The following is a 230686-nucleotide window of genomic DNA, read 5'->3' on the forward strand; positions in this document are numbered from 1 at the left end:
AGACGATGCCGGTGATCGCAAACACGGGCCAGGCAACGGCCCAGTGCCGCTCGAACAGGTGGTTGAGCAGATCCAGTTCGGTAAACGACCCCCACCACTGGAAATGGAGCGACACGAAGCCGAGCGTCAGCACGCTAGTTAACAGCAGCGGTTTGACCAGCAGGGCCAGCGCGGGTTTCACTGTCGCACTTCCATGCGGTCGATCAGCGGCAGTTTGCTGCGGCGGATGAGCCAGGTAACGCCCCACATGTCGACGATGCCCACCCACAGCCGGTTCCACGCCGTGTATTTCGACACGCCGGCTGTACGGTGGCGATGGCGCACCGGCACGATGGCGATCATGCCGCCCAGCCGCTTGACCAGCGCCGGCACGAACCGATGCATATGGTCGAAATAGGGCAGGCACAGCCAGGTGGCGCGCGGCACGAGCTTCAGGCCGCAGCCGGTATCGGGCACCCCGTCGTCGAGGATGCGGCGGCGCACGGCGTTGGCAATGCGCGACTGGATTTTTTTCCAGCGCGTGTCGCGCCGGTCGGCGCGAAAGCCGGCAATGCAAAAATGCCGGTGCGTTTCGCTTAAGGTGAGTCCCTGCGCCACCAGCGCCGGAATGTCGGCCGGGTCGTTCTGGCAGTCGCCATCGATCGTCACGAGAAAACGTCCGGTGGCGTGCCGTGCGGCGGTCCACAGGGCCGTGCTTTGACCGGCACTGTGTGCGTGGCGGATCAGCCGCGCCGGCATGCCCCATTGCTGGCAATGCTGCAGGAAAACGGCGCCGGTGTCGTCGCTGCTGCCATCGTCCACCAGCACGACCTCGTGCGTCAGATGTCCGGCGAGGGCGTGGTGGATTTCGTCCACCAGATGGCCGATATTGTCGGCTTCATCCTTTGCGGGAATCAGTACTGACACCAGCCACGCATGCTCGTTGTTCGCTTCGTCAGCCATATCGCGCAAGCTCTCCAAAAAGAGCGCAGCACACACACTGCGCATCATGTTCTGCAAGAATTCTGGATAACGACGTCTGACGCTCGCTCGCTAAAGATGAGCTGTCAATACAGGCTAGTGTACGAGTTCGTGATCACTTTGGAAAGTCATAGTTGATGGCAAGCGCCTAGGGCGGAAAGGTTGTTGCGAGCGCGTCAGAAGCGGTACGACACGCTGGCGCGCAGCACGGGGAAAAACTTGTGGTCGGCCAGTTCGTTCGTCAAACGGGCTTCTTCGACGGCGACGTCACGGGCCAGCACGGTGCAGACGGCCTGCGACGTGCGGCAGCCGCGGCTGATCAGGTCGACCTGGCCCTTGCCCTGGTAGAAGGCGCCGAGATCGGCGCTGACGTTCCAGCGCTGGTTCGGCGTGAGGGCGTTGCCCCAGCCGATGCCGAAGTAGGGCGCGGCCTTGCGGAAGTCGACGTCGCCATCGAGCGTGCCGACGTCTGCCGCGCTGTAGCTCTGACCATTGATGAGGTAGCGGCCGTTGCTGTTCGGCCGCGCCGTGGCCGTCACTTCGTTGCCGTTGTAGACCACGCCGGCGGTGAGGCGCAGCGCGGTGTCGGCGAATGCATACCAGTCGAACAGGGCGTCGAACGTTTGCAGCTTGGCGTCGCCGTCGTAGTCGATGCCGCCCGAACGCTTGTCGAAGTCGTGCTTGTAGTAGTTGATGCCGAAACGGCCATTGAGCGTGCGTTCCATCGGCACCACCAGATGGACGCCGGCGCCGGTGGTGCCCAGCGTGGCCGTGACACCGACGCCGATTTCGGCGTGGGCGGATGCGGCGGCGACAGTGGCGGCAATGGTTGCGGCAATGGCAATGGCGTTACGTGGGATGGACATCTCGACGACCTCTCTATCAACAAACGGAAAGGCGCGATTGTACGGCCACGGCCCATGTGCATACTCAGCAAATTTGTAATGCGGCGCGTTGGCAACACTGGTCTGCGCCCGACGGGAAATGCCGCCAAGGCCGGTTTCGTCGGCCCAGCCGCGGCTTCGTCGCATAATGCTGTCTTGCGAACCATGGCGTGCCTATGCTGGCGCCATTCTTCAACGCTTGAAAGCCCATCATGATGTCGAGTTTTTTCCACCACGGTCGCCTGGTCGTTGCCTGGAGCGCGGTGTACCTGGCGCTGTGTATCTTCATCAGCGACACCGTGCTGCAGGATATTGATTTGAACCTCGGCGGCTATGCGGCGCTGCTCGGTTTTGCGCTGATCGGCTGGGTCCTCCTGATCGCGTTCTCGCACACCCGCCGCGTGCGACTGCTGGCCGGCACCGTGAACGCGGCCACGCTGGCAAACCGCCAGCGGCGTCAGATCGAGATCCCGTTCGAGGCCGGCGAAGCGTTCGACATGATCGACGCCGCGATCCGCGAGCTGCCCGGCGTGACCGCCGTCGACAGCGCCCGCGACAGTCTGCAGGTGCGCGCCAAGGTCGAGCGCACCGACCTGTATGGCGGCAATGCGTCGGCCGGCGCGGCGCTGGCCCGCCTGTCCACCTGGCGCAACCAGATTCGCGCAACGATCACGCCAAATGGCGACGCGGCCGGCAGCGTGATCTTGATTTGCGAACCCGAAGACCCGGCCTGGATCGACTGGTTCCTGGTCGACCAGGGCAGCAACCTGGAAAACGCCGACGCCATCGTGCGCGCCATCACGCGCCGCATTGCCGAGCGGCGCCGCCTCGAGACACAGGCCGTGCGCGAAAGCGCGACCGAGAAGGAATTGACGGTGGCGCGCCTGAACCTGCTGCACGCCCAGGTGGAACCACATTTTTTATACAACACGCTGGCCAGCGCACAGGTGCTCACCCGCACCGATCCGGCGCGCGCCGACGCCATGCTGGGTAACCTGATCCAGTACCTGCGCCACTCGCTGCCACGCACCGAGGATGCGCCGTCGACGCTGGGCGAAGAACTGGAACGGGCCCGTGCCTACCTCGATATCCTGGCCATCCGCATGGGGCCGCGCCTGGCGCTGCAGGTCGACGTGCCGGACGACCTGCGCCGGCTGGTGTTTCCACCGATGATGCTGCAGACGCTGGTCGAGAATGCCATCAAGCACGGGCTCGAACCCAAGCCGGGTGGCGGCACCGTCTGGATCCTGGCGCGCGCCATCGACAATGCTGCGGCCGTCACGGTGGCCGACGACGGCCGCGGCTTCTCGCTCGAGACGGCCGGCACCGGCATCGGGCTGCGCAACGTGCGCGAGCGCCTGCGCCTCGGTTACGGCAGCATGGCGAGCTTTGCCATCGTCGCCAATTTCCCGAGCGGCGTGGCCGCCACCATCACGGTGCCGCTGGCGCTGCAGGGTGCGGGGGTGCGCACATGACCCGCTGCGTGATTGCCGAAGACGAACTCCTGCTGCAGGAAGAGCTGGTCAAGCTGCTGGGCGAGGTGTGGCCGGACCTCGAGATCGTGGCCGCGTGCGACGATGGCGGCAGTGCGCTCGACGCCATTGCCAGCTACCGGCCCGAGGTCGCGTTTCTCGATATCCGCATGCCGGGGCTGTCGGGCCTCGAGGTGGCCTCAAGCATGCTGGCGGCGGGACTGCGCACCGAGATCGTGTTCGTGACCGCGTATGACCAGTACGCGCTCGACGCCTTTGACCGGGGCGCCGTCGATTACCTGCTCAAGCCGATCGGGCGCGAACGCCTGGCCGCGACCGTGGCCCGGCTGCGCGATCGGTTGGCGCGCGGTGTGGCGGATACGACACAGCTGGCGGCGCTGCTGGCGCGCTTGCAGACTGTTGTGCCGCCGGCGCCGCGCGCCCAGCCGCTGGTCTGGCTGACGGCCAGCCGCGGCGTCGAAACGCGTTTGATCCTGGTCGACGACGTGGCGTATTTCCAGTCCGATTCGAAGTACACGGTGGTGATGACGGCCGAGGGCGAGTCACTGCTGCGCAAGCCCATCCGCGACCTGCTCGAGGTGCTCGACCCGGCCATGTTCCGGCAGGTGCACCGCTCGACGATCGTCAACCTGCGGGCCGTGGCGGGCGTCACGCGCGACGACAGCGGCAAGGGTGTCATCCGTCTGCGCAACCGGCCCGAGACGCTGACAGTCAGTCAACCGTTCATGGCGCTCTTTCGTCACATGTAAGCGCAGCCCAGCGTTCGCGACGTTGCCGTAGTAAAATCTCAGATGGCCATCAGGCCGGCGTTGTTGCCGGTTGGGGCATCAAGAAGGAGGCAAGCTTGCGTAGCGATATCGTGATCGTGGGTGGCGGCGCTGGCGGTCTGGAGCTGGCATGCAAACTGGGCCGTAAACTCGGCCCGACAAAGGTGACGCTGGTCGACAGCCGCCTGTACCACATCTGGAAACCGTCGCTGCATGAAGTCGCGGCGGGCACCCTGGACATCCACCAGGAAGGTCTGTCGTACGCGATGCTCGCGCACGACAATGGATTCAATTTCGTGCTCGGTCCGATGACCGGGCTGGACGAGGCCGGCCAGGCGATCGAGATCGGGGCCGTGTATTCGGCCACCGAACACGACGAAGTGCTGCCGGCGCGTCGCCTGGCGTACACGTCGCTCGTGATCGCGATCGGCAGCACCTCGAACTACTTCGGCGTGCCGGGCGCGCAGGAACATTCCATTTCGCTCAATGCGACCGAAGACGCCGAACGCTTCCGCCTGCGCATGTTGCGCCTGATGCTGGCGGTCGAGCAGCAGCGCGAAGAGGGCCGTGAAACGGGCCTGGACGTCGTCATCATCGGTGGCGGCGCGACCGGCGTCGAGCTGGCGGCCGAACTGCGCGAAGCGTCGGGCGCGTATGCGCGCTACGGTTTTGCACGGATGGACGTCAAGCGCGACGTGCGCATCACGATCCTCGAAGGCGCGCCGCGCATCCTGGCGCCGCTCCCCGAGCGCGTGTCGAATGCGGCGCTGGGCCTGCTGAACAAGCGCGGCATCCGCGTCGTCAGCGATTGCCGCGTCACGGCGATCGACAACGACAAGGTGCTCGACGCCAATGGCAACGTGTATCCGGCCGACCTGTGCGTCTGGGCGGCAGGTATCCGCGCCCCCGAGATGCTTGGCAAGCTCGGCCTGCAGACTGCGCGCGGCGGCGGCCTGGATGTCGATTCGCATCTGCGCGTCAAGGGCGCCAAAGCCATCTGGTCGCTGGGCGACTGCGCGGTCTGCATCGATGGCAACGGCTTGCCGGTGCCGCCACGCGCGCAGGCAGCGCACCAGCAGGCCGATTACCTGGTCACGACCTTCCTGCGCATGGACAAGGGCCAGCCGGCCTTGACCGAGCCCTACGAGTACCGCGATTACGGGTCGCTCGTGTCGGTCGGTCAGAACACCAGTGTCGGTAGCCTGATGGGTTCGCTTCGCGGCGCGAGCTGGTTCGTGCAGGGCGGCATCGCGCGCCTGATGTACGCCAGCCTGCACCTGATGCACCACCGGGCCGTGATGGGCATTACCCGCACGGGCCTGCTGGCCGTGGCGCGCTTCCTGATCCGGCGCAGCACGCCGCTGGTCAAGCTGCACTGACCAAGCTGCACTGACGGGATTGTCGTCAGGCGACAAACAACAACGGCGGCCAGTGGCCGCCGTTGTTGTTTTTAAAGACCCTACCGCTGTCTAGGCCGGCAATTCGCGCGGCAGCGTCATCTGCAGCATGGCGCCACCTTGCTCGGTGCGCACCAGGATCAGATTGCCACCGAGCGTGCGGGCGCGTTCGCGCAGCAGCCGCAGGCCATGGCGTTCATCCGCAGCCAGCGGATCGGCGCCGGGGCCGACGCCGTCGTCGCGCACGGTCAGCATGGCCATGTCGCCATCGTCGTCCAGGATCACGTCCACGCGTGTGGCCTGCGCATGCGCTGCGGCGTTGCGCAAACCTTCCTCGGCGCAGCGCAGCAACAGCACGGCGTGCTCGCGCGACCAGGCGCCATCTTCCTCGGGCAGACTGGCTTGCGCCTGGATGCCGTGCTCGGCGCCGAATTCAGGCACCAGCTCGGCGAGTGCGGTGCGCAACCCGAGAAACTCGAGCTTGTCGTTCCACAGCGCGAGCTGCATCTGGCGGTTGGTCTCGATGACGCCCCCGAGCAGGACTTTCATTTGCGCGGCGCGGTCGCGCAGCGCTTTGTCTTCGGCCGGAAGGCGCTGGGTGAGCAGGGCAAGGTGCATCGTCAGGGCCGTCATCGACGAACCCAGACTATCGTGCAACTGACGCGCGAGCTGGCGACGCTCCTGGTCCCAGCTGTTGGCCAGCCAGGACACCATGTCGGAGAGTTCAGCAGTGCGCGCCGCGACCAGGCGTTCCAGCTCCGGGTCGGGATGCGGTGGGACCGGTTCAGTCATCAGGGTCTCAATTAAATGTTTCCCAAATCATACAACAATTGTCATTTATCCGTCGCGCATTGGGTGCAGCAAGAGCGGTTCGTTCTGTTCTCCCGAGTGTGAGGTCGCGAACAGTGCCGATCGCACGGCAGGCGCACTCTGGCGATGTGGCCAACGAGTCATCATTCAACCAACAATACGGGGGTAACACCATGACCAAAGCAACGACCAAAAAGACGAGCGGCCCGCAGGATGCGCTGGAACTGCTGAAAAGCCAGCATGACGAAGTGAAAGACATGTTCGACAAGTACGAAGAACTCGGTGAGCGCGCCAATGTCAGCAAGAAAAAGCTGGCTAACGAGATCTGCGAAGCCCTGATCATGCACACGTCGATCGAGGAAGAAATCTTCTACCCGGCGCTGCGTGAAACGTCCAAGGAAATGGAAGACATGCTCGACGAAGCCTTCGTCGAACACGCTTCGGCCAAGGACCTGATCGCACAAGTGCAAGAGGGGGAGCCGGAGGACGATTACTACGATGCCAAAGTGAAGGTGCTGGGCGAATACGTGTCGCACCACGTCGAAGAGGAAGAGGAAGAAATGTTCCCGAAAGTGCGCAAGCTCGACCTCGACCTGGAAGCCATGGGCGCTGAAATGGCAGCTCGCCGCGACGAAATTCTCGCCACGGTCTAAAGCATCGTTGGCATGCTGGCCGGCCTCCCCGGGGCCGGCTTTTTTACGTCCGTTCCATTTAGCCAAGAATTCGACGGTGCGGGCAGTCAAGACGTTCGCTGCCGCACATACGTGCTATTGCTGGTATGCGATAGTGAAAGCTAGCCGGTTCCATCGCGGACGGGAGCGTTATACAAGAGAGGACACACCATGAATATCGATAACATCGTAAATGAGCAGTTCCGTGGCAAGAGTTTCCGTGAACTGGCCGACGCGCCATTGTCGGCACTGCGCGGCATCGGCGAGCAGCAAGCCAATGCGCTGGCTGACACGCTTGGCGTGAAGACCATTGGCGATCTGGCCAGCCTGCAGGCAGTCAGCTTCGCCGTCGCGATCAAGGCACTGGCCGGCAGCGAGACGCAGTCGAGCAAAGAGCAGGCCGAAGAGACCTTGCTCGATGATGCCGTCGAAATGACGTTCCCGGCCAGCGATCCGATTTCGGTCGACGCCGGTATCACCCGCATCGAAGTGCCGCCCGAGATGGTCGACGCAGGCCGCGATCACCAGAACGCGCGTTCGATCGAAGAAACGAGCACCATCCGCGATTGTCCGCCAGCCGAAAAGCGTTAAGCACACGGCAGGGCAGGATGGGGCAGGTCACGGAACGCAGGTTCCGTGGCCTGTTTTTTTATGGCGCAGTCAACGTTAAATAGAGACTAGCTTTGAACTGACGAGTAGTCCAGTGGTCCAACCCCTGTCCCCAGCGTCAGGAGTCGATCATGAAAGCGCCACGTTTCAAGGGCTGGTTCGCAAAACTGCCTTCCCTGAACCAGCCGCAGCGCCGGCAAGTGCTGGATGCCCTGCATCCTGCAGCCGGGCTTGATCAGGTTGTTGCGCTCATCACTGAGGTCAGAACGCCAGGCCGCTGCTGCCCCAGTTGCAGCAACGAGCACTGCTACCGGCATGGTTTCGCCAACGACTTGCAGCGCTACCGCTGCTGCGCCTGCGGCCGCACCTTTAACGACCTCACCGGCACGCCACTGGCGCGGCTCAGGCACAAAGCCAAATGGCTCGCGTATTCGCAGGTGCTGCTCGATTCACTCCCCGTGCGCAAGGGCGCAGATCGGGTCGGCGTACACCGCAACACCGCCTTTCGCTGGCGACACCGCTTCCTGCATTGGATCAAGCTCGACCGGCCCGCGCTCCTGAATGGCATCGTCGAGGCTGACGAAACATTTCTGCTCGAATCACAAAAAGGTTCGCGTACGCTTGATCGGCCACCGCGCCGCCGCGGCGGCCATGCTGCCAAACGGGGCATTTCCAGCGAACTCGATTGCATTCTGGTCGGCCGCGACCGCGAGGGTCGCACGGTCGATGCCGTCACTGGCAGGGGTGCTCTCACGGCTGCGCAAATCGAGCGTGACTTGTTGCCCAGACTTGACAGGCAAGCCTTGCTTGTCAGTGACGGCCACCCCGCTTACCGCACGTTTGCACACAAGCACAGGATCGCGCACGAAGCGGTCAATGCGCGCGCTGGTGTGCGTGTAAGACGTTTGGGCAGCCTTGCCATCCACGTGCAGAACGTGAACGCCTACCACCAGCGCTTCAAGGCGTGGCTACAGGGCTTTCGTGGCGTGGCGTCGCGCTACCTGCCCAATTACCTCGGCTGGCGCTGGGCGTTGGATGGAGAGCGGGTTATTTCGCCGGAACAGTTGCTTCGCATTGCCATCAGCGTCATCAACAGATAACGCTAACTGAGCCTTTTTTATGGCGCAGTCAACGTTAAATAGAGACTAGCTTTGAACTGACGAGTAGTCCAGTGGTCCAACCCCTGTCCCCAGCGTCAGGAGTCGATCATGAAAGCGCCACGTTTCAAGGGCTGGTTCGCAAAACTGCCTTCCCTGAACCAGCCGCAGCGCCGGCAAGTGCTGGATGCCCTGCATCCTGCAGCCGGGCTTGATCAGGTTGTTGCGCTCATCACTGAGGTCAGAACGCCAGGCCGCTGCTGCCCCAGTTGCAGCAACGAGCACTGCTACCGGCATGGTTTCGCCAACGACTTGCAGCGCTACCGCTGCTGCGCCTGCGGCCGCACCTTTAACGACCTCACCGGCACGCCACTGGCGCGGCTCAGGCACAAAGCCAAATGGCTCGCGTATTCGCAGGTGCTGCTCGATTCACTCTCCGTACGCAAGGGAGCAGATCGAATCGGCGTACACCGCAACACCGCCTTTCGCTGGCGACACCGCTTCCTGCATTGGATCAAGCTCGACCGGCCCGCGCTCCTGAATGGCATCGTCGAGGCTGACGAAACATTTCTGCTCGAATCACAAAAAGGTTCGCGTACGCTTGATCGGCCACCGCGCCACCGCGGCGGCCATGCTGCCAAACGGGGCATTTCCAGCGAACTCGATTGCATTCTGGTCGGCCGCGACCGCGAGGGTCGCACGGTCGATGCCGTCACTGGCCGGGGTGCTCTCACGGCTGCGCAACTCGAGCGTGACTTGTTGCCCAGACTTGACAGGCAAGCCTTGCTTGTCAGTGACGGCCATCCCGCTTACCGCACGTTTGCACACAAGCACAGGATCGCGCACGAAGCGGTCAATGTGCGCGCCGGTGTGCGTGTAAGACGTCTGGGCAGCCTTGCCATCCACGTGCAGAACGTGAACGCCTACCACCAGCGCTTCAAGGTGTGGCTGCAGGGCTTTCGTGGCGTGGCGTCGCGCTACCTGCCCAATTACCTTGGCTGGCGCTGGGCGTTGGATGGAGAGCGGGTTATTTCGCCGGAACAGTTGCTTCGCATTGCCATCAGCGTCATCAACAGATAACGCTAACTGAGCCTTTTTTATGGCGCAGCCAAGGCAAAAGCAAACCGGGGCGCTCGCTTGCGCGAGGCCCCGGCTTTTAGTCAGCTGAAAGAGGATGGTGTGTCAGCGATGCGGCGTTGCCAGCTCGGGCGTCGGCGCCAGCACTGGCGCGCCGGTGGTCTTGGACGCTGCCTGGCGATTGGCCGCCGGCGAGCAGAAACGGTTCTTGCCGGCGCGCTTGGCTTCGTACAGCGCGTAATCGGCGATATTGATCAGGGCGTCGACCGATTCGGCGTCGTCCGGATAGATACTGATGCCGATCGAGGTCGACAGGCGCAGCGTCAGGTCGTTGATGAAGAATGGCTCGGACAGGGATTCAACCAGCTTGGCAGCCGGGCCCTGCGCGTCGACCAGACCGTGGATATCGCCCAGCACGACCATGAATTCATCGCCACCCAGACGGGCAACGGTGTCTTCCTTGCGCGAGCTGGCCAGCAGCCGTTGCGACACGGCTTTCAGGATCTCGTCGCCGTAGGCATGGCCATAGGTGTCATTGATTGCCTTGAAGCCATCCAGGTCGAGATACATGATCGCGGCCTTGGCGTGGGTACGGTTGGCGTGCTGCAGCGCCGTCTCGATGCGGTCTTCAAGCAGGCGCCGGTTCGGCAGGCCGGTGAGGGCGTCGTGCAGTGCGAGCTCCTGCTGGGCCTTCGAGTACTGGGCCAGCTCCTTGTACAACAGGCGCACTTCGAGCATATTGTGGATGCGCTTGTGCACCTCGAGCAGGTCGAACGGCTTGCTGATGAAGTCGCGGGCACCGGCTTCGAGCGCGGCAATCTTGAAACTTGGCTGGGCGGTCAGGGCAAGCACGGGCAGGTAGCCACCCTGTTCAATTTCCTTGAGGCCCTTCATGACCTGGAAGCCATTCAAACCCGGCATTTGCAGGTCGAGCAGAATGAGGTCGTAATTGTGTTCACGATGGAGCGGGCACACCTGCTCCGGCAGCATGGTCGAGCTGACGCAGGTGTAGCCTTCTTCGCGCAATATCTCTTCCATCAGCTCGATATTGTCGGGCGAATCGTCTACCACCAGAATTTTGGCGTTCAAAATGTCTTGTCTGCTCGGCATGCTTATCTCTTTATCGAAACTGGGCGGCGCCCCATTTCGGGGTGGAATCTAACGATACCTTACCTCTAATTAGTGTAGCAAGGACCATAAAATTTCTTGTAGGACAGCGCCGCGTCCGCAGGTAGGAACATCAACGACTATGGCCGCGCCCGCTTTCGGCGAGCATTGGCACAGCCGGAGGCGTGCTGACCATGCCGATGGCTGCCATCAATTCGCTCTGTTCGACCGGCTTGGACACATGGGCCGAGAAACCGGCCTCGAGCGCCTTCAAGCGGTCTTCGGAACGTGCAAACGCCGTCAACGCGATGGCCGGAATCAGGCCACCGGCGTCGCGCGGCAGGGCGCGAACCCAGGCGAGAAACTCTAGGCCATTGACGTCGGGCATGCCGAGATCGCTGATCAGGAGGTCGGGCGGGCTCGCGCGCAGCTGCGCCATGGCGTCCTGCGCGCTGCCGGCCAGCCGCACATTGGCATGGCAATCGGACAGGATGCGCGCAATCAGCTCGCGCGCATCGCGGTCATCGTCCACGACCAGCACCGACATGCCGCGCATGTCGCGCACCATGGGTTCGGGTGCTGGCTCTTGCGCGGCAGCCAGGGTGGCTGACGCCATCTCGGGCAGCGCGCCAGCGCCAAGGTCCGCCTGACGGGACGCGCGTGGCATGCTCGACAGCGCCGCCGGCAGTTCAATCGTGAAGCTCGCGCCCTGGCCAGGCCCGGCGCTCTCGGCGCGTACCGTGCCGCCGTGCTGCTCGATCAGGTGTTTCACGATCGACAAGCCCAGACCCAGACCGCCATGGCTGCGCGTCATCGAGGCATCGCCCTGGCGGAAGCGCTCGAACACGTGCGTGATGAATTCTGGCGCGATGCCCGAGCCCGTGTCGCGGATCGTGATGGCCACCTGGCCGTCGTGATAGCCCAGTTCGATCGTGACCAGCCCGTCGCGCGGCGTGAACTTGATCGCGTTCGACAGCAGGTTCCAGACCACTTGCTGGAGCCGCCCCGGGTCGCCCGCGACGGACGGGATGGCAACGCCTTCGGGGTAGCGCCGCTCGATGCGGATGCCCTTGGCGTCGGCCGCCGGGCGCACCGTCTCGATGGCGGCGTCGATGAAGCCGCCCGGGGCCAGCGTCTGCATGTCGAGCAGCACTTTGCCGGACGTGATGCGGCTCATGTCGAGCAGGTCTTCGATCAGCTGCGCCTGGGCGCGCGCATTGCGCTCGATCGTCGACAGGCCGCGCTGCAGGTCGGCGCCATCGCGGCTGCCGCGGCGCAGCACCTGCGACCAGCCAAGAATGGCCGACAGCGGCGTGCGCAGCTCGTGCGACAGTGTGGCCAGGAACTCGTCCTTCATCTGGCTGGTGCGTTCGGCTTCGGCGCGCGCTTCGCGCTCGTTCTCGAGCAGTACCTTGCGCTCTTCAGCCGCGCGGCTGGCCACTTCGTACAGGCGGATATTGTCGACCGCGATGGCGGCCTGCGCCGCGATGCCGCTGACGATGCGTTCACTGCGTTCGGTAAAGACGTTCGCTTCCGGGTGCCCGAAGAACATCGTGCCAAGCAGTTCACCCGAGCGCGCCATGACGGGCACGGTCAGGTAGCTGCGCACTGGCGGGTGGCCAGCCGGCAGGCCGAATCGCAGCGCGCTGCTGGCCTGGACCGGATCGGCCGCCAGGTCGGCCACGCGCTGCAGGCGGGTGGTGCGCAGGCCCGGGCCGAACAGGGCACTGGCACCCGGTTCGGCGAAGTCCTGGAACTGGGCCGACGTGGCGCCCGACAGCGTGTACAGCGAATACAGCGTGCCTGCGCCACCCTGGCCGTAATGGACGAAGGCAGCAAAGCGCGCGCCGCAGACGCCGCTGGCGACATCGGTGGCGGCCTGCATCACGGCGCGCAGATCGCGCGTCGAGGCCAGCATGCTGCCCGTGCTGTTGAGCAGTTCAAGTACGTGCGATTCGTCGCGCAGCGCCTGTTCGGCGCGCTTGACCTGGTCGACGTCGGTATTGGTGCCAAACCAGCGCACCACGTTGCCATCGCGGTCGTGCACCGCTTCGACCCGCGTCAGGAACCAGCGGAAATTGCCGTCGGCGCCGCGAATGGGAAATTCCATCTCGAACGCCGTGCCGGTGCGCACCGATTCGTCCCAATGTTCGAGCACGGCAGGCAACACCGCCGGGTCATACACTTTTTGCCAGCCCCAGCCCGTCGATTCTTCGGGCGTGATGCCCGTGTATTCATACCAGCGCTCGTTGAACCAGACGATCGAGCCGTCCGGATCGGCCATCCAGGCCAGTTGGGGGATGGTGTTGGCCAGCGCGCGCAATTCTTCTTCGCTCTGGCGCAGGTGGTCGTCGGCCGCGCGCCGGGCACTGATGTCCTGCGCCATGCCCGTCATGCCCAGCACGCCGCCGCCGTCGACGGCGCTGGCGTAGTCGGGGCGGCCGACCAGGGCCACGCAGTGCGCCGCGCCGCCGGGCAGGTTGCCGCGCGCGAGCAGGCGGCATTCGAGATCGAGGTCGGTGCCCTGCGAAAACGCGGCCAGCACGGCGCGCCGGACGACCTTGCGGTCTTCGGGTTGCAGCCGCTCGCGCAGGCTTGGCCACGCCAGCGCCACGTCGGCGGGCAAGCCGAGGATCTCGGCCGCGCGCGCACCGAACGTGACGCGGTCGGTGGCCGCATCCCAGCGCCAGTCGCCCAGGCGCCCGGCAGCGATCGCCAGTTGCAGGCGGTTGTTGTTGTCGATTAAAGCCTGCTGGTCGAGCTTGCGCGCCGTGATGTCCTGGAAATACAGGGTCAGGCCTTCGGGGGACGGGTAGACCCGCATGTCGAGCCAGGCATTCAGGCGGCGGTAATAGAATTCGCGATTGACGGTAACGCGCTGCTCCATCGCGCGCACGCAATCGAGGGCGACCGTCGTGCCGTGCAGATCTTCGAACTCATCCCACAGCCTGGCCCCGACCAGGTCGCCACGTCGCTTGTTGAGTGGCTCGACCATTTGCAGGGCGCGGCCATTGATATAGGTGATGTTCCAGTCGCGGTCCACCGCGCAAAAGCCATCGGTGAGGCTTTCGAGCATGTTTTCCATGCGCTCGGTGGCGCGCTGGAGCGCCTCTTGCGCAGCGACCAGATCTTGGCCGGACACGTCGCGGGCAGTGCTCATGCCGGCCTCCGGAGGTGGCGCGCGATGCGGCGGACGTGTTGTGATGAAGAGTTCATGCCGGGGTTGCCATGCGCCCGAAGCCGGGCAGGATGCGTTTCATTGTAGACCAGCCGGGCGGGTCCGACTCACACTTTGTGAATGCGGACCGTTTCGCCTCTCGGTCAGCGTCGGCCCGGCTGACGCACTACCTTGGCCAGCGCATCCTGCAGCTGGTCGATTTCATACGGTTTTTGCAGCGACTGGTACGGGAACTCGAGGTGCCGCAGCAGCGTGTCGCCGTAGCCCGACGCGAAGATGATCGACAACGCCGGGTCGTCGTTGATGGCGCGCTGCACCAGTTCGACGCCGGACATGCCGGGCAGGCTGACGTCGGAGAACAGCACGTCGTAGCGCCGGCTCGCCAGCAGCGTCAGGGCATCGTCGGGATGTGCGACGCCGTCGGCTTCGTGGCCGAAGGCCTTGAGCATCTCGCATACCAGGTATTGCGAGTCGACATTGTCTTCGACGACCAGGATGCGCAGGCCTGCATCGTCGACCGCTTCCTGGGCCGGCTGCGCAGTGGCCGGCGCCAGGGCGATCTGCACGCCACGCACAGTGCCGGTTTCGTCGCGCACCGGGGACAGGCGCAGGTCGAAACGATTGTCTGCATTGCCGTCGAGGCGGCGGAAGGGCAGGGCGGTGTCGGCCAGCACACCTGCCTCACCGCGCCAGGCTGCAGCCAGCGCCGCACCGGCCGCAGCCAGCGGTGGCGGCATGACCGGCGGGACCGAGCCGCCCGGCACGCGGCCATAGCCGGGACCGGCCAGGGAGGCGTAGGCCTCATTGAATACCAGGACCGTTTCCGGTCCCCATACCAGCAGGGTCGGGAGCGGCGAATTGAGCAACAGATCGCTGCACAACCGCAGCGGCAACGGCCAGCGGGCAGCGTCGCCCAGGGCAGTCGTGCTCCAGTCGTAGGAAGCGGTGCTCCGGGCGGAAAGGTCGAGGTCGGGCATGGATTGTTGTAAAAACGAAAATATGGGCGGCATCCTACACCAAACGGCATGCAACTGCTTGGGCAACCGTGCGCGCAAAAAAAAAGCCCGCTTCGTGAGAGGCGGGCTGAATCTATTTCCTGGGAGGAGAATAGAGGAGACAGTGCAATCATGCTGCAATGCGGCAAATCAGTCCAATTTATATTTCCAATAACCGTCATTGGTTTAATCAATATCCCGGGGATGTTGTCAAGAACCGCGTTGTGGCGTGTGCGCACTTGGTGCGATCGAGAAAATGTTCTACGATGGCAACTATGCCACCTTTTTCGTTGTACGTTTGTGCCTTTGCCGCACTGTTGTCGACCGCCTATTCCCTTGATGCAAGCGCGCAGGATGGCTCGGGCCCGCTGCCGTGGGCCGATTATTCGCTCGAACAATTATCCGATATCGCCGTGACGTCCGTCTCGCGCCAGAGCGAGCCGCTGGCGCGCGCGGCGGCGTCGGTGTTCGTCATCAGCGCGGCGGACATCGCCCGTTCGGGCGCGACCACGCTGCCCGAAGTTCTGCGGCTGGCGCCGAATCTCCAGGTCGCCCGCATCAATACCCATGAATACGCGATCAGTGCCCGCGGATTCTTGTCGCCCCAGGCCAACAAGCTGCTCGTGATGATCGATGGCCGCAGCGTGTATTCGCCGTTGTTCTCGGGTGTGGTCTGGGAAATGCAGGATGTGGGGCTGGAAGACGTCGCGCGCATCGAGGTGGTCAGCGGGCCGGGCGGCACGGTGTGGGGCACGAACGCCGTCAATGGCGTCATCAATATCATCACACGCAGCGCGGCCGAGACCCACGGCGGCGTCGTCACGGCGCACGCTGGACCGGACGAGCATGGCGCCAGCGTCCGCTACGGCGGGCAGTTCGAGAACGGCCCGCACTGGCGCGTGTATGCCAGGCAAACGCGGATCGAGGCCGATCGCAGCGCGCCGGCTGACACCCCTGACAATCGCATGGCGCGCGAGCAGGCGGGCTTCCGTCTCGACTGGGAAGGCAGCGAACAGGATGTCACGCTCAGCGGCGATGTGTACCAGGGACGCCTGCGCAACACGTCCCTGTTATCGAGCGGGACAATGTCCGGCGCCAATCTGCGGGCAGAGGTCCAGCGCGACCTCGCTGATGCCGGCCAGGTGCGCCTGCATGCGTGGCTCGATCAGACGCGCCGCAGCAAGCCGGGCGTGGGAATGCAGCAGATCGACACGGTCGATGTCGAAGCCCAGCACCTGGTGCGCTTCGGTGCACATGGCATCACGTGGGGCGGCGGCTATCGCAACAGCCGCGACCAGATCGACGGCGGGCCGGTGCTGCGTTTCACGCCGGCGCGCCGCAACCTGCGCTGGTCGCACCTGTTCGTGCAGGATGAATTGACCCTGACGCCGACGCTGCGCGCCGTGGCCGGCATGCGCGTCGAACACAATGTGTATACGGGCAGTGAGTTGCTGCCGAATCTGCGCCTGGCATGGGACGCGAGCGATCAGGCAACGCTCTGGGCAGCCCTGTCGCGCACGGTGCGTGCGCCGTCGCGCATCGACCGTGATCTGTTTCTCGTCAATCCGGCCTCGCCGCGCCAGTTCCTGATTGCCGGCGGCGCCGACACGGTGGCGGAAACGGCGCGCGTGGCCGAACTGGGATACCGCGCCCAACCCATGCCGACCCTGTCGTATTCGGCCACGCTGTTCTATACCGACTTCGAGCGGCTGCGTTCCCTGGAGCCGGCAACGCCCGGTGTTCGGTTGCCGTATGTCATCAGCAGCCTGGGCAAGGGCAACTTGCGCGGCATCGAATTCTGGGCCAGTTGGCAGGCCGCGCGCGGCTGGCGCCTGCACGCCGGCGGCGTGCTGCAGGACGTCGACATGGGGCGCGAGCCGGCCAGTCGCGACACCACCGGGTTGTCCGGCCTGGGCGGGAATGATCCCAACCTGACCTGGACCTTGCGCAGTGCGCACGATCTGAGCGAGCGCATCTGGGCAGATTTTTCACTCCGTTACGTCGCACGACTGCCGCAGCTGGCCGTGCCAAGTTATCATGAGCTCGACGCGCGGATCGCGTGGCAAGTGCGTCCCGATCTCGAGCTCGCCCTTGCCGGGCGCAATCTGTTGCATGCCCGCCACGCCGAATTTGTCGCGGCAGGCAGCCGCCAGTTGCTTGAGCGCACGGTGTTTGCCAGCGCCACGCTGCGTTTTTGACGTGCGAATGGATTTCATGACTATCAATCAACCAGCTTGTCTGCCGCGCCGCAGGGCGTGCCTGGCCTTGATGCTGCCGCTGCTGGCCAGCCTCGGCCTCGGCGCGCCCGCGCACGCGATCGTGGTCGACGCTGCGCCCGTACTCGAACGACGCGTCAAGGCCGCTTTTTTGTACAAGTTTCTGGGGTATGCCGATTTTCCGGCCGGCTCGTTTGCCGATGCGACGACGCCGGTCAGCATTGGCGTGGTAGGCGCCGACGACATGGCGGCCGAGCTGGCCCGGATTGCCGCCGGGCGTCTGGTGGCGGGGCGCATGATCACGGTGCGCGCGCTGCGCGAGCAGGATCTGGCGCAGCCGCTGCATGTGTTGTTCGTGGCCGGCCAGGATGACGCGCGCGCCGCGCGCCTGCTGCGCGCCGCCAATGCGCAGTTGACCGTGACCGAATGCGAAGGGGGGCTGCGCAGTGGCAGCGTCATCAATTTTACGATCGTCGATGATCGGGTGCGTTTCGACGTCTCGCTCGATGCGGCGGAAAAGAAGAATTTGAAGCTCAGTTCGCGCCTGCTGACGGTAGCGAACCGTGTGCAAAAAGGAGCCACGTGATGTCTATGCACGATACCGGCTCCGTGCGCAGCAAATTGATCCTCATGGCGGTGTCCACCACCGCAGTGGCGTTGCTGTGCGCGGGTATCGCCATGCTGTTGCTCGACCTGCGCACCTTCCAGCGCTACTGGATCGACGATCTGACCACCCAGGCCGACATCGTCGCCAGTGTGACCGCACCGGCCGTCTCGTTCAACGACCCGGCCGACGTGGCGCAGAGCCTGACCCTGCTGCGCGTGCGCCCGCAGATCGTGGCCGCGGCCGTGTTTACCGCCAATGGCACGCGCTTTGCCACCTACGTGCGCAGCGGCGTCAAAGCCAGATTGCCCGAGCGGCCAGAGCCGGCCGGCTACCGGATCGAGCGCGGCGAAGTCGTCATGTACCACGACATCGTCGAAAATGGCGACCGGGTCGGGACCGTGTACCTGCGTTCGCGCTACGGCGTACTGGACCGGGCTCTGAGCTACGGTGCGATCCTTGGCGGCGTGCTGCTGGGCGCCCTGGTGATCGCCGCGATCGTCGCCTCGCGCCTGCAGGCCTCGATCACGCGGCCGCTCGAAGCGGTCACCGATATCGCGCGCCAGGTCATGCTGCGGCGCGACTTCAGCCTGCGCGTGCCGGGCCACCAGAAAGGCGAAATCGGCGTGCTGGTCGAGGCCTTCAACGACATGCTGGCCGAGATCGGTCGCCGTTCGGACGCGTTGCAGACGGCCAACCGCACGCTCGAACACGAGATGAACGTACGCCAGAAGGCCGAGGGCGCGCTGCTCCTGGCCGACCGCCGCAAGGATGAGTTCCTGGCGACGCTGGCGCACGAACTGCGCAATCCGCTGGCGCCGATCCGCACGGGGCTGGATATCCTGCGCATCCGCAGCGGCGACGCCCAGGCGACCCAGCGCGCGACCGACATCATGGAACGCCAGCTGCGCCAGATGGTGCGGCTGGTGGACGACCTGCTGGACGTCTCGCGCATCAATACCGGCAAGTTCACGATCAAGATGGGCCGGGTCGAACTCAAGGCCGTCGTCAATGACGCGCTCGAAGTGGTGCGCTCCTACATCGAACTGCACGGGCATGAGCTGGTGCTCGAATTGCCCGATCGCCCCGTGTTCCTGCACGGCGACGCGACGCGCCTGGCCCAGGTGCTGTCGAACCTGCTCAACAATGCGGCCAAGTACACCAACCGGGGCGGACGCGTCGTGCTCAAGGGCGAAGTCGACGAGAACACCCTGATCCTCGAAGTGGCCGATACCGGCATCGGCCTGGCGTCCGAGATGCTCGACTCGGTGTTCGACATGTTCGTGCAGGTCGATTCGACGCTCGAACGCAGCAATGCCGGCCTGGGCGTGGGCCTGTCGCTGGCGCGCAAACTGGTCGAGCTGCATGGCGGCACGATCACGGCGCACAGTGAAGGCCTCGGCCATGGCAGCCGCTTCGTCGTGCGTCTGCCGATCGTCGTCGAACCGGAACCGCCGACCAAGCCGACCCCGGCCGCCTTCATCAGCGCCGAAAGCTACCGCATCCTGCTGGCCGACGACAACGTCGACTTCGTCAACAGCATCGGCGCGCTGCTCACGGCCATGGGGCACAGCGTGGTCATCACGCACAACGGGCCCGATGCGCTGGCCGCCGCCGCGCGCTTCTGTCCGGACTACGCCTTCCTGGATATCGGCCTGCCGCACATGTCCGGTTACGACCTGGCGCGCGGGATCCGCAAGCTGCCCACCGGCGCGCTGACCGTGCTGATCGCCGTCACGGGCTGGGGTCAGGAAAAAGACCGCCAGCTGGCATTCGAGTCGGGCTTTGACCATCACATGGTCAAGCCGGTGCGCTTCGAGCAGATCGAGGAAATCCTGGGCAGCCGCAGCATCATCAAGAAGCTGCGCACCTGAGTGTGATGCGTCGTCTAGCAGGGCAGGGCAAGCCTGTCCTCTGGATGACGTGGTGATGTCGAGGACGATGTAAAAAACCAGGGCGCAAAGAAAAATGGCTCAGAATTTCTTCTGAGCCATTCTCTTGAAACTTTGGTGCGGCTGGCAGGAATCGAACCCACGACCCCTTGGTTCGTAGCCAAGTACTCTATCCAGCTGAGCTACAGCCGCCCGAAGCACGCATTATAGCAGCATGTGCCGGATTGGCAAAGTCTGCCGTGTTTCAATATGCTCGCGTGCCGGGAGACGTCTCGACCGACCGGGAAGCAGCAGAAACTGACGCGCAAAGAAAAATGGCTCAGAATTTCTTCTGAGCCATTCTCTTGAAACTTTGGTGCGGCTGGCAGGAATCGAACCCACGACCCCTTGGTTCGTAGCCAAGTACTCTATCCAGCTGAGCTACAGCCGCCCGAGGCACGCATTATAGCGGGGTGTAGTGATCTTGGCAAACTTCTATCGGGACTTTGTTTCTGCCGGCGTCGGCGAGGCCTCAGATTCGTCGCAGGGCGGCGATGATGACCGCATCGTTCGGATTGCCCAGCACCGTCTCCAGCAGCGCCATCGGCACCAGGTGCACGGCCTGGCTTTCCCAGCCCATCAGCGCCGGATTGCCGCCCAGGCGCCGCGCCAGGTAGTAGCGCGTGAGCGTTTGCGTGCGCCGGCAGTCGATCAGGTGCCGGACGATCTGCACGCGCAGGCCGGATTCCTCGAACGCTTCGCGGATCGCCGTCGCTTGCAGGCTGATGTCCGGGTCGACACGGCCCTTGGGGAAGGTGGCGTCATAGCCGCCAAAAGCGTTCGACGGCGCCACGGCCCACACACGGCCATCGTCTTCCACGATCACGACGCCTGCAGCAGGCGCGAATCCCGCGGGCACGGCGAAGGGCGGCTCGTCGATGACGGCCTGGCCAGGGACCATCTGCCAGTCGGCGTTTGTGGTCGGGATGTCGAGCCAGGGCGCAAACGGCACGTCGTTCAGTGACGCAGGCAGGGCGCCGAGCGGGATCACAGTGGCAATGCTGGCCGGGTCATCCCAGGTGGCGGTGGCTGTTGGCGTCGACGGGTGTGCGATACGTACCCGCGCACCGTGCTCATCGGGTTGGGGATGGAAAGTGGCCATTGTTGGGGAGTGTATTGGGAATAGCGTGTGACACGGGCCCAAATGCAATAAGGGCACTTCTTGCGAAGTGCCCTTATCTTGAAAAGGTTTGGTGCGGCTGGCAGGAATCGAACCCACGACCCCTTGGTTCGTAGCCAAGTACTCTATCCAGCTGAGCTACAGCCGCCCAATGCGAGCATTATAGCGGGCGCGGAGCATCTTGCAAAGACTGATTATTCATTCGTCATCGCCGATGCAACCGGCGCCCGGAAAAAGGCGCAGTCATGTTCAATAGAGGAGGGCTTTGAACTGCTGAGCAGCCATCGGGCTCATCAACAGATAACGTTGACAGCGCCAAGAAAAAGGGCCAGATCTCGCGATCTGGCCCTTCGTATTTTCTGGTGCGGCTGGCAGGAATCGAACCCACGACCCCTTGGTTCGTAGCCAAGTACTCTATCCAGCTGAGCTACAGCCGCCCGAGGCACGCATTATAGCAGCGACATTTTATTTCTGGAAGACTCAAATTATTTCACGGCAACAAAGTCCTCTGGTAGATTGGTTGCAGCGCAAATCGATCGGATGACCATGCCAGGTTCTACCTGGGCTGCCTGTAGCAGCCTGTTTCGTTTCACCTTCTTCCTGCTGCTGGCGCTTGCCTTGCCGGCCGACGCCAGCCAGCGCAATCTGCGCTTCGAGCGCCTGTCGGTCGAAGAAGGCCTGTCGCAGCACTCGGTGATGAGCATCCTGCAGGACCGCCAGGGCTTCATCTGGTTCGGCACCCAGGCCGGCCTGCACCGCTACGACGGCTATCGGCTCGTCATCTTCCGCAACGACGCCAATGATCCTGCCAGCATCCCGGACAACTTCATCTCTGCCTCGTACGAAGATCCGGCCGGGGGCCTGTGGTTCGGCACGAAAGGTGGGCTGGCGCGGCACGATCCGGCGACCGGCCGGTTCGAGCGGTTTGCGCTCACCCAGCCGGGCCGCACCGTCAAGCGTTCGGTGGTGGCGATCGTGCCGGGGCCCGATGGCGCGCTGTGGCTCGCAACCAATGACGGCGTGGTGCGCTTCGACCCGAACACGGGCCAGCAGCGCAACCATGTATCCGATCCCGACAACCCGGCGAGCCTGCGCGACAACCGTGTCAACGCACTCGCCTTCGACGGCCGCGGGGCGCTGTGGGTAGGCACCGCCGCCGGCCTGGACCGGCTCGACCCGGCGAGCGGTCAGGTCATGCGTTTCACGATGGCGCCGCCCGATGACGCCGACCGTAACGCCGTGCTGGCGCTGTCGATGGGCCCGCGCCAGACGCTGTGGATCGGTACCGCGGCGGGCCTCGAGGCCTGGCGCATCGACGGCGATGTGCCGCAGCGCCGCCGGATCGGCGCGGCGGACGGGATGCGCGACGCGCGCATCAGAACGCTGTACCACGACAACGGTGCGCAGCTGTGGGTCGGCACGTCGGCCGATGGCCTGAAGTGGCTCGATCCGTCCAGCGGCCGGTTTACCGGCTACCGTCATTTGCCGCAGGACCGGCACAGCCTGTCCGACAATATGGTGTCGGCGTTGCTGGTCGACCGCACCGGGACGCTGTGGGTCGGCACGTATTTCGGCGGGATCAACCGCACCGACCTGGCCAGCGGGGGCTTCGCGCGCTTTGGTGAAACGGAAGGGATGGGTCGCGCCAGGGTGCGCGCCATCGTCGACGATCCTGCCGGACGTTTGTGGCTGGGCACCAGCGGTGATGGCCTGATGCTGCTCGATCCGGCCGCGCGCACGACCCGGCGCTTCGGCACCGATGCGTTTACGGGCAAGTTCGTCACAGCGCTGACGCAGGCCGGGGGGCGGCTCTGGATCGGTACACCGACCGGGCTGGCGTGGCGCGATGCGCGCGGGCGCATGGGGCGGGTCGAATTGGGCCAGAGCCCGGGCGCCAACCATGTACAGGCACTGCGTGAGGGCCGCGACGGCACGCTGTGGGTGATGACGCGCGATGGCCTGTCGGCCGTCGCGCCTGGCGCCACGATCGCGCGCAACTGGCGCAACGTGCCGGGCGACGCGACGAGCCTGGGCGACAATTACGGGTTTACCCTGGTCGAGGACCGGCGCGGCGTGCTGTGGATCGGCACCGAATCGGGCCTGGAGCGCTTCGATCCCGTCAGCGGCACGTTCAGCCGCTTTCGCCATGATCCGAACGACAGTACGAGCCTGCGTCACAGCCGCGTCTACCATCTGCTCGAATCCAGGGCAGGCGACCTGTGGGTCGGCACGGCAGGGGGCTTGCACCGGATGGTGCAGGCTGGCGGACGCACGTCGTTTCGTTACTACCCGTTCAGCAGCCTGGACGCGCAGTCGATCGGCGCCATCCTCGAAGACAACGACGGCATCATCTGGGTCAGCACCACGGCCGGCATCACGCGCGTCGATCCGGTCACCGGCCAGACCAAGAGTTATAACGCCAAGGATGGCCTGATCGATGGCGCCTATTTCGTGGGCGCGGGCCGACGCGGCGCCGATGGGCAGCTGCACTTCGGCGGTGTCAGCGGCGTCACGTCGTTCAATCCGGCCGATGTACGCGACAATCCGTTCCCGCCGACGGTGGCGATTACCGACCTGCAGGTGCTGAACCGCTCGCGCGGCATCCACAACCTGGCGGCGCAACGGGCGATCACGCTGTCGCACCGCGATACCGTGATCTCGCTCGAATTCGCGGCGCTGCACTACGCCGACCCGATGGGCAATCTGTACGCCTACCAGCTCGAAGGCTTCGACGCCAACTGGGTCAATACCGGCGCGGGACGGCGCTTTGCCACCTACACCAATCTCGATCCCGGCCATTATGTGTTCCGGGTCCGGGCCAGCAACAAGGATGGGCTCTGGAGCAAGGAGGCAGCCACGCTCGCCATCACGATCACGCCGCCGTACTGGAAGACATGGTGGTTCCGTACGCTGGCCGTGGTGCTGGTGGTGACGCTGTCGTACCTCGCCTATCGGCTGCGCATTGGCGCGCTCGTGACGCGCCAGGGCTTGCTCGCGCGCGAAGTCGACGCCCGCACCGGCGAGCTGCTGCTGCAGAAGGAAGCGGCCGAACGGGGCAAGCGCGAGGTCGAACGCCAGAAGGAATCGGTCGAGCGCGCGCACCGCAATATCGCGCTGCTGTCCGAGATGGGACGCATGCTGACCACGAACCTCGACCATGAGGCGATCATGCTGACGCTGTATCAGCACGTCAAGGCGCTGATGGATGCACCGCTGTTTGCCGTCGCGCTGCGCCAGGGCGAGCGCGGCGTGCTCGAGCTGCCGTTCGCGATGGCGTTCGGCCGGCGCGAGACGCCGCGCGAGTTGGCCTTCAATCCGGCCGGACACCTGCTGGCGCGTTGCGTGGCCGAGAACCGGGCATTCCTGCTGGCGGACGTCGACACCGAATTGCCGGCATGTCTGCCCGGCGCCCCCGACCTGGCTGCCGGGGTGGCGCTGACCGCGCCGGCGACTGCGCTGCCGATGCCGCGCTCGCTGCTGTGCGTGCCGGTGACGGCGGGCGAGCGTGTGCTGGGCGCGCTGACGGTGCAAAGCCTGGAGGCAAGCGCCTACGGCCAGGTCCACCTCGACATGCTCGGCACGCTGGCCGCCTACGTCGGCGTGGCCATGGACAATGCCGAAGCCTATGCGCGCCTGAAGGAAACCCAGGTGCAGCTGGCAGCGCAGGAACGCCTGGCATCACTGGGCTCGCTCGTGGCCGGTGTGGCGCACGAACTCAATACGCCGATCGGCAACAGCCTTCTGATGGCCAGCACGCTGCAGGAACGTACGCATGCGGTGGCGGCGCAGTTCGAGGCGACCACGCTCAAGCGGTCCGACCTGGCCGACTACATGGGCGCGGCGCGCGACGCGTCACAGCTGATCGTGCGCAGCCTGCACAATGCGGCCGAACTGGTAAGCAGCTTCCGCCAGGTCTCGGTCGACCAGGCCAGTGCCCAGCGGCGCCGGTTCGATCTGGCCCAGGCCTGCCATGAAATCGGCGCGACCCTGATGAATACGGTGCGCCTCGCCGGGCACCGGCTCGACATCGAGGTGCCGGCCGGGATTGTCATGGACAGTTTTCCTGGCCCGCTGGGCCAGGTGATCATCAACTTCGTCAACAACGCGATGCTGCATGCGTTCGACAGCCCCGGCGGCGTCATGACGCTGACGGCGCTGGAAACCGATGGCCGCGTCGCGCTCACGTTCCGCGACGACGGCCGCGGCATCGACCCGGCCCACCTGGGCCGCATCTTCGATCCGTTCTTCACGACCCGCATGGGCCAGGGCGGCACCGGCCTGGGACTGAACATCGTCTACAACATCGTCACCACGCTGATGGGCGGGACGATCCGCGTCGTGAGCCTGCCGGACGCCGGCACCGCCTTTTTGCTCGAACTGCCGCAGAAAGCGCCCGAGGCCCTGGCGTCCCCGGTCAGCGCCGCGCCCTAGACGACGTTGATCGGCGTGCCGGCATGCCACGCCTCGATATTATCGACCAGCATGTCGGCCAGCGTCTGCATCGCACCGAAACTGGCCCACGCGATGTGTGGCGTGAGCAGGAAGTGCGGCAGGCGCAGGCGCAGCAGCGGATTGTTCGAACCGGGCGGCTCTTCGCTCAGGACGTCGAAGCCGGCGGCGATGCGGCCTTCCATCAGCACATTCGCCAGCGCCGCCTCGTCGACCAGGCCACCGCGCGCCGTGTTGATCAACAGCGCGCCGGGCTGCATCAGAGCGAGCTCGCGCGCGCCGATCATGTGGCGCGTGGCGTCGGTCAGTGGCAGGTGCAGGCTCACGACCTGTGAGGTGGCCAGCAATTCGTCCAGCGGCAGTTCCGTAATGTCCGTGTCCGTGATCGGCGAGCGCGAGGTGGCGACGACCTCCATGCCGAAAGCGCGTGCGATGCTGGCCACTTGCCGGCCCAGCGCGCCGTAGCCGACAATGCCCAAACGCGTGCCGGCCAGGTCGCCGATCGGATGGTCGAGCAGGCAAAAGCGGCTCGAGGTTTCCCACTTGCCTGCCTCGACGTCGGCGGCGTAAGCGCGCAGGTTGCGGCGCAGCGCCAGGATCAGCGTGAAGCAATGCTCGGGCACCGACACCAGCGAATAATTCCGGATGTTGGCTACCACGATGCCGGCCGCGCGGCAGGCCGCCAGGTCGACATTGTCGGTGCCGGTCGCGGCGACGGCGACCATCTTCAGGTCGGGCAGGCGGGCGATGGCGTCGGCCCGCAATGGCACCTTGTTGGTGATGGCCACGGTGGCGCCGGCCAGGCGCGCCACGACATCCTCGACGGCGGTGGCGGCATGGTCCTCCCACGCATGCTCGAAGGCAGGTATGCGGACATTGGCGCGCAGGCTGTCACGGTCGAGAAAAACGATTCGCTGCATGGTGTCCTTTCGCGGTTGGCGGCTTGCCGTGATCATAACAGCCCCTGTCAGCGTGAGTTGCCGTACAGTCCGCGGCGCGCCACGGGGCTACGCTGGCAATCATCGAATTTCCCAGAGGTTGCCATGACGGACGCGCTCAAAGCCTACAAAGCCAAACGCAATTTCGATATCACGACCGAGCCAGCCGACGGCGGGAAGGCGGGGCAGGACGTGCTCACCTTCGTGATCCAGAAGCACTGGGCCAGCCGCCTGCACTACGATTTCCGGCTCGAGCTCGACGGCACGATGAAAAGCTGGGCCGTGCCGAAAGGCCCCAGCTACGATACCCATGACAAGCGCATGGCCGTGGAGGTCGAGGACCATCCGATCTCGTACTCGGATTTCGAAGGCACGATTCCCGCCAAGCAGTACGGCGCCGGCAAGGTGATCATCTGGGACAAGGGTACCTGGGAGCCGCTGGAAGACCCGCGCGCGGGCTTTGCCAAGGGCAGCATCAAGTTCGCGCTGCACGGTCACAAGATGCACGGCCGCTGGACGCTGGTGCGGATGAAAGGTCGTGGCGAAAAACAGCCGCCGTGGCTGCTGATCAAGGAGAAGGACGATTACGCACGCCCGGCCGCCGAATTTTCGCTGGTCGACGAACTGCCCGACAGCGTGAAGGCGTTGCCGATGCCGAAGCGCGCCGCGCAGAAGGTCGAGGCGCTGCGCGAAGAAGCGAAGGCGGCGCCTGCAAAGAAGGCGCCCGCCAAAAAAGCCCCCGCCAAAAAAGCGGCAGCAAAGAAGGCACCGGCAAAGCGCGCCACGACGGAAGACGCCAAGTCGCCCCTACCCGCGAAATTCTCGCCCGAACTGGCCACCCTTGTCGACGCACCGCCGCCGGATCCCGAGAACTGGCTGTTTGAAGTGAAATTTGACGGCTACCGGATGCTCGCACGCATCGAGGAGGGCGCCGTGCGTCTCATCACGCGCAACGCCAACGACTGGACCGAAAAACTGACGCCGCTGAAGGAAGAGCTGGAACGCATGGCGCTGCCCGACGGCTGGTACGACGGCGAAATCGTCGTCCATGACGCCGCCGGCAAGCCCGACTTCGGCTTGCTGCAGGCAGCGTTCGACGGCAACGGCGCCGTCGACATCGATTACTTCCTGTTCGATATTCCGTACTTCGACGGCCACGATCTGCGCGAGATGCCGCTGGTCGACCGCCGCACGGTGCTCGAACAGGTGCTCGAGAACGCCAAGTCCGACAAGGTGCGGTTCTCTGCCGAATTCGGGGCCAAGCCGGATGAACTGATTGTTGCTGCCTGCAAGATTGGCCTCGAAGGCGTGATCGGCAAGCGGCGCGACGCGCGCTATGTGTCGCGCCGTTCGCCCGACTGGATCAAGCTCAAATGCGGCCGGCGCCAGGAATTCGTTATCGGCGGCTTCACCGACCCGAAAGGCGCCCGCACCGGCATCGGCGCGCTGCTGCTCGGCGTCCATGACGAAAATGGTGTGCTGCGCTACGCCGGCAATGTCGGCTCGGGCTTCAACCATGCGACCCTGACCAGTATCGCGGAACAACTCGAGGCGCTGCGCACCGACACGAGCCCGTTCCCGCCGCGCGCAGTGCCGGGGCGCGCCCATCACTGGGTCAAGCCCGTGCTGGTGGCGGAAGTGAGTTTCTCGGACTGGACGAGCGGCGGCGCCGTGCGCCATCCGGTGTTCCAGGGACTGCGCAAGGACAAGCCGGCCAGGAACATCACGCGTGAGCAGGCGCTCCCGGTGGAAGCTGTCGTCGACGAGGCAGCGGTTGACGAACCGGTGGCCGCGCAGGGCAAGCTGCCGGCATCGCTGAAGATCACCAATGGCGAGCGCGTGATCGACAAGGCGTCGGGCGCCACCAAGCTGGCGCTGGTGCGTTATTACGCGCTGGTGGGTGACCTGATGATGGAACATCTGAAAGGGCGCCCGGTCTCGCTCGTGCGTGCGCCCGAGGGCGTGGGCGGCGAGCTGTTTTTCCAGAAGCACGTCGACGTGCGCAAGATGACTGGCCTGCGCGACCTGGACCAGGCGCTCGACCCGGAGCATCCGCCGATGCTCGAAGTGGCCACGCCGCTGGGCATCCTGTCGTCGGCGCAGTGGAACGTGGTGGAGATACATACCCAGAATGCGTTCAAGGGCAGTTACCAGAAACCGAACCGGATGGTGTTCGACCTCGATCCGGGCGACGGCATCAAGTGGCCCGAGATGCAGGAAGCAGCGCAGCTGATGCACGCCTTCCTGGATGAACTGGGTTTGCCGGCGTTCCTGAAAACCAGCGGCGGCAAGGGCTTGCACGTCGTGGTACCAATCAAGGGCAACCATGACTGGGACACGGTCAAGCGCTTCTCGCAGGCGATCGTGCACCACATGGCGCAAACGCTGCCCGAGCGCTTTGCCTTCAAGAGCGGCCCGAAAAACCGGGTCGGCAAAATCTTCATCGATTACCTGCGCAACGGGCAGGGCGCGACGACGGTGGCCGCATGGTCGGCGCGTTCGCGTCCGGGGCTGGGGATCTCGGTGCCGCTGGGCTGGGACGAGCTGGACACGCTGACGTCGAGCGACCAGTGGACGATCGCCAATGTGCACGAGCGGCTCGATGTGGGGAATACGCCGTGGCAGGACTACGCCACGGCGGCCAGGACACTGACCAAGGCGATGAAGCAGCTCGGGTTCGTGCCGTAGGGGTAGGGCGAGCGCGGTGCGCTAGGCTTCGTTCCGGAAGATGCCGCGCACGTTCATGGCCAGCAGCGCGACCTGCAGCGCGATGAGCGCCCACGCTTCGTCGTGCAGGCCCCAGACGATCCACAGCACATTGCTGAAGATGAAGGTCCAGAAGCCCAGGATACGGCGCTCGGCGCGCTTGGCGCCGACCAGGTAGGCGGCAATCAGGCTGACGGCCATCGCAGGCCATTGGAGAAAGTCGATGAATCCGTCCATCCTCACGCCGCCTTCTTGCGCGCAGGCGCCTTGCTAACTGACTTGGCCGCCGTCTTCTTCGCTGCTGGCTTGGCTGCCGGTTTAGCCGCTGCCTTGGTGGCAGTGGCACGGGCCCCTGATGTCGCCGCCGCCTTGCGCGCACGTGGCGGCGGCTGGTCATCGTCGCTATCCTCGTCGTCGGCCGGCTTGCGCGACTTGCGAGGTGGCGGATCGTCGTCATCATCATCGTCGTCAAGGGCGGCCAGCGCCGCCTTGGCCGGCTTCTTGCCAAGGCTGGCCTGGAGCAGGGCGACCAGGTCGATGACCTTGCCGGTGGTGCGCTTTTCCTTCTCAGGCTCGGGCTGCGTGATGGTCTTGGTCTGCTTGGCCTTGATCTTCTTCTTGACCAGGGCCAGCACGTCTTCGCGGTAACTGTCGTGGTACTGTGCTGGCGCCCAGTCTTCGCTCATGCCCTCGACCAGGGCCATCGCCATCTTGAGTTCCTTGACGGTGACGGCAGCCGTTTTGGAATTGGGCGACGGGATCTTGAGTTCACCCGCGTCGCGCATCTCGTCCGGATAGCGCAGCGTATTGAGCACGATCGTGTCGCCCACGCAGATCAGCGCCGCCAGATGCTGCTTGACGCGGATGACCACGTGCGCGATCCCGATCTTGCCCGCTTCGCGCAGCGTCTCGCGCAAGAGCGCATAGACTTTCGCGCCGCCTTTGCCGGGCGCCAGGTAATAGGGCTGGTCGTAGTAGATCAGCGGCACGTCGCCGGCATCGACGAAGGCCTGGATGTCGATCGTCTGCGTCGCTTCCGGGTTGGCGCGGCGCAGGTCTTCGTCCGACAGCACGACGTACTCGCCGTCCTCGTACTCATAGCCCTTGACGATGTCGTCCCACACGACTTCCTTGCCATTGCCCTTGTTGTAGCGTTTGAACCCGACCGGCGAAAAATCACGCCGGTCGAGCATCGTCAGGTCGAGCCCCTTGGTCTCGACCGCGGGGTACATATCGACCGGAATGTGGACCAGTCCGAAACTGATCGCGCCCTTCCACATGCTGCGTGCCATTGCCTGCTCCTCGCTGTGGGTCCGTTATTCGCCAACGACGCCGGTCACTGGCAACACGATGCCCGTGATGTAGCCCGAGCACACGGGCGAGGCCAGGAACACGTAGGCGGGCGAGAGTTCTTCAGGCTGGGCCGGGCGCCGGTAGTCGGTGCTGGCGCCGAATTCGGTGATGTCGTCAGGGCCCTTGTCGGCCGGGTTCAGCGGCGTCCAGACAGGGCCTGGCGCCACCGCGTTCACGCGGATGCCCTGGTCGAGCAGGCTGCCGGCCAGCGACATCGTGAATGCGTGGATCGCGCCCTTGGTCGACGAATAGTCGATCAGCTTGGCCGAGCCTTTCAGGCCGGTGACCGAGCCCGTATTGATGATCGACGCCCCGCGCTTGAGGTGCGGCACGACGGCCTTGGCCATGTGGAAGTAGCCGAAGATATTGGTGCGGAAGGTTTCTTCGAAACGCTCTTCGGTGATATCGAGGATCGAATCGGCGTGTTCCTGGAATGCGGCGTTGTTGACCAGGACGTCCAGTCGGCCAAACTCCTTGACCACCTGCTGCACGGCGTCGTTGCAGAATGCCGGATCCTTGACGTCACCCGCGATCGTGATGCAGCGGCGGCCTTCGGCCTCGATGCAGCGCTTGGTTTCTGCCGCATCGACATCTTCGTTCAGATACATGACCGCGACATCGGCGCCTTCCCGTGCGAACAGCACCGCGACTGCGCGTCCAATGCCCGAGTCGGCGCCGGTGACGATGGCGGCCATGCCGTCAAGCTTGCCGCTGCCCTTGTAGCCCTCGGCCATGAATTTTGGCTTGCTTTCCATATCGGCTTCGAGCCCCGGCTTGGCCAGGTGCTGCGCCGGCATTGGCGGCGCTGGCTGGTCAACCCCGGTCTGGACGGCTTCTTTGCTCTCGGAGTCGTTCTTCTTGGCGTCGCGCGCGTCCTGTTCTTCCTGGATGGCGCGCTGCTTTGCTGCCACGTCGTCTTGATGTGCCATGGTGGTTCTCCCGTGAGTGTGGTTTCGTTTGCAAGAGTATTCGGCGCGCACCCTGGTGCGACGGTGCGCTCCCACACACAGGACGACAATTGCTATGCTTGGCACGCCCGCTTATGGCAAACTTGCCGTGCAGCCATGCCGACAGGGCGCGGCTGGACCTACCTCTGGAGAATCACCATGCATCAAGAAGACGGCGCGCGCGAGGACTTTACCTGCGTCTTCGTCAATCCCGTCGGCCAGCGCCGCGCCGATTTCCAGCACGGCTGCGATGGCATGTTCGCCAATCTGCGCGTGGCGGCAGGGGCCGAGCAGGCGCGCGCGCTGCTGGCGCGCGAACCGGCCGACCTGCTCGTGCTGGACCTGGAACGCTGCGACCTCGCCATCGACCTGGCGGCGCTGGGCGCCCTGGTCGCCGAGCGCGCCGGCGCGCCGGTGCTGGTGCTGTGTCCTTTCACGAACGCGCGCTGGCTGCCGGCGCTGATGGCCTTCGGTCCGCTCGACTATGCCATCGGCCCGCTGCGCGCGCAGCAGACCCGCGCGCTGCTGGCCGCGCGCATGCGCGCTGGTTTCAGTGTCGCGGCCCCAGGCTTGCCCACACCATCGGAAACCGAACTGCGCACACTGCTGGCAGTGCGCAGCGCCTGTCAGCAGGCACTGGCCGATGCCGACGACAGCGCGCGCTTTGCCGAGCACCTGTGCGCCGCGCTGGCCGGCTGGCCGGGCGTCGTGCATGCGGCGCTGTTCCAGCACCGCGATGGCGACCTGCATCTCGAGGCCGAGCAGGGTGTGGAAGGGCTGCACCTGATGGCTCTGCTCGCGCACGATGGCCGCTTGCTGCACTCGCCGCTGCGCCATGCCTTCCCCGGCCTGCTGGCGGCAGCGACAGGCGAATTCACGCTGCTCGATACGCTCGACAAGGCGGGAGAGCCGGCGCTGGCGGCGCGCCTGGACACCTTTGGCGCGCGCATGGTCGTCGGCGTGCCGATCCCGGCACCCGGGCCGGGCAAGCCGATGGGTTCCCTGTGCCTGCTGTTTGGCGACGCGCGGCCTTTTTCGCCCGCGCAGTTGCAGGCACTGGACGATCTGGCCGGGCTGGCCGCGCATGGCCTGCGCATGGCCGAGGTCACGCGCGAGAACGAGGCGCTGCTGGCGCGCATCACGCATCTCGCCACGACCGACGCCCTGACCGACCTGGCCAACCGCCGCCACGGCGAAGGTTTACTTGAACAGGAAATCAAGCGTGCACGCCGCTACCGGTTGCCGCTGGCACTGATCGTCTTCGACATCGACCGCTTCAGCCAGATCAACGACACGTTCGGTCACCCGGTGGGCGACCTGGTGCTGCGTACGGTGGCTGATACGGCGCGCGCGCTGCTGCGCGCGAGCGATGTGCTGGTGCGCTCTGGTGGTGAGGAATTCCAGGTCATCGCATCGCACACAAGCGCGATTGACGCGCTGAAGATGGCCGAGAAGCTGCGCGCGGCCATCGAGCAGGTCGAAATACCCGGGTGTGACCACGTGACGATCAGCCTCGGCGTGGCCCAGTTGGGCGAGGGCGAGAGCGGCGACTCGATGGCAGTACGTACCCACGCTGCATTGGCGCGCGCCAAACGGGCCGGCCGCAACTGCATCGAGCTGGCGATGTCCTGACGCGTTCGGGTGCAGCGCGCACCTTCGCGGTGCGCATCGCTGGCAAAACAGGCGTCCCACGCCACGTAAGGACGCTGGCACGCATCGTGCTGTTTCATCAAGCATGCGCGATTGCACCTCCACCGATGCACCCACCGTCTTCCCCGCCTGGCAAGCCAGCCTGGCGCTGGGCTTCGTGCGCGATGGCGCCACGACGCGCCTCGTGCGCCGCACGCACCGCGGGCCGCTGCGGGTCCAGAAGGCGCTGTATCCCGAAGGCCCGGGCGCCTGCCACGTCATCGTCGTACACCCGCCGGGTGGCGTGGTCGGGGGCGACCGGCTCGAGATCGATGTCGACGCCGGCCCCGCATGCAGCGTGCTCGCCACCAGTCCCGGCGCGGCCAAGTGGTACCGCGCCAACGGCCGCGTGTCGCAGCAGGCGGTGCGCCTGCGCGTTGGTGCGGGCGCCGCCATCGAATGGCTGCCGCAGGAAACCATCTTCTATGACGCGGCCAGCGTCGATCTCGACCACGAGGTCGATCTGGCTGCTGGCAGCACCTATATCGGCAGCGAAGTGCTGTGCTTCGGCCGCGTGGCCGCCGGCGAAGCGTTCACACGTGGACGGATAAGCCAGCGCACGCGCATTCGCCAGGAGGGCCGCCTGCTGTGGTGGGAGCAGGGCATCCTGACTCCCGACGGCATTGCCAGCCCCCTCGGCATGCGCGGCCATGCGGTGTGCGCGACCTTGCTTGCTGTCGGCCGGCCCGTGCCCGCCGCGCTGCAGGCGCACGTACGCGCGCTCGACCCGCAGCTGGCCTCGAGCCAGGTGAAGTCGGTGTTCGTCGCGCGTTATCTCGGCCACGACGGCGAAGCGGCGCGCGCCGTCATGGCGCAGGTGTGGGCGTTGCTGCGGCCTTATCTGCTCGAGCGCCCGGCGTGCCCGCCGCGCATCTGGCTCACCTAGACTGGCTCACTTGATACGGACCCGCCCATGGACCTGACGCCCCGCGAAAAAGACAAGCTGCTGATCTTTACCGCTGCGCTGCTGGCCGAACGCCGGCGTGCGCGCGGCCTCAAGCTCAATTACCCCGAAGCCGTGGCCCTGATCACGGCCGCCATCATGGAAGGCGCGCGCGATGGCCGCAGCGTGGCCGAGCTGATGAGCGAAGGCACGACGATCCTCGCGCGTGGCGACGTGATGGAAGGCGTGCCCGAAATGATCCCCGATATCCAGGTCGAGGCCACGTTCCCGGACGGGACCAAGCTCGTGACCGTCCACCATCCGATTCCCTAGCCGGAGCCCAGCGTGATCCCAGGCGAATACTTTCTAGACGACGGCGATATCGAACTCAACGTCGGTCGGCGCACGCTGACCGTGGTCGTGGCCAATGCGGGCGACCGGCCAGTGCAGGTCGGCTCGCACTACCACTTTTATGAAGTCAATCCGGCGCTGCAGTTCGAGCGGGACAGCACGCTCGGCATGCGGCTGAACATCGCGGCCGGCACGGCGGTGCGCTTCGAGCCGGGCCAGCGCCGCACGGTGGAACTGGTCGACCTGGCGGGCGAGCGGATCGTGCATGGTTTCCAGGGCCGCGTGTCAGGGCCACTGCCCGCGGCCGTGCCTTTCATCCCAGGGGAGGGATGATGGTCACGCTCAGCCGCCAGGCCTACGCCGACATGTATGGCCCGACCACGGGCGACCGCATTCGCCTCGCGGACACCGAGCTCGTGATCGAGATCGAGCGCGACTTCGCAACCTATGGCGAAGAGGTCAAGTTCGGCGGCGGTAAAGTGATCCGCGACGGCATGGGCCAGTCGCAGCGCCTGCGCGAGGGCGTGATGGACACAGTCATCACCAACGCCGTCATCGTCGACCACTGGGGCATCGTCAAGGCGGATATCGGGATCAAGGATGGCCTGATTGCCGCCATCGGCAAGGCCGGCAACCCGGATATCCAGCCGAATGTCACGATGGCCATCGGCGGGGCGACCGAGATCATCGCCGGCGAAGGCATGATCGTCACGGCCGGCGGCGTCGATACGCACATCCATTTCATCTGCCCGCAGCAGATCGATGAAGCGCTGTACTCGGGCATCACGACGATGCTGGGCGGTGGCACCGGACCCGCGGTCGGCACGGCCGCCACGACCTGCACGCCGGGCGCCTGGCACATTCATTCGATGCTGCAGGCGGCCGACGCGTTCCCGATGAACCTGGGCTTCTTCGGCAAGGGCAATGTCAGCCAGCCCGGCCCGCTCGAAGAGCAGGTCCATGCCGGCGCCGTGGGCCTGAAGCTGCACGAGGACTGGGGCAGCACGCCCGCGGCGATCGACAACTGCCTGTCGGTGGCCGAACGGCTGGACGTGCAGGTGGCGCTGCACTCCGACACGCTCAACGAGGCGGGCTTTCTGGAGTCGACCGTGGCGGCGTTCAAGGGCCGCACGATCCACACCTTCCATACCGAGGGCGCGGGCGGTGGCCACGCCCCGGATATCATCGCGGCCGTGGGTTACGACAACGTGCTGCCCTCGTCGACCAATCCCACGCGCCCGTTCACGGTCAATACGCTCGACGAGCATCTGGACATGCTGATGGTCTGCCACCACCTCGACCCGGCGATTGCCGAAGACGTGGCGTTTGCCGAGTCGCGCATCCGGCGCGAGACAATCGCCGCCGAGGACATCCTGCACGACCTGGGCGCGATCTCGATGATGTCGTCGGACTCGCAGGCGATGGGCCGCGTGGGCGAGACGATCATGCGCACCTGGCAGACGGCGCACAAGATGAAGGCCCAGCGCGGCGCGTTGGCAGGCGACTCGTCACGCAACGACAACGTGCGCGTCAAGCGCTACATCGCCAAGTACACGATCAATCCCGCCATCACGCACGGCATCGCGCACGTCGTCGGCTCGCTCGAGGTGGGCAAGATCGCCGACATCGTGCTGTGGCGGCCGGCCTTCTTTGGCGTCAAGCCGTCGATGGTGGTCAAGGGCGGCATGATCGCCGCCAGCCTGATGGGCGACCCGAATGCATCGATCCCGACGCCGCAGCCGGTGCATTACCGGCCCATGTTCGGCGCCTTTGGCGGCGGCCTGCGCAAGTCGTTCACCTTTGTTTCGCAGAGTGCGTTCGACGCTGGCATCGCAGGCACGCTGGGACTGAACAAAACGACCATTGCCGTGCGTGGCACGCGTGGCCTGCGCAAGCGCGACATGATCCACAACGGCGCCACGCCGCACATGGAAGTCGATCCCGAAACCTATGAAGTGCGCGCCGACGGCCGCCTGCTGGTGTGCGAAGCGGCGAGCGTGCTGCCGCTGGCGCAGCGTTACTTCCTGTTCTAGAGGCCATCCATGATTTCACTGCATACCCGCATCGCTGTCGCCGACGTCGTGCATGACACGCTGGTGCTACCGTTCGAACAACGGGAGCGCTGCCGCCAGCGCGCGCGCCTGGCCTCGGGTGAAGAGGTCGCGCTGTTCCTCGTGCGCGGCACGGTGCTGCGCGATGGCGATCTGCTGCTGGGCGAAGGTGGGCGTGTCGTGCGCGTCGAGGCCGCGCTGGAGCCGACGTATGTCGTGCGCTGCAGCGACGCGACGCTGCTGGCCCGCTGCGCATTCCACCTGGGGAACCGGCATACGCAGACGCAGGTGGGGCCCGGCTGGCTGCGCATCCGTGTCGATCCGGTGCTGCGCGAGATGGTCGCAGGGCTGGGCGCCGACGTTGGTGAAGAACTGGCGAAATTCGAGCCGGAGGCGGGGGCATATGGTGGCGGTCATGGTCACCATCACGAACAGGGGCCGGGCGGCTTGCTGGCGCCGGTGCCGCTGCGCCAGAAGATTCACCGCCCGTCGGACGTTGCGCCAATAGCACCGGATCCGACATGAACGCCGCCAGCCTGCTGCACCTGCTGCAGTTTGCCAGCCCGGCCTTGCCGATCGGTGGCTACAGCTATTCGCAGGGCCTTGAAGCGGCGCTCGAAGAAGGCCTGGTCACAGATGCCGACAGCGCCCGCGCGTGGATCGTGCGCTACCTCGATGACGTGGTGGCGCGCTGGGATGCCCCTGTGCTGTGGCGTCTTTTGACAGCGTTCGCGGCGCGCGACGCCGAAGCGATCGCGCAGTGGGGCGGGTGCTTCCTGGCGTCGCGCGACACGGCCGAACTGCGCGCCGAATCGGTCCAGATGGGCTATTCGCTGAGTCGCCTGATCGCGGAGCTGGGCGTGGCCGACACGCGCGCGCTGGGCGAGGACGTCACGCTGCCGCTGGCGTTTGCCTGCGCGGTCGACGGACTCGATATTCCGCATGAAGAAGCGCTGCTGGCGATGGTGTTCGCGTGGGTCGAGAACCAGGTGCTGGTGTGCGTCAAGTCGGTGCCGCTGGGGCAGGTGGCCGGCCAGCGCCTGCTGCTGTCGCTGCGGCCCGAGATCGAGCGCGCCGTTGAACTGGCGCGGGGTTTGCCGGACGACGAAATGTCGAACTGGGCGCCCGGCCTGTCGATGCTGTCGATGCGCCACGAAGTGCAGCATGGCCGCCTGTACCGGTCGTGATCATTGTTGATGAAGGAGGAAGCATGACAACATCCAATCCGCTGCGGGTCGGCATTGGCGGGCCGGTTGGCTCGGGCAAGACCGCGCTGTGCGAGCTGCTGTGCCGCCACATGCGCGACGACTACGACATGGCCGTGATCACCAACGATATCTACACGCGCGAAGACATGGACATCCTGCTGCGCGCCGGCGCGCTCGCGCCCGAGCGCCTGATGGGCGTCGAGACGGGCGGCTGCCCGCACACGGCGATCCGCGAAGACGCATCGATCAACCTGGAAGCCATTGCGCGCCTGCAGGCCGATTTTCCGGACCTGCAACTGGTGCTGGTCGAATCGGGTGGCGACAACCTGGCTGCGACCTTCAGCCCGGAGCTGTCCGACCTGACGCTGTACGTGATCGACGTCGCGGGCGGCGAGAAGATCCCGCGCAAGGGCGGGCCGGGCATCACGCGCTCGGACCTCCTGATCATCAACAAGACCGATCTGGCGCCGCATGTCGGGGCGGACCTGTCGGTGATGGCGAGCGATGCACGGCGCCAGCGTGGCGAACGGCCCTTCGTGTTTACCAATCTGCGCACGGGCGAGGGCGTGCAGGACGTGGTCGCGTTCATCCGCGAGCAGGGCTTGCTCGACGCAGTCCACCAATAACACCAGGGAGACGACCATGACGATACATCCGACTTCGCTGCACCACGCCTTCCGCCATCAGCTGGCACGCGCGGGCGTGGCCGTGACCGCCCTGACACTGGCGCTGCCGGCGGCCGCGCATCCCGGGCACGCGCCCGACAGCGGCTTCGTGGCCGGTCTGCTGCACCCGGTAACGGGCGTCGACCATTTGCTGGCGCTGCTCGCGGTCGGTCTCTGGAGCCGCCAGCAGCACGGCTACCTGCTCGCGCCGACGTTTCTCGTGATGATGGCGCTGGGCGCGGCCAGCAGCGGTGGCGTCGCGTTGCCGGCACTCGAACTGTCAATCGCGGCGACCGTGCTGCTGCTGGGCGGGTTGGCGGCATATGCGCCGCGTCTGGATGCGCGGATGCCGCCGCAGATGGCGGTACTCACCGTCGGCGCCTGCGCCTTTGTGCATGGACTCGCGCACGGCAATGAACTGACCGGCGTGGCCAGTGGCGCCGGCTTCATCCTGGCCAGCGCCGTGCTGATGCTGCTGGGCGCGATCCCGGGCGAGCGCCTGCGCCGGCCACTGGCTGCGGCCATCGGCGCGGCGGGTATCTGGCTCGTGGCGCTGGCCGGCTGATGCCCGGCCGGTACGGGTAATTATGCTACGCTAGCGCTCTTTTTACCGTCGGCCGTCCCGGCCAGGACTTTCCATGCTTGAGTGGTTGCGCCCGTACCGGCGCGCCGCGCTGCCGGGCGATATCAGCGCCGGCATCGTGGTGGCGATGATGATGATCCCGCAGGGCATGGCCTATGCACTGGTGGCGGGCCTGCCGCCGGCCGTCGGTATCTACGCCAGCATCATCCCGCCCTTGCTGTATGCGCTGTTTGGCACCAGCACCACGCAATCGGTCGGGCCGATGGCGATCATTTCCCTGATGACGGCGTCCACGCTGGCGCCGCTGGCCACGCCCGGCACCGCGCTGTATGGCGTGCTCGCCGCGCAACTGGCTTTGCTATCCGGCCTGGTCCTGCTGCTGTGCGGGCTGCTGCGCATCGGCTTTCTTGCCAACTTCTTTTCACGGCCCGTGATGAGCGGCTTCACCATCGGCTCGGCGATCGTCATCGCATGGGGCCAGCTGCGCACGCTGGTGGGCGGCTCCATCGAAATCGGCATGACGCCGCACTGGCCGAGCATCCTGCTGGGCGTGGGCTCGCTCGTGCTGCTGCTGGCCGCGCGCAGCCACCTCGCACCGCTGCTGCGCCGGTTGCGCGTGCCGGCAGCGGCGGCGGACGTCGGGGCCAAGCTGGCACCGATTGCCGTCGTGCTGGGCGCGATGGCCCTCGTGCAGCAGCTGGGTCTCGTGCAGATGGGGGTGGCGACGACGGGCGCCGTGCCGACCGGTTTGCCGGGCCTGAACCTGGCGACGTCGTCACAGCACTGGCAGGCCTTGCTGCAACCGGCGCTCCTGATCGGCTTCATGGTGTTCTTGATCAGCATGTCCGGCGCGCAGGCGCTGGCGCTCAAGCGGGGCGGCGAGAAACTGGTGAGCAACCGCGAACTGGTCGGCCTGGGCGCGGCGAATATCGGCAGCGCGCTGACGGGCGGCTTTCCTGTCACCGGGAGCATGTCGCGTTCGGCCGTCAATTTCGCGGCCGGCGCCAACACGCAACTGGCCAGCATGATCACGGCGGGCCTGCTGGCGCTGGCGCTCGTGCTGCCCACCGGTTGGCTTGCGCTGCTGCCGCTGCCGACGCTGGCCGCAACGATCATCGTGGCCGTGCTCGGGATGCTCGACCTGTCGACGCTGCGCACCGCCTGGCATTACGACCGCGCCGATGCGCTGGCGCTGCTGGCCACGGCCGGCGGGGTGCTGCTGCTGGGCGTCGAAGCGGGCGTGCTGGTGGGGGTGGCGCTGTCGATGGTCGTGCTGATCTGGCGCGCCAGCCGGCCGCATATCGCGGTGCTGGGGCGCATCCATGGCACCGAACACTTCCGCAATGTCGAGCGCTATTCGGCCGAGACGACGCCGGGTCTGCTGATGCTGCGGGTCGATGCCGGTCTGTTCTTCGGCAATGTGGATGCAGTCAACGAGCGGATCGACGAAGAACTCGTCGCCCATGCGGGCACGCGCCATCTGGTGCTGGTGCTGTCGGCCGTGAATGCGATCGACACGTCGGCGCTGTTCGGGCTGGAGGAGTTGAACAGCTCGCTGAACCGGCGCGGTGTGCTGATGCACCTGGCCGAAGTGAAGGGGCCGGTCATGGACCGGCTCAAGGAAAGCGATCTGCTGGGTAAGCTCAACGGCCAGGTGTTCCTGAGCGCCGCCATTGCGTGGGACCAGCTGGCCGGATCGCGTGCTGCCGGCACGCCGGCCGCGGCCGCGCAGCCGGCGGGTAAGCTGTAGGCGTTCGCATGCGCTGCGGCGTCAATGCCACGGATAATTACAAGGCGGCTGACTGCTGCGCGATGAACTCCCTGAACCATTGTTGAGCGGGGTTGCTGTCGCTACGGCGATGCCATATCAGGTGAAACGTGATTTCCGGCAGGCCCAAGGGTGGCGCGAACATGACAAGCCGATGGCTGGCCTGCGAATCATCCGCTACACGCTTGAGGATGGTGGCAGCCATGTTAGTGCGCGCAATGACCGCGGGCACGGCAAACAGTTGTGGCAAGGTCAAGGCAAGCTTGCGTTGCTTGCCGTGCTGCGCGAGGGTTTGATCGACAAGACCGTGCAACTGCCCTTCGGGTGATACGAGCACGTGCTGCAGGTCGAGATAGGTGCGCAAGTCCATCGGGCCACTGGCCGCCGGATGGTCGGTCGACACGATCGTGACAAACGCATCGCGCATGAGCGGTCGGGTCATGACGCGGGCATCCATCACGGTCGGCGCCACGCCAATGGCGACATCGATCGATCCGGCATCGAGCAGATCGACCGCAGTATCCCGGTCGTTATACGCGAACACATTCAACGATATGCCGGGCGTGGCGCGTTCGAGCGCTTCCACAAGCGCTGGTAGCAGGACCAGCGTGGGATAGTCCTGCAGGCCCAGTCTGAACGTCACTGACGCCGTCGCGGGTTCAAACGCGGGCTGCGTCAGCATCGCCAATTCGATCTGACGCAGGGCCGCAGCCACGGGCGAGGCCAGATCGCGTGCGCGTGCGGTGGGAACCAGGCCGGCACTGCTGCGCTGGAACAGGGGATCGCCCAACAAGGTACGCAGCCGGGACAGGGCAGCGCTCATCGCCGGCTGGCTGACGCCCACCTGGGTTGCAGCACGCGTGACATTGCGTTCGTTCATCAACGCGTCGAATGCGACCAGCAAATTCAAATCCAGGCCATGAAAATCCATGGAGCGAATAATACGGTATATCGCTTATTTGTTGGACTGATTGCTCCGCGCAGAACACACTGGCGCCTCATTCAACTTCGAGCAGATCCTTCCGATGACGATATCAACGACCGCCTTGTCGCTCCAGCTACGTACCGAACTCAACGTCGTGGAAACGCTGTACCGCGCGTTCAGCGAACAGAATCCGGATCTTGTCGATGCCGTGCTCGCCCCGGCATGGGAGGATATTCCGCTGGCCCCGGGTCAGGGCCCGGGTCCTGCTGGCATCAAGCCGATCATTGGTATGCTGGCGGCCGCATTTCCGGACGTGCACATCACCATCCATGACACGATTCAGGCGCCCGGGAAGGTTGCCGTACGCGCAGAGATCAGCGGGACGCATCTGGGCGAGCTGTTCGGCATCGCGCCCACCGGCAAGAAAGTCAGCTTCCGGTTGCACGAGTTTCACACGCTCGAAGGCGGCCTGATCACCACCACCTGGCACATGGAGGACTGGTTTGGTCTCTTCCTGCAGCTTGGCCAGTTCCCGCCACAAGGCTGAACCTTTTTACCGCCACTGAATACCGCTACTGAGCGGCGTCAGGCCCGCTTGCGCTGCGCAGGTTGCTCGTCGCGTGACGGGGCCAGCACGATCGGCGCGGCATTCTCCGGGTACAGCGCCTGGCTGCCCACGTAGACGGCGCGGATGGCGTCCATGTCGCGCTCGACGTCGCCGGTCGGCGTCATCGTGTCGACGAGGCTCAGCTCTTTCTTGCCATAGTCAAAACGCACCAGCACCATCGGCACGTTGGCCGTAACGGCCAGGTGGTAGAAGCCGCTTTTCCAGTTGGGACGGTAGGCGCGCGTGCCTTCGGGCGTGATGCCGATCCAGAACGATGGCGCAGCGAGCATGGTGTCGGCCAACTGGCGCGTTGCGCCCATCGGCGCGCGGCGGTCGACCGGGACGCCACCCCAGTGGCGCATCAGGCGGCCCATCGGCCCCCGGAACAGCGTGTCCTTGGCCAGCCACTTGAACTGCGTGCCCATGGCCCACGTCGCCAGCAGGCCGATCGGGAAATCCCAGTTCGACGTGTGCGGATAGATGACGCAGACGCCGTGCGGCCCTGGCAACGGTTTGAAGAACACCTTCCAGCCGAAACACTGCAGTACGCGCAGCGCCGCGCGCTGGCGCAGGGTGGGCAGGGCTGCAGGGCGCAGCAGGTAGTCGGTCATCGGGTCTCCGGAGGGTGGCGTCAGTCATCTGCAAGGGCTGCAGTTCTCACGCTCGATAAAATCAAGCGTGCGATTCTAGCCCGCGCCGGAAGGGGTCACAAGCAAAATAGTGGTGGCGGGTATGCGCTGTGGTTATCATGTCGTTGTCCGATTCACCACATTATGATGAGAAAAACACCGTTGCTATGACCATGGCCATCACGATTTACCACAATGCCCGCTGCGGCACATCGCGCAACACGCTGGCCGCCATCCGCGACGCCGGTCACGAACCGCAGATCGTCGACTACCTGGCCAACCCGCCAACACGAGACACGCTGACCCGCTTGATTGCCGATGCGGGCATCACGGTGCGGGAGGCCGTGCGCAGCAAGGAAGCGGTTTTCACCGAATTGGGGCTGGACCAGCCGGGCACCAGCGACGCTGCGCTGCTGGACGCGATGGCCGCGCATCCGATCCTGATCGAGCGGCCGTTTGTCGTGACACCCAACGGCGTGCGGCTATGCCGGCCGTTTACGCGCGTCAGCGAGATCCTGTAAGCGGTCCGCCCACGATCACGGGCATGTACGTGTCCAGGAACTCAGCAGGCATGCGGCGCGGCCGGCCGCTCGAGAGTTCGATGCAGACCAGGTCCCAGCGGCCGCGCAGCACCGTCGCGCCATCGCTGTCGCGCACGAGCTGGAAGCGCCGTTCCATCGACAGCTTGCCATCGCCGCCCACCAGCCAGGTGGCCAGGCGCAGGGCTTCGCCACCGACCGTGGGCAGCAGGTAATCGTATTCGCCGCGCCGGATCGCCATTGCCCGGTCCAGGCGCCGGTAGTCGTCGAGTGACAGGCCGAGGCTGTCGGAGTGCGCCCAGCCGGCCTGCTCGCACCAGCGCACGTACACGGCATTGTTGGTGTGGTTCAGGCCATCGATGTCGCCGGCCTGTGGCGTCACCGCCAGGATGAACGGTTGCGGATAATCCCAGTCCAATGTGTTGTCTCCGTGAGCGGCATGGGGCCGCAAGTCCGGCCATTTTACGGCAGGGTCGCGTGACGGTGGATGGCGACCGCGCGACGCGTGCCGGCAGTTCAGTCGGGCTTGAACTCCACCCGGGTCGGGCATCGGACCGTGCCAGCAAAGCCACCACCACCGGCCTTGTCGAACAGCGCCGCGCCGCCAGCCTGGGCGCCGAACGGGCTCGGCCTGATGCCGCCGCCAGTGCGGCACCAAGTACGCCCGCCCTGGCGGAAGCGGTACACGACGACGCCATCCGGCGCTGTATAACTTTCCGATGTCAGCGTGCGCGAGGTGTCTACGCGGGCGTCGCCGACGGCCTGTGCAAAGCGCTGCCACTTGTTGTCGCCTGGGTCGAGCGGCGCCAGTTTGCCCTTGCGCAGCTCGTGATCGACCGCGCCTGCCGTGCGTTTGCCGCGGCTGGCCAGGCTGTCGTCGCCTGTGGCGGTGGTGTCTTGTGCTGAGCCGGGTGGGGTGGGGAACGCTTCTGCGGCGGGTTCGCTCGTGGCTGCAGGCGGTGCGGTGTCTGCAGGCGCTGGTGTGATCGGTTGTAGCGCTACTGGCGGCGCCGGTGGGGCAGCGCGCGCAGGAACTGCTTGCGCTGCGCGCGGTCGTGGTGACGCTGCGGCAGCGGGTGCAGCGGAAGAACGAGAAGGCGCAGGCGTCAGCACTGCCACCACGATGAATTCACGGGGCGCCGGCAGATCTGCCGGCAGCACCCGCAGGCCCGTCGCCTGCAACCACCACCAGCCCAGCAGCAGGTGCAGGCCGAGGGTGAGTGCGAGCGGCCAGCCGGGCGTGCGGCGCGGCGTCAGGACCCCGGCAGCCAGCATGTGGCGATCAGCCTTTCGGTGCGCTCAGCTTCGCCTTGATCGCCACGCAGCGCTGATCGTCCTGCAGCGTATCGAGCAGCGTGCGGCGCGTGAACGCCGACAGGTCCGTCATCGTGGCTGCTGCGCGGCTCAGGCGCGCCACGCTTTGCGGCGTGCAGGTCGCCGGGATCATCGTGCCCGCATACGCGCGCATGAAGACCGGACCACCCGTCTTGTCCACCTGCGGCAGGCGCGCCAGACGTGCATCGGCATCACGCTCATTGAGCGCGCCCTGTTCAGCCGGGAAGATGCTGCCCATCGCGGTGCGGATGCGCGAGAACGGCAACGCCGTCTTCTGGTCTTCGATCTGCTTGACCCAGTCCGCCTTGACGGCGGCATCGGGACGGCCGACCGTGGCTGCCACGGCCGCGATCTGGCCGGCGTCCGACTTGTCGCGCGCGGACTCCTGCGCGATCAGGTCGAACGCGCCCGGGTAGTTGTAACGGTTCAGGTGCGCGATGATCGACCAGCGCTGCGGCTGGCCGACCGGCACGCCGGCAGCATCGACCTGGCCGCCCAGGATGCCGGCCAGGCGCGTCAGCGCGTCCGGGCTGCTGGCAACACTGACGTACTGGTTGAACCAGCGGCGCTGGAAGTCGGCATTGCCCTTGTTGGCGAGCACGCCGTCCCATGCCATCTTTTCCAGTGCCAGCGTGGTCTGGCGCGTGTAGGCGTTATCCAGGTTCATCGCATCGAGGTAGGCCTTCGACTCGCTGACCTTGCCCAGCACATCGCCCAGCAGCGTGTAATCCTTCTCGAGCGGCGCATTGTTCAGCGCCACGGCGATGAAGTCGTTCAGTGGCATCTCGGCGTCGCGCACGCCATCCCACAGGCTCTGCCACAGCATCGCGCGCAGCAGTGGATCGTCGACCTTGGCCAGGCTGGTGCGCGCGGTGGCGAATGAGCGCTTGTCCAGCTTGACCTTGGCGTAGCCCCAGTCCTGGTAGTTTGGGTAGACCAGATCCGGGCACGCTGTGCCGTTCATGTCCGGCACCGCGGTCCTGGCGCCGGTGTAGGTGACAGGGACGTTCTTCACCAGTGTCAGCTTGCCGCCGTCGAGCTTGAAAGCGCCGATCTGCACGCGCTGTTCGCGCAGCGTCGGCAGGTCTTTCGATGGCGCGGTCTGCGCCAGCGTGAAGTTGCGGATCTTGCCACCGCTGCAGCTGTAGTTCGCGGCGATGGTGTTTACGCCGGCGTTGTACAGCCACTGTTTGGTCCAGCCGGACAGGTCGCGGCCCGCCGCTTCACCGAGGCTGCCGATGAAATCGTCGAGCGTCGCGTTCTTCCACGAGTACTTGACCAGGTAGTTGTGCACGCCCTTGCGAAACACGTCCTCGCCCAGCAGGTGGCGCAGCTGCTTGAGCGTCGAGCCGCCTTTGGAATAGGTGATCGCATCGATGTTGTCGAAGGCATTGCTCGACGACGGCACCGGCACTTCGATCGGGTGCGTGCTCGCGGTCTGGTCCTGGATGTAGGCGCGCTGCTTGCCGCTCTGGTAGAACTTCTGCCACGAATCCTTGAACTCGGTCGATTCGACCGTCGCCAGTACGCCCATGAAGGACGCGAAGCTTTCGTTGAGCCACAGGCCGTTCCACCACTTCATGGTCACCAGGTTACCGAACCACTGATGCGCCATCTCGTGCATGATCACTTCGGTCAGCGACTGCTTCTGCTCGGCCGTCATATTGGCCACGCCGTAGCGCGCTTCAGCAAACGTGATCGCGCCGGCGTTTTCCATCGCGCCGTACAGGAAGTCCGGCACGATCAGCTGGTCGTACTTTTCGAACGGATACGGGACGCCGAAGTATTCTTCGAAGAAGCCGAGGCCGGCCTTGGTCTGGCGGAACCAGTCGTCTGGCACCACCAGCTTGGCCAGTGACTGGCGCGCGAACAGGCGCATCGGGTACTTGCCGCTGTTGTCTTCCCAGACCTGGTACGGGCCGGCGTGCAGCGAGAAGTTGTACGGGCTGAGGCGCTTGGTGGTCTTGAAGGTCCAGTGGCGGTTCGCGCCACGCTCGTCGACCTTGGTTTCGCGCGTGGTCGTGACCACGTGCCAGTCGCGCGGCGCGGTAACCGACACCGTGTAGCTGGCCTTCAGGTCGGGTTGGTCGAACACCGCGAACATCTGCTGGGCCGCGACCGGCTCGAAGTGCGAATAGGTGTAGACGCGGCCATCGGCCGGATCGACCATGCGGTGCAGGCCTTCGCCATTGGTGCTGTGCAGGCGCTCGTAATCGATGACGACCGTGTTGCGGCCCTTGGCCAGGCTGGCGGCGTCGAGCGTGACGAACCATTTGTTGTAGCGCGTGGCGACCGGCTTGCCGTTGACGCTGACCGATTTGACAGTGGCGTCCTTCAGGTCGAGCGTGACGGGCGCGTCGACGTCCTTGAGGTCGAACGTCACGGTCGTGGTGCCGGCAAAGGTTTCCTTGCCGGTCAGCGTGAAGTCCAGCACATAGTCCACGTTCGATACGCGCGCAGAGCGGGCAAAGGCGTCGACCTGCGACAGGAACGGCGTCTCGGCGCGCGCGCCCTGAGCCGCCGGCGCAGCATTGACGGCGCCGCCCAAGGCGATGGCGGAAGCGATGGCAAGCGCCATGGCGCGGTGTGCTGGAACGTTCACTGAAAATCCTCTCTCGGTAGGCGCATCGAGACGTGCGCGCAGTAACAATCTAACAATCGCGCAAGAATATCACTAACGTTCGTGGCTGGACACCCGTCACAGCTAACCTTTTTTGGCCATGCATATGGCATGCATATGCTTCAATCCGGCGTCAATACAAAAAAACGGCTCAGTCAACCTTATCTGTTGATGACGCCGACTGCGATGCAGAACAACTGTTCTGCGGAACTGAGCCGCCCACCGTCCAAGGCCCAGCGCCATCCAGGTAATTGGGCAAGTAGCGCGATGCCACCCCGCGAAAGCCCAGTAGCCAAGCCTTGAAGCGTCCGTGGTACGCGTTTACGTTCTGTACGTGGATGGCGCGGCTTCCCGAATGCCTGACGTGCACGCCGGCGCGCAGATTGACGGTCTCGTGAGCAATACTGTGCTTGCGTGCAAAGGCCCGGTACGCGGCGTGGCTGTCGGTGACCAGGAGCGCCTGCGGATCAAGCCTGGGTAGCAAATCGCGTTCGAGTTGGGTGGTGGTCAGTGCGCCACGGCCAGTAACGGCATCGACGGTGCGGCCATTCCGGTCGCGCGCCACCAGGATGCAATCGAGATGGCGGGAAATACCAGGCTTGGGCGCGCGGCCGCCCCGTCGGCGTGGCGGGCGGTCGAGCGTGCGTGATCCTTTTTGCGATTCGAGAAGGAATGTTTCATCGGCCTCCACGATGCCGTTGAGCGATGCAGGCCGGTCGAGCTTGACCCATTCGAGAAAGCGGTGGCGCCACCGGAATGCCGTGTTGCGGTGCACCCCAACCTGGTCTGCGCCCTTGCGCACGGACAATGAATGGAGCAACACCTGCGAATACGCGAGCCATTTGGCCTTGTGCCTGAGCCGCGCCAGCGGCGTGCCGCTCAGGTCGTTGAACGTGCGGCCACAGGCGCAGCAGCGAAAGCGCTGCAGGTCGTTGGCGAATCCGTGCCGATTGCAGCGTTCGTTGCCACAACTGGGGCAGCAGCGCGCTGGCGCTCTGGCTTGCGCGATCAGTGCAACTACCTGGTCGAGGCCAGCTGCGGGATGCAGGGCGTCGAGCACTTGCCGGCGCTGTGGCTGATTCAGCGCTGGCAACCTGGCAAACCAGTTCTTGAAGCGGCGCGCTTTCATGATCGACTCCTGACGCGGGGACAGGCGTTGGACCATGGGACCGCTGATCAGTTCATAGCTCGGCTCTATTTAACGTTGACTGCGCCAAAAAAAACAGGACCCGCAGGTCCTGTTCGAAGAAGCGCCGCCCCTCGCCGGCGACAGCGGGCGAGGGCGCGGAGAAAGGGATGCTTACACCGTGGCCGGCAGTGCCGGATAGTCGGTGTAGCCGGTCGCGCCCGGATGGTAGAACGTGTCCGGGTTCGGCTTGTTGAGCGGTGCGTTCAGTTGCAGGCGTTCCACCAGGTCCGGGTTGGCGATGTACAGCTGGCCCCACGAGACGGCATCGGCCGTGCCGCTGGCGATCAGTTCCTCGGCCTTTTCCTTGCTCAGCTGCTGGTTCGCGATCCACACGCCGCCGAATTCTTTCTTGATCATCGGGCCCAGTTCGTCCGGGCTTTGGCCTTCGCGGGTGAAGATGAACGCGATCTTGCGGCGGCCCAGTTCACGCGCGACGTAGCCAAAGGTTTCGGCCGGCGTCGAGTCGCCCATGTCGTGCGAGTCGCGTGCCGGCGCCAGGTGCATGCCGACACGGTCGGCGCCCCAGACATCGATGCAGGCATCGGTGACTTCCAGCAGCAGGCGTGCGCGGTTCTCGATCGAGCCGCCGTATGCGTCGGTGCGCTGGTTGGTCGAGTCCTGCAGGAACTGGTCGAGCAGGTAGCCATTGGCGCCATGGATTTCCACGCCGTCGAAACCGGCCAGCTTGGCATTTTCGGCGCCCTTGCGGTAGGCCGACACGATGCCCGGGATTTCTTCGATGTCCAGCGCGCGCGGGGTGACGTATTCACGCTTCGGGCGCAGCAAGCTCACGTGCCCGTCGGGCTTGATCGCCGATGGGGCCACCGGCAGCTGGCCGTCCAGGAACGACGGGTCGGAGATGCGGCCGACGTGCCACAGCTGCAAAAAGATGCGGCCGCCAGCGGCGTGCACGGCGTCGGTCACGAGCTTCCAGCCTTCGACCTGTTCGTCGGACCAGATGCCCGGCGTGTCGGCGTAGCCCACGCCCATCGGGGTGACCGAGGTGGCTTCGGACAGGATCAGGCCTGCCGACGCGCGCTGCACATAGTATTCGGCCATCAGGGCATTGGGAACACGGCCGGCATCGGCGCGCGAGCGGGTCAGCGGCGCCATGACAATGCGGTTTGGCCATTCGAGGGCGCCGACCTTGATCGGATCAAACATGGTAGTCATCTTGTTTTCCTAGATTGCGTCGTTCAATTGGGCGAGGAAGGCCGCGATGGCTTCCTCGTTGCGATGATAAAAAACCCACTGGCCAACGCGGCGCGTGCCCACCAGGCCCGCGCGCTGCAGCGTGGCCAGGTGCGCCGACACGGTCGACTGCGACAGGCCGGTGCGCTGATCGATCAGCTTGCAGCACACGCCCATCTCGAGCGGATGTTCCTGCTCGCTGAAGTGCAGCTGCGGATCGTTCAGCCAGTGCAGGATCTGGCGCCGCACCGGGTTGGCCAGGGCCTTGTGGATCGCATCGATGTCCATCGGTTGGTTCCTTATATCGGGATCTTTCGATCCGAATATCGTCATCTTACGATATTCAAAAAAAGTCTGCTGGTGGCGGCCCGATTTTCTCTTTAGGCCTGTGGAGACCTGGCGCTGCGCCAGCTGCCGCTGGGCACTGCCTATGCCATCTGGACCGGCATCGGCACCGTCGGCACGGCGATCTTCGGCATGCTGACGCTGGGTGAACCGACCGGCGCGCTGCGCCTCCTGGCGATTGCGCTGATCATCAGCGGCATCGTGATGCTCAAGCTGCTGTCGCCGGCGTGAAGATCAGTTCTGTTCGCGTCCGAACACCGGATTCGGGCGGGTCAGGTAATACCACTCGGTGTTGGCGGCAGCGCTGGCGGCCGGGAACAGGATGCGGCCGCCGAATTCGGCGGTCACCGGCGTGCCGTCGGCGCGGGTGCCGATCAGTTCACCTTCTTCAACCGGATCGAAGCTTTTCCACGGACGCGAGAACGCATCATCTGCATGCAGCTTGTCATGCACGACCACCATCGACAGCGCTTCCATGGCGTCAAAGTCAACGGGCACCGGGTCGGGCGCGGCGATCAAGCCCAGGTGCGCCAGCGTATTCATGATGGCGCGGTAAGCGACGTCGGGCGCGGCCGGATCGTCGTGCTGGCCGGCTTCGAGCGTCAGCGCGTAGCCGCCCGTGCTGCGCATGTATTCGGTCGTGCCCACGCCGTAGCGCAACACCGTTTCCAGTTCGTCAGCACTGCGGCTGCGGCGCTGCACGCCATCGCCATAGGTCGCCAGCCAGCCATCGACAAAGCGGCGCACGCCCAGGCGGCGCGCCCAGGCACGCTCTTTTTCGGCGTGGCGGAACGGCTGCAGCGTGCCGTCATTGTCGAGCGGACCGACCATCACGAACGGTTCGCCCGTGGCGGCGAACGAGTGGATATCGAGCAGCACATCGTGCTGGCCGAGCAGGGGGCACAGCCAGTTGGCGATCTGATCTTCAAAATCCTGTGGATTGGCTTTCGGGAACAGGTCGCGGTTCAGGTTGCGGTCGCCATTGCGCGTGACCTGCTGGTACGCCAGCGGATTGACGATCGGGACGAATGTCAGGCTGCCGGCGGCGATATGCAGAGCGCCGCTGTCGATCTCGTCCATCACGCGCCGGATGGCTTTGGTGCCGCACACCTCGTTGCCGTGGGTCGCGCCCATGATGATGACGCGCGGGCCTGGCTGCAGGCCGGTGTAGTTGATCGATTTGAACTGGAACTGGCGGGGCGAAGTCATGAAGTCGGGCCGGGAAAGGAAATGTGGCGATATTCTAGCGGGAAACCCTGGCCTGACAACAGGTTTGTGCAAGCGCAAGCGACGGGGGAATTCGGGGCACGCCCGCATGGCGCGCGAGTCTGACAGGCAGACTACCCGAGCGATGCCCGGGGTCGCACCGGGAGCCACCATGTTCCGCATCCCCTTCATGCTTGCCGTTCTTTCTGCGTTGGCCGGTTGCGCCGCGACGGCTGGCACGTTCTTCAATCGCCCCGTGGTCGAAGACGACATCGGCGAAGTCGTTCGAACGGTGTCGCTATCAGCCGACAGGCGCACGGTTATCGTTGCTGCACCAGCGTATCCGCAACCGCGTTTCTGCGCCGAACCGCCCCCGGACACGGCAACGAGCATCAAGGCGAGCATCGACGCCTCCGTCACGCTACCAGGCAAAAGTGCGACGCTCAAAGATGACTTCGGCACCGCCGTCACGGTCCTTGCATCGCGCAATGCGCCGCTCGATGCATTTCGTACGGGCGTGTTCGCGCTGTGTCAGTTTTACCTGAAAGGGGCGATCAAGCCCGAGAACGTCGAACCACTGTTCAGGGTCCTGCTCAAGACCTTTGAAAACACGCAGAACTTCGTCAATGCTGCGGTCTCGACCACCAAGCCGCAGGCGGGCAAGGCGGCCGATGCTGCAGGGGCAGGGGGGAGTACTGCGGCACGTGCAGGTGCAGCGGCGGGCATGAGCGCCATGGCTGTGCAACCCGACACGCCGCCGGTCGCCACAGCCAGCCCGCCACCGGCAGCGACGCAGCCTTCGAAAGGTTAGCGCCGCCGGTTGCGTATTATCTGTGTGCGTCGATCACGCCAAATCCGGCTGGCGCATCGCCCAGATACGCCAGCACCGCATGCGCCTGGATATTCGCATCGAACTGCGCGTTGGCCGCGATCGTCGCGCGCAGGCCCGGCACGATGTCCGGCGTGTGCGGCTGACGGTACGCCTTGATCAGCAGCGCCACCAGATCGGCCGGCGCATCGGCGCGGCGCAGGCGCGCTTCGATGATGGCCAGCAGCGCACGCTGCATGCGCGGCGTGGGGTTGCGGATCTCGCCGAACACATAGGGCGTGTTGGTGATGGCCGCGCAGACGATGGTTTCCATCCGCTCGGCCTTAAGGTCGGAAGGGATGTCGAAGTAGGCTTTGTTCCAGCGGGTGTACGGGGAAGCGTGACCGCGCGGGAAGCGGTCGGCATTTTCCAGCCCCAGCGCGTAGCTGGCGCGGGCGAGCAGGTCGCCCAGAGTGTCTAGCAGTGCCATGGCAGGCTGTGTTGCGCTTGTGTCATCCCGAGAGTGTAGCGCATGCCTGCCAGGTCCGTAGGCTGGCCGCTGACGAAGCGCTTACGCGAAACGCCCGGCGCGAAAATCCTCGACCGCCTGATGCAGCTCGGCCTGGGTATTCATCACGAACGGTCCGTACTGCGCGATCGGTTCGTTCAAAGGGCGCCCGGCCAGTACCAGCAGGCGCGTCGGTGCAATCGCCTTGATCCGCACGCCGTCGGCGCCGGCAGCATTGTCGAGGATCGCCATGCGCGTTTGCGGCACGCCTTTGCCGTCGATGACGGCTTCCCCGCGAAACACGTAGACGAACGCATTGTGCCCGGCCGGAATCGGCTGCTCGAACGTCACACCGGCCGGGATCTCGAGGTCGAGATACAGCGGCTCGGTATGCGCCCGCTGCACCGCGCCGTCGACGCCATGCGTGCGGCCGGCGATCACCTGCACGGTCACGCCGTCGTCGGTCCTCAAGCGCGGCACTTCCTCGAGCGGAATATCGCGGTACCACGGCGCCGTCATCTTGTCGCTTGCGGGCAGGTTGAGCCACAGCTGGAACCCTTCCATCAGGCCGGCATTCTGCTCCGGCATTTCGGAATGGATCACGCCGCGCCCGGCCGTCATCCACTGTACGCCGCCATCGGTGACCAGGCCTTCGTTGCCGGCGCTGTCGCGGTGGCGCATGCGCCCGGCCAGCATATAGGTGATGGTCTCGAAGCCCCGGTGCGGGTGCTCCGGAAAGCCGGCGATGTAGTCGCCCGGCTTGTCGCTGCCGAAGGCGTCAAGCATCAGGAACGGGTCCAGGCGGCGCTGCAGGGGACCAGTCAGGATACGGTTGATGCGTACGCCCGCGCCATCCATCACGAACTGCCCGTTGATGATGCGCTCGACGCCGCGGCTTTTGACGAGGGGCGCCGTGGTGGTCGGCTGCGTGACAGTGGTGGTCAATCTGTTCTCCTGTTAGTTGCGCCGCCTGACGGCGACCGGGGTTTTACCAGTATTACGCCAGCGCCGCTTCGATGGCGGCGTTGGCCGCTGCCTGGCCCGCAGCCACGGCATCAGGGCCCATTGCCATGCCCGACGAGTAGATATAGGTCTGGTCAACCAGGCCCAGGAAGCCCAGCAGCGCGCGCATCTGCGGCACTTGCGGATCCTGCGCCTCTTCGTACACACCGCCGCGCGCTGCCGCCACGTAGACTTTCTTGTTCTTGAGAAGGCCTTCCGGACCGGTCTCGGTATAACGGAACGTCACGCCAGCGCGGGCAATGGCGTCGAACCAGCTTTTCAGCTGCACTGGCATCGAGAAGTTGTACATCGGGGCACCCAGCACGATCACGTCGGCCGCCTGCGCTTCGAGGATCAGCGCATCGTCCTGCTCCACGCGCGCCAGTTGCGCGGCGGTGCGCTGCTCGCCCGGCGTGAACAGCGCGCCCAGGGCAGCGCCGTCGAGCAGCGGCACCGGGGCCGTGCCCAGGTCGCGGCGCACAATGGTCGCGCCCGGGTTGGCGGCGACCAGCTTGTCGACGATCTGTTGCGTGACGCGGGTCGATTCGGAGGCGTCGCCGCGGATGCTCGAGGTGATGTGCAGGATGTTCATGGTGGTGGTCCCTTCGTGGTTGGAGTAGCGATGGGTCTACTTTAGTCTTTCCAAAAACAATGCGAAAGCCCGTAAAATGGATAACATTATTCTGCTGATGGGACAATCATGGACGTCGAACCGAATGACCTGCTGCTGTTCGCCCGCATCGTCGAGGCGGGGAGCTTCACGCGCGCAGCCGACCGCGTCAATTTGCCGAAGTCGACCGTGTCGCGCCGGCTGGCGCTGCTCGAGACGACCCTCGGTGAGCGGCTGCTGCAGCGTACGACACGCAAGCTGGTGGTGACGGAATTCGGCGCCAGCCTGTATGAACACGCGCGGCGCCTGGCCGACGAAGTGGAGGCGGCCGGGGCACTGGCCCAGCACCGCCAGGGCGAGCCAAGCGGCAAGCTGCGCATCTCGGCGCCGGGCGACTTCGCCAACAGCACGCTGAATCACGTGATCGCGCGTTTTCTCGAGCGCTACCCGGCCGTCACGCTCGAGATGGACCTGACGCCGCGCCGGGTCGACCTGGTGGCCGAGAATTTCGACATCGCCATCCGCATGGGCGACTTGCCGGACGACGCCACGCTCAGCGCGCGCCCGTTCATCCTCGAGCAACCTGGCTTGTTCGCATCACCGGCCTACCTGGCGCGGCACGGGATTCCCGAGCATCCGGACGACCTGGCCACGCACGACGTGCTGTGCATCCTGAGCCGCAGCGGCGGCCCGATGCCATGGACGCTGATTCGCGGGAAGGTGCGCTGGCAGCGCGCGCTGCCAAGCCGGCTGACGGCTAATTCACCGGACCTGCTGGCGCGCATTGCCGCACGTGGCGCCGGGATTGCGCTCAGCTCGACGCTGTTTGCCGAACCGTATATGCAGACGGGTGAACTGGTGCGGGTGCTGCCGGAGTGGGAAATGCCGACCGCGAATGGCTGGGCCGTGTTCCCGAGCCGCAAGCTGATGCCGGCCAAGACGCGCGCGTTTCTGGCAATGATGGAAGAGACCTGTACCGCCCATGGTCATGGGCCGGAACAGATCGCTGCGGCCTTCAGGGCGAAGGCTGCATTGGAGGAGGGGGCGTCGGACGCTGCCTGAGACCGGTCAGCGCAGCGGCCGATTGCCCATCACGTCGCCCAGGCGCACTTTGCCCTCGGGCGCCCAGGCCGGATTGAAGCGGATGGCGCCTTTCTGGAACAGCATCACGACGGTGGAGCCGAGCAAGAAGCGGCCCATCTCGGCGCCTTTTTTCAGCGTCACCTGACCCGGTTCATATTGCCAATCGCAGATGCGCGCCATGCGCGGCGGATTGACGACGCCATGCCAGACGGTGGCCATGCTGCCGACAATGGTTGCACCGACGAGCGTCATCACGAATGGCCCGAATTCGTCGCTGTCGAATACGCACACGACGCGCTCGTTGCGCGCGAACAGCCCCGGCACGCCGCGCGCGGTCGTCGGGTTCACCGAGAACAGCTTGCCCGGCACGTAGATCATGCGCGTCAGGCGGCCGTCGCACGGCATGTGGATGCGGTGGTAATCCTTCGGGCTCAGGTAGACGTTGGCGAAGTGCCCGTGCTGGAAGTGCGCCGCCAGCGTCTGGTCGCCGCCGACCAGTTCGGCCGTGGTGAACTTGTGGCCCTTGGCCTGGAAGATCTGGTGATCATCGATATCGCCGAACTGGCTGATCGCGCCATCGACCGGACACACATAATCGGCCTGCGCCAGTGGGCGCACGCCATCGCGCAGGGCGCGGGTGAAGAACTCGTTGAAGCTCGGGTAGCTGGCGATGTCCGGATTGGCCGCTTCGCTCATGTCGACCCCATATTTGCCCACGAACCAACGGATCAGGCCAGTCGTCATCGACCCGCCACGATGGCCGGCAACGCGGCCGGCGAGGTTGGTCATTGCCTGCTTCGGCATCACATATTGGGGCAGGACTTTGAGTCTGGACACGGTCGATCGCCTTTCGCGGAAAAGTGCGCATTATAGCTGGGCATGTCAGACGGAAATTCTGTTGCCGCTTTTAACACTGTTGAGGCGAGTGTACCGCAGGTAGCCGGGGGATGGCGGACAGCGCAAGTGTGCTCTGTCTTGCTATTGATAAGTTCCATGAGATAGCAATATGGGATGCGCTACAGCAGAATAAATAATTTCTATATTTACGTTTACATTTTGCTACTAAGTGGCATATTCTGGCCCGGCCTGTTCAATAACCTGGAGAAGCCGCCGTGACGAATCTGCCAACGCACTACACCGTGTCTCTGTTGATCGCTGCAAGCCTGCCGATATCGGCAACTGCCCAGACTGAACCTGGCATCTCGCAGGTGGACATCCGGGGCAGCGCTGCCGGCTACGATCCGCGTCGCGACGACACGGCCACCCGCATCATCATCAAACGCGACGAACTCACGCGCTACGGCGACCGGTCGATCCTGGATGCGCTGCGGCGCGTGCCTGGTGTAACGATCGACGGCAGCAGTGGTCAGGGCGGAACGATCCAGCTGCGTGGCCTGGGCGCTGGCTATACGCAGGTACTGATCAACGGTGAACGGGCGCCCGGCAACTTCAGCTTCGACACACTGTCGCCCGAGGTGGTCGAGCGCATCGAGGTGCTGCGCGCCGCGACGGCAGACCTGTCGACGCAGGCGGTGGCCGGCACGGTCAACATCGTCCTGCGCCACGTGGCCAAGACGCGGGAGCGCGAACTCAAGCTGGGCATGCTCGGTTCGGATGTGTTCAAGGGGCCGAATGCGTCCCTGCAGCTGAGTGACCGGCGCGAGGGCTTCGCCTGGTCGCTGGCCGGCGACGGCGTGAGCGAACGGTTCGATCGCGTCAATGGCATGGTGCTCGAAAACACGGGAACCGACGGCGCCGTTGACCTGCTGCGCACGACAGCCACTGACGAACGTGGCCGCATGCGACGCCTGAACCTGACGCCGCGCCTGGAGTGGACACTGGCTGGCGGCGACAAGATCACGTCCGAAACGTTTGTGAACGTGACCCGGTTTCGCCACCGTGGCCATGCCCTTGTCACCACGCTGATCGGCGGCTCGGCACCTGCGCCCGACCTGGTCACGCACTACCGCGCCGATGACGAAACGGCGCGCACCGACCTGCGCTGGAGCAGGGGCTTCCCGTCCGGCGCCAGCATCGAAGCCAAGCTTGGCCTGACAGGTGAGCGCAGCGAGAATGTGAGTTTGCGCGATGGGCGCGACGCGGGCGGCAATCCCGAGACGGATGGCCGCATCGACGGCGCGCGGCGCGACCGGGGCGTCAATTCGACCGGCAAGGCGATGCGCAAGCTCGGCAGCGGTCATGCACTGGCCGCCGGGTGGGATGGCGGCGTCACCTGGCGCGATGAAACGCGCGTCGAGCAGGATCGTGTGCGCACTTTCCCATCCGGGCTGGCGCTGGACGAAACGTTCGAGGCGCGCGTGACCCGGTTGGCCATGTATGCGCAGGACGAGTGGGACATCACGCCGCACTGGTCGATGTACCTGGGGCTGCGCTGGGAGGGCATCCGCACGCGCGCATCCGGCAACTCGTTTGCCTCGACCCGCTCGGGCTCCGGCGTCTGGAGCCCGGTCATGCAGACCTTGTGGAAGATCCCGGGCCGCAAGGGTGACCAGATGCGCTTTGCACTCACGCGCACCTACAAGGAGCCGGACTTGTGGAACCTGCTGCCGCGGCGCCAGGCGTTCGAAAACAACAGCGCCACCGAGGCCGACTTCCAGGGCAATCCGAACCTCAAGCCCGAACTGGCGTGGGGCGTCGACGCTGGGTACGAGCATTACTGGGCCGAGAACGCGATGGTGTCGCTCGCCACCTCGCTGCGCCGCATTGACGACTACACGAGCAACCGCATTTACTTTGACGGCTACCGCTGGATCTTCACGCCGGTGAACGACGGCCGCGCCCAGACCCGCTCAGTGGAGCTGGAAACGAAGTTTCCGCTCAAGTCCCTGTTTGCGGACGCGCCGGAAATCGACGTGCGGGCGGGCGTGGCGCGTCACTGGTCGCGCGTCGAATCGGTACCCGGCCCCGATAATCGTCTCGAACGGCAAACGCCGCTGTCGGCCAACCTGGGGATCGATTACCGCCGGGGCGCGCTGACGCTGGGCAGCAGCGTGGCGCACAAACGCAATGGTCTCGTGAGGGTGACGGCCAATCGCGGCTATTACACGGCACCGCGCACCGACCTGGATGCGTACGCTGCCTGGCGCATCGATGCCAAGCGTCTGCTGCGACTGTCACTGGCCAATCTGCTGCGCGAGAATGAAGGCTTCGAGCCGTCGTACGCCGACCCGGTGACAGGCCTGGAAAGACGCCGCTTCTATTTCGCCGGCCCGCTGCGCGCCACGCTTACGTATCAGCTGGCATTTTGATTGCTTTAAACATCGGGGTCAGGTCTGACATTCGGACACGACCTCATCACTACGTTCACAAACAAAGGCAATTACTTCCGGACTGGTATCTAAACCCACGTTGGAATTGCGCAATCATCATCCAGGCAAGTGCCTAATGCTGAGGTCGTGTCCAAATGTCAGACCTGACCCCGGCTTTGGGCTGGGTGCTGGTTTTCGTTCATTCTGTGGCTGCGGAAGTGGCGCCAGGCCACGATCAGTGCCAGCAGTTGCATGAATGCGCACAAGTAGAAGCTGCTGCCGACGCGCCAGTCGGATTGCGGCAAGTGGCTCACGGCGCTGAGGATGCCTGTGCCGAGCAGCGGGGTGATGATCACGGCGAGGCTGCCGATCGCCTGCAGGGAGCCCATCAGCTCGCCCTGCTGCTCGGGCGGCGAGGATTTCGAGACGAGCCCCTGCAGCGCCGGGCCGGCGGCGTAGGCGAGCACATTGCACATGATGAAGACGTACATCATCCAGCCTTCGGTCGCCAGGCCGTAAGCGGCATACGCCATGGCGCCCGAGCCCAGGCCCAGGAGGGCCAGGCGTGGCTCGCCGAAGCGGCGGATCAGGATGCCCAGCAGCCCGGCCTGCACGATGACCGACGTCAGGCCCACGCAGAAGAGGGCAATGCCGTTGTCGCGCGGCGTCCAGTCGAAGCGAAAGGTGGTGTACAGCACCCAGGTCGATTGCAGCATCATCTGGGCGAAGGTCGCCAGGAACACCGCGACGACGAGGCCGCGGATGTCCTGGCGCCGCACGAGGCGCATCAGCGCCGTGAACGGGTTCAGGCGCGCCCATGCGAAGGGCGGGCGCGCGCCGGGCGCCAGCGACTCGGGTACGAAGAAGTAGCCGTATATCAGGTTCGCGCCAGAGAGCGCGGCGGCGACGTAGAACGGCAGGTGCAGGTTGGTTTCGCCAAGCACGCCGCCCAGCATCGGGCCGCAGATGAAGCCCAGGCCGAAGGCGGCGCCGATCTTGCCGAAGCTTTTGGCGCGGTTCTCGCGGGTCGAGATGTCGGATGCGTAGGCTGACGCCACCGACATGCTGGCCGACGACATGCCGCCGATGACGCGTCCGAGAAATAGCCAGGCCAGGCTGGGCGCCCAGGCGGTGACGAGAAAGTTCAGGCACATGCCGCCCATCGAATACAGCAGCACGGGGCGGCGGCCGACACGGTCGCTCAGCGCGCCCAGCGCCGGCATGAACAGAAATTGCAGCAGGCCGAATACGGTGGCCAGCACGCCATACCAGAGTGCGCGCATGTCGGGTCCTTCGACAAACTGCCCGACCAGCAGCGGCAGCACGGGCACGATCAGGCCAATGCCGAGCATGTCGATGAACACGCAGACCAGCACGAAATTGAGGTTGCCGCTGGACGCTTGCGGCACGGTGGTCGTACTGGTCATGGACACCTCGGCGGTTGGCGGTCGCCTATCTTAGCATTGCGGCAACGCCTGCATGCCGTTAGCAAACGTTAGCAACCGCTAGGCGCCGCTCCACTCGGCGGCGAACTGCGCGCGGAACGTCATCAGCTGTTCGAGGCGTTCGCGGCCCACGGCGCGCGCGGCCTCCGTCTGCATCATGTCCGGCAGCTTGTCGAGCTTGACGACGATGTGGTCGAGCGCATAGCGGCGATCGTCGTGCGCGCGGTCGTCGCCCAGCGGATCGGTCGGATGCGCCAGGCCGCTTTCCATGCGCCCCGCGATGTAGAACATGCGCGCGAGTCCCACCAGGCCCAGACCGTCGAGACGGTCGGCATCCTGCACGATTTTTGCCTCGATTGTGGTGGCGGGAATCGCCGCCGAAAAGCTGTGCGCCTCGATGGCATGCGCGACCGCGTCGAGCTTCTCGGGCGGGAAGCCCAGCGGCGCGAGCAACTGGCGCGCCAGCTCGGCCGAGCGGCGCGACGCCTGGTTGCGCGCGGGGTCGTTCTTTGGCAGGTTCACCAGGTCGTGCAGATAGCTGGCCGCCAGCACCACCAGGCGGTCGGCTTCCGGGTGGTGCGCGAGCAGGGCCTGGGCGTTGCGCCAGACGCGGTCGAGGTGGGCGCCATCGTGGGCACCGTCGGTGCCGGCATCCTGCGCCGCCAGCGCAATGAGTTGTGTGCGCCAGGCGGCGAAATCGGTCGAAGGACGTTCTAGCATGTTGATGTTTCCGGTAAAAGAGGCGGCACGGCGCGCTGCGAGAGCGCATCGGCCTGTGCATTTTTGTGACGCGGGATCCAGCGCAGCTGCGCCTGTGGCAGGCGGGCGAGCAGGGCGCAGGCCCGGTCGCGGTACTCACGCAGGCTGGGCGCACTTGCGCTGGCGGGGCCGTTCACGTCGTCGATCACGACCTGGCTGTCGCCAACCACCAGCACATCGTGCGCGCCATGCGCCACGGCAGCGTCCAGCACGGCGATCAGGGCCAGGTATTCCGCTTCGCTGCTGGTGCCATAGCCGGCGTCGTGCGAGATCGCGACGCGTAGGCCGCCCGGGCCTTCGAGCACGGCGCCGATGCCGCAGCGCCCGGGATTCGGACGCGCCGAGCCGTCGAACCAGGCGCGCCACGCTGTCTTGCCGGCCCCCGCGCCCCGCGTGCGCGCTACGCTGGCCAGCGCCGCGCGCCGGTCTGACTGCTGCGCCGCATGCTTGCGCAACGCCGCGCGTTCGGCCAGCAGGTGCGCGAGGCCAGCCAGGCCAGCGCTGTACGTGAGCGTGCGGGTGAGGGCCTCAAGTTCGCTCAGGCCGGCGCGTGCCATCAGGCGCTGGCTGGCCGCCAGTTCGGTCTTGAATGCGGCGGCGCGCAAAAGGCTCAGGTCGTTCATGGCGAGAGCATAACCGATCTTGATTCGTTGACAGAAGTTAAGACTTTTGAAACACTGGATCGATGCTGTCCAACCTGAGGAGAAGCGATGCGTCCGTCCCGTCATGCAGTCCGATTGTCCCTGTTCGCCGTGCTGGTCGGCGCCGTATCGATGCCGTTGCATGCCACGGCGCAGGTTGAAAAACCCGGCGCGCAGCCGCTGGCGAAAGCACCGCTCAAGCCGGGCAAGCAGGTCAAGCGCTACACCATCGAGCAGTTTATGGCGACGACCTCCGTGACCGGCGCCTCGTTCAGCAAGGACGAGCGGCAGATCCTGTTCAGCAGTAACGCATCCGGCATCTTCAATGCATACACGCTGCCTGTCGGCGGCGGCACGCCGCGCGCGCTGACCACGTCCACCGGCGATTCGACCTACGCGGTGGGCTACTTCTACAACGACGACCGCATCCTGTTCACGCGCGACACCGGGGGCGACGAGCAGAATCACCTGTACGTGCTCGAACCGGGCGGCAAGGAGCGCGACCTGACACCCGGCAAACTGAAGGCATCGTTCGCCGGCTGGAAACCCGACGGCAGCGGCTTCTACGTCGCCACCAACGAGCGCGATCCGAAGTTCTTCGACATCTACCTGTACGACGCGGGCAGCTACGACCGCACGATGGTGTACCAGAACGACAGCGGCATGAACGTCTCGGACATCAGCCGCGATGGCAACTGGCTCGCGTTCGACAAGTCCAGCACCACGTCCGACAGCGACGTCTACGTGTATCACCTGCCGACGCGCACGATGAAGCACATCACGCCGCACACGGCGCCGGCCAGCCATTCGGCCGCTACGTTCGATCCGCAATCGAAGCGCCTGCTGTTCACCACCAATGCCGGCGGCGAGTTCACGCGTATCGCCGCATACGATCTGGCCAGTGGCGCGACGAGCGATGTCGAGAAAGCCGACTGGGACCTGCTCGACACCAGCTATTCGCGCAATGGCGCGAACCGGGTCAGCATCGTCAACCGCGACGGCAGCATCGACGTGCGCGTGTTCGACGCCGCCGGCAAACCGGTCACGCTACCGAAACTGCCGGGCGGTGAGATGCGCCAGGTGACGTTTTCGGCCAGTGGCCGCCTGATGGCGTTCTACCTGAATGGCGACCGCTCGCCCAACAATCTGTACGTGCACGACTTTGTCAGCAAGAAGACCACCCAGCTCACGCGCAGCCTCAACCCGGCCATCGATCCGAATGACCTGGTCGAAGCCGAAGTCGTGCGCTTCAAATCGTTCGACGGCACGGTGATCCCGTCGATCTACTACAAGCCGAAGGGCGCGGCGCCGAACGCGAAGGTGCCGGCGGTGGTGTACGTGCACGGCGGGCCGGGTGGACAGACGATGCGCGGCTACAGCGCGCAGATCCAGTACCTGGTCAATCACGGGTACGCGGTCCTGGGCATCAACAACCGGGGCAGCTCGGGGTACGGCAAGACGTTCTTCCGCGCGGACGATCGCAAGCACGGCATGGAGCCGCTGTGGGATTGCATCGAAGCGAAGACATGGCTGGCGAGCCAGTCGTACATCGATGCCGAGCGTATCGGCATCATGGGCGGCAGCTACGGCGGCTACATGACGCTGGCAGCGCTGGCGTTCCGGCCCGAGGCGTTCAAGGTCGGCATCGACATCTTTGGTGTGAGCAACTGGGTGCGCACGCTCGAGAGCATTCCGCCGTATTGGGAAGCGCAGCGCAAGGCGCTGTATGACGAAATCGGCGACCCGGTCAAGGACAAGGCATTTCTGGTCGAGACGTCGCCGCTGTTCCACGCGCACCGCATCATCAAGCCGCTGATGGTGATCCAGGGTGCGAACGATCCGCGCGTGATCCGGCCCGAGAGCGACGAGATCGTGGAAGCGGTCCGCAAGAACAAGGTCGACGTCGAGTACGTCGTGTTCGACGACGAAGGCCATGGTTTCTCGAAGAAGAAAAACCAGACTGAAGCGAGCGCGAAGATCCTGGCGTTTCTGGACAAGCACCTGAAACGCCAGGCCGTGAATTAACCGCGTGAATTAACGGCGATAGGGATTGTCCGGCCGGCTGTCGTGGCGGTTGCGCACGCCGTCGCCGTCGCGGTCGCGGTCATGGCGGTTGCGGATGCCGTCGTTGTCGCGATCGCGGTCACGGTAGTTCGGGACGCCGTCGCGGTCGAAGTCGGGGCCACGCCCGTGGCCATTACCGTGGTGGCGATCACGGTCGCGGTGGTGGTCCCGGTAGCCGCGGTCGCGGTCATAGCCGTCATGGCCGCGCACATACACTGGCTGCGGGCCGTAGTGGTGGCCCGGGCCGCGGTTCCAGCGCGACGGTTCCATCACCCAGCGGTTGCCGCGATGGTGCCAGCTCGGCGGCGCGTACACGTAACCGGGGCGCGCCACGACGTAGTGGCCGGGCACCCAGTCATGGCGATGGCCGCGCCATTCCCAGTAGCCGGGCGCCCAGACGTGGCCTCGACGCGGGCCGGGAATGCGCTCGTAGATGGGGGCGGGCGGGGCGTTGCTGATCACGACCGAGACATGCGGCTGGGCCTGTGCAGACAGCGGGATGGTGGCAGCCGCGCCAATGGCGATCAGGGCTGCAAGAATAAGGGGGGATTTCATGGTCGTCTCCAGATCCGTAAGCGGATAAGCGGAATATAGCAATCCGGGATCGGTGACGCGAAGCCTGAAGCAAGTTATTACATCTGACACAGATTGGTGGCGTGATTGGTGGCATGATCGGTCCACCTGGCCGCCGCGCGCCGCCCGTGGGCAGCGCCGCGACGACCGACCGTGCTCACAGCCGGCTCGCTGCGGTGACGGTGTCCAGTGCCAGCAGTTGCGACTTCTCGGCGTTGCTCAGGCGCTTGGCGCTCACGGTCACGGTGGCGACCTTGGCGCCGCTGGCGATGGCCGCGCTGCTTGCAGTGAAGGCGTTGGCATTGGCGTCCGATACCTTGGCCAGATAGCCGACAGGAACGGCGATCAGGGCGGCGGCGATGAAGACGGCTTCCATGTGTTTGAGGACGTTCATTTTGCTTCTCCTTGGTGGGTGAGTGGTGTGTCGATGTGTGTACTGTAGGCGTGTCCCCGCACGGCTTCCAGCGGCGTGCGACGAGTGGCAGAAAACGGGGGGTGAGCTGCATCAGGACGGCCCCGGACCTGTGCGCGCAGCCTTGAAGCGCTCAGCGGTTTCACCAGCCCTCCGCTAGTCCTGCGCAAGGGCGCTTGGGCGCCACGCTACCGACTGGACTCGTGCATGACCGGCCCCTTCGCCACCCTGACCCGCAACATCGCCGCGTCGCGCACGGCGCGGCGGCGCGCCCGCAATCTGCGCCGGGGCTGGACCATCTCCCTTGGCCCAGCCTGGGCCTGGGCCGCGCTGGCGCTCGTGATGGGCGGCGCGGTCGCGCTGGCGCTGCACGCGCGCGCGTTGCCGAACGATGCGCAGGACGTCCCCGGCGCCCAGGCGCTGGCTGTGCTGCAGCCGCTGGCGCCGGGCCTGGAGCTCGTCGTGCCGGCGGACAGCGGCGTGTCGCTGACGCAGCGCGGCGCGCTGGCGCTGGTCATTGCGAGCGGCATGCAGGCGGGGCCGGCGGTCAGGGTTGACCTGTGCACACAGATGCTCGATCCGGCGAACGGACGACTGCTGCCGCTGCGCGTCGGTTATCCGTTTGGCGAAGCTGCCGTACTCGCGCGGAGTAGCAATGGGCCAGCACGCAGCGTGCTGCTGGCGCGCGATGGCTCCAGCATGCCGCGCATTGACATCACGGGGAACGCGGGCGCGGGCCTGGCCATCGCCTGGAACGCAGGGTTTGAAACCGCGAGCTGGATCAGCGACGCAACAGGCGGGGTCGCGACGCATGCGCGCCAGGGCCAGGCCGCGCTGGGCAGTGCCGGCTGGCTGCTATGGCGCGGCGAAGCGCTGCGGTTCACGCACCAGCCGAGCGGCGCCTGCCCGCAGGCCGGTGAACTGGTGCTGCAGCATTTTCAGCATGGTGAACAGAAGGCAGCGGAAGCGCTGGTGCAGGCCTTCCCCGCATCCGGTGCGCCGGTGTCGCTGCGCTTGCGTCCCGGCGTCTGGACCGTGCCGCTGGTCGCGGGCGCTGGCCTGGAAGACCAGGCGCTGTTCGAGGCGCTGCGGGCGCGCGGCTTGCTGCGCCTTGGCCGCGACGGCTTGATCGAACTGGCGCCGCGCGATTTGCTGGCCTGGCTCCAGGCCGACGAATCCGTACGTGCGCCGCTGCCGGGCTGGCAGCATTTTCAACTCGACGCCGGCGACCGGCGCCTGCTCGAACGCCTGCATCACCGGGCCGACGGCGCCTTCGTGCGGGAACAGGTGCGCGTGTTCAACAGTGAACGGCGGCTGGTCGCGTGGCGCGTGCGGCCCGGCGCAACGGCACTCTGGCAGGCAGCGGTGGCAGGCAGCCCGGCCGTGCGCGAGGCCGGCTTGCCGCTGGCGGCGATGCGCCTGTTCGCGCAGTTGCCGCAAGACTGGGCGCCGTGGAACCGTGTGGGCGGCTGGGAGGGCGGGCGGCGTGACAGCCTCGTAATCCTCAATACACGAGCAGAAGGCAAGCCGCTGGAGCTGCTGGTTGCCGGCCGCGTGCGCAGCGTGCTGGGCGCCACGGTGGTGGCCCGCGGCGTCTGCGACGGGCGCGCCTGTCCGGATGCGGACGCCGTGGCGCAGCTGCTGCTGTCGCCGCTGCCGGGCGCGACATCGGTCAAGGTCGAGATCGAGCCGCTCGACCTGGCGAGATTGTCCGGCGGCGCCGACGCGGCTTATCGCCATCTGAAGGTCGAGCGGGGATCGCTCGCGTGGCAGGCGCTGCCGGCTGGCAGCCGCAGCGTGCGGCCCGCCGGCGCTGCGGTACGCCTGACCGATCGCAACGGCGAAGCCCTGTGGCAGGATGGCGCGCCGTCGGTCCACGCGACGCTGGCCGGCCTGGCGCCGCTGCTGGGCGTGCACCGCCAGCACGATGGCAGCGTGGCCGGCATGCTGGCGCGCCTGGGCGGGAGCGACCATGCGGCGAGCCTGACGCTCGATCTGATGCTGCAAGCGCGCGCCCAGGTGCTGCTCGACTGCATAGGCCAGCAGGGCGGCCAGTGGGACGGGCGCGTTTGCCGTGGCGCCCAGCCCGCGCCCGCCGAGCGGCGCGCCGGCCTGGTGCTGCTCGACGCCGGCACCGGCGACATCCTGGCCGCCGCATCAAGTGGTGGAAATACTGCTGCGCCGGACAACTGGCCAGAGGTGCGCGACTTCGACCGCGCCGATCCGGCGCGCAGCCCGCTGCGGATCGCCGCATTCCAGCACGACGGCGGCGCCCACCGCGCGCCCGGCTCGACGTTCAAGGTGATCACCGCGCTCGGTCTCGAGCAGGCCGCGCGCGGCGACAAACAGCTCGACGCGCTGCTGGGCGGCTTGCCGTTGCCGCAGGTCGACCGCATCGCGGGCGCTGGCGGCTACGACTTTCGCACCGATGCGCCCAGCTACCCGGCTGACGGAACGCGTGCCCGCATCACCAATTTCCGCGACCAGATCACCGGTGCGCGCGCCGCAGACGGACGCCTGGGCCTGGCCGGCGCGATGGCGCACAGCGTCAATACGTGGTTCGCCTGGACGGGTGAGCTGAGCGACCGCACGCTGCTCGGCCAGCCAGACGGCGGCATGCCGGGCGCCACCGCGCTGGAGCCGGGGGCGCTCGACGCCGCGCGACCGGTCGCGGCGATGGCGGCGCGCCTGGGCTTTGGCCAGCCGTTGCGGCTCGATGGCGGCTTGCTGCCGCCGGACTATCGCTGGAATGACTGGGATGCGCTGTCGGCGTCCGCATCGCAGCTCGATCCGATCCACAGCCGGCATGAGCTGCGCCAGATGGCAATTGGCCTGCGCATGCAGACCACGCCCCTGCAGATGGCGCTGGTGGCCGCGAGCGTCGGCGAAGGGCGCAGCGTGACGCCGCGCCTGCTGCTGGCCCTCGACGGCCGCGACGCGGCTTCTAGCCAGGGCGCGCCCCTTGGCGTGCGGCTGGACCGCGTACGCGCCGGGATGAAGGGCGTGATCGACTACGGCACGGCGGCCGGCGCATTCCGCAGCCCGGCATTCGCTGCGCTGCGCCCCGGCCTGTATGGCAAGACGGGCACCGCGCCGGCCGGCACGGACGATCTGGCCACGGTCTGGTTCATGGGTTACCTGGAGCCGGGCAGCTTGCCGGGACAGACCCGCCGGCTGGCCTTTGCCGCCTTTGTGAGCCACTCGGCGCTGACGGGCGGCGGCCATGCGGCGCCGGTCGTGGCGGCCCTGCTGGCGTCCATGGCCGGGCAGTCGTTGGAAAAGGGGCACAAATAGGGGTCTCCATCGCGCCTGAATGCTGTAGTTGTATGGCATCATCTATTTCACTGTGCAACACGTGCGCAGCGAAATCGAGGACGAGGAAGGTATGCGTTTACCGGGGACCCGGTATCAGGAGCACGGCTGGGAGCAGGTCCGCAAGTTGCTGGGTCAGTGTTCCCTGCAGGCGCTCGCCCGCATCGACCCCGCCAGTCTGCAGGGCGCCGATACGGACGCGTCGCTCGCTGCGTATGTCGAGGCAGTCGCGCCGATGCTGCACGCGGGCGGCAGCCGGGCGCATGCCCCCGGCAACAGCTACGGCGAGACGACCGCCGAGCTGGCCCTGAGCCTCGTCTACGAATTGCAGGCGCGGCCCGCCGACTGGGCCGCACTGTGCACGGCCGTGGCCACCGAATACGCGCGCATCGGTCCGTTCTGGACGCAACCTGGCGGCGAAGCGCTGCTGCGCAAGAAATTCAATGACCTGTATGCGGTGTTGCGCGACAAGGTCGACAGCGACCACTATCAGGTGGCGTGTGGCCGGCCCTGCAGCCCGAACCGCATGTACGCCTACAGGATGCTCGACACGGCCTACCACGACATCGCGCGCCTGTTCGAGAGCTGGCGCGAACACGCGCCGCAAGTCGGCGCGATCCTGGACCGCAGCGTCGAGGCGATGCCGATCGAAGTGCGGCAGCTGCGCTCGATCGGCGACTGCAAGCCCGAATGGATCATGCGCTGGAGCGAAAGCCTGGAAGCGCACACGGGCGCGCCCGGGCCGCTGCACACGCGCTCGAAACGCTTCGCCAGCCTGAAGTCCAGTCCCGAGAAGATCGGCGCGATGCTGCGCGAAATCGGCGAGTACGATTCTTTATCGGCCAACCGCGACAGCGACTGGTTGCAGGACGCCAGCACGGCCGACGCCTGGCTCGACGATTACTGGCGCGTGCTGAACGAGTCCGAACAGGGCAGCACGCCTGGCCCGGACCAGATCCTGGAAGCACGCCAGGAAGCGCTGGACGTCGACCTGGATGCAGAGCCGGACATCGAAGCGCCAATGACTGCACCACGGACCTGCATCGCGCCCTGCGTTTCACTGCCCCCCAACTACCTGGTAGTGGCAGCGACGGTCGAGGACCGCGCCAGCTGGGCGGCGCGCCGGATGGCGCAGGACAGTTTGCCGGTACGCCTTGCGGTGTACCTCAAGCTGCTCGGGCCATTCGACGACTGTTATCCTTCCGAATGGTGCGACCCCGCCACGGGCGAATTGCCGACGATGGGCCAGCTGGCCCTGCTCGACGGCGTCTCGCTGCCAACCCTGCGCAAGCGGCGCGATGCCGCGATACTGCGTCTGAACGAGGTGGCTGGACTACAGGAGGAACAACGATGGGCATGACGAACCTGGATCGCAAACTGCAGGCCGGCGCGCTGCTGGCGCACCGCGTGGAAGGCGATGGCCTGATGCTGGCCGACGCCATCCTGCTGCAGGCGCTGGATGGCAGCCGGCCGCTGACGCACGGCGAACGCGCGGCGTTGCAGGCGTCGCCCCTGACGCTGCGCCGCATGCGCCATCTGGCCGATGTGCGCCGCACGCAGCACATGACCTGGACCGGCAGCGCGGGCCTGCTCCGCGCGGCCGACAGCGGCGCACCGCTGGACGTGCTGCGCACGGATGACCGGATGTGGCGCCTGCACTTCGTCGACCAGGGCGGCGTGCCCGGCGTGGTGGTGCAGCTCGATCCGGACGCGCCTGGCGCGGCGCAACTGCTGGCAACGCGCGCGACGATCGCCGTGCGCGACGGTGCTGGCAGCGTGATCGTGCAGGGCAGCCTGGACGCGGACGGCGAGTGCGAAGGCCCGTGGCCGTTTGCGGCTTCCCCGTCGGTCCATTTTCAACGGCATGGCGCGCGCTTTGATGTCGTGCCCATTGCGACGCCCGTGCCCCCATCCACATAGTGCAGTTCCCGAATTCGCTCAAGGATAACGATGCTAGGTTCACTGTTCAGGAATCCCCTGCGACGCCCGCCACGGCAGGAGGCGTTCGACGCGACCCTGCTTGGCAGCGTGGCAATCGCGTTGCCGGCGCCAGCCGGGATCACCATTCCTGCGCCGTGCGCGGCCGTGCTGGTCGACCGCGGTGGCCGCAGCCGTCGCCTGGCGGCCGGCAGCCGCATCGCAGCCCTCGATGGGGAAACCGCCTGGTGCGTCCATCCGGGGCCGTACACCTGTGACCTCGTCCCGTTTGCCGGCGCACCCGAGATTGGCCTGCACGTGAGCTTTGCTGTCGATGCCAGCGATCCGCGCGCCACGCACCAGCGTTTCGATCTGTTCCTGGCCAGCGAAGCGGGTAGCGCAGTCGACCTCGCGGGCTTTGGCGCGCTGGCGCAAACGGCGCTGCAGCGCGAGCTGGCCCAGGGCAATCTCGACCTGCCGCCCTGCACGACGCTCGAAGAATGGAACACGTTCCGGTCCGGGTTCAACCAGTTGATGTACACGCGCTTTGGCGTGACGGTCGACGATTGCGTGCCGGTCGACCTGGGCGCGGCGCACGATTATCCGGCGCTGCTCGAAGCCCGCCTGGCGGCGCAGGCCGTGCTTGCGACGGCAGCAGCGTCGGCTGAACCGGCCGCTGCGTTGACGGCAATGCCCGCCGAAGCATTCGTGCCGGCCTGCGAAGATGCCCGCGCATTGCGGCGTCTGTTCCTGGAACTGCCGTGCCTGATGTGCGCGGTGCGCATGGCCGTGCTGCCGGCGGACCAGGTGCGCTTTCGCCAGCACCAGGAGTTGCTGCGCCGGCTCGACCTGGTGAGCCTGTCGGTCGGCACGATGCCGGCGCTCGAACTGGCCGCGCCCGGCCAGCCACTGGCGCCCGAGGAGCAGCTGCGCCGCGCGCGCCACAGCCGCCGTGCCGCGGCTGCGCTCGACGAAGCCTGGGCGCTGCTGGCGCGCATGAAGGTTGCCGGCGAAGGCCCGCTCGACGTGCTGTTCGACGAAGCCGACCGCATCGTTGCCAATCTCGAGACCGCGACGGCCGCGCGCCGTCTCACGCACGTGCAGGACGAGGTGACGGCATGACGGCGCCTATGCTTGAGGCGAGCTGCCGCAGCATTCTGCCGGACGGCAGCATGCTCACCATCACCGCGACGCGCCGCCCGCGCGCGGGCCGCGCCGACGTCAAGTGCAGCGTGCCCGGCGCGCCGGCGCAGGCCGAACGGATGCAGCAGGTGGTGCGCCTGGCGCGCCATACCGAGCCGCGCTACGACAGCCGCGACCAGGTGGTGCTCAGCGCAGATCGCGCGTTGGATCCGGCCACACGCGACTGGGAACTGGCCGCCGTGCTGGCCGACCGCATCGTGCGTGGCGTGTTTCAGGCGGCGCGACCCGTGGTGGCCAATGGCTGGTCCGACGCCTGGCACCTCGGGCGGATCGACGGCCGCGCCCTGGTCAATGTACCCGACGGCGTGCTGGCGGGCGGCCCGGACGCCTTGCCGCACCTGGGCGCGCTGACGGGTCAGCCGGATCCCGTCGCAGCCACGGCCAGCGCGCGCGCCTGGTTCCCGCTGCACAGCGGCGGCGACCACGATGATCTCGGCTGGGTCGAGGTGAGCGTGCGGCCGCTGGCCGGTGCGCTTGACGCTGACGACGATGCCATCAGCGTGCCCGACCTGGACGCGCTGCGCCAGGGCCAGGTGCGAGCTGCTCTGGCCGGCGCCCGGCATTTTGACGGGCGTGGCCAGGGCCAGTGGAAAACGACAGTGCGCTTTGGCGAGACGGGCTTTTCGGGCGACTCGTACGGCCTGGCGCTGGTGATGGCCGACCGCATCGCGCGCGGCCGTGAATTCATGGCGCGGGGCCGGGTGATCGCCACCGGCACGTCGAGCGCCTGGCATGCGGGCAAGGTCGAGACCGTGGATGCGGTGGCGCCGAAGTGTGCGCTGATCCTGCGCGAAGCAGGGCCGGGCGACCGCATCCTGTTGCCCAAGGCGTGGGAAAACGCGCTGCCGCAGGGCATGCGCGAAGCGCTGCGTGCGCGCGGCGCGAGCCTCGCGTGTGTGGAACGCATTGGCATCATTTGAGATCGCAGGTTTGACCTCGCGGGCGTGCGCGAGCGCACCGCGGCCGCAGATCGTGCGCTGCTAGAATCGGTGAGTTGAACGGCAGGTTGGCAAGCAGAAGGCAAGAGAGAAAACGGAGTCAGCTATGTTGCACATGTTCGGAGTAAACGGCGCCAGCTGCCCGCGGTGCGAGCGCAAGAATGGGGCCGATGCGCGCTACTGCGCGGGCTGCGGCGTGATCCTGGGAGCGCCGCGCAGCAAGCCGGTGCTGGTCGAGAACCGCTGGGTGCCCGCGCCCGATGAACTGGCCGTGTTCTTTGGCCTGCGTGAATTGTCCGGGCTGTTCGTCAAGACGCTGCGCGTGCCCGCCACGGCGCGTGGCTTCATCCTGCAGGGCGACAAGGCGACCGAAGTGCCGCAGGGCGAATACGAACTCGAAGGCTTCTTCACGCGCCTGAACCATCTGCTGCGCGACCAGCACGCCGAAATCCTCATCACGCGCACGACGGCGCTGCCGGTGCCATTCGAGTTCGACGACATCCCCACCTGCGAGCAGCTTGCGATCTCGGTGCGCTTCACGGTCAGCATCAAAATCGAAAACGTCCCGGCCTTTGCGCGCCACTTCATGACCACGCCCGGCACCATCGGCACGCCCGAGTTGCGCGAACTGCTCGCGCATCCGGTGCGCCAGCTGGCACTCGAATTCATCGGCGCGCGCTCGATCCGCGAGATGGCGGCCGGTGGCGCGCTGCGCGAAGAACTCGACGAACGCCTGCAGGGCGGCCTCAAGCTCCTGCTGGCCGATTACGGCCTGGCCGTGACGAGCGTGCAGACGGTGGAGCTGCGCCACGACAAATACGACGCCAACCGCGCGCGCGTGGGCAGCATGTGGCTCGCGGCCGACGAGCAGCACGTGCAACTGGCGCACAAGCGTCACCTGGACGAGCTGTACACGGCCGAAGAATGGCAGGGCATCAAGCGCAGCGAAGAAGAAGCGCGCCTGCGCATCCGCCGCGCCGAGCTGCGCCAGGACGACGCGATCGCACGTGCCGAGATGTCGCTCCAGGGCGCCGACCGCGCACACGGCGTGCGTGCACGCCAGATCGAACTGTATGGCCGCATCCTCGAAGCGACCTCGCGCGAGCAGGCGCTGGCGCAGGGCGCCGGTGAAGTTCTGGCCGAACTGCAGCACGAGGTCGCGCAAAAGGGCGCACAGCGCGCGGACGAAGCGGCGCAGTGGCAGCACCTGCGCGCGCTGGCCGGCGTGCACATGCGCGCCGAAGTCGCCAGCGCCCAGCAGGAAGCGCAGCATGCGCGCCAGTCGGCGCAGCAGCGTTTCTCGCAGCAGCTGCTGCAGCAGCAGATCCGCCACAAGATCGACCAGGCGCGCCTCATCGAGGACGCGACGCGCCAGCGTGACGAACTGATTCGTCTGCGCGAGAGCGAGGCCGAAGCGGCGCGCCGCATGCGCGACATCGACGAAGCCGAGTATCAGGCGCGCTACCAGGCCCTGAAGCTGGCCAACGACGCGCGCCTGCGCGAGGCGGGCCGCACGCAGGAATGGGAAGACGAACAGGCGCGCCAGCGCATCGAAGGCGCCCGGCGCGGCGCCGGCAAGCTCGATGCCGAGGCCCAGCAGGACAAACTGCAGCGCACGATCGAGCTCGAAGCATTGCAGGCGCGCTCGCTGCAGGACGTGACGCTGCATGCCGACGAGCGCCGCGCCGACCTGGGCGAGGCCGCCCGCGCGGGCGAGCGCGCGCACGAGATCGCACTCGCGCGCCTGGCGATGGAACGCGCCGCGGCGCTGGGCGCGATGGGCGACACGGCCAAGCTGGCCCTGGCTGACGCCGCCAATGCCGTCGTGCTGGCCGATTACCTCAAAACGCGCGTGCATGCCGACATGGATGCCGACCAGTTGACAGCATTGGCCGGCGTCGTCGGCGCCGGCAAGGTCGAGCCGGGCGAAGCAGCGCGCGCGGCGGCGCAGCTGGTGCGCGATGAACAGGCGCGCCGCGAAGGTGAAGTGGACAAGGACCGGCGCCATCAGCTCGACCTCTTGCGACTGCAGAACGACGTGAACAAGGCCGCCTTGCATGCGCAGGCCGGTGTGGCGGGTGCGCGCCAGTGCGTGCACGGCCACGCCCTGCAACGCGACGATCGCGTGTGCGCCGCCTGCGGCGGGGCGCCGTCTGCCTGATCGATCAATGCAAACAGCCATCGACAAGATCCGCGAACTGCGCGCACTGCACGACGACGGCCTGCTGAGCCGGCAAGAGTTCGAGCTGCGCAAGAACGCGATCCTCGACGCGGCCTACCAGCCGGGCGAGCGGCCTGCGGACCCGGATGCGCTCTACGACGCCGCTGCACCTGCAGCGCGCCCGGGCACCGAAATCGGCCTGATGACGGGCCAGGAAATCGGCCCGCAAAACCGGCGCTACCGGCTCGAACGCTTGATCGCGCACGGCGGCATGGGCCAGGTGTGGCAGGCGACCGACCTCGCCACGCACGCCGAACTGGGGCACAGCGCCCAGGTCGCGCTCAAGATCCTGCCGGCGCATGCGACATCTGCCGCCAGCCACGCCAAGCTTCTGATCCAGGAAGCCACGCGCGCGCGGCGCCTGGCGCACGAGCACATCGTGCGCGTCTACGAATGGGCGCAGGACCCTGCCACGTCGAGCTTTTTCCTGATCATGGAATACCTCGAAGGCGAGGACCTCGACGCCGTGCTGGCGCGCGAAGGTCGCCTGCCATTGGCCCGCGTGCTGGCCTTGCTCGACCCGGTCGCCGCTGCGCTCGACTATGCGTGGGACCGGCATCACCTGGTCCACCGCGATATCAAGCCGGGCAATGTGTTCGTCACGACCAAGGGCGACGTCAAGCTGCTCGACTTCGGCATTGCGGCGCGCGCGCGGGCCAGCGGCCCGGCGTCGAAGCTCGATGCCCCGGCCACGTCCGGCACGGCCGGCTACCGGGCGCCGGAAGCCGTGATCGAAGGCCGCACGCCAGAGCCCACGCTGGACGTGTATGCGGTGGCCGTCATGATCCACCAGCTGCTCACCGGCGTGCTGCCCGGCGAACCGGGCGGCACGGTGCCCCAGACGCTGGGTGCGCGCCAGTGGGAGGTGCTGCGCAGCGGTTTCGGGCGCGATCCGGCGGCGCGCCCGGCCAGCGTGCACGCGCTGCTGGCAGCGATCCGCGCGGCGGCCGGGCCGTCGGCCGTCGAACAGGCGGCGCAGGACGCCCGCGAGCGCATCGAGCAGGAACGTGTGGCGCGCGAACTGGCTGCGCGGCGTGCGATCGAGGCCGAGGCGGCCGCCGTTATCAAGGCGCAGCAGGACGAGCAGCGCCGCGTCCAGCTGCGCGAACAGCAGCGGCGCGAGCGGCTCGAGGCCGAACAGGCACGCCTGGCGCGCAAGGAATCGCTGCGCCAGCAACTGCTGGCCCGGCGCGATGAAGAAGTCGCCAAGACCCAGGCGGCCAAGGAAGAAGCCGCGCGCAAGGCGGCGCAACTCAAGGCCGCTGCAGCCTATCTGGCGCAGCAGAAAAAAGCGCGCGAGGAGGCCGCTGCGGACACTATAAGCGAGCCTGTCAGCCAGGAACGGACGCCAGACGCAGTGGCGCCCGTGGCGGTGGCAGATGTCCCGACGGCGGCGGCGCCGGTCGCCGACACCGGCATCCTGCGCGACGCCTTCATCGATGGCAGCGGCAGTGGTCCGGCGATGGTGCTGATCCAGACAGGCCGCTTCCAGATGGGTTCTCCCGAGCACGAGCGCCGCATTGCGATGGCGGCCGGTTCGCAAAAGAACTGGATCGCGCGTGAAACCCCGCAGCACTGGGTCGGCATCGAGCGTCCGTTCGCGATGGGCCGCTATCCGGTGACGGTGGGCGAGTGGCGCGCTTTTGCGCAGGCAAGCAGCTGGCAGCCGGCCGGCGAGGTCGACTGGGCCGCGCCGGGCTTCCCGCAAACCGACGACCATCCGGTGGTCGGCGTGACGTGGTTCGACGCGCTGCAATACGTGGCGTGGCTGAGCGCAGCGACGGGCAAGCGCTATCGCCTGCCAAGCGAAGCCGAATGGGAATACGCGTGCCGCGCCGGCACCAAAACCGCGTTCAACACGGGCGACACGATCGCCACGACGCAGGCCAATTTCGATGGCACGTTCACCTACAACGGCGGGCCGCGCGGCGAATTCCGCCACGGCACCACGAAGGTCGATACCTTCGCACCGAATGCCTGGGGCCTGCACGACATGCACGGCAATGTCTGGGAATGGGTGCAGGACGTCGTGCACGAGAACTACGACGGCGCGCCGGGTGACGGCAGCGCCTGGGAAACGGGCGGCGACCAGGTGCGCCGCATCCTGCGCGGCGGCTCGTGGCTGTACAACCCGCGCTATCTGCGCTCGGCGCTGCGCAACGGTTTCTCGGCCGTGCTGTCCAACGACATCGTCGGCCTGCGCGTGGTGCGCGAGCTGATGTAGGCAAGACTAGAAAGCGCCGGGCGATCCGGTGTACAGTCAGGCATTCCCTTTCTTGTTTACGACACCTGCCATGGCCATCGCGCACCTGTTTCGATCCCACGATAAAGACCTGGGCGGCGGTTTCACCGTGCGCCGCATGCTGCCCGCTGCGGCCCGCCAATCCATCGGGCCGTTCCTGTTTTTCGACCACATGGGACCGGTGGAAGCGCCGGCCGGCGCCCGCCACGATGTGCGGCCGCACCCGCACATCGGGCTGGCCACGGTCACGTACCTGTTCGAGGGCGCGATCATGCACCGCGACAGCCTGGGCACCGAGCAGCGCATCGAGCCGGGCGCCGTCAACTGGATGACAGCCGGCAGCGGCATCGTGCATTCCGAGCGCACGCCTGAAGATCTGCTCGAGCGCACGCGCCGCACGCACGGCCTGCAACTGTGGGCGGCGCTGCCACGCGAGCACGAAGAAACGCCTGCTGCGTTCAGCCATACGCCCGCCGACCGGATTCCGGAGATTGCACTGCCCGGCGCCACGGTGCGGCTGCTGGTGGGCAGCGCGTTCGGTCAGACGTCGCCCGTGCCGACCTTCAGTCAGACGCTGTATCTCGATGTGCAACTGGCGCCCGGGGCGGCCATCGAACTGGATGACTTGCCCGATGAAACCGCGCTGTACGCGCCATTCGGCACGATCGAGATCGACGGTGAGCCAGTGCCCGCCAACACGATGGCGATGCTCGAGCCGGGGGCGGCGGTGCGGGTGAGCGCCGCTGCCGGCGCGCGCTTTGTCGTGATCGGCGGGGCGCCGCTCGACGGCAAGCGCTTCATTTTCTGGAACTTCGTCTCGAGCAGCCGCGAGCGCATCGAACAGGCGGCGCGCGACTGGGAAAACGATCGGTTCGTGCCATTGGCGGGCGACAATGAACGCATTCCGCTGCCGCAGTGGCCGCCAACCTGGCGCCGCGACTGACCTTGCCGCGCGGCTAACGCGCGCCCGGTCGGTGCGGGCGGGCGTAATCTGGCATCACTCTGTGCGTGTCAATACGAGGGAGGTGATGCCATGAAAATTCCTGAACACTTGCGTGCGCCGGCGATCGTGTTCGCGCTGCAGGCCGTGTTGCTGGCGGGTGCGGCGCTGGTTTTTCTGGTGCTGGTGCCAACCTACGGCTGATCAGGCGCTGAGGGCGGCAGCAAGCAAACTGCGGCGGTCGACGCTGCGCCGGTCGGCGCGCGCCTCGGGATAGGCAGTGGGGACAAAGCGCGCCGCCATGCCCATGCCGGATTGTTGTACGCGGTCGAGCGTGCCACTGATCGCCAGCGGCGCGTCGCGCCCGCTTGCGCGGTCACGTTGCCAGAAGCCGCCGTCACGGTGGAACAGCAGCGGCAGGCCCATCGCACGCGGCATTGCGACCGACTGTGCGCCAGCCCCGTTGAGCGCTGCCTGACCAGCCGGCGGCACCGCATCCGGCGCCATCAGGTAAAAACACTCGGCGCGTGCGCCCGCATCGAGCCGGTGCAGCACGACCGCATGCGCCAGCAGCGCCGTCACCTCGAGCGTGACGATGCCCTTGATGCTGGCTGTCAGTTCCATGCGCATGCCCAGACGCAGCTGCACCGGCATGTGCTTGCCGGGCCAGACGCCGTCGAGCAGCAGGCCGTAGCGCGACACGTCTTCGATCTCGAACCCGGCGCGGCTGCGGCGGATAACGGCGTGGCGGCCGGACAGCCGGCGCGTCAGGCCACCGAGGTCCATGCCGGTTTCGCCATGGTGGGCCAGCAGCACGTCAGCGTCGGGCGCATCGAGCTCGAAGCGGCCGAGCATGAATTCGTCGAGCGCGAACAGGCGCACGTGGCGCTGCGTGGCCGAATCGGCTTCGGCGTGCACGAGGCACGCGCTGTCGGTCAGGCACGGGTGCGCGGCCGGCTGGGCGGGCAGATCGATCTCGATCAGGTCTTCGTCCCAGGCAATGGTGGTCATGCCCATGTCGATCTTGCCGGTGCCGTTGCCGCCGTCCAGGTTCAGGTGGGCAATGGATGCGTTGCGGGCCACGACGTCGATATCGATCCGGCCGCCGCCCGGCGCATTGACGCGGGCGATGCCGGCGTCGTCGGCCGTGACGCGCACGTTCTTGTGCGTGGCGAGGAAGGTCTGGTGGATTTCACCCAGGCTGGCATCCTGGCGCGGCACGAGGATCACGGGCGAGCAGGTCCAGGTGCGGCTGGCGTCGGGCGCATGGGCGTGGCGGCTGTGCAGTTCGATCTCGATGCGGTACTGGCCGTGTTCGAGGCCGCGCGACGAGAATTCGAGAAACAGCGGCCGCCAGTCGCCGCGCGAGGTGCGCTGGAAGCAATAGCTTTCGCCGCCGTGCAGGCGCAGCGCCGAATGCACGAGCATGCGCACGTCGGGAGCGCAATCCATCGGCATGCCACGCAGCTCGAGACGCAGGGCCTGGCGACCGCCAGCCGCGCGCGGATCGAACCCGCTGATGTGCAGTTGCGGGCGCTGCAGGCCGGTCGACTCAGGTGCCCGTGCCGGGACGACCGTGTCCCGGCGCGTGCGCACCGCGCTGATCGTATCGAAACTGGCTGGCAAGCCATCGACCACCGGGTTTGCCGACGGCGGCAACGGCGCAGCGTGCGCCTGATACGCACCGGCCGCCGCCTCGGGCTGCGCATGCCCGTGCGCGCACCGCACCTCGCCGGGGGCGACCCAGACGGTGCAGTGCGGATGCGCGGGATTGCGGCAGCGATTCATGTCAGATTGATCAGTTTAGAAAGTTCGAAAACGGTATTGCAAGCTTACGCTGTTTTCAGCAGGCACGGCGCACCGAGCTCGTTGATTATCAACATTATTTACTTACGGCATCAATTTATTTTTGCCATCTTTCCAACGTTCAATTACTTGCGCCGTCGTCTTCCAGTGGCAATGCGGTTTCGTCGGCGTGGCGGGGCAGCGGGCGCAGCACGAGCGCCGTCAGATTATCGGGTTGCAGACCAGCAGGCGGCTCGTGTTCCATCAGTCCGAACAGGCGTTCGACGAGCGTCGCTGCCGCTGGCGCATCGGCCAGCAGCGCCGGCCACCGCGCGACAAACATGTCCGGCTGGGCGCACGACCAGAAGCCGTCGGTGGCCAGCACATACGCTGCGTCGGCCCGCAACTGCAGTGCGCGGCGGTCGGGCAGGTGGGCCAGCCAGCATGGCAGGTTGGCGGGCGTGAGCGCAAACAAGCCATCGGACAGGCGCGATGGATCGGCAAAGGCGTTGCCAAGAATGAACGCCTGGGCAATCTGCGGCGCGTGGCGGCCATGGACTTCGCGCCACCAGTCGGCTTCGCCAAGCCGGCCGGCCAGTGCGGCGCCGGTGGCCGGTACGTGGTCGATCGTCAGCGCCGTGGCCTGCTGCGCATCGAGTTCATACAGCCGCGAGTCGCCCACGTGGTACAGCAGCGGCGCGGCGCCGGGCGGCAGTTCGAGCAGCGTGAGCGTGGTGCCGGGCCGGCCCGTCGCGCCGGTACCATCGGCAAATTGCGCCTGCAACATGGCGTGCAGGACATCGAGGTAGGCCGTCAACGCGGCGAGTGTCGTGCAGGGCGGCATGGCAAGAAGACCGGCGGCAAGCGCTTCGGCCGCTTCGCGCCCGTGGCCATGGCCACCCATCCCGTCGAGGACTGCCAGACGGCCATGCCCTGCGGGCCAGCCGGCAATCGTCGTAATGACCGGCAGCTGGTCGTGCAGATGGCAGGCGCGGCCGTCGAAATCGATGACGACGAGATTGTCCTGGTTTTCGCTGCGGGTGGCGGGTCCCACACCCACGCGGCTCGCGACGGCGACATCGAAGGAGGGTGCAAAGCGAAAGTCGGCAAGCGTCGAAGGCATGGGCTGGGGGTATGGTGGGATGATGACACTGTACTACTGTTTGTTGGCAAGTCATGCGCTGAACAGATGCCATTATTCGCGCCACCCAAAGGCAATGAATTTGCAAGCCGGCACACCGGTCATGGTATGTTGACGTTTCTACCACCGCCTTTTTCGGAACGCGCCATGGTCATCCGCCCCCTCGATTCTGCCGACGTGCCGGTCCTGGCGCCGGCCATGGCCGCGCTGCTGCGCAGCCTGGCGCTGGAATTCATCGTGCACGAATCGACCCCGCTCGGGGCCGCGACCTTCCTGGCCGAGAATGACGAGCATGGCATCCGCGGCTACCTGGCGCGCGGGTATGCCTGCCATGTGGCGCTCGATGGCGAGCGGCTGGCCGGCTTCATCGCGATCCGCGACAACAGCCATCTGTTTCACCTGTTCGTCGGCACGGCCTGGCAGCGGCAGGGACTGGCGCGGCGCCTGTGGCACGCAGCGCGCGCCGCCGCCATCGCGCGTGGCGGGGACGGCAATTTCACGGTCAATGCGTCGAACTACGCCGTGTCGGCGTATGAACGGCTCGGCTTTGTGCGGGTGGCACCAACCCAGTGCGTCAAGGGACTGTCGTTCAATCCGATGCACCTCGCCAGGGCGGGGGATTGACCCAGCCGGGCCAGACCTACGTCCCGGCCATGTAACGTAATGTGCACTTTCAGTATTTATTGCCTCTCGACAAAAGTTTTCGTTTTGGCAGCAGGTTACAATGGTGGTCGTCCGTATCGATCGGACATGAGCGGCGCATTGGCGCGCCGTGCTCGACAAGTTTTGATGATGATGATTCTGCATAACCTGATCCGCAAGCTTCCTGCAACCGTCCTGCCCAAGGCAGCACGGGAGACATGGGCATGAGCGCGACAGCGCCGTCGATGCCATCCATTTCGCGCGCGTTCGGCAAAACCCTGATGACCACCATGGGCATGACCGTGGTGGGATTCATCTCATCCGTCATCACTGCCCGCATATTGGGCCCGGAAGGGCGCGGCCTGCTGTCGGCGGCCATCCTGGTCTGTTCGCTGTCCGCCGGTATCGCGCAGTGCGGCATGGGCAGCAGCTATCTGTATCACTTCGGCGCGGCGCGGCAGTTTCCGTATCTGCGCTTCCTTCTGTTGTCGCTGCTGAGCATCAGCATCTTTGCCACTGCGCTGGCCGCCGCAGGGCTGCAATTGAGCGATGCGGTGCAACTGCACCGGTTCATGTGGCTGATCCTGGCGTTTGCCGCGTTCATGGCAAGCCAGATGTATCTCTTCACGCTGACCCAACTGCATTCGGATCTGCATTTCTTCAACATCCTGCGCTTCACCCAAGTATTCGGGAATCTGGTCCTGATGCTGCCCCTGGTGCTGTGGTTCGACGTGGTGAGCTTTGAACAGATCCTGGCCACGCAATTGCTGATGCTGATTGGCGTCACGGTCATGGGGCTGTGGTGGGCGCGCAAGCACCGGGTCTGGCAATTGAAGGTCGAGGTCAAGGACCCGGTACAGCCCTGGGTGGTCTTGCGCTATGGTTTTCACCAGCAGGGCATTGGGTTGTTGAGCTTATTTCTGGTCAATTTCGACAAGCTGTTTCTGCTCAATCGCGGCACCATCCGCGAATACGGTTTCTATGCGCTGGCATTCACGACGTCGCGCCTGATCGGGGCGGTGCAGGAATCGGCGTCGGTCGCGCTGTTTTCGCGCTTTGCCGGCCGGGATGAGCAAGCACTGAGCCAGGCGGTGCGCAATACCTTCCGCGTGACGTTCATGCCGCTGATGGTGCTGGCCGCGATCGGCGGTGCGCTGTCGCCGTGGCTGCTCAACCTCATCTATGGCAAGTTCTTTGCGGCGATGACGATGCCGTTTGCGATTTTGCTGTTCGAATGCGTGATCGGCGGCGCCAGCTGGACGCTGGCGCAGCGTTTCACTGCTGCCGGACAACCGGGGCTAGTGCTGGCGCGCCAGATCATCGCCGTGGTCCCGGTGCTGATCGCCATCCCGTTTCTGCCGCAGGAAAATACGTATGTCTGGCTGGCGGGATTGATGCTGGCGGGGGCATGCCTGCGCCTGATCACGACGATCATTCTCGGGGTGCGCCGGCTCAATGAGCCGATGCCCGATTTCATCCCGACCCGCGGCGACCTTGCCATCCTGCGCCGGCTAGTGACGCGCGCCAAGTAACTTGATTTTTTGGGAGTAGCCTTGAGTAACCATCGTTTGATGATGCAGGATCTGCTAACCAAGCATGACACCATTCATGATTTGCTGAAGGGCAGAGACTTTCATTACATCGATATTCCGATGCATGACAATATCGGCGATCTGCTCATCATGCAGGGCACGCTGGCGTTCTTCAAGAAAAAGCACCTGTCGCCGCGCACGATATCGACGTCGTGGGCATTCGATCCGTCATGGGTCAAGCCGGGCGATATCCTGGTGTTTCACGGGGGCGGCAATTTCGGCGACCTGTACGCGAACATCAACGAGATACGCGAAGAGATCATCACGCGCTTCCCCGCTAACCGCATCGTGATGTTGCCGCAAACCGTGTTCTTTGCGAATGAAACGGCGCGTGACCGGTCGGTCGCCGTGTTCCGGCGCCATCCCGATGTCCACATTTTTGTGCGAGATAAAGCGTCGCAGCAGATTGCGAATCGCTTTTCCGACAATGTGTATCTGGCGCCCGATATGGCGCATCACCTGTATCCGATCGCCAGCGGGGGCAAGGCCAGCGGCGTGCTGCGCATCGAGCGCGTGGACACGGAAAAGCCGGTCGTGCCGGCGTCGCTGAAGGATGCGCAATTCGATACCCGAACCGACTGGATCGAGGTCGTGGGCAAGGATAAGCGATTGATCGATTTTGCCTGGCGCATCCAGGCCGCCTTCATCAAGCGCGGCTGGCAAACCTGCAAGAAGCTGATCGGACCGTGGTACTGGATACCGGTCGCACAGCGCTTTTCGTCCAGGGCCGTGGCGCTGTTCGCGCGCCATGAGCATATCGTCACCGACCGTCTGCACGGCCACATCCTGGCGTGCCTGATGGACAAGCAGCACACCGTGATCGACAACAGTTACGGCAAGAATTCCACGTATATCGACGAATGGACCGCCCACAGCGATCTGGTGCGACTGGTGAAGGTCTGATCGCATGCCCGTTTTTTCCAAGGATAGTACCTCATGAGCACCTCCGCCCCGACTGTCCTGATCGTCGACGATGAAGCCAAGAGCCGCGACCGGCTCGCCTGCCTGCTGGCGCCCGGCGGCTACGAGACGACGAGCGCTGCCAGCGGCGAAGAGGCACTGTCCTCGGTCGCGTCCGAAGCGCCCGACCTGATCCTGATTGCGCAGACGATGCCGGGCATCGACGGCTGCCAGGTGGCCAGCATCCTCAAGGCCGATCCGGCGACCGAGAATATCCCGATCATCATGGTCACCGGCGTGGAGGATACGGGCATGCGCCAGGCGGGGCTGGAGGCGGGGGCCGAGGAATTTTTGAGCAAACCCGTCGACCCTACCGAGCTCGGACTGCGGGTGCGCAATCTGCTGCGCCTGAAGGACATGGGCGACCTGGAAGACCAGGTGCTCGTACTGGAGCAGAAAATCGCTGCCCGCACCGCCGACCTGCTGCGCTTTCGCACGGCGATGAATGCGACGCCGGACGCCCTCATGCTGGTCAGCCGCGACACGATGCGCTTCGTCGAAGTCAACGACACCACCTGCGCCATGCTGGGCTACACGCGCGCCGAGATGCTGAGCCTGGGCCCGGTGGCCCTGGGCGCGGCGACCCACGACGAACTGGAGGCGATGTTCGAGCCCACGCCGGGTGGCCGGATCAAGCCGAGGCTGAGCGAGGTCACGCTGCACTGCAAGGATGGCGGGGTGGTGGACGTGGAAATCCACCGCCAGGCCCTGTTGTCGGGCAATGACTGGATCATCGTCAGTGTGGTGCGCGACATCACCGAACGCCGGGTCGCGCAGCAAATCCTGCAATACCAGGCCAGCCACGACGTGCTCACCGGCCTGCCCAACCGCGCCTGGTTCTACGAGGCGCTTCACGGCACGGTCCGGGCAACCCACAGTGCCAGTCCCAGTGTGGCGGTGGTGTTTCTGGACCTGGATCGCTTCAAGAACGTCAACGACACGCTCGGTCACGCCATGGGCGACGAATTGCTGGTGCAGTTCAGCGCGCGCCTGGCCACCTGCGTGGGCGAGCGCGATACCGTTGCGCGCCTGGGTGGCGACGAATTCGGCCTGATCCTGATGCTCGACCAGGACCCGGCGCACGCGGCCACCGTGGCCGGCCGGATCGCCGAGGTGCTGTATCCGCCGTTTAATTTGCGCGGCTTCGAGGTGATCGTCACGGCCAGCGTGGGCATCACGGTCCATCCGCAGGATGGCGCCGACCCCGAGGTGCTGATCAAGTACGCCGACACCGCCATGTACGAGGCCAAGCAGGCCGGGCGCGACACCTACCGCTTCTTCACGGCCCAGATGAATGCCGATGCGCTGCAGCGCCAGGATCTCGAGCACGCGCTGCGCAAGGCGGTCGAGAACGAGGAATTCGAGCTGTATTACCAGCCCAAGCTGCTGCTCGGCGCGGACACCATCGTCGGTGTCGAAGCGCTGCTGCGCTGGGACCGGCCCGGTCACGGGTTGGTGTCGCCCGGCCTGTTCGTGCCGGTGCTCGAAGAGACGGGGCTGATCGTGCGCGTGGGCCGCTGGGTGATCGACACGGCCTGCCGCCAGATCAAGGCCTGGACGCTTCATGCAACGGGGCCGATGCAGGTGTCGGTCAATATCGCGGGGCGCCAGTTCGCCGAGGGCGACCTCGAAGGCGACGTGCTGCGCGCGCTGGCGGCGCATGACGTGCCGGCCGCACTGCTGGAACTGGAGCTGACCGAGACGTCGCTGATGATCAACACCGAGCGCACGATGCAATGCCTGAGCAATCTGCGCGCACACGGCATCCAGGTTTCGGTCGACGATTTCGGTACCGGTTATTCGAGCCTGGCGTATCTGCGCCGTTTTCCGATCGACAAGCTCAAGATCGATATCGCCTTCATCCGCGACGTGACGACCAATGCCGACGACGCCGCCATCGTCAACGCGATCATCACGATGGCGCACAGCCTGAACGTGCAGGTCGTCGCCGAAGGCGTCGAGATGCCGGCGCAGAAGGCCTTCCTGCTGGCGCACGGGTGCGACCAGATCCAGGGCTACCTGGTCAGCCGGCCGTTGCCGGCGCACCTGGTGACGTCGCTGATGGCGCTGCACGCCGCCAAGGTGCCGGTGTCCGCCGCCGCGTGACGGCAGGCGGCCGGCGGCGGTGAGAATTGTTGAGTAAGTGACGCCGTCGGGGTGGCTATACTGCGGAGATGAACCGGGCCACCTGGCGTTACCGTTTGAATGACCCCCGCAGCGCGGGCCTGGCGGCCACGCTGCTCGTGCATGCGTTGTTGATCCTGGCGTGGCAGATGGCGCGCACGTTGCCGGCGCCGGTCGTGGGGGACGCTGCCGCGATGCTGTGGCTGCGTGTGCCGGCGCCGGTGTCAGCGCAGGGCATTGTCGTTGTCCCGCCGGTTCAACCGGAGGCTGCGCCAACGCCGAAGCCCGGTATGCCGCTGCGGTCTGTGCCTGTGGTGCAGGCAGAGACGCCTGTGCAAACTCCGGTACCGCCAGCAGTGCCGGATGCGCCGCCAGTACCGGTTGAATCGGCCATTCCCAGCACGGCCGCCATCATGGACAGCGCACGCCGCAGCATCGGCGACATCGATCGGGCATTGCGCAAGGAGCGCCAGCCGACGATCGTGCTGCCGCCGGACAGCCCGCAACTGCGCCTGCGCCGCGGCATCGAGCATGCGCGCGAGATGGCGCCCCCGCGCCTGTGGGAGGCGCCGCGCGTCGTTGAACTGGTCAATAACACGGGAGATGGCGCGCGGCGCACCCGCGTGATTACCGGAAACGGCACCTACTGCCTGACCGACCGCGCGCCGACCACCGATGTCGAGATGTTCGAGAAGCACGGCAAGCAGCGCTTCACAACCTGCCCGAAGGATGAAGAGCCGGCCCGGCAGCAGGAATGGCGCACTGCGCGTGATTGAGCCGGTCAGCGGCAACGCTGCTTCCCGGCTCGTTGGCGATTAGGCGTCTTCCAGCGCCGGCATGGCGACGTCAGCCACCATCACCTGGTTGCGCCCACCTTTTTTTGCCGCGTACAAGGCGCGGTCGGCGGCAGACAGCAGAGCCTGTTCGCCATTGCCATGACCGGGCCACTGCGCCACACCGAACGATGCTGAAATACCCGAGATGGTCTGTCCCGCGTGCTCGATGACGATCCCGCCAATCGACGAACGGATGCCCTCGGCGCACTTCTGCGCCTCCTCGGCACTGCAGTCCGGCAGCATCAGCACCAGTTCTTCTCCACCGTAGCGGCACACGACGTCGCTTGCGCGCACCCGTTGCAAGATGGCGTGACTGGCGGCCTTCAGTACCAGATCGCCGCCTTCATGGCCATAGGTGTCATTGACGCGCTTGAAATGGTCCAGGTCGATCATTACCACCGAACAGGCGCTCTGGCTGCGCTGGGCGCGCGCCAGCTCGCGCTTGAGCGATTCGTCGAAGAAGCGCCGGTTATACAGGCCAGTGAGCGGATCGACCGTTGACTGGTGGCGCAGCGTGTCGCGCAGCGAGACGTTGCTGATCGCCAGGCTCAGCTGTTCGGCCAGCGCGATGATGTGCATGCTGTCGCTCTGGTTGTCTTCGTGCCGGTCGTCCAGGACCATCAGAACACCCACGACATCGCCTTGGGAGATCATCGGGACGCACGTCTGGGATGCATACTTGCCGATCCAGGGCGTACCGTGATCGCAGAACAGGTCGTGCTGCGCCGTCGCGACATGCATTTTGCCCAGCCGCAGACACCAGCATTCATCGCGGGCGATGGCAGGGGGCGCCGTATCGGTCAGATTCCACGACGCGTTGAGTTCGAGTGCATCGCGCGAATTGCGGTAGAGATATACCGCGCCAGCCGTGTCCGGTAATAGCTTGCGCAGGAATACCGGCAGCATGCGGGCGAGTTCGGACGGCGCCTTGACGCTGTCCAGCGCGTGCAACATCTCCGCTGCCACCGACAGGCGCTCTGCGCGCACGGCCGACTGCTTCGCCAATAGCGCGTTATTCTCGGCCAATAACTGCGACTGGTTGGCCACTTCCGCCTGCTTGTTCAAGCTCCTGGTCACGATGAGCACCGTTGCCACGATCACGACCAGGCTGGCCAGGGCGGCGCCGATACCAAGCGCGGAGTTGTATCTTAGCGTCGACGTCAGTTCGTCCCGCAGCACCTTGCGCTGCTCGGCCAGGACATAAATCTGGCGGCCGAACTGGGTGCGCAGCTCGTCCATCAGGAGCTTGCCTTTCTGGCTCGCCACGGCGTCGATGGCCGCCTGGGTCTTGCCCGCCCTTTTCAGGCGGATGCTGCTGTCCATCTCGAGAACCTTGGCCTGGCTGAGACTGGCAATGCGTGCCACCAGGGTTCGTTCCTGGTCCGAACTGGCGAGACGATGCAAATCCTCGAGCGCCGCGGGAATGCCCGCAACGCCGACGTTGTAGGGGTCGAGGAAGCTTTCGTCGCTGCCGATCAGGAAGCCGCGTTGACCGGTCTCGGCATCCTTCAGCAGGCTGAGCGCGAGATTATATGCACGCTCCTTTTTCGCGCCGTCCTGCAGTGCGCGCAAAGTCGCGTTCGCCTGGTAGCTGCTGATACAGGGCAGTGTGGCGAGGCAAGCAACAATGATGATGATCAGGGCGCCGAATACCTTAAGGCTGGGGTCGAGTCTGGAAAACATGCCTTAGGGAAATAATTGATGATGTGCAATCATAACCCCGCTATGCGTTGGCAATAAGTGAAGGAGCTGCTTGTTTCCGCGTCTGTTTGAACGATGGGGCCACATGCCTGGCCCTGGGCGGTTAGCGTTCGTCCGCCCGCCTCAGCCACAGGCTGCTCGCCCAGCCTTCGACATCCTTGCCATCGAGCGTGGCGCGCACCTGCCACCAGTCGCCATCGCGCTGGCCCGTCGCAATCACGCGCGCACCGCCCGGCACCACCAGCAGGCGCTCGGCGCCGATGCCGCCCGCGACGCGCAGATTGAGCGCATCGCGCACGCGGTAGGGCGCGCCAGCCACGGGCACGCCGGTTGCCGGCAGCGGCGCCTCGGCCAGTTCGACCGACGGCGGGATCGTGCCCGGTACGCCGAACAATGCCAGCAGCAGCGCGCCGCCGGCCGCAGTGCCGGCGGCCAGCACGCCCAGTGCGCGGGCGTTGGGCCGGCGCCACCACGCGCGGGGCGTGAGCCACGCGCAGGCGCACAGCGTCAGCACGAGGGCCGCGCCGAACGCGCCGATGTACGTGGCGAAATGCGCCGCGATGTGGGTCGACGATGGCATGCTGGCCTCAGGCGTCGAAGCGCAGCACGTAGTGGCCCGCCACCAGGTGGTGGCCCGGCGGGATCAGGTACGGCGCATCCTGCGTGGCTGCGTCGATCTGCGCCACCAGGGCCAGCTCGGCGTCAAGGTGGTACAGCGCCTGGCTCGGCGACAGGCGCACGACGCGCAGGCCATCGCTCGATGCTTCCCAGCTGAATGCGCTGCGCGACAGGCCGAGCCGGTCGGCGCTGGCGGCGGCGCCGTCGGCCTGGCGCACGAACTGCGGTGCATCGAGCACGCGCAGCGCGGCCAGTGACGGCATGCCGCGGCCGAACGTCAGGCGTGAGCCGCCGGCCGCCGGTTGCGACGGGCCTTGTGGCAGCACCAGGAGCGCGCTGTAGCGCTCCGCCATCGACTGCGGTGCGGCGAGCAGACCGATGCTGGCCCCGTCCATCGGCGAGAACTGCGACGGCACGGCAATGCGCTGGCGACCGGCCGGCGTAATCGCGTGCAGCTCGTCGGCATCGTCGATCGCGAAGCGGATCACGTTGTCCTTGCCCGGCGCGGCCGGTACCAGTTGCGCGTCGAGGCCCACTTCGAGCGCCTGCGCGCCCGTGTCGCGGTAGCGGCTCAGGCGCGGCAAGGCCAGCGCGGCCAGCGTGATGCGATGGCGCGCGACGGGCGCGTAGGTGGCGTCGGCTTCCGGTGTCAGTGCCAGCGCCGGGGTGGCCACGGGCGCTGGCGCTGCCAGCGGCATCGCGGTCAGGTCGGCTGGCGGCGTGCTGCTGCGCGACTTCCAGACGGCGGGGCTGCGCTGGGGTGCGGTGGCTGGGGCGGCTGGGGCGGCAGGCGCAGCCGCCACGGAGACGGGCGGCTTAACGGCTGCGCCAGCGCGGCTGATTTTGAGCAGCAGGCGCTGGGCGCTCGCGCCTTTTCCGCGCAGTACGTAGTAGCCATTGGCGGCGTCGAAGACGCAATCGAAACTGTCTTTCGGGCGCACCTGCAGTTCGAGGGGCGCTTCCGGTCCATCGTTCACGAGGAGCAGGCCGCCGTCCGGGCCAAACGGCCAGCCCGGCACGGCGAACGTGGCGTTGGCTGGGTCCATGCCCACCAGGGTCAGGCGCTGGTTCGGGTAGATCGCGCACACGGGCTGCCAGATGGCGCTGTCGCGCGAGGCGGTCACCGTGTACTGCACCTGTTCGCCCGGCGCCGGCAGGTAGACGGCGTGGCCGAACTTGACCTGCACTTCGCCCGGCGCGATGCGCTCGTCGCCCGAAATGAAATAGCGCACCTCATCGCCGCCGAGCAGGTCGCCGAAGTCCTTCTGGTGCAGCGCGGCGAGCGACTGCGCCAGGTCGCGCACTCGCGCGCCGCGGGTCAGGTGACGGTCGTCGTCGACGTCGTCCTGCGGCAGCACCAGCGTCACGTGCGAGAAGCAGCGCGTTGCGGCGCGGCCGCGCAGTTCGCGCGGCGAGCGTTCGAGCAGGTCACGCAGCAGCGCGCGGCGCGAGAACAGTGACAGACCGGGCGCCTGCCACAGCGCGTCGGCATTGAACACGTCTTCTACCTTGCCCAGGACTTCGTGTTGGACATAGACCGGCATGATTGAATCTCCTCGTTGAATGGGGTGCTTGCCATGCCAAACGCTAGCAGGGGGCAGATGAAAAACAGCAGGTGCGAGCCGCCGGCCGACAGAAAGCTCATCGGTTGGCCCATGATCGGGAACATCGCCAGGTTGGTGCCCCACGCCAGCAGCAGGTGGCCGGCGACGAACGCCGCGCCGCCGCACAGCGCAAAACACTGGAAGCGGCCCAGCCAGGCGCGCCGGAAATCGTTGGCGGCCAGCGCCCGGCCCCAGGCGCCGGCGGCGACACGCACCAGCGCCACCAGGAACAGCGCCTGCAGCGTCCACAGCGCCAGGCCGGCGGCCAGGCCATGACGCTGCAGCAGGAAGGCGGGCGCGAAGTCATCCTGGATCGCGGGGATCGCCAGCGCGTCGCCGGCCGCGCCGCCCAGCGCCGCCAGACCAAACGCGCGGTCGGCCCCCGTCCAGCCACCTTGGGCGATGGCGCGCGCGCCGAGCAGCATCTGCTGGCCCGTGTGCGGGTGGACGGTCGGTGCGCTCCAGACCTGGAACCGCTCGGGATAAAAGCCCAGCGCGCCGAGGAATGCGCCGCTGCTGCGCATGGCTGCGCCCCCGGCCACCAGCAGGCAGATGGCAACGGCGGCCGTGACGAGAGCCGCGCGCCGGCCACGGCTCGCGCACCAGACCAGCGCCATCGCGCTGCTCCAGACCAGCAGCAGCACCAGCGGCGAATAATCGTCGACCCGCACCAGCGCAACGCCCAGCAGGAACACGAACAGCAGCACGGGCGCGGCCATGCGCAGCCAGAAGCGCCAGTTGCGCTGCTGGTGCGTTGCACCGCCTGCGACCAGCGCCAGACAGTGCGCGCTGAGTGCGGCCAGCGCGAACTTGGCGAACTCGAACGGCTGGATGTCGAACACACCGGTCTCGCTGCCGAAGCAGACCTGCAGCAGTACGCCGACGAGCGCGATCCCGGCCAGGACCAGGAGCACGCGTTCAGTGACGGGGCGCGACAGGTTGTTGCGGCCGACGGACGACAGCAGCAGCAGCGTGCCGGGCAAGCCCAGGCCCAGCAGCGCGGTGGAGTTCTGGAAATGGCGCAGCCAGGCGGTATCGCTCGCACCCAGGCCCATTTCGAGCTGCACCAGCAGGCCGGCGCCCAGCAACAGCACGGCGATGGCAGGCAGCAAACTGATGCGCGCGTAAAAACGCAGCGTCAGCCACAGCGTGGCCCAGGCCAGCAGCAGCGAGACGCCCACACCGGGCGCGCCGCTGCTGCGCTGAGCAATCAGCAGCAGGGTGGCCGTGGCCGCGACCAGCGCCGCGACCAGCGGCATGGCGAGGCGTGCATTGGCGACGCGTTGGCGCAGCAGTGGCAGTACGCTGACCGCGCCCAGCAGCAGCACGCCAATCGCGGCGGCCCAGGCCAGCGGCGTGGGGGCAGGCAGCGCGAACAGCGTGCGTTCCTGCCACTGCCAGCGCACAGCGTCGGGCAACTGGACCTGCGGGGCGTTCGACAGCGCGATCTGGCCCGATGGCCTCAAGTGCAGCATGTCGCCATTCGGGACCAGCGTGAAGACGGTGCGGCCGACGGCAACCGCATCGGTGGCCGCCAGCGGCTGGTCGCGCTGGGCAGCGTCTTCCCAGCCATTCTCAGTCGAGACGAGCACCGGCTGGTCACCCCGCACCGAGAGCGCGATACGGCCATCCGGCAGACGCCCCAGTGACGCCGTACCGGCCTCGAACGTGCTGCTGGCAAGCCGGTTGCCGCAATACAGCAGGCCGCCCAGGCTGACGGGCCGCGCCAGGCCAAGCGGGTACGGCGTGATCCGGTTCCACAGCGCGAGCGCGCGGCTGGCGAGGGGGGCATCGGGGCAGGCCGGCTGCAGTGCGCCGTCCTGCAGCAGCGTGGCGCCGTCGTAGCGCCAGGTGCGCTCGCCGTTCGACAGCGTCACGCTGCCGGCATCCTGCGCCAGTACCTCAAAGCGCGCGGCGCCGGCCTGGATCTGCTGGCCACGCGCCAGCGGCACGTCGCTGCTGCGCACGCGCGCGTCGCTACGGCGCAGCACGATCGGCTGGACCGGCTCCAGATTGCGCAGCCACCAGGCGCCGGCGGCATCGCGGCGCAGCGTCAGCTGGCGCGCGGCGGCGCGCGGCGCGCCCAGTTCCGCGCGGCCCAGTACGATCGATGTGCCCGGCTGCAGGGTGACCGCGATCTCGCGCGGGAGCCAGGCGGCAGGCGCGCGCAAGATGGCCAGCAGCTGCACGGCGCACAGCAGCGCGAGCAGGACCGAGGCCGTTGCGGCGCCAAAGGACATGCGCTGGCGGCCGGGTGTCATGCTGCGCTCCTGGCTGGCGCGGGGCCGAGCAGGCTGGTCGTTTGACCCAGCAGGCGGCTGATGTCCAGCGCATGCTGTGGCCGCTCGGCAGGGCTGTCGGCCAGCAGGCGGCGCAGCAGCGCCAGGCCCGGCACGGCAGCCGGGCCCAGGTGGTTGGCAAACAGCGTCGCTTCATCGAGTTGCAGCACGGGCGGGCGCGCCTGGTGCGTGGCCAGCAGCGCGGCTGCGCCATCGCGGCCATGCGTTTGCCAGGCCTGGCCGCAGGTGCTGCTGTAACGCAGAAGGCGGCCGCAGACGAGGTAATAGAAGAGGGCGCCCAGGGCGAAATAGTCGGTGCGCGCTTCGGTGGCGTAGCCGTCGGCGTCGGGGAAGAACTGTTCCGGCGCCTGCCAGTTGGCGGTACCGGCATAGGTATGGGCGCGCAGGTCGTCCAGGCGCCGGTTAGTGCCAAAATCGGCCAGCTTGAGCGTGTCGGCGGCGCGGTCGAGCAGCAGGTTGCCGGGTTTCAGGTCGAGGTAGCGCCAGCCGTTGGCGTGCACCTTGGCCAGTGCCTGGTTGACCTGACCGGTCCAGGCCAGCGCGCGGGCCGGCGCGATCGTCCGGCCGGCAGCGGTTTCTTCCGCCAGGTAAGCGGCCAGGTCGCCATCGAGCAGTTCCAGGGCCAGTGCCGGCAAACCGAGATGCTCGCCACTGTCGAGCAGGCGCACGATGTGGCGGCCATCCCACGGCGCGAGGCTGCGCAGGAACGCGATCTCGGTGTTGGCGCTGTCCAGCCAGCGGACGCGCAATGCTTCCGGCGCGCGCGCCATCTGGTCGAGATTGACGAGCTTGAGGGCAACAGCGCCGGTGGCGTGCAGGCAGTCGGCGCGCCAGACGACGCCATAGGCGGCCCCAGCCAGCGGTTCGCGCAGGCGGTATTGGCCGCCGGTGAGCGAAATGACGGTGCCTGCGTCGTACATGGTGTCCCCCGAGCATGGCGCAACGCGCCGATGGGGAAGCAAAGCGGAGGGAAGCAGAAAGGGCTGGAAAAGCCGGGGTCAGGTCTGACATTCGGACACGATCTCGACAGTTGCGTAGTCGGACCTCGGACCTGGCTGGAAAAAAGGCCGCGCTAATGCTGGGCACGACACCGTCGAGAGTGGTTAAGGCTGAGGTCGTGTCCAAATGTCAGACCTGACCCCGGCTTTGGGCAGGCTGTGTGACGCCGGCTGTCGGCAAAGAAAAAGCCGCGCGGTGCGCGGCTTTCGGGGTTAGCGGCCGTAGCCGCGACGGTCATCGCGGTCCCAGCGGTCGTGGCGGTCATAACGGTCGCGGCGGTCATGACGGTCCCAGCCGCGGCCACCGTCACGGTATTCGACGTAGACGGGACGCGGTTGCACGTACACCGGACGCGATTCCACGTACACCGGGCGTGGCTGGACGTACACCGGGCGCTGCTGGACATAGACCGGACGCTGCTGGACGTAGGCCGGTTGCGACTGGTAATACCCGCCGCGATTGTCGTAATAGTTACCGCGATCGCCGTAGTGGCGACGGTCGTCGCGCGAGTGGACCGAGTTGCCCACTGCCGCGCCGATCACACCGCCCGCCACTGCGCCGCCAGTGCCGCCGACCGTGTGGCCGACGACTGCACCGAGCACGGCGCCGATGGCCGTATTCGTACCACGATCGCCGGCCATTGCCGCCGGCGATACGGCGACGGCGGCCAGCAGCACAGCACCAAAGGTCTTCGATTTCAACATGGCTTTTTCCTTTTTACCCCGGCGGAGATCGGAATGATGTTCTCGCTCACCGGGTAGGAATCACTATATTCTTGCTTCTTGATAGTGCCATCTGCTAATACAGATTTTTACAAGTCATGCCCGGTCTGTAACATCCTCGCTTGCATCTCGGCCCATGTGCCCCATGTAGCTCCTATTGCTTTTCATCTATCCCCCTCATGCGTCCAAGCCGAAGCTTCCTCGTTGTTCTGTTCCTGATGGTCATGTTGCTGGTGTATCTCGGCATGCGCCTGCTGCCCGACCTGGCCCTTGGCATGGTCGGTAACCTCATCGCCGGATTATTGTTGTGCCTGCTAGGCATCCTGGTGCCGGTCGGGTTGATGTCGGCCTCGATGCGCCGGCGCCGCTGGTCCGATGCCGTTGCCTCGGTCGGCTTGCTGTCGATGGGCCTGTTCTCATCGCTGCTGGTCGCCACCGTGCTGCGCGACATGGTGCTGCTCATCCTGATGGTCGTTGGCGCGGTTACCGTGCCGGTGCTGCACATCAGCGCGCTGGCAGTGCCGCTGGTCGCGCTGGCGGTGACGCTGATCGGCTATGCCAACGCGCGCCGCGTTGCGCGCGTCGTGAAGGTGGACGTGCCGATTCGCGACTTGCCGGAGGCACTGCACGGCTACACGATCGCGCAGATTTCGGACGTGCACGTGGGCCCGACCATCAAACGCGCCTACCTGAATGCGATCGTCGACAAGGTCAATGCGCTGGACGCCGACGCGATTGCCGTCACGGGCGACCTGGTCGACGGCAGCGTGCAGCGCCTGGCGCCGCACACGGAACCACTGGGCCGCCTGCGCGCGGGCGATGGCGTGTATTTCGTGACCGGCAACCACGAGTACTACTCGGGCGCGCTCGAGTGGATCACCGAAGTGCGGCGCCTGGGGCTGAACGTGTTGATGAACCAGCACGTGATCGTGCACAAGGGCGACGCGCGCCTGATGATTGCGGGGGTGGCCGACTATCATGCCCATCATTTCCATCCCGAGCACAAGAGCGATCCGCAACGCGCCGCAGCGGGTGCGCCGGCAGGGATTGGTGCGCGCGTGCTGCTCGCGCACCAGCCACGCAGCGCGACGGCGGCAGCGGCAGCCGGGTTCGATTTGCAACTGTCGGGCCATACGCATGGCGGTCAGTTCTTCCCGTGGAATTTGTTCGTGCCACTACAGCAGCCGTTCGTGGCTGGCTTGAACCGAGTGCGCGAGATGTGGGTATACACCAGCCGTGGCACCGGCTACTGGGGGCCGCCAAAGCGCTTCGGCGCGCCGTCGGAAATCACGCTGGTGCGCCTGGTGGCGGCCTGATATCCGGGCCTGGTCCAGTCCCCGGCATCAGGAAAGTCGGGGCAAAACCTTGCCGGATGCGCTATTGTTTGAATCCTTTCAATACCGCAAGGATTCCCGCATGAACTTTCCCGTTCGCCATCTTCGCCGTCTTCCCATGTTGGGCGCCATCGCCGCCACGCTGATCGCTACCCCGGCCCTGGCCGCCAGCCCCGGCAACGATCCTGCTGCGCTGGTCAAGATCCGCGACGCGGCAATGACGAGCGACTACGCCTGGCAACGCACGGAAGACATGACCGACCTGATCGGCCCGCGCTTGTCGGGTTCGCCCGGCGCAGCGGCAGCAGTGACCCAGGTTGCCGACGCCATGCGCAAACTCGGCGCGAAGGTGACGCTGCAGCCGGTAAAGGTGCCGCACTGGGTGCGCGGGATCGAGACGGGCGAACTGGTCGATTACGCGGGCCGGCCAGCCGGCATCACCCAGCGCATCGTGCTGACCGCGCTGGGTGGCTCGGGCGCCACGCCAGTCGAAGGCCTCGTCGCGCCTGTGCTCGTGCTCAATAGTTTCGAGGAACTCAAGGCGCGCTCTGCCGAAGTGAAGGGCAAGATCGTGCTGTTCGATGTCGCCTTCGACCAGCACATGGCCGACCGTGGCCTGGCCGGCCCGGCCTACGGTGCGGGCTCGAACTACCGCCGTAACGGCCCGCGCCTGGCGGCTGAGCTGGGCGCTGTCGGCGCACTGGTGCGCTCGGTCGGTGGCGCTGCTTATCGATTGCCGCACACGGGCTCCTCCGGCCTGTCGGACGATGCGCGCATCCCGGCGGCGGCCGTGACGGCCGAAGACGCGATGCTGATGGCGCGCCTGGTCAAGCGTGGCCCGGTCAAGCTCAAACTCGTGCTGACCCCGAAAAACCTGCCCGACGCCGACAGCTTCAACGTGATCGCCGACCTGCCGGGCACGGACAAGCCGGAAGAAATCGTCATCGTCTCGGGCCACCTCGATTCCTGGGACTTGTCGCCCGGCGCGCACGATGACGCCGCCGCCGTTGCCAGCGCGATGGCTGTGTTTGATGTGCTGAAAAAACTCGATTACCGGCCGCGCCGCACGATCCGCTTCATCGCCTGGATGAACGAAGAAAACGGCATGCGCGGCGCGAGCACCTATCTTGCCGCTGAACAGGCCAACACCGCCAGGCACTTCGGCGCGATCGAGAGCGACAATGGCGTTGGCCGCCCGTTCGGCCTGCGTGCCAGCGTGACGCCGCAGTCGGTCAAGCTGTTCGCGCCTCTGCAAGCGGCCCTGCAGCCGATTGGCGCCGGCGTCTTCCAGCGTCAGGACGTGCTGGCGACGGGCGATCTGGCCGGGCTGGAACGCGCAGGCGTGCCAAGCTTCGCGCCGATCGTCGATACGGCGAACTATTTCGACATTCACCACACGCCAGCCGACACGCTGGACAAGGTCGATCCCGACAGCCTGCGCCGCAACGTTGCGCTAATGGCAGCGACGGCCTGGTACCTGGCCAATATGGAGCAGCCAATTGGCCGCTCCAGCGTGCCGGCGCCGTGACGCGGGTCAGCTTGCGCGTCAGGCCGCGGGTCAGGCTGCCGTACTGATCCGCCGTACCGCGCGCGCATGCCCGCGGTACGGCCGGCCGTAGATGGTCTGGATGCCACTGGCGAAATTCTGCCCCCAGACCAGCTGGGCGCGCGTGGCGTGCGGCTCGCTGGACCAGTACCAGTCGCGCTGGAACGATTCGCGCAGGTTGGCAAACAGCAGCGCCAGCTCGCGCCGCGTGGGCAGGGCGCCGCCCTGGCTGGCGGCCCAGTCGGCGGCCGTGGGCCAGCTGACGTCCGCGCTGTCGCCTGGCAGCAAGACCAGGTGGTAGTCGGGATCGTCTTTGCCCAGGATGAGACCAGCGTACTCTTCACCCTCTTGCAGCAGGCCCCGGATTTGCATGTATTCGCCCATGGATTCACCTCACGTGTGGTAGCAATCCGGTAAGACTGGCGAACACGACGTTTGGTTGCATCCCCGGTTCGATCCAGATCAGACAATGGGCGGGTTCCAGGATATTCATACCGCCGGACTGTGCGGCGGGATGGCTCAGGCGTCGCTGTCGATGGGTTGCGCGACCTCAGGTCCACCAGCGCCGGCCCGATTGACTTGGGTGCTGACTTCGTGCCAGACGAATGCGTCCGGGGGCAGGGCGGCCGAGCGGGCCAGCGCCAATGCTTCTTCGCTCGAGAGCGCCGGATCGAGCCAGCGCTCGGCGTCCTGGGCGTCGAGTACCACCGGCCGCCGGTCATGGATATCGAGCATGCCGCCCGAGGCGTCGTCGGTCACAATGACGAAGCCGGCCTCGGCGCGGTTTTCGGTGAAACTGCCAAAGTTCGCCAGCGCCAGCATGAACAGGGGCGCACCATCCTTGCGGTGGATATGCCACGGCTGCTTGCTGCCTTTTTCGCCTGTCCACTCGTACCAGCCCGAGGCAGGCACGAGCGCGCGCCCCGACTTGAGCAGGCCGCGCCAGTAGCGGTTGTCCAGCTTGTCCATACGCGCGTTGATGGTCACCGGGACCTTGCCCTTGGCCCAGCGCGCCTGGTAACTCCAGTACACGTCGTCCACGCGCCGTTCGCCGTCCTGCAGATGCAGCACAGGGCGATACGTGCCGGGCGGCACGTTATAAGCCGGTTCGGATTCGCTGTCATACACGGCGTCGAGCCAGCCCATGACGCTGGCGTAGTAACGGGCCGTTTGGCTTTGGTCAATTCGTCCACACATGGGGGTAATGGTAGCGCAAGGCGGCAGGACGCGTCGCACCGTGTTCTGCGGGCGCGCGACGCGTGTGGCATTTGGCCGCAGCACGCCGCAATGGTATGCTCAGGAATACAACGATTGATGAGGAGCAGGTATGGCAGCAGGTTGGTGGACAGTATTAAGAACCGTTCCCTGGAGCGACGTAATCAGCGCAGCGCCGCAGGTGGCCAATGGCGCGCGGCGGCTGTGGGACACGGTCAACCGCAACCGGCAAGGCATGCCCGATGAGCCGATGGGCGTGGCGCCCGGGATGGCGGGGCAGGAAGAAGACGTGTTCGATATCCTGATCCGCAGCGTCGAGCGCAATGATGCCGAGATCACCGATCTGCGCAACCAGATGCGTTCGGCCTCCGAAATCATCGCCAACCTGGCCGACCAGAATGCGCAGCTCATCGCCAAGATGGATGCCCAGCGCCAGAAGATGACGTGGATGGGCGCGACCGCAGCGCTGTCCGGCCTGCTGTCGGTCGTGGCGCTCGTGCTCGTGGCCGTTCGCACCTAATCAACCAAAGGCCGTCATGAAAGTCGTCCTGATTTGCGCGACGTTGTTCATCTTTTTTTCGATGCTGATGAACAGCGCGCGCAAGCGTGGCAAGCTCGGCGATAACGCCAACCGCGCCGTGACCGGCCTGGCCACGTCGATGCGCATTTTCGTCTACGGCCTGCTGTGCTGCGTCGTGATCCTCTGCTGCGCCATGGCCTGGCACATGCTCGGCCAGCAAGCCTGATCCGGGTAACGACGCCGACGCTGACGCCGGACCCGGCTGCAGCGTCGGCCCCAGAGCACTACACCGGCAGCGGCATCTTCTCCAGCAGCTTGTCGAGCGTGACCGGATACTCGCGCACCCGCACGCCAGTGGCGTTGTAGACCGCATTGGCAATCGCTGCCGCCACGCCGCACAGCCCCAGTTCACCCACACCCTTGGCCTTCATCGGCGACGAATACTCGTCTTCCTCGTCCAGGAAAATCACGTCCTGGTGCGGGATGTCGGCATGCACGGGCACCTCGTAGGTCGCCAGGTCGTGATTGGCAAAGAAGCCCAGGCGCTTGTCGACCACCATGTGCTCCATCAGCGCGCCGCCCACACCCATCGTCATCGAGCCGATCACCTGGCTGCGCGCCGACTTCGGGTTCAGGATGCGGCCCGCTGCGCAGACGGCCAGCATGCGCCGCACGCGCGTCTCGCCCGTGCTTGAATCGACCGCGACTTCGACGAAATGCGCGCCAAAGGTCGAGAGCTGGTTCTTTTTCGCCAGCTCGCCGAACTCGATGACGTCCTCGGCCACCAGCTCACCGCCTTCGGCTGCCTTGGCCAGCGGCTGGCTGGCGCCGCCAGCACGCACGAGGCCGTCGGCGAACACCGGGTCCGTCATGTTCATTTTGGCCGCGACCTGCTCGCGCAGCTTGACGCAGGCTGCGTACACGCCGGCCGTCGCACTGTTGGCGCCGAACTGGCCGCCCGAGCCGGCGGACACGGGAAAGTCCGAGTCGCCCAGCTTCACCTTCACGCGATCGAGCGGCAAGCCGAGCATCTCGGCAGCCGTCTGCGCAATGATCGTGTAGCTGCCGGTACCGATGTCGGTCATGTCCGTCTCCACCGTCAGGATGCCGTCCGTGCCAAGGCGCACGCGGGCGGCCGACTTGACCACGGGGCTGTTGCGAAAGGCCGCCGCGACGCCGTGGCCGATCAGCCACTGGCCTTCACGGACCTGGGCCGGTTTGGCGTTGCGCGCCTTCCAGCCGAAGCGTTCGGCCCCGGTGCGCAGGCATTCGACCAGGCGCCGTTCGGAAAACGGACGGTTCGGCTTTTCCGGGTCGACCTTCGTGTCGTTCAGGATGCGCAGCTGCACGGGGTCCATGCCGAGCTTCTCGGCCAGTTCGTCCATCGCGATTTCCAGCGCCATCATGCCCGGCGCCTCGCCTGGTGCACGCATCGAATTGCCCTCTGGCAGATCGAGCACGGCCACGCGGGTCGCCGTCATCCGGTGCGCCCCCGCGTACAGCAGGCGCGTTTGCTGCGTGGCGACCTCGGGCCGGCCGCCCGGCAGGTTGCCGTTCCATGTTTCATGGCCGATGGCCTGGATACGTCCATCGCGGCCCACGCCGATCCGCAGGCGCTGGATGGTTTTGGGCCGGTGCGTCGTGTTGTTGAAGATCTGGTGGCGCTGCAGGGCTACCTTGACGGGACGGCCGGCAGCGCGAGCGCCCAGTGCGGCCAGCACGGCATCGGTGCGCAGGAACAGCTTGCCACCGAAGCCGCCGCCGATGTAGGGCGCGACGACGCGCACCTTGTCTTTACCGATGTTCAGCGTCCTGGCCAGATCGGTGCGGCACCAGTCGACCATCTGCGTCGAGGTCCAGACCGTGAGCTTGTCGCCGTCCCAGCGCGCGGTGGTCGCATGCGGCTCCATCATCGCGTGCGCCTGGTCGGGTGTCGTGTAGGTGGCGTCGAGCTTGACCGGGGCGCTGTCGAATGCGTGCTCGAAGTCGCCGACGCGGGTGTCGGGCGGCGAGTTGCGTTCGCCCTTGGGCGGGGTAGCGCTGTCCTTCACGCTGGCCAGATCGAAGCTGCCCTTGGCCTCGTTGTAGCTGACCTTGACCAGATGGGCGGCAGCGCGCGCCTGCTCGAACGTCTCGGCGACCACGAGGGCAACGGCCTGGTGGTAGTGCATGACCTCGGGCCCAGCCAGGAGCCGGGCCGTATTCTTCTGGCCCTTGCCCAGTGCACCGGCGTTGGCGGCGGTGACGACGGCCAGCACACCGGGCGCGCGGCGGGCGGCTGCATCGTCAATACTCACGATCGTGCCCTTGGCAATGGTGGCGCCGACCATCACGCCGTGGGCGGCGTCCGGTACGGCGGCGTGTTGTTCATACGCATACGGTGCCTGGCCGGTGCACTTGAGCGGGCCATCGACACGGTCGTACGGCTTGCCGACGTGGCGCAGCGTGTCGATGGGATTGGTGGTGGCGGGGGTAGTAAATTTCATGGGCTCGGCCTTTGTTCGCCTCCGCATGGCGCGGGGGAGGGGTTCGGTGCACCGGAAAAAGAGGGGAGCGCCTCATGGCCGCCAGGGACGGGGCCACGAGGGCAAGGTGGCGAACGGCATCATGCCGCCGCCACTGGAACGTCAAACGACGATCAAACCGACAGCGGCATCTTTTCGATCAGCTTGTCGAGCGTGATCGGATACTCGCGCACACGCACGCCGGTGGCGTTGTAGATTGCGTTGGCAACTGCCGCAGCAACACCGCACAGACCCAGCTCGCCGATGCCCTTGGCCTTCATGGGCGACGAGATTTCGTCTTCTTCCTTGAGGAAGATGACTTCCTGGTGCGGCACGTCCGCGTGCACCGGCACCTCGTAAGTTGCCATGTCGTGGTTGGCGAAGAAGCCCAGGCGCTTGTCGACCACCAGGTGTTCCATCAGCGCGCCGCCGATACCCATCGTCATGCCGCCGATGACCTGGCTGCGTGCCTGCATCGGGTTCAGGATACGGCCTGCTGCGCACACGGCCAGCATGCGGCGCACGCGCGTTTCGCCGGTGACCGAATCGACCGCGACTTCGACGAAGTGCGCGCCGAATGTCGACAGCTGGTTTTTCTTGTCCAGGCCGCCGGAGAATTCGATCGTGTCTTCGCCAACCAGCTCACCGCCCGCCGCTGCCTTGATCAGGGGCTGACTGTTGCTGCCCACGCGCACGGTGCCGTCGACGAATTCGGCGTCGGCTTCGTTCACGCCCAGCTTGGCGGCAATCTGCTCGCGCAGCTTGACGCAGGCTGCGTACACGCCCGAGGTCGAACTGTTCGCGCCCCACTGGCCACCCGAACCGGCCGATGCCGGGAAGTCCGAGTCGCCCAGGCGCACATCGATGCGATCGAGCGGCACGCCCAGCATTTCAGCCGTGGTCTGCGCGATGATCGTGTAGCTGCCGGTACCGATATCGGTCATGTCGGTTTGCACTGTCACGCGGCCATCCGTACCCAGCTTGACGCGGGCGCCCGATTTCATCACCGGGCTGTTACGGAAGGCGGATGCCACGCCGTGGCCGATCAGCCAGCGGCCTTCACGGACCTGGCCTGGCTTGGCGTTGCGCTTGGCCCAGCCGAACTTGTCGGCGCCCATGCGCATGCACTCGATGTAGCGGCGCTCCGAGAACTTGCGGATCGGCTTTTCCGGATCGACCTTGGTGTCGTTCAGGATGCGGAACTGAACCGGGTCCATGTTCAGCTTTTCGGCCATCTCGTCCATCGCGATTTCGAGCGCCATCATGCCCGGCGCTTCGCCCGGTGCGCGCATCGCGTTGCCTTCCGGCAGATCGAGCTCGGCCACACGGGTGGTGGTCATGCGATCGGCACCCGCGTACAGCAGGCGCGTTTGCCCGGTTGCCGTTTCGGCGCTGCCTTTTGGCAGGTTACCGTTCCAGGTTTCGTGGCCGATGGCCATGATGCGGCCGTCACGGCCGGCGCCGATGCGGATGCGCTGGATCGTGGCAGGACGGTGCGTCGTGTTATTGAAGATCAGGTGGCGGTGCAGCGAGACCTTGACCGGCCGCTTGGCCGCGCGCGCGCCCAGGGCTGCCAGCAGCGCATCGGCGCGCAGGAACAGCTTCGAGCCGAAGCCGCCGCCAACGTATGGCGAGACCACGCGCACTTTTTCTTTCGGGATGGCCAGCGTCTTGGCCAGGTCGCTGCGGCACCAGGCGATCATCTGGTTCGACGTGTAGACCGTGACCTTGTCGCCTTCCCAAAAGGCGGTCGAGGCATGCGGCTCCATCATCGCGTGCGACTGGTCCGGCGTGTGGTAGGTGGCGTCGAGCTTGACGGGCGAGGTTTCGAAACCGCGCGCGAAGTTGCCCGTCTTGGTATCCGGCGGATCCGATTCCCCCTCGGGTTTCACGGCATTGCCTTTTTCGGCGTCCAGGTCAAAGCGGCCCTTCTGGACCGTGTACTTGACCTTGACCAGGTGCGCAGCAGCGCGCGCCTGTTCGAACGTTTCCGCCACCACCAGCGCGACGGCCTGGTGATAGTGCTGGATGTTCGGGCCGGCCAGCAGGTGGGCGGTGTTCATGTCGCCCTTGCCCAGCTTGCCGGCGTTCTCGGCCGTGACGACGGCCAGTACGCCCGGTGCGCGGCGCGCAGCCTCGATATCGATCGATGCGATGCGGCCCTTGGCGATGCCGGAGCCCACTACGAAGCCTTGGGCAGCGTTCGGTACTTCCTTGTGGTGCTCGTACGCGTACGGCGCGGTGCCGGTGGTCTTGAATTTGCCGTCGATGCGGTTGGTCGGCTGACCGACATAGCGCATGCGGTCAATCGGATTGGTGGTTGCTGGAGTCAGGAATTTCATGGCTTAGGCTTTCTTTGCGTCTTGCATTGCTGCGGCCAAAATACGGTGTACCAAAGGAACCTTGAAGGCATTCTCTTCGGTGGTCTTCGCGCCGGCCATCAGGCGGTCGGCCACGGCCTTGGCGCCGGCGCCCATCTGCTGCTCGGCGGCCTCGACGCGCCATGGCTTGTGGGCCACGCCGCCAACGGCCACGCGGCCGGTGCCGTCCGGCAGTATCACGGTGGCAACAGACACCAGCGCGAACGCATACGATGCGCGGTCACGCACTTTCTTGTACGCGTGCACGCCGCCCAGTGGTTTTGGCAGGGTCACGTAGGTGATCAGTTCACCTGGTTCGAGCACCGTTTCGATGTGCGGGGTGTTGCCCGGCAAACGGTGGAAATCGGCGATCGGGATCGTGCGCTTGCTGCCATCGGCGCGCACGGTTTCGACTTCGGCGTCCAGCAGGCGCATGGCCACGGCCATGTCGCTCGGGTGCGTGGCGATGCAGGCGTCGCTGGTGCCGACGACGGCCAGGTTGCGCGTGAAGCCGCCGATGGCGGCGCAACCGCTGCCCGGCTCGCGCTTGTTGCACTTTTGCGCGGTGTCGTAGAAGTACGAGCAGCGGGTGCGCTGCAGCAGGTTGCCCGACGTCGTTGCCTTGTTGCGCAACTGGGTCGAGGCGCCCGACAGCAGGGCGCGCGACAGCACGGCGTAATCCTTGCGCACGCGCGGATCCGATGCCAGATCGGTATTGCGCACGAAGGCGCCGATGCGCAGGCCACCGTTGGCGGTTGGCTCGATCTTGTCGAAGCCCAGTTTATTGACGTCGACCAGGGCGCCCGGGGTTTCGATCTCGAGCTTCATCAGGTCGAGCAGGTTGGTGCCGCCGGCGATGAAACGCGCGCCTGGCGTGCGGGCCACGGTTTGCGCGGCCTGTGCAGGCGTGGTGGCGCGTTGGTAAGTAAAGACCTTCATGCTTTGACCCCTCCGACTTCCTTGATGGCGTCGATGATGTTGGAGTAGGCGCCGCATCGGCAGATATTGCCGCTCATGCGCTCACGGATTTCTTCCACGGTCATCTGTGGCTTGGCGTTGAGGTCGGCCGTGACGTGGCTCGGCATGCCGGCGCGAATTTCTTCGATCACCGACACGCTGGCACAGATCTGGCCCGGGGTACAGTACCCGCACTGGTAGCCATCGTGCTTGACGAAGGCAGCCTGCATCGGGTGCAGTTTGTCCGGCGTGCCAAGGCCCTCGATCGTCGTGATCTTGGCGCCGTCATGCATGATTGCCAGCGACAGGCACGAATTGATGCGGCGGCCATCCATGATGATGGTGCAGGCGCCGCACTGGCCCTGGTCGCAGCCTTTTTTCGAGCCGGTCAGGTGGAGGTGCTCACGCAGCGCGTCGAGCAGCGTCGTGCGCGTGTCGAGTTCGAGCGTGACATCCTTGCCGTTGACGTTGAAGGAGACGCCGACCTTGACCGGCTCCGGGTTGGCGGCCGGGGCGTTGGCAGCCGTCTGCGCGTTTGCGCCCGGCATTGCAACGGCCGAGGCCGATACCGCGCCGGCGATCAATACATCGCGCCGGGACAGCTTGATTTCCCTGAATTGTTCCATGTTTGGAAGTTCCTTCTATACAGTACGTTGTTCACCATGATGCTGGCGTCGATACGATGGCGCCGCCCAGGCGAAAAGAAATGACAAGATAATGAATTGATTTTATGTCAGCTCGCGTGAAGGCCGCGCTCCCTTGAAACCTGAAGCATTTTGGTTTAATAGCCATGTTGAGAGTACGTGTTTAAATCCAGTGGCGCAGCTCAGCCACTAACACCCGGGTTGCTCCACGTAGTACAATCCGGGCGGCGCGGGCATGGCGAAATTGGTAGACGCATCAGACTTAAAATCTGCCGCCGTGAGGCGTGCCGGTTCGATTCCGGCTGCCCGCACCACGAATGATCCTGGCGCTTCACAGCGCCGATGCACGAACCCTGGCGCGCACCCCCCAACCATCCAGGTAGGGCAAGCGCAGCTCAGCGGTCTCGTCTGCATGGTGTAGCATGCCATTCGGCACGGCACCAATACCGCCGCATCACAATATTCCCCCGTACGACTCGCAAGGACCCGAATTGAATATCACGATCAACGACGAATTGCGCTCTTTCGTCGATCCACTCAGCCCGATCGAACAAGCCGCGCTCGAGCGCAGCCTGCTTGCCGAAGGTTGCCGCGATGCATTGGTACTCTGGCGCGATACGCTGATCGATGGCCACAATCGCTACGAACTGTGTCAGAAGCACGGCATTCCGTTCCGCACCGTCCACAACAACACCTTCGAGTCGATCGAGGACGTCATGCTGTGGATGATCGACAATCACCTGGCGCGCCGCAGCGTCTCGGACTTCCAGCGCGGCGTGCTGGCGCTGAAGAAAAAGAGATCGTCTCGGCCCGCGTGGCCGAGCGTCCCGCCGATGAGGCAGCCGATGCCGATGCTGCGCCCGATGCCTCATCGCCGCCATGGAACACGCGCGAAGACGTCGCGCGTGCGGCGCGCGTGTCGAGCAATACGATCAGCCAGATCGAACGCATCCAGAAAGCGGCGACGCCCGAGCTGCGCGAAGCCGTGCGCACTGGCACCATCTCGATCAATGCCGCCGCCAACGTGGCGCAGTTGCCCGAATCGGCGCAACTGGCCGCCGTGGCCGGCGGTCGCAAGGAATTGCAGCAGGCCGCGCGCCAGGTGCGCGAACAGAAAAGTGCGGCCCGCCCGCGCAAAGAGAAAGAAGTGGTCGATCCGGCCGACGAGCTGGCCACGCTGCGCAGCGAACGCGCAGCGATGAAAGACCGCCTGGCCACGCTGCTGACCGAAAACGAACGCCTCAAACAACGCCTCGTCAACGCCGGTCTCGGCGCCGACTGAACCTCGCCACGTCCTCAAGGAGCCAGCCCCCATGCCCACGTCACGTTCGTTCACGCCGGCATTGCTCGGCTTGCTCCTGATCGGCGCCGCCGCGCCATCGCTTGCCGTCGCGCCCAGGAAGACACCGATCGCGGCCACCAGCGCGCAAGCTGCGCCGAGTGCGGCCACGGTCGCGCGCTGGAAAGCAACGGCCGAGCGCGTGACGATCATGCGCGACAAGTGGGGCATTCCGCACGTGTTCGGCCGCACCGATGCCGACACCGTGTTCGGCACGCTGTACGCGCAGGCCGAGGACGATTTCAACCGCATCGAGCTCAATTACATCAATGCGATGGGGCGCCTGGCCGAAGTCGAGGGCGAGGCCGAGATCTGGCGCGACCTGCGCATGAAGCTGTACGTCCAGCCGGCCGCCATGCAGGCGCAATATGCAGCCAGTCCCGCCTGGCTGCAGAACCTGATGAAGGCGTTTGCCGATGGCCTGAACTATTACCTGTACACGCATCCCGAGGTCAAGCCGAAGCTCCTGACCCACTTCGAGCCGTGGATGGCCCTCACGTTCAGCGAAGGCAGCATCGGCGGTGATATCGAGTCGATCGAGCTGGCCGACCTGGCCGCGTTCTATGGCAAGCGGCCGGCGGTGGCGCAACTGAACACGCAACGCCAGGATTCGCGCGGCTTCGCGCCGGAACCGCGGGGCTCGAACGGCTTTGCCATCGCGCCAAAACTGAGCGCCAATGGTCACGCGCTGCTGATGATCAACCCGCATACATCGTTCTACTTCCGGCCCGAAGTACACATGGTCAGCGAAGAGGGCCTGAATGCCTATGGCGCCGTGACCTGGGGCCAGTTCTTCATCTACCAGGGCTTCAACGACAAGCTGGGCTGGATGCACACGTCCGGCGGGGGCGACGTCATCGACGAATACCTGGAAACGGTCGTCGACCGCAACGGCGAGTACTTCTATAAATACGGCAAGCACGAGGCGCCGATGCGCAAGGTCGCGATCGCGCTGCCGTACAGGATGCCCGATGGGACGATGGCCAGCCGCAGTGTCACTGCCTACTTCACGCACCACGGCCCGGTCGTGCGCGCCGAGAACGGCAAGTGGGTGTCGGTCAAGCTGATGGACGACCCGCTCAATGCGCTGACCCAGTCGTACACCCGCACCAAGGCGCGTGACTACAGCGCCTTTTACAAAGCCATGGAGCTGCGTACCAATTCGTCCAACAACACCGTGTATGCCGATGCGAAGGGCAATATCGCTTACTTCCACGGGAACTTCATCCCGAAACGCGACCCGCGCGTGGACTGGACCCGCCCGGTGGACGGCAGCAATCCCGCCAACGAATGGCAGCGCCTGCACGAGATCGACGAGACGATTACGCTGTTCAACCCGGCCAGCGGCTACATCTTCAACACCAACAACTGGCCCTGCACGGCGGCCGGCCCGAGCAGCCCCAAGTGCGCGAACTACCCGTCGTACATGTGGTCGCTGCCCGAGAATGCGCGTGGCCGCAATGCCGCGCGTGTGTTCAAGGATGCCAAGGGGCTGGATATCGACGGCCTGATCGCGGCCTCGTACGACACGCGCCTGCAGGCATTCGAGCCGCTGGTGCCGGCCGTTATTGCCGACTACGACGCCTTGCCGCCGGAAGACCCGCGCAAGGCGGCGCTGGCCGAACAGATCGACGCACTGCGCAGCTGGAACATGCGCTACGCCATCGACTCGATCCCCACGTCGCTCGCCGTCTACTGGGGCCAGGACCTGGTGGCCCAGCATGGCGCGCGCGCAAAAGGCGAGGCGATCCCGCCGGTCGACTACATCGCCCAGCGCTTGACCCCGGCGGACCGCCTCGACGGCTTGCTGCGCGCGTCGGACAAACTGACGGCCGACTTCGGCGACTGGCGCACGCCATGGGGCGAGATCAACCGCTTCCAGCGCCTCTCGGGCGCGGTCGACCAGCAATACGACGACAGCAAGCCGAGCATTCCGGTGCCGTTCACATCGGCCAACTGGGGCTCGCTGGCATCGTTCGGCATGACGGCCAAACAAACGACGAAGCGTATCTACGGCGACCGCGGCAACAGCTTCGTCGCTGCCGTGGAGTTCGGCCCGAAGGTGCGCGCCAAGAGCATCCTGGCCGGCGGCCAGAGCAGCGATCCCCGCTCGCCGCACTTCAACGATCAGGCCGCCATGTATGCGCGCGGCGAGTTCAAGGACGTGCTGTTCTACAAGGAAGATATCGAGCGCAATCTCGAGCGGAGATACCATCCGGGCAAGTGACAATCCGGTGGTGATGGCGCTGGCGATCCAGGTTGCCGGCACGCTATAATCGCAGCCTTCGTCGCATCGGATAGACAGGCAGGACAGGGCAGTGGCCAAACTTTATTTCAGGTACTCGGCGATGAACGCCGGCAAATCGACGGCCCTGCTGCAGGTCGCGCACAACTACGAAGAGCAGGGCCAGCAGGTCAAGCTCTACACGGCAGCCATCGACAACCGCTACGGCGTCGGCGTGATCACGTCGCGCCTGGGCGCGCAGCGGCCCGCTGAAATCTTTCACGCGGACACCAACTTTCTCGACCAGGTCGAGAACGTCGCCTGCCTGCTGGTGGACGAGTCGCAATTCTTGACGGCGGCCCAGGTCAGCCAGCTGCACCAGCTGGCCCAGCTGCGCGGCGTGCCCGTGATCTGCTACGGCCTGCGCAGCGATTTTCGCGGCGAACCGTTCCCCGGCTCGGCCTATCTGCTGGCGCTGGCCGACGATATCGAGGAAATCAAGAACATCTGCACCTGCGGCAAGAAGGCGACGATGAATATCCGCGTCGACGAGCAGGGCCGCCGTATCCGCGAAGGCGAGCAGGTCAGTATCGGCGGCAACGAAAGCTACCGCCAGGCGTGCGGGCGCTGCTTCTACGCACGCTGACACGATGCTCGGCGGCTGCAGCGCCTGGCTCCCCGCCGCCGCCTGCGCCATGGCAGTCGCGTCGCTCGACATCCTGATCTACCTGATTCCGTCGGCGGCGCTGGCCTTCCTGTTGTGGATCGCCTCGGCCGCCCACCCCGTCTTTTTCTTGTTTACCGCTGCCGGCACGCTGTGCCACGAACTGGCGCATTTCTCGGTGGGCCTTCTCACCAATGCCGAGCCGGTCGGGATGAGCGTGCTGCCGCGCCGCATCAAGCGGGCCAAGGGCAGCAAGGCCGGCGGGCACAACTGGGAACTTGGCTCGGTCACGTTTGCCAATCTGCGCTGGTACAACGCGGCGCCGGCCGCGCTGGCGCCGCTCCTGGTGCTGTTCGTGCCGCTGGGCGTGGCCTGGTGGCGCACGCGCCACGGGCTGGCCTTTGAACCGGTAGACCTGGCGCTGATGGTGTTTCTGGCGCCGCAGTTCCTGTCGTTCTGGCCGTCGCCCGTTGACTGGAAGCTTGCTGCCCGCTCGTGGCCATGGGCGCCGCTGCTGATCCTGGTCGGTCTGGTCTGGTATTACGGCGACGCGCTATTGACGCTTGTCAAAGGGTAAATACAAGAGTGTGAGCAGGCTTACGGCAACCTTAATTGTCAGCCTTTGCGGCGCCGCAAGCGGGTCAGGCCGGCGCTAACACGCTGATCTACCTGTAGAATGAACCGAAAAGCGCGGTATGGCAGGTTTGCCTTGCGCCATGCCGCAACCGCAACAGGAATCCCGTTCGGAGAATCGCAGAATGAAGAAGCACGTGCTCCTCGCCGCCATGGCGTTTGCCATGTCCGCCCATGTGGTGACCGCGCAGCCCGAGAAATCCGCTGCCGTCGCAACGCCACCGGTTCCGGCCAAGCCCGCCGATTCGGCGAAGTCTGCTGCCAAGCCCGCCGGCAAATCCGCCACCCCGGCCATTCCCGCTGACATGAAGCCGATCGCCGCCCAGACCCAGGCCGCGCTGTGGGCCTCGCGCGTTCTGGGCCGCTACCACTACAGCCCGGTCCCGCTCGACGACGCGATGTCGGCCAAGATATTCGATAAATACTTCGAAGGCCTCGACAGCGAAAAACTGTACTTCGTGCAGGCTGACCTCGACAGCTTCGGCGCCCTGCGCACGAAGATGGACGACGCCATTAATAACGAAGACCTGAGCGCGCCGTTTTCGATCTACAACATGTACCAGAAGCGCTTCGGCGAACGCATGGCGTACGCGCGTAGTCTGCTCAAGGGTAACTTTGACTTCTCGACCGACGAGACGATGCAGCTGGACCGCGAAAAAGCAGCGTGGGCCAAGAGCGAAGACGAAATCCACGATCTGTGGCGCAAGCGCGTCAAGAACGACTGGCTGCGCCTGAAGCTGGCCGGCAAGGACGATAAATCGATCCGCGAAACGCTCGACAAGCGCTACGAGAATTACGTCAACCGCATCGGCAAGCTGAACAACGAAGACGTGTTCCAGATGTTCATGAACGCGTATGCCACCGCCATCGAGCCGCACACCAACTACCTCGGTCCGCGCTCGGCCGACAACTTCGATATCGCGATGCGCCTGTCGCTCGAAGGCATCGGCTGCGTGCTGCAGTCGCGCGACGACTATACGATCATCCGCGAAGTCGTGCCTGGCAGCCCGGCTGAAAAGTCCGGCAAGCTCAAGGTGGGCGATCGTATCGTCGGCGTCGCACAGGGCAATGCACCGTTCACGGACGTGCTCGGCTGGCGTCTGGACGACGTGGTCGCGCTGGTGCGCGGCGAAAAGGGCACCACGGTGCGCCTGGACGTGATTCCGGGCGACGGCGGCGTCGATGCCAAGCACGTGAGCGTCTCGATGGTCCGCAACAAGATCAGCATGGAAGAGCAGGCCGCCAAGAAGTCGATCATCAAGGTCAAGGAAAACGGCGTCGAGCGCCGCATCGGCGTGATCGCGCTGCCGACCTTCTATCAAGACTTCGAAGGCCGTCGCAAGGGTGAAAAAGACTTCCGCAGCGCTACGCGCGACGTCGAGCGCATCCTGGTCGAGCTCAAGAAAGACAAGGTCGATAATGTCCTGATCGACTTGCGCAACAACGGCGGCGGCTCGCTGACCGAGGCCGTCGAACTGACGGGCCTCTTCATCGACAAGGGCCCGGTCGTCATGCAGCGCACGGCGGAAGGCCGCGTCGAAGTCGAAAGCGATGTCAAGGCCGGTCTGGCATGGGATGGCCCGATGGGCGTGCTGATCAACCGCGGTTCGGCCTCGGCGTCCGAGATTTTTGCGGCGGCGATCCAGGATTACGGTCGCGGTATCGTGATCGGCGAGCCAAGCTTCGGCAAGGGCACGGTTCAGACGTTGATCGACCTCGACCGCTTCGCACCGGGTGAAAAAGCCCGCTACGGCGAGCTGAAGATGACGATCGCCCAGTTCTTCCGCATCAATGGCGGCACCACGCAGTTGCGCGGCGTGACGCCGGACATCAAGCTGCCGGTCATGACCGACCTCGACAGCTTTGGCGAATCGTCGTACGACAATGCGCTGCCATGGGTGGCGATCAAGCCGGCCAATTACATGCCGGCGGGCGACCTGAAGGAACTGGTGGCGCCGCTGCAGCAACGTCATGAAGCGCGCATCGCCAAGGACAAGGACTTCCAGTTCCTGCAAGAAGACATTGCCGAAGTGCTCAAGCTGCGCAAGGAAAACGTGATTTCGCTGAACGAAGCCGTGCGCCGCAAGGAGCGTGACACGCAGGATGCCCGCTCGAAGCTGCGTGAAGCCCGTTTGGGTGGCACGTCGGCGACGCCGGACGAACCTGCCAGCGGTCCGGGCAGCAAGGAAAAGCGCGCCGAAACGCCGGATCCGACCAAGGCCAAGAAATCAGTGGTTGCCGTGCGCGGAACGCCGCGTCAGGATGATGGCCTGCAGGCAGACGAGCGCAATCTGCAATCCGAGCTGGCAGCAGAGAAGGCGGCCAAGGATGCCAAGGACGTGATGCTGCAAGAAGCCGCCAACATCCTCGCCGATGAGGTGGGCATGCTCAAGACGGACACACGGATGGCATCGCGCGTGATGCCGTACATGGTCGTCGCACCAGCGGGCGGTGCTGTCAGTACCAACGTCAAGTAAGCGTTGCATTCCTGGCGCGACGATGTCGCGTCATACAAATAAAGGCTGCATCCTCCCGGGTGCGGCCTTTTTTTCATTCCCACCGCAGGGTTCAAGACTGATAGTGACAAAATAATACGAGAATTGTCATAAAAGTATTTAGGTTGCCTGATGGATCGTGAACATTCGGTTTTCGTTTATTGCTCGATATCTAGGTCTATATGCTCAATTCAAATAAATAGTGGAATGAATTAACTGTTTAGTGGTGGAAATATAGTGCGCACGGTTTGATTCCGACCAGTAGTTAGCTTTCCGTAACGCATGCTAGGATGGCTTCGTGCTTGCAAAAAGAATAATTTTTACTTTCCTAGGAGTTACTTTCATGTCAATTCGCCACCTTGTTGTTGCTTCGCTCCTGATCTCTGCCGGCGTTGCCCAGGCTGATGTCGTGTCTTCGGCTTCGCAGCCTGCGTTCCAAAGCGGCTGGACCTCGGGCAATGGTTCCAGTGTTATTGGCTCCGGCGTGCTCGGCAGTGGTGTCAGCCTGGTTGGCGGCATTGCCCACAATGCGAACACGGACCTGACGTCGGTGCTGGTCGGCAAGGCCAGTGCCAGCCTGTCGCAATCGGAAGCCCAGAAACTGTTTGTGCAGCAAGGCATTGACGCCAGCTACGTGCTGAGCGCCGGTAACGGCTTGCTGGCAGCACGCTTTGGTAACTCGGCAGCCGTCATCAACGATGGCGACGGCGTCAAGATCGTGCAAGGCCAAACCGGCCAGAGCGGCAGCGGCGCAACGTCGCCAGCGGCTGGCAGCGCGGCTGGCGGTGGTGCGGCAGTTGGCGGTGGTAGCGGCGCTGGCACCGGTTCGGCCGGCGGCTCGGCTGGCGGCGGCGCCAGCGGTGGCAGCGCCCCAGTTGCCGGTGGCAGCGGCAGCGTCGACGTGAGCCTGCCGCCTGTCACCGGCGAGACAGGCGGTGGCAGTGCAACCCAGCCAGCCACGGAACCAGTCGCCGCGGTGCCCGGCGTCGATCCGGCCTTGATCCTGCCAAACGAGATCAATGAAGTTCCTGAACCAGGCACGATCGGTTTGATGCTGGCAGGTCTGGCTGGCGTGGGCATGATCGGTCGCCGTCGCAAGGCCAAATAAGTCTCTTGACATGGGATGCAGGGCAGCTTTATACGCTGCTCTACCGCTATGGCGCCAGCCTGGTCTGGCGCCATATGCATGTTGGTGCTGGTGAAACGGTACCGGATTTGTCAGCCTTGAATGCCGCAAACACACGTTTTGATGGTGTTTCGTCATTGTCTGGCAGCAGGCTTGAGGCCAAAAGCCGACACATTTTAATTCCTTGAGTCAATTTTTATTCTTTCTGGCATAGAATCTACGCTGCAAGAATTTGACCAAGGAACGGTATGGCACGGCCAGAGAAAGTGCGTCTCGGCGAAGTATTGATGCAGCAAAAGCTGTTGAGTGAAGAACAACTCCAGCAAGCCCTTGCGGACCAGAAGCGTACTGGCCGCAAGCTCGGGCGGGTTTTCGTCGAGAACGGCTTTGTTACCGAGGACCAGATTTCCGGCGCACTGGCGCGCCAGCTCGACATCCCGTACATCAACCTCAAGTTCTACAACATCAATGCCGACCTGGTGCGGCTGTTGCCCGAGACGGCTGCACGCCGTTTTCGCGCCCTCGTGCTGGAAGACCGCGGCGACGCCATGCTGGTCGGCGTGTCCGACCCGACCGATTTGTTCGCCTACGATGAAATCGCGCGCCTGATCAAGAAGGGCGTCGAGCTGGCCGTGGTCAACGAGACCGAAGTGCTGGGCGCGATCGACCGCATCTACCGCCGCACCGGCGAGATCACGGGCCTGGCGCGCGAAGTCGAGGCCGACCTGGGTGACGTGTCCATCGACTTCGGCGCGCTCGCGGCCAACCCGGGCCTAGAAGAAGCGCCGATCGTCAAGCTGCTGCAGTCGGTGTTCGACGATGCCGCCCAGGTCCGCGCATCGGACATTCACATCGAGCCGCAGGACGGACGCCTGCAGATCCGTTTTCGTATCGACGGCGTGCTGCACCTGCAGACCGAGGCCGACCTGAAGGTGGCCACACCGCTGGCGCTGCGCCTCAAGCTCATGGCCGACCTGGACATCTCCGAAAAACGCCTGCCGCAGGATGGCCGCTTCGCCGTCAAGGTGCGCAACCAGCGCATCGACGTGCGTATCTCGACGATGCCGACGCAGTACGGCGAATCGGTCGTCATGCGCCTCTTGAACCAGGGCGGCACGAATCTTCGGCTGGACGCCATCGGCATGCCGGCGCGCCTGGTCGAGCGCTTCCGCGCGATTGTCGCGCGTCCAAACGGGCTGGTGCTGGTCACCGGGCCGACGGGTAGCGGCAAGACCACGACGCTCTACAGCGCGCTGGCCGAACTCAATTCGGTCGAAAAAAAGCTGATCACGGTCGAAGACCCGGTCGAGTACCGCCTCTCGGGCATCAACCAGGTGCAGGTCAACGACAAGATCGAACTGTCCTTTGCACGCGTGCTGCGCTCGGCGCTGCGGCAAGACCCGGACATCGTGCTGGTGGGCGAGATGCGCGACCAGGAAACGGCGCAGATCGGTCTGCGCGCCGCCATGACGGGTCACCTGGTGCTCTCGACGCTGCACACGAACGACGCGGCCAGCACGCCGCTGCGCCTGATGGACATGGGCGTGCCGCGCTACATGGTCGGCGGCTCGCTGCAGGCCGTGCTGGCCCAGCGCCTGGTGCGCGTGATCTGCGAAAGCTGCACGGTCGACTACCAGCCGGCCGCGAACGAAGTCGAGTGGCTGCGCTCCGAACTGAAGGAGCTGGCCGCGACCACGCGCTTCTTCCACGGCAAGGGCTGCTCGCATTGCAACGGCACCGGCTACCGGGGCCGTACCGGCGTCTATGAATTGCTGGAGATGACGCGCGCCGTGACCGAGGCCGTCAACCATCCCGATCCGGGGCACTTCCTGAAAGTGGCCCAGGCCGAAATGCGCGGCGACACACTGCGCCGCCATGCAGTGAGCCTGGCCGTGCAGGGGCGCTCGACGATCTCCGAGGCAATGCGGGTCAGTAACCAGTTCGACGACTGAGCCGAAGGCCGATAAACGATGCCATTTTTTGCCTACAAAGGCCGCGACGGACGCGGCGAGTTGCTGCAGGGCGTGCTCGAAGGCGCCGACAGCGGCGCTGTCGCCGACCAGCTGTTCGGCAGCGGCGTGACGCCGCTCGAGATCAGCGTGACCAAGCGCCGCGCGACCAGCGGCGGCGCTGGCAGCAGCGTGGGCTGGCGCGAGCGCCTGTTCGAGAAAAAGGTGACGTCGATGGACGTGCAGCTGTTCAGCCGCCAGATCTATACGCTGCTGAAATCGGGCGTGCCGATCATGCGCGGGCTGGCCGGGCTGCAGGAATCGGCCATCAGCCCGGCGTTCGCGCGCATCATCAAGGACCTGCGCGAGTCGCTCGACGCCGGGCGCGAGCTGTCCATCGCGATGGGCCGCCACCCGCTCGTGTTCACGCCGTTCTACCTGTCGATGGTGAAGGTCGGTGAAATGACGGGGCGCCTGGAAGAAGTGTTCCTGCGCCTGTTCGACCACCTCGAGTTCGATCGCGATATGCGCGAGCGCGTCAAGACGGCGCTGCGCTATCCGACCTTCGTTGTCATCGCGATGGTGCTGGCGATGGTCGTCGTGAATATTTTCGTGATTCCCAAGTTTGCCTCGGTGTTCGCGTCGTTTGGCGCCGAATTACCGCTGATGACGCGTGTGCTGCTGACGACTTCGCAGTTCACCATCGCCTGGTGGCCGGCACTGGCCGGCGTGACCGTTGCGTCCATCGTTGGCTTCAAGGCCTGGGCCCGCACGGTGAATGGCCGGTTGGTCTGGGACCGCATCAAGCTGCGCCTGCCAGTTGCCGGCAAGATCATCCATAAAGGGACGATGGCGCGGTTTGCGCGCAGCTTTGCGTTGTCGCTGCGCAGTGGCGTACCGATTGTGCAAGCGCTGACGGTCGTGTCCCAAACGGCGGACAACGCCTATCTCAGTTCACGCGTTGACCAGATGCGCGACGGCGTCGAACGCGGGGAGAGCATCCTGCGCACATCGACCGCCGCGAACGTGTTCACGCCGATCGTGCTGCAGATGATCGCAGTGGGCGAGGAAACCGGTTCGATCGATGACCTGATGGACGAGATCGCCCTGATGTACGAGCGCGAAGTCGATTACGAACTCAAGACGCTCTCGAGCCAGATCGAGCCGATCCTGATCACCTTCCTGGGCATCATGGTGCTGATTCTGGCGCTGGGTATTTTCCTGCCTATCTGGGATCTGGGACAGGCGGCATTGCATCCGAAATAACACAGGGTTGCAGCCGAGTGTTGCGTAATGGCACCAAAATAAGGCTTGCCGGGCGGAAAAGTCGCACTAGCTCAAAATACTTTGTGGAAAGTTCTTCCTGGATATCGAAATTTCCTAGGGTCAATGTAGAATTCTTTATGCGCTCTCCGCCGTCAGGCCTGGATGAGGGCGAAGATATCAGGAGGATCGGTCCACGGCGTGCCTTGGTGCACCGGTCCTCGATCAACCAGTCGAAAGGAATTTTTTCCTTTCAATCATACGGAGAGTAGCGATGAACAAAGGTTTCAACAAAGGCGCGCAAGGCGGTTTCACCCTGATCGAACTGATCGTCGTGATCGTCATCCTGGGCATTCTGGCAGCAACGGCGCTGCCGAAATTCGCCAGCCTGAGCGGCGATGCCCGTGCAGCGTCGCTGCAGGGCGCCCGCGGTGCCCTGAGCGCAGCGTCGTCGATGTTGCGTGGCAAATTCCTGATTACCAATGCCACCGACATCGTTGTCGAAGGCGAGACCATCAAGATGGTCAATGGCTACCCGAGCGTGGCCACCATTGGCGCGGCAGCGGGTCTGAGCGACAAGGACTACAAGTCGGCAATCGCTGGTCAAACCGTGACGTTCACGCCGTTGAACATGCCGGCAGCCCTGGATAACACCTGCAACGTGCGCTACACCGAAGCGACCGCCGCTGTCCCGGCACCGGTCATCCAGGTGATCAGCACCAAGTGCGAATGATCCTTGTGAGCTGATCAAGAAAGCGCTGCTGCGGCAGCGCTTTTTTTATGGCGCTGTATTCGTCAGCCGTGGATGACACCATGCGGGAACGCGTCGGTGGCGAAATCGGTGGCTTGCCAGCCACACGCCGACGATTACTTCACGCCTCCTGCGTCTTTTTGTAATTGCCCTCAATCACTCTTGTCTATAATCAAGAAATTGTCGGTGACGACCCATAGTGCGACCAGATTGCGGCCTGCATGCGTTTGTTTAAGAAATCCAAGAAAAAAACTGGCTGGCTGAGTTTTGCCATTGCCGGCGACAATGTGTTCGTTGCGAGCGTGGCGAAGACGTCTGGCGCCCAGCCGACCGTGCTTGCCGTCCAGGCGGCCGCCGGTGTATCGCGCGATACGATCGACAAGCTCGCAGGCGACGCGCAGGCAGCCGGGTGCTACTGCACCACGCTGCTCACCGGCGGCGACTACCAGATCCTCAACGTCGAAGCCCCGAACGTCCCATCCGACGAAGTGAAAACAGCCGTGCGCTGGCGTCTGAAGGACATTCTCGATTTTCCCGCCGCCGAAGCGACCATCGACGTGCTCGACATTGCGCTGGACGCCAACTCGCGCGCCCAGCAATCGGTGTTCGTCGTGGCGGCAAAAAACAGCATCATCGCCCCGCGTCAGAAATTGTTCCTCGACGCCAAGGTCGAACTGACCGCGATCGATATTCCTGAAATGGCCCAACGCAATGTGTCAGCCATGCTCGAGCCCGAAGGCCGCGGCATTGCCATGCTGTCGTTTGGTGACGATGGCGGCCTGCTGACGGTGTCGTATCGCGGCGAGCTGTACCTGTCGCGCCGCTTCGATGTCACGCTGGTGCAATTGCTCGAACCCGACCACGACCGCAAGCATGCGAGCTTCGACAAGATCACGCTCGAACTGCAACGCTCGCTCGACCATTTCGAGCGCCAGTATTCGTTCATCAGCGTCGCCAAGCTCATCCTTGGCCCATCGGCCGTGACGGGGCTCGACGAATACCTGTCCAGCAATCTGTACACGCCGGTCGAAACGCTGAACCTGGCCACCCTGTTCGACCTGTCGCGCACGCCCGAGCTGGCCGACCTGGCGCAGCAGCAGCGCTTTTTCCTGGTTATCGGCGCCGCGCTGCGCGACGGGGAGGGCGCATGAGCCAGCAAATCAATCTGTTCAATCCGGCGTTCCAGCCGCAAAAGCACGTGCTGTCGGCAGCGCAGCTGGCGCTGGCGGCCGGCGTAATCGTCGTCGGCATCGCCGGCCTGGCACTGCTGGGGAGCATGCGCACGGCCGAGCTGCAGCAGCAGGCGGATGCCGGTGCGGTGCAGCTCGACAAGCGGCAAGCACGCCTGGCCTCGGTCAACACCGAATTCGTGCCGCGCGCGAAAGACGCCACGATGGCGGACCAGCTCCTTGACGCCGACCGCAAGCTGGCCGCCATGCGCCACGTATCGGGCGCGCTGGCACGGGGCGAACTGGGTGACACGAACGGCTTTGGCGGCTACTTCAAGGCGCTCGCGCGTCAGAGCATGCCGGGATTGTGGCTGACCGGCGTGACGGTGGGCGCGGGCGGCGCCCAGATCGGCATCCGCGGCCGCGCGCTGGACCCCGCCATGGTACCTGGCTACCTGAATCGCCTGACGAGCGAGCCCCTGATGCAGGGTAAGTCGTTCGCCAGCCTGCAGATCGGCGAAGCGGCGCCGTTGCCAGTGCCGGCAGCCGTGCCCGGCGCGGATGGCCAGCCCGCCACCCGCGCCGCGCCGTATGTCGAATTCAGCCTGCAGTCGGTCGCCACGGAGCCTCAGCCATGAGTGCAACGATCAAGCAGCGCGTGCTCGAGGTAGCGGCGCGCATGGACGCCCTGTCGCTGCGTGAACGCGGCATGGTGTTCGGCGCCACCATCGCCGTGCTGGCGTTCGCCGGGCATACCCTCGTGCTGGCGCCGCAGGACGCAAAACAGGTAGCGCTGCGCACCCAGATCGAGCAACAGCAGGCCGCGAGCGCCGCCATCGATGGCGAGATCACGGCGCGTGTGGAGGGGTCGCGGATCGACCCGGACGCCCAGTCCCGCACGCGCCTGAACACGATGCAGCAGGAGATGGGGCAACTGGGCAGCGAGCTGCTGGCGCTCGAACACGGCCTGGTGCCGCCCGAGCGCATGGGACCACTGGTCGAAGGCATCCTGCGCGCCAACGGCCGCCTCAAGCTGGTCTCGATGCGGACCTTGCCGGCCGAACCGCTGGCCGCACCGGGCGCCACTGCAGCCACGGCAGCACCGGCAGCGCCGGCAACACCTGCGCCTGCAGCGGGGGGCGACGTGCCCCTGCTGTACCGGCACGGCGTCGAAGTTACGGTGCGCGGCAACTACCTCGACATGGTCGACTACATGAGCACACTCGACGCGATGCCGACGCGGATGTTCTGGGGCCGCGCCCAGCTCGACGTCGAAACCTATCCGACCGCGCGCCTCACGCTCACGCTGCATACGCTCAGCCTGGACCGACAATGGATGAAGCTGTGAAGAACCTGACCAAGACCGTGCTGGCCTGCCTCGCGCTGTGCCAGCTGCCTGCCGCCGCGCAGCCGTTGCAGGACCCGACCCGCCCGCCGGCCGGCATGGACCGGATCGCGCTCGATCCGGCTGTGCAGCGCGACGTCCCGCGCCTGCAATCGGTGCTGATCGCACCGCATGCGGGCGGGCGCCACGTAGCCGTCATCGACGGCGAAACGCTGCGCCTGGGCGAGTTTTACAAAGGCGCACGGATCACGAGTATCAAGCCTGGCGAGGTCATCCTCATGCGCGGCAACGCGCGCCAGGTGCTGCGCATGGATGCACCGCTGTCCGGCATGACGCCGGTTGCCCGCTAACCGATGAAGTACGTACCCACCATGACACCCAAGTTTGTAATGGCGCCGCGCGCGCTGGCCGTGGCGCTTGCCGTCACCGTGCTCCTTGGCGGCTGCCAGAGCGCGCCACAGAACGCCACCTATGACGCGATCACGAAAGAGCTGACGAAAGCCAGCACCCAGCAGGGCGCCCGTCCTGCGGTGGACGACGCGGTGACCAATGCGCTGCTGCCGCCGGCGGCAACGCTGGCCAGTCAGTTGCCCAAGGCGCGTTCGGCGCTGGAAGAGCGCTTCAACGTCGCCTTCAACAACGTCCCGGCGCAGCAGTTCTTCCGCTCGATCGTGGCCGGCACCCGCTACAACATGCTGGTGCACCCGGACGTGACGGGCAATATCAGCGCCAACCTGAAGGACGTGACGCTGGTCGAAACGCTGGAAGCGGTGCGCGACATGTATGGCTACGACTACAAGATCGACGGCGCCCGCATCGCGATCCGCCCGCTGACGATGCAGACCCGCATGTTCCATGTGAACTACCTGACGGCGCAGCGCAGCGGCAGTTCCAACCTGCGTGTGTCATCGACGTCGGTGGCCGACGCCGGCAATGGCAACAACAATAACAACAACGGCAGCAGCGGCAACAACAACCGCAGCCAGAACAACAACAACCAGAACGGCAATAACAACAATAACAATAACAACAACAGCAGCAACGGCCAGACCCAGACCAACAGCACCGACGTGCGCACGCACTCGGACAACGACTTCTGGGGCGACCTGAAACTGTCGATCGCCGCCATCGTCGGCTCGACCGAAGGCGGTCGCAGCGTCGTCGTCAGCCCGCAATCGGGCGTGCTCGTGATCCGCGCGATGCCGGACGAATTGCGCAACGTCGATGCTTACCTGAAGGCCACCCAGCTGTCGGTCGACCGCCAGGTGATCCTGGAAGCCAAGATCCTCGAGGTGGAGCTGAACGACAGCTTCCAGAGCGGCATCAACTGGGCCTCGTTCGCGTCGTTCCGCGGTTCGCACCCCAACCGCGTCTCGGGCGGCCTGATCTCGCCCGGTGCCAATCTGGCGCCGCTGCCGTACACGGGCGGCCAGCCGCCTGTCATCAACAGCGGCCAGGGCCTCGCGGCCAGCACCGGCTTCTCGCTGTCGAATGCCGCGACGGCAGCCGGCTCGCTGTTCGGCTTCGCGTTCCAGACGAATAACTTCGCAGCGCTGATCACGTTCCTCGAATCGCAGGGCAGCGTGCACGTGCTGTCGAGCCCCCGCATCGCGGCGGTCAACAACCAGAAGGCCGTGCTCAAGATCGGCACCGATGAATTCTTCGTCACCGGTGTGACCAACAACATCACCACCGGCGACAACGGCAGCATCGTCAGCCCAAGCGTAACGGTGCAGCCATTCTTCTCCGGCGTCGTGCTCGACGTGACGCCGCAGATCGACGCCAATGGCAACATCCTGCTGCACGTGCACCCATCGGTCAGCCAAGTCACCACCGTCAACAAGGATGTCGACCTGGGCTCGGGCGGCACGCTGCGCCTGCCGCTGGCGGCATCGAGCACGTCGGAACTCGACAGCATCGTGCGCGGCCGCAACGGGCAAGTGGTGGCCATCGGCGGCTTGATGCGCCAGGCGTCCACCGGCGACACCGACCAGTTGCCGGGCGCGGACAAGATCCCGCTCCTGGGCAACCTGTTTCGCAACAAGAACCGGACCAACCAGAAGCGCGAGCTGGTCGTCTTGATCAAGCCGACCATCGTCGAAGGCGCCAGCGACTGGAGCGAAGACATGATGGACGCGAGCCGCCGCATCGAGCAGCTCGATCCGCGCAGCCGTGCGCCTGGCTGGGGCGTTGACTGATGTACGCGGCGCATTTTGGCCTGCGCGAGCTGCCGTTCGGGATCACGCCGGACACCAGCTTCTTCTTCGGCAGCCCGCGCTCGCAGGAAGCCCTCAACACGCTGCTGGTCGCGGCGCGCGGCGGCGAAGGCTTCATCAAGATCACGGGCGAAGTTGGCACCGGCAAGACGCTGTTGTGCCGCAAGTTCATGGCGACGCTCGGCAAAGGATTTGTCACGGCCTACATCCCGAACCCGTACCTTGAACCGCGCACCTTGATGCTGGCGCTGGCCGACGAACTGGAGATCGTGCTCGAGCGCGATGTCGACCAGCATCAGCTGCTCAAGGCGATCAACCTGCGCTTGCTGGCGCTTGCCGCGCAGGACCTGCGCGTGGTGCTGTGCCTGGACGAAGCGCAAGCCATTCCCGTCGATAGCCTGGAAGCCCTGCGGCTGCTGACGAACCTGGAAACGGAAAAGCGCAAGCTGCTGCAGATTGTCCTGTTCGGCCAGCCCGAACTCAATCGCAAGCTGCAGCTGGACTCGATCCGCCAGCTGGCCCAGCGCATCACGTTCCACTACCACCTGGGACCGTTGAACCGTGACGACATCGATTTTTATGTGGCACACCGGCTGCGCGTGGCCGGCTTCACCGGCGCGCGGCTGTTTTCCAGCGCCGCAATCCGCAGCCTGTACAAGGCCAGCGGCGGCGTGCCGCGCCTGGTCAACATCATGGCGCACAAGGCGATGATGCTCAGTTATGGCCAGGGCAAGCAGCAGGTCGCAGGTGGCCATGTCGCGATCGCTGCGCGTGACACGGTGGGTGTGGGGCGCGCGATCCGCCAGTGGCTGACGGGCGGCGCGATCGTCATGGGCGCCCTTGGCGTGTTTGCCTGGGTGGTGGCGCCATGAGCCCCATTAACAAGATGCTCAAGGACCTCGATGCGCGCGCCGGCCAGCCCGGCGCGGCGCCGCTGCCGGCCGACGTGCGGCCCGTGGCGGCACCGGAGCGCCGCGGGCCGGTGATGCGCGCGGCGCTGGTCGGTGGCGCGCTGCTGGCGGTCGGCGCCGGTGTCGCCGGCTGGAAGATCATGCAGACGGCGCCTGCGCCGGCTGCGGCGCCTTCGGTGCTGGCCGCTGCGCCAGTCCCGGCACGCACGACGGTGGTGGTGGACATGCCGGCGGCAGCGCCGGTGCAGGTGGTCGATGTGGCGCCAGCTGCGCCAGCACCGACACCGGAGCCAGCACCGGAGCCAGAGCCAGCGCCGGAGCCAACACCGGCACCGGCACCGGCACCGGCACCGGCACCCAAGCGTGTCAGGCCGGCCGCTCCGGCACCAACCGCCAAGCCCGCACCACGCACGGTTTCGGTGGCGAAGAAAGCACCGGCTGTTCCTGCTGCCGGTCGCACCGACACGCCATCGCAACGGGCCGAAAACGCCTATCGGCGCGCACTCGGCGTGCTCGAGGACGGCCGCGTGACGGAAGCCATCGCCACGCTGCAGGCGGGCCTGCAGATCGACCCGCGTCACGAGGCGGCGCGCCAGACGCTGGTGGGCCTGCTGATCGAAGCGGGCCGTCCGGACGATGCGATGCGCCAGTTGCAGGCTGCGCTCGCGATCGACGCGCGCCAGCCGGCGCTGGCGATGCTGCTGGCGCGCCTGCAGCTCGAACGGGGCGGGCCGGCCATCGATACGTTGACGCGTACGCTGCCCTATGCGGCGGGCAATGGCGAGTACCACGCGTTCCTGGCCGGCGTGCTGCAGCGTGAAGGCCGTGTGCATGAAGCGGCCGACCATTATCAGGCCGCGCTCAAGCGCTCGCCCGGCAATGGCGTGTGGTGGATGGGCCTGGGCATCGCGCTGCAGGCCGACAAGCGTGACGCAGAAAGCCGCGCTGCCTTCACGCAGGCGCAGGCCAGCGGGACGCTGTCGCCCGAACTGCAGGCCTTCGTCGAGCGTCGGCTGGGTCAACTCGGTCGTTGAGGCCGCCGCCGGGGAGGGCGGGCATGGTAAAGTGTCATGCCTGCGCAGGTACCCCTGCGCAGCTCCCCGGTCAACGAGCGTGACCCAATAACAGTACCCCGGGTGTCCCATGAACTTGTTCGAACATTTGGCCTTGCTGGCCGTGCTGGTGCTTGCGGCGGGCTTCCTGTCGCTCACCGAAATCTCGCTGGCAGGTGCCCGCAAAATCAAACTCAAATTGCTGGCCGAGGCGGGCGATGACCGTGCCCGCAAGGTCATGGCGCTGCAGGCGCATTCGGCCGACTTCTTCGCCGCCTCGCAGCTTGGCCTGAACGCCATTGCGATCCTCGGCGGTATCTTGGGTGAAGGGGCGCTGCGCCCGTTCTTCCTCGAGTGGCTGTCCGTGTTCTACGCAGGGCCGGGCCGCGAAAACATCGCCTTCACGCTGTCGTTCGTGTTCGTCACCACGCTGTTCGTGCTGTTCTCGGACCTGATGCCCAAGCGCCTGGCCTTGATCTCGCCCGAGACGACGGCGATGGCGGTGATCCGGCCGGTGCTGTTCGTCATCCGCCTGTTCAAGCCGTTTTCGTGGACACTGAACGTGATCGCCAATGGCCTGTTCAAGCTGTTTGGCATCAACATGACGCGCGAAGACCGCATCACGTTCGATGAAATCTCGGCCGTGGTCGAAGCGGGCGCGCAGGCCGGCGTGCTGCAAAAGCAGGAGCAGCACTTCATCGAGAACGTGTTCGAACTCGAGTCGCGCGCCGTGACGTCGACAATGACGACGCGCGAGAACATCGTGTTCTTCGACCTGACCGAGCCCGAAGAGAGCGTGCGCCAGAAGATCGCTGCGCACTCGCTGTCGAAATTCCCCGTTTGCGATGGCGTGATCGACCGCGTGGTCGGCTATGTCGACACGCGCGACATCCTGGTGCGCCTCTTGAACAACCAGTCGCACTTTCACCTGAGCGAATCGACGATCCGCACGGTCCTGATCATCCCGGATAGCCTGACGCTGTCCGAGCTGCTCGACCGCTTCCGCTCGAGTAAAGAGACCTTTGCAGTCGTCATCAATGAATATGCGTTTGTCGTCGGCGTGATCACGCTGTCGGACATCATGGTGACGGTGATGGGGCGCTGGGGTAGCCCGCTGGAAGCGGACCAGCAAACGATGCAGCGCGAAGACGGCTCGTGGCTGATCGACGGCAGCACGCCGGTGGCGGAGATGAAGCGCGTGATCGACCTGCAGTCGCTGCCGGAAGAAGAGCGCTACGAGACGGCGGCCGGCTTCATGATGTTCATGCTGCGCAAGGTGCCCAAGCAGACCGACAGCGTCGAGTACGAAGGCATGCGCTTCGAGGTGCTCGACGTCGACCATCACCGCATCGACCAGATACTGGTCAAGCGCCTCGACCCGGGGCAGAAGGCGCTCGGGGCGGCGACGCCTGCCGCCCACTAGGTATCGGCGAAACTGCGCTTATAACTGTGCGAGACGCTCCAGCGCAAGCTGCAGCGTCTCGTCTTTTTTCGCGAAGCAGAAACGCACCACGTGCGACTCTTTCGGCTGGCTGTAGAACGCCGAGACGGGAATGGCGGCCACCTTGATCTCGCGCGTCAGCCATTCGGCGAATTCCGCTTCACTCAAATCCGAGATCGCGTCGTAGCGCACGCACTGGAAGTAGGTACCATCCGATGGCAGCAGCGTGAAGCGCGATTCCGCCAGCCCGGCGCGGAACAGGTCGCGCTTGGCCTGGTAGAACGCTGGTAAATCGCGCCATGGCGCCGGGTCCTGCAGATAGGCGGCAATCGCATGCTGCATCGGCGCATTGACGCAAAAGACGTTGTACTGGTGGACCTTGCGAAACTCGACCATCAATGCCGCTGGCGCGGCGACGTAGCCGATCTTCCAGCCGGTGACGTGGAAGGTCTTGCCGAAGCTCGAGACGACGAACGCGCGTTCGGCCAGCGTCGGATGGCGCGCCACCGACGCATGCGGCTCGCCGTCGAACACCATGTGTTCATACACTTCGTCCGACAGCACCAGGATCTGCGTGTCCTGCACGATCGCGACCAGCGCATCGAGATCGGCCTGGCGCAGGATCGTGCCCGTTGGGTTGTGCGGCGTGTTGATGACGACCATGCGTGTGCGCGGCGTGACCGCGGCCCGCACGTCGGCCCACTCCACACGGTAGCCATCGGCGTCCAGCCGCATCGTCACCGGCACCACGACGCCGCCCGCCAGCGCAATGGCTGGCGCGTAGCAATCGTAGGCGGGCTCGATGACGATCACCTCGTCGTCCGGGTGCACGACGGCCAGGATCGCCGACTGGATGGCCTGACTGGCGCCGGCAGTGACGGTGATGTCGGTGTTCGCGTCGTAACGATGGCCGTAGGTGGTCTCGATCTTGGCTGCAATCGCCTGGCGCAGTGCCGGCAGGCCGGTCATCGGCGGATACTGGTTATGGCCGGCACGCATTGCGTCGGTCACCAGGTCGACCAGCGCTGGATCGCACGCGAAATCGGGGAAACCCTGGCCCAGGTTGACGGCGCCATGGTCGATGGCCAGTTGCGACATGCGGGTGAACACGGTGGTGCCGACGTGCGGCAGGCGGGAGACCAGCGGTGGAAGGCTCATGAATGCATCCTGATCGAAAGCAGTTGGGGTGAAGCCTTATTCTAGCGTGCCTTCGGCCCTGGCCTGGCGCCACGTGGCGACCCACACCTCGGGCAGCATGATGCGGAAGAGCCCCGCCTGCGCCGTCTTGCGTCCCAGCTTGAGCAGCGCCTTGTCCTTGCTGATCAGGATCGACGCGCCGGCGTCGCGCGCGAGCTCCATGAATTTCTGGTCGTCGCGGTCGGTGCACACGGGCAGGCGAATCGCTTTGGAATCGACGTCAACCAGGCGCAGCAGGGCGTCGAAGCGGGCGGCGGCGGCCAGGCGGCTGTCGTCGTCCAGCGGCAGGTGCTGGTAGTGCAGCACGGCCAGGTATTCGGCGCGGCAGTCGGCGCGTGTGATGGCGTCGATCTCCTTCGATTCGATGGCGGCAAGCAGGTCAGCCCAGCGCGGATCGTGGAACACGAACAGGTCGAGCAGCACATTGGTGTCGATGACGATGGTTGGGGCTGGAGCGGTTATCATGTCGGTTGTTTATTTATGGAAAAGTTTCGTACGGCCATGCTGATTGTCCTGTCTCCCGCCAAGTCCCTCGATCTCGAATCGCCCCTGACCACGCCGCATCAGTCCACACCCGACTTCATTGCCCATGCAAGCGAACTGATCGAGGTCCTGCGCGGCCATTCGCCTGCATCGATCAGCGAACTGATGGACCTGTCCGACGCGCTGTCGATGCTCAACGTAGGGCGCTATGCCCACTGGGACGCCGATCATGGACAAGCGCGGCCGGCGATCATGTCGTTCAATGGCGACGTGTACACGGGCTTCGACGCGCGCACGCTGAACACGGAGGCGCTGACGTTTGCCCAGCGCCACGTGCGCATCCTGTCGGGCCTGTACGGCGTGCTGCGCCCGCTCGACCAGATGCATCCGTATCGCCTGGAAATGGGCACCCGGCTGGCCACCCCGCGCGGCAAGGACCTGTATGCGTTCTGGGGCGAGACGATCACCGCTGCCCTGAACCGGCAACTGGCCGAGAACGGCTCGACGGCGCTGGTGAACCTGGCCTCGACCGAGTACTTCAAGTCGGTCAAGCCCAGGCTGCTGGCCGCGCCCGTCATCGAACCCGTGTTCCAGGACTGGAAGAACGGCAACTACAAGATTATTTCGTTCTATGCCAAGCGGGCGAGGGGGATGATGGCGCGCTATGCGACCGAGAACGGCATCACGGATCCCGAGGGGCTCAAGGACTTCGATGTCGATGGCTATGCATTCGAGCCGGGCGCGTCGAGTGCAAATGCGTGGGTGTTCAGACGCAGGCTCGACGTGTGATGTAACGGCCTGGCTGGCTGACTTGGGTTCCCGCCTGCGCGGGAACGACGTGTTAATGCAGACGCAGAGAAGCGTTGCCGCTGGTTTGCATCGCGAACTGCAGCACGTCTCTCCCGCGGAGGCGGGAACCCAAGTTCGCCGCACAGCCCGCAGCAAAATTTACTGCACCGCATCCTTCGGCGCCGCCTTGGCGCCACCCTTGGACCAGAACTTCCACCACGGCGCATCGCCGCGGGCGTTCGGGTTCAGGAAGTAGCTGTCCGGATAGTTCAGCGCGAACACACGCTGCGTATCGTCGCGCAGCAGCGGCATGCCGAGCTTGTCGTACGAGCGGATCATGATGAACAGCGCTTCTTCGCGCGCCGGGGCGTCGGTGTAGTTGGTCACCGCATCCTGGGCACGATTGAGCGCCGCCAAATACGAGCCGCGGCGGTAGTAGTAATTCGCCACGTGCACTTCGTACTGAGCCATCGCATTGATCAGATAGCTCATGCGTTCGGTCGCGTCGGCCGCGTACTTGCTGTTCGGGTACTTGTCGACCAGCGCCTTGAACGCCGCGAACGCTTCACGCGTTGCACGCGGATCGCGCTCGGTCGGGTCTTGCGAGTACACAAAGCTGAAGAACCCGAGCTGATCGTTGAAATTGATCAGGCCACGCAGGTAGTACATGTAGTCGACCTGGGGGTGGTTCGGGTGCAGCTTGATGAAGCGCTCGACCGCCGCCAGCGCTTGCGCCTGGTCAGCCGACTTGTAGTGGGCGTACGCCACTTCCATCTGCGCTTGTGTTGCGTACACGCCGAATGGGAAGTTGGTTTCGAGCCGGTTGAACAACGGGATTGCGGCTTCGTAGTGCCCACCTGCCATCTCTTCGCGCGCCTCAGCGTATAATTTCTCCGCCGACCAGTTTTTGGACTCGTCCTTGGCCTTTGGCAGCATACTGCATGCCGACAGACCGACGAGGGCGCAAGTAGCGACCAACACAGACAATTTTTTTTGCATAGCTTTTTGCAAGAAATGTTTTACCTAGATTCAACGAACGGCTGATTATAGCCGATGGGACTCACGTGATATTAACTCCTGCGCCGAATCCGGCGGATATACCGATTGACCCTGATTTTGACGATGAACTGGAGATCGGGTTTGTCCCGTTGCCAGGCACCGATCTGTCGCCCATTACCCTGGCGCTGCAAGAGGAACACTGCGGCCAGCGCCTCGACAAGGTAGTGGCTGGCCTCGTGCCCCAGTTCTCGCGCAGCCGCCTGCAGCAATGGTTCGAAAGCGGCCACATCACGGTGGACGGCAAACCGGCCCGGGGCAAGGACACGGCCTATGGCGATGAAGCCATTGTCGTCGTGCCACAAGCTGCGCCTGAAGACACGGCGTTCGCGCCGGAAGCGATGGACCTCACCATCGTGTACGAAGACGACGACATCATGGTCGTCAACAAGCCGGCAGGCCTCGTCGTGCACCCGGGTTCGGGCAACTGGACCGGCACGCTGCTCAACGGCCTACTGCATCACTGCCCGCAACTGGTTGGCGTGCCGCGCGCCGGCATCGTCCACCGTCTCGACAAGGATACCAGTGGCCTGATGGTCGTCGGTAAAACGCTCGCCGCGCAAACCGACCTCGTGCGCCAGCTGCAGGCACGCACCGTCAAGCGCGAATATTTTGCGCTGGTGTGGGGCACGCCGCGCCTGTCGGGCACGATCGACAGCCCGATGGGGCGCGATGCCAAAGACCGCGTCAAGATGGCGGTCTCGAGCAGCCCGTTTGCCAAGCCGGCGATCACCCATTACGAGCGCGTCATTTCGGGCGAACTCGACCGGCGTCCCGTCACGCTGGTGCGCTGCCGCCTCGAAACAGGCCGCACCCACCAGATTCGCGTGCACATGCAGTCGCTGGGCTTTTCGCTCGTCGGCGATGCTGTCTACGGCAAGCGCCACCTGACGCCGGTGTTTCCGCGCCAGGCGCTGCAGGCGCGCCGTCTGGGTCTCGTGCATCCGGCCACCGGTGAGCAATGCGAATGGACCGTGCCACTGGCCGACGATTTCGCCGAGCTGATCGCGCGTGCGGGCATCGAAGAGCCGGAGCTGGGCGAATTCGGCACGGCGATCGAGGATGCCGCTGACGACGACAACGGCGTCGTCACTTACCGGGCATGAGTACGCTGGCACGGTCGGCTCTGGTCTGGCCCGATTGGCCTGACTTGCCGGCGACCGTCGGCGCACTGGCGACCAGCCGCGATGGCGGCGTCTCCGTCGGTCCCTACGACGACGGCAAGGGTGGCGGGGGCCTGAATCTGGGCCTGCACGTGAACGACGCGCCTGAGGCCGTTGCCGCCAACCGCGCCTTGCTGCAAGACTGGTTGCCGGGCCGTCCGGCCTGGATCGCCCAGGTGCATGGCGCCGACGTCGTCGACGCCGGCACCGTGGGCGCCGACCAGCCGGTGCGCACGGGCGACGCCAGCATCGCCACGATGCCTGGCGTCGTCTGCGCCATCCTGACTGCCGATTGCCTGCCGGTGCTGTTTGCCGATCTGGATGGCAAGGTGGTGGGCGCGGCGCACGCCGGCTGGCGCGGGTTGGCTGGCGGCGTGCTGGGTGCCACCGTGCGCGCCATGCGCGCGGCCGGTGCTGGCGAGATCACGGCGTGGATGGGGCCGGCTATCGGTCCCGATGCGTTCGAGGTTGGCGACGACGTGGTGGCGGCATTTGCCGCGGCGCTGCCGGGCGACGCGACGCGCAACTGCTTCATGGCCTATCCGGGTCGGCCCGGTAAGCACCTCGCCGATATGTTCACGCTGGCACGCTTGATGCTGGCGCATGATGGCGTCGAACGCGTGCATGGTGGCGGGCTGTGCACGGCCAGTGCGCCGGAGCGCTTTTACTCCTATCGCCGCGATGGCGTGACTGGCCGCCAGGCCAGCGTCATCTGGCTTAAATAGAACGTGCGCGCGATGCGGTGCGGCTCAGTCGCCGTCACCGTCGTCGCCATCCATGTCGTCTGCCGGCGACTCCCACTGTGGTCTGACCTGATGCCTGGACTGCTGTGTTCGCCCGCGCTGCCGGCGCCGTTTCGCGCCAGTGATATAAAAAAGTATGGATAATGGCAGTGCGCAATAAAACGCGAACGTCATGATGCCGGCCACGACGGTCGGCTCGGTCGCCGCCATGAGCACCACAACGTATATCCAGGCAATGGCAACGATCCACATGCAGTAGTTCCTTGTTGTAGTTCCTGGTTGAAGAGACGCGATTCTAACAACGGATGTCCACATGAACATGCCTGATCCACAAGCGCTTGCCGCTGCCTGGTTGTCCCAATGGTCCGATCCTGCCGCCTGGCAGCCCTGGATGACGATGATGTCCACCATGCCTGCCATGCCAGCGATGCCCGCCCCGGGTGGCGCCAGTCCGCTGGCCGGCTTCCTCAAAGATGCCGGCGCCGGCATCGATACGGCCCGCATGGAAGCGATCCGTGACGATTATCTCAAGAAAGCAACTCAGCTGTGGCAAGACGTCATGCTGGGCAAGACGCCCGAGCTGAGCGACCGGCGCTTCGCCGCAGCCGAATGGCGCGGCAATCCGCTGTCGGCGTTCTCGGCCGCGTCGTACCTGCTCAACGCCGAATGCATGATGGCCATGGCCGATGCGGTCGAAGTTGGCCCGCGCGAGCGCCAGAAGCTGCGCTTCTCGGTCCAGCAGATGATCGACGCGATGTCGCCCGCCAACTTCCTGGCGACGAACCCGGAAGCGCAGCAGCAAATGATCGAGACCCAGGGCGAAAGCCTGACCAAGGGTCTCACCAATATGCTGACCGACATGCAGAAGGGCCGCATTTCGCAATCGGATGAAACGGCGTTCGAAGTAGGCCGCAATGTCGGCAACACGGCCGGCCAAGTCGTGTTCGAAAACGATTTGTTCCAGTTGATCCAGTACACGCCAACCACGGCGAACGTGCACAGCGTGCCGCTGGTCATGATCCCGCCGTGCATCAACAAGTTCTACATCCTCGACCTGCAGCCCGAAAATTCACTGGTGCGCTACGTGGTGGAGCAGGGCCATACCGTGTTCATGGTCTCGTGGCGCAATCCGGACCGCAGCCAGTCGCACCTGCGCTGGGACGACTACGTCGAAGATGGCGCGATCCGCGCGCTCGACGTCGTCGCGCAGATTACCGAGCAAGAGAAAGCGCACGTATTCGGCTTTTGCGTTGGCGGCACCATCGCGGCCACGGCGCTGGCCGTGCTGGCCGCACGCGGCCGCCAGCCGGCCGCCAGCCTGTCGCTGCTGACCACGCTGCTGGACTTTTCGGATGCGGGCGTGCTTGAAGTCTTCATCGACGAAACCCAGGTGGCGCTGCGCGAGCAGAAGCTCGCCGCGGGCGGCTTGATGCCGGGCCGCGACCTGGCGACGACGTTCTCGTCGTTGCGCCCGAACGATCTGGTCTGGAACTATGTCCAGCAGAATTACCTGAAGGGCAAGGAGCCGCCGGCGTTCGATCTGCTGTACTGGAACGCCGACAGCACCAATCTGCCGGGGCCGATGTTCTGCTGGTATTTGCGCAATATGTACCTGGAGAACAAGCTGAAGCAACCGGGCGCGCTGACGGTGTGCGGCGTGCCGATCAATCTGGGCGCCATCGACGCGCCGGTGTTCGTCTACGGCTCGAAGGAAGACCATATCGTGCCGTGGACGGCGGCATTCGCCTCGATGCAGCTGCTCAATCCCGGCAACCCGAAAGCGAACCGCTTCGTGCTGGGTGCGTCGGGCCATATCGCCGGCGTCATCAACCCGGCCTCGAAAAACAAGCGCAGTTATTGGGCCAACGACAAGGGCGGCAAGTCGCGGCCCAAGACGGATGCTGCCTGGTTCGAGAGTGCTGCAGAGCACAAAGGCAGTTGGTGGCCTGAGTGGGCAAAATTTCTGGCGGAGAACGGCGGCGCGCAAGTGCCGGCCCCAGCCGCCGCTGGCAGCAGCAACTATCCACCATCCGAGCCAGCGCCGGGGCGCTATGTGCAAGTCAGGGCCGACTAGCAGTCCATGCAATGTATTGACATAAAAGCCATACTTGTGATGCATCTGGTAATTGCTGCAACCGCCACAATTGCATGGTAAGGTGTCTGTTATCCCCCACGGTCGGTCCGGCCGTGGGATGGGTGGAGACGGGCCGGCCACGCTGGCCAGAATAATCATAAGTGCGCGGCTCACGAAGCAGCGCCGCAAACCATGGAACCAGAGATGAGCAGTGTGAAGAAGAGTGCAGAACGCCTGATCAAGAAATACCCGAACCGTCGTCTGTACGACACGCAGACCAGTTCCTACATCACGCTGTCGGACGTCAAGCAATTGGTGCTCGACGCCGACGACTTCACCGTGGTCGATGCCAAGAGCAGCGAAGACCTGACCCGCGCGATCCTGCTCCAGATCATCCTCGAAGAAGAGGCAAATGGCGTGCCGATGTTCTCGAGCTCGGTGCTTTCGCAAATCATCCGCTACTACGGCCACGCGATGCAGGGCATGATGGGCTCGTACCTGGAAAAGAACGTCCAGGCCTTCACCGACATCCAGCACAAATTCACCAGCAACGCCGCCGGCGCCATCGAGGGCAAACCATTCAGCCCCGAGATGTGGACCCAGTTCATGAACGTCCAGGGTCCGATGATGCAGGGCATGATGAACAACTACATCGACCAGAGCAAGAACCTGTTCATCCAGATGCAGGAACAGATGCAAAGCCAGAGCAAGGCCATGTTCGGCGTGTTTCCGTTCCCGGGCATGACGCCTCCGCCGACCGACAAGAAATAAAGCCCCCGGTATTGGGGCAGCAGGGCCTCACCTTCGAGGCCCGGTTCAGGTACAATCGCGGATTGCCCAAACACTTTTCCGCTGCCCATGACTGAACTTCGTCGTAGTCCTTCCGCCAACTCTAGCAGCCTGGCTGCCGCAGCCAAGGCGCCTGGCGTCATCATTCCGGCGCCCATGCCCGGCGTGATCGCGCCGAAGGTCGGCTTTGTCTCGCTTGGCTGCCCGAAAGCGCTGGTCGATTCCGAGCAGATCCTGACCCAGTTGCGCGCTGAAGGCTATCAAACCGCCAACTCGTACGACGGGGCGGACCTCGTGATCGTCAACACCTGCGGCTTCATCGACGCCGCCGTGCAGGAGTCGCTTGACGCCATCGGCGAAGCGCTGGCCGAAAACGGCAAGGTGATCGTCACCGGCTGCCTGGGCGCCAAGAAGGATGCTGCCGGCGACGACATCATCACCAAGGTGCACCCGAAGGTGCTGGCCGTGACCGGCCCGCATGCGCTGGCCGAAGTGATGGACTCGGTCCACCTGCACCTGCCGAAGCCGCATGATCCGTTCATCGACCTGGTGCCGGATCACGGCGTGAAGCTCACGCCGAAGCACTACGCCTACCTGAAGATTTCCGAAGGCTGCAACCACCGCTGCAGCTTCTGCATCATCCCGTCGATGCGCGGCGACCTCGTGTCGCGCCGCATCGACGAAGTGCTGGTCGAAGCCGAGAACCTGTTCAAGTCGGGCGTCAAGGAACTGCTCGTGATTTCGCAGGACACCAGTGCTTATGGCGTGGACGTCAAGTTCCGCACCGGCTTCTGGAATGGCCGCCCGATCAAGACGCACATGACGCAGCTGGTCGAAGCGCTGGGCCAGCTCGCGCGCCAGTACGACGCCTGGGTGCGCCTGCACTACGTCTACCCGTACCCGCACGTCGACCACGCGATCCCGTTCATGGGCGATGGCCACGTGCTGCCGTACCTCGATATTCCGATGCAGCACGCGCACCCGGATGTCTTGAAGCGCATGAAGCGCCCGGCCAGCGGCGAGCGCAACCTCGAGCGCATCCTGAAATGGCGTTCGATGAACCCGGATTTGACGATCCGTTCGACCTTCATCGCCGGCTTCCCGGGCGAGACCGAGGCCGAGTTCGAGTATCTGCTCGACTTCCTGAAAGAAGCGCAGATCGATCGCCTGGGCTGCTTCGCCTATTCGCCGGTCGAAGGCGCAACCGCGAACCTGCTCGAGAACCCGGTGCCGGAAGAAGTGCGTGAAGAGCGCCGCGCGCGCGTCATGCTGCTGCAAGAAGAGATCTCGGCCAAGCGCCTGCAGGCCAAGGTCGGCAAGACGCTGCGCGTACTGATCGACGAAGTGGGCGCCCGTGAAGCCATCGGTCGTTCGAGCGCCGATGCGCCGGAAATCGACGGCGTCGTGCACATCAAGCGGCCACTCGTGCCGGGCAAGAGCAAACTGGTCGTCGGCCAGTTCGCCGATGTCGTCATCACGAAGGCCGATGCGCACGACCTGTGGGCCAATCCCGTCTAAGCGGCTGAGCCCATGAGCGCCAAGTCGATCCAGACCACGCTGGTCCATAGCGACTATGTCGCACCGGCGGGGTTCGATGCCTTCCCGCCGGCGACGCACCGCGCGTCGACCGTGCTGTTTGCGAACACGGCGGCGATGCGCGCGAGCCAGTGGAAAGACAAGACCGCCTATACCTACGGCTTGCACGGCACGCCGACCACGTTCACGCTGGAAGGCAAGCTGGCCGAGATCGAAGGCGGCAACCATTGCCTGCTCACGCCGTCGGGCCTGGCGGCGATCGCGATGGTCGACTTCGCGCTGCTCAAAAGCGGCGACGATGTGCTGTTGCCCGAGAACGTCTACAACCCGAACCGTGAACTGGGTCGCTGGCTCAGCGCCGATTTTGGCGTGACCGCGCGCTACTACGATCCGATGATTGGCGCCGGCATCGCCGCGCTGATTCAGCCGAACACCAAGCTGCTGTGGGCCGAAGCGCCCGGCTCGGTGTCGATGGAAGTGCCCGATCTGCCGGCGCTGTGCCATGCGGCGCATGAGCGGGGCGTGCTGGTAGCGCTCGATAACACGTGGTCGGCGGGCCTGGCGCTGCGCGGGTTCGATCTCGGCGCCGACATCGTCATGCATGCGCTGACCAAGTACCAGTCGGGCGGCGCCGACCTGTTGATGGGCGCCGTGATCACGCGCGACCGCGCGCTGAACGATCGGCTGGCGCTGGCGCACATGCGCCTGGGCCTGGGCGTGAGCCCGGACGATGCATATCTGGTGCAACGCGGCTTGCCGACGATGAAGATGCGCTTCGAGCGGCACGACGCCAGCGCGCGCGAACTGGCCACCTGGTTCAAGGCGCGGCCCGAGATCGCAAAGGTGCTGCATCCGGCATCAGAGGATTGCCCGGGCCATGCGTTCTGGCAGCGCGATTTCACCGGGGCAGGTGGCTTGTTTTCGGTGGTGTTCGACGCACGCTTCGACGAGGCGCAGGTCGATCGCATGGTCGATGCGCTGACGCTGTTCGGCATCGGCTATAGCTGGGGTGGACCCAACAGTCTCGTGATGCCATACCGGATCAACAGCTTGCGGGATCGGTGGGAGGGCGGGGTATTGGTGCGCTTTAATGTGGGCCTGGAAGACCCGGCCGACCTGATCGCCGATCTGGCACGGGCCTTCAACATGTTGTGACATGAAAATGGGGCCACTGGCCCCATTTCTTTACACCGGCATCGCGCGGTTGTTGTTCAAATCGATGAAGCCGCGGATCAGGCGGTACGCTTTCCAGATCCATGCCACGGGCCACACCACCCACGCCGCGGGAATACCGATGATGGTGGCGAACAGCACCGCGCCAACCGCCATCCACACCACGTACCACCAGAACGAGCGGATCATCCACGTGTGGTGGGTGTAGACCATCGTACCGGCTGTATCGGGGCGCTTGATGTAGTTGACGATTACCGGCACGATTGACAGCATGCCGAGCGAAAAGAAGAACGTCAGCGCATGGATCACATACAGGATGCGCGCCCAGTGCTTGTTGTCTTCGACGCCTCGTTCCAGAATCAGTTCTTGCGACATACCGTCTCCTCGTGCGGGGACAACCCCCTTTGTTGCCATTGTAGCAGCACCATAAGCGGTCGCTACCACGCCGATTTACCCAGTGTGCTGGCGCACCCAGGCGGAGAGGCGCACCGCATCCATCGCGCCTGACTGGCGCGCGATTTCGCGGCCGCCCTTGAACAGTGCCAGCGTCGGGATGCTGCGGATCGCAAAGCGCGCCGACAGATCCTGCGCGCGCTCGGTGTCCACTTTCAACAGGCGCACGGCGGGCTCAAGTTGCCCGGCGGCTTGCGCATACGCCGGCGCCATCATCTTGCACGGGCCGCACCATTCGGCCCAGAAGTCCACCAGCACGGGAATATCGTTGCGGCTGATATGGCGCTCGAAACGCGCGCTGTCGACGTCCAGCGGACGCCCCGTGAACAGGGGCTGTGCGCATTTGCCGCAGGTTGGTGCGTCCTGCAGGCGCGACTGCGGCATGCGGTTGACGGCGTCACAGTGCGGGCAAACGATGTGGGTTGGTTCGGTCATGCTGAATTCCTCCGGTCGATACGATGTTCTTATTGTAAGCGGGGCCTGGCCCTGACGTCGCCTGCGCTGCCATGCGCCGCCCGCTGCCTCCGCTCGCTAAAATGGTTGCAATAATACAAATGAGACGATCGTATGCTTGCGCAAAATACGCCTGGCAACCTGCTGGTCGGGTGCGCCGGCTGGAGCCTTGGGAGCAAGGACTTCGCCGCGTTCCCGGCAGAGGGAAGCCACCTCGAACGCTACGCCGCCGTGTTCCCGGCCGTGGAAATCAATTCGTCGTTCTACCGGCCGCACAAACCCGAAACCTACGCGCGCTGGGCCGCCAGCGTGCCCGAACATTTCCGTTTCGCGGTCAAGGTGCCGCGCGCGATCACGCATGACGCCAGGTTGCGGGATGTTGATGCGCTGCTTGACCGCTTCCAGGGCGAAGCCGGCATGCTGGGCGACAAGCTGGGCTGCCTGCTGGTGCAACTGCCGCCGCGCTTTGGTTTCGATGACGTGCTGGCGCATGCATTTTTCGGGAAAGTGCGTGAACGTTTCGGGTGCAGCATTGCGTTCGAAGCGCGTCACGCCAGCTGGTTCTCGGAATCTGCCACGGCGACGCTGCGCGAGTGCGGCATTGTGCGCGTCATCGCGGATCCTGCCGCCGGCCAGCCGGGGGAGCACGCGCCGACGAGCGATACCCACGTCTACGTGCGCCTGCACGGCGCGCCGCGTATTTATTACTCGGCGTATCCGGCCGACGAGATCGTCCGCTGGCGCAGCCGCATCGATCGCGAGGTCGCGGCGGGCCGCACGGTATGGTGCATCTTCGACAATACAGCCGAGGGCGCGGCCGTGCCCAATGCGCTCGAACTGATGGGGCATGAAGTAGGTCCAACGGGCGACCGGGGCGGGGTAGAATCAGCGGGTCCAAACGTCACTGCGCCATCCGAGTGAACTCACCCACCGCCGTCCAGTCAGAGCCGGGCCCGACTGCAGGCCCGCAGCCCGCCGTCGTGCCCCTGCGCGTCGAGTGCCCGCCCGGCGCGTGCGTCTGCGACCGGGCGCGCGTGCTGGCCGACCAGCTGCTGGACCAGCGCCCGTTGATGATCACGCGCCAGCAAGAGCTCAAGCTGATCGAGCGGATCGAACGGGTCGATAGTCTGGTTGATCTGCAGCACGTGCAGGGACTGATCCACAAGAACATCGGCGCGACGCTGCACATCGCGCCGGGGCCGAATGAAGTGCGCAGCGTGCGCGGCATCGTGATCGTGCTTGAAGACCGGCCCGGTCTGTGCAAGAAGGTGCGGCAATCTGTGCCGGCGGCGGTGCGGCGCTGCCTGAACATGCGGCCCGAGATCGCCTGGGCGATTCTCGATGCGCACGATCTGTTTGGACGTTAGGCGGGAGGCGACGTTCGCCATGAACGTTCAAATTTTCTGGTGAATGGTCTACACTGACGCCTTCAAGGTACCGCTCTATCACATTGTTCACGCCACTCGGTACAAGTGGTCCATGAACAAATGGAGAGGAATCCATGAACGCGATTTTCATGGCCTGGATCGTTCTGGGCATCAGCGTTATATCAGAAGTTGCTGGCACGATTGCGCTCAGGCAATCGGCTGGCTTCACCAGGATCGGGCCGGCGCTGCTGGCAGGCTTGTTCTACATCGCAGCGGTCTGGCTTATGGCGATTGCCTTGCGCCAGTTGGAAATAGGTGTCACGTATGCGGTGTGGGCCGCCAGTGGCACGGCCATCACAGCGCTCGTCGGCATCGCGGTCTTTCAAGAGCAGGCTTCGCTCCAGAAGCTGACTGGCATCGCCATCATTCTCATCGGCGTTCTTGTTCTCAGTATGGAAAGAACTGGCGACGCCTGATCCGTCGGCAAGAGCCCGTACGCGGCTTCCGGATCCAGCGCTTTGAAGCGAAACCGCGACACACTACGAAAGAGAGATGAGATGTTCCACGAATGCACATGGCTTCACACGCCACCCAAATGCCAGATCGACCAGGACACGTTAAAGGTCATCACCAGCGAGAACACGGACTTCTGGCGCATCACACAATACGATTTCATTCATGATAACGGCCACTTCTTTGGCAGGCCCGTCGATCACGCGTTCACTGCCCAACTGCATGTGCGCGCGGACTTTCAGGCCTTGTACGACCAAGCCGGCTTGATGGTGAGAATCGACGAGACCCGCTGGATCAAGATCGGTGTGGAGTACTCGGACGATCAGCTGATGCTCAGCACCGTGCTAACCGATGAAAAGTCCGACTGGGCAGTGATGCCGGCGCCGTCCATCAGCGACGGCTTCTGGATCCGCGTGACCGTTGGTTCTGGCACTGTCAGGGCGCAGTATTCGGTGGATGGCGTCGTGTGGCCAATGCTACGCCTGGCACCGTTTCCCGTCGCGGATCGTTACCTCGTCGGCCCTATGTGCTGCACGCCGCAGCGTGGTGGCCTGGAAGTATTCTTTAGCAAGTTCTCAGTACAGCCAGCACTGCAAAAAGATCTGCATGATTTGTCGTAACCGCAATACTGTGGCAAAGCCGGGGTCAGGTCTGACATTCGGACACGACCTCAGCGTTAGGAACGCGCAATGGCGTCTTAACAGTATGAAGATGGCCCGGTGCCAGTCGGTTCCGACTACCCAACTGTCCAGACCGTGTCCGAATGTCAGACCTGACCCCCGCTTTTCTACATGAAAAAAGCCGGCATCGGCCGGCTTTGTTGGGAATTACCTGCGGTACGGGAAATGCGACCCGATATGTCCGCCCCAGCCACGACCGCGGTGGCCGCCCCAGCTGCTGCGGCCAAAGTCGAAGCCCAATCCGATCGAGATCGGCGGATACCAGTAGTTTGGCTGCTCGACATACACCGGCTGCGGCACATACACGGGCTGCTGCTGGATGTACACGGGTTGCTGCTGGACATACACCGGCTGCTGCGGCGTGTAGTACGGCGTCGAATAGGTGGTCGCAGGCACGGGCGTCGATGTAACGGTGCTGCCCCCCGACGATGCCACACGCGCACCGGTACCGATTGGCACGGGCGTCACCGACACGACACGCCACTGGCTCGGGTCTGCCGGTTGGGCGTAGCCTTGATTGCTGTAGTAGGGGCCTGGCGCGGCGCAACCGGCCAGCGCGCCCAGAGACACGATAATGATGGCAAGATTTTTCATGGCGCTCCTCCTGATCAAGCCATCATACGAGCTTGCGGCCAAGGCGGCGCACGGTTTTACACGCTGTTACAGCGCGCAAACAACCGCTACACATGCGTGGCCGCTCATCAAGCCAGAATTGTCAGCAACCCATCCAGCCCGGTAAAGTTCAACGCCACATCGGCCTGCGCGCGTACAACCGGTTTGGCGCGAAACGCCACTGACAGCCCTGCAATACTCATCATCTTGAGGTCGTTGGCGCCGTCGCCCATCACGACCGCCTGAGACGGCGAGATGCTCAGTTCAGCGCACACGCGCTCGATGGTGCGCTTCTTTTCTTCCGCATCGACGATCCCGCCGACAACGCGCCCGGTCAGCTTGCCATCCGCGATCTCGAGCACGTTCGCGTGTGTGTAATCGAGCCCCAAACGCGCGCCCAGGCGTTCGGTGAAGAACGTGAACCCACCCGACACCAGCAGCGTCCTGATGCCAGCCGCCTGCACAGCCTTGAGCATTGCCTCGCCACCTGGCGAGATGCGCAGGCGCTCGTCATACACCCGCTGCAGCGCGCCCGCGTCCAGGCCTGCCAGCAGGGCGACGCGGCGCCTGAGGCTTTCCGAGAAATCGAGCTCGCCCCGCATTGCTGCTTCGGTGATCTCGGACACTTGCGGCTTGAGGCCCTGCATGTCGGCGATTTCGTCGATGCACTCGATCGTGATCAGCGTCGAATCCATGTCCATCGCCACCAGACGCACATCGGCCAGCGAACGGCCGGCGGCGATGAAGGTCGCGTCCACACCAGCCTCGAACGCAGCGGCATCGATGCGCTGTTTCAGCTCGGCGGAAAACGCCACGCCTTCACAGCGCAGCGCATGCGCGCCCACATCCGTGGTGCGCTGCGGACTGGCCAGTTGCGCCAGGCGCGCCAGTGTGGCGGGATTGGCCCGCGGGCCTTGCAGCACCAGATTCATCGTCGTGTTCATGCGAGTAGTTGTTTGATGGTCTGTTTGATCTGGTTCACGCGCGCCGACAGGTCGGGCATGCTGGCCGTGATGCGCAGCTTGTCCTGGCCGGCCAGCTTGACGTGGCGGTTCTTCTGGATCAGCGTGATGATCCTGATTGGATCGATCGGCGGCTTTTCCATGAACTGCAGGCTGGCCGCTTCGCCATGGGCGTCGATCTTGACGATGCCCACGGCCTTGGCGGCGATGCGTAGTCGGTGCGTCTCGACCAGCGCCTTGACGGGCTCGGGCAGCTTGCCGAAGCGGTCGATCAGTTCCTCCTGCATGCTGTCGATCCGGTCCGCGCTTTCGCAGTTGGCCAGGCGCTTGTAGATCGACAGGCGCTCGTGCACGTCGCCGCAGTAGTCGGCCGGGAGCAGGGCGGGCACGTGCAGATTGATCTCGGTGGTCGACGACAGCGGCGCGGCCAGATCGGGTTCCTTGCCGGCCTTGAGCGAGCGCACCGCCTCGTTGAGCATGTCGGAATACAGCTGGAAGCCGATCTCCAGCATCTCGCCGGACTGGTTCTCGCCGAGCACCTCGCCCGCGCCCCGGATTTCCAGGTCGTGCATCGCCAGGTAGAAGCCGCTGCCCAGTTCTTCCATTTGCTGGATGGCGTCCAGGCGGCGCTGCGATTGCTTGGTCAGGTTCTGCACGTCGCTCACCAGCAGATACGCATAAGCCTGATGGTGCGAGCGGCCCACGCGCCCGCGCAGCTGATGCAGCTGCGCCAGGCCAAACTTGTCGGCGCGGTGCATGATGATCGTGTTCGCGGTCGGCACGTCGATGCCGGTCTCGATGATGGTCGTGCACAGCAGGATATTGAAGCGCTGCGCCACGAAATCGCGCATGACTTTTTCCAGGTCGCGCTCGTGCATCTGGCCGTGCGCCACGCCGATGCGGGCCTCGGGCAGTAGCTCCTGCAGCATCGCGCGGCGGTTTTCGATGGTATCGACTTCGTTGTGCAGGAAGTAGATCTGGCCGCCACGCTTGAGTTCACGCAGGCACGCCTCGCGGATGATCGAGCCGTCTTCGCTCCGTACGAAGGTTTTGATCGCCAGGCGCTTTTGCGGCGCGGTGGCGATGATCGAAAAGTCGCGCAAGCCTTCCAGTGCCATGCCCAGCGTGCGCGGGATCGGCGTGGCGGTCAGCGTGAGCACATCGACTTCGGCGCGCAGCGATTTCAGCGCCTCCTTCTGGCGCACGCCGAAGCGGTGTTCTTCGTCGATGATCACGAGGCCCAGGCGCGTGAACTTCACGTCGGGCGAGAGCAGCTTGTGGGTGCCGATGACGATGTCGAGCGTGCCGTCGGCCATGCCCTTGATCGCGTTGTTGATCTCCTTGCCGGTCCGGAAGCGCGACAGCTCGGCGATCTTCACGGGCCAGTCGGCAAAGCGGTCCGCGAAGGTCTGCGCATGTTGCTCAGCCAGCAGCGTCGTCGGTGCCAGAATGGCGACCTGCTTGCCGCCCATGACGGCGATGAATGCGGCGCGCAGCGCGACCTCGGTCTTGCCGAAGCCGACGTCGCCGCACACCAGGCGGTCCATCGGGCGGCCCGACGTCATATCCTTGATGACGTTGTGGATTGCCTCGGCCTGGTCGGGCGTCTCTTCGAAGCCGAAGCTTTGCGAGAAGTTTTCGTAGTCGACATTCGAATATTCGAACGCGTGGCCCTGGCGCAGTGCGCGCCGTGCGTACAGATTCAGGAGTTCGGCGGCGGTATCGCGCACCTGCTCGGCGGCCTTGCGTTTGGCTTTTTCCCACTGGCCCGAGCCGAGCGAGTGCAGAGGCGCGTCTTCGGCCGCCGTGCCCGAGTAGCGTGCAATCACGTGCAGCTGCGATACCGGCACGTACAGCTTCGTGTCTTTTGCGTATTCCAGGTGCAGGAACTCGGTCTCGCCTTCGCCCAGGTCCATGCTGGTCAGGCCCATGTAGCGCCCGATGCCATGGTTGATGTGCACGACCGGGTCGCCGATCTTGAGCTCGGACAGGTCGCGCACCATCGATTCGACCTGGCTGGTCGCTTCCTGCTTCTTCTTGCCGGCGCGCCGGCCCGAACCGGCATACAGCTCGGTCTCGGTGATGAAGACCAAGTGGCCGGCGCCCGCATCGAGCAGCTCGAAGCCGGCCTGCAGCGGCGCCACGCCCAGCGCCAGGCGGGCGTCGCTGGCGCGGAAGCCCTCGAAACCTTCGACCGGCGTCAGATCGAGCCGGTATTCGCTGAAGTACTGCTGCAGCGTTTCGCGCCGGCCGGCCGAATCGGCGCAGATCATCACGCGCGTGTCGCTGCGCTCGAGGTACGTGCGCAGGCTGGCCAGCGGATCGTCCAGGCGGCGATTGACGGCGACGTCGGGAATCGGCGCCGACAGTTCTGATGCGGGTGCCAGCGGGTCACGCGCGATGTTCCAGCGGCCGTGCGGCTTGATGCAGGTGAAGAACTGCTCGGCGCTCAGGAACAGTTCGGTCGGCTCGAGGATAGGGCGCTCACGGTCGCTTTTCAGGAAGCGGTAGCGCGACTCGGTGTCCATCCAGAAGCGGTTGATCGCGCCTTCGATATCGCCGACCAGTGCCAGCGACGCGCCGTCCGGCAGGTAATCCAGCAGCGTCGAGGTCGAGTCGAAGAACAGCGGCAGGTAGTATTCGATACCGGCTGCGGCGATGCCGTTGCCGATGTCGCGGTAAATCGGCGAGCGTGACGGGTCGCCCTCGAAGCGTTCGCGCCAGCGGCCGCGAAAGCCTGTTCTCGCCGCTTCGTCCATCGGGAATTCGCGGCCCGGCAGCAGGCGTACTTCGCGCACCGGGTACAGCGAGCGCTGGGTGTCGGCATCGAACGTGCGGATCGATTCGATCTCGTCACCGAACAGGTCAAGGCGGTAGGGCAGGGCAGAGCCCATCGGGAACAGGTCGATCAGGCCGCCGCGCACCGAGTACTCGCCCGGCGACATCACCTGCGACACGTTCGTGTAGCCGGCCAGTGTGAGCTGCGCCTTCAGGCGCACTTCGTCGAGGCGTTCGCCCTGGCGGAAGAAGAACGTGTAGGCCGCCAGGAACGACGGCGGCGCCAGGCGCACCAGCGCCGTGGTCGCCGGCACCATCAGCACATCGCACTGGCCGTTGCGGATTTCGTGCAGCGTGGCCAGGCGTTCGGACACCAGGTCCTGGTGCGGCGAGAACGCATCGTACGGCAGCGTTTCCCAGTCCGGCAGCAGGTGGCAGGCCAGCTTGCCATCGGCGAACCACGGGATTTCATCAAGCAGCCGCTGGCCGTCGCTGGCATTGGCCACGACGACGGTGAGCATCTGGCCCTGGGCCTTGAGAGCAAGGGCGGCTACCGCCAGCGCGTAGGCGTCGGACGAACCGTGGAGGAGCGGCAGGACGAAACGATGGCCTGCTTTGGGGAGGTGTTTCTCGAGGTCGAAAGGCATGCCGCGTGCTTGAAATATCCGTGAAAAATGCGCTGGAAAGTGGTGGCCAATTATAGTCGAACGCGTGCCTGCTCGCCGCGCAGCGTGGAGAGCTGCAGCTTGTCTCGACGCCGAATCACGGGCATGATTGCGCTAACATAAAAATGATGGAGACACGATGCGCCCTGCTTACATGTTGCCACTGCTTGTTTCATGCCTGCTGAGCGCAGCAGCCAGTGCGGCGCCGCCAGCGCCGGTGGTCCTGCTGGGCGATGCGCCGCGACCCGGTGTCGCCATCCTGGCGCTGGCGCCCGATACGACGCACCGGCTGGATGGCGAGAAAGTCACCGCTGAAGCCGCGCTGCGCACGACGTTCCCCGACAGCGCCATCGAACTCGCGCGTAGCAAGCGGCTTGAGGGCGGCGCGGCGCTCACGCTGCAATGGCGCCAGATCTGGAAAAGCGGCGTGGCGCTGCAGACGGCCCCGCAGGACCTGCGGCCATTCCTCGCACGCGGCACGCTGGCATTCGACCTGAAGGTCGATGCACTCGACGCCGGTGGCCTCATGGTCAAGCTCGGGTGCGGTCCGTCCTGCGAACGTCAGGTGCCCTTCGTGCTTCCGGGGCGCGCCGCCCAGGGCATGGGCTGGCAGCGCGTCGTGCTGGCCCTGTCGTGCTTCGCGCGCGATGGCGACGATTTCTCGCAGGTGGTCCGGCCGTTCGCGCTGGAAGGCACGGGCAGCGGACAGGTCAGCATCGCCAACGTGACCATCGCACCGGGCGGCACGCCGAACACGGCATGCGCAGACTGGCGCACGGTGGCCGTCACGCCGGCCAAGCTCGACGAAGCCTGGTCGATCGACTGGTGGCTGCCCCGCCATCGCCAGAAACTCGACGAAGCGCAGCAGATGGTGCGCGCAGCCCGCAGCCCGCAACTGGTGTTCATCGGCGACTCGATCACGCAGGGCTGGGAAAAGGAAGGGGCGCCCGTCTGGCAGGCGCACTATGCGAAGTTCGATGCGCTGGACCTCGGCTTTGGGGGCGACCGCACCGAAAACGTGTTGTGGCGATTGCAGAACGGCGCCGTCGACGGACTCGATCCGAAGGTGGCGGTGCTGATGATCGGCACCAACAACACGGGCTTGCGCGGCGATTTCCCGGCCAGTACCGTGGCGGGCATCCGCCGCAATCTGGACGAGATCAAGCAACGGCTGCCGCGCACGCGCATCTTGCTGGTGGCGATCTTCCCGCGCGATGCGACGCCCGAGAGCGCACTGCGGCGCATCAACGAAGCGATCAATGCGCAATTGCCGGCGCTGGCCGATGGCAACCGGGTCGTGTTCCTGGATGTGAACCGCGCATTCCTGACGCCGGACGGCACCTTGAGCAAGACGATCATGCCCGATCTGCTGCATCCGAACGAAGCGGGCTACGCGATCTGGGCGAAGGCGATGCAGCCTGAACTGGATCGCCTGATGGCGCTGCCGCAGCTCTAGGGAATTGTGTCCGTGCGTTGGACAACGCGCCGGTTCGCGACGCCGAACGGCACGTGCACCATCGGGATCGTGCCGCCCGGGCCGGAGTTGAGATGCGTGAGCTGGTCATCGAAAAAGATGTGCGGCTTGAACACGGACAGCACGCGCGCCTTGTCCATCCCGCCCAAGAAGAAGGTCTCGTCGGCCGAGACGCCCCAGCTGCCCAGCGTGGTGACGACGCGCTCGTGCGCCGGCGCGCTGCGCGCCGTGATGATGGCAATACGCACGATGCGGCGGTAGTCCGGGTCGGCCTGCTGGGCATCGTGCTCGAGCTGCTGCAGCATGGCCAGCTTGCGAAACATCCCGGCCAGCGGGCCAGGCTGGTGCGGGCGCGCCATGTGCAGGGTTTCGTGGGCGTGGAACTCGCCCAGGTCGTTGTTGCGCTTGTAGACCGTTTCGGACTCATCGTCGGCGATCACGCCATCGAAGTCGAACGCCACCCGAAGTTCGATGTCGTCTTCTTCGTCGGCGATCGCGGACGGCAGCACGAGACCGGCCGGATAATCGACCGCGATGGCGCTCTTGACGTCCTCTTCGTTCGCGGACAGGAACAGGGCGGTGTTGAATGCCGGCAGATACGGGTAGGGCGATTTGCCGCTCATGAACACGGCGCGCGAGATGTCCAGGCCGTAGTGGGCGATCGAACGCATCACACGCAGGCCCGTCTCGGGCGAATTGCGCGAGAACAGCACCACTTCAACGGGCGCCTGTTGCGGGAAGCACCGGTTGATGCTCAGGAAACGCCGGATGAACGGGAACGCAACGCCGCGCGCCAGGATCACGTCGCGCTGGCGCGCCTGATGGCTGCGGTAGGCTTCCGGGCCCTCGTCCAGATATACCTGGTGCGAGTCGGACAGATCAAACAACGCGCTGGAAGCGACGCCGATCACGAGTTTTTCTTCGATGGGAAAGGGCATTCAGGCGTCCTGCCGGTTGGCGTTGTCGGTGTCGTTGAAGGTATCGTAGACCTGGCGAAGGCCTGCGGGCAAGGCGGCCACGGCGCCCACGAATGCCGGCTGGCCGCCCCCGGCCAGCATGTGCAGCTTGGCCAGCCGGTCGGCCTCGCCCAGCGCAGCGGGCAGACTGGTGGACACGGTTGCGGCGTCGCCCAGATGGGCAATGGCGTGGCCGATGGCCGGTGGCAGTTCCCACTCGCCGGCAATCCCGGCCGAGATGAGCCGCGCGGCGTGCACCAGGCGCAGGCCGAAGGCATCGCTGTCGGGCAGGCCGCCGGTGGGCAATAAGCCATCGATCACGCGCAGGGCCACAACCAGCCCGACATTGTGCATCAGCCCCGCCAGATAAGCTTCGAACGGATCGGCGCCGTGGCTAGCGGCCAGCAGGCTGGCCGCCTGCGCGCATTTCTCGGACTGGTTCCACAACTGCGGCGCGACAAGGCGTGCCAGGCGGCTGGTCTGCAGGCTGATAATGCGGCGAAACGCCACGCGCGCCAGCAGCATGCGCAGGCCGTTCTGGCCAAGCAGCAGCAGCGCCCCTTCCAGGTTGCGCACGGGCGAACTTGGCTGGTAGTACGGGCTGTTGACTTCGCGGAGGACTTCCGCCACCAGTACGGCGTCCTGCGCCACCTGGCGCGCCAGGTCGGTCGATGAGGCAGCGTCGCTGCGCAGGCTGCGCAGCACTTGCGGAATGACGGCCGGCACGCGCGGCACGAGCGTGCTTGCGGTGTGCGGATCGCGCACAAGGCGCGCCAATTCATCGAGCACCAGGGTTTCGTCGCCCGCAGCGCCCGTCACGTGTGGACCGGCCAGCCAGTGAAAAAATGCGAGATCCAGATCGAGTGCAGGCGGATCGTCGCCGATTGGCGTGGTCACCGCATCGGACGGCGGCAAGGTAGACGGGGAGGGATGATGGTCGACAGGCCCTGCGGGCGCGGCGCCAAACAGGCGTGCGAGCCAGCGCTTCATGGGGAAGACATCGGGAGAGGTGTGGGCATGGAGCAATTCTACCGCGCCAGCCCGACGCACGACCGGAGACCCGGCCATGCGTGAATCATATTACTGTTTCGTGTCCGAGCTGGTCGTCGTGTGACCAGTGTTGGTTGGCGTGTTGGCAGTACCAGTGGCCATTGGCGCACCGGTGTTGGTACCATCGGTTGGGGTGATGCCCATCTGCGCATCGACCGTCGCGTTGCCGGTCGAGCCGGCAGCCGTGGTGCCCATCGAGGACGAACCGCTGCTGCTGGTGCCCATGGTGTCGGTGGTGTTGCAACCGGTCAGTGCGAAGGCCATGATGCCGCCAATGAGTGCAGTGTGAAGAGTTTTCATAGCATTGCTCCTAGAGAGTTGAATGACATGGTCGGATACGGTCGCCCGGAGGCGACCGATAGACCACCCACGCGTGCGGTACGCAGCCGTGGGATGTTGCTCCTGCCTGTGGATCAGCGGCCGGTGGCCGAGTTGGTGACTGGCTCGTTGTTGCTGGTGGTGCCCGAAGCACTGTTCACGCCAGTAGCGCCGGTGGCGCCCGAATTCCAGCTGCCCTGACCTGCGGTGGTGCTTGGGGTCTGCACCGAGCCGGTCGTCGACATCGTGCTGCTCGAACCCGACATGCTGTCGGTCGTCTTGCTTGGGGTGTCGCATGCTGCCAGGCCAAATGCCATCATGCCTGCGATCAGTGCGGTTCCGAGGGTGCGTGTCATGGTTGTCTCCGTGATGATTAAGTTGTCTTATCATCAAGCAACCGCGGGTTCACACGAATAGGAACGGAGAGTTCATTCTTGTAGGACGACACGCCCAGCGCACGTCAGCGCAGGCGTCAGTACAAGGGTCAATGAACTTCCGCATCGTGGGTGGCCAGCCAGGCCAGCAACTCAGGGGCTGGTAACGGCCTGCTGTAGAAATAGCCCTGCACCTTGTCGCACAGGTGGTTGCGCACCACGTCCAGCTGCGACTGCGTTTCGATGCCCTCGGCTACCGTGGTCATCCCCAGGCTGCGGGCAACCTTGACGGTGGCTTCGATCAGCACGCGATGATGGGCGCTGGTATCGGCCTGGCAGACAAACGAGCGATCGATCTTGACCGTGTCCACGGGCAGCAGGTGCAGGCTCGACAGCGACGAATAGCCGGTGCCGAAATCGTCGAGCGCAAGCTGGATGCCCAGGGCCTTCAGGTCGTGCAGGCGCTGCTGGATATCCTGGTCCTGCGCGGCGAGGCTTTCGGTCACTTCCAGCTGCAGGCAGCCCGGCGGCATGCCGGTGTCGCGCAGGATCCGGCGTACGCCATCGATCCAGCCCGGTTGCGCGAGCTGCGCGCGCGACAGGTTCACAGCCATCAGGCCGGGTGCGCGCTCGCCCAGGCGCGCGCGCCAGTCAAGAAAGTCGCGGCAGGCGCGTTCGAGGACGAAGTCGCCCAGCATGCCAATCAGGCCGCATTCCTCGGCCACTTCGATGAAGTCGATCGGCGGCACGATGCCGCGCACCGGATGGCGCCAGCGCACCAGCGCCTCGACCCCGGCGGCGTAATCGACGCCGCCGCACGGCAGCAGGCGCACGACTGGCTGGTACACGACGAACAGCTGTTCTTCGACCAGGGCCTGGCGCAGTTCGGCTTCGATGCCGGCGCGGCGCGCGGCGCGTTCGCGCATGCTCGGCGCGAACACGACGTGGCGGTTGCCGCCGGCCCGCTTGGCCTCGACCATCGCGATGCCGGCGTCGCGCAGCACGTCGTCCGGCTCGCGCAGGGCAATTTCCGGGTCGTCCAGGCTCCAGGCCAGGCCGACGCTGGCGCCGCAGACGATGTCGTGGCCATCGACCAGATACGGGTGGGCCAGCGCGTCGAGCAGGCGCAGCGCGATGCGCTCGGCATCGGCGCGTCCGCGCAGGCCGTCCAGCAGCACGACGAATTCGTCACCGCCCGTGCGGGCTGCCAGCTGGCCGGCCTGCGTACCCGGTTCGACCCGGCCCAGCGCCGGGCGCAGCGCGCCGCGCAGGCGGTCGGCCATGTGCATCAGCAGATGGTCGCCGACCGCCTGGCCCAGGCTGTCATTGAGCTGGCGGAAGCGGTCGCAATTGAGGGTCAGCACCGCAAAGCCGACGTCGGACACCGGCTGCGCCAGCAGGTGCTGCAGCGCGTCGCGTACTGCTTCGCGGTTGGGCATGCGGGTCAGGGTATCGGTGCGGGCAGCACTGCGCAAGCGGCGCGAGAGCACCTCTTGCTCGCGCTGCACTTCGAACGTGGCGTCGGCCACGGTCGCCATCAGGCGCTCGGGGTCGAGCTTCATCAGGTTAAGGGCCAGCACCTGCAGGCTGCCGCTGGCGGCGTGCGGCACGCCCACCGGCAGGCGCAGGCCTTCGCAGATCATGCCGGACGGTTCGAGAAATGCCTCGACCATCGACGCCAGATGCGGCGCCACCGGCGCGAGCACGTCGAACAGATTGTCCAGGCCCTGCGCGGTGGCCAGCGGCATCAGGAGCCGCGACGCCATCGGGTTGAGCATGTCGACCGTGCCGTCGAGCGAGGTCTGGGCCAGGCCGATCGGCGCCCGGTACAGGAACTGCACCAGCGCTTCATAAGCGTCGATTGCGTCGTGCTGCGCTTTAGACTCCATCGAGCGCCTCCTGGGGTGCAGCGACGGCGTCGGGTTGCCAGGCCAGGGCGCGGTTGCGGCCCGCGCGCTTGGCCGTGTACAGGGCCTGGTCGGCCTGCTTGATCAGCAGGTCGACGCCGCACTGGCCGTCGACCGAGACCGCCACGCCAGCGCTGATCGTGCACACGATCGCCTGGCCGTCGAAGCTCTTGGCGTCCAGCGCAACGCGTGCGCACAGGCGCTCGGCCAGATCCAGCGCATGCGCAAGGTCGGTCGACGGCAGCAGCACGGCGAACTCCTCGCCGCCGATGCGCGCGACAACATCGACTTCGCGGAAGAAGTCGAGCAGGATCGCCGCCAGGTGCTGGAGCACGGCGTCGCCACCCGGATGCCCGTAGCGGTCGTTGATCGCCTTGAAGTGGTCGGCGTCGAGGATGATCATCGCCGTCGGCCGCGGCGCGGCGCGGCTGCGCTCGAACTCCTGGCCGGCTGCGTCGAACAGCGCGCGGCGGTTGGCCAGGCCAGTCAGGTGGTCGCTGAACGCCTCGCGCCGGCGGCGCTCGGCGATGTCACGCTTGTCGCTCACGTCGCGCAGGATCAGGCAGTAGGCGGGGCCCTCTTCGCAGGGCAGGCTCGGGGCGCCATCGGCGGCTTCGCGGTCGGCTTCCGGCAGCGGCGCAATCATCACGCTGCCCCAGAATGCGCTGCCGTCGGCGCGCAGCAGGCGGCTTTCGTCCAGCGCCCAGCCGTCGGCGTCGGCTTCGCGCAGGCGGTCCAGCGCGCGCTCGGGCGTGATCGCATCGTCTGGATAGAACATCGTGTAGCTCTGGCCCTCGGCGGTGGGGCCGAAGCCGGTCACGCGACCGATGCTCGGGTTCCATTCGCACAGGCGGCCCTGGGAATCCAGGCTGGCCAATGCGTAATCGGTGATGCCGGTCAGGACCGCATTGAGCCAGGCGTCGTTCTGCCGCTGGCGGCATTCGCGCCGCACCTGCTCGGTGATGTCGTCGATGACGGCCATGATGCGGCTGGCGTCGAGCCGGAGCAGCGTGATCGACAGGATCTGCGGCATGCGCTTGCTGCAGCCGCTACCGGCATGCAGGTGCACGTGCATGCCGTCGCAGATCTTGCCGCTCTGGACCGTGCTTTGCTGGCACAGGTTGCGCAGGTCGGGCGCGATGTCCTCGAGCGCGACGAACAGATTGTCCAGTCCGCCATTGCGCGAGTGCGGCATCAGGAGCTGGGCCGCGATCGGGTTGATCATGGCGATTTCGCCATCGGCGTCGAGCTGTACCAGCCCAACCGGGGCGAGATACAGGAACTGGATCAGCGCCTCGTATTCCGCGCTGAGCTGGGCGAGGTCGTCAGTCACTTTGGCTGCCGCTTGACAAGAACGTAACGCGTGGCGCTGCCCGGGGTGGACAGCAGGCGCAGGGCGACTTTGACCGGACGCATGCGTAGCGTCAGGACGTAGTCGATGGTTTCATCGAGCGCACTGTTTTGTTCCAGCGCGTCATCGAAACGCTGCGCCACCATGAAGTTGTTCATGCAGGGTGCGACGTTGGTAAACAGTGGCTGGCCCAGGACGCGCTGTGGCGACAGGCCGGCGGCTTGCGACTCGAACGCGTTGTACCGGTTGACCTCGGTGTTCGCGTCGAAACCGATGACGCCGAAATCGAGCTGGTCCAGTTCTTCAGAAGAACACGCGTCGAGTCGGGTGGCCAGCTCGGGAAAGTCAAAGGCAAGAGTCATGAATTGGGTGCCGACGCGCGGCCAGTGAATATTGGTGCTTGATGGTGCCATGTGCAATGAACATGTGTCAATTGCCCATCTGCAACAATTCACGATTTTACTGCGAGAATGCGCATTTCTGCACACAGCTCTGCAAATTGACAGCCTCCTGTTTCAACGTCACCATGCCTTTCTCTTCATCTTCTCACATTACATGACAAACAAACCGGATGATGCGGCCCGCTGGTGGCGCGACGGGGCCGGCTTGCAGCGTCTGGTCGCGGACCTGCTGGGCGCAGAACTGGCGGCGCTGCGGCCCGGCAGGCAGACGCTGCCGCAACCCTGGCCGGCGTCGCTCGATCTGCGCGTGGACCTGGGCGCCGATTCCCTCGAGCTGATGGGACTGGCGTCGGCGCTCGAAACCCAGTTGCACCTGCAGGGGACGGCCGACGCGCCGTTGTTGAAGCACACGCGTCTGGGTGACTGGCTGAATGCGGCGCGCGCCGGCCTGGATGCCCACGGCAGCGCGCTGACGTTTCGTACCTCGGGCAGCAGCGGCGCGCCCAAGCCATGCACGCATCGGCTGGCCTTGCTGTGGCAAGAGGTCGAGGCGCTCGCCCAATTGCTGCCCGGCCGCCGGCGCATCGTCAGTCTGGTGCCGGCGCACCACATCTATGGCTTCCTGTTTACCGTCCTGCTGCCGCGCCGGCTGGGCATCGACGTCGTGTGCCACCTGCGCGGCCATGCACCGGCGGCGCTGGCGGCCCAGCTGACGGCGGGTGACCTCGTCATCGGGCATCCCGATCTGTGGCGCGCGTTCGGCCAGGCTGCGGGGCCGCTGGCGCCGGACATCGTCGGCGTGACGTCGACGGCGCCGTGTCCGCTAGATGTGGCCCGCGCTGCGCTCGGCACGGGGTTGGCGCGGCTGGTGCAGGTGTATGGCAGCTCCGAGACCGCCGGCGTCGGCTGGCGCGATGAACCGGAAGGCGGCTATACGCTGTTTCCGTATTGGTCACGCACTGGTCAGGGCGATGGCCTCGCGCGCCAGTGTCCGGACGGGACGCGCCAGCCAGCCCTGTTGCAGGACCGGCTGGCGTGGCGTGACGACGGACGTTTCCAGCCGGACGGGCGCATCGACCAGGCGGTGCAGGTCGGCGGCGTCAATGTGTTTCCAGCTTATGTGGCCGATGTGCTGCGAATGCATCCGGCGGTACTGGAGGCCAGCGTGCGCCGCATGCGGCCCGATGAAGGCGAGCGGCTCAAGGCCTTCGTGGTAGTGAGGGACGTCGCTACGGCTGATGCCGGTCTGCAGGCGGATTTACACGCCTGGCTGAGCGAGCGTCTGACGGCGCCCGAGTGCCCGGCGGCCTATTCGTTCGGACCGCGCCTGCCGCGTGGGGCGAGCGGCAAGCTGGCCGACTGGATCATCGACAGCGACGTTTAGCGGCGAGTACGCGGCTAGAGCGCGGCTACAGCGCGACGAAGCTCTCGAAGCCACCAAAGAACATGCGCTTGACGTCGAACGGTACGCCGCCCGGCTGCATCATCGCGGCCAGGCGCGGATCGTTCATGACTTTTTCATTGACCGCATCGCGGTGGGCGCGCGATTCGTAGACGGCCCAGGCGAGAATCACCGTTTCGCCTTCTTCCAGTTGTACACTTCGCGGGAACGATGTGTGTTCGCCGGACGAAACGTCGTCGGCGATCCATTCGCGGTATTCGAGCGCGCCATGCTCGCGCCAGACGGCGCCGGCCAGCTGCGCCTGAGCGCGGTACGTTTCGATGCTGGAGGTGGGAAGCGGAAGGACAAAACCATCGACATATGCCATGTGGATCTCCCTGGACGGTTGGATGCGCGGCGCGCGTCTGTGACCCACCAGTACACGGCCCACGAGGTTCCCGACGGTGGTGTCGGGAACCTCAGGCTACCACAGGCTGTTGTCGGGTGGTGGTGCTTGCGGGGGTTGTTGCGGCGGCAGTGCTGGCGGCTGCACCGGCGGCGTTGGGGGCGTTGGGGGCGCAACGTTGGGCAGGGCCTCGAGCGGCGACGGTCCTTCAAGCGGCGCATCGTCGAGCGGTTGCTGGAACTCGTCGACCGGCGCCGCTGGCGGCGCGACTGCGATGTCGATGGTGCGGGTCTCGACCGCATCGGCGTATTCGGGATAGATCCAGTCGCGGCCATCGTTGACCAGGTCGTCCGGTGGCGTGCGCTCTTGCGGTGGAACCTTGGCCAGTGCCACGCGCATGTAGTCGATCCAGATCGGCATCGCCAGCGTCGAGCCGAATTCACGGCCGCCCAGCGAGCGCGGCTCGTCGTAGCCCATCCACGATACGGCCACCACCTTGCCCGCGTAGCCGGCGAACCAGCCATCGATCGCATCGTTCGTGGTGCCGGTCTTGCCGGCCAGGTCGGTGCGGCCCAATTGCTTGGCCGAGCCGGCGGCAGTGCCGAAGCGGGCCACGTCGCGCAGCATGCTGTCGACGACGAAGGCATTGCGCGCCGTGATGACGCGGTTGGCTTCCTGCGGGCCCTGGGATGGCGGCACCTCGGCAATCACGGTGCCATTGCCGTCGACGATGCGCTGGATCAGGTAGGGCTTGACGCGGTAGCCGCCGTTGGCAAACACCGAGTACGCGCCGGCCAGCTGTAACGGCGTGACGGCGCCCGTGCCCAGCGCCATCGTGTAGTTGCGGGGATGGCGCGCCAGGTCGAAGCCGAAGTGCTCGAGATACTGGTGCGCGAAATCGACGGACACCGCGCGCAGCACGCGCACCGTCGGCACGTTCTTGGATTTGACGAGCGCCTGGCGCAGCGTGACTTCGCCATCGAACACGCCGTCGTCGTTCTGCGGCCGCCACGGCTGGTCTTCGCTGGCGCCGGGCAGTTCGATCGGCGCATCGAGAATGCGGGTCGTGGGCGAATAGCCTTTTTCAAGGGCGGCCGAATACACGAACGGCTTGATGCTCGATCCCGGCTGGCGCCACGCCTGCGTCACGTGGTTGAACTTCTGCAGGTTGTAGTCGAAGCCCCCGACCAGCGCGTGGTAGGCGCCGGTATCGGCATCGATTGCCACGAACGCCGCCTCGACCTGCGGCACCTGCACGATGGCCCATTCTCCGGCCTTGTCCTTGCTGACGCGGATGACGGCGCCCGGCGTGATCCGCAGCGATTCGCGCGCTGCTGGCTGCAGGCCCGGGCTGGCGAACTTCAGGCCGGCGCCCTTGATGACGACGTCTTCGCCGGACAGCAGCGTCACCCGTACCTGGCTCGTGCTGGCCGCCAGCACGACGCCGGCCAGCAAGCCGTCGCTGGAGCGGCGCGCCTGCAGTGCATCGGCAATGGCTTCGTCACGTTGTTCGGGGTCAGTCGGCAGCTCGACGCGCGCCTCGGGGCCGCGGTAGCCATGGCGGCCATCGTAGGCCAGCACGTTGCGGCGCACCGATTCATACGCGGCCTTTTGCTCGGCCGCGCGGATCGTCGTCGTGACCACGATGCCGCGCGTGTAGGCTTCTTCGCCGAACTGTTCGTAGACTGCCTGGCGCGCCAGCTCCGCAACATACTGGGCCGGCGTGTCGAACTTCTGGCCGGCGTCGCGCTTGACGCGCAGCGGTTCGGCGAGGGCCGCGGTGTACTGCGCCTGGGTGATCGTGCCCAGTTCGAGCAGGCGCTTGAGGATGGCGTGCTGGCGCGCTGCGGCGCGTTTTGGGTTCGACACGGGATTGGTGCGCGCCGGATTCTGCGGCAGGCCGGCCAGCATCGCCGTCTCGGCCAGCGACAGCTGATCGAGCGTCTTGCCGAAGTAGCTGCGTGCGACGCTCGAAAAACCATACGAGCGCTGGCCCAGGTAGATCTGGTTCATGTACAGCTCGAGGATCTGGTCCTTGGTCAGCGAGCCTTCGATCTTGTAGGCCAGGGCGACTTCGGTCAGCTTGCGCGAGAGCGTCTTCTCGTTGGTGAGGAAGAAGTTGCGGGCGACCTGCATCGTGATGGTGGATGCGCCCTGGCGGAAACCGCCGCGCAGGTTGGCGCGGGCCGCGCCCATCGCGCGGATGAAGTCGATGCCGCCGTGTTCATAGAAGCGCGTGTCCTCGATGGCCAGCACGGCACTTTTCATCATCGCCGGGATCTTCGCGATCGGAACGAAGTCGCGGTGCTCGACGCCGAACTGGCCGATCAGCACATTGTCCTGCGTGTAGATGCGCAGCGGGATCTTGGGACGGTAGTCGGTGACGGCGTCGATCGCCGGCACCTTGGGGCTGATGGCGCTCCAAACGCCGATGGCCAGGCCGGCCGCAATCAGCAGCAGCGCAGCGAAAAAGATCAGCACGTACGCATACGCGCGTTTCATGCCCAGCAGGGTTTTTCCGGACTGTTGGTTGGTCGCTTTCACTGCCGAACTCTCACTGTAAATGTTGCTGCAGGCCACGTGGTGGGCCAGGATCGGGCGATTATAGTCCGCTTTCAGCGCGCGCTTTCTTTCCGTACGTGCATGTGCGATATTCCTGCTTTCGGTTCGTCCGCAGCGGCGAGCTACGCCCGCAACCAAGGACACCATGCCGCCCGATTCAAGCTTCAAACCCTATATTCCCGCCCATGCCCAGCTGGCGGAAATGACGCCACGCGCCCTGATCATGGGCGTCATTCTCGGCATGATCTTCGGCGCGTCGTCGCTGTATTTGGTGCTGAAGGTCGGCCTGACCGTCAGCGCCTCGATCCCGGTGGCGGTCATCGCCATCACGCTGTTCGGCGTGGCGAAGCAGCTCGGCGCGCGCGAATCGACGATCCTCGAAAACAGCATCGCGCAGACGGCCGGCTCGGCCGGCGAATCGCTGGCCTTCGGTCTGGGCGTGACGATGCCGGCGATCCTGATCCTGGGCTTCGACCTGGAAATCTCGCGCGTGCTGCTGGTGGGCGTGCTCGGTGGCCTGCTGGGCATCCTGATGATGATCCCGCTGCGCCGCACGCTGATCGTCGACCAGCACCGCGAACTGAAATACCCGGAAGGCACGGCCTGCGCCGAAGTGCTCAAGGCCGCGGCGACCGACGTCTCGCGCGACGCGGCGGGCGAAGTGCGCATCGCCGGCAGTGACGCGGTGCGCATCGCCAAGCGCCGCGCGCTGCTGATTTTTGGGGGCTTTGGCATCGGCATCCTGTACAAGACGCTCAGCGTGTCGTTCAAGGGCTGGCGCGACACGGTCAACTTCGAGTTCGGCGCCCCGCTCAAGACGGGCAGCATCGGCGCCGAGATCTCGCCCGAGCTGGTGGGCGTGGGCTACATCATCGGGCCGCGCATCGCGTTCACGATGGCCGCCGGCGGCGTGCTGGCGTCGCTGATGCTGGTCCCGATGATCAAGTTCTTCGGCGAGCTGGCCAGCACGCCACTCTCGCCCGGCACGATCCCGATCCGCGACATGACGGGCGACGATATCCGCAGCGCCTATATTCTCTACATCGGCGCCGGCGCTGTCGCCACGGGTGGCCTGATCTCGCTGGCGCGCTCGCTGCCGACGATCTGGAACGGCTTGCGCGGCGGCCTGGCCGGCATGAAGAACAGTCGCAACGCCTCAGTTGATACGTCCTTGCGCACCGACCGCGACATCCCGATGAAGTGGGTCGTCATCGGTTGCCTCGCGATCGTCGCCGTCATTTCGCTGGCCACGCCGCTGCACATGAATGTGCTTGGCGCGGTGCTGATCCTGGTATTTGGCTTTCTGTTCGCGACCGTGTCGTCACGGCTCGTGGGCGAGATCGGGTCGTCGTCCAATCCGATCTCCGGCATGGCCGTGGCCACGCTGCTGTTTACCTGCCTGATCTTTCTGCTGATGGGCTGGACGGGCGGCCAGTACTACGTGACCGCGCTGTCGGTCGGCGCGATCGTCTGCATCGCCGCCAGCAATGCCGGCACGACGTCGCAGGATCTGAAGACCGGCTACCTGGTCGGCTCCACACCGCGCATGCAGCAGTACGCGATCCTGTGCGGCGCGTTTGCGTCGGCGCTGATCCTGGGACCGGTGCTGCTCAAGCTGAACGACGCTGGCACCGTCTACGTGCCGGCAGCGCAGGTTGCCCCTGGACTGACGGTCGACGCGTCGAAGCTGACGGACACCGGCACGCTGCACGGCCCGCAGGCCGATACCGACAAGAACACCTACAAAGTCTGGCACAAGACCGACACGGTCGGCGGCCCGGCCGGCAAGTACTTCGTCGATAACGCAGGCAAGGCCGTGTACCTGGTCGACCCGGGCATCAACGGCCACCACAAGACGCGCCCCGACGGCACCGAAGTGAAGAAATACGATGCGCCGAAAGCCGTGCTGATGTCGTACATCATCAAGGGCATTCTGGACCGCGAGCTGCCGTGGACGCTGGTGCTGTTCGGCGTGATGATCGCGATCGTGCTGGAAATGGCGGGGATCGCGTCGCTGGCGTTTTCGGTGGGCGTCTACCTGCCTCTGGTGGCGACGCTGCCGATCGCCATTGGCGGCACGGTGCGCTGGCTGGCAGACCGCCGCAACAACAAGCTGCCGCAGAACGTGGGCCTGAACGAAGAAGAACGCCAGGCCGCAAACGACCGCAGCTCGGGCGTGCTGCTGGCATCGGGCTATATCGCCGGCGGCGCGCTGGCCGGGATCATCATCGCGATCACAGCGGGCGTGCTGACGGACTTCGACGCTGCGGCTGCGCGCTGGGCCGAAGCCTACAACCCGTTCTTCGCCGGCGCCAGCGCGAACGTGCTGAGCATGCTGCCATATGCGGTAATCGTAGGCCTGCTGTTCTGGGTAGCGCGTGAAAAAGCCGTACGGTAGGGTGGACGGCTCTGCCGTCCACGCGTTCACGAGTCCAACATCGCATCACGACGCCGCCTTGATGTGAATGGTACAGCTGGGGTCAGGTCTGACATTCGGACACGATCTCAGCCTTAGCCACTTCCAACCGTATCTTGCCCAGTATTAGCACGGCTCTGTGCCAAGTAATTCCGGCTACCCGAGTACCCGACTGTCGAGATCGTGTCCGAATGTCAGACCTGACCCCGGCTTTTGCCCGTCCACCCCAACGATGAAAAACAAAAACGGCGGCCCGCAGGCCGCCGTTTTTGTTGGTGCGTAGCGCGCTGTTACTTCACGCCGTGCATCAGCTTCTGGATCACCGGTGCCAGCAGCACCAGCAGGATGCCGCCGCCCAGCAGAGACATCAGGCCGAAGTTGTAGCCGTCGAGTGCCGATGCCACCGTCATGCCGGTTTCACCGGAGACATGCGAGGCGAAGATGCCCGACAGGTTGTTGCCGATACCGGTCGACAGGAACCAGCCGCCCATGCCCAGGCCGACGAGGCGGGTAGGGGCCAGCTTGGTGACCATCGACAGGCCGATTGGCGACAGGCACAGCTCACCGACCGACTGGATCACGTAGACCGCGAACAGCGTCCAGAACGGGATCTTGCCGTTACCGTCGATCAGCTGCGACAGGGCGTAGACCAGCAGGCCGAACGCGATGCCGTTGAAGATCAGGCCCAGGCCGAACTTGCGCGGGATAGATGGGTTGGCGTTGCGCTTGCCCAGCCAGACCCAGACGGCGGCGATGATCGGTGCGAAGACGATGATGGCCACCGAGTTCACCGACTGGAACCAGGCGACAGGGAAGGTCCAGCCGTTCAGATCGCGGTCGACGATGTTATCGGCCAGGAAGGTGAACGAGCTGCCGGCCTGCTCGAAGAAGCACCAGAACAGGACGTTGAAGAAGAAGATGATCATCATCGCCCAGGTCTTGTCGCGGGCGACTTTGCCTTCGCGGATACCTTCGATGATCAGCATCGCGGCCAGGCCGATGAACAGGACCGTCAGCAGGATCTGCAGGTTGGCGGCGCCCGCTTGCAGCAGCATGTAGACGATCGGGATCACGATCAGCGAACCGACGATGACGACGGCCAGGCGCTTTGGGCTGGCCAGTTCACCGACCGGTGCGCCGATGCCCTGGAGCGTCTTGCGGCCGATGAAGAACCAGACCAGCGAGATCAGCATGCCGATGCCCGAGGCCAGGAACACGATCTTGTACGCTGGCATGGCGGCGGTGCCGAACACTTTTTCAGCCAGCAGCTGGGTCAGGATCGGTGCAAAGAATGCGCCGACGTTGATGCCCATGTAGAAGATGGTGAAGCCGGAATCGCGACGCGTGTCGTTCAGCGCGTACAGCTGGCCGACCATGGCCGAGATGTTCGGCTTGAACATGCCGTTACCGACGATGATGGTGGCCAGACCCAGCTTGAACACGTCCTGGTTCGGAATCGAAATCATGAACAGGCCGGCCGCCATGAAGATGGCGCCAACCAGGATCGAGCGTTGATAACCGATGACGCGGTCGGCCACGTAGCCGCCGAAGACGGCGCCGGCATACACCAGCGCGAGGTAGGAACCGTAGGTGAGGTTGGCACTGGCCTGGCCTGCCGCGTCACCGGCATAGAACTGGCCGACGATGTAGAGGACGAGTGCCCAACGAATGCCATAGAAAGCGAAGCGCTCCCAGAATTCCGTCATGAACAACATCCACAGCGGTGCTGGATGGCCCATGATCTGCTTGAACTCTGGAAGAGGTCCCCGAGCTGGGGTAGTAGCTGCACCGCTCATGCGGTTCCTCCCGAAAATGTAATGACAAGGTAATTGTTATATGGCGCTATTCGACGGGCGAACGTTCCAATAGGCACGCATTCTAGTGCATATCCTGCATCATACGAAGCTTTTTTGCCGGTGCGCCAACGGGTCCCGAACATGGTGCACTGCACCCTGTTTTGGGGCGCGCATGCGCCATCGGATTGGCGTATATTGCTGTACAGGACGGTCAGATTATTGGCAGTCCGTATCACAGAATCGAACGAGGACATCAGACCATGACGCAAGCAGCAAGTGAATTACCCGTAGTAGATACCGAGCTGTCCCCTGAAAGCCGGCAAGTCGTCGATACGCTGATTTCGCCGGAAGGCCAGCTCGAAGTGCTGTCCAAATCCGAAGTCAGCAAGCTGCTCGACACCGGCCGCACCGGCCTGTACGACGTGTTTCGCAAATGTGCGCTTGCAGTACTCAATAGCGGCAGCGACATCGACGACGGCAAGGAACTGCTCGAGCGGTACGCGAGCTTTGACATCAGCATCCTGCAGCGCGAGCGCGGCATCAAGCTCGATATTCGCGGCGCGCCGGCCAGCGCGTTCGTCGATGGCAAGATGATTCGCGGGATTCACGAGCACCTGTTCGCCGTACTGCGCGACATCGTGTTTGTCAATTTCGACGTCACCGACAACCCCAAGTTCGACCTGACCCGCACTGACGGCATCACCGACGCCGTCTTCCACATCCTGCGCAACGCCAACGTGCTGCAGGCGCAGCGCAATCCGAACCTGGTCGTGTGCTGGGGCGGCCACTCGATCTCGCGTATCGAGTACAACTACACGAAGAAGGTCGGCTACGCGCTGGGCCTGCGCGAACTCGATATCTGCACCGGCTGCGGCCCGGGCGCGATGAAGGGGCCGATGAAGGGCGCCACGATCGGCCACTCGAAACAGCGCCTGTCGGGCGGGCGGTATCTGGGCATCTCGGAGCCGGGCATCATCGCGGCCGAATCCCCGAACCCGATCGTCAACGACCTGGTGATCATGCCGGATATCGAAAAGCGCCTCGAAGCCTTCGTGCGCACCGGCCACGGCATCGTCGTGTTCCCGGGCGGCGCGGGCACGGCCGAAGAAATCCTGTACATCCTCGGTATCCTGCTGCATCCCGATAACGCCGAGATCCCGTTCCCGCTGATCTTCACCGGCCCGGCATCGTCGCGCGACTACTTCACGCAGATCGATGCCTTCCTGGCGCTGACGCTGGGCGAGGCGGCGCAGAAGCGCTACCAGATCATCATCGACGATCCGGATGCGGTGGCGGTGGCGATGGTCAAGGGCATCAGCGAAGTGCGGGCCTTCCGCAAGGCGCACAGCGATGCCTACTATTACAACTGGCGCCTGAAGATCGATCACGAATTCCAGAAGCCGTTCCGCCCGACGCACGAGAACATGCGCAACCTCGACCTGCACCGGGGCATCCCGACGCACCTGCTGGCAGCAAACTTGCGCCGGGCGTTTTCGGGCGTCGTGGCCGGGAACGTGAAGGAAGAGGGGATCCGCGCGATCGATCAATTCGGCAAGTACGAGATCCGTGGCGAGGCCGCGATCATGGGGCCGATGGATGCGCTGCTGGCGTCGTTCGTCGAACAAAGCCGCATGAAGTTACCGGGCAAGGCGTACACGCCGTGCTACACCATCGTGCAATAGACCTGATCCCACCGGCCCGCGCAACCTTGCACGTCGTTCCCGCGAAGGCGGGAACCCAAGTGCGTCGCGCCGCCACCATGCTCATTGTTAGCGGCCAAACAGGCATCCTTGGATTCCCGCCTTCGCGGGAATGACGTGTGCAAGGCGCCTGGTAGTGTTCGCTGGTCACGGCGGACAATAAAAAAGGCCGCCCGAAGGCGGCCTTTTTCATGCAAGCGTCAACACCCCGACACTCAGTCTTCCTTGCGCAGGTGCGGGAACAGCAGCACGTCGCGGATGTTCGGCGAATCGGTAATCAGCATCATCAGGCGGTCGATGCCGATGCCGCAACCACCTGCCGGCGGCATGCCGTATTCCAGCGCGCGGATGTAGTCGGCGTCGTAGAACATCGCCTCTTCATCACCTGCATCCTTGGCTTCGACCTGCGCCAGGAAGCGCGCTGCCTGATCTTCCGGATCGTTCAGCTCCGAGAAGCCGTTGGCGATCTCGCGGCCGACCATGAACAATTCAAAACGCTCGGTCACGCCGGCACGGGTGTCCGATGCGCGCGCCAGTGGCGAGACTTCGGCCGGGTAGTCGACGATGAAGGTCGGCTCCCACAGCTGCGCTTCGGCGGTTTCTTCGAACAGCGCCAGTTGCAGCGCGCCCAGGCCGGCGGTGGCGAATGGCTTCACGCCAAACTTCTTCAGTTCGGTCTTGATGAACTCGGCGTCGTTCAGCTGCTCCGGCGTGTAGCCCGGCGCGTACTTGTCGATCGCCTCGATGATCGTCAGGCGCTGGAACGGCTTGGACAGGTCCAGCTCACGGCCACCGTACGACAGCACGGCGCTGCCATGCGCATCGACTGCGGCCTGGCGGATCACCTGTTCGGTGAAGTTCATGATCCACTTGTAGTCGGTGTACGCCGCATAGAATTCCATCATCGTGAATTCAGGGTTGTGACGGACCGAGACGCCTTCGTTGCGGAAGTTGCGGTTCACTTCGAACACGCGATCGAACCCGCCGACCACCAGGCGCTTGAGGTACAGCTCCGGTGCGATGCGCAGGTACATTTCCATGTCCAGCGCATTGTGGTGCGTGACGAACGGCTTGGCCGCGGCGCCACCCGGGATCGGGTGCAGCATCGGCGTTTCGACTTCCATGAAGCCGTTTTCTTCCATGAAGCGGCGCATCGACGACATCGCGGCGGTGCGCGCCTTGAACGTGCGGCGCGTGTCCTCGTTCATGATCAGGTCGACGTAACGCTGGCGGTACTTCGTTTCCTGGTCGGCCAGGCCGTGGAACTTGTCCGGCAGCGGGCGGATCGCCTTGGTGATCAGGCGCAGCTGGCTGACTTTCACCGTGAGTTCGTCGACCTTGGTCTTGAACAGCGTGCCTTCGACACCCAGAATGTCGCCCAGATCATAGCTGCGCAATTCGTCCATCGCGGCTTCGCCGGCGCTGTCGAGCGTGATGTAGATCTGGATACGGCCGCTGGCCGACGGGCCCGAGCTGTCCTGCAGCGTCGCGAACGCCGCCTTCTTGCCCGCTTCGCGGCGCAGCATCATGCGACCGGCCAGCACCACCGGAACCGGCTCGGCTTCGAGTTCTTCGCGCGTTTTTTCGCCATACGCCTGGACCAGGTCGGCCGCCTTGTGCTGGGGGACGAAGTCGTTCGGGAACGCGACGCCTTTTTCGCGGATCGCCGCCAGCTTGACGCGGCGCTCGGCCATGATCTTGTTTTCGTCGGCGCCTTGCAACGGTGCCTGTTCTTGGTTCTCGGTGGTCATAGTGGTGGTTGTTGATATTGGTTGAGCATGCCGCCGTTACGGCGCGCAGTAATTAAGACAGCGACAGCAGCGCTTCAACGTCCAGCTGCGTGAAGTCGTCGACGATCGCGATGACGTTGTCGAATTCGGCAAACGCCCCGGCTGGCAGCGTGGTGGTCAGCACCACGGCGCGCATGCCGGCGCGACGCGCCGCTTCCACGCCCAGCGGCGCGTCTTCGAACACGATGCAGTGCGCCGGCAGTACGCTGCAGCGGTCGGCGGCCTTGAGGAACACGTCCGGGTGCGGTTTGCCGCGCGGGACGTCCACGGTACCGACAACGACGGCGTCGAACTTGCTGTGCAGGTCCATCTCGTCGAGGATGAAACTTGCGCTGCCTGGCGAGGCCGACGTGGCCACCGCCAGGGCCCAGCCCTGTTCGCGCGCGCGGTCGATGAAGGCGTCAAAGCCGTCGATCGTGCGCCGGTGCGGGCCATACAGCTCGCGGTACAGGACTTCTTTTTCGTGGTTCAGCGTGGCCAGCGCATCGTCGTCCAGATCTGCGCCCAGATAGTGGCGCAGGATTTCCTTGCCCTGACGGCCGGCTGTGTCGCGAAAGAACGCATCGGGCTCGATGGTTTGGCCCCGCCGCGCAAAGAACGTGATCCACGCACGGGTGTGGAAGTCCATATTGTCGACGATGGTGCCATCCATGTCGAAGATCAGGGCGCGGGCGGGTGTCGTCATGCGGGGTAAGCCTTTATACGTTTTGCTTCAGGGACGCCGAAATGAAATCATCGAGGTCGCCATCCAGGACGTTCTTGGTGTTGCCGGTCTCGAAACCGGTACGCAAATCCTTGATGCGCGACTGGTCCAGCACGTACGAGCGGATCTGATGGCCCCAGCCAACGTCGGTCTTGGAGTCTTCGAGCTTCTGCTGCTCGCTCATGCGGTTGCGCAGTTCGAGCTCGTACAGCTTGGCGCGCAGCATGTCCCAGGCTTCGGCCTTGTTGCGGTGCTGCGAGCGGTCGTTCTGGCACTGGACCACGATGCCCGACGGGCCGTGCGTCAGGCGCACTGCGGAGTCGGTCTTGTTGATGTGCTGACCACCGGCGCCGGACGCGCGGTAGGTATCGATGCGCACATCGGCCGGGTTGATTTCGATCTCGATCGAATCGTCGACTTCCGGATACACGAACAGCGACGTGAACGACGTGTGGCGGCCGTTGGCCGAGTCGAATGGCGACTTGCGCACGAGGCGGTGCACGCCGGTTTCGGTACGCAGGTGGCCGTACGCGTATTCGCCGTCGACCTTGATGGTAGCGGTCTTGATGCCCGCGACTTCGCCGTCGGACTGCTCGAGGATCTCGGCCTTGAAGCCCTTACGTTCGCAGTAGCGCAGGTATTGACGCAGCAGCATCGAGGCCCAGTCCTGCGCCTCGGTGCCGCCGGCGCCGGCCTGGATGTCGATGAAGCAGCTCGCGTGGTCCATCGGATTGGAGAACATCCGGCGAAATTCCATGGCTTCGATGATCTTCTGGATCGCCTCGACGTCGCCCGCGACGGCTTCCATCGTGTCTTCGTCGCCTTCTTCGCGCGCCATCTGGAACAGGTCCAGGGCGTCGGCGAGATCGGCCTTGGCTTTTTCGAGCGTCAGCACGACGCCCTCGAGCGCCTTCTTCTCTTTGCCCATTTCCTGGGCGCGCTTCTGGTCGTTCCAGATCGCCGGGTCTTCCAGCTCCTGGTTGACCTGTTCTAGTTTCTCTGACTTCTTATCGAAGTCAAAGATACCTCCGAAGTTCGGCCTCACGACCCGTCAGGTCGTTCAGCAGGGCGGAAATGGCGTTGATGCGTTCGGCTTCCATGATATCGGCAGTCTCAATGTGGGTTGAATCGAACCGGGGATTATACCCGACACCAGGCGCCAATGCGGCTGTATGGCTTGCCCGGCGGCGGGGCAAGGGGTACCATCGCGCGGTCTTGTTACCCGGATTCCCCATGAACCGCTCCCTGCGTCACCAGATCAGCACCACGCTCGTCGCCACCTTCACTCCATTGCTGTTCAATGCTCCCGTCTATGCGGCCAAAGCGCCCGCTGGCGCCACCGCCGTACTGGCCGTGCTGGAAACCTCCGACCTGCACGCCAACGTCGTCGGCTATGACTATTACAAACTGGCCGCCGAGCCGTCGATCGGCGTCGACCGTACCGCCACGCTGATCAAGGCGGCGCGCAAGGAATTCGCCAACACGCTGTTGCTCGACAATGGCGACACGATCCAGGGCACCGCGTTCGCCGATTACCAGGCGCTGGTCAAGCCGCCCGCCTGCAACGAGGTGCTGGGCATCTACAAGATCATGAATGCGCTGGGCTACGAAGGCGGCACGGTCGGCAACCACGAATTCAACTACGGCCTGCCGTTCCTGAACCGGATCACGGGCAGCCAGTTCCAGGTCAAGGGCGTCGACAAGGGCGCGCGCTGCGCCGGCCCGGCGTTCCCGATCGTGCTGGCCAACGTGAACAGCCTGCAGACGAAAGCGCCGCTATTCGCGCCATACCGCATCATCGACAAGAAGATCACAGCGCGCGGCCCCGATGGCAAGCCGGTCGAGACGCTGGTAAAGGTCGGCATCATCGGCTTCACGCCGCCGGACATCATGGCGTGGGACAAGCGCTGGCTGGAAGGCCGCGTGGTCACCGCCGGCGTGCGCGAAACGGCCGAAAAATACATCCCCGAGATGCGCAAAAAAGGCGCGCAGCTGATCGTGGCGCTGTCGCACGGCGGCCTGGATGACGGGCCGTACTCGCCGGCCATGGAAAACGCCAACTGGCACCTGGCCAAGGTGCCGGGCATCGACGTCATGCTGATGGGGCACGCGCACCAGCTGTTCCCGAATGCCGACAGCACGGTCCCGCAATTCAACCTGCCGGGCGTGGACAAGGCGCGCGGGCTGGTGCACGGCGTGCCGACCGTGATGCCGAGCCAGTGGGGCAAGCACCTGGGCGTGGTCCAGCTGCACCTGGCCTACAACGGCAAGACCTGGTCGGTCGACAAGGACAAGACCGTCGTGCAGGCGCGCGCCACGCAGACGGGACCCAAGACCTTCGTCGAACCGGACGCCGAGGTAGCCGCCCTGGTGCGCGCCGAGCACGAAGCGACGATCGCGTACGTGAAGACGCCCGTGGGGCGCTCGGCGTTTCGCATGACGAGTTATTTCGCGGACGTGGGCGATCCGTCGGCGCTCGAAGTCGTCAACCGCGCGCAGGCCGAGTACGTGAGCAACTACGTCAAGACCAACCTGCCGCAGTACGCCAGTTTGCCGGTGCTGTCGGTGTCGGCGCCGTTCAAGGCGGGCTTTCCGAGCGTGACGGATTACACCGACGTCCCAGCTGGCGACCTGGCGCTGAACAACGCGGCGGATTTGTATCTGTTTCCGAATTCGCTGTATGCCGTCAAGGTCGATGGCGAAGGGCTGAAGGCGTGGCTGGAGACGGCGGCGCAGCGCTTCAACACGATCGACCCGGCAGTGAGCGCGCCGCAGGAGCTGGTCAACACGCGCTTCCCGAGCTTTAACTTCGACACGATCACGTCGAAGGATGTCAGCTACGAGATCGACGTGACCAAGAAGCCCGGTGAGCGCATCGTGAACCTGACGTATCTTGGCAAGCCGGTGGCGCCGACGCAGGCGTTCCTGGTCGCGACGAACAACTACCGCGCCAGTGGCGGTGGCGGCTTCCCGGGGCTCGACGGCAGCAATGTCGTCATCGCGTCGCCCGACAACAACCGCGATATCCTCATTGCGCATATCCGCGCAGCCAAGGAGCTGACGCGCGCATCGCATGGCGCGGCGCGCAGCTGGCGTTTTGCGCGCGTCGAGACGAAGGGGCAGGTGGTGTTTCATTCGGCGCCAGGCCTGGAAGGGCTGGCACGCGAAGCGGGGCTGGGCAATGTCAGCCAGGTGAAGGCCGATGATGGCAGCGGCAAGGGGACCGCGCTGTACGCGGTCGATCTGTCGAAGTAAGCGATTCGATTGCGATGAATGCCGGCCCTGGGGCCGGCATTTTTTTAGTGCACCGGCTTTTTCTCGTCCTGCACCAGCACGAACGGGCTCACCACCGACGCCCACAGCGTCGCATCCGTTGCCAGCCAGGCTTGCGCCTGCTCGTCGCTGACCTTGGCCACCTGGCCATCGCCCATCCAGCGTGTGATGCTGTCACGGTCGTCGTGCGCGATGCGCAGTGCGACATCGATCAGGTCGAGCGTGCTGGAGACCCACACCACGCTGCCGCTGGCAAAGTGGCGTTGCAGCTCGCTCCATGCGACGCGGCCGGTCTCGCGGTTGATCTTGTCGTGCAGTTCGGTGTCGTTCTCGGGTTTGGTCTTCATGTGCATGGTGATCTGGTCAAAGAATCTCGACCGCAGGTTGCGGCGAACCCGCCCATGTTAACCGATAGGTGTGCGCCTTGCGCACGTTGCCCACCAGCGCCGGGCGGAAGCACGCCAGGCACGTGCCGCCAGGCTGTCGCACGCTGGGGAAGATCACGCCGAGCGAACCGGCGCCCAGCAGGTCGTTCGCCAGCGCCTGCGACGCGATATAGCTGGCCGGGTCGAGGCAGGCCTCGAAGGCGGCGATGCCGCGCAGATCGTGGAAGGTCGCGCTGAAGTCGGCCAGCAGGCACTGGTAGCTGACGCTGTCATCGAAACGGTTGATTTCGGCGTATTCGACGGTCTTGTGAAAGATGACTTCGGCCAGCGACGTGGCCGCATCGAACCCGCAGTACCAGGCGCCGCGCTCGCCATCGTTGAAACGGCTGCCTTCCGGGCGCGCATAGGTGAACGCGGCGTTGATGATGCGAAAGTTCGGCACGCCGAACACCAGTTCGTCCATGCCGATGCCCGGGGCCTGGCCGGATTCGGCGCGCAGGCGTTCATTGGTGGCGTTATCGAGCTCGAACAGGTCGCGCAGCGCGTCGTCGCTGTCGGCCAGGGGCGCGAGTACCGAGTCTTCGACATCGGCGAAACGCGACGGGATCAGGCGGCAGGTATCGAGCTGGCGCAGCAGCGTCAGCCGTGGCGTGACGGGCGAGCTCACAGGCCGCCGCGCCTGGCGTCGAGCAGCTTGCGCACGGTCTGCATCGCCAGCAGGCCGCCGGCCTGCATGAAGGCGAGCGGCGTGCGGCCTGCGAAAATCGGGTTGGTGTTGGGCAGGCGCACCCATTCGTCGGCGAGCTTGTCGCCATACAGGATGTGCAGGCTTTTGTAGATGCCGAGCAAGTACGAGATGCGCGTGATGCGGTCGACTTCGAGCACGCGGTCGGGGTTTTTCTTCCAGTCGTAGAACGACGACGATGACAGGCCGCCGAGCAGCTCGCGCGCATCGTCGTCGCGCAGGCCCCAGGCGGCGGCAAGCCGGAAAAAGCCGGTCAGGGCCGAGCGCGACAAACGCTCGCGCTCGGCCTTGGATGTCAGGTCGACCAGCGTCGCCGGCTCGAAACGGCTCTTGGGGTAGGCATAGGCAAGGCTCATGATTCCTCCGGTTTTGGAGTATTTATACTCCAATTCGGGATCAATCGCAAGCCCCGTGGCTAGCACCCGGTCGACTTAGTCGGCGCCTACCGCCGTGACGATCGCGCCAGCGCCGGCGCTGAGCATCCAGCCCGTCATGAGCAGATAGAACATCAGCAGCGTAAACAGCACCGAGACGCGGCGGGCGTCCAGGCCGGCGAACAGCGGCTTCTTGTCATAGGCGACGCCAACGAAATAGGCGCCAAACACGGTTGCCAGGTAGTGCACGGCGCCGAACGTTTCGCCCAGTTCGCCCTTGCGCGGATGGTCGATCAGCAGGTGCGACAGGATCACCAGCACCAGGTACGGGATCGAGGCGGCCAGCGGCGGCAGGTACAGGCCAAAGCGCTCGACGAAGGTGCGCACGGCAGGGCGCTTGCGCGCCAGCAGCGGCAGGAACAGATTGTGGATGAGGCCCGTAATCAGGATGAGCTTGAGCAGCACAGCCTTGTGCAGGCTTTCCTTGCCAAAGCCCAGGTTGTGCAGATTGGTTTCGGCCTGACGGTTGTTCTGCAGGAAGAACTCGGGCGACTGGATCTGCAGGATGCGCTGGAACCAGCTGATTTCTTCCAGCGCAGCCACGGCTACCAGGCCGGTCAGGCCGAGCAGCACCAGCACTTCGAGCCGCATGCCGCCGTTCTTCCAGCGGTCCACCGCCACGTAGCCGAGCAGGCCCGACGTGAGCGAGAACGCCAGGAACTGCATCCATTCGACGATGCCATCTTCCACCAGCAGGCGCGAGAGCTCGTGCGGATTGCCTGACCAAGCCAGCGCCAGCAGCAGGATGAATGCATTGATGATGGTCGCCGACATGATGACCGGATGTTTGTACCAGGGATGATTGACTGCTAACTTATTGACCACCAACTTGCTCCTTCAGAGACGTAAAATGTTCAGCCGCGATTGGCTGCAGCGCGGGGCCCGGTGCGGAATCGGGCTCGCTAATACTTGATGTGCTGCGCTCAGCGGCGCGGCGCCCTCTACGGCGCAGCGCGCCGGCCAGCAGCGCCGCAATGGCCCAGCCAAACAGCAGCGGGTCGAGCAGGGCGTCCCACAGGTTGCCACTTGGCAGACGCAGCACCGAGAACAGGACGACCGCGCCCAGCACCGCTGCCGCACTCCCGCGCGCGTGATGCCGCACGATCGCCAGCGCACAGGCGCCGGCCAGGATGACCGCGACGAGCGGCGCCAGGACGCCGCCGAAACCGGCGTAATAGTAACCGCTCGTGAGAAAGCCGACTGCGTCGAGGTACAGCAGCGTCCCCGCCACGGCCAGCACGCCCGCCAGCGATGGCGGCATGGCCGCGCTGCGGCGGGCGTCGTTCCAGCGCTCCGTCAGGCGCACCAGGCAGCAGCCCACCAGCAGGCCGCTGGGATACTGGAACGCCAGACCCAGATACCAGGCGGGCGACAGGTTGCCGGGCAGCGCCATCAGGGCCAGTGCGCCGGCCAGGATCGCAGCGACTCCGGTGCGCGCGAGCGGCGCCGCGCCGCGCCACAGCGCGCAGACCACGGTGGCCACAACAATCGCCCAGCCAATGCGGCCGTACACGATCTGGCTTGCGAGATCCGGCAGTGTCATCTAGGTGGAACCTTCCGGTTGAATACGGTAGCGGTGGTGCGCAATCGCCTGGCGCTGCCAGGTGTAGGTAATATGCAGTTCGTTGCCGACCTGCTGCATCGACGGGTACGAAAATTCGTCGCCGGCCGGCCCCTTGGCGATATCGGCGACCGTGCGCCAGCTGCGCATGTCGTCCGAGATCGACAGGCGCAGGATGCTGCGCGCCGATGCGCCGCCTTCGACGTGATTATGCAGCATCAGGAACTGGCCGCTGGAAAGGCGTATTGCGGCGACCGACGTGCTGTAGTTGGGCAGGTCGAGCGCCGGCAGATCGCGCCAGGTGGCGCCACCGTCGAGAGTCGCTGCATGCTGGACCAGTTGCTGCTCGCTGTCGTCGCGCATCAAGGCGCGCACTTCGTGCTTCGAGATGGCGACGAGGGCCGGCTGCAGCGTCGTGGTGCTGTTGCCGATGCGCGCCAGCGTGGTCGGGTTGCCGTCGGCGTCGAACGCCATCAGCATCGGGTACTTGTTGCCGATCTCGAAATACACGGGAAGCCACCAGCCGCCATCGCTCAGCATCAGCGGCGCGGTGCGCACCAGCGCGCTCGTATTGAACAGGGGCGAGGTTGGCAGGATGCGGCGCACGTGGAAGGTGGCGCCCTGGTCGTTCGACACCAGGTGCGCGATGCGCGCGGCGGCCCAGCCGCCCAGGCCCGTGGCCACCACGTACAGGTGGATCTTGCCGGTGCGGTCGGTCCAGGCGACAGGATTGCCGATGCGGCGCACGCCGAAACCCAGTTCGGCGCCCAGCGTATCGCGGCTGGCAACCATCCTTGGCGCGCTCCATGCACCATGGGCCCAGGTCGAGGCAAAGACTTTGACATCCGGGCCGCTCTCACGGCTGCCGGCCCACCAGAACGCGAGCATGCGATTGCCTGGCAGGGCGGCGAGCGTGCTGGCGTGGGCCGATGGCATGCCACGCGGCGCGGGGATGTGGGCGTGCGAGAGTTCGGTGAGCGTCACGCGACCCGGGCTGGTCGTGGTCACGGTGGGTACAGTCGGCACGGCAGCTGCCATGGCGGCGGCGCCAGACGCGCCGCGCCAGCGCAGCGCCTCCGCCGCGATCACGAGCACCAGCACGGCAAGCAGCAGGCCGCCGAGAAGGATCGCATGATGTCTAGGCGGCCGGGGGATCGCGGACTTCTCCATTCGCTTCCAGTCGAAGAACCCGGCAAGTGCGTTGCGCACGGGGTTCGGGCAATGAATTTTTCACCGGTGCTGTCATGCCAATGTCGCGGCCGGCAGCGTACGATCGTGACCGGGAAAAGGCGCTATCCTACCGTAAAGCAGCGAGAAAGAACATTGGCCGCTGATAAAAGACGCGTCATTACGCGCCGAAGCGACGCGGCGATTCGCATCCCACGCGCCGTCGGCAACGCGGCCTGAACACCGCCTATACTGGCTTTTTTGACGCCTCTAGCATTGCCGCATGCGCACCATACTGACTCCCTTGCTGTCTGCTTCCGTCCTTGCATGCGCGCTGTTTGCGAGCGGTTGCGCGCACCGCAATCCGTATTACGACGCCGCCAGATCCCATCATCGGGTCGAAGGTTTTGCGAACAATTATCCCTCCAACCCTGCGTATCAACGGCCGCCGCGCGGTTTCTTTGAAGGCTGGGCGGCGCGGATCGCCAACTGGACCGAGGACGAGTCGGTGCGTGCGCCGCTGGCGCCGATCGCGCCGGTGGCGCCCGACCTGGCCTTCATTCATGCCAACCGCAGCGAGCCGGCGCTGACCTGGATCGGCCACGCGACGTTCCTGTTCCAGAGCGGGACCGGCGTGAATATCCTGACCGACCCCGTGTTCGACGAGCGTGCCTCGCCGCTGCCGTTCGCGGGACCCAAACGCCATCAGGCGCCGGGTGTGGCACTGGCCGACTTGCCACGCATCGACGTCGTCCTGCTCAGTCACTCGCATTACGATCACTTGTCGAAAGCGTCGCTGCGCGCGCTGTACCGCCAGCCGGGCGGGCCGCCGCTGCTGGTGGCGCCGCTGGGCGTGGACGTCTGGCTCGCGAAGAACGTGACGGGCGGCGACCGCTCGCGCATCGTCAAGCTCGACTGGTGGGAAAAGACGGTGTACCGGGGACTGGAATTGCACCTGCTGCCGGTGCACCACTGGTCGGCCCGCTCGCTGTGGGACCGCAATGCGACGTTATGGGGCGGCTTTGCGGTCACGCGTCCCGGGTTTGCGTTCTTCTTCTCGGGTGACCTGGGCTATTCGAAGGACATCGGCGACATCGCCGCGCGCTTCGATGGCTTCGACCTGGCGGCCATCGGCATCGGGGCCTACCAGCCGCTGTGGTACCGCAATTCGCATGTGAGTCCCGATGAGGCGGTGCGGATCCACCGCGAGCTGCGCGTCAAGCGCAGTGTGGGCATGCACTGGGGGACCTACCCGATGGGGCAGGAGCGCCTTGACCAGGCGCCGCGCGACCTGGCGCTGGCGCGTGCGGCGCAGGGCGTGGCGGACGATGCGTTCTTCGTGATGCGGCATGGGCAAACGTACAAGCCGCCCATCGCGCCATAAGTGGCGGCGGGGTGCTCGTGCGCCCAGGTCAAGGCTGGGCGCGCAGGGTCAGCTTGACGATCTCGCCCGGTTGCCAGAGCCGCATGCGTGGCCCCCAGCCGCCGGCGCCGCGGCTGACCACCAACTGCATGTGGCCGATGCGGTACCAGCCCACCAGGTAGGGGAACTCGCGCTGGGCGAGATAGGTGAATGGCCAGACCTGGCCGCCGTGGGTGTGCCCGGAGAGCATCAGGTCGATGTTCTTTTGCGCGGCGCGCTCAATCAGTGCAGGGTCGGGGATGTGCGAGAGCAGGATCGTCGCGCCGTCCAGCCGTTTGGGGAGCATGCGTTCGAGGCCGGCATTCACGTCGCGTCCACCACGTCGGGCGCGCCCGATATCGTCCAGGCCAGCCAGGTGCAGGCCCGGTGCGATTTCGACGTGCTGGTCGCGCAGCCACTTGACGCCGCCGGCCGCGAACTCGTGAATCGTCCCGCCGGCGTCGCCATAGTATTCATGGTTGCCGGTGATGGCCCAGACACCCATGGCGGGCCGCAGGCGCTTGAGGACAGGTGCAAGCTGGGCGTCGTTGATCGGCTCGTCTTCAACCTGGTCGCCCAGCATCACGACGGCATCCGGATCGAGGGCATTGATCTGGTCAACCCGCGCGCCCAGCCATTCCGCGCGGCGCTGGGCCCCGAGGTGCGTATCGCTGATCGCCACCAGCACGGTGCCGTCGAGCGCCTTGGGCAGGCCGGGCAGCGTGACTTCCTGCTCAACGATGGCCGGGGCGCGCATCGCCTGGAAGATCGCGAAACCGCTGACCGAGACGCCCGCGATCGCGCCAAGGGCCAGAATGCGCGGCGCCCAGGTGCGCAGCCAGAAGCCGAAGCCCGTGATCACATCGGCCAGCAGCAGATATTGCGTCATGCAGAACAGCACGCCCAGCCACGTCATCGAGAACTGCCCCGGCCACCAGCGCCAGTCGAGCGCCGCATCCCCGAGCTGCACGCCCCACAGATAGAACGCCCACAGCGCCACGGCGCCCACCCACCAGACCCGCGCCGGCACGCGCGCACGAACCGGCCCCAGCGCATACAGGCGATGCGCCACATAAAAATGCATCAGCGAGCCAACGAAATTGATAATGATCGAAAACATGCATGCTCCCGCCAGCAGCCAGCCAGCGCACAGGGAATGAGGGGGGCAACGGACAAACCGGCTCATCATAGCGAACACGCCAGGATCATGTCGCCTGTAAGTATCCCGCCCGCAAATAGTTATCAAACAATTCGACTCTGACCCTAATTGTTACGTTTGCTGCAGAGTCCGCCTGACAATTAGGGTCAGAGTCGAATTATTGGGCAATTGCCTCAATTCGACCGACCTGCAATTGGGGTCAGAGTCGAATTGTTTTGCAATTGCTCAGGGGCTTGGCCTGTACTGTCAGGCGGATTCGGCGTGCTCGACCAGGAGCTGGACTTTGGTGACGCCGTTGTATTCGTTGGCGTCGAGGCGGAAGGCGACGCGGGCGCGGTCGCTCAGGCTGTCGGTGTGGCCGAACCAGATGGCGTCGTAGCGGCGCCCGTTCTTTTCCAGCTGCAGCTTCAGGTGGCGCTCCTTCAGGATGCGCTGGCTGACCACGCGGAATTCATCGCAGAATACCGGCGGCGCGAAGCCCTGGCCCCAGACCTGGCCGTCCATCAGTTCGATGAACTGGGTCGAGTAGAACTCGTCCTCGAGCGGCCCGTCGGTTTCGATGATGCGTTCGAGCTGCGCATCCGTCAGCCAGGCCTGACCGACGGCTTCGAAGGCCTGGCAGAAGGTGTCGAAATTGTCGTGGCGCAGCGAGAGGCCGGCGGCCATGGCGTGGCCGCCGAACTTGTCGATCAGGCCCGGCACGCGCTTGGACACCAGGTCCAGCGCATCGCGCAAGTGAAAGCCCGGAATTGAGCGGCCCGAGCCCTTGATCATGCCGTCGCCCGCTGGTGCGAAGGTGAATGTCGGGCGGTAGAATTTTTCTTTCAGGCGTGAGGCAACGATGCCGATCACGCCCTGGTGCCAGCCTTCGTCGAACACGGTGATCGTGCTGGCGCCGGTCGGCTCGAACGTATCCAGGTGCAGCAGCGCGGTGTCCTGCATCTCGGCTTCGATTTCGCGGCGCTTGAGGTTGATCTCATTGAGTTGCTGGGCGATGGCCCAGGCGCGGCCTTCGTCGTCGGTGGTCAGGCATTCGATGCCGAGCGCCATGTCCTGCAGGCGCCCGGCGGCGTTCAAGCGCGGGCCGACGGCAAAGCCCAGGTCAAACGGCGTGGCGCACCGCGCTTCACGCCCGGCCACCCGGAACAGCGCCGCCACGCCGGCATGCATGCGGCCCGCGCGCATTCGCTTCAAGCCCTGTGCGACGAGGATGCGGTTGTTGGCGTCGAGCTTGACGACGTCGGCCACCGTGCCCAGCGCGACCAGGTCGAGCAGGCTGTCGAGCTTGGGCTGCGTTTGTGCGTCGAACACGCCGCGCCGGCGCAGTTCGGCGCGCAGGGCCAGCAGCACGTAGAACACCACGCCCACGCCGGCCAGGTTCTTGCTCGGAAAGCCGCACTCGGGCTGGTTCGGATTGACGATCACGCGCGCCGCCGGCAACACATCCCCTGGCAAGTGGTGGTCGGTGACGACGACGTCGATGCCCAACCCATTTGCCGCGAGTACGCCGTCGACGCTGGCGATGCCGTTGTCGACCGTGACGATGATGTCGGGCGCCTTTTCGCGCGCGGTGAGCGCCACGATTTCGGGCGTGAGGCCATAGCCGTATTCGAAGCGGTTCGGTACGATGTAGTCGACCTGCGCCCCCATCGCGCGCAAGCCGCGCAGCGCGACGGCGCAGGCGGTGGCGCCGTCGCAATCGTAGTCGGCGACGATCGTCATGCGCTTGCCGGCGCCGATGGCGTCCGCCAGGAACGCGGCCGCGGCGTCGATGTGCTTCAGGCCGGACGGCGGCGACAGGGCTGCCAGCTCGCTCGAAAGCTCACGCGCGTCGAGCAGGCCGCGCGACGCGTAGATGCGGGCCAATACAGGGTGCACGCCATCCTGGCGCAGCAGTTCGGAGGTGCGGAACGGGCAGGGACGGGTGGAAAGTCGTGTCTTCAGGGTCAATGTCTGTCTCGGTCGAGTTGTTTCAGTGCGCTCACCAGTGTTCTCATTTCAGTGCGTCGAGCGTCGGGCTGCGCCAGAATTTGCGCTGCGCCAGCGCGCCCGTCGTCGTCTCGAGCAGGCCTTCGCGGCTGCTCAGCACCAGCGTCAGCTTGCTCACGCGGCCCGCCTTGACGGCAGCCAGCAGCGGCGCGAACAGTGTTTCTTCCAGTTGCCCCATCACCTGCAGCCAGACGCCCCAGTCGGCGGCCTGCGCCGCTTCGGCCAGCGGACCAACGACCAGCGTGCGGTCGGTCGACAGCAGATCGGCCAGCCGCTCGAGCGTGTCGAGCCGTTGATCGCCGAGCGCCCCCAGCCAGCCCGGCACCGCAATACTGGCCAGCGGCTGCATCGGTGCGGGCGCCGTCCGGCCCGCGCCCCACATCCAGAACGCGTTCACGATCGGCAGCCGCCGCATTTCGCGCGCGGCGTTCACCGGATGCGCATGCCACGCCATCTGCACTTCGTTCTGCAGGCGCCGGTAGGCCAGCGCCGGCTGACCTTTTGGCATGAAATCCGTCAGATCCATATTGACGACCGTGTCCGGGGTGGCGGTCTCGAAACCCGTCCAGTCGTCCGCGCGCAGGAACCACGTCTGCGCATCGCCGTAGCGCAGCGCGTGGCCAATGCTTTCGCAGAGTTCGGCAGCCGTCGCGAACAGCGCGCGGCTGTCGTCATCGGCCAGCGGTACCTGGCGGGTATCGGCCATCGTCAGGTGCGTGCGGGCGATCTGGATGTGACCGGGACTGACGATGTACCAGTTGCCGCCATCGGACTCCAGCCCGAAGCCGCGCATGGCGGCAACGGCCACGTCAACCCGGCCCGCGGCGCCCAGACCGAGCGCGCGCGCCAGCCAGGTTTCGTGGGGCAGGGCATGGGTATGTTCGGCCGTGCGCGTGCGGGTGGCGCTCGACGTGCGTGAGAGCAGCAGCGCCAGCGCCGGCGTGTTCATCGCGCGGATCAGGTCGGGAGCAAATTCGGGAAGCGGCAGAGCGAACGGCAGGACGAGCGTAATATGAGCCATCCCGCTATTCTAGGGCAAATCGTCGCCGCCAGCGGATCACGATCCCGATTCTCGAACCGCATGCCTGCTGGAATGCCCTAGTGAGTTTTTGATAATTGCGCCACAATCCCGGTTTGTCTGGCAAACTGCCGGGCTGATGCAGCCCGGCGCTGCGCTATTAATAAAAAAACACAGCGGATCGGTCGACACGGACAGCATGAGCATCACCCACAAACTCCCCTACGAATGGCAGATCGGCCTGCGCTACACGCGCGCCGGCAAGCGCAGCGGCCGCAACAGCTTTATCTCCTTCATTTCGATGGCCTCGGTGGCCGGCATCGCCCTGGGCGTGGCCGCGCTGATCGTCGTGCTGTCCGTGATGAATGGCTTCCAGAAGGAAGTCACCAACCGCATGCTGTCGATGCTGGCGCACGTCGAGATTTTTGACAGCCGCGGCGCGCTGCTCGACTGGCGCGCCACCAGCCTGCAAGCGCTGCGCAACCCGCAGGTCAAGGCCGCCGCGCCGTTCATCGACGCGCAATCGATGCTGCTGGTCGACGGCGTCATGAAGCCCGCGCTGCTGCGCGGCGTGGCGCCCGTCGAAGAAGCGCAGGTATCGGACATCACGCGCCAGATGAAGGCCGGCAGCTTTGCATCGCTGCGCGCCGGTTCGTTCAACGTGGTGCTGGGCCGCGCGCTAGCCAAATCGCTGGGCGTCGATGTGGGCGACCGCGTCACGCTGCTCGTGGCCAGCAGCGGGATCCTGGGCGGCGCCAGCACGCCAGGCGAGAACCCGCTGCCGCGCACGCGCGCGCTGACTGTGTCCGGCATTTTCGAGGCCGGCCACTTCGAGTTCGATTCCACGCTCGCCCTGATCAATATCGACGACGCCCAGGTGGCCACGGGCGCCACGGCGCCGGCCGGCATCCGCCTGCGCCTGCAAGACCTGCACCAGGCGCCACGCGTGGCCTACGAACTGCAAACGTCGATGCCGGGCGAATTGATCATGCGCGACTGGACCAAGGTCAACACCGTCTGGTTCGCCGCCGTGCAATCGCAAAAGAACATGATGTTCATTATCCTGACGATGATCGTGGCGGTGGCCGCGTTCAACCTCGTCTCGACGCTCGTCATGACCGTCAAGGACAAGCAGTCCGACATCGCAATCCTGCGCACGCTGGGCGCCTCGCCGCGCGCGATCATGAAAATCTTCATGGTGCAGGGTACGCTGGTCGGCCTGCTGGGCGGCCTGCTCGGTGTGGGGCTGGGCGTGCTGGTGGCGCTCAATGTCGACGTCATCGTGCCGGCCATCGAGCGCATCTCGGGCGTGCATTTCCTGTCGCAAGAGGTGTATCTGATCAGCGAGATGCCGTCTGAGCTGCTGTGGGCCGACGTCGGCTGGATCGGCGGCGTGGCCGTGCTGCTGTCGTTCCTGGCCACGATCTACCCAAGCTGGGCCGCCTCGCGCGTGAAACCGGCAGAGGCACTGCGCTATGAGTAACCGTGCCTGTGTCGTCCGCCCCGATTCCAATCTGAAGCACGAGAATTCATGAGCATCATCCACAAACTGCCGTACGAGTGGCAGGTCGGCCTGCGCTATACGCGCGCTGGCAAGAGCAGCGGTCGTAGCAGCTTCATTTCGTTCATCTCGCTCATTTCCGTGGCCGGCATCGCGCTCGGCGTGGCAGCGCTGATCATCGTGCTGTCGGTGATGAACGGCTTCCAGAAGCAGGTCACCGATCGCATGCTGTCGGTGCTGGCCCACATCGAGGTATTCGATGCGTCGGGCAGCATGCCGGACTGGCAGGCCAGGGCCAAGGAAGCGGCGCAGAATCCAGCGGTACTGGGCTCGGCGCCGTTCGTCGAGACCCAGGGCCTCCTGGTGCGCGACGGGATCATGCGCCCGTCGATCGTGCGCGGCGTGCTGCCGGGCGTCGAAGACAATGTGTCGACGGTAGCAAAGCAGATCCGCGCCGGCAGCTTCGATGCCTTGAAGCCCGGCAGCTTCAATATCGTGCTCGGTTACGCACTGGCGCGCGCGCTGGGCGTGGGCATGGGCGACAAGGTCACGATGGTGCTGGCCCAGGGCCAGGTCACGCCGGCGGGCATGGTGCCGCGCACGCGCAGCTTCACGGTGGCCGGCATCTTCGAGGCCGGCCACTTCGATTTCGATGCGGCGCTGTCGTTCGTGCACATCGAGGATGCGCAACGCCTCGAACGCCAGCAGGCGCCATCGGGCCTGCGCCTGCGCATCGCGAACATGCGCGAAGCGCCGCAGGTCGCGGCCGAATTGAAGGCCTCGATGAAAGGCGACCTGGTCGTGCGCGACTGGCCCAAGCTCAACGCCAACTGGTACGCTGCGGTGCAGACCGAAAAAAAGATGATGTTCATTATTCTGACGCTGATCATCGCGGTGGCTGCCTTCAACCTGGTCTCGAGCCTGGTGATGACGGTGACCGAGAAGCAGGCCGACATCGCAATCCTGCGCACGCTGGGCGCCTCGCCCGGCTCGATCATGAAAATCTTCATGGTGCAGGGTGCAGTCGTCGGCGTGCTCGGCACGCTCGCGGGCGTGGCCATGGGCGTGGGCGTGAGCAAGAATATCGGTGTCATCGTCCCGTTCATCGAACGTTTGCTGGGCGTGGAGTTCTTGTCCAAGGATATCTATTTGATCAGTACCGTGCCGTCCGAGCTGTACACGCCGGACGTCGTCACCATCGGCATCGTGTCGGTGGTGCTGGCCTTTGCGGCCACGATCTACCCAAGCTGGGCCGCCTCGCGGGTGAAACCGGCGGAGGCGCTGCGCTATGAATAATGTGAAGAGTAATGAGATGAACGCTGCGATGAACGACGTGAATAAAACGAACGACGCACCCGTGCTGGCCTGCCGTGGCCTGGGCAAGACCTTCAACCAGGGCGACGCCATCGTGCGCGTCATCGACGGCATCGACTTTGCCGTGTATCGCGGCGAGCGCGTGGCAATTGTCGGCGCGTCCGGTTCGGGCAAGTCGACGCTGCTGCACCTGCTCGGCGGCCTGGATACGCCGAGCAGCGGCACCGTAAGCCTGCGCGGCGAGGATTTTGCGAGCCTGTCCGAATCGCGCCGCGGCGAACTGCGCAACACGGCGCTCGGCTTTGTGTACCAGTTCCACCACCTGCTGCCCGAATTCACGGCGCTCGACAACGTCATGATGCCGCTCCTGATCCGCCGCATGCCGCGCGCCGAGGCGCTGACGCTGGCGCAGGCAATCCTCGAGCGCGTGGGCCTGGGCAAACGCGTCATGCACCGCCCGGGTGAATTGTCCGGCGGCGAGCGCCAACGGGTCGCGCTGGCGCGCGCGCTGGTCACGCAACCGGCCTGCGTGCTGGCCGATGAACCGACCGGCAACCTCGATCACACGACTGCGCAGATCATCTTCGACCTGATGCTCGAACTGTCGCGCACCCTCGGCACCGCGTTCGTGATTGTCACGCACGACATGGAACTGGCGCGCCGCTGCGACCGCGTGCTGCGCATGACCGAGCACGGGTTGCAGGCAGCGGAGGGCTGACGCCATGTGGATCGATACGCACGTTCACCTCGATGCCCGCGAATACGGCGGCGATGGCGCCGGCGTGGCGCGCCGGGCCGAAGCGGCTGGCGTCTCGATGATCGTCATCATGGCGGTCGAGCGGGGCAATTTCGATACCGTCGCGGCCCTGGCTGCGGGCAGCCCGAACGCCTGCTACGCGCTGGGCATCCACCCGATGTGCGTGCCGCAGGCACACGACGACGACCTGGCATACTTGCGCACACGCGTCGAAACGGCGATGGACGATCCGCGTTTTGTCGGCATCGGTGAAATCGGCCTGGATTTCTTTATCCCCGAACTCACCACGCCCGAAATGCGCGAGAAGCAGGCGCGGTTCTTCCGCGAACAGTTGCGCATCGCGCGCGACTTCGGCTTGCCAGTAATGACGCATGTGCGCCGCTCGCAGGACCAGGTGCTCAAGCACCTGCGCCAGATCCGCCCGCCGAGCGGCATCGCGCATGCGTTCAATGGCAGCTTCCAGCAGGCGCAGAATTTCATCGACCTCGGGCTGCACCTGGGCTTCGGCGGCAACCTGACGTTTACCCGCGCGCTGCAGATCCGGCGCCTGGCCACCGAGTTGCCGCTCGACTGGATCGTGCTGGAAACCGACTCACCCGACATCGCCCCCAGCTGGATACATCCGGGCCGCAACAGCCCCGAGAACCTGCCAGGCGTTGGCGCGGCGTTGGCCGAATTGCGCGGCGTGGACACGGATGTCGTGCGCATCGCTGCCCATCGCGCCTCGCTGGCCGCCATTCCGCGCCTGGCCGGCTTGTGCGCCGCCGTCTAGTCAGCGAGCCCGGCGAAGTTCCCGAAACGGCGTCTGGCATTTCTGACACCTGACAAAACGCCATCAGTATGGCGTGCCAAGATGTGCTTCCCCGACGAGCGCATTGCATGGACAGGAGATTCACGTGGACAACGCCAGCGAATTCCTGCGCATGCTTCAGAACGACCGTTCGCTATCGGGGGCGCACCGGCCCATCCGGCTGCGTCTCGGCCACGTTGATCATCCACTTGCCACCGTCCTGTTGCCGCAGCGTGTTACGGGCAGCGAAGCCATTTGCGGCGGCCTCGAGTACACCGTCACCTGCGTCGCGTCCACCCCGCGCCTGCCGCTCAAGGAACTGATCGCGCTGCCGGCCGAGATCGGGCTCGTCACCGATCGTGGCGGCTTGCGCGGCGTGTGCGGCATCGTGGCCGAAGCACGCGCCGGCGATTTCGACGGCGGCCTGGGTGTGTACCAGCTGGTGATCCGCGACGCGCTGGCGATCATGGAAAAGCGTATCAACAGCCGCGTATTTCGCTACCAGAACGAACTCGAGATCGTGCAGGTGCTGTTCGACGAATGGCGCCTGTCGAACAGCGTGCTGGCCAGCGCCTTCGACTACGAACTCGATCCGCTGTTCGACCCGCGCCAGTTTCCGCCGCGCGAGCAGACCATGCAATACAACGAGTCCGACGCCGCGTTCGTGCGCCGCCTGCTGCGCCGGCGTGGCGTGGCCTGGACCTTCCGCCCCGGCCACGCGCGTACCAGGGCGACGGCCAGCGAACGCGACACATCGCCCGCCCACACGCTGGTGCTGTTCAACGATGCCAACACGCTGCCCCGTAACAGCGCCGGCGCCGTGCGCTACCACCAGGGCGGCGCCAGCGAAGAGCGCGACACGATCGTCTCGTGGTGCGCCGCGCGCCGCCTGCAGGCCGGCAGCACGACGCGGCACAGCTGGGATTATCGCAATCCACTGGGCACCAGCTTCATGACGGCCACTGCGCGCGGCATGGCCGACCAGGGTCCCAGCGGCAACGGGCTGGCCGCCAGCCTGGACGACTACCAGGTCGAGATGCCCCATGCCGGCAATGACGTCGAAGACCACTGGCGCCTGGGCCAGCTGCGCATGAACCGGCACGAGCTGGACACCAAGTGCTTTCATGGCGCGGGCACCGTGCGCGACCTGCGCGCCGGCGAGTGGTTCACCCTTAGCGGCCATCCCGAGATCGACACACACCCGGCCGCCGAACGCGACTTCGTCATCACCGCATTGCAGGTCGAGGCCGAGAACAACCTGCCGGCTGACGTTGCGCAGCGCGTCCGGCGGCTGATGGGCACGGCGCTGTCCGGCGCCGATGGCGCGTTTGCGGCGTCGGTGCTTGGGCCCGCACCGGCGCACGCGCCCGCATCTTCGCTTGCATCCGGCGCCATGCGGGTACGTGTCACCTTCGACGCCGTGCGGCGCGGCATCCCGCTCGCCCCCGGTTTCGATCCGCGCACCGACCTGCCGCATCCGCAGCTGCAAAGCGCCATCGTGACCGGTCCGCCCGGCGAAGAAGTTCATTGCGATGCGCTGGGCCGCGTCAAGATCCGCTTTCCCGGCATGCGTACGGACGACCATCGGCATGCACACGGGGCGGGGGCGTCCGGTACGCCCGCAGACTCGGCCTGGGTGCGCGTCGCATCCAACTGGGCCGGGGCGGGCGCTAGCAGCCAGCAGCAATCGGGCACGCTCGGGATGCCACGCGTGGGCACCGAGGTCCTGGTGGCGTTCATGGGCGGCGATCCTGACCGGCCCGTGATCCTGTCGCAGTTGTACAACGAGCGTTCGCAGCCCCCGGCGCTCAGCCGCGCGGGTGGCTTGCCGGGCAACCGCTACCTGGCCGGCATGCGCAGCCGCGAAATTGGCGGCGCGCGCGGCGGTCAGTTGCTGTTTGACGATACACCGGGCCAGATCGGCGTGCAGCTGGCCAGCGACCACGCGGCTGCCGAACTCAATCTGGGCTGGCTGTCCGACCCGCGCTCGAATGGCACCGCCGATGCCCGCGGTGAAGGCGCCGAACTGCGCAGCAGCAAGGCCGTTGCCGTGCGCGGCGGCGAAGGCATCCTGCTCAGTGCCGGTGGCAGCGACGCCCATGGTGGCGCCCAGCTCGAACGCGGCGCGCTGGTCGGCATTGCCGAGGTGATGCACGGCGTGCTCGATGAACTGGGCCGGCTGGCGGGCGCGCACGGCGAAGAGCATGCGGCCAGCCCCCGCCTGGCCGAGCTCACCGAGCGCCTGCGCCGCTGGCATGACGGTTCCAACTTGGCCCCGGGCCTGGCGCAGGGCGGCGCGCCGATGGTGGCCGTGAGCGCGCCGGCCGGGGTGGTGCTGGCCAGCGACGACGCCATCGCGCTGGGCGCGCGCACCAAAATCGACATCGTGTCCACCGGCGACACCGAACTGGCGGCCGGACGCAGCTTGTTTTTGCGGGCATCGCGCGCGCTCAGTCTGTTCGCGTATGACCTTGGCATGAAGCTGATCGCGGCGCGGGGCGACATCGTCGTCGAAACGCACAAGGGCGATATCGAGATCAAGTCATCCAACCGGATTCGCCTGATCGCCGCCACTGGCATCGAGCTCGAAGCGCCGTCGGTCAAAGTGGTGTCGCAGGGAACGCAAACCGACTGGCACGGCGGCGCGATCACGCACCAGAGCAGCGGCAACCACGTCATCAAGGCCGCCAGCGTCGACTACCTGACGGGCGGTGGCGGCATGCCGGCCGGCCTGCAACTGCCGGTCACTGCCCTCGAAACCGATGAGCGCGTGGTGGTGATCGACCGCCAGACCAATCTGCCGGCCAGGGGGCAGCGCTATATCGCGCAGCACGAGGACGGCACCAGCATCGAAGGCATCACCGACGATGAAGGCCGCACGGGCATCCTGCACAGCTACGCCATGGGCGACATCGAAATCCGCCTGCTGGCCGATGACCAGTCCAGCGATCCGACGCCCACCAGCACGGACAGAGCATGAGCGAGCCAACCCGGCCCATTCACCAGCCCACCGTCGAGCGCGACGGCAGCCTGGTGGCCCACACGGTCGCCACGCCAGTTGCATTCAAGGTGCGCGCCCGCGTCACGATTGGATCACGCAAGGTCATTCCCGTCATTTTCGTGCCGGGCAGCATGGGCTCGAACCTGCGGGCGCGCGCCAATTTGAACAAGCGTGACGATGACGCGCTGCGCCCGGGCGAGCCCGCATGGCGCCCGCCGAATCACCTCGCCGGCAAATACCGCGAGGCCGACGTATGGGAAACGCGCGCGCCTGCACTGCGCCAGCGCATTCTCGATCCCGCTATCCTCGAGGTGGACCCTGACGGCGAACTCGACTTCCCGCTCTGCGGCCTGGAGGCTGACGTCATGCGCGAGCGGGGCTGGGGAGAAATCCACGCCGACTCGTACGGCGCGCTGCTGGTCGACCTGCAACGCAACCTGGACAAGACGTTCCAGCTCTCGCCCCAGGGTGCACGCCTGGTGCGCCTGCACTGGAAGCGGGTCATGCAGTGCGACCCCCAACGCTGGGGCGTGCGGCAGATCGAGCATGTCACCGAAGCCGAACTCGAACACTACGCCGGCTACCAGTATCCGGTGTATGCCTTCGGCTACAACTGGCTGGCGTCGTGCGACGTGGCGGCAAGAAGCCTGCGCGCGCGGATCGACGGAATACGCGCCTTCTGGACCGAGCGCAAGCATGCATGCCGCCACGTGATCCTGGTGACCCACTCGATGGGCGGGCTGGTCGCGCGTGCCTGCGCGCGCCTGAGCGAGGGCGCCGGTGGCGCCTCGGATATCGCCGGCATCGTGCACGCCGTGATGCCGGCGCTGGGCGCGCCCGTGGCCTACCGGCGTATGGCCTGCGGCACCGAGGCAGGCAATTTCACCAACGGGCCACTGGCCAATTTCGCCGCATCCGGGTTCGCCGATATCGCCGGTGACACGAGCGCCAAGACGATGCCGGTCATGGCGGTATCGCCCGGCCTGCTGCAACTGCTGCCGAATCATCTGTATCCGGCGCCGTGGCTGGTGATCAAAACGTTGCGCGGCGTGAGCGCGCATGAGGATATGCGCGACATGGTGTCGCTACCGGATGGCAATCCCTACGATATGTATCGGGACATGACGTCGTGGCACCGGATGATCGACCCGGGGTTGGCGGACCCGGCGCAGCGCTACGCCAAGCTGCATGGAGGCCCGGTCAAGAAAATTCTCGACGCCATCAACGAAGCGGAACGCTTTCACCGCCAGGTTCTGGGCGTCGAAGGCAAGGGCGGCAAGAGCACGCCGTACTATCACCGCCACTCTTACGCCTTTTACGGCGCGGACAAAACGCTGAAAGCGTACGGCAAGATTCGCTGGGTGGCGCGCATGCCCTCGACGTCGCCAGCAGTGCTCACGACCGCAAACGTGCGGGCGGCAAAGCTGGTCGCCGATGGTGGGAAAGGCAGTGCCGACACGCGCGAGGTGGAAACCGCGAACGGTGTCCGGCTGCGCTTTGTCTTGTGGCCGCAGGATGAACAAGGCGATGAAACCGTGCCGCTGCAATCCGGCGCAGGGGCCGCATCCCACGTGCGCGGCGCGTTCGCACCAACGGGTTTTCGGCACCAGGACAGTTTCCAGCACGAAGACATGCTGCTGCTGACGCGCCATCTCATCGTCAAGATCGTTCAGGAAGTCCGATGAAGCGGCTGAAGAGCCGCCATGTGCGTTGGGTCGGTATAGCGATGGCGTCAGCCCTGACGCTGGTGTCCTTTCTCGCGAACTCGTTCCAGACCGACGAGGATAGGCAAAAGGTGGCAAAGATGACCGGTACGATGAAGACCGTCTGCGTGGGCCGTTTCCTGATCGACCTTCCCGCCGAGGCGACGGTGCGTCTGCGACGTGGCTTCGTCGGCGGTTACGATGTCGCCAGCGACCGTGAAACGGACGACGACTTCACGGAACGTCTTGGCGCACTGGAGAACACGCTGCGTGACGGGAAAGACGAGTACGGCAAGTTGGAGTCGGCGAAGGACTTGCTGTCTGCGACGGGGCAGGGCAAGGTGTTCGTGCACAACCGGCGCCCGGCCCAGACCATCGAAAACGGTCACATTGTGGCCATTGAAGACGTGGACGTGCATGGCCTGCTGAGACTCCCCCACGTCAGCATCGATGCGCAGGCGCAGGGCATGGCGCCGGGCAGCGGGGACGGCCTGGCACGCGTGCTGCGCCGGTTTCGCGCGATGCAGCCCGGCGAGATTCCGCGCGAGCCAGGATTCTGCCTTGGCCACGCCATCGTGCTCGACCCATATGACGACGCGGACACGGAAAGCGTCGTGCTGTTCGCTGGCCTTCCGGGTCATCCTGACGTGAGTATCGTGCTTTCGTCGATGGCAGGGGTGACACCCGCCCCGCGCCTGCTCGAACGGCATGCGATCACGGTCGACCGCCGTCCGCTGTTCATGCAGCTTGCGTTCTCGCATCTGCGCGAAGCGGCGCGCGCCATCAATGGCCTCGATGGCGATGAACTGGTCATGCGGGTGCGCGAGCCCAATTTCACGACCGGCTATTCGTTTCAGTGGGAAATGCCCGGGCGCCAGGCGGATATCAACGCGCCGTTCATGACACTGGAACTGGCTGCCGGCACCAATCCGGCGGGTGGCGGCAAGCCGGTGCAGTCGACGTTGTCCGAGGGGGCGCTGATCGATCTGTGGGACCGGATCGCCGGCAGTCTTCGGCTACGGCCAACCGCAATCCAGGCGCCAGCGGTTGTCGAGCCGCCGGCCACTGCGCTCGGCGCCATCGCGCTCGCCGGTGACAGCTGTCCGCACACGGGCTGGTGGCAATGTACTGAGGTCAACGCCCGCGTGCGCGTCTACAACGGGCAACGCCAGTTCATCGCCGAAGGCAAGCGCATGCCCCAAGCGCTGCTGCTGCCGCAACCAACCGTCTGGCAGCGGGTCAGGGGTTTGCAGCCCAGCTATGAAAGCCGAAGCCCGACCCGCTGGCGCCTGGCGGACAAGCGTTACCGTCCGCGCGCCCCGGTTCAGATCATGCCAGCGCCTGCTGAGACCGGGTTAGCCATCCCGGGTCATGCAAGCCTCGGCCCCGTCCTTAAGCCTGACCTTGCCCCCGTCATTGCGCCTGATCTCGCGTCCGGTCTTGCGCCAGACCCGGACCTCATGCCCCACGGCGATGCCCTGATCGGCAGCGTCGCGCAGAGCAGTGCAGCCTGTCCGGCCAGCGGATGGTGGCGTTGTGACGACGACGAGGCGCTCGATGGCACGCGCTGGTTTGCTGCCGGCAGCCAGCTGCCACGTGCATCGTTCGGACAACGCGTTCGCCGGCACAGCAGCTGGACACTGGTGCGGCTTGCAAGCCAGCCTTGAGTGCGTCGATCCGATCCAGACAGCCGCTTGACGCGAACACACGAAGGAGATGTCATGGACGGACCAGTGACGCACCAGAAAGACTGGAAGGTCAGCCCGACCGCAGTGGCGACGGACAGGTTCGTCGTCGCTGCAATGCCGATCGGGCACAAGTCGGGCGTCAGCCGCCCGGCCGCCTGACCGACGCTCGTCCGCCAACCCATGCGCAGTGCCATCCTTGCCTTCACCGCGGGCGCTGCCTGGCTGCAGACCCGGCCCGCATTGCCGGAACCAACCAGCCTCGCAGCGTGCGTGGCCACGGCCATCGTCGTTTGCGTGATTCTGCGCGGCTTGCCCCGCCAGTTGATGGCCGGCCTGCTGCTCGGCGCCTGCTGGGCAGCGCTTCTTGCCCACATTGCGCTGAGCGATGCGTTGCCGCGCGCAGACGAAGGCAACGATATCGCAGTGACCGGCGTCGTCGCGAGCCTCCCGCACCGCTTCGATGGCGGCGTGCGCTTCCAGTTCGACGTAGCGCATGTCGACACGCCCGGCGCTACCGTGCCGGCCACTATCATCCTGTCCTGGTACAGCGCCAGCACCGCCGATCCGGCCTTTGTGCAACCGGGTGAACGCTGGCGCCTCGTCGTGCGCCTGCAGCGCCCGCACGGCAATGCCAATCCGTACGGCTTCGATTACGAGGCGTGGTTGCTGGAACAGGGCGTGCGCGCGACGGGCTACGTCCGCCCGGCCGGCGCGCGCAATGCGCGCCTGACGACATGGACGCCGGACGCCGGTTACGCGCTGGAGCGGGCGCGGGGCTGGCTGCGTGGCCGCATCCTGGCGGTCCTGGACGGCAAGCCGTATGCGGGTGTGATCGTCGCGCTGGTGATCGGTGACCAGCGCGGTATCGACCAGGCGTCGTGGGACGTATTCAACCGCACCGGCATCAGCCACCTCGTCTCGATCTCCGGCCTGCACATCACGATGCTGGCGGGCCTGGCCGCGTGGGCGACATCATGGATGTGGCGCCGTTCCTTCTTCACCGGTGCAAACCTGCCATTGCACCTGCCGGCCCAGAAGGCCGCTGCGCTGGCGGGCGCTCTGGTGGCGCTGCTGTATGTGCTGCTGGCCGGCTTCGGCGTGCCGGCTCAGCGCACCTTCTACATGCTGGCAGTGGTCGCGCTGGCGCTGTGGTGCGGTCGCATCGCCTCGATGTCGCACGTGCTGTGCCTCGCGCTGGGCGTGGCCGTGCTGCGCGATCCGTGGGCGATGCTGTGGCCCGGCTTCTGGCTGTCGTTCGGGGCGGTGGCGGCAATCCTGTATGCGTGCAGTGGCCGCCTCGGCGTGCCCACGCGCGGCTGGCGCGCCGGCCTCGTGGTGGCGGCGCGTACCCAGTGGGCCGTCACGCTGGGCCTGGCGCCGCTCACGCTGCTGCTGTTCGGGCAGGTGTCGCTGGTCAGCCCCCTCGCCAACGCGGTGGCCATTCCCGTCATCAGCCTGTTCGTCACGCCACTGGCGCTGGCCGGCAGCGTGCTGCCGTCGCCGCTGGCCGATCTGGTGCTGGGCAGCGCGCACCTGGCGATCGTCGTCCTGGTGTGGCCCCTGACGTGGTTGTCCGCGCCCGCGCTGGCCGTATGGACTGCGCCCGCGCCGACACCGTGGATCCTCGTGCTGGCCCTGGCCGGCACTGCGTGGATGCTGGCGCCACGCGGCTGGCCGCAACGTTGGGCGGGCCTGGCCGCATGGACGCCGCTGCTGACCCACATGCCGGCGGCGCCGGCGGCAGGGCGGTTCGACATTACGGCCTTCGATGTCGGCCAGGGCATGGCGCTGCTGGTCGAAACGCAGCACCATCGCCTGCTGTACGATACCGGCCCGCTGTACGCGCCCGGCGCAAGCGGCGCCACGCGCGTGATCCTGCCATACCTGCGCGGCCGGGGCATCGGCCGGCTCGATGCGCTGGTGATTTCGCACAGCGACCTCGATCACGTCGGCGGCGCCGAGGCAGTGTTGCAGACGGTGCGGGTAGGGGAGTTGATCTCGTCACTGCCCGATGGCCACCGGTTGCTGGGCAAGACCAAGCACCCCGCCCGCTGCAGCGCCGGCCAGGCCTGGCACTGGGACGGCGTGCGCTTCGAGATGCTCGCGCCCGACGGCGCCAGCTACGCCAACCCGCGCCTCAAAAGCAATGCGCGCAGCTGCGTGCTGCGCATCAGCGCCGGCGGCAAGGCGATCCTGCTGGCTGGCGATATCGAAGCGGCGCAGGAGGCCGCGCTGCTGGACCTTGACGCCGACCGTCTGCGCGCCGACGTGCTGCTCGCGCCGCACCATGGCAGCGGCACCTCGTCGAGCGCGGCGTTCCTGCAAGCAGTCGCGCCGACAGTCGGTATCTTCCAGGTAGGCCATCGCAATCGGTATCGCCACCCGCAAAAGCTGGTCTATGCGCGCTATGGCGCCATGGGCATCGAGCGCATTCGCACCGATGAGCGGGGCGCCGTCACGCTGGCGTTTGGGCCAGTTCTGGACGTGACGACCTACCGCGCAACCCACGCCCGCTATTGGTACGGACGCTGAGCGGCAGACGTCATCGTCCGGCCGCAGGCAGTGTGATCGTCACCTGCAAGCCCCCGCCATCGCGATTGGCCACCACGATCTCGCCGTCATGCGCCTGCACCACGCGCTGCGCAATGGCCAGTCCAAGTCCGTGCCCGTCGACACCGGTGCGCGACGCGCCGGAACGGAAGAACGGCTGGAAAATCGCCGCAAGATCCCCGGGCGCGATGCCCGGCCCCCGGTCGCACACGTCGAGCCGTGCCACGCCATCCACGGCGCGCACGGACACCGCCACGACGCCGCCCGGCGCGCCGTGTCTGGCCGCATTGCGCACGACGTTCTCGAGCGCGCTCCAGAGCAGGTCCGGGTCGCCGCTGACGTTGACGCTGTTGTCGGCGTCGAAGTCGACGCGCAGTGGCGCGCCTTGACCGTCTGCGGCCCGGGCCTGACCGGCCTCGAAGCGCGCATCGGCGACCAGCCCGTCGACCAGCTCCACCAGATCCACCGGCTCGCGCCGCAGCACGTCGGGCGACGCTTCCAGGCGCGACAGCGTCAACAGTTCGCCGATCAGCTTGTCCATGCGGTTGCTTTCGCGCTCGATGCGTTCGAGCGTGATGCCGATCTTGTCCGGCTGCTGGTGCGCCAGGCCCAGCGCCGCCTGCATCCGCGCCAGCGGCGAGCGCAGTTCGTGCGACACGTCGTGCAGCAGGCGGCGCTGGCCATCCATCAGCGCGCGCAGGCGTGCGCTCATGCGGTCGAAGTCGCGGCCAAGGTCGACCAGTTCGTCGCCGCCCTTGGCGCCGGGACCGAAGCGCGGCGCCAGGTCACCGGCGGCGGCGGCCTCGAAGGCGCTGCGCAGAGCGCGGATGGGGCGTGAGAAATACCAGGCCAGCAGCGCCGCGAACAGCAGGCTGGCCAGCACGGTGGCGCCGATCACGACGCTCTGGCCGATACGGCGGCGCGGGCCGGGACCGGGCCCAAGGCCGGGCGTCAGCGTATCCGGGCCGGCGCCGTCGCGCAGCCCGTCCTGGCGGCCGGCTTCACGGCCGACACGGCCGATCTGGCGCCCGAAGTCACGCGACACGAAGGCGATGTACTGCTCGCCGCCCGGGCCGACCAGGCGCCGCGCGCCACGCCACACGGCGCTGTCGCCACCCTGGGCGCCGTCGCGCAGCTCGCGTTCGACTGCATGCATCAGTTCGGCCGGCACCGCGCGGCCCAGCAGTTCGTGGCGCGCTGCGTCGAGCACGAACAGTTGGGGGCGCCGCATGTCGGGCAGCAGGCTGCGCAGGGCGGGCAAGCCGCCGTGGCGCAGCGTGGCGGCGGCGGCATCCAGCGCAATCGCTGCCGGCGGACCGCTGTCGAGCACGGGCGTCGCGCGCTGGCGCGCCTGGTCGCGCAGCCAGAACACGCCGCCCACGCCGATGGTCGCGGCCACTTGCGCCAGCAGGATGCACAGGAAGAACTTCCAGAACAACCGGCCCATGCTACTCCTTGATCAACTGGTAGCCCTGGCGGTAGATCGTCTGCAGGCATGAGCGGCCATCGGCCAATGGCCCCAGCTTGTGCCGCAGGCTGCTCAGGTGGACGTCGATATTGCGGTCGAACCGCGCCAGCGGCCGGCCCAGGCCCTGCTCGGACAAATCGTTCTTGCTGACCGGGCGGCCTGCATTGCGGACCAGGACTTCGAGCAGATTGAATTCGGTACTGGTCAGGTCAAGATGCTGGCCGTCCCAAGTGGCGCGGCGCTGTTCGGGCAGCATCGTCAGCTTGCCGACGCTGAGCACGACCCCGGGGCCGCTTTCGGGCACGGCCTGGGTGCGGCGCAGGATGGCGCGCACGCGCGCCGTCAGTTCGCGTGGCGTGCAGGGCTTGGCCACGTAATCGTCGGCGCCCAGTTCGAGGCCGAGGATACGGTCGGCGTCGTCACCGCGCGCCGTGAGCATCAGCACCGGCATGCGGCTGCCGGCGCGGATCTGGCGCAGCGCTTCGATGCCGCCCGCGCCGGGCATCATGACATCCAGGACCGCGATGGCGTAGCCGCCGGTCAGCGCGGCGCGCGCGCCGTCCTCGCCATTGTGCATGCAGGTGACGGAAAAGCCTTCCTGTTCGAGGTATTCGGCAAACATGCCGACCAGTTCGACGTCGTCGTCGATAAGCAAAACGTGATTCATGTCGACAGGATAGCGCAGCAGGTCGGCGCCGTCTGCGGTGCTTTACGCGGATTTACCTGGCTTAGACGCGCTTTACACGCCGCCGCCACACAATGCCCGCTCTGACAACACGAGAGGTCTTCGATGACACGAGCAGCTGCACCGACGAGTAAATTGAGCCGCCTACGCGCCGCGACCGCGTTTTCCATCTGCCTGCTGGCGGCGTCCGCCGTCCTGGCCGAGCCGATGCCACTGTCACATGGTCCGATGCACGGCGGTCCGCCGTTTGGCCAGATGCACGAACCCGATGGCGAGCCGGGTCCGTTCGGTACGCCGCCATTCCTGCGCGACCTGGGCTTGAGCGATGCGCAGAACGACCGGATATTCACGATTCTGCACAGCGAAGCACCCCGACGCCGCGCGCTCAATATCGCCGAGCGCAAGGCCGATGAGACGTTGCGTGCGTTGGCGGCGGCGCCAGCACTTGACGGGGCCGCCGCGTCCACCGCGGCGCAGGCACTGGGCCAGGCCATCGCCGGCCAGGAACTGCTGCGCCTGCAAACGCGTGCGCAGCTCAAGGCAGTGCTGACTTCGGAACAGCGCGCACAGCTCGATGCGCTGCATGACAGGGGCCGCAAGGCGGACGACGAACGAAACAACGTCCCGCAGGGAGGGCCATCGAAATGAATGCAGCACGCCACGGCCAGTCCGCCCACGATGCGGACCATCACCACGAGACCGATCAAGGCCCCGACCACGACGTTGACCACCACCGTGGCCTGGCTGCCGACCTCGCGCGCCTGCTGACCCGGTCGGCCACCCGGCGCCAGTCGCTGCGCTGGCTGTTTGTCGGCGCGGGCAGCGCGGTCCTGCCGCTGGCCGGTTGCGGCGGCGGTGTCAGTGCCGATGACGGCTTCGGCCTGTCCAGTTCCACGACGACCACGGGCGCCGCCAGCACGGGCAGCGGCAGTGCCGTCTGTTCGGTGATTCCCGAAGAAACAGGCGGCCCGTATCCAGGCGACGGCACCAATCGCAATGCCAATGGCGTGGCCAATGCGCTGGTCCTGTCCGGCATCGTGCGCAGCGATATCCGGAGCAGCGTGGCCGGCGCCAGCGGCGTGGCGGCCGGTGTGCCGCTGACCATCCGGTTGAAGATCGAAAACGTGGCGCAGGGTTGCGCGGCCGCCGCCGGCGCCACGGTCTATCTGTGGCACTGCACGCGCGAAGGGGGCTATTCGATGTACAGCAGCGGCATCGTTGGCGAGAACTACCTGCGCGGCGTGCAGGAAGCCGATAGCGACGGCTACGTCACGTTCACGACTATCTTCCCGGGCTGCTATGACGGGCGCATGCCGCACGTGCACTTCGAGGTGTATCCGTCGCTGGCCAGGGCGACGAGCGCTGCGAACCGCGTCAAGACATCGCAGTTCACGTTCCCGCTGGCGATCGCCAACGAGGCCTACACCAGCAGCGGCTATGCGAGCAGCATCGGCAATCTGGTGCGCATGAGCTTCGCGCTTGATAACGTGTTCAGCGACGGGACGGCGCTGCAGATGGCAAGCGTCACGGGCACGGCCAGCCAGGGCTACAGCGCCGCGCTGACAGTCGGCGTAAATTGGTGAATTCGTTCTAAACGTGCTCCCAAGATCGGGGCCGGGGCCACAGACGCCATTACAATGGGCCGCACAATTTGACCACCATCGCTGACCATGCCCAAACCGCTGCTGCACTTCGCCCACGGGAACAGCTACCCGGCTGGCACCTACAATCGCCTGCTGGCGCAGCTTGCCGAACACTACGACGTGCGTACGCTGGACATGCACGGCCACGATCCACGCTACCCGGTCGGCGATGGCTGGAACACGCTGACCGACGAGCTGATCGCGCACCTCGAAGGCTACGGCCAGCCGGCGATCCTCGTCGGCCATTCGCTGGGCGGCGCGCTGTCGACGATGGCGGCGCGGCGCCGGCCCGATCTGGTGCGCTGCGTCGTGATGCTCGATTCCCCTGTGGTGGCCGGGTGGCGCGCGCTGGTCTGGCGCCTGGCCAAGCTGGCGGGGTGGGGCGCACGGCTGTCCCCGGCACGCTTCTCGTACAAGCGGCGCGAGCACTGGCCGGACCGCGACGCCGCGTACCGCCACTTCCACGCCAAGTCGATGTTCCAGGCCTGGGCGCCGGGCGCGCTCGACGACTACATGGAGCATGGCTTGGCGCCGCATCCCGACGGCGTCACGCTGCGCTTCCGGCGCGACGTCGAATCCGCCATTTACCAGACGCTGCCGCACCACATGGGGGGCGTGATCCGCGCGCCGTTCCCGGTGCCCGTTGGCTTCATCGCCGGCACCGAGTCCGAAGAGATGCGGCAGGCAGGGCTCGCGTTCACGCGCAAGCTGGTGGGCGAGCACCTGGCCATGATCGAAGGCGGCCATCTGTATCCACTCGAAAAACCGGCGGAGACGGCGCAGCTGGTCCACGCGATGATCGAACGTCTGCTCGGCGGCGCCAAGGCGAACGGGTAGCGAATCAATCATTGTCAAAGCCTCACGGCCAGCGCCTTTTCGCGTAAAATCGCGTGATTTTCTCCCTGCTGGAAACCCACAAATGACTATCAAGAGCGACAACTGGATCCGCCGCATGGCGCACAGCACCGGCATGATCGAACCCTTCGAGCCGCAGCAGGTGCGCGAGCAGGATGGCCGCCGGATCATCTCGTTCGGCACCTCGTCCTACGGCTACGATATCCGCTGCGCCGATGAATTCAAGGTCTTCACCAACATCAACAGCACGATCGTCGACCCGAAGAATTTCGACTCGAACTCGTTCGTCGACATCAAGAGCGACGTCTGCATCATCCCGCCGAACTCGTTCGCGCTGGCGCGCACGATCGAATACTTCCGCATCCCGCGCAATGTGCTGACGATCTGCCTGGGCAAATCGACCTATGCACGCTGCGGCATCATCGTCAACGTCACGCCGTTCGAACCCGAATGGGAAGGCTACGTGACGCTCGAGTTCTCGAACACGACGCCGCTGCCAGCGAAGATCTACGCGGGCGAAGGCTGCGCGCAGGTGCTGTTCTTCGAAAGCGATGAAGTCTGCGAAACGTCGTACAAGGACCGTGACGGCAAGTACCAGGGCCAGGTCGGCGTGACCCTGCCGAAAGCCTGAGCAACGGCACCACCATTCTGCATTCAGTCCGGGCAGGTCTGACCGCCGCAGGGCGGCCAGACCTGCCACGCGCACCACGGGCCTGACACCCTGTCAGGCCTGCACCTCCGCTTCCTTACCTCCAAGCCGCATCCTCTATCTGCCTGTAACACCCCGCGCGACCCGGCACGCCTGCGCACACCGTTTCGATCTACAATAAATCACACAGTGATTTTTGGTTTCGCTGTGCAAAACTAAAATCATGGAGACCGTGTTGATGAAAACGCAGCTTGCACCCTGCACGTCCCGCCGCATCGCGGCGCGGGTAGTACCGTCACTCATCGCCGTCCTGGCGTTGTCCGCCTGTGGCGGAGACGATGACGATGTCGGCGCGCCGCCGCTGGCGACCACCCCGCCGGTTGCCATCCAGCCCGAACCCCTGCGTCCGCAGGACGGGCGCACCTATGCCGTCATCGAAAGCAACCTGCCATTTGCCGCAATGGCCAGCGCGCCGGCGACCGACCGCTGGTGGGGCGTGCTGAACAAGGCGGGTTACCAGATCGAAGTGCCGAAAAACTGGAACGGCATGCTGGTCATGTACGCCCATGGCTATGGCGGCACGGGTCCGGCGCTGGAAGTGGCGCCGCCAGCGATCCGTCGCCACCTGATCAGCCAGGGTTATGCGTGGGCCGCCTCGAGCTACAGCACTAACTACTATGACGTGCGCGCTGGCGTTGAAGACACGAACGCGCTGGCGCTGGCCTTCCGTGACATCGCCGGCAAGAACGGCCGCACGTTGGCAGCGCCGACCAAGACCTACATCATTGGCAATTCGATGGGTGGCCATGTCACGGCGGCCGCGGTGGACGAGGAAAACATCGGGACGGCCATCAACAAGATCCGCTATCAAGGTGCGGTGCCGATGTGCGGCGTGCTGGGCGACACGGAGCTGTACGATTACTTTGCCGCTTACCAGACGGCCGCCATGGTGGAGTCCGGCATGCCGGCCACGCGCTGGCCACCGGCCGACTGGGCGAGCATCGGCCCGCAGGTGAGGGCGAAGATGTTCTCCAGCTTCCCGGGTGGCAGCACGCCCAACGCGCCGGCCGTGCCGACCGAACAGGGCCTGCGGCTCAAGCAAATCGTTGCCAACCTCAGCGGTGGCACCCGTCCGCTGTTCGACTACGCGTATGCCAGCGCGTATCAGGCCACGGTCTGGGGCACGTTCGGGCGCGACGGCAAGATGCAGGGCATCCTTCTCGATGACGTCGTGACGACCAATGACATCTTCTTCCAGCTCGATGCCGACCCGGCCATCAGCGCCGACGAGGTTGCTTACAATGCGAGCATCTTCCGCGTGCCTGCCACGCCGGGCGCGAACCGGCTGCGGCGCGACGGTTTGCGCTGGGTGCCGAAGACGAACGCCCGGATCACCGTGCCGGTGGTGACCATCCACACGCTGGGCGACCTGTACGTGCCGTTCAAGATGGAGCAGATCTACAAGCGCCGCGCCGATGCGCTCGGCACGTCGAACCTGCTGGTCCAGCGCGCCATCCGCGGGATCGCCCACTGCGACTTCACGATCGCCGAACAGGCGTCCGCGTTCGACGCGATGGTCAAGTGGGAGCAGCAGGGCGTCAAGCCGGAGGGCGACGACGTGCTGACGCCGTCGATCGTGGCCGATCCGCAGTACGGCTGCAAATTCACCGACAACACGCCGTCAGTGGATGACAGCCGCGCGTTGCTGGCCACGCGGGCCGCCTTGCCGCAGTGCGCGCCGCGCTGAGCATGCACGTTTGATGCAACAACGCCAGCCGGTTGGCTGGCGTTGTGTTTACTAGCTGGCTGGCCTGATGGCGCAGCCTGCGGGATCAGTCGTCCTGCTGCACGCAGTCGACGAAGTAGCCGCGCTTGCCATCGACTTCGCGCTTGACCAAGCCGTGCACGTCGGTCTCGAAGCCCGGGAAGCGCTCGTTGAAGTCGCGTGCAAAGCGCAGGTAATCGACGATCGTGCGGTTGAAGCGCTCGCCCGGGATCAGGAGCGGGATGCCCGGCGGGTAGGGCGTCAGCAGGATCGCGGTGATGCGGCCTTCGAGTTCGTCGATCGCCACGCGCTCGATCTTGCGGTGCGCCATGTGCGCGAATGCGTCCGACGGCTTCATCGCCGGGATCATGTCCGACAGGTACATCTCGGTCGTCAGGCGCGCGACGTCGTGCGACTTGTAGAACGTGTGGATCTCGGTGCACAGGTCGCGCAGGCCGTGCATTTCGTAGCGCGGGTTGGCCGCGGCGAACTGCGGCATCGCACGCCACATCTGCGCGTTGCGGTCGTAATCGTCCTTGAACTGCTGCAGCGCCGTGACCAGCGTGTTCCAGCGGCCCTTGGTGATCCCGATCGTAAACATGATGAAGAACGAGTACAGCCCGCACTTCTCGATGATGACGCCGTGTTCGGCCAGGTACTTGGTGACGATCGAGGCCGGGATGCCGGTCTCGCCGAACTGACCCGACAGGTTCAGGCCCGGCGTGACGATGGTCGCCTTGATCGGGTCGAGCATATTGAAGCCCGGGGCCAGGTCGCCAAAACCGTGCCACGATTCTTCGGCGCGGATCATCCAGTCGTCCTGCGTGCCGATGCCTTCTTCCGAGAACTTGTCCGGACCCCAGACCTGGAACCACCAGTCGGTGCCGAAGTCCTGGTCGACCTTCTTCATCGCGCGGCGGAAGTCCAGCGCTTCCAGGATCGATTCTTCGACCAGCGCGGTGCCGCCCGGTGCTTCCATCATCGCGGCAGCGACGTCGCACGAAGCGATGATCGAGTACTGCGGCGAGGTCGAGGTGTGCATCAGGTACGCTTCATTGAAGGCGTCCTGGTCGAGCTTGACCGACTGCGATTCGCGCACCAGCACTTGCGAAGCCTGCGACAGGCCGGCCAGCAGCTTGTGCGTCGACTGGGTCGAGAAGATCATCGACTCTTTCGCGCGCGGGCGGTTCTGGCCGATCGCGTGCATGTTCTTGTAGAAGTCGTGGAACGTCGCGTGCGGCAGCCACGCTTCGTCGAAGTGCAGCGTGTCGATTTTACCGTCGAGCATTTCGCGCAGCGTCTCGACGTTGTAGACCACGCCGTCGTAGGTCGACTGGGTGATGGTCAGGATACGCGGCTTCTTGTTGACGGCTTCGCGCGCGAACGGATTGGCTTCGATCTTGCGGGCGATCGATTCGGGCGTGAATTCGGACAGCGGGATCGGGCCGATGATGCCCAGGTTGTTCCGGGTCGGCATCAGGAACACGGGAATCGCGCCGCACATGATGATCGAGTGCAGGATCGACTTGTGGCAGTTGCGGTCGACGACGACGATGTCGCCCGGCGCGACGGTCGAGTGCCAGACCATCTTGTTCGAGGTCGAGGTGCCGTTGGTCACGAAGTAGCAATGGTCGGCGCCGTAGATGCGCGCAGCGTTGCGTTCGGATTTGGCGATCGGGCCCGTGTGGTCCAGCAGCTGGCCGAGTTCTTCGACCGCGTTGCAGACGTCGGCGCGCAGCATGTTCTCACCGAAGAACTGGTGGAACATCTGGCCGATCGGCGACTTCAGAAAGGCGACGCCGCCCGAGTGGCCGGGGCAGTGCCACGAGTACGAACCGTCGTACGCGTAGTTCACCAGCGCGCGGAAGAACGGCGGCGCCAGGCTGTCCAGATACGCCTTGGCTTCGCGGATGATGTGACGCGCGACGAACTCGGGCGTGTCTTCGAACATGTGGATGAAGCCGTGAAGCTCTTTGAGCACATCGTTCGGGATGTGGCGGCTGGTGCGGGTTTCGCCATAGATGTAGATCGGGATGTCCGCGTTCTTGTGGCGGATTTCCTTGACGAAGGCGCGCAGGCCGACCAGCGCAGAGTCGGTGTCTTCCAGCGAGCCGCTGCCGAATTCCTCGTCATCGATCGACAGCACGAATGCCGATGCGCGCGACTGCTGCTGGGCGAACTGGGACAGGTCGCCATAGCTGGTCACGCCAACGACCTCCATGCCTTCTTGTTCCATCGCCGCCGCGAGGGCGCGAATGCCAAGGCCGGAGGTGTTCTCCGAGCGGAAGTCCTCGTCGATGATGACGATGGGGAAACGAAATTTCATGGACAGCTCCAAAGCGAAGCGCCGTGGGGAGCAGCCGCGCCAGCCCGGATCATTCCGAAGTGGCAGAAGGCCGCCGCGCACGGCACCGTAGAAAATGAGTAGCGGATTTTCGCAGAAATTGCGGGCTCCGGTGCAGGTTTTTTTGCCGGCCTGTGTGCCAGCTTGTTTGCTACATTAACCACTCGTGCCGTTCAGTGTCGCACCCTAGCTGTCCAGGTGGCGCCCGGCGCGCCGGACCCCCTCGGTCAGCAGCGCGGCGGCCAGCGCCGCGCCCAGCGGCACGGGCGACAACGCCGTCGTGTTGCCTTCCAAAAACGCGAACAGCCCCAGCGTGATGCCGAAGGTGGCAACTGCGCCGGTCAGCGTCAGCAGCCACGTGCGGCGCGCCAGCAGCGTGACCGCAGCCAGTGAAATCGCGATCTGCTGCGCGACCGACGCGGCGGCCCACTGGCGCTGGCGGTGCAGCGCTTCTTCGGAGCGCCGGTTCCAGTCGCGCGACGAGGCTTCCCAGCGCTCCGCTTCCTTGCGGATGATGTCTTTCTCGACGCGATAGCGCTCCACCTCCTGGGTGTAGCGGCCAGCATCGACGCCGGGCAGTGTGGCGGCCAGTTCGGCCAGGTTCTGGCGGCTGGATTTGGCCTGATAGTGGGCCCAGGCGTTGGCCGCGCTGGTTTTTTCCATTGCTGCAGTCGTCTTGAACAGGCTCGCGTCGTTGTGCGACGAGGTGCCAAGAAAGGCAAACAGCGTGCCGATCGTGGCCAGCACGGCGATCAGGACGGCGACGCGGCTTGCAAAGCCGTCGCCGCCGCGCGAACCAGGGGGCCGAAGCGGCCTGCTCATGATGCGCCCTTGCTGGCGCTGCGCTCGTAAGTCACGTAGGCGTAGTCGAACCCGGGCTGGTCGTCGCGCTGCGGCTGATGGTGCGTGTCGCGCGCGGTCTCTATCCACAGGGCAGGGTCGATCGGCGGGAAGAACGTGTCGCAGGTGAAGCGGTGATCGATGTGCGTGACGATCATGGTATCGGCTAGGTCGATCGCCACATTGAAGATCTGCGCGCCACCGATGATGCTGGCCGGCTCGCCCCCCAAGAGCGCGATGGCCGCGTCCAGCGATGCGGCGCGCTCGGCGCCGTCATGCGACCAGTCGGCGTTGCGGGTAATAACAATATTGCGCCGGCCCGGCAGCGGGCGGCCGATCGAGTCGAAGGTCTTGCGGCCCATGATCACCGGTTTGCCGAGCGTGACGCGCTTAAAGTGCGCCAGGTCGTGCGGCAGGTGCCACGGCATCCGGTTATCGATGCCGATGCCATTGTCACGGTCAATGGCAACAACCAGCGTCAGGTGCGCGGTCATGACAGGGGGCGCGTGACGGTCGCGGCGTAGAGAGCTGGCATCGGAGTGTCCTGTAGGGGATGAAGGCATCGGGACCTTGCATGATACCAATATTTATACGGTTAATCGACAGCAGGTGCAGCAATCTGCAACGTATATGCTGTACTGACAACAGGTTTTGCACGCCAAGCGAAACAGTAATAAAAAGTAAGCAGTATGTACCGTGCCCGGTGGCCGGGGTAAGGTCAGCGCCAGGTTGGCAACGGTGGACGGCACGGCGTCATGCGCGCGGTTCCCCACCTGAACCCAGAGTAACAAGCGCTGATCGACTATTCGGAACACCTGCACTGTCCTGCAGCCGGTTTGACGATGCAAGTTGCTTGTAAAAGGGAAATTTGCATTGCTAGTTGTAATTAATATATTTTGCTGCGACGCGTCAAAACTAATGACTTTAGAGCTTAATTAGCATATAGTCTATTTATGTTATTGATGTGCATCATATGATGCAAACATAATTTTGCGTTAATCCTTGATGAAGTCGGTTTCATTTTTTTCTTTTTGAGTAGTACGCGTTTCGCGGCGCTGCAGCAAACAATTGGATAAGGAAGCAAATCCAGCTTCTGCGGCACGCTTAGGGGCGGTGTTCGGTGGCCGCGAGGTTGCCGGCGCCACAAGGCCATCGCGCCTTTGTCGTGGTCGCAAGCGTTCTCGGTGGGTCGCATGATGGCGTGCTTGCTGGCGGAATTTGCGCACCTTATTCAATTCATGATGATTGGATCTGTCACGATGAAAAACTTCGACCCTGCTGCCGTTGTCGGCGAACACGATAAACATCGCTCTCCGGATGCTGCCGGCGACCTTGGTTCACTGCTCAGAAAGGGCAGTGCGCAGTCGTCCGCCCGATACTGGCTGCCGTTCTTCATCAATCTGCTCAAGATTTCCGACATCGCCGTCCTGCTGCTTGCCGGCTTCGGCGGCTTTTTCGTGCGCTTTGGTCTCGATGCCAAACTGTCGACGGCCGGCCACCTCTTTATCTATCTGAGCACGCTCGTCATCATCGTGTCGCTGCACTGCGCGCAGGCCTATCGCGAGCGCGAAATCCTGTCACTCAACGCGCTGCTGAGCAAACTGGGTCTGGGCTTCTTCGGTGGTCTTTCGCTGATCATGATCGTCGGTTACCTGTCCGGCACCCTGTCCGAATATTCGCGCGTCTGGGTCGCCACCAGTGCCTGTGCCTGGTTCGTGCTGCTGCTGGCAAACCGCCTCATCCTCACCCGCATGATCTACCGTGCGCGCATGGCCAATATGCTCGACGAGTCGATCATCATCGTCGGTGCCAACGAGCGCGCCGAGCTGATCGTCAATGCCATCAAGCGTAATAGCCACGCGAACATCCGCGTGCTGGGCGTGTTCGACGACCGCGTCGAGCGGGGCATTCCGGCGACGCTGCGCCAGCACATGCTGGGTTCGACGTGCACGATGCTCGATTACATCCGCAGTAATCCCGTTGACCGTGTCGTGGTAGCGCTACCCTGGCTCGCGACCGAGCGTGTCGAGGCTCTGCTCAAGAAGCTGCGTACCGTGCCCGTCCGGATTGACCTGGTGCCGAACAACGTCGTCTGGCAATTCCCGTCCATTAATATGGAGCGCCTTGCGGGCGTGCCGGTCCTGACGATCGCCAACAGCCGCATCGGCGAGCAGATGGGGCGCCTGAAGCGGATCGAAGATCTGGTGATCTCCAGCATCCTGTTGGCCCTGGTCAGCCCGGTGTTGGCAATCATTGCGCTTGCCGTCAAGCTCGATAGTCCTGGACCGGTGATCTTCAAGCAGCGGCGCCATGGTTTCAACAACCACGAATTCGAGGTCTGGAAGTTCCGCTCGATGAAGGTGGGCGACTGCGCCAGCGGCGAGGTCAAGCAGGCGACGCGCTTTGACAGCCGGGTCACGCGGGTGGGTGGCTTCCTGCGCCGCAGCAGCCTGGACGAGTTGCCGCAGCTCTTCAATGTGCTGTTCGGCCATATGTCGATCGTCGGTCCGCGGCCCCATGCGATCAAGCACAACCTGGAATTCGGCGCCATCATTTCGGAATACTATGCCCGTCACAACGTGAAGCCAGGCATCACGGGCTGGGCGCAGGTAAATGGATTCCGGGGCGAGACCGATACGCTGGACAAGATGCAGCGCCGCGTCGAGCACGATCTGCACTACATCGAACACTGGTCGCTGATGCTCGACATGAAGATTCTTGTCATGACAGCGTTTTCGGTGTGGTTCCACAAAACGGCATATTGACACCCGGCTGTCTGGAGCACGCGTATCGAACGCGTGTTCGTGATGTCATGTAGTAGAATTGCAACTTATCCTGATTAAAAGACATGTTTGCCCGCTGGGTCCATGCTGTCTTTATTGCGCTGATGAAAAAGTGTATGGCGTGCATGTGTTGCAAGCGAGCGGGAAGAAGCGTGAAAAAATATTATTTGGGATGGGATTCTTCTTGTACTTACTGCGAACCTGCGAACGTCATGTTGGCGCCAGTGCTGCGCAGTCGGAAAGCCGGCTGCCAGCCAGCCGTCTTTGCCTGAAGCTCACTGCAGCAGCCTGCGTGGCGCTGGCCGGTTCCCTGGTCAGCACGCCGGCGCTGGCCGGCACGCTGCAGCCGTTTGTCAGCGCCGGCGTCGAGCATGACGACAACCTGTTCCGTGCATCAAACGACGAGGCGACCCGTTCGGCCGCGCGTGGCGATACCTACCGCAGTGCCGGTGGAGGTGCGCGCTTCGAGCGCCCGGTCAGCCGTCAGCTGATCACCGCATTTGCCGACTTTTCGTCGGTGAAATTTGACCGTAACAGCCAGCTGGATTATCTGCGCAAGGACCTCCGGGGTGACTGGCACTGGTTCGTCGGTTCGCGCTTCGATGGGCATGTCGGCGGCTATTACCGGCAAGAGCTGGCGTCATTCGCCGACTTCGACGTCGTCCAGCGCAACCTGCGCGTAAGCAAGAAGCGGTATGCAGACGGCCGTTGGCGGTTTCACCCGAGCTGGCAGTTGCGCAGCGAGGTGTCGAAAGAAGAGTACGCCTACGAACTGGCATCGCAACGCGCCAGCGACCGGACCGAGGATTCCTGGGTTGCCGGCTTCGACTATCTGGCACGCAGCGGCAGCACGGCCGGCTTTCAGCTGCGCCGGCTGGAAGGCAAGTATCCGAACTGGCTCACGCTCGGCAACACGGGCACGATGATCAACGGCTATGACCAGGACGAAGCGAAACTCAATGTGTTATGGCTGGCGACGGGGAGCACGCAAATGCTGTTTCTTGGCGGCTGGGTGCAGCGCAAGCAGATGGGCCAGTCGACGCGCGACGACAGCGGCACCAATGCGCGGCTGATTGTCAACTACACGCCGGCAGGCAAGGTGAAGGTAACCGGCCAGGCCTGGCGCGAATTTGCTGCCATCGACGGCGCGCTGATCGGCAGTGCATTGGCCAATGGCGCCAGTGCCCTGGTGACCTGGGAAGTCACGTCAAAGATCCAGGCCGAGTTGGACGTGCGGCACGAAGAGCGCGAATTCAAGCCGTTCGGTGGCGCCGCCGAGCCGGTGGTCGCGGCGGATCTGGCCAGCGACAGCCGCGACACGAAGTCAGTTGCGCTTATCTATAAGCCGCTGCGCAATATCACCATCAAGGCGCGGGCATTCCAGGAGCAGCGCTCGGGTAGCCTGGCCGCAGGAACCAATAGCTACAAGGCAAATGGCGGATCCATCAACGCCACGTTGCAATTTAACTGACTGATGGCGACGAACGCGCTGTATCGACGTTCAGCTCTCGCCGGCACCAATGAACGATCTGATGCGCACTATTGACACTTTGTGAATGGAATGAACTTAACATGAAACAAATCTTGCTTGGTATCTTCGCCGTCTTGCTGGCATGGAGCATGGGAAGTGCGCACGCCGATGAGCTGGTGCTCGGCGGCGGAGACGTCGTCAAGATCTCCGTGTTTGGCAACCCCGATCTGGCCGTGGAAACGCGCGTCAGCGAATCGGGCTTCATCACGATGCCGCTGGTCGGCCAGGTCGCCGTTGCCGGTCTGTCGAGCGCTGCGGCAGAGGCAAAAATTGCCAGCATGCTCGAGCGCGGTAATTTCGTGAAAAAGCCGCAGGTGAACCTGTTGATCACGGCGCTGACGAGCCAGCAGGTGTCGGTGCTGGGCCAGGTCAAGAAGGCTGGGCGCTACGCGATCGACGGTCGCCGCAGCGTGCTGGACATGCTGGCGCTGGCCGGCGGTATCGACACCAACGGTGGCGACATCGTCACCGTCGTGCGTACCCGTAACGGCAAGGTCATGAAGGACGCGCTGGATACGGCCGAAGTCATGCGCACTGCTGACATGGCGGGCAACTTCGATCTGCAGGGTGGCGACGTCATCTTCGTCGAGCGCGCGCCCCGTTTCTATATCTACGGCGAAGTGCAGCGGCCGGGCATGCTGCGCCTCGAGCGCCAGATGACGGTGCTGCAGGGCCTGTCGGCCGGCGGCGGCCTGACGGCGCGCGGTACCGAGCGCGGCCTGCGCGTCAAGCGCCGCGACGCGAGCGGCAAGATGCAGATCATTAGTGTCAAGGGCGACGATCTGCTCCAGCCCGACGACGTCGTGTACGTCAAGGAAAGCCTGTTCTGACCATGCGCCGTTGCCCAGACCAGAAAGCGGCGCACGTGCGCGCGCCATTGCACCTTATTGAAAGCCAACCATGAACCCAAGCCTGTTGTTACTCGCCCTGCGCGCGCGCTACAAGATCGTGCTGCTCGCGCTCGGCGTGACCGTGCTCGCCGCCGTCGTCTTCAGCATGATGCAGCCCAAGAAGTACGAAGCCACCGTGGCGATGGTCGTCAATTACAAGGGCGTCGATCCGGTCACCGGCCTGAGCGCACCCGCGCAGCTGATGCCTGGCTACATTGCAACCCAGGTCGATATCATCAAGAGCAAGAGCGTGGCGCTGAAGGTCGTCGACGATCTGGGGCTGGCCAATGCGCCAGACGCGCAGGCGCGCTTCCAGAACGCCACCGGCGGCAACGGCGGCACGCTGCGCGAGTGGCTGGCCGATTCGCTGCGCGGCAATGTCGACGTGGTGCCGGCACGCGAAAGCAGCGTGCTGACGATTAACTTCCGTGGCACCGACCCGCAGTTCGTGTCGAAGGCGGCCAATGCGTTCGCCAATGCCTATCTGGACGTCAGTGTCCAGCTCAAGACCGACCCGGTGCAGCGCGCCAGCACTTACATCACGGACCAGATCAAGACGCTGCGCAACCGCTACGAGCTGGCGCAATCGCGCCTGTCGAAGTACCAGAAGGACAACAACATCTATAGTGCGGACAACCGCCTGGACGTCGAGACCGCGCGCCTGAACGAGTTGTCGAGCCAGCTGGTCGTTGTGCAGAGCCAGAGCATGGACGCCGCCTCGCGCCGCAGCCAGGCCCAGGGCAACAGCAGCAGCTCGCCCGACGTGATGAACAACCCGGTCGTGCAGAACCTGCAGACGAGCCTGTCGCTGGCCGAAGCCAAGTTTGCCGACATTTCGCAGCGCCTGGCGTCCAACCATCCCCAGTACATGGCGGCCGCGTCCGAAGTGGCCAAGCTGCGCTCGAACCTCGAACAGCAGAAGCGTAACTCGTCCAGCAGCGTGGTGGCTTCGGCCGACATCAGCGAGCGCCGCGAAGGCGAGCTGCGCGCAGCCGTGGCAGCGCAAAAGGACCGCGTGCAGTCGCTGAACGGCGCCCGTGACGAATTCAACCTGCTGACCAACGAAGCGGAAAACGCCCGTCGCGCCTACGAGTCGGCCAGCCAGCGCCTGAACACGATCAGCCTGGAAGGCGAGTCCAAGCAGGCCGACATCGCGGTGCTGAGCGCTGCCACGCCACCGCTGCAGCCATCCGGTCCGCGCGTCTCGCTCAACATCGTGCTGGCCATCATTGCCGGGACGATTCTGGGTCTGGGCGCTGTGCTGGTGCTGGAATTGCTGGACCAGCGGATCCGTTCGGCCTCGCACCTGGTTGACGCGTTCGGCCTGCCGATGCTGGGTGTGATCCAGCAACCGCGCGTGTCCTCCAAGGGCAAGAAGCCGTTTTCGAAGCCGCCTGGCGCCAAGGGCACGGGCAATATGACGCTGCCAACGTAATGGCGCATCAGCATAATGATCAGCATGGAGCGTCCACGATGAATTCCACTACCCCAGCCGTCGCAGTGACGGGCCAATCCGCACGCGGCGAGCGCGCCGCCAGCCACCAGTCGCACGATTCGATTGGCGCCATCCTGATCCGCAACGGGCGCCTGTCGGTGACCGACGCCGACAAGGTGATGCGCGCCTCGATCGAACGCAATCTGCGCTTTGGCGACGCCGCTGTCGAGATGGGTCTGTTGACCGCTGCCGACATCGAGCTGGCCCTGTCGCGCCAGTACGATTATCCCTACCTGCTGGCCGGCCAGAGCGCCATCAGCGATGAGGTGGTTGCCGCCTATGAACCGTTCACCGCGCGCGTCGAATCGCTGCGCGCGCTGCGCAACCAGTTGCTGTGGCGCTGGTTCGAAACGGGTGACGAGCGCCGCGCACTGGCGATCACCAGCGCCGAATCGGGCGATGGCCGCAGCTTCCTTGCCGCCAACCTGGCCGTGGTGTTTTCGCAGCAGCACCAGCGCACCTTGCTGATCGATGCCGACCTGCGCGCACCGCGGCAGCACGCACTGTTCGGTCTGGAAAACCGCGCCGGCCTGTCGGCCGTGCTGGCCGGCCGCAGCGGGCACGAGGCGATCCAGCGCGTACCGGCGCTGGTCGACCTGTCGGTGTTGACGGCCGGCGCGCTGCCGCCGAACCCGTCCGAACTGCTGGGCTCGCCGGCATTTGGCCGCCTGCTGCGCGAACTGGGCGCCGATTACGACGTGATCCTGATCGACACGCCGGCCGGCGCCGAGTATGCCGACGCCCAGGTCGTTGCCAGCCGCGCCGGCGCCGCCGTGATGGTGGCGCACAAGAACCACAGTCACTACAAGAAGATGCGCGACCTGGTCGACCTGTTGACCGACGCGCGTGTCCACCTGGTGGGAACGGTGCTCAACGAGTACTGATCGATGATGACGATGCCCCACCTGTTTATTTGCTGCGTGCGCCCCGGGGCGCCGACGTTGCCCCTGTTGGGTTGCGCCTGCCAGGGCATGGTGCAGGGTTGACTGTGCGAATCGCGTACCTGATCCTCGCGCACGACCAGCCAGCGCATTTGCAGCGGCTGGTCGCGGCCCTGGCCGCGCCCGGTGCTGCATTCTTCGTGCACATCGACGCGAAGTCGGACCTGGCCGCATTTGCCGCACTGGCCCCGGCAGTCACGTTCTGCAAGCGCCGCGTCAATGGTGCCTGGGGCGATATTTCCCTGGTCAAGGCAACGCTGGAATTGATGCGGTGCGCAGCGGCCGCGCCAGGCGGCTTCGACCGTTATGTCTTGCTGAGCGGCGCCTGCTATCCGCTGTATACGCCCGCGGATATTCAGGCGTTTTTCGAGCGCCATCGCAGCACCGAGTTCATCGAGGCGTTTGCGCTGCCTGACACCCGGTATGGCAAGACGCTCGAGCGCATCGCGCGCGTGTCGATCCGCAAGAGCAAGCCGCTGGGCCGCTTTCGCTGGCCGCTGCAGCATTTCCTGAACAGGGTGCTGCCGCTGCGCGATTACCGCAAGGTATTGACAGGCGAGCTGGTCACCGGTTCGCAGTGGTGGTGCTTGAGCGGCGACGCCGTGAAGTATGTGCTGGACGTGACGGCGCGCGCGCCGCAGGTGTACCGGTTCTGCAAGCTGGTCGATTGTCCCGACGAATTCTATTTCCAGTACATCCTGTGGAATTCGCCGTTCAGAGCCAGCATCAGCCACAGCCTGACGTTCACCCGCTGGTCGCCCGGCAAGACGGGGCCGGACATGCTCGATGCCAGTTATCTGCCCCAGTTTGCGGGGCCGGTGATCCACGCATCCGAGTTCAAGAACAGCCCTGGCGAACGGCGCGAGGTGCTATTTGCGCGCAAGTTTTCCGCGGCATCTGCGCCCGTGCTCGACGCGATCGATGCCATGGCGGCAGGACGTCAGCCGGCCATGCGCGGCGAAGAAGAAATCAGCTCTAAATAAGGTAAAGAATGGCCCGAATTGATATTTTATTGCCAGTGAAAAACGGCAAGGACTACCTGGCGGAAGCGATCGACAGTGTCATCGCCCAGACCTACACCGACTGGCGCCTGCTGGTGCTCGATCACGGTTCGACCGATGGCAGCGTCGAGATGGCCCAGGCGTATCATGCGCGCGACCCGCGTATCGAGGTGCATTCGTTCCCGCAGGCGAAGGGCTTGTCCGGCCTGTTAAATTGCGGCATCGACATTGCCGACTGCGAATTCATCATGCGGCATGACGCCGATGATATTTGCCTGCCGGACCGCATGGCGCTGACACTGGCCGCGTTCGAGGCGCAGCCGGAATGCATCGTTGTCAGTGGCCAGGCCGACGTCATCGACGCTGCCGGTAACAAGCTCGACGATCTGCGCCTGCCGGTGGGCACGGCCCGCATCGGCGCGGCCAGCCTGTTCCGTAATCCGGTGTCGCATCCGGCCTCGACGTTGCGCTTCGACCCGGTCCAGAAGATGGGTGTGCGCTACGGTATCGACATTCTGAAAATCCTGCCCGAGAACGAGCGCATCGATGTGCCGTCGCTGGCGGAAGACTATTTCCTTTTCGGCCAGCTCGCGATCCTGGGTAAGGTGACCAATCTGCCGCAGAAACTGCTGAAATACCGCTGGCACGGCAAGAACGTCAGCATCACCAGTTTCACTGAACAGATGGAAGTCTCGCTGGCGATTTCGCGCTCGCTGACGCGCTCGTTCTGCACGATGCACAACTTGCCGTGGTTCGATCCGGCGCCGTTCTGCAACCACGGCGGCATCCTGATGGACGTCGGTGGCCAGCGCAACTTCGACGCCGAATTCGAGAACATGGCGCGCAGCGTGCGCAAGGTGTTTGGCGCGTCGCCCGAGATCGAACGCGAGCTGCGCTATCGCAAGGCGATTTCGACCCGCAACTGGGCCTCGCTGCTGTGGCGCTACAACCGCTTCCGTTCCGGCGATATCACCGAAACGGGCGAGTGGCACGCGGTGCGTGGCTGGCTCGTGCGCCGGTATCCGGGCAAGCGCCGCATCCGCGTCGCGCCGCAACTGGTCTAGTGGCAGTAGGGAATGGTAAAGAGATCAGTGCAACTGCTTAACTGGCTGAGGGAACCCTTCGGCGTTCCGACCTGGACCATCATGGCCCTGGTCGTCCTGAGCCTGTCCGTCGGCGCCGTGATCCCCATGTTTGGCGACAGCATGGGGTACCAGTTCGGCCGCCTGGCGGCGCTGCCTGCCTTGCTGCTGCTGGGTGTGCTGCTGATCTACGACTATAAAAAGCTGGTGATGCTGATCCTGCTGTTCCGCTCGGTCGGCGACATGGTGCTGGAATCGACGCAGTTCGGTATCGGCAGCGTGCGCATGGGTATCGGCGGCCTGATCAACCTGTTCGTGATCATCATCGCGTGCATGATGGTGATGGAAAAGCCGAAGGCGTTTCCTGGCCGGCTGGCGCGTTTCTGGTTGCCGTTTGTCGTGATGATGAGCGTGGGCCTGGTGCTGTCGTACGAAAAGACCAACGCGCTGAAAATGTATCTGGGCATCGTGTCCAACTTTGCGATCTTCATGATTGCGATTTACATCGTCCGCTCGAACGAGGACTTCAACAAGGCCATCCGCCTGGTGATGTATTCGTCGCTGCTGCCCACGCTGTATGCGCTCGTCGATATCGCGCTGCATATGCGCGGCGGGGACTTCCGCCTGCAGTCGACGTTCTCGCATCCGAACGTGCTGGCGTTCTACCTGACGCTGGTGCTGGTGCTGGGGCTGTACATGCTCAAGAGCCCGCTGTACAACATCACGCCGCGTGGGCGTATCGCCATCTGTATGTATATGCCGATGCTGATGGTGCAGCTACTGCTGACGCAGACGCGCAGCGCCTGGCTCGCGTGTTTCCTCGTGTTCGTGCTGTATGCACTGATCTTCAAGCGCAGCTATCTGCTGTACCTGCTGCTGCTGCCGTTGCTGCTGTTCGTGCCATCGGTGAACGAACGCCTGATGGACCTGGGGCAGGGCAACGAAGTGGTGCGCAACGCGCAGCTCAACTCGTTCGCGTGGCGCGTGATGCTGTGGGAATCGGCCATCGGCTGGATGGAAACCAAGCGCATGCTCCTCGGCTATGGACTGGACGGCTTTGGTTACCACGTGGGGACGTTCTTCCCGATGGACCGCACGATCCGGTGGGATGCGCACAATGTCTATGTGCAGTTCTTCTTCGAGATGGGTGCCGTCGGCTTGCTGTGCTACCTGTGGCTGTACGCCCGCGTGCTGGGCACGCTGCGCACACTGGCCCGCATCGATCCCGTGTCCGGGTTCCTGATGCTGGCCATCGTGATCCAGTATCTGATCGTGTCGTTCTCGGACAATATGTTCCGCTACCTGGTGTTCAACTGGTACCTCTGGTTCATTGTCGGCGGCGCGTGCGCGCTGGTGAACCTGCATCCAGTCAGCAAGGCGCGCACGGCCAGGGCCGGTGCAGCACGCCACGGGGCCGGTCTGTCTGGCCTGCCGGGCAATCATGAAGGAAAAGTATGAACATCGCGTACCTGGTGAACCAGTACCCCAAAATCAGCCACAGTTTCATCCGACGCGAAATCCTGGCGCTCGAGCGCCAGGGCTACAACGTGCAGCGCCTCGCCATGCGGGGCTGGAAAGATGAATTGCGCGACGAGGAAGACATCCGTGAGCGCGCTGTGACGCGCTATGTGCTCCAGGACGGCGCGCTGGCCATGGCCATGGACGTCGTGCGCATGGCCGTCAAGCGGCCGGGCCGGTTTGCTAAGGCGCTGGCCCTGGCCTGCAAGATCGGCTTGCGGGCCGATCGCCCGTTGCCGCTGCACCTGATCTACCTGGCAGAAGCCTGCCGGATCGTGCCGTGGATGGCGGCGCATGGCGCGCGCCACCTGCACGCGCACTTCGGTACCAATTCCACCGAAGTGGCGATGCTGGCGAGCATGCTCGGTGGCCCGGCCTACAGCTTCACCGTGCACGGGCCGGAAGAATTCGACAAGCCCGAACTGTTGTGGCTGGGTGAAAAGATCCGCCGTTCGGCGTTCGTGGTTGCCGTCAGCTCGTTTGGCCGCAGCCAGCTGTTCCGCTGGGCGGCTTACGCCGACTGGGCCAAGGTGCAGGTGGTTCACTGCGGCATCGACCCGGGCTTTCACGCAGTAGCGCCGCGCCCGAGCCCGGCTGCGCCGCGGCTGGTGTGCGTAGGCCGCCTGTGCGAGCAGAAGGGCCAGATGCTGCTGGTGCGGGCGGTCCAGGCCGTGGTGGCCAAAGGGATCCCGATCCATCTGGTGCTGGCCGGTGACGGCGAAATGCGCGGCGAGATCGAGGCGCTCATTGCCGCCAACAATCTGGGCAGCCACATCAGCATCACCGGCTGGATCAACGGCGACCAGGTGCGCGAAGAAATGCTGTCGGCGCGCGCCATGGTCTTGCCGAGCTTTGCCGAGGGCCTGCCGGTCGTGGTGATGGAAGCGATGGCGCTGCGGCGCCCGGTATTGACTACCTATATCGCCGGCATTCCCGAACTGGTGCGCCATGGCGAGACGGGCTGGCTGTTCCCGGCTGGCGATGTGGAGGCGCTCGCTGCCGCACTGGAAGCGTGCCTGGCGGCGACGCCGGCACAGCTCGAGGCGATGGGCGAAGCCGGCCATCGGCGCGTGCTGGCGCGCCACGCCGTCGACACCGAAGCGGCGAAACTGGCGCAACTGATGCGCCAGACCGGGGCTTGACGCGCATGCTGGCGGGCCCGTTGGCCCGCCGGTGCCGCTCGCTCACGACCGCAATTTTTTCGCACTCCGGGAACACGATTCATGATTAGCTGGACAAGAGATATCTACCTCAAGCTGCGCTGGCGTTTGAAAATGCTGGCGCTGCACACCAGGCGCGAACTGGACTGGCTGACACAAGGCCGGCGCTATGCGCGCCGCCAGCGTGCCGGCACCGGCGTGATCGTATCGCTGACGTCGTATCCGCCACGTTTTGGCACGCTGCACCTGACCCTGAAATCGTTGCTGTCGCAGTCCCATGTGGCCGATCGCACCATTTTGTGGATCGCGCGCGGCGACATGGCCGCGCTGCCACCGGCAGTGACGAAGCTGCGCGCCGCCGGACTGGAAATCGTCCCGTGCGACGACCTGAAGTCGTACAAGAAAATGATCCCGTTACTGCAGCAGGGCTGCAACGCGCCGATCGTGATTGCCGACGACGACGTCCATTACTGGCCGGACTGGCTGGCGCAACTGATGGCGGCGCGTGATCCTGCGCGGCTCGAGGTGATCTGCCACCGGATGCACCGCGTGAAGCTGGGCGCCGACGGGCTGCCTGTCGCTTACAACGAATGGGAGTTCGAGACGGCCAATACGGAATCGAGCACATTGAATTTCCCGACCGGGATCGGCGGCGTGCTGTATCCGCCGAATGTCTTCGGTTCTGAAGTGCTGAATGTCGACGCCTTCACGGCCCATTGCCCGCGCGGTGACGATATCTGGTTCTGGTGGATGGCGCGTGCCAACGGCGCCACCTTCAAGCGCGTGCCGCATCAACAAGAGATCCATACCTGGGAAGGCACCCAGGAGGTCGCGCTATGGAAAGACAATCTGGGCGCCATGATGAACGATAACCAGATCCGGGCGATGATCGGTGCCTACGGCTTTGATACAGAAAGAAAAACAACATAATGTCTGCAATGTCCAATGCGCGATGGCTGACGCTGTCGCAGGCTTCAAGAATCATCCTGCAGCTTATTTCGCTGACCATTCTCTCGCGGCTGCTGCCGCCTTCCGAATACGGTTTGCTGGCGATGGCAACCGTCGCCACCAATTTCGCCTTTCTGCTGCGCGACATGGGCACTGGCGCGGCCGTCGTGCAAAAGGAAAACCTGACCGAGCAGACCACGAGCACCGTGTTCTGGCTGAACATGGCGATGGGCTTGTTCCTGACGCTGGCCCTGGTCCTCGCATCGCCATTTCTGGCAGCGTACTTCCGTATCGACCGGCTGGCACCGGTGCTGTGCCTGCTGTCGATCGTGTTCCCGATCACCAGCGCCAGTGCCGTGCACCAGTCGCTGGTGGAGCGCCGGTCGGGCTTCAAGACGCTCGCGCGCATCGAGATCGTGTCATCGGTCGTCGGTCTCACGGTCGCCATCACGCTGGCCTATATGGGCTACGGCGTGTACAGCCTGGTGTGGAATTCACTGGTCTCGGCGGCGCTCTCGTCCACGCAATTGTGGCTGGCCAGCCCATGGCGGCCGAAGAAAATCTGGAGCGCGCCCGAACTGCGGTCCCTGTGGGGCTTCAGCGGCAATCTGACGGGTTTTAACTTCATTAACTTTTTCGCGCGCAACGCTGACAGCATGGTGATCGGCCGCGTATTGGGCTCGGTGCAGCTGGGCATTTACGGCCAGGCCTACAAGGTCATGATGTTCCCGTTGCAAAGCATGAGCTATGTCGCGGGCCGGGCCTTGTTCCCGGTGATGAGCCGGCAGCAGGCCGAGCGCGACAAAATGGCAGGGCTGTATTTCCGCGCGCTGGCCATGATCGCCACCCTGACGGCGCCGATGATGGCGGGTTTGTGGGTCTTGCGTGAGCCGTTCGTTGCCATCGCACTGGGCAAGCAGTGGGCGCAGGTTCCGATCGTTCTGGCCTGGCTGGCGCCGGTGGGCTTTCTGCAATCGCTGATTTCGACGACGGGTTCTGTCTTCATGTCGACGGGCCGCACCGATCTGATGATGCGACTGGGCCTGCTGGGCTCCGTGCTGCAGGTCGGCAGCTTTTTCATCGGTGTGAATTGGGGTATCGAGGGCGTTGCGGCCTGCTATCTGGTCGCCAATATCCTCAATGGTCTGCCGCACTTCTATTACGCGACGCGCGAATTGCACACGAGCCTGACCAGCCTGCTGCGCGTGATCTGGCAGCCCGTCATGTACTCGATGGTGATGGTCGCGGTCATTTATCCGCTGTTCAACATGCTGTCGAACGGCGGTCATGCACCGCAGACGATCCTGATTACCGTTACCCTGACGGGCGCCGTGATCTACGGGGCATTGACCCTGATGTTTTCGAAAGCAGTGGTACAGAGCTGCAAACAAATGATCGGCATGAAGGCCGGGTGATCGTGCCCGGCATGCTGCCCATCCCGCGCTGTTACACCTTATCGAGATCGACGACGTGCATATGGAAAACCTGATTACCGTTTATATACCCACCAAGAACCGCCTCGATCTGTTGAAGCGCGCCGTCAATTCGGTGTTGTCGCAGACGCACCGGCCGATCGAACTCATTATCGTGTCGGATGGGTCGACCGATGGCACGTGCGACTATGTGAACGGGCTGGACGAAAACATCGCGATCACGCTGATTCACAACGACACGTCGGTGGGCGCCTGCGCGGCGCGCAATCTGGCCATTCAGGTGGCGCGAGGCGAATTCATCACCGGTCTGGACGACGATGATATTTTTCTTCCGCACCGACTGGCGACCTTTCTGGCCGCCTGGCGGCGCCAGCAGGAAAGCGGCGTGCGCTTCTCGTGCCTGTTCGACCGGCGCATCATCAACGACGGCGACAGCGTGGCGCTGTGGGACACGCAAGCGTCGGTCTCGGCCGAAGAGATCGTCCAGTCGAACGCTGTCGGCAACCAGGTGTTTACCACGCCGCAGCGCATGAAGGACGCCGGCGCCTTCGATCCGGCGATGCCAGCGTGGCAGGACTGGGATATGTGGGTGCGGCTGATCAAGACCGGCGGCCCGGCGTACAGCATTCAGGCCAATACCTACATCATGGATATCTCGCACGAATTCGAGCGGATCACCAAGAAGTCGTCCGAGAAAATCGTTCGCGCTGCCCACCTGTTTTATGAAAAGCACTGCCAGCCCGGTGACCGGGCCGGCTTGCTGTATTCGCTGGCAGGGTACGACCAGATCCGGCTGACGCTCAGCGATCTGGGCGTCATGCTGCGCTCAAAACATGCCAAATTCGCGCTGAAGAAGATCAGGGCCGGCAAGTTCAAGATGTCGCTGGCCAATTCGATCCGCTAGATCGGCGGGCGCTTGCGGCCCCAGCGCTGCAACGCCGGCTATGGCGGCCAGATCTACCATCCAAAAATTCAATCGTTGTGTTATGCCGCCCAAATTGCCAGGGCAGGGCGCCGCGCGTAGCCTGAATTCGCTGGCACACACAACCCGACTTGAGGAGATCTGGCATGAACTTCTTCATGGTTACCACGAAATTCCCGCACGGCCTGTTGCACAGTTCCGAACTCGCTGGCAAGGTAAAGGCCGCGCACGAAGGCTACCGCAAGGCAGCGCCGTCGTTCGACATCGTATCGAGCTACAAGATCGACGCTGACACGACGATCGACATCGTCGAGGCAGACACCGAGGACGAGGCCCGCAAGGCAATTGCCGCGATCATGCACGCCACCGGCACCCACGTGAATATCGCGCCGATCCAGACCTTCCGGTCGCACATGCGTTCGCTGCGGACCGGCAAGAAGTAACCCACGGCCCGGGCCGCATCACCATGCTCGTCCATCCTGCGCACGCCTCCGGCGAGCACCCCTTGCCAGCACCTGCACGCACGCCGGCGCCGCGCGGTTTCGACGATGCGCTGTGGACCAGCATCGGCGACCTCATCTTCGGTCCGGAGCGCTGGGCCGCTGCGCCGGGTGAGGTAGCGGCGATCCTGCGCCTGCTACGGCTGGCACCGGGCGCAAGCGTGCTCGACATGCCATGTGGTACCGGACGGCACAGCATGGCGCTGGCGGCCGCCGGGCATCGGGTTGCCGGGGTGGACCGCTGCGAGCAATACCTGGCAGAAGCGGCGGTGCGATCGCAGGGCGCCGGGCTGACGGTCGACTGGGTTGCTGCCGACATGGGCGATTTCCGGCGTGCCGGCGCGTTCGACGCTGTTCTTAACCTGAACACGTCGTTTGGCTACTTTCGCGATGATGCCGACAACCTGCGGGTATTGCAGAACATGTACGTGTCATTGAAGAACGACGGGCAGATCCTGATCGACATCACCACGCGCGACCAGCTGTCGAGATCGTTCCATCCGTACAAGGTGCGCGACATCGACGGCGTTCGCTACGAGGAGATCACCCGGCTCGACCACGAGCACGGCTGGCTTTCCAAAGAGGTGATTGTCGCGCGGGACCACGAGCGACAGTCGCTGGCCTGGGGCCGCCGCATCTATGACACGGAGGAACTGGCCCGCCTGCTGGCCGCCGCCGGCTTCACGGCCGTGCAGTATTACGACGGCTTCGGCGGCAATGCCTACCACGCCGGCGCCGCCCGGCTGGCGCTGGTCGCCACGAAGACAAACCCTTAGCTGTCCATGCGCGGGAGGTGCAACCAGCACAATCCATACACACCACGGTAGCCCAGGCAACACCCACATCCAACCGAACGGGAGAATAAAATGAGCGATATTGCCGAAGTAACCAAGCCACTGTCGATTTGCGGTCTGCGCCGGGAAATTGATAACCGGCCGCAGTTGAAGTTCCGTCTTGCTTCCGCACTCAGCGAGGTGCTTGGCAAGGAACACCTGGCGCTGAGCGCCGGCGCACTTGGCAGCCTCAGCTTCTGCTCGTATGACGAACTGGAGAAGATGGGCGTGCGCCCGCCGCACGGCGAGTGGACTATCTGAGCGGTGCCCGCGATGATTGCACAGGAAACATTGTGCGAGCATCCATCCGCGACGGTCGCGTTTGAACCAGTCGGTTCCGGCGTCTACGTCGCGGATGCGCTCTCACCGGCGCGCTGCGCCGCCATCGTCAACGAGTTCCGCGGCCATGACCAGTGGAAGGCGGCCAAGATCACGCGCTATGAGTATGACGAAGCCACTGGTGCCGGACAGATGCGGGTGGTGCTCGATCCGGCCAGGCGGATCGCCGAGCGGGTACATTTCGCCGATGTCGATCTCGCCGACTTCCCCGCTGCCGGCGTGTTTTTCGACTTTGTCCGCCAGCAGGTGCTGCCATTCATCCACGGGGAATACGGGTTGGCGAGCGAGCAATTCGGGGAGGCGGAAATCGTGCGCTATCCGCCTGGTGGCGTTTTCATCCCGCATTCCGACTCCAACAAACTCAAACCGTACCGCGCGTTCAGCGTCATCCTCTACCTCAACGACAGCTTCACCGGAGGAGAAACGAGCTTTCCCACACTCGATTACCGCTGCGTGCCCAGGACCGGGCGCGTACTGCTGTTCCCGTCTCATCTGCTGCATGGCGGAGAAACCGTACGCGATGGTGAAAAGCAGATCATCGTGTTGTGGGTGTTCTACCCGGGCCACGTCGACAACTGAACCGGCTTGTTCAAGCCCGCTTCCTGAATCCGGGGAGCGGGTTGTCCCTTGATCGATGCCGGGCGCTACGCGGGGCGACCGAGCAGTTTTTTCAGCTGGCGCTTGATGAGCGCCTTGCTTTGTACTTTGAAGTGGCGCAGCTTGCCGACGACGGTCCAGAACGTATTGAGCTTGACGATCGATTCCGTCAGCCGGTAGTAGTGGGACGTGAACAGCTTGGCGTGGCTGCGCTGATTCAAGATCGAATACACGAGGCCACTCTCGCGGCTATCGATCAGCCGGTACGGCTCGGTCGCGATCAAAGGATGGATCGCCAGTGTATAGGCGACCGGCCCGGTCAACCTGAACGTGCCATGCGCACCGGTGTCATTGCGCCACGGCAGATAACGGTCGATATTGGCCAGCACCGACAGGATCACGGCGCGCAGGAATGGATGGCCCGGCGCGCAGATGATGTGCCACTGCTGGTATTCGCCGCGGTCGATATGCGCCAGCTCGCGGTGGATGCCCCAGCCGAGGCGGTCCAGGTTATCTGGATCGTCCCATTGCCCCAGCAGATAGCGATCCGACGGCGTAATGAAGTCGTCGAATGGGCGCGTCATCGTGCTCTTGATATCCAGGTAGGCGCCGCCGACTTTATACAGCAGCAGATAGCGGAACAGGTCAGCGCGCGCTGCACCGTAGTTTGGATTGATCCGCTCGTAATAGCGCAGAATCTTCGCGCCGTAGTGCTCCAGAATGAATTGCTTCATCATGGGCTCGTCGTACCGGGTGTGCGTCCAATCGGGATTGAGCCGCTTGATGAAGTCGACGTTGTTCGCCAGCTCTTCGGTAAAGGTCCGCGCGCCGAAAAAGCATTGGTGGATCTGCTTGGGAATGGCGTTCCCCATCGCGAAGACAGGGAGGTCGTATTTCTCGGCGCGGTTAGCCATTGCGTGCTTCGTGTTCAATCAATCTTCTCCTGATCCGGTCTGCAGCGTTCAAGCGCAACAATCCATTGCGCGCAACAGCGCGCCGTCACTGTCGCTGAATTTGCGCGCGAATAGCATCGGCCCACTGCCATAGACATCGTCGGCGCCAAATTGCGGTTTGGTGCGGAAGTAGTCCACGTGGCGTGCCGACATATTGGCCGGGCTGGCGCCGCCGGCGCTCCAGTCGGTATAGGTCAGGTTGCGCCTGACGTTGGCCATCAACGGTGAATTTCCCAGAATGGTATGCAGGAACGTCTCGTCCGCATATTGGGTTCCCTTGAAAAACCGGACCAGTGCCGGATTGCGCTCGGTGTAGTCGACGAGGTAGTCGCACGCCGCTCGCGTCAGCGCCCACCAGGTCGAGCCACCATAAGGGGTCAATGCGCCGAGTGCAGGCTGGTAATCGCGCACGCGCGGGATGATGCGGGCTTTGAGCAAGACGCGCAGGGTCAGGCGCTGCAGGGGCGACAAGGTCGGGCGCAGTGTGTACGTGGTCAGGCGCGCGAGTGGTTTGCCGGCCGCTGCAGAGGGCATCGGCACGAGATTGATGTATTCGGCGGCCGGCTCGTCGGCGAAGAACGCGTTGATGGACGCTGTCGGCCATAACGGATAATCGACGCCACTGAGCAGAACGAAGCGCGTGAAGGGGCCTGCGGCGAGTGCCGCTTTCATTAACAGCAGAATCGCTTCCACCTGGGAGAAGTCGCCCCAGTGCACGGCAACTGGCGCCGGCAATAGCGTGACGTCATCCGCCTTCAGGTGCGCAAATACACGTTGATCGGCTTTCTTGTCCACATGGATGAAGAACGCCGTTCCCTCCGAGCGCAGGCGCGCGATCAACCGCTGCAGGTGTGCGGGGTTGCCATGCGCCAGTAATAAATAAGCGATCAATTCTGTCTCCGTGTATTCCACGATGAAGTGTTCATCCCGTCGAAGGCGCAGACGCAGACGCAGGCACGTGTTTCAACTGACGGCATGGGCTCAATCGCGGCGTGGCTGGCGGTTGGCCAGTTGCGTCATCAATTCCGTCAGGCGCGCCGCAGCCGCCGGGAAGGTAAATTTGTCGAGCGACGCCTGGCGTGCATTGCGCGACAACGCGCCCCGCAGTGCGGCGTCTTCCCAGACCGTGCGCAGCGCGCGCACCATGGCCGGTACATCGTTCGGTGGCACCAGCAAGCCATCGACGCCGTCGACGACATAATCACCCGTCCCGGCGCAGGCAGTGGCCACCATGGGCACGCCGCGCATCATCGATTCGATGACCGTCACCTGGCCCGAAGGCGCATTCACGTCCGCGATGGGAATGACGTTCACGCGCGAGTGCAGCGCCAGCTGGTGGCATTGCGCCAGCGTCAGGTTGGAGCGAAAGCTCACGCAGGGCGGTGCCTGGATATGGGCGGTGGCGTGCGTCCCGGCGACGATGATCGTCTTGTAGCCCAGCTGCCCGGCAGCCTCGGCAAGCAGCGCGTAATCGCGGTTGGCTGTGCCCAGCGCAACGATATATGGGTCATCAAGCTCGTCCGTCCAGATATCGGTATCCGGCAATTCAGCGCTGAGCGGCACGAAGACAAAGCGCTCGCGCGGCAGCCCCAGCCAGGCGCTGTAGATATCGATCTCGGCCCGCGAATGCACGACAAACAGGTCGACCGCCGGCAGGCAGAAGCGGGCCAGCTTGCCCTTGATCCCGCCGTAAGGCTGGGCCAGGTTGAAGCACCACGCAATCAGTGGCACGTTCTTGCGGCCACTGAGCGTTTTGAGCAGCGCGACAATGACGGCCAGCTGCGGGAACGCCGTGACGATGCCGGTCGGGTGCTTGCCGAACGTTTGCCTGAAACCCCGCCAGCCGTGGCGCAGGTAATCGAACCATTCGCGGCGCGACGATACGGCGCGTGAACGGTCGTGATCGTAATCGGCCGGCACCTGCCGGGTGCGGTGCAGGCGTGCGTCGATGAACGGCATCAACCAGCCAGGCCAGGTAGTCTTAACGAACGGCGACAATACGAGCCAATCCATGCTGCACGATCCAATCAAATGAAAAACAAGGGTTGCCGATGTCAGCCCACGGAGCCAGGAAGGCCACGGAGCAGGAACTCGACATTCTGCAGGCGCATCGTGCGGCGCAGCGAAGCGCTGCCAGCGTCCACGCTCAGGGCCATGCCCGTTCTACTCTGATGGCCGTACAACAGCAGCAGCAGGCCAAGCGCAGCGCTATCGAGGCTGCAATCGTCGCGCAACACGACATGCATCCGGCGTGGCTGCGCCGTGGCGCGCGCGAGGGTAGTGCGCAGTATGCCGAGCGTTGTGTCACGCCAGGCGCCGCCCAGCGTCAATGTGTACAGCTGGCCATCGTCGCTTTCCTGCAGGACAGGCGCAGCGCTGGCCGCGCGCAGACGCCTCGCGTCGATTGCCGCAGGCAGTGCGCGCGTGGTGAGCAGGCGCACGAGCGCCATGCCGTCGCTCCAGTAGCGCCGCCAGAGCGCCGGTTCTTCCTTGATGCGCCACACCCACTCCAGGCCCAGCCGGCCCACGAGGGAAGGGGCGCGGCTGACGGTGCCTGCGACAAAGTTGACCACCGCGCCCAGATGACTGACGAGCGGCGTGTTCAGTGCGGCCAGATTGTGTTCGATCCAGGCCTGCCCGCGCTTGGCGCCCAGCGACACGACGAGCAGGTCGGCATGGCTGGCGTTGATGCGGTCGATGATAGCCGGCGTGCTCATGTCGTCGATCGTCCCGAAGCCTGGCGAATACGCCCCCACACAGCGCATGCGGCCCTCGCCGGCGTTGAGCACATCGGCGGCCTGCTGCGCGACGCCATCCGGTCCACCAAAGAAAAACACACCCAGCGGCATGGCGCGCTGGTCACGCAGGCGTTCGAAGACGGTCGCCCCCGCAACGCGGTCGGTGAACGGCAACCCCAGCAACTTTGCCAGCCATACGACCGGCATGCCATCGGCAAGCGACAGCGACGAGCGCAGCACCGAGTCGCGGAACACCGGATCCTGCTGGCTGGTGATCAAAAAGTTCAGATTGGGCGTGGAAAAGAAGCAGCGCTCGCCACTGCCGGCGCGCGCCAGCAGCAAGTCGACGGTTTGCTGCATGTCCAGCGCGTCGAACGGCAGGCCCAGCACGCAATACACGGGGCGCGTGAAGTCGGTGACGACAGGCGCACGGTCGTGTGGGGTCAGCACAAGATTATTCACTGTCACGTTTTGACCTTACCCATGAAACTTGACGACGGAACAGAAAGCGGAAATACAGCGGTATTTTCGCCAGAACATACACAACAGCCAGTGCCAGCTCTTTGCCGCTCAGCACCGCGCGGCCGTGACGCCACCACGACAGCAGGATCGCCACGCCCAGCGCGGCGCCCGCCAGCACGCCCAGCAGCAGCGGCGCAACCGGGCCGCCGGCCAGGGCAAGCAGCAAGCTCAATCCAGTGAGCGCGCAGACCAGCAGCACGAGCAGCGCCAGCGGCGGCACGCACAGGTCGAGGCCAAATGCGAACAGACTGGCACTACGGCGACGGATGGCGCCAAGCAGCGCAGCCGGGGCAGCGCTGGCAATGACGCTCAGATGGCCGTGCTCCCAGCGCGTACGCTGGCTTTGCACGCCTTCGGCGCTGCTCGGGAAATGGCTGTACACGAGCGCGTGCGGACAGAACATCGGCGGGGTGCCGGCCAGCGCCAGGTCCAGGCCAAGTTTCATGTCTTCCACGATGTGGCCGGTCGCGAGGTTGGCACTGCGGATCGTTTGCCATGGGAACGCCATGCCGGTGCCCATCAACTGGCATGGCCAGCCGAGCCGGAACCAGCCCAGCGGTCGGACCTTGTTTTTCACCAGCCAGGCAAATTCGGCGATTTTTTTCAGCGGTCCGCTACCGGCCGGCGCGTGCATCAGGTACAGCGCCTGCACTGGCCGGCCATGGTGGGCGGCCAGCGTTGCCAGGCGCGCAAGCGCGCCTTCGCCAACGATGCAGTCGGCGTCGACAATCACGACGACGTCCGGCGGCGCGGCGGCCAGGGCGTTCACGCCGAAGTCCAGCGCATAGCCCTTGCCGCGCAGTTGTGCGTGGCTGCGCTCGATCACCTGGGCGCCGGCCTGGCGGGCCACGTCGGCGGTGCGATCGGAGCAATTGTCGGCAACGACAAGGATACGGTCGTTGGCGCCCAGTTGCGGTTGCAGACTCGACAGGGTGGCGAGCAAGCCTCCCTCTTCGTTGTGGGCAGGGATCAGGACGGCGATGCTCGGACGCGGGCCGGGCACGGGTGCTGCGCTGCGTACAGGACGCCACGCCGGCAGCGCCTGAGCGAACAGGACCGTCACTGGCACCAATATGATGCACAGCAACATCAGCAGGGCGATCGAAAACGCGTGAATCAAGGGACTGTTTTCCTAAAAAATGGATGGCCAGGGCCTGTGAGGCTGGACACGGCGGCTTGCAATAGCAACGCCACGGGGGTGGTAACACTGACAGCCATAAGGGCCGAACGCGCTATTTACCGCTATTTTGATCAATAGCAATATCATAAGCGAAATTTCAGATGCATGAATGGTAACGAACGCACGTGTCGATCAAGGCGCAGTCAGCGTTATCTGTTGATGACGCTGATAGCGACACTGAGCAATTGTTCTGGAGATGTAACCCGCTCACCATCCAGCGCCCAGCGCCAGCCCAGGTAATTGGGCAGGTAGCGCGACGCCACGCCACGAAAGCCCTGTAGCCAGGACTTGAAACGCTGGTGGTAGGCATTCACGTTCTGCACATGGATGGCGAGGTTGCCCAGTCGCCTCGCACGCACTCCGGCGCGCAAGTTGACCGTCTCGTGCGCGATTCTGTGCTTGCGTGCGAAGGCGCGGTAGGCAGCATGGCTGTCACTGACAAGCAACGCCTGCCGGTCGAGCCTGGGCAGCAAGTCACGCTCGAGTTGCGTAGCCGTGAGCGCACCGCGCCCAGTGACGGCATCGATCGTGCGCCCCTCGCGGTCGCGCGCGACCAGGATGCAGTCCAGTTCACTGGAAATGCCCCGCTTGGCAGCGCAGCCGCCGCGGCGGCGCGGTGGCCGATCGAGCGTGCGCGAACCTTTTTGCGATTCGAGCAGAAATGTTTCGTCAGCTTCGACGATGCCGTTAAGCGCCGCGGGCCGGTCGAACTTGACCCAATGCAGGAAGCGGTGGCGCCAACGAAAGGCCGTGTTGCGGTGTACCCCGATCCGATCTGCTGCCTTGCGTACGGGGAGCGAATCGAGCAGCACCTGCGAATACGCAAGCCATTTGGCTTTGTGCCTGAGGCGCGCGAGTGGCGTACCGGTCAGGTCGTTAAAGGTCCGGCCGCAGACACAGCAGCGGTAGCGCTGCAAGTCGTTCGCGAAACCATGCCGGTAGCAACGCTCGTTGCCGCATCTGGGGCAGCAGCGGCCTGCCGCTCTGACCTCAGTGATGAGCGCAACCACCTGATCGAGCCCGGCTGCAGGATGCAGGGCATCGAGCACTTGCCGGCGCTGGGGCTGATTCAGCGAAGGCAGTTTTGCGAACCAGCCTTTGAAACGTGGCGCTTTCATGATGGACTCCTGACGCTGGGACAGGGGTCAGACCATTGAAGTGCTCTTCAGTTCAAAACTAGTCTCTATTTAACGTTGACTGCGCCACGAAAAAAAGCCGCGCACCCGGCGCGGCTTGACATCGCAACAGCAAACTATCAGGTTGACGGAACGAGTGTCGCGTTGACCGACGACGGGCCACTTGTCCCGCTCGACGCGATCAGCACGATCGACGCATTGGCTGGCCACAGGATGCGTACCGATTTCCCATCGACCAGATCCCACGTGTCGTGCGTGAACGTGTTGCCCGATTTCACTTGCAGTCGCAACCGGGCGCCGCCGGTGGCGCGCACCGTGAAGTTGACATACGTGCCGGCTTGCGGCTTGGCCCACTTGACCGGCGTCAAACCCGTGTTATTCGCATTCACATAAACGGTCTTGGTCGTCGTCGCAGCGAACGAGAAATCCTGCGTGATCGGATCGTAGGCAGCCGTGCTCGTGCCCGACTGACGGTACCAACCGCCGCGCATTGACACGATATTCAGGTTCTGCTGCGGTGCGTTTCTTGCTGCCATGACGTCGCCGTTGCCGTCGACCCAGGCTTGCGCCGAGGTCACCTGACGCAGGGCAGCGCGGATTTTGTCGAGCTGGTCGGCCACAGAGTTGTCCCAGCCCTTCGGCATCAGGTTGAAACCGGCATCGTTTTCGACATAGATCACAAACGGCGTACCTGTATTCCGGTCAACGACGTAGGCGCCATACAGCTTGAGCGTTTCGACGATCTTCCTCAAATCCGGGTTGACGATCGCGCTGCTGTCGAAATTCGGTGGCAGCATCAACAGCGAGCCTTGCGGAATCGCGCCGGTGTTGGCGTTTGCCGAATTGTCCGCCGCCGTCGCCGGGAAGATATAGGCGGGATTGCTGGTGCCGTTGGCCAGGCCATTGAAGGTCAACGACATGGCCAGCGCGTGCGGATAGGCCGCAAGACCATCCTTGATTTCATGCTTGCGGATCAGACCGGCCGACGCAGGGATGCCCACCGCGCGTGCGCCCTGGTAGTAGTGCGACGGATCGCCCCAGCCAGTGCCGCCCAGCTTGCTCCAGGAGTACATCGCCGCGGTCCAGCGGCCGTTCTGCTGCTTCAGCTGCCAGAACGAATGGACGATATTGGTGATCGGATCGACGATATCCGCGTGGCCGTCGGTACCGGACGCCGGCAACACGGCTGCAGGCCAGCGCGGCAAGGTGATGACGCGGTTGGTCCCGCTGTCCGGGTCAGCGACACCGACGGTGTTGGTGGCGGTCGAACCCGGGCCGACCACGGTCATCGGTGCATCGGTCGCGGAGGCGAGGAACATGCCGGTGGAATAGGCGCCGGAGGCAACGGTCGGGAAATAGCTGGACTTCGGAATCTCGAACGTACCGAAGACCGGGTTGAGCGGGCGCGAGTTCCACAGCGAATCTGCTGCATAAGGACGCAGATAGGTGCCAAAGACGTCGTTGCGCGCGCTCGAAGGGGTCGTTTGCGCCGAGGACGTCTGGGCCGACGGTATGACCGATGGGGTCGCTGTCGATGCTGGTACGGACGGGCTCACCGTGGAGGCGACGGGCGCGGTGACGACCGAACCGATTGACTGGAACACGGGTTGGCTGGCGCTGGTCGCCGGGGCGGCCTTCACGGGTGCGAGTTTGGCCGAGTCGCCGTTGTCGGCGGTTGGCGTTGTCACGGCTGCGACTGGTGCGGCGATGTTCGACACGGTCATTGCTGCGGTAGCCGAATCGGTGTCAGCGCCCCCGCCGCCGCAGGCGGCCAGCGACGTGCAAAGTAGCGTGGAGACGACCTTGACGGTCACCGTGCGTGAAAATAGTGTCATATGGGTATCTTCTATATCAGGGAGTATCGGATGCGGTATCAGGCTCTTCGCTCTCAGCCTGTTAGATGACGCCAATATTACGTTACGGAAAGCAATTCCACACGGCAAAAAAGATTTTTATAGGAAACTATTGGGGATTTGCAACAGAAGATTGCCCGTCTTGCTATGGGCATTAAAAAAGTATTACCGGATGATGTGATCGAATTGAAACAACGCGTTCAAGATCTTGTGTTTCTCATAAAGCGAGAGTGGGGAACTGTCGCCTCGCCATCAATCATAGAATCGTCATTACATTCGGCGGCAGTCGTATTGACGAGCGTCAATATTTAAATACGTTAGCTTAAATTAAATGGGGTTACCGGCATGCTGGCGAGGGCGCGCCAGATACCGTGTTGGCTGTGCTGCGTGCAAAACGCTAAGATATGAAAATTGCAAGACGATGGCCTGGTCCAGGCCTGCCCGAGCGTGAGGAAAACGATGACGAACCCAACCAAGCCCAATGTGATCCTGATGTCGGCAACGATCACACCATCGAAGGACATGCCCGGCTCGACGCGGATGGACCCGGCGATTCGCATGAACGACTATATCGAGGCGCTCCGGTACTATGAGGGCGTAGCGCCCGAGGTGGCCGACCGGATTGTCTTTCTGGAGAACTCCGACACCGACCTGACACCGCTGAAAAACGCGCTGCAGCGCAAGTCGTACAAGAACGTGGAATTCATCAGCGTCAGTTCGGATTATCCGCCTTCCCGAGGCAAAGGCTATGGCGAATTCAGAATGTTCGATGAAGGCCTGCTCGCCAGTGAATCCATCAAGGCGGACGATCACATCTGGAAGGTGACCGGGCGCTTGAAAATTTTAAATATCAAGCAATTGATCTGCTCGGCGCCAGCCGACTACGAAGTGTATTGCGATCTCAGGGACGTCCCGTTCATTGGCGAGTCGTTGGGCGGCAATCTGTGGATGGAATTGCGGACGTTTGCATTCCGTCGCGACGCCTACGACCGCTATTTCCGCGGCGAGTTTTCCAAATCGTTTGTGCTTGAAAAGAAATTCTTTCAAACCATGAAAGAAGAATTGGAAAAGCGGAATAAGCAGATCATTCCGCGTTTTCGCGTGCAGCCGATTATCGATGGGTATTCCGGGTATTCCAACGCAAATTATCGCAGTGCCAGTTACAGGGCAAAAGAGAAACTGCGTATGGTCGCCCGAACGATCGCGCCGGGCTTGTGGTTGTAACCGCAGTCGATCTCAAGGCACCTTGACCAGCGATGCCTTGACGGACGATGCGCCGCCAGCGCCGCCAGCGCCGCTGGTCGCAGTCAGCGTCAACTTGGCATCGGCAGGCCATACGAACCGTGTGGACTGTCCGTTCTGCAGGTCCTTGGTCTCTTCGGTCACGGCGCCATTGCTGCTGACCCGCAGGCGCAACGTGGCGCCGCCCGTCGCGCTGACCGACAGTTCGACGTGGGTGCCTTGTGCTGGTATCGCCCAGTTGACGCGGGTCAGGCCCGCGTTACTCCCATTGACATACACGGTCTTGCCACTCGCCGGTTCGAACACGAGACGCTGCCCGGCCGTGTCGTAGGCGGCCGTACCGGTACCCGACTGGCGCGACCACGGACCCCGCATCGACAGGATATTCATGTTCTGCTGCGCCTTGATCGCCGCGTTGGCCGCGTTGCCGTTGCCATCGGTCCAACCCTGGACCGCCGTCACCTGGCGCAGGCTTGCGCGAATCTGGTCGAGCTGGCTGGCGATCTTGCCATCCCAGCCAGTAGGCATCAGGTTGAAGCCGGCGTCGTTTTCAACATAGATCACGAACGGCGTGCCGGTGTTGTAGTCGACCACATAGGCCCCGTACAT

The 230686-nt window shown here is 65.0% G+C and carries 196 protein-coding genes, 5 tRNA genes and 3 pseudogenes (2 of these 204 running past the window's edge); 112 read left to right on the forward strand and 92 right to left on the reverse strand.

Annotation, left to right across the window (positions count from 1 at the left end; all coding sequences use genetic code 11):
* The 3 genes from ACZ0AJ_RS06475 to ACZ0AJ_RS06485 form a co-directional block, all read right to left on the reverse strand.
* On the reverse strand, positions 1–181 hold the beginning of the coding sequence (locus ACZ0AJ_RS06475) for a TVP38/TMEM64 family protein (RefSeq protein ID WP_499453274.1). It extends 524 nt beyond the left edge of the window; only the first 181 of its 705 coding nucleotides appear in the window; its start codon is at positions 179–181; its stop codon lies beyond the left edge, outside the window.
* Positions 178–942 (reverse strand): glycosyltransferase family 2 protein, encoded by a 765-nt coding sequence (locus ACZ0AJ_RS06480; protein ID WP_499454264.1) that lies wholly within the window; start codon positions 940–942, stop codon positions 178–180. Before ACZ0AJ_RS06480 ends, ACZ0AJ_RS06475 begins: the two co-directional genes overlap by 4 nt.
* Before the next feature lie 194 nt (positions 943–1136).
* Positions 1137–1826, reverse strand: coding sequence for a hypothetical protein (locus tag ACZ0AJ_RS06485; protein WP_499453278.1), 690 nt, complete (start codon positions 1824–1826; stop codon positions 1137–1139).
* A gap of 230 nt (positions 1827–2056) precedes the next feature.
* On the opposite strand from ACZ0AJ_RS06485, the gene ACZ0AJ_RS06490 reads away from it, so the two are divergent.
* The 3 genes from ACZ0AJ_RS06490 to ACZ0AJ_RS06500 all read left to right on the forward strand — a co-directional run bounded on the left by ACZ0AJ_RS06490 (position 2057) and on the right by ACZ0AJ_RS06500 (position 5483).
* Positions 2057–3319 carry a sensor histidine kinase gene (locus tag ACZ0AJ_RS06490; RefSeq protein WP_499453280.1) on the forward strand — a complete coding sequence of 421 codons (1263 nt, stop codon included), beginning with the start codon at positions 2057–2059 and terminating at the stop codon, positions 3317–3319.
* Positions 3316–4086, forward strand: coding sequence for a LytR/AlgR family response regulator transcription factor (locus ACZ0AJ_RS06495; RefSeq protein WP_499453282.1), 771 nt, complete (start codon positions 3316–3318; stop codon positions 4084–4086). Before ACZ0AJ_RS06490 ends, ACZ0AJ_RS06495 begins: the two co-directional genes overlap by 4 nt.
* A gap of 95 nt (positions 4087–4181) precedes the next feature.
* The gene (locus tag ACZ0AJ_RS06500) at positions 4182–5483 is read left to right on the forward strand and encodes an NAD(P)/FAD-dependent oxidoreductase (RefSeq protein ID WP_499453284.1); all 1302 of its coding nucleotides are present in this window, start codon (positions 4182–4184) and stop codon (positions 5481–5483) included.
* Between the two features lie 90 nt (positions 5484–5573).
* On the opposite strand, the gene ACZ0AJ_RS06505 is transcribed toward ACZ0AJ_RS06500, so the two are convergent.
* The gene (locus tag ACZ0AJ_RS06505; RefSeq protein ID WP_499453286.1) at positions 5574–6293 is read right to left on the reverse strand and encodes a sensor histidine kinase; all 720 of its coding nucleotides are present in this window, start codon (positions 6291–6293) and stop codon (positions 5574–5576) included.
* Between the two features lie 191 nt (positions 6294–6484).
* Between ACZ0AJ_RS06505 and ACZ0AJ_RS06510 the strand changes: the two genes are divergently transcribed.
* The 4 genes from ACZ0AJ_RS06510 to ACZ0AJ_RS06525 all read left to right on the forward strand — a co-directional run bounded on the left by ACZ0AJ_RS06510 (position 6485) and on the right by ACZ0AJ_RS06525 (position 9768).
* The gene (locus ACZ0AJ_RS06510) at positions 6485–6964 is read left to right on the forward strand and encodes a hemerythrin domain-containing protein (protein ID WP_499454268.1); all 480 of its coding nucleotides are present in this window, start codon (positions 6485–6487) and stop codon (positions 6962–6964) included.
* Between the two features lie 189 nt (positions 6965–7153).
* The gene (locus tag ACZ0AJ_RS06515) at positions 7154–7573 is read left to right on the forward strand and encodes a hypothetical protein (protein WP_499453290.1); all 420 of its coding nucleotides are present in this window, start codon (positions 7154–7156) and stop codon (positions 7571–7573) included.
* Between the two features lie 149 nt (positions 7574–7722).
* A complete protein-coding gene (locus ACZ0AJ_RS06520; protein ID WP_499453292.1) occupies positions 7723–8691 on the forward strand; it encodes an IS1595 family transposase in 969 nt (322 codons plus the stop codon).
* 108 nt (positions 8692–8799) lie between these two features.
* Positions 8800–9768, forward strand: a complete 969-nt coding sequence (locus tag ACZ0AJ_RS06525) for an IS1595 family transposase (RefSeq protein ID WP_499453294.1) — start codon at positions 8800–8802, stop codon at positions 9766–9768.
* Between the two features lie 102 nt (positions 9769–9870).
* Here ACZ0AJ_RS06525 and ACZ0AJ_RS06530 read toward each other — a convergent pair whose 3' ends face one another.
* From ACZ0AJ_RS06530 to ACZ0AJ_RS06540, 3 genes are all read right to left on the reverse strand, one after another.
* Positions 9871–10875 (reverse strand): response regulator, encoded by a 1005-nt coding sequence (locus tag ACZ0AJ_RS06530; RefSeq protein WP_499453296.1) that lies wholly within the window; start codon positions 10873–10875, stop codon positions 9871–9873.
* A 130-nt stretch (positions 10876–11005) separates the two neighbouring features.
* Positions 11006–14032, reverse strand: a complete 3027-nt coding sequence (locus ACZ0AJ_RS06535) for an ATP-binding protein (RefSeq protein WP_499454271.1) — start codon at positions 14030–14032, stop codon at positions 11006–11008.
* A gap of 161 nt (positions 14033–14193) precedes the next feature.
* Positions 14194–15027 (reverse strand): response regulator, encoded by an 834-nt coding sequence (locus tag ACZ0AJ_RS06540; RefSeq protein ID WP_499453300.1) that lies wholly within the window; start codon positions 15025–15027, stop codon positions 14194–14196.
* Positions 15028–15320: 293 nt separating this feature from the next.
* On the opposite strand from ACZ0AJ_RS06540, the gene ACZ0AJ_RS06545 reads away from it, so the two are divergent.
* From ACZ0AJ_RS06545 to ACZ0AJ_RS06555, 3 genes are read left to right on the forward strand one after another with little or no spacing between them, the layout of a single operon-like run.
* Complete coding sequence (locus tag ACZ0AJ_RS06545) at positions 15321–17243, forward strand: TOL_0244 family TonB-dependent receptor (protein ID WP_499454273.1); 1923 nt, start codon at positions 15321–15323, stop codon at positions 17241–17243.
* Positions 17244–17259: 16 nt separating this feature from the next.
* Positions 17260–17847 (forward strand): TOL_0243 family YfiR-like periplasmic protein, encoded by a 588-nt coding sequence (locus tag ACZ0AJ_RS06550; protein ID WP_499453304.1) that lies wholly within the window; start codon positions 17260–17262, stop codon positions 17845–17847.
* Positions 17847–19739, forward strand: coding sequence for a sensor histidine kinase, YfiR-like protein-associated (locus ACZ0AJ_RS06555; RefSeq protein WP_499453306.1), 1893 nt, complete (start codon positions 17847–17849; stop codon positions 19737–19739). Before ACZ0AJ_RS06550 ends, ACZ0AJ_RS06555 begins: the two co-directional genes overlap by 1 nt.
* Before the next feature lie 133 nt (positions 19740–19872).
* Here the strand turns inward: ACZ0AJ_RS06555 and ACZ0AJ_RS06560 are convergent.
* The 5 genes from ACZ0AJ_RS06560 to ACZ0AJ_RS06580 form a co-directional block, all read right to left on the reverse strand.
* Positions 19873–19949: transfer RNA gene (locus tag ACZ0AJ_RS06560), tRNA-Arg, on the reverse strand.
* Positions 19950–20110: 161 nt separating this feature from the next.
* Positions 20111–20187: transfer RNA gene (locus ACZ0AJ_RS06565), tRNA-Arg, on the reverse strand.
* Positions 20188–20268: 81 nt separating this feature from the next.
* Positions 20269–20898, reverse strand: coding sequence for an NUDIX hydrolase (locus tag ACZ0AJ_RS06570; RefSeq protein WP_499453308.1), 630 nt, complete (start codon positions 20896–20898; stop codon positions 20269–20271).
* Between the two features lie 89 nt (positions 20899–20987).
* Positions 20988–21064 (reverse strand) — tRNA-Arg (locus ACZ0AJ_RS06575).
* A gap of 212 nt (positions 21065–21276) precedes the next feature.
* Positions 21277–21353 (reverse strand) — tRNA-Arg (locus tag ACZ0AJ_RS06580).
* Between the two features lie 109 nt (positions 21354–21462).
* Between ACZ0AJ_RS06580 and ACZ0AJ_RS06585 the strand changes: the two genes are divergently transcribed.
* Positions 21463–25347, forward strand: coding sequence for a sensor histidine kinase (locus ACZ0AJ_RS06585; RefSeq protein WP_499454276.1), 3885 nt, complete (start codon positions 21463–21465; stop codon positions 25345–25347).
* On the opposite strand, the gene ACZ0AJ_RS06590 is transcribed toward ACZ0AJ_RS06585, so the two are convergent.
* On the reverse strand, positions 25344–26285 hold the full coding sequence (locus ACZ0AJ_RS06590) for a D-2-hydroxyacid dehydrogenase (protein WP_499453314.1): 942 nt from the start codon (positions 26283–26285) through the stop codon (positions 25344–25346). The two genes, ACZ0AJ_RS06585 and ACZ0AJ_RS06590, sit on opposite strands and share 4 nt — an antisense overlap.
* Positions 26286–26408: 123 nt before the next feature.
* On the opposite strand from ACZ0AJ_RS06590, the gene ligD reads away from it, so the two are divergent.
* Positions 26409–28991: a DNA ligase D gene (gene ligD, locus ACZ0AJ_RS06595; protein WP_499454278.1), complete on the forward strand. Its 2583-nt coding sequence runs from the start codon at positions 26409–26411 to the stop codon at positions 28989–28991.
* 21 nt (positions 28992–29012) lie between these two features.
* Here the strand turns inward: ligD and ACZ0AJ_RS06600 are convergent, their stop codons facing one another.
* Genes ACZ0AJ_RS06600 through ACZ0AJ_RS06610 form a run of 3 tightly spaced genes read right to left on the reverse strand, consistent with a single transcriptional unit; the run spans position 29013 to position 31291 of the window.
* The gene (locus ACZ0AJ_RS06600; RefSeq protein ID WP_183551521.1) at positions 29013–29246 is read right to left on the reverse strand and encodes a hypothetical protein; all 234 of its coding nucleotides are present in this window, start codon (positions 29244–29246) and stop codon (positions 29013–29015) included.
* Between the two features lie 2 nt (positions 29247–29248).
* On the reverse strand, positions 29249–30301 hold the full coding sequence (gene ku / locus ACZ0AJ_RS06605) for a non-homologous end joining protein Ku (protein WP_499454281.1): 1053 nt from the start codon (positions 30299–30301) through the stop codon (positions 29249–29251).
* Between the two features lie 24 nt (positions 30302–30325).
* Positions 30326–31291: an SDR family oxidoreductase gene (locus ACZ0AJ_RS06610; protein ID WP_499453316.1), complete on the reverse strand. Its 966-nt coding sequence runs from the start codon at positions 31289–31291 to the stop codon at positions 30326–30328.
* Between the two features lie 177 nt (positions 31292–31468).
* Between ACZ0AJ_RS06610 and ACZ0AJ_RS06615 the strand changes: the two genes are divergently transcribed.
* The 10 genes from ACZ0AJ_RS06615 (at position 31469) to ACZ0AJ_RS06660 (ending at position 40489) form a co-directional block, all read left to right on the forward strand.
* Entirely contained in the window at positions 31469–32941 is a 1473-nt protein-coding gene (locus ACZ0AJ_RS06615; RefSeq protein WP_499454283.1) for a GGDEF domain-containing protein, read from the forward strand.
* Between the two features lie 103 nt (positions 32942–33044).
* Entirely contained in the window at positions 33045–33884 is an 840-nt protein-coding gene (locus ACZ0AJ_RS06620; protein ID WP_499453322.1) for an urease accessory protein UreD, read from the forward strand.
* Between the two features lie 27 nt (positions 33885–33911).
* On the forward strand, positions 33912–34214 hold the full coding sequence (locus ACZ0AJ_RS06625) for an urease subunit gamma (protein ID WP_183551533.1): 303 nt from the start codon (positions 33912–33914) through the stop codon (positions 34212–34214).
* 12 nt (positions 34215–34226) lie between these two features.
* The gene (locus ACZ0AJ_RS06630) at positions 34227–34565 is read left to right on the forward strand and encodes an urease subunit beta (protein WP_499453324.1); all 339 of its coding nucleotides are present in this window, start codon (positions 34227–34229) and stop codon (positions 34563–34565) included.
* Positions 34565–36265 carry an urease subunit alpha gene (gene ureC, locus ACZ0AJ_RS06635; protein ID WP_499453326.1) on the forward strand — a complete coding sequence of 567 codons (1701 nt, stop codon included), beginning with the start codon at positions 34565–34567 and terminating at the stop codon, positions 36263–36265. The genes ACZ0AJ_RS06630 and ureC overlap by 1 nt, the downstream gene beginning before the upstream one ends.
* Positions 36266–36274: 9 nt before the next feature.
* On the forward strand, positions 36275–36808 hold the full coding sequence (gene ureE / locus ACZ0AJ_RS06640) for an urease accessory protein UreE (RefSeq protein WP_499453328.1): 534 nt from the start codon (positions 36275–36277) through the stop codon (positions 36806–36808).
* Positions 36805–37470: an urease accessory protein UreF gene (locus ACZ0AJ_RS06645; protein ID WP_499453330.1), complete on the forward strand. Its 666-nt coding sequence runs from the start codon at positions 36805–36807 to the stop codon at positions 37468–37470. Before ureE ends, ACZ0AJ_RS06645 begins: the two co-directional genes overlap by 4 nt.
* A 23-nt stretch (positions 37471–37493) precedes the next feature.
* Entirely contained in the window at positions 37494–38117 is a 624-nt protein-coding gene (gene ureG, locus ACZ0AJ_RS06650) for an urease accessory protein UreG (RefSeq protein ID WP_499453332.1), read from the forward strand.
* Between the two features lie 16 nt (positions 38118–38133).
* Positions 38134–38721: a HupE/UreJ family protein gene (locus tag ACZ0AJ_RS06655; RefSeq protein WP_499453334.1), complete on the forward strand. Its 588-nt coding sequence runs from the start codon at positions 38134–38136 to the stop codon at positions 38719–38721.
* Between the two features lie 73 nt (positions 38722–38794).
* Positions 38795–40489: a SulP family inorganic anion transporter gene (locus ACZ0AJ_RS06660; RefSeq protein WP_499454288.1), complete on the forward strand. Its 1695-nt coding sequence runs from the start codon at positions 38795–38797 to the stop codon at positions 40487–40489.
* Positions 40490–40526: 37 nt separating this feature from the next.
* Here ACZ0AJ_RS06660 and ACZ0AJ_RS06665 read toward each other — a convergent pair whose 3' ends face one another.
* Positions 40527–41438 carry a LysR family transcriptional regulator gene (locus ACZ0AJ_RS06665; protein ID WP_499453338.1) on the reverse strand — a complete coding sequence of 304 codons (912 nt, stop codon included), beginning with the start codon at positions 41436–41438 and terminating at the stop codon, positions 40527–40529.
* Positions 41439–41532: 94 nt separating this feature from the next.
* Between ACZ0AJ_RS06665 and ACZ0AJ_RS06670 the strand changes: the two genes are divergently transcribed.
* Positions 41533–41979: an ester cyclase gene (locus ACZ0AJ_RS06670; RefSeq protein WP_499453340.1), complete on the forward strand. Its 447-nt coding sequence runs from the start codon at positions 41533–41535 to the stop codon at positions 41977–41979.
* Positions 41980–42017: 38 nt separating this feature from the next.
* On the opposite strand, the gene ACZ0AJ_RS06675 is transcribed toward ACZ0AJ_RS06670, so the two are convergent.
* Positions 42018–42650: a 1-acyl-sn-glycerol-3-phosphate acyltransferase gene (locus tag ACZ0AJ_RS06675; protein WP_499453342.1), complete on the reverse strand. Its 633-nt coding sequence runs from the start codon at positions 42648–42650 to the stop codon at positions 42018–42020.
* Between the two features lie 191 nt (positions 42651–42841).
* Here ACZ0AJ_RS06675 and arsC point away from each other — a divergent pair, with 191 nt between their 5' ends.
* A complete protein-coding gene (gene arsC / locus ACZ0AJ_RS06680; RefSeq protein ID WP_499453344.1) occupies positions 42842–43189 on the forward strand; it encodes an arsenate reductase (glutaredoxin) in 348 nt (115 codons plus the stop codon).
* Here arsC and ACZ0AJ_RS06685 read toward each other — a convergent pair.
* The 6 genes and pseudogenes from ACZ0AJ_RS06685 to ACZ0AJ_RS06710 all read right to left on the reverse strand — a co-directional run bounded on the left by ACZ0AJ_RS06685 (position 43173) and on the right by ACZ0AJ_RS06710 (position 49830).
* Positions 43173–43625, reverse strand: coding sequence for an acyl-CoA thioesterase (locus tag ACZ0AJ_RS06685; RefSeq protein ID WP_499453346.1), 453 nt, complete (start codon positions 43623–43625; stop codon positions 43173–43175). The genes arsC and ACZ0AJ_RS06685 overlap by 17 nt on opposite strands.
* Before the next feature lie 98 nt (positions 43626–43723).
* The gene (locus ACZ0AJ_RS06690) at positions 43724–44482 is read right to left on the reverse strand and encodes a hypothetical protein (protein WP_499453347.1); all 759 of its coding nucleotides are present in this window, start codon (positions 44480–44482) and stop codon (positions 43724–43726) included.
* A 7-nt stretch (positions 44483–44489) separates the two neighbouring features.
* Positions 44490–47144 (reverse strand): aminopeptidase N, encoded by a 2655-nt coding sequence (gene pepN / locus ACZ0AJ_RS06695; RefSeq protein WP_499454292.1) that lies wholly within the window; start codon positions 47142–47144, stop codon positions 44490–44492.
* A gap of 179 nt (positions 47145–47323) precedes the next feature.
* Positions 47324–48291, reverse strand: a pseudogene (locus tag ACZ0AJ_RS06700) (IS1595 family transposase).
* A 171-nt stretch (positions 48292–48462) separates the two neighbouring features.
* On the reverse strand, positions 48463–49524 hold the full coding sequence (locus ACZ0AJ_RS06705) for an alkene reductase (protein ID WP_499453349.1): 1062 nt from the start codon (positions 49522–49524) through the stop codon (positions 48463–48465).
* 9 nt (positions 49525–49533) lie between these two features.
* Entirely contained in the window at positions 49534–49830 is a 297-nt protein-coding gene (locus tag ACZ0AJ_RS06710; RefSeq protein WP_499453350.1) for an ArsR/SmtB family transcription factor, read from the reverse strand.
* Positions 49831–49938: 108 nt separating this feature from the next.
* On the opposite strand from ACZ0AJ_RS06710, the pseudogene ACZ0AJ_RS06715 reads away from it, so the two are divergent.
* Positions 49939–50118, forward strand: a pseudogene (locus tag ACZ0AJ_RS06715) (DMT family transporter); the annotation flags it as partial.
* Between the two features lie 3 nt (positions 50119–50121).
* On the opposite strand, the gene ACZ0AJ_RS06720 reads toward ACZ0AJ_RS06715, so the two are convergent.
* Positions 50122–51096, reverse strand: a complete 975-nt coding sequence (locus ACZ0AJ_RS06720) for a succinylglutamate desuccinylase/aspartoacylase family protein (RefSeq protein WP_499454295.1) — start codon at positions 51094–51096, stop codon at positions 50122–50124.
* Positions 51097–51265: 169 nt separating this feature from the next.
* Here ACZ0AJ_RS06720 and ACZ0AJ_RS06725 point away from each other — a divergent pair, with 169 nt between their 5' ends.
* Positions 51266–51904 carry a hypothetical protein gene (locus ACZ0AJ_RS06725; protein ID WP_499454297.1) on the forward strand — a complete coding sequence of 213 codons (639 nt, stop codon included), beginning with the start codon at positions 51266–51268 and terminating at the stop codon, positions 51902–51904.
* A gap of 16 nt (positions 51905–51920) precedes the next feature.
* Here ACZ0AJ_RS06725 and ACZ0AJ_RS06730 read toward each other — a convergent pair whose 3' ends face one another.
* The 3 genes from ACZ0AJ_RS06730 to ACZ0AJ_RS06740 form a co-directional block, all read right to left on the reverse strand.
* Positions 51921–52391 carry a hypothetical protein gene (locus ACZ0AJ_RS06730; protein ID WP_499453354.1) on the reverse strand — a complete coding sequence of 157 codons (471 nt, stop codon included), beginning with the start codon at positions 52389–52391 and terminating at the stop codon, positions 51921–51923.
* Positions 52392–52472: 81 nt separating this feature from the next.
* Entirely contained in the window at positions 52473–53267 is a 795-nt protein-coding gene (locus ACZ0AJ_RS06735) for a pirin family protein (RefSeq protein WP_499456742.1), read from the reverse strand.
* A gap of 139 nt (positions 53268–53406) precedes the next feature.
* Positions 53407–54003 carry an FMN-dependent NADH-azoreductase gene (locus tag ACZ0AJ_RS06740; protein ID WP_499454299.1) on the reverse strand — a complete coding sequence of 199 codons (597 nt, stop codon included), beginning with the start codon at positions 54001–54003 and terminating at the stop codon, positions 53407–53409.
* 108 nt (positions 54004–54111) lie between these two features.
* On the opposite strand from ACZ0AJ_RS06740, the gene ACZ0AJ_RS06745 reads away from it, so the two are divergent.
* Positions 54112–55083, forward strand: coding sequence for a LysR family transcriptional regulator (locus tag ACZ0AJ_RS06745; RefSeq protein ID WP_183551608.1), 972 nt, complete (start codon positions 54112–54114; stop codon positions 55081–55083).
* 6 nt (positions 55084–55089) lie between these two features.
* Here ACZ0AJ_RS06745 and asd read toward each other — a convergent pair whose 3' ends face one another.
* The gene (asd, locus tag ACZ0AJ_RS06750) at positions 55090–55923 is read right to left on the reverse strand and encodes an archaetidylserine decarboxylase (protein ID WP_499456744.1); all 834 of its coding nucleotides are present in this window, start codon (positions 55921–55923) and stop codon (positions 55090–55092) included.
* A 293-nt stretch (positions 55924–56216) separates the two neighbouring features.
* On the opposite strand from asd, the gene ACZ0AJ_RS06755 reads away from it, so the two are divergent.
* Positions 56217–58373 carry a TonB-dependent receptor plug domain-containing protein gene (locus tag ACZ0AJ_RS06755; RefSeq protein WP_499454301.1) on the forward strand — a complete coding sequence of 719 codons (2157 nt, stop codon included), beginning with the start codon at positions 56217–56219 and terminating at the stop codon, positions 58371–58373.
* Positions 58374–58531: 158 nt separating this feature from the next.
* Here the strand turns inward: ACZ0AJ_RS06755 and ACZ0AJ_RS06760 are convergent, their stop codons facing one another.
* The 3 genes from ACZ0AJ_RS06760 to ACZ0AJ_RS06770 all read right to left on the reverse strand — a co-directional run bounded on the left by ACZ0AJ_RS06760 (position 58532) and on the right by ACZ0AJ_RS06770 (position 61200).
* Positions 58532–59800 carry a TCR/Tet family MFS transporter gene (locus ACZ0AJ_RS06760; protein WP_499454303.1) on the reverse strand — a complete coding sequence of 423 codons (1269 nt, stop codon included), beginning with the start codon at positions 59798–59800 and terminating at the stop codon, positions 58532–58534.
* Positions 59801–59878: 78 nt separating this feature from the next.
* Positions 59879–60538: an HD domain-containing protein gene (locus ACZ0AJ_RS06765; RefSeq protein WP_499453367.1), complete on the reverse strand. Its 660-nt coding sequence runs from the start codon at positions 60536–60538 to the stop codon at positions 59879–59881.
* Entirely contained in the window at positions 60532–61200 is a 669-nt protein-coding gene (locus ACZ0AJ_RS06770) for a ribonuclease HI family protein (protein ID WP_499453368.1), read from the reverse strand. The genes ACZ0AJ_RS06765 and ACZ0AJ_RS06770 overlap by 7 nt, the downstream gene beginning before the upstream one ends.
* An 87-nt stretch (positions 61201–61287) precedes the next feature.
* Between ACZ0AJ_RS06770 and ACZ0AJ_RS06775 the strand changes: the two genes are divergently transcribed.
* Positions 61288–63243 (forward strand): S9 family peptidase, encoded by a 1956-nt coding sequence (locus ACZ0AJ_RS06775; RefSeq protein WP_499453369.1) that lies wholly within the window; start codon positions 61288–61290, stop codon positions 63241–63243.
* Between the two features lie 9 nt (positions 63244–63252).
* Here ACZ0AJ_RS06775 and ACZ0AJ_RS06780 read toward each other — a convergent pair whose 3' ends face one another.
* Entirely contained in the window at positions 63253–63837 is a 585-nt protein-coding gene (locus ACZ0AJ_RS06780) for a YXWGXW repeat-containing protein (protein WP_499453371.1), read from the reverse strand.
* Between the two features lie 175 nt (positions 63838–64012).
* Positions 64013–64249, reverse strand: coding sequence for a hypothetical protein (locus ACZ0AJ_RS06785; RefSeq protein WP_499453373.1), 237 nt, complete (start codon positions 64247–64249; stop codon positions 64013–64015).
* Between the two features lie 225 nt (positions 64250–64474).
* On the opposite strand from ACZ0AJ_RS06785, the gene ACZ0AJ_RS06790 reads away from it, so the two are divergent.
* The 8 genes from ACZ0AJ_RS06790 to ACZ0AJ_RS06825 all read left to right on the forward strand — a co-directional run bounded on the left by ACZ0AJ_RS06790 (position 64475) and on the right by ACZ0AJ_RS06825 (position 77043).
* On the forward strand, positions 64475–67561 hold the full coding sequence (locus ACZ0AJ_RS06790) for a penicillin-binding transpeptidase domain-containing protein (RefSeq protein ID WP_499454307.1): 3087 nt from the start codon (positions 64475–64477) through the stop codon (positions 67559–67561).
* A gap of 91 nt (positions 67562–67652) precedes the next feature.
* The gene (locus ACZ0AJ_RS06795; protein WP_499453378.1) at positions 67653–68939 is read left to right on the forward strand and encodes a hypothetical protein; all 1287 of its coding nucleotides are present in this window, start codon (positions 67653–67655) and stop codon (positions 68937–68939) included.
* Positions 68936–69499: a hypothetical protein gene (locus ACZ0AJ_RS06800; RefSeq protein ID WP_499454309.1), complete on the forward strand. Its 564-nt coding sequence runs from the start codon at positions 68936–68938 to the stop codon at positions 69497–69499. The genes ACZ0AJ_RS06795 and ACZ0AJ_RS06800 overlap by 4 nt, the downstream gene beginning before the upstream one ends.
* A 30-nt stretch (positions 69500–69529) precedes the next feature.
* Entirely contained in the window at positions 69530–70618 is a 1089-nt protein-coding gene (locus tag ACZ0AJ_RS06805; RefSeq protein ID WP_499453382.1) for a hypothetical protein, read from the forward strand.
* Positions 70615–71619: a hypothetical protein gene (locus ACZ0AJ_RS06810; RefSeq protein WP_499453384.1), complete on the forward strand. Its 1005-nt coding sequence runs from the start codon at positions 70615–70617 to the stop codon at positions 71617–71619. Before ACZ0AJ_RS06805 ends, ACZ0AJ_RS06810 begins: the two co-directional genes overlap by 4 nt.
* A gap of 133 nt (positions 71620–71752) precedes the next feature.
* Positions 71753–73798, forward strand: coding sequence for a coiled-coil domain-containing protein (locus ACZ0AJ_RS06815; protein WP_499453386.1), 2046 nt, complete (start codon positions 71753–71755; stop codon positions 73796–73798).
* A 7-nt stretch (positions 73799–73805) separates the two neighbouring features.
* Positions 73806–76082, forward strand: a complete 2277-nt coding sequence (locus tag ACZ0AJ_RS06820; RefSeq protein WP_499454312.1) for an SUMF1/EgtB/PvdO family nonheme iron enzyme — start codon at positions 73806–73808, stop codon at positions 76080–76082.
* A gap of 70 nt (positions 76083–76152) precedes the next feature.
* Positions 76153–77043 carry a pirin family protein gene (locus ACZ0AJ_RS06825; RefSeq protein WP_499453390.1) on the forward strand — a complete coding sequence of 297 codons (891 nt, stop codon included), beginning with the start codon at positions 76153–76155 and terminating at the stop codon, positions 77041–77043.
* Positions 77044–77244: 201 nt separating this feature from the next.
* On the opposite strand, the gene ACZ0AJ_RS06830 is transcribed toward ACZ0AJ_RS06825, so the two are convergent.
* Positions 77245–78828, reverse strand: coding sequence for an FHA domain-containing protein (locus ACZ0AJ_RS06830; RefSeq protein ID WP_499453392.1), 1584 nt, complete (start codon positions 78826–78828; stop codon positions 77245–77247).
* 139 nt (positions 78829–78967) lie between these two features.
* On the reverse strand, positions 78968–79948 hold the full coding sequence (locus ACZ0AJ_RS06835; protein WP_499453394.1) for a PP2C family protein-serine/threonine phosphatase: 981 nt from the start codon (positions 79946–79948) through the stop codon (positions 78968–78970).
* A 165-nt stretch (positions 79949–80113) separates the two neighbouring features.
* Here ACZ0AJ_RS06835 and ACZ0AJ_RS06840 point away from each other — a divergent pair, with 165 nt between their 5' ends.
* The 5 genes from ACZ0AJ_RS06840 (at position 80114) to ACZ0AJ_RS06860 (ending at position 86060) form a co-directional block, all read left to right on the forward strand.
* On the forward strand, positions 80114–80590 hold the full coding sequence (locus tag ACZ0AJ_RS06840) for a GNAT family N-acetyltransferase (RefSeq protein WP_499454315.1): 477 nt from the start codon (positions 80114–80116) through the stop codon (positions 80588–80590).
* Between the two features lie 242 nt (positions 80591–80832).
* Positions 80833–82140: a lipopolysaccharide biosynthesis protein gene (locus tag ACZ0AJ_RS06845; RefSeq protein WP_499453398.1), complete on the forward strand. Its 1308-nt coding sequence runs from the start codon at positions 80833–80835 to the stop codon at positions 82138–82140.
* A gap of 120 nt (positions 82141–82260) precedes the next feature.
* The gene (locus ACZ0AJ_RS06850) at positions 82261–83103 is read left to right on the forward strand and encodes a polysaccharide pyruvyl transferase family protein (protein WP_499453400.1); all 843 of its coding nucleotides are present in this window, start codon (positions 82261–82263) and stop codon (positions 83101–83103) included.
* A gap of 33 nt (positions 83104–83136) precedes the next feature.
* On the forward strand, positions 83137–85266 hold the full coding sequence (locus tag ACZ0AJ_RS06855) for a two-component system response regulator (RefSeq protein ID WP_499453402.1): 2130 nt from the start codon (positions 83137–83139) through the stop codon (positions 85264–85266).
* Between the two features lie 95 nt (positions 85267–85361).
* Positions 85362–86060: a hypothetical protein gene (locus ACZ0AJ_RS06860; RefSeq protein WP_499453404.1), complete on the forward strand. Its 699-nt coding sequence runs from the start codon at positions 85362–85364 to the stop codon at positions 86058–86060.
* A 39-nt stretch (positions 86061–86099) separates the two neighbouring features.
* Here the strand turns inward: ACZ0AJ_RS06860 and ACZ0AJ_RS06865 are convergent, their stop codons facing one another.
* The 6 genes from ACZ0AJ_RS06865 to ACZ0AJ_RS06890 form a co-directional block, all read right to left on the reverse strand.
* Positions 86100–87692, reverse strand: a complete 1593-nt coding sequence (locus tag ACZ0AJ_RS06865; RefSeq protein ID WP_499454318.1) for a diguanylate cyclase — start codon at positions 87690–87692, stop codon at positions 86100–86102.
* Between the two features lie 232 nt (positions 87693–87924).
* Entirely contained in the window at positions 87925–88401 is a 477-nt protein-coding gene (locus ACZ0AJ_RS06870; protein ID WP_499454320.1) for an SH3 domain-containing protein, read from the reverse strand.
* Positions 88402–88408: 7 nt separating this feature from the next.
* The gene (locus tag ACZ0AJ_RS06875; protein ID WP_499453410.1) at positions 88409–89983 is read right to left on the reverse strand and encodes a hypothetical protein; all 1575 of its coding nucleotides are present in this window, start codon (positions 89981–89983) and stop codon (positions 88409–88411) included.
* Complete coding sequence (locus ACZ0AJ_RS06880) at positions 89944–92304, reverse strand: FtsW/RodA/SpoVE family cell cycle protein (protein ID WP_499454321.1); 2361 nt, start codon at positions 92302–92304, stop codon at positions 89944–89946. Before ACZ0AJ_RS06880 ends, ACZ0AJ_RS06875 begins: the two co-directional genes overlap by 40 nt.
* The gene (locus ACZ0AJ_RS06885; protein ID WP_499454323.1) at positions 92301–93263 is read right to left on the reverse strand and encodes a protein kinase domain-containing protein; all 963 of its coding nucleotides are present in this window, start codon (positions 93261–93263) and stop codon (positions 92301–92303) included. Before ACZ0AJ_RS06885 ends, ACZ0AJ_RS06880 begins: the two co-directional genes overlap by 4 nt.
* 291 nt (positions 93264–93554) lie before the next feature.
* Complete coding sequence (locus tag ACZ0AJ_RS06890) at positions 93555–94046, reverse strand: glycine zipper 2TM domain-containing protein (RefSeq protein ID WP_183551681.1); 492 nt, start codon at positions 94044–94046, stop codon at positions 93555–93557.
* Between the two features lie 197 nt (positions 94047–94243).
* On the opposite strand from ACZ0AJ_RS06890, the gene ACZ0AJ_RS06895 reads away from it, so the two are divergent.
* Together ACZ0AJ_RS06895 and ACZ0AJ_RS06900 are read left to right on the forward strand one after the other, a co-directional pair.
* Entirely contained in the window at positions 94244–95380 is a 1137-nt protein-coding gene (locus ACZ0AJ_RS06895; protein ID WP_499454326.1) for a metallophosphoesterase, read from the forward strand.
* A gap of 100 nt (positions 95381–95480) precedes the next feature.
* Positions 95481–96926: a M20/M25/M40 family metallo-hydrolase gene (locus ACZ0AJ_RS06900; protein ID WP_499454328.1), complete on the forward strand. Its 1446-nt coding sequence runs from the start codon at positions 95481–95483 to the stop codon at positions 96924–96926.
* Positions 96927–96956: 30 nt separating this feature from the next.
* Here ACZ0AJ_RS06900 and ACZ0AJ_RS06905 read toward each other — a convergent pair whose 3' ends face one another.
* Both ACZ0AJ_RS06905 and ACZ0AJ_RS06910 read right to left on the reverse strand, forming a co-directional pair.
* Positions 96957–97328, reverse strand: a complete 372-nt coding sequence (locus ACZ0AJ_RS06905; RefSeq protein WP_183551690.1) for an Lcl C-terminal domain-containing protein — start codon at positions 97326–97328, stop codon at positions 96957–96959.
* A 135-nt stretch (positions 97329–97463) separates the two neighbouring features.
* A complete protein-coding gene (locus ACZ0AJ_RS06910; protein WP_499453421.1) occupies positions 97464–98141 on the reverse strand; it encodes an SOS response-associated peptidase in 678 nt (225 codons plus the stop codon).
* A 130-nt stretch (positions 98142–98271) separates the two neighbouring features.
* On the opposite strand from ACZ0AJ_RS06910, the gene ACZ0AJ_RS06915 reads away from it, so the two are divergent.
* Both ACZ0AJ_RS06915 and ACZ0AJ_RS06920 read left to right on the forward strand, forming a co-directional pair.
* Positions 98272–98679: a hypothetical protein gene (locus ACZ0AJ_RS06915; RefSeq protein ID WP_183551696.1), complete on the forward strand. Its 408-nt coding sequence runs from the start codon at positions 98272–98274 to the stop codon at positions 98677–98679.
* 16 nt (positions 98680–98695) lie between these two features.
* Entirely contained in the window at positions 98696–98905 is a 210-nt protein-coding gene (locus ACZ0AJ_RS06920; protein ID WP_258837803.1) for a hypothetical protein, read from the forward strand.
* Positions 98906–98963: 58 nt separating this feature from the next.
* Here the strand turns inward: ACZ0AJ_RS06920 and paoC (ACZ0AJ_RS06925) are convergent, their stop codons facing one another.
* The 4 genes from paoC (ACZ0AJ_RS06925) to paoA form a co-directional block, all read right to left on the reverse strand.
* On the reverse strand, positions 98964–101165 hold the full coding sequence (paoC, locus tag ACZ0AJ_RS06925) for an aldehyde oxidoreductase molybdenum-binding subunit PaoC (RefSeq protein WP_499453426.1): 2202 nt from the start codon (positions 101163–101165) through the stop codon (positions 98964–98966).
* A 152-nt stretch (positions 101166–101317) separates the two neighbouring features.
* On the reverse strand, positions 101318–103525 hold the full coding sequence (gene paoC, locus ACZ0AJ_RS06930; RefSeq protein ID WP_499453428.1) for an aldehyde oxidoreductase molybdenum-binding subunit PaoC: 2208 nt from the start codon (positions 103523–103525) through the stop codon (positions 101318–101320).
* Positions 103526–103528: 3 nt separating this feature from the next.
* Complete coding sequence (locus ACZ0AJ_RS06935; protein WP_499453430.1) at positions 103529–104482, reverse strand: FAD binding domain-containing protein; 954 nt, start codon at positions 104480–104482, stop codon at positions 103529–103531.
* Positions 104479–105126 carry an aldehyde dehydrogenase iron-sulfur subunit PaoA gene (paoA, locus tag ACZ0AJ_RS06940; RefSeq protein WP_183551712.1) on the reverse strand — a complete coding sequence of 216 codons (648 nt, stop codon included), beginning with the start codon at positions 105124–105126 and terminating at the stop codon, positions 104479–104481. Before paoA ends, ACZ0AJ_RS06935 begins: the two co-directional genes overlap by 4 nt.
* A 247-nt stretch (positions 105127–105373) precedes the next feature.
* Between paoA and ACZ0AJ_RS06945 the strand changes: the two genes are divergently transcribed.
* The 18 genes and pseudogenes from ACZ0AJ_RS06945 to paeA all read left to right on the forward strand — a co-directional run bounded on the left by ACZ0AJ_RS06945 (position 105374) and on the right by paeA (position 125704).
* Positions 105374–105458 (forward strand) — tRNA-Leu (locus ACZ0AJ_RS06945).
* A gap of 177 nt (positions 105459–105635) precedes the next feature.
* Positions 105636–106426 (forward strand): annotated as a pseudogene (locus tag ACZ0AJ_RS06950) (ParB N-terminal domain-containing protein).
* A 31-nt stretch (positions 106427–106457) separates the two neighbouring features.
* Positions 106458–108710, forward strand: a complete 2253-nt coding sequence (locus ACZ0AJ_RS06955) for a penicillin acylase family protein (protein ID WP_499454333.1) — start codon at positions 106458–106460, stop codon at positions 108708–108710.
* A 91-nt stretch (positions 108711–108801) separates the two neighbouring features.
* Positions 108802–109353: a thymidine kinase gene (locus ACZ0AJ_RS06960; RefSeq protein ID WP_499453436.1), complete on the forward strand. Its 552-nt coding sequence runs from the start codon at positions 108802–108804 to the stop codon at positions 109351–109353.
* A gap of 4 nt (positions 109354–109357) precedes the next feature.
* The gene (locus ACZ0AJ_RS06965; RefSeq protein WP_499454335.1) at positions 109358–109948 is read left to right on the forward strand and encodes a hypothetical protein; all 591 of its coding nucleotides are present in this window, start codon (positions 109358–109360) and stop codon (positions 109946–109948) included.
* Between the two features lie 181 nt (positions 109949–110129).
* Complete coding sequence (locus ACZ0AJ_RS06970) at positions 110130–112481, forward strand: carboxy terminal-processing peptidase (protein WP_499454337.1); 2352 nt, start codon at positions 110130–110132, stop codon at positions 112479–112481.
* 361 nt (positions 112482–112842) lie between these two features.
* On the forward strand, positions 112843–113607 hold the full coding sequence (locus ACZ0AJ_RS06975) for a PEP-CTERM sorting domain-containing protein (protein WP_499453439.1): 765 nt from the start codon (positions 112843–112845) through the stop codon (positions 113605–113607).
* A gap of 266 nt (positions 113608–113873) precedes the next feature.
* Positions 113874–115577 carry a GspE/PulE family protein gene (locus tag ACZ0AJ_RS06980; protein WP_499454340.1) on the forward strand — a complete coding sequence of 568 codons (1704 nt, stop codon included), beginning with the start codon at positions 113874–113876 and terminating at the stop codon, positions 115575–115577.
* A gap of 18 nt (positions 115578–115595) precedes the next feature.
* The gene (locus ACZ0AJ_RS06985; protein ID WP_499453441.1) at positions 115596–116840 is read left to right on the forward strand and encodes a type II secretion system F family protein; all 1245 of its coding nucleotides are present in this window, start codon (positions 115596–115598) and stop codon (positions 116838–116840) included.
* Between the two features lie 271 nt (positions 116841–117111).
* Positions 117112–117570: a type II secretion system protein gene (locus ACZ0AJ_RS06990; protein ID WP_499453443.1), complete on the forward strand. Its 459-nt coding sequence runs from the start codon at positions 117112–117114 to the stop codon at positions 117568–117570.
* A gap of 239 nt (positions 117571–117809) precedes the next feature.
* On the forward strand, positions 117810–118739 hold the full coding sequence (gene pilM, locus ACZ0AJ_RS06995; RefSeq protein WP_499453445.1) for a type IV pilus biogenesis protein PilM: 930 nt from the start codon (positions 117810–117812) through the stop codon (positions 118737–118739).
* Positions 118736–119395 (forward strand): hypothetical protein, encoded by a 660-nt coding sequence (locus ACZ0AJ_RS07000; protein WP_499453447.1) that lies wholly within the window; start codon positions 118736–118738, stop codon positions 119393–119395. The genes pilM and ACZ0AJ_RS07000 overlap by 4 nt, the downstream gene beginning before the upstream one ends.
* A complete protein-coding gene (locus ACZ0AJ_RS07005; RefSeq protein WP_499454344.1) occupies positions 119392–120105 on the forward strand; it encodes a hypothetical protein in 714 nt (237 codons plus the stop codon). Before ACZ0AJ_RS07000 ends, ACZ0AJ_RS07005 begins: the two co-directional genes overlap by 4 nt.
* A complete protein-coding gene (locus ACZ0AJ_RS07010; protein WP_499453453.1) occupies positions 120090–120452 on the forward strand; it encodes a hypothetical protein in 363 nt (120 codons plus the stop codon). Before ACZ0AJ_RS07005 ends, ACZ0AJ_RS07010 begins: the two co-directional genes overlap by 16 nt.
* A gap of 21 nt (positions 120453–120473) precedes the next feature.
* Entirely contained in the window at positions 120474–122300 is a 1827-nt protein-coding gene (gene mshL, locus ACZ0AJ_RS07015) for a pilus (MSHA type) biogenesis protein MshL (protein WP_499453455.1), read from the forward strand.
* Positions 122300–123190, forward strand: a complete 891-nt coding sequence (locus tag ACZ0AJ_RS07020; protein WP_499453457.1) for an ExeA family protein — start codon at positions 122300–122302, stop codon at positions 123188–123190. The genes mshL and ACZ0AJ_RS07020 overlap by 1 nt, the downstream gene beginning before the upstream one ends.
* Positions 123187–124263, forward strand: a complete 1077-nt coding sequence (locus ACZ0AJ_RS07025) for a tetratricopeptide repeat protein (RefSeq protein WP_499453459.1) — start codon at positions 123187–123189, stop codon at positions 124261–124263. The genes ACZ0AJ_RS07020 and ACZ0AJ_RS07025 overlap by 4 nt, the downstream gene beginning before the upstream one ends.
* Positions 124264–124372: 109 nt before the next feature.
* Entirely contained in the window at positions 124373–125704 is a 1332-nt protein-coding gene (gene paeA / locus ACZ0AJ_RS07030; protein WP_258837819.1) for a polyamine export protein PaeA, read from the forward strand.
* 18 nt (positions 125705–125722) lie between these two features.
* Here paeA and ACZ0AJ_RS07035 read toward each other — a convergent pair whose 3' ends face one another.
* Positions 125723–126880, reverse strand: a complete 1158-nt coding sequence (locus tag ACZ0AJ_RS07035; protein WP_499453461.1) for a pyridoxal phosphate-dependent aminotransferase — start codon at positions 126878–126880, stop codon at positions 125723–125725.
* A gap of 36 nt (positions 126881–126916) precedes the next feature.
* A complete protein-coding gene (locus ACZ0AJ_RS07040; protein WP_499453463.1) occupies positions 126917–127384 on the reverse strand; it encodes a putative toxin-antitoxin system toxin component, PIN family in 468 nt (155 codons plus the stop codon).
* Between the two features lie 36 nt (positions 127385–127420).
* Here ACZ0AJ_RS07040 and yaaA point away from each other — a divergent pair, with 36 nt between their 5' ends.
* A complete protein-coding gene (yaaA, locus tag ACZ0AJ_RS07045) occupies positions 127421–128191 on the forward strand; it encodes a peroxide stress protein YaaA (protein ID WP_499453465.1) in 771 nt (256 codons plus the stop codon).
* A gap of 159 nt (positions 128192–128350) precedes the next feature.
* On the opposite strand, the gene ACZ0AJ_RS07050 is transcribed toward yaaA, so the two are convergent.
* A complete protein-coding gene (locus ACZ0AJ_RS07050) occupies positions 128351–129190 on the reverse strand; it encodes an outer membrane protein assembly factor BamD (protein ID WP_258837823.1) in 840 nt (279 codons plus the stop codon).
* 65 nt (positions 129191–129255) lie between these two features.
* Between ACZ0AJ_RS07050 and ACZ0AJ_RS07055 the strand changes: the two genes are divergently transcribed.
* Positions 129256–130353: an RluA family pseudouridine synthase gene (locus tag ACZ0AJ_RS07055; protein WP_499454348.1), complete on the forward strand. Its 1098-nt coding sequence runs from the start codon at positions 129256–129258 to the stop codon at positions 130351–130353.
* The gene (gene pgeF, locus ACZ0AJ_RS07060) at positions 130350–131135 is read left to right on the forward strand and encodes a peptidoglycan editing factor PgeF (protein WP_499453467.1); all 786 of its coding nucleotides are present in this window, start codon (positions 130350–130352) and stop codon (positions 131133–131135) included. Before ACZ0AJ_RS07055 ends, pgeF begins: the two co-directional genes overlap by 4 nt.
* Before the next feature lie 24 nt (positions 131136–131159).
* On the opposite strand, the gene ACZ0AJ_RS07065 is transcribed toward pgeF, so the two are convergent.
* Positions 131160–131405 carry a hypothetical protein gene (locus ACZ0AJ_RS07065; protein ID WP_499454350.1) on the reverse strand — a complete coding sequence of 82 codons (246 nt, stop codon included), beginning with the start codon at positions 131403–131405 and terminating at the stop codon, positions 131160–131162.
* Positions 131406–131466: 61 nt separating this feature from the next.
* Between ACZ0AJ_RS07065 and phaC the strand changes: the two genes are divergently transcribed.
* The 4 genes from phaC (at position 131467) to ACZ0AJ_RS07085 (ending at position 136707) form a co-directional block, all read left to right on the forward strand.
* The gene (phaC, locus tag ACZ0AJ_RS07070; RefSeq protein ID WP_499453469.1) at positions 131467–133227 is read left to right on the forward strand and encodes a class I poly(R)-hydroxyalkanoic acid synthase; all 1761 of its coding nucleotides are present in this window, start codon (positions 131467–131469) and stop codon (positions 133225–133227) included.
* Positions 133228–133431: 204 nt separating this feature from the next.
* Complete coding sequence (phaR, locus tag ACZ0AJ_RS07075) at positions 133432–133998, forward strand: polyhydroxyalkanoate synthesis repressor PhaR (RefSeq protein ID WP_183551781.1); 567 nt, start codon at positions 133432–133434, stop codon at positions 133996–133998.
* 174 nt (positions 133999–134172) lie between these two features.
* Complete coding sequence (rimO, locus tag ACZ0AJ_RS07080) at positions 134173–135534, forward strand: 30S ribosomal protein S12 methylthiotransferase RimO (RefSeq protein WP_499456746.1); 1362 nt, start codon at positions 134173–134175, stop codon at positions 135532–135534.
* Between the two features lie 12 nt (positions 135535–135546).
* Positions 135547–136707, forward strand: coding sequence for a cystathionine beta-lyase (locus ACZ0AJ_RS07085; RefSeq protein ID WP_499453471.1), 1161 nt, complete (start codon positions 135547–135549; stop codon positions 136705–136707).
* A gap of 30 nt (positions 136708–136737) precedes the next feature.
* Here the strand turns inward: ACZ0AJ_RS07085 and ACZ0AJ_RS07090 are convergent, their stop codons facing one another.
* Positions 136738–137100 (reverse strand): DUF4870 family protein, encoded by a 363-nt coding sequence (locus ACZ0AJ_RS07090; RefSeq protein ID WP_499453473.1) that lies wholly within the window; start codon positions 137098–137100, stop codon positions 136738–136740.
* Positions 137101–137175: 75 nt separating this feature from the next.
* The gene (trxC, locus tag ACZ0AJ_RS07095) at positions 137176–137613 is read right to left on the reverse strand and encodes a thioredoxin TrxC (RefSeq protein ID WP_499453475.1); all 438 of its coding nucleotides are present in this window, start codon (positions 137611–137613) and stop codon (positions 137176–137178) included.
* 132 nt (positions 137614–137745) lie between these two features.
* Between trxC and ACZ0AJ_RS07100 the strand changes: the two genes are divergently transcribed.
* The 4 genes from ACZ0AJ_RS07100 (at position 137746) to ACZ0AJ_RS07115 (ending at position 140131) form a co-directional block, all read left to right on the forward strand.
* Positions 137746–138552 carry a DUF72 domain-containing protein gene (locus ACZ0AJ_RS07100; protein ID WP_499453477.1) on the forward strand — a complete coding sequence of 269 codons (807 nt, stop codon included), beginning with the start codon at positions 137746–137748 and terminating at the stop codon, positions 138550–138552.
* Between the two features lie 59 nt (positions 138553–138611).
* Positions 138612–138998 (forward strand): hypothetical protein, encoded by a 387-nt coding sequence (locus tag ACZ0AJ_RS07105; RefSeq protein WP_499456748.1) that lies wholly within the window; start codon positions 138612–138614, stop codon positions 138996–138998.
* A 134-nt stretch (positions 138999–139132) separates the two neighbouring features.
* The gene (locus ACZ0AJ_RS07110) at positions 139133–139474 is read left to right on the forward strand and encodes a DMT family transporter (protein WP_499453479.1); all 342 of its coding nucleotides are present in this window, start codon (positions 139133–139135) and stop codon (positions 139472–139474) included.
* A gap of 81 nt (positions 139475–139555) precedes the next feature.
* A complete protein-coding gene (locus ACZ0AJ_RS07115; protein WP_499453481.1) occupies positions 139556–140131 on the forward strand; it encodes a DUF1349 domain-containing protein in 576 nt (191 codons plus the stop codon).
* A gap of 207 nt (positions 140132–140338) precedes the next feature.
* Here the strand turns inward: ACZ0AJ_RS07115 and ACZ0AJ_RS07120 are convergent, their stop codons facing one another.
* The 3 genes from ACZ0AJ_RS07120 to mfd all read right to left on the reverse strand — a co-directional run bounded on the left by ACZ0AJ_RS07120 (position 140339) and on the right by mfd (position 145190).
* Positions 140339–140785 carry a hypothetical protein gene (locus ACZ0AJ_RS07120; protein ID WP_499453483.1) on the reverse strand — a complete coding sequence of 149 codons (447 nt, stop codon included), beginning with the start codon at positions 140783–140785 and terminating at the stop codon, positions 140339–140341.
* A gap of 107 nt (positions 140786–140892) precedes the next feature.
* Entirely contained in the window at positions 140893–141735 is an 843-nt protein-coding gene (gene serB / locus ACZ0AJ_RS07125) for a phosphoserine phosphatase SerB (RefSeq protein ID WP_499456749.1), read from the reverse strand.
* 8 nt (positions 141736–141743) lie between these two features.
* Positions 141744–145190 (reverse strand): transcription-repair coupling factor, encoded by a 3447-nt coding sequence (mfd, locus tag ACZ0AJ_RS07130; RefSeq protein ID WP_499453485.1) that lies wholly within the window; start codon positions 145188–145190, stop codon positions 141744–141746.
* 157 nt (positions 145191–145347) lie between these two features.
* Here mfd and ACZ0AJ_RS07135 point away from each other — a divergent pair, with 157 nt between their 5' ends.
* Positions 145348–146664 carry a GDSL-type esterase/lipase family protein gene (locus tag ACZ0AJ_RS07135; protein WP_499453487.1) on the forward strand — a complete coding sequence of 439 codons (1317 nt, stop codon included), beginning with the start codon at positions 145348–145350 and terminating at the stop codon, positions 146662–146664.
* Here the strand turns inward: ACZ0AJ_RS07135 and ACZ0AJ_RS07140 are convergent.
* The 7 genes from ACZ0AJ_RS07140 to ACZ0AJ_RS07170 form a co-directional block, all read right to left on the reverse strand.
* The gene (locus ACZ0AJ_RS07140; protein WP_499453489.1) at positions 146661–147620 is read right to left on the reverse strand and encodes a 5'-nucleotidase; all 960 of its coding nucleotides are present in this window, start codon (positions 147618–147620) and stop codon (positions 146661–146663) included. The genes ACZ0AJ_RS07135 and ACZ0AJ_RS07140 overlap by 4 nt on opposite strands.
* The gene (locus ACZ0AJ_RS07145; protein ID WP_499453491.1) at positions 147621–148628 is read right to left on the reverse strand and encodes an HDOD domain-containing protein; all 1008 of its coding nucleotides are present in this window, start codon (positions 148626–148628) and stop codon (positions 147621–147623) included.
* Between the two features lie 90 nt (positions 148629–148718).
* A complete protein-coding gene (locus ACZ0AJ_RS07150; RefSeq protein ID WP_499453493.1) occupies positions 148719–148988 on the reverse strand; it encodes a hypothetical protein in 270 nt (89 codons plus the stop codon).
* A 113-nt stretch (positions 148989–149101) separates the two neighbouring features.
* Positions 149102–149362 (reverse strand): hypothetical protein, encoded by a 261-nt coding sequence (locus tag ACZ0AJ_RS07155; RefSeq protein ID WP_183551816.1) that lies wholly within the window; start codon positions 149360–149362, stop codon positions 149102–149104.
* A gap of 128 nt (positions 149363–149490) precedes the next feature.
* A complete protein-coding gene (locus ACZ0AJ_RS07160; protein ID WP_499453494.1) occupies positions 149491–151269 on the reverse strand; it encodes a putative bifunctional diguanylate cyclase/phosphodiesterase in 1779 nt (592 codons plus the stop codon).
* On the reverse strand, positions 151259–152620 hold the full coding sequence (locus ACZ0AJ_RS07165; RefSeq protein ID WP_499453496.1) for a sensor domain-containing diguanylate cyclase: 1362 nt from the start codon (positions 152618–152620) through the stop codon (positions 151259–151261). The genes ACZ0AJ_RS07160 and ACZ0AJ_RS07165 overlap by 11 nt, the downstream gene beginning before the upstream one ends.
* Positions 152617–153000 carry a PAS domain-containing protein gene (locus ACZ0AJ_RS07170; protein ID WP_499453498.1) on the reverse strand — a complete coding sequence of 128 codons (384 nt, stop codon included), beginning with the start codon at positions 152998–153000 and terminating at the stop codon, positions 152617–152619. The genes ACZ0AJ_RS07165 and ACZ0AJ_RS07170 overlap by 4 nt, the downstream gene beginning before the upstream one ends.
* A gap of 193 nt (positions 153001–153193) precedes the next feature.
* On the opposite strand from ACZ0AJ_RS07170, the gene ACZ0AJ_RS07175 reads away from it, so the two are divergent.
* Positions 153194–154423 (forward strand): AMP-binding protein, encoded by a 1230-nt coding sequence (locus ACZ0AJ_RS07175; RefSeq protein WP_499453500.1) that lies wholly within the window; start codon positions 153194–153196, stop codon positions 154421–154423.
* A gap of 25 nt (positions 154424–154448) precedes the next feature.
* Here ACZ0AJ_RS07175 and ACZ0AJ_RS07180 read toward each other — a convergent pair whose 3' ends face one another.
* Both ACZ0AJ_RS07180 and ACZ0AJ_RS07185 read right to left on the reverse strand, forming a co-directional pair.
* A complete protein-coding gene (locus tag ACZ0AJ_RS07180; protein WP_499453502.1) occupies positions 154449–154808 on the reverse strand; it encodes a DUF1428 domain-containing protein in 360 nt (119 codons plus the stop codon).
* Between the two features lie 96 nt (positions 154809–154904).
* Positions 154905–157328 carry a penicillin-binding protein 1A gene (locus tag ACZ0AJ_RS07185; RefSeq protein ID WP_499456750.1) on the reverse strand — a complete coding sequence of 808 codons (2424 nt, stop codon included), beginning with the start codon at positions 157326–157328 and terminating at the stop codon, positions 154905–154907.
* Positions 157329–157533: 205 nt separating this feature from the next.
* On the opposite strand from ACZ0AJ_RS07185, the gene ACZ0AJ_RS07190 reads away from it, so the two are divergent.
* Complete coding sequence (locus tag ACZ0AJ_RS07190; RefSeq protein ID WP_499453504.1) at positions 157534–159786, forward strand: OPT family oligopeptide transporter; 2253 nt, start codon at positions 157534–157536, stop codon at positions 159784–159786.
* A gap of 308 nt (positions 159787–160094) precedes the next feature.
* On the opposite strand, the gene ACZ0AJ_RS07195 is transcribed toward ACZ0AJ_RS07190, so the two are convergent.
* Entirely contained in the window at positions 160095–161600 is a 1506-nt protein-coding gene (locus ACZ0AJ_RS07195; RefSeq protein WP_499453506.1) for a peptide MFS transporter, read from the reverse strand.
* Positions 161601–161860: 260 nt separating this feature from the next.
* Between ACZ0AJ_RS07195 and ppnN the strand changes: the two genes are divergently transcribed.
* Positions 161861–163282, forward strand: a complete 1422-nt coding sequence (gene ppnN / locus ACZ0AJ_RS07200) for a nucleotide 5'-monophosphate nucleosidase PpnN (RefSeq protein ID WP_499453507.1) — start codon at positions 161861–161863, stop codon at positions 163280–163282.
* A gap of 233 nt (positions 163283–163515) precedes the next feature.
* Here ppnN and lysS read toward each other — a convergent pair whose 3' ends face one another.
* From lysS to prfB, 3 genes are all read right to left on the reverse strand, one after another.
* Positions 163516–165051: a lysine--tRNA ligase gene (gene lysS / locus ACZ0AJ_RS07205; protein ID WP_499453508.1), complete on the reverse strand. Its 1536-nt coding sequence runs from the start codon at positions 165049–165051 to the stop codon at positions 163516–163518.
* Between the two features lie 52 nt (positions 165052–165103).
* Positions 165104–165775, reverse strand: coding sequence for an HAD family hydrolase (locus ACZ0AJ_RS07210; protein ID WP_499454359.1), 672 nt, complete (start codon positions 165773–165775; stop codon positions 165104–165106).
* 13 nt (positions 165776–165788) lie between these two features.
* Positions 165789–166893, reverse strand: a protein-coding gene (prfB, locus tag ACZ0AJ_RS07215) for a peptide chain release factor 2 (RefSeq protein ID WP_258837984.1) whose coding sequence is annotated in 2 segments (ribosomal slippage) — positions 165789–166811 and positions 166813–166893 — 1104 coding nt in all. Because the reading frame shifts where the segments join, the coding sequence is not laid out codon by codon here.
* A 133-nt stretch (positions 166894–167026) separates the two neighbouring features.
* On the opposite strand from prfB, the gene ACZ0AJ_RS07220 reads away from it, so the two are divergent.
* Positions 167027–169048, forward strand: coding sequence for a bifunctional 2',3'-cyclic-nucleotide 2'-phosphodiesterase/3'-nucleotidase (locus ACZ0AJ_RS07220; RefSeq protein WP_499453512.1), 2022 nt, complete (start codon positions 167027–167029; stop codon positions 169046–169048).
* A 44-nt stretch (positions 169049–169092) separates the two neighbouring features.
* On the opposite strand, the gene ACZ0AJ_RS07225 is transcribed toward ACZ0AJ_RS07220, so the two are convergent.
* The 6 genes from ACZ0AJ_RS07225 to ACZ0AJ_RS07250 all read right to left on the reverse strand — a co-directional run bounded on the left by ACZ0AJ_RS07225 (position 169093) and on the right by ACZ0AJ_RS07250 (position 173401).
* Positions 169093–169413 (reverse strand): DUF2288 domain-containing protein, encoded by a 321-nt coding sequence (locus ACZ0AJ_RS07225; protein WP_332533648.1) that lies wholly within the window; start codon positions 169411–169413, stop codon positions 169093–169095.
* A gap of 16 nt (positions 169414–169429) precedes the next feature.
* On the reverse strand, positions 169430–170119 hold the full coding sequence (locus ACZ0AJ_RS07230; protein WP_499454361.1) for an RES family NAD+ phosphorylase: 690 nt from the start codon (positions 170117–170119) through the stop codon (positions 169430–169432).
* Positions 170116–170553 (reverse strand): MbcA/ParS/Xre antitoxin family protein, encoded by a 438-nt coding sequence (locus ACZ0AJ_RS07235; protein ID WP_499453514.1) that lies wholly within the window; start codon positions 170551–170553, stop codon positions 170116–170118. Before ACZ0AJ_RS07235 ends, ACZ0AJ_RS07230 begins: the two co-directional genes overlap by 4 nt.
* 75 nt (positions 170554–170628) lie before the next feature.
* Entirely contained in the window at positions 170629–171405 is a 777-nt protein-coding gene (locus ACZ0AJ_RS07240; RefSeq protein ID WP_499453516.1) for a hypothetical protein, read from the reverse strand.
* A gap of 40 nt (positions 171406–171445) precedes the next feature.
* The gene (locus tag ACZ0AJ_RS07245; RefSeq protein WP_499453518.1) at positions 171446–172174 is read right to left on the reverse strand and encodes a hypothetical protein; all 729 of its coding nucleotides are present in this window, start codon (positions 172172–172174) and stop codon (positions 171446–171448) included.
* Positions 172175–173401, reverse strand: coding sequence for a sialidase family protein (locus tag ACZ0AJ_RS07250; protein WP_499454364.1), 1227 nt, complete (start codon positions 173399–173401; stop codon positions 172175–172177).
* 241 nt (positions 173402–173642) lie between these two features.
* On the opposite strand from ACZ0AJ_RS07250, the gene ACZ0AJ_RS07255 reads away from it, so the two are divergent.
* Positions 173643–174743 (forward strand): MBL fold metallo-hydrolase, encoded by a 1101-nt coding sequence (locus ACZ0AJ_RS07255; protein WP_499454366.1) that lies wholly within the window; start codon positions 173643–173645, stop codon positions 174741–174743.
* A 28-nt stretch (positions 174744–174771) separates the two neighbouring features.
* Here ACZ0AJ_RS07255 and ACZ0AJ_RS07260 read toward each other — a convergent pair whose 3' ends face one another.
* From ACZ0AJ_RS07260 to ACZ0AJ_RS07270, 3 genes are all read right to left on the reverse strand, one after another.
* Positions 174772–175881: a metallophosphoesterase gene (locus tag ACZ0AJ_RS07260; RefSeq protein ID WP_499453523.1), complete on the reverse strand. Its 1110-nt coding sequence runs from the start codon at positions 175879–175881 to the stop codon at positions 174772–174774.
* A 285-nt stretch (positions 175882–176166) separates the two neighbouring features.
* Positions 176167–177870 (reverse strand): single-stranded-DNA-specific exonuclease RecJ, encoded by a 1704-nt coding sequence (gene recJ, locus ACZ0AJ_RS07265; protein WP_183551880.1) that lies wholly within the window; start codon positions 177868–177870, stop codon positions 176167–176169.
* A 43-nt stretch (positions 177871–177913) separates the two neighbouring features.
* The gene (locus ACZ0AJ_RS07270; RefSeq protein WP_499453525.1) at positions 177914–178930 is read right to left on the reverse strand and encodes a hypothetical protein; all 1017 of its coding nucleotides are present in this window, start codon (positions 178928–178930) and stop codon (positions 177914–177916) included.
* A 196-nt stretch (positions 178931–179126) separates the two neighbouring features.
* Between ACZ0AJ_RS07270 and ACZ0AJ_RS07275 the strand changes: the two genes are divergently transcribed.
* The 9 genes from ACZ0AJ_RS07275 to ACZ0AJ_RS07315 all read left to right on the forward strand — a co-directional run bounded on the left by ACZ0AJ_RS07275 (position 179127) and on the right by ACZ0AJ_RS07315 (position 192213).
* Positions 179127–180410: a lipoprotein-releasing ABC transporter permease subunit gene (locus tag ACZ0AJ_RS07275; protein ID WP_499453527.1), complete on the forward strand. Its 1284-nt coding sequence runs from the start codon at positions 179127–179129 to the stop codon at positions 180408–180410.
* A 48-nt stretch (positions 180411–180458) separates the two neighbouring features.
* Positions 180459–181724: a lipoprotein-releasing ABC transporter permease subunit gene (locus ACZ0AJ_RS07280; protein WP_332533639.1), complete on the forward strand. Its 1266-nt coding sequence runs from the start codon at positions 180459–180461 to the stop codon at positions 181722–181724.
* A gap of 28 nt (positions 181725–181752) precedes the next feature.
* A complete protein-coding gene (gene lolD / locus ACZ0AJ_RS07285; RefSeq protein ID WP_499456752.1) occupies positions 181753–182460 on the forward strand; it encodes a lipoprotein-releasing ABC transporter ATP-binding protein LolD in 708 nt (235 codons plus the stop codon).
* 4 nt (positions 182461–182464) lie between these two features.
* A complete protein-coding gene (locus tag ACZ0AJ_RS07290) occupies positions 182465–183271 on the forward strand; it encodes a TatD family hydrolase (RefSeq protein ID WP_499453529.1) in 807 nt (268 codons plus the stop codon).
* Between the two features lie 124 nt (positions 183272–183395).
* Positions 183396–186269: a type VI secretion system Vgr family protein gene (locus ACZ0AJ_RS07295; RefSeq protein ID WP_499454369.1), complete on the forward strand. Its 2874-nt coding sequence runs from the start codon at positions 183396–183398 to the stop codon at positions 186267–186269.
* Positions 186266–187975, forward strand: a complete 1710-nt coding sequence (locus ACZ0AJ_RS07300) for an esterase/lipase family protein (protein ID WP_499454371.1) — start codon at positions 186266–186268, stop codon at positions 187973–187975. The genes ACZ0AJ_RS07295 and ACZ0AJ_RS07300 overlap by 4 nt, the downstream gene beginning before the upstream one ends.
* A complete protein-coding gene (locus ACZ0AJ_RS07305) occupies positions 187972–189660 on the forward strand; it encodes a T6SS immunity protein Tli4 family protein (RefSeq protein ID WP_499453535.1) in 1689 nt (562 codons plus the stop codon). The genes ACZ0AJ_RS07300 and ACZ0AJ_RS07305 overlap by 4 nt, the downstream gene beginning before the upstream one ends.
* A 54-nt stretch (positions 189661–189714) precedes the next feature.
* A complete protein-coding gene (locus tag ACZ0AJ_RS07310) occupies positions 189715–189840 on the forward strand; it encodes a hypothetical protein (RefSeq protein WP_499453537.1) in 126 nt (41 codons plus the stop codon).
* A gap of 21 nt (positions 189841–189861) precedes the next feature.
* Positions 189862–192213 carry a DNA internalization-related competence protein ComEC/Rec2 gene (locus tag ACZ0AJ_RS07315; protein WP_499453539.1) on the forward strand — a complete coding sequence of 784 codons (2352 nt, stop codon included), beginning with the start codon at positions 189862–189864 and terminating at the stop codon, positions 192211–192213.
* A 10-nt stretch (positions 192214–192223) separates the two neighbouring features.
* Here ACZ0AJ_RS07315 and ACZ0AJ_RS07320 read toward each other — a convergent pair whose 3' ends face one another.
* Complete coding sequence (locus ACZ0AJ_RS07320) at positions 192224–193678, reverse strand: sensor histidine kinase (RefSeq protein WP_499453541.1); 1455 nt, start codon at positions 193676–193678, stop codon at positions 192224–192226.
* 1 nt (position 193679) lies between these two features.
* Positions 193680–194366 carry a response regulator transcription factor gene (locus tag ACZ0AJ_RS07325; RefSeq protein WP_499453543.1) on the reverse strand — a complete coding sequence of 229 codons (687 nt, stop codon included), beginning with the start codon at positions 194364–194366 and terminating at the stop codon, positions 193680–193682.
* A 153-nt stretch (positions 194367–194519) separates the two neighbouring features.
* On the opposite strand from ACZ0AJ_RS07325, the gene ACZ0AJ_RS07330 reads away from it, so the two are divergent.
* The 5 genes from ACZ0AJ_RS07330 to ACZ0AJ_RS07350 all read left to right on the forward strand — a co-directional run bounded on the left by ACZ0AJ_RS07330 (position 194520) and on the right by ACZ0AJ_RS07350 (position 199278).
* Positions 194520–195032 carry a Spy/CpxP family protein refolding chaperone gene (locus ACZ0AJ_RS07330; protein WP_499454375.1) on the forward strand — a complete coding sequence of 171 codons (513 nt, stop codon included), beginning with the start codon at positions 194520–194522 and terminating at the stop codon, positions 195030–195032.
* A complete protein-coding gene (locus ACZ0AJ_RS07335; protein WP_499454377.1) occupies positions 195029–195967 on the forward strand; it encodes a dioxygenase family protein in 939 nt (312 codons plus the stop codon). The genes ACZ0AJ_RS07330 and ACZ0AJ_RS07335 overlap by 4 nt, the downstream gene beginning before the upstream one ends.
* An 87-nt stretch (positions 195968–196054) precedes the next feature.
* Positions 196055–196864, forward strand: a complete 810-nt coding sequence (locus ACZ0AJ_RS07340; protein WP_499453548.1) for an alpha/beta fold hydrolase — start codon at positions 196055–196057, stop codon at positions 196862–196864.
* 82 nt (positions 196865–196946) lie between these two features.
* Positions 196947–197513 (forward strand): dCTP deaminase, encoded by a 567-nt coding sequence (gene dcd, locus ACZ0AJ_RS07345; protein WP_183551915.1) that lies wholly within the window; start codon positions 196947–196949, stop codon positions 197511–197513.
* Between the two features lie 256 nt (positions 197514–197769).
* A complete protein-coding gene (locus ACZ0AJ_RS07350; protein ID WP_499453550.1) occupies positions 197770–199278 on the forward strand; it encodes an alpha/beta hydrolase in 1509 nt (502 codons plus the stop codon).
* Between the two features lie 85 nt (positions 199279–199363).
* Here the strand turns inward: ACZ0AJ_RS07350 and ACZ0AJ_RS07355 are convergent, their stop codons facing one another.
* The 3 genes from ACZ0AJ_RS07355 to ACZ0AJ_RS07365 form a co-directional block, all read right to left on the reverse strand.
* Positions 199364–201622: an arginine/lysine/ornithine decarboxylase gene (locus ACZ0AJ_RS07355; RefSeq protein WP_183551936.1), complete on the reverse strand. Its 2259-nt coding sequence runs from the start codon at positions 201620–201622 to the stop codon at positions 199364–199366.
* Positions 201623–201826: 204 nt separating this feature from the next.
* Complete coding sequence (locus tag ACZ0AJ_RS07360; protein ID WP_183551939.1) at positions 201827–202462, reverse strand: DUF4337 domain-containing protein; 636 nt, start codon at positions 202460–202462, stop codon at positions 201827–201829.
* A complete protein-coding gene (locus ACZ0AJ_RS07365) occupies positions 202459–202974 on the reverse strand; it encodes a dihydrofolate reductase (RefSeq protein ID WP_499453552.1) in 516 nt (171 codons plus the stop codon). The genes ACZ0AJ_RS07360 and ACZ0AJ_RS07365 overlap by 4 nt, the downstream gene beginning before the upstream one ends.
* 765 nt (positions 202975–203739) lie before the next feature.
* On the opposite strand from ACZ0AJ_RS07365, the gene ACZ0AJ_RS07370 reads away from it, so the two are divergent.
* The 16 genes from ACZ0AJ_RS07370 (at position 203740) to ACZ0AJ_RS07445 (ending at position 220435) form a co-directional block, all read left to right on the forward strand.
* Positions 203740–205245: an undecaprenyl-phosphate glucose phosphotransferase gene (locus tag ACZ0AJ_RS07370; RefSeq protein ID WP_499453554.1), complete on the forward strand. Its 1506-nt coding sequence runs from the start codon at positions 203740–203742 to the stop codon at positions 205243–205245.
* Positions 205246–205447: 202 nt separating this feature from the next.
* Complete coding sequence (epsL, locus tag ACZ0AJ_RS07375) at positions 205448–206734, forward strand: XrtB/PEP-CTERM-associated polysaccharide biosynthesis outer membrane protein EpsL (protein WP_499453556.1); 1287 nt, start codon at positions 205448–205450, stop codon at positions 206732–206734.
* 101 nt (positions 206735–206835) lie between these two features.
* Positions 206836–207624 (forward strand): polysaccharide export protein EpsE, encoded by a 789-nt coding sequence (epsE, locus tag ACZ0AJ_RS07380; RefSeq protein ID WP_183551949.1) that lies wholly within the window; start codon positions 206836–206838, stop codon positions 207622–207624.
* Positions 207625–207694: 70 nt separating this feature from the next.
* Positions 207695–209119, forward strand: coding sequence for a chain length determinant protein EpsF (gene epsF, locus ACZ0AJ_RS07385; RefSeq protein WP_499453558.1), 1425 nt, complete (start codon positions 207695–207697; stop codon positions 209117–209119).
* A gap of 38 nt (positions 209120–209157) precedes the next feature.
* The gene (gene epsG, locus ACZ0AJ_RS07390; protein WP_499453560.1) at positions 209158–210063 is read left to right on the forward strand and encodes a chain length determinant protein tyrosine kinase EpsG; all 906 of its coding nucleotides are present in this window, start codon (positions 209158–209160) and stop codon (positions 210061–210063) included.
* Between the two features lie 104 nt (positions 210064–210167).
* A complete protein-coding gene (locus ACZ0AJ_RS07395; protein ID WP_499456754.1) occupies positions 210168–211103 on the forward strand; it encodes a beta-1,6-N-acetylglucosaminyltransferase in 936 nt (311 codons plus the stop codon).
* A 35-nt stretch (positions 211104–211138) separates the two neighbouring features.
* Complete coding sequence (locus ACZ0AJ_RS07400) at positions 211139–212185, forward strand: glycosyltransferase family A protein (protein ID WP_499456756.1); 1047 nt, start codon at positions 211139–211141, stop codon at positions 212183–212185.
* Positions 212186–212266: 81 nt separating this feature from the next.
* Positions 212267–213661, forward strand: a complete 1395-nt coding sequence (locus tag ACZ0AJ_RS07405; protein WP_499454382.1) for an O-antigen ligase family protein — start codon at positions 212267–212269, stop codon at positions 213659–213661.
* Positions 213658–214863, forward strand: a complete 1206-nt coding sequence (locus ACZ0AJ_RS07410; RefSeq protein WP_499454384.1) for a glycosyltransferase family 4 protein — start codon at positions 213658–213660, stop codon at positions 214861–214863. The genes ACZ0AJ_RS07405 and ACZ0AJ_RS07410 overlap by 4 nt, the downstream gene beginning before the upstream one ends.
* A gap of 81 nt (positions 214864–214944) precedes the next feature.
* Positions 214945–215811, forward strand: a complete 867-nt coding sequence (locus ACZ0AJ_RS07415) for a hypothetical protein (RefSeq protein WP_499453568.1) — start codon at positions 214945–214947, stop codon at positions 215809–215811.
* Between the two features lie 8 nt (positions 215812–215819).
* Positions 215820–217244, forward strand: coding sequence for an MOP flippase family protein (locus tag ACZ0AJ_RS07420; protein WP_499453570.1), 1425 nt, complete (start codon positions 215820–215822; stop codon positions 217242–217244).
* A gap of 61 nt (positions 217245–217305) precedes the next feature.
* Positions 217306–218166 carry a glycosyltransferase gene (locus tag ACZ0AJ_RS07425; protein ID WP_499453572.1) on the forward strand — a complete coding sequence of 287 codons (861 nt, stop codon included), beginning with the start codon at positions 217306–217308 and terminating at the stop codon, positions 218164–218166.
* A gap of 164 nt (positions 218167–218330) precedes the next feature.
* Entirely contained in the window at positions 218331–218627 is a 297-nt protein-coding gene (locus ACZ0AJ_RS07430) for a hypothetical protein (protein WP_499453574.1), read from the forward strand.
* Positions 218628–218650: 23 nt separating this feature from the next.
* On the forward strand, positions 218651–219460 hold the full coding sequence (locus tag ACZ0AJ_RS07435; RefSeq protein WP_499454388.1) for a class I SAM-dependent methyltransferase: 810 nt from the start codon (positions 218651–218653) through the stop codon (positions 219458–219460).
* Between the two features lie 90 nt (positions 219461–219550).
* The gene (locus ACZ0AJ_RS07440) at positions 219551–219778 is read left to right on the forward strand and encodes a hypothetical protein (protein ID WP_499453578.1); all 228 of its coding nucleotides are present in this window, start codon (positions 219551–219553) and stop codon (positions 219776–219778) included.
* 12 nt (positions 219779–219790) lie between these two features.
* Positions 219791–220435: a prolyl hydroxylase family protein gene (locus ACZ0AJ_RS07445; RefSeq protein ID WP_499453580.1), complete on the forward strand. Its 645-nt coding sequence runs from the start codon at positions 219791–219793 to the stop codon at positions 220433–220435.
* 65 nt (positions 220436–220500) lie between these two features.
* On the opposite strand, the gene ACZ0AJ_RS07450 is transcribed toward ACZ0AJ_RS07445, so the two are convergent.
* From ACZ0AJ_RS07450 to ACZ0AJ_RS07480, 7 genes are all read right to left on the reverse strand, one after another.
* A complete protein-coding gene (locus ACZ0AJ_RS07450; RefSeq protein WP_499454391.1) occupies positions 220501–221385 on the reverse strand; it encodes a glycosyltransferase family 32 protein in 885 nt (294 codons plus the stop codon).
* A 30-nt stretch (positions 221386–221415) separates the two neighbouring features.
* Positions 221416–222318 carry a beta-1,6-N-acetylglucosaminyltransferase gene (locus tag ACZ0AJ_RS07455; RefSeq protein WP_499454393.1) on the reverse strand — a complete coding sequence of 301 codons (903 nt, stop codon included), beginning with the start codon at positions 222316–222318 and terminating at the stop codon, positions 221416–221418.
* A 69-nt stretch (positions 222319–222387) separates the two neighbouring features.
* Positions 222388–223419 carry a glycosyltransferase family 4 protein gene (locus ACZ0AJ_RS07460; RefSeq protein ID WP_499453585.1) on the reverse strand — a complete coding sequence of 344 codons (1032 nt, stop codon included), beginning with the start codon at positions 223417–223419 and terminating at the stop codon, positions 222388–222390.
* 41 nt (positions 223420–223460) lie between these two features.
* On the reverse strand, positions 223461–224594 hold the full coding sequence (locus tag ACZ0AJ_RS07465; protein WP_499453586.1) for a WecB/TagA/CpsF family glycosyltransferase: 1134 nt from the start codon (positions 224592–224594) through the stop codon (positions 223461–223463).
* A 4-nt stretch (positions 224595–224598) separates the two neighbouring features.
* Positions 224599–225786: a glycosyltransferase family 2 protein gene (locus ACZ0AJ_RS07470; protein WP_499453588.1), complete on the reverse strand. Its 1188-nt coding sequence runs from the start codon at positions 225784–225786 to the stop codon at positions 224599–224601.
* Positions 225787–225995: 209 nt separating this feature from the next.
* Positions 225996–226964: an IS1595 family transposase gene (locus ACZ0AJ_RS07475; RefSeq protein ID WP_499453590.1), complete on the reverse strand. Its 969-nt coding sequence runs from the start codon at positions 226962–226964 to the stop codon at positions 225996–225998.
* A gap of 137 nt (positions 226965–227101) precedes the next feature.
* The gene (locus ACZ0AJ_RS07480; protein ID WP_499453592.1) at positions 227102–228817 is read right to left on the reverse strand and encodes an Atrophin-1 multi-domain protein; all 1716 of its coding nucleotides are present in this window, start codon (positions 228815–228817) and stop codon (positions 227102–227104) included.
* A 477-nt stretch (positions 228818–229294) separates the two neighbouring features.
* On the opposite strand from ACZ0AJ_RS07480, the gene ACZ0AJ_RS07485 reads away from it, so the two are divergent.
* The gene (locus tag ACZ0AJ_RS07485; RefSeq protein ID WP_499453594.1) at positions 229295–230059 is read left to right on the forward strand and encodes a hypothetical protein; all 765 of its coding nucleotides are present in this window, start codon (positions 229295–229297) and stop codon (positions 230057–230059) included.
* A gap of 12 nt (positions 230060–230071) precedes the next feature.
* Here ACZ0AJ_RS07485 and ACZ0AJ_RS07490 read toward each other — a convergent pair whose 3' ends face one another.
* On the reverse strand, positions 230072–230686 hold the 3' end of the coding sequence (locus ACZ0AJ_RS07490) for an Atrophin-1 multi-domain protein (RefSeq protein WP_499453596.1). The gene runs 984 nt beyond the window's last position; only the last 615 of its 1599 coding nucleotides appear in the window; its start codon lies beyond the right edge, outside the window — the gene reads right to left on this strand; it ends in the stop codon at positions 230072–230074.

Source organism: Telluria sp. AC161, assembly GCF_979258535.1.

Coding starts and splice junctions, on each gene's coding strand:
- ACZ0AJ_RS06530 (WP_499453296.1), bottom strand. CDS start 10,875: ATGCCGAGCAGACAAGACATTTTGAACGCCAAAATTCTGGTGGTAGAC.
- ACZ0AJ_RS06975 (WP_499453439.1), top strand. CDS start 112,843: ATGTCAATTCGCCACCTTGTTGTTGCTTCGCTCCTGATCTCTGCCGGC.
- ACZ0AJ_RS06840 (WP_499454315.1), top strand. CDS start 80,114: ATGGTCATCCGCCCCCTCGATTCTGCCGACGTGCCGGTCCTGGCGCCG.
- ACZ0AJ_RS06600 (WP_183551521.1), bottom strand. CDS start 29,246: ATGGACGGATTCATCGACTTTCTCCAATGGCCTGCGATGGCCGTCAGC.
- ACZ0AJ_RS07035 (WP_499453461.1), bottom strand. CDS start 126,880: ATGAGCCTTCCACCGCTGGTCTCCCGCCTGCCGCACGTCGGCACCACC.
- ACZ0AJ_RS06515 (WP_499453290.1), top strand. CDS start 7,154: ATGAATATCGATAACATCGTAAATGAGCAGTTCCGTGGCAAGAGTTTC.
- ACZ0AJ_RS06505 (WP_499453286.1), bottom strand. CDS start 6,293: ATGACTGAACCGGTCCCACCGCATCCCGACCCGGAGCTGGAACGCCTG.
- ACZ0AJ_RS07020 (WP_499453457.1), top strand. CDS start 122,300: ATGTACGCGGCGCATTTTGGCCTGCGCGAGCTGCCGTTCGGGATCACG.
- ACZ0AJ_RS06645 (WP_499453330.1), top strand. CDS start 36,805: ATGAACGCCGCCAGCCTGCTGCACCTGCTGCAGTTTGCCAGCCCGGCC.
- ACZ0AJ_RS06535 (WP_499454271.1), bottom strand. CDS start 14,032: ATGAGCACTGCCCGCGACGTGTCCGGCCAAGATCTGGTCGCTGCGCAA.
- ACZ0AJ_RS07420 (WP_499453570.1), top strand. CDS start 215,820: ATGTCCAATGCGCGATGGCTGACGCTGTCGCAGGCTTCAAGAATCATC.
- serB (WP_499456749.1), bottom strand. CDS start 141,735: ATGAATCTGGTGCTGCAAGGCCCGCGGGCCAATCCCGCCACACTGGCG.
- ACZ0AJ_RS06775 (WP_499453369.1), top strand. CDS start 61,288: ATGCGTCCGTCCCGTCATGCAGTCCGATTGTCCCTGTTCGCCGTGCTG.
- pilM (WP_499453445.1), top strand. CDS start 117,810: ATGCGTTTGTTTAAGAAATCCAAGAAAAAAACTGGCTGGCTGAGTTTT.
- ACZ0AJ_RS07040 (WP_499453463.1), bottom strand. CDS start 127,384: ATGATAACCGCTCCAGCCCCAACCATCGTCATCGACACCAATGTGCTG.
- ACZ0AJ_RS07485 (WP_499453594.1), top strand. CDS start 229,295: ATGACGAACCCAACCAAGCCCAATGTGATCCTGATGTCGGCAACGATC.
- ACZ0AJ_RS06720 (WP_499454295.1), bottom strand. CDS start 51,096: ATGACTTCGCCCCGCCAGTTCCAGTTCAAATCGATCAACTACACCGGC.
- ACZ0AJ_RS06790 (WP_499454307.1), top strand. CDS start 64,475: ATGACCGGCCCCTTCGCCACCCTGACCCGCAACATCGCCGCGTCGCGC.
- ACZ0AJ_RS07140 (WP_499453489.1), bottom strand. CDS start 147,620: ATGCCCTTTCCCATCGAAGAAAAACTCGTGATCGGCGTCGCTTCCAGC.
- ACZ0AJ_RS07350 (WP_499453550.1), top strand. CDS start 197,770: ATGAAAACGCAGCTTGCACCCTGCACGTCCCGCCGCATCGCGGCGCGG.
- ACZ0AJ_RS06765 (WP_499453367.1), bottom strand. CDS start 60,538: ATGCTAGAACGTCCTTCGACCGATTTCGCCGCCTGGCGCACACAACTC.
- ACZ0AJ_RS07460 (WP_499453585.1), bottom strand. CDS start 223,419: ATGGATTGGCTCGTATTGTCGCCGTTCGTTAAGACTACCTGGCCTGGC.
- ACZ0AJ_RS06550 (WP_499453304.1), top strand. CDS start 17,260: ATGACTATCAATCAACCAGCTTGTCTGCCGCGCCGCAGGGCGTGCCTG.
- ACZ0AJ_RS06800 (WP_499454309.1), top strand. CDS start 68,936: ATGACGAACCTGGATCGCAAACTGCAGGCCGGCGCGCTGCTGGCGCAC.
- lysS (WP_499453508.1), bottom strand. CDS start 165,051: ATGACCACCGAGAACCAAGAACAGGCACCGTTGCAAGGCGCCGACGAA.
- ACZ0AJ_RS06915 (WP_183551696.1), top strand. CDS start 98,272: ATGGCAGCAGGTTGGTGGACAGTATTAAGAACCGTTCCCTGGAGCGAC.
- ACZ0AJ_RS07310 (WP_499453537.1), top strand. CDS start 189,715: ATGGACGGACCAGTGACGCACCAGAAAGACTGGAAGGTCAGCCCGACC.
- ACZ0AJ_RS07160 (WP_499453494.1), bottom strand. CDS start 151,269: ATGGAGTCTAAAGCGCAGCACGACGCAATCGACGCTTATGAAGCGCTG.
- ACZ0AJ_RS06935 (WP_499453430.1), bottom strand. CDS start 104,482: ATGAAGGTCTTTACTTACCAACGCGCCACCACGCCTGCACAGGCCGCG.
- ureG (WP_499453332.1), top strand. CDS start 37,494: ATGACAACATCCAATCCGCTGCGGGTCGGCATTGGCGGGCCGGTTGGC.
- rimO (WP_499456746.1), top strand. CDS start 134,173: ATGCCCGGCGTGATCGCGCCGAAGGTCGGCTTTGTCTCGCTTGGCTGC.
- ligD (WP_499454278.1), top strand. CDS start 26,409: ATGACGGACGCGCTCAAAGCCTACAAAGCCAAACGCAATTTCGATATC.
- ACZ0AJ_RS06665 (WP_499453338.1), bottom strand. CDS start 41,438: ATGGATTTTCATGGCCTGGATTTGAATTTGCTGGTCGCATTCGACGCG.
- epsF (WP_499453558.1), top strand. CDS start 207,695: ATGAACCCAAGCCTGTTGTTACTCGCCCTGCGCGCGCGCTACAAGATC.
- ACZ0AJ_RS06895 (WP_499454326.1), top strand. CDS start 94,244: ATGCGTCCAAGCCGAAGCTTCCTCGTTGTTCTGTTCCTGATGGTCATG.
- ACZ0AJ_RS06620 (WP_499453322.1), top strand. CDS start 33,045: ATGCGCGATTGCACCTCCACCGATGCACCCACCGTCTTCCCCGCCTGG.
- ACZ0AJ_RS06830 (WP_499453392.1), bottom strand. CDS start 78,828: ATGAATCGCTGCCGCAATCCCGCGCATCCGCACTGCACCGTCTGGGTC.
- ACZ0AJ_RS06795 (WP_499453378.1), top strand. CDS start 67,653: ATGCGTTTACCGGGGACCCGGTATCAGGAGCACGGCTGGGAGCAGGTC.
- ACZ0AJ_RS06900 (WP_499454328.1), top strand. CDS start 95,481: ATGAACTTTCCCGTTCGCCATCTTCGCCGTCTTCCCATGTTGGGCGCC.
- ACZ0AJ_RS07010 (WP_499453453.1), top strand. CDS start 120,090: ATGGATGAAGCTGTGAAGAACCTGACCAAGACCGTGCTGGCCTGCCTC.
- ACZ0AJ_RS07275 (WP_499453527.1), top strand. CDS start 179,127: ATGAGCATCACCCACAAACTCCCCTACGAATGGCAGATCGGCCTGCGC.
- ACZ0AJ_RS06610 (WP_499453316.1), bottom strand. CDS start 31,291: ATGGCACATCAAGACGACGTGGCAGCAAAGCAGCGCGCCATCCAGGAA.
- ACZ0AJ_RS07365 (WP_499453552.1), bottom strand. CDS start 202,974: ATGACCGCGCACCTGACGCTGGTTGTTGCCATTGACCGTGACAATGGC.
- yaaA (WP_499453465.1), top strand. CDS start 127,421: ATGCTGATTGTCCTGTCTCCCGCCAAGTCCCTCGATCTCGAATCGCCC.
- ACZ0AJ_RS07445 (WP_499453580.1), top strand. CDS start 219,791: ATGATTGCACAGGAAACATTGTGCGAGCATCCATCCGCGACGGTCGCG.
- ACZ0AJ_RS07225 (WP_332533648.1), bottom strand. CDS start 169,413: ATGAAGACCAAACCCGAGAACGACACCGAACTGCACGACAAGATCAAC.
- ureC (WP_499453326.1), top strand. CDS start 34,565: ATGGTCACGCTCAGCCGCCAGGCCTACGCCGACATGTATGGCCCGACC.
- ACZ0AJ_RS07405 (WP_499454382.1), top strand. CDS start 212,267: ATGGCCCTGGTCGTCCTGAGCCTGTCCGTCGGCGCCGTGATCCCCATG.
- epsG (WP_499453560.1), top strand. CDS start 209,158: ATGAATTCCACTACCCCAGCCGTCGCAGTGACGGGCCAATCCGCACGC.
- ACZ0AJ_RS06990 (WP_499453443.1), top strand. CDS start 117,112: ATGAACAAAGGTTTCAACAAAGGCGCGCAAGGCGGTTTCACCCTGATC.
- ACZ0AJ_RS06920 (WP_258837803.1), top strand. CDS start 98,696: ATGAAAGTCGTCCTGATTTGCGCGACGTTGTTCATCTTTTTTTCGATG.
- ACZ0AJ_RS07085 (WP_499453471.1), top strand. CDS start 135,547: ATGAGCGCCAAGTCGATCCAGACCACGCTGGTCCATAGCGACTATGTC.
- ACZ0AJ_RS07325 (WP_499453543.1), bottom strand. CDS start 194,366: ATGAATCACGTTTTGCTTATCGACGACGACGTCGAACTGGTCGGCATG.
- ACZ0AJ_RS06970 (WP_499454337.1), top strand. CDS start 110,130: ATGAAGAAGCACGTGCTCCTCGCCGCCATGGCGTTTGCCATGTCCGCC.
- ACZ0AJ_RS06725 (WP_499454297.1), top strand. CDS start 51,266: ATGTTCCGCATCCCCTTCATGCTTGCCGTTCTTTCTGCGTTGGCCGGT.
- arsC (WP_499453344.1), top strand. CDS start 42,842: ATGGCCATCACGATTTACCACAATGCCCGCTGCGGCACATCGCGCAAC.
- ACZ0AJ_RS06910 (WP_499453421.1), bottom strand. CDS start 98,141: ATGTGTGGACGAATTGACCAAAGCCAAACGGCCCGTTACTACGCCAGC.
- ACZ0AJ_RS07220 (WP_499453512.1), top strand. CDS start 167,027: ATGAACCGCTCCCTGCGTCACCAGATCAGCACCACGCTCGTCGCCACC.
- ACZ0AJ_RS07090 (WP_499453473.1), bottom strand. CDS start 137,100: ATGTCGCAAGAACTGATTCTGGAACGAGGCGTCGAAGACAACAAGCAC.
- ACZ0AJ_RS06615 (WP_499454283.1), top strand. CDS start 31,469: ATGCATCAAGAAGACGGCGCGCGCGAGGACTTTACCTGCGTCTTCGTC.
- paoC (WP_499453428.1), bottom strand. CDS start 103,525: ATGAAATTCCTGACTCCAGCAACCACCAATCCGATTGACCGCATGCGC.
- ureE (WP_499453328.1), top strand. CDS start 36,275: ATGATTTCACTGCATACCCGCATCGCTGTCGCCGACGTCGTGCATGAC.
- ACZ0AJ_RS06675 (WP_499453342.1), bottom strand. CDS start 42,650: ATGACCGACTACCTGCTGCGCCCTGCAGCCCTGCCCACCCTGCGCCAG.
- paeA (WP_258837819.1), top strand. CDS start 124,373: ATGAACTTGTTCGAACATTTGGCCTTGCTGGCCGTGCTGGTGCTTGCG.
- ACZ0AJ_RS07290 (WP_499453529.1), top strand. CDS start 182,465: ATGTGGATCGATACGCACGTTCACCTCGATGCCCGCGAATACGGCGGC.
- ACZ0AJ_RS06655 (WP_499453334.1), top strand. CDS start 38,134: ATGACGATACATCCGACTTCGCTGCACCACGCCTTCCGCCATCAGCTG.
- ACZ0AJ_RS07360 (WP_183551939.1), bottom strand. CDS start 202,462: ATGAGCAGGCCGCTTCGGCCCCCTGGTTCGCGCGGCGGCGACGGCTTT.
- ACZ0AJ_RS06805 (WP_499453382.1), top strand. CDS start 69,530: ATGCTAGGTTCACTGTTCAGGAATCCCCTGCGACGCCCGCCACGGCAG.
- ACZ0AJ_RS07440 (WP_499453578.1), top strand. CDS start 219,551: ATGAGCGATATTGCCGAAGTAACCAAGCCACTGTCGATTTGCGGTCTG.
- ACZ0AJ_RS07410 (WP_499454384.1), top strand. CDS start 213,658: ATGAACATCGCGTACCTGGTGAACCAGTACCCCAAAATCAGCCACAGT.
- ACZ0AJ_RS06740 (WP_499454299.1), bottom strand. CDS start 54,003: ATGAACATCCTGCACATCACCTCGAGCATCCGCGGCGACGCCTCCGAA.
- dcd (WP_183551915.1), top strand. CDS start 196,947: ATGACTATCAAGAGCGACAACTGGATCCGCCGCATGGCGCACAGCACC.
- ACZ0AJ_RS06510 (WP_499454268.1), top strand. CDS start 6,485: ATGACCAAAGCAACGACCAAAAAGACGAGCGGCCCGCAGGATGCGCTG.
- ACZ0AJ_RS06490 (WP_499453280.1), top strand. CDS start 2,057: ATGATGTCGAGTTTTTTCCACCACGGTCGCCTGGTCGTTGCCTGGAGC.
- ACZ0AJ_RS06965 (WP_499454335.1), top strand. CDS start 109,358: ATGCTCGGCGGCTGCAGCGCCTGGCTCCCCGCCGCCGCCTGCGCCATG.
- ACZ0AJ_RS06690 (WP_499453347.1), bottom strand. CDS start 44,482: ATGCTGGCTGCCGGGGTCCTGACGCCGCGCCGCACGCCCGGCTGGCCG.
- ACZ0AJ_RS07240 (WP_499453516.1), bottom strand. CDS start 171,405: ATGTCGGCGACCATCATCAATGCATTCATCCTGCTGCTGGCGCTGGCT.
- ACZ0AJ_RS07355 (WP_183551936.1), bottom strand. CDS start 201,622: ATGAAATTTCGTTTCCCCATCGTCATCATCGACGAGGACTTCCGCTCG.
- ACZ0AJ_RS06850 (WP_499453400.1), top strand. CDS start 82,261: ATGCATGACAATATCGGCGATCTGCTCATCATGCAGGGCACGCTGGCG.
- ACZ0AJ_RS06770 (WP_499453368.1), bottom strand. CDS start 61,200: ATGAACGACCTGAGCCTTTTGCGCGCCGCCGCATTCAAGACCGAACTG.
- phaC (WP_499453469.1), top strand. CDS start 131,467: ATGAACATGCCTGATCCACAAGCGCTTGCCGCTGCCTGGTTGTCCCAA.
- lolD (WP_499456752.1), top strand. CDS start 181,753: ATGAACGACGTGAATAAAACGAACGACGCACCCGTGCTGGCCTGCCGT.
- ACZ0AJ_RS07435 (WP_499454388.1), top strand. CDS start 218,651: ATGCTCGTCCATCCTGCGCACGCCTCCGGCGAGCACCCCTTGCCAGCA.
- ACZ0AJ_RS07190 (WP_499453504.1), top strand. CDS start 157,534: ATGCCGCCCGATTCAAGCTTCAAACCCTATATTCCCGCCCATGCCCAG.
- ACZ0AJ_RS06870 (WP_499454320.1), bottom strand. CDS start 88,401: ATGCCATCGTCGACCCACATCGCGGCGCATTTCGCCACGTACATCGGC.
- ACZ0AJ_RS06855 (WP_499453402.1), top strand. CDS start 83,137: ATGAGCACCTCCGCCCCGACTGTCCTGATCGTCGACGATGAAGCCAAG.
- ACZ0AJ_RS07480 (WP_499453592.1), bottom strand. CDS start 228,817: ATGACACTATTTTCACGCACGGTGACCGTCAAGGTCGTCTCCACGCTA.
- ACZ0AJ_RS07335 (WP_499454377.1), top strand. CDS start 195,029: ATGAATGCAGCACGCCACGGCCAGTCCGCCCACGATGCGGACCATCAC.
- epsE (WP_183551949.1), top strand. CDS start 206,836: ATGAAACAAATCTTGCTTGGTATCTTCGCCGTCTTGCTGGCATGGAGC.
- ACZ0AJ_RS07100 (WP_499453477.1), top strand. CDS start 137,746: ATGCTTGCGCAAAATACGCCTGGCAACCTGCTGGTCGGGTGCGCCGGC.
- ACZ0AJ_RS06880 (WP_499454321.1), bottom strand. CDS start 92,304: ATGACACCCGGCCGCCAGCGCATGTCCTTTGGCGCCGCAACGGCCTCG.
- ACZ0AJ_RS07170 (WP_499453498.1), bottom strand. CDS start 153,000: ATGACTCTTGCCTTTGACTTTCCCGAGCTGGCCACCCGACTCGACGCG.
- ACZ0AJ_RS06545 (WP_499454273.1), top strand. CDS start 15,321: ATGCCACCTTTTTCGTTGTACGTTTGTGCCTTTGCCGCACTGTTGTCG.
- paoC (WP_499453426.1), bottom strand. CDS start 101,165: ATGAAATTTACTACCCCCGCCACCACCAATCCCATCGACACGCTGCGC.
- ACZ0AJ_RS07425 (WP_499453572.1), top strand. CDS start 217,306: ATGGAAAACCTGATTACCGTTTATATACCCACCAAGAACCGCCTCGAT.
- ACZ0AJ_RS06570 (WP_499453308.1), bottom strand. CDS start 20,898: ATGGCCACTTTCCATCCCCAACCCGATGAGCACGGTGCGCGGGTACGT.
- ppnN (WP_499453507.1), top strand. CDS start 161,861: ATGACGCAAGCAGCAAGTGAATTACCCGTAGTAGATACCGAGCTGTCC.
- ACZ0AJ_RS06520 (WP_499453292.1), top strand. CDS start 7,723: ATGAAAGCGCCACGTTTCAAGGGCTGGTTCGCAAAACTGCCTTCCCTG.
- ACZ0AJ_RS06710 (WP_499453350.1), bottom strand. CDS start 49,830: ATGGACATCGATGCGATCCACAAGGCCCTGGCCAACCCGGTGCGGCGC.
- ACZ0AJ_RS07120 (WP_499453483.1), bottom strand. CDS start 140,785: ATGAAAAATCTTGCCATCATTATCGTGTCTCTGGGCGCGCTGGCCGGT.
- ACZ0AJ_RS06495 (WP_499453282.1), top strand. CDS start 3,316: ATGACCCGCTGCGTGATTGCCGAAGACGAACTCCTGCTGCAGGAAGAG.
- ACZ0AJ_RS07235 (WP_499453514.1), bottom strand. CDS start 170,553: ATGAGCCTTGCCTATGCCTACCCCAAGAGCCGTTTCGAGCCGGCGACG.
- ACZ0AJ_RS07415 (WP_499453568.1), top strand. CDS start 214,945: ATGATTAGCTGGACAAGAGATATCTACCTCAAGCTGCGCTGGCGTTTG.
- ACZ0AJ_RS06555 (WP_499453306.1), top strand. CDS start 17,847: ATGTCTATGCACGATACCGGCTCCGTGCGCAGCAAATTGATCCTCATG.
- mshL (WP_499453455.1), top strand. CDS start 120,474: ATGACACCCAAGTTTGTAATGGCGCCGCGCGCGCTGGCCGTGGCGCTT.
- ACZ0AJ_RS06905 (WP_183551690.1), bottom strand. CDS start 97,328: ATGGGCGAATACATGCAAATCCGGGGCCTGCTGCAAGAGGGTGAAGAG.
- ACZ0AJ_RS07180 (WP_499453502.1), bottom strand. CDS start 154,808: ATGGCATATGTCGATGGTTTTGTCCTTCCGCTTCCCACCTCCAGCATC.
- ACZ0AJ_RS07260 (WP_499453523.1), bottom strand. CDS start 175,881: ATGTTTTCGATCATTATCAATTTCGTTGGCTCGCTGATGCATTTTTAT.
- ACZ0AJ_RS06585 (WP_499454276.1), top strand. CDS start 21,463: ATGCCAGGTTCTACCTGGGCTGCCTGTAGCAGCCTGTTTCGTTTCACC.
- ACZ0AJ_RS06825 (WP_499453390.1), top strand. CDS start 76,153: ATGGCCATCGCGCACCTGTTTCGATCCCACGATAAAGACCTGGGCGGC.
- ACZ0AJ_RS06705 (WP_499453349.1), bottom strand. CDS start 49,524: ATGACTACCATGTTTGATCCGATCAAGGTCGGCGCCCTCGAATGGCCA.
- ACZ0AJ_RS06955 (WP_499454333.1), top strand. CDS start 106,458: ATGCCCACGTCACGTTCGTTCACGCCGGCATTGCTCGGCTTGCTCCTG.
- ACZ0AJ_RS06890 (WP_183551681.1), bottom strand. CDS start 94,046: ATGTTGAAATCGAAGACCTTTGGTGCTGTGCTGCTGGCCGCCGTCGCC.
- phaR (WP_183551781.1), top strand. CDS start 133,432: ATGAGCAGTGTGAAGAAGAGTGCAGAACGCCTGATCAAGAAATACCCG.
- ACZ0AJ_RS06660 (WP_499454288.1), top strand. CDS start 38,795: ATGCTTGAGTGGTTGCGCCCGTACCGGCGCGCCGCGCTGCCGGGCGAT.
- ACZ0AJ_RS06875 (WP_499453410.1), bottom strand. CDS start 89,983: ATGCCGGTCTATGTCCAACACGAAGTCCTGGGCAAGGTAGAAGACGTG.
- ACZ0AJ_RS07175 (WP_499453500.1), top strand. CDS start 153,194: ATGACAAACAAACCGGATGATGCGGCCCGCTGGTGGCGCGACGGGGCC.
- ACZ0AJ_RS07270 (WP_499453525.1), bottom strand. CDS start 178,930: ATGGCTCATATTACGCTCGTCCTGCCGTTCGCTCTGCCGCTTCCCGAA.
- ACZ0AJ_RS06485 (WP_499453278.1), bottom strand. CDS start 1,826: ATGTCCATCCCACGTAACGCCATTGCCATTGCCGCAACCATTGCCGCC.
- ACZ0AJ_RS06735 (WP_499456742.1), bottom strand. CDS start 53,267: ATGGATGGCGCGGGCGTACGCATCAACCGTATCCTGACTGGTCCCCTG.
- ACZ0AJ_RS06590 (WP_499453314.1), bottom strand. CDS start 26,285: ATGCAGCGAATCGTTTTTCTCGACCGTGACAGCCTGCGCGCCAATGTC.
- ACZ0AJ_RS07065 (WP_499454350.1), bottom strand. CDS start 131,405: ATGTGGATCGTTGCCATTGCCTGGATATACGTTGTGGTGCTCATGGCG.
- ACZ0AJ_RS07315 (WP_499453539.1), top strand. CDS start 189,862: ATGCGCAGTGCCATCCTTGCCTTCACCGCGGGCGCTGCCTGGCTGCAG.
- ACZ0AJ_RS07245 (WP_499453518.1), bottom strand. CDS start 172,174: ATGACACTGCCGGATCTCGCAAGCCAGATCGTGTACGGCCGCATTGGC.
- ACZ0AJ_RS06980 (WP_499454340.1), top strand. CDS start 113,874: ATGGCACGGCCAGAGAAAGTGCGTCTCGGCGAAGTATTGATGCAGCAA.
- ACZ0AJ_RS07255 (WP_499454366.1), top strand. CDS start 173,643: ATGCGCACCATACTGACTCCCTTGCTGTCTGCTTCCGTCCTTGCATGC.
- ACZ0AJ_RS07430 (WP_499453574.1), top strand. CDS start 218,331: ATGAACTTCTTCATGGTTACCACGAAATTCCCGCACGGCCTGTTGCAC.
- ACZ0AJ_RS06985 (WP_499453441.1), top strand. CDS start 115,596: ATGCCATTTTTTGCCTACAAAGGCCGCGACGGACGCGGCGAGTTGCTG.
- ACZ0AJ_RS07300 (WP_499454371.1), top strand. CDS start 186,266: ATGAGCGAGCCAACCCGGCCCATTCACCAGCCCACCGTCGAGCGCGAC.
- ACZ0AJ_RS07155 (WP_183551816.1), bottom strand. CDS start 149,362: ATGACACGCACCCTCGGAACCGCACTGATCGCAGGCATGATGGCATTT.
- ACZ0AJ_RS07305 (WP_499453535.1), top strand. CDS start 187,972: ATGAAGCGGCTGAAGAGCCGCCATGTGCGTTGGGTCGGTATAGCGATG.
- ACZ0AJ_RS06820 (WP_499454312.1), top strand. CDS start 73,806: ATGCAAACAGCCATCGACAAGATCCGCGAACTGCGCGCACTGCACGAC.
- ACZ0AJ_RS06810 (WP_499453384.1), top strand. CDS start 70,615: ATGACGGCGCCTATGCTTGAGGCGAGCTGCCGCAGCATTCTGCCGGAC.
- ACZ0AJ_RS06780 (WP_499453371.1), bottom strand. CDS start 63,837: ATGAAATCCCCCCTTATTCTTGCAGCCCTGATCGCCATTGGCGCGGCT.
- ACZ0AJ_RS07370 (WP_499453554.1), top strand. CDS start 203,740: ATGAAAAACTTCGACCCTGCTGCCGTTGTCGGCGAACACGATAAACAT.
- ACZ0AJ_RS06835 (WP_499453394.1), bottom strand. CDS start 79,948: ATGCCTTCGACGCTTGCCGACTTTCGCTTTGCACCCTCCTTCGATGTC.
- ACZ0AJ_RS07280 (WP_332533639.1), top strand. CDS start 180,459: ATGAGCATCATCCACAAACTGCCGTACGAGTGGCAGGTCGGCCTGCGC.
- mfd (WP_499453485.1), bottom strand. CDS start 145,190: ATGCCTTTCGACCTCGAGAAACACCTCCCCAAAGCAGGCCATCGTTTC.
- ACZ0AJ_RS06540 (WP_499453300.1), bottom strand. CDS start 15,027: ATGCCCGACCTCGACCTTTCCGCCCGGAGCACCGCTTCCTACGACTGG.
- ACZ0AJ_RS07025 (WP_499453459.1), top strand. CDS start 123,187: ATGAGCCCCATTAACAAGATGCTCAAGGACCTCGATGCGCGCGCCGGC.
- ACZ0AJ_RS06815 (WP_499453386.1), top strand. CDS start 71,753: ATGTTCGGAGTAAACGGCGCCAGCTGCCCGCGGTGCGAGCGCAAGAAT.
- ACZ0AJ_RS06845 (WP_499453398.1), top strand. CDS start 80,833: ATGAGCGCGACAGCGCCGTCGATGCCATCCATTTCGCGCGCGTTCGGC.
- ACZ0AJ_RS07195 (WP_499453506.1), bottom strand. CDS start 161,600: ATGAGCGGTGCAGCTACTACCCCAGCTCGGGGACCTCTTCCAGAGTTC.
- ACZ0AJ_RS07145 (WP_499453491.1), bottom strand. CDS start 148,628: ATGAAGCGCTGGCTCGCACGCCTGTTTGGCGCCGCGCCCGCAGGGCCT.
- ACZ0AJ_RS07185 (WP_499456750.1), bottom strand. CDS start 157,328: ATGAAACGCGCGTATGCGTACGTGCTGATCTTTTTCGCTGCGCTGCTG.
- ACZ0AJ_RS06480 (WP_499454264.1), bottom strand. CDS start 942: ATGGCTGACGAAGCGAACAACGAGCATGCGTGGCTGGTGTCAGTACTG.
- ACZ0AJ_RS06760 (WP_499454303.1), bottom strand. CDS start 59,800: ATGACCAGTACGACCACCGTGCCGCAAGCGTCCAGCGGCAACCTCAAT.
- pgeF (WP_499453467.1), top strand. CDS start 130,350: ATGAGTACGCTGGCACGGTCGGCTCTGGTCTGGCCCGATTGGCCTGAC.
- ACZ0AJ_RS06670 (WP_499453340.1), top strand. CDS start 41,533: ATGACGATATCAACGACCGCCTTGTCGCTCCAGCTACGTACCGAACTC.
- ACZ0AJ_RS07000 (WP_499453447.1), top strand. CDS start 118,736: ATGAGCCAGCAAATCAATCTGTTCAATCCGGCGTTCCAGCCGCAAAAG.
- ACZ0AJ_RS07210 (WP_499454359.1), bottom strand. CDS start 165,775: ATGACGACACCCGCCCGCGCCCTGATCTTCGACATGGATGGCACCATC.
- ACZ0AJ_RS07150 (WP_499453493.1), bottom strand. CDS start 148,988: ATGAAAACTCTTCACACTGCACTCATTGGCGGCATCATGGCCTTCGCA.
- trxC (WP_499453475.1), bottom strand. CDS start 137,613: ATGACCGAACCAACCCACATCGTTTGCCCGCACTGTGACGCCGTCAAC.
- ACZ0AJ_RS07475 (WP_499453590.1), bottom strand. CDS start 226,964: ATGAAAGCGCCACGTTTCAAAGGCTGGTTCGCAAAACTGCCTTCGCTG.
- paoA (WP_183551712.1), bottom strand. CDS start 105,126: ATGGAACAATTCAGGGAAATCAAGCTGTCCCGGCGCGATGTATTGATC.
- ACZ0AJ_RS07005 (WP_499454344.1), top strand. CDS start 119,392: ATGAGTGCAACGATCAAGCAGCGCGTGCTCGAGGTAGCGGCGCGCATG.
- ACZ0AJ_RS06745 (WP_183551608.1), top strand. CDS start 54,112: ATGGACGTCGAACCGAATGACCTGCTGCTGTTCGCCCGCATCGTCGAG.
- ACZ0AJ_RS07340 (WP_499453548.1), top strand. CDS start 196,055: ATGCCCAAACCGCTGCTGCACTTCGCCCACGGGAACAGCTACCCGGCT.
- ACZ0AJ_RS07050 (WP_258837823.1), bottom strand. CDS start 129,190: ATGCAAAAAAAATTGTCTGTGTTGGTCGCTACTTGCGCCCTCGTCGGT.
- ku (WP_499454281.1), bottom strand. CDS start 30,301: ATGGCACGCAGCATGTGGAAGGGCGCGATCAGTTTCGGACTGGTCCAC.
- ACZ0AJ_RS06785 (WP_499453373.1), bottom strand. CDS start 64,249: ATGAACGTCCTCAAACACATGGAAGCCGTCTTCATCGCCGCCGCCCTG.
- ACZ0AJ_RS06525 (WP_499453294.1), top strand. CDS start 8,800: ATGAAAGCGCCACGTTTCAAGGGCTGGTTCGCAAAACTGCCTTCCCTG.
- ACZ0AJ_RS06730 (WP_499453354.1), bottom strand. CDS start 52,391: ATGGCACTGCTAGACACTCTGGGCGACCTGCTCGCCCGCGCCAGCTAC.
- ACZ0AJ_RS07110 (WP_499453479.1), top strand. CDS start 139,133: ATGAACGCGATTTTCATGGCCTGGATCGTTCTGGGCATCAGCGTTATA.
- ACZ0AJ_RS07320 (WP_499453541.1), bottom strand. CDS start 193,678: ATGGGCCGGTTGTTCTGGAAGTTCTTCCTGTGCATCCTGCTGGCGCAA.
- ACZ0AJ_RS07135 (WP_499453487.1), top strand. CDS start 145,348: ATGCGCCCTGCTTACATGTTGCCACTGCTTGTTTCATGCCTGCTGAGC.
- ACZ0AJ_RS06625 (WP_183551533.1), top strand. CDS start 33,912: ATGGACCTGACGCCCCGCGAAAAAGACAAGCTGCTGATCTTTACCGCT.
- ACZ0AJ_RS07115 (WP_499453481.1), top strand. CDS start 139,556: ATGTTCCACGAATGCACATGGCTTCACACGCCACCCAAATGCCAGATC.
- ACZ0AJ_RS06885 (WP_499454323.1), bottom strand. CDS start 93,263: ATGTACGACGCAGGCACCGTCATTTCGCTCACCGGCGGCCAATACCGC.